The following is a 230,686-nucleotide window of genomic DNA, read 5'->3' as shown; positions in this document are numbered from 1 at the left end:
CTTCGCAACCGCATCAGCAGCTACATCATCCAGTCCGCGCATGCGGCAGATTTCAGCATAGTCCGGTCCAACGAAGACGAACAGACCTGCGATGAACACGGATTCTGCTACGCCGCCTGCGATATTCTCAGTTGTCTGGAACGATTCGCCCGGCTCGGTGGAGAAGCAGTTCAGGTTCAGACAGTCATTCCAGTCCGCGCGTCCGATCAGCGGCAGGCCGTGAGGTCCGAGGTTGTTCGTTACATGCTCGAAGCTCAGCTTCAAGTGCTCGAACAGGGTAGCCGTGTGATCCGGATTGCTGTCAAAAGGAACCTGCTCATCAAGGATCGAGTAGTCGCCGGTTTCCTTAATATAAGCAGCCGTACCGGAGATCAGCCAAAGCGGATCATCGTTGAAGCCCGAGCCGACTTCGTTGTTGCCCTTCTTGGTAAGCGGCTGGTACTGGTGATATGCGCTTCCGTCAGGGAACTGGGTAGCCGCGATATCGAGAATACGCTCTCTGGCGCGTTCTGGAATCTGGTGGACGAAGCCGAGCAAGTCCTGGTTGGAGTCGCGGAAGCCCATACCGCGGCCGATTCCGGATTCGAAGTACGAAGCGGAACGGGACATGTTGAAAGTAACCATACACTGGTACGGATTCCAGATGTTAACCATCCGGTTCAGCTTGTCGTCACCGCTCTGGATCTGATATTTGGACAGCAGGTTATCCCAGTGTGCAGCCAGGGTAGCCAATGCAGCATCTACCTGGGCATCTGTAGCGAATTGATCGATTACAGCCTGTGCAGGTTTTTTGTTGATAACGTTCAGGGATTCCCATTTCTCATCTTCAGGGTTCTCGATATAGCCGAGTACGAAGATGAAGCTTTGCTCTTCACCTGGTTCCAGTGTGATTTCCAGTGCGTGGGAGCCGATTGGCGACCAGCCGCTGGCCACCGAGTTGGTAGCTTCACCGGCAGCAACTGCCTGCGGAGCGTCCAGACCATTGTACATACCCACGAAGGATTCGCGGTCAGTATCGAAGCCGGCGATTTCCTTGTTTACTGAATAGAAAGCGTAGTGGTTTCTGCGCTCACGGTATTCGGTTTTGTGATAGATGACGGAATCCTTCACTTCAACTTCACCGGTGCTGAGGTTACGCTGGAAGTTTGTCATATCATCGTTGGCATTCCACAGACAGAATTCGGCAAAAGAGAACAGCTTAACAGTTTTCTTCGCGTCGCCTGTGTTCTTAACGACAAGGCGGTGTACTTCAGCATTGTGGCCCATCGGTACAAAAGCAAGCTGATTAACGGAAATACCGTTACGTTCACCGGTGATGGAAGTGTAGCCAAGACCATGGCGGCATTCGTAGAAGTCCAGATCGCGTTTTACCGGCATCCAGCCCGGAGTCCAGAAATCACCGTCATCATACAGATAGTAGTAGCGGCCGCCTGTATCCAGCGGAATATTGTTATACCGGTAACGGGTAAGTCTTCTCATGCGCGCATCGCGGTAGAAGGTGTAACCACCGGCAGTATTAGAGATGAGGCCGAAAAATTGCTCGTTGCCGAGGTAGTTGATCCATGGATAAGGTGTTTTTGGGGTGTTGATTACATACTCTTTGCGGGTGTCGTCAAAAGTTCCGAATTTCATTAGAGACAAGTCTCCTTTCAATTGTGAACGCGCGTTTACAAAGCTGAGAAAAAATTCCCTCGGGGTAAGGGATTTTTCTGTACTAGAACATTACTGCTTCGGCGGCTGGCAGGAATCTCTTGCCACCAGACGTGCCGGGAAACTGATCGTGCTGAAGGTCGGCTGCTGTGAATCGCACAGCTCGATGACCTTCTCGACAGCAGCCTTGGACATTTCGTAAATCGGCAGACGGACGGAGGTCAGCTTGGGATGAATCCGGGAAGCGAGCTGCACATCATCAAACCCCGCGATTGACATATCCTCCGGCACGGAAATGCCATGCTCAGAGAACGCTTCCATGGCCGAAATAGCCATATCATCATTGGAAGAGAAGAATGCAGTCGGCAGCGGGCCGCCGGAATTCAGCAGCTTCTTCACCTCTTCATAGGCGGTTTCTTTGAGGAAATCACCCTGTAGGATGAAATTCTCATTCAGCGCAAGCCCATGACGCTTCAGCGTATCCTCGTATGCCATATAGCGTTCCCGTCCGGAGTACGTGTTCATCCGTCCGCAGATCATGCCAATTTCTTCATGGCCGAGACCGATCAGGTACTCGATGGCTTCAACCGTACCCTCATAGTCCTTGGAATTCACTATAGCCAGATGATTGCGGTCCAGATGCTCCGACATAATCTCCGAAATGTCATAATCAATCAGCACAAGCGGTGAGTCGAGACCGACCATTTCCCGGACAATCTCGATATCCTTCTGGGTGCCGACTATAATGCCGCCGTCAATCCGTTTCTGCAGGAAAGCCTGCTTCACCTTCAGGAAGTCGTCGGGAGAATATACGGTATGAATCAGAACATAACAGCCGCGGGCATTCGCTGTGTCGACAACGGCATCAACGAACGGTGCGAAGTAGTTATTCTGATAGATCCGTGTCGCGTTCTCTTTCTCGTTCATACTGATTGCAAAAAGCCCGATCGTATCGGTCTTCTTGCCGGCCAGAGCCCGGGCGAAGCTGTTAGGCTCGTACTGATGCTGTTCAATGATCTTCAGCACCTTGGCCCGGGTCTCCTCAGGGACATTGGAATAATTGTTGATCACACGGGATACTGTGCTTCGCGAAACCCCGGCTAGCTTGGCAATATCTTCGCTTCGCATGGTGTACCCCCTCTACTGTAAACGCGCGTTTATGAACTCATTGTAAAATAAACCGGCGCGAAAATCAATCATCCGCCCAAATAATTTTGCCTTGAAATATAAGAAAGATTAGTTTTACGCCAAACTTTATCCTTCAATTGCTCGCTGAAAGTAATCCCGTCCTTTGAGGACGTAATAACCGTTTCCACTTGCCGGATTCTCCGATCTGCGTTACAAATAAATGCATCAGGAAAAAAGAGATGCTGGAGAGGACGAAACAGATGATTATACAGGAAATAGATTCGCAGACACGCAGGGAGAAGGAGGGATTGCTATCTTTTACTCGTTAAAAAACCGCCTGATCGCGTTCTTCGTTGTGCTGCTGGTACTATCCTTCGGCACGATGTCGCTGCTGCTGTTCAACCAGTCACGCTCCATCATCCGCTCTTATATCGAATCCTCGGCACTGGAGAAAATGGACGAGTACGGCTCATTTATTAACATGGCCCTGCAGCAGAGCTATGACTTGTCCTCTCTGGTCTACAACAGCGATATCACCCAGAGGTGGGATGCCCAGCTGTCCAATCCGGCTTCAACCGAAGGGCAGAAGATGCTCTCCAATATCACCATGAGCAAGTTCCTGACCCAGACTACCAACAATTATTCGATTGTCTCCTCAGTGACTATCTACCGTCAGGAAGGGATGCGAATCGGTGCCGATAACCAGGTGGTTACGGATGCTTCGTTCAAGCAGGAGACGTGGTACCGCAATTTCATTGAGCATAGCAATCACTGGGTTCCGGCTCATACGGATCAGGTGGAGATTAAAGGAGCCAAGCCGTATGAGGTGGTGAGCCTGCTGCTGCCGATCGGGATTTTTGAGCCGTCGCTGGCCAAGAATGTGATGAAGGTCAACATCAAGGCGGACTTCCTGCTGGAGCCGCTGAATCGTATACACCTTGGTGAAAGCGGTACCATATTTTTGCTCAACCAGCAGGGCAATCCGATTCTGTCACAGCAGGAGTACAGCACTTATCCGGAAGCAGCGACGGAGGTCCGGCGGGTCCGTGCAGGCAAAGCCGCGCAAGGCGTTGTCTACCTGAAGGATCAGAAGGGCGCCTCACATATTCTGGTCTACAAAAAGCTGGCAATCACCAACTGGCTGTTGGTCGGCTTTGTCTCTGAACAGGATCTGTATGCCAAGCTGTTCAAGCTCCGCAATAGCATTATTGTATTTGCTTCCCTGATGCTGATTGCCGCCTTTGTGCTAGCGTACTGGATTTCTTATGGTATTACCAAGCCCCTGTCCCGTCTGGTGTCGGCCATGCGGCATGTCCAGAAAGGGGATTTCGCCCAGGCCGAGCGGCTCACTCCGCCGGAACGCAGGATACGGAACGAGGTTGACTACGCTACCGACACCTTCCGGAGTATGGTCAAGCAGCTGAGGTATCTGATACGAACCGAGTTTGAACAGAAGCTGCTGCGCCAGCAGGCAGAATATAAAGCGCTGCTGATGCAGATCAATCCCCACTTCTTGTTCAATACCCTGGAGCTGATGAGCAGTCTGGCTATCCAGCAGCGGACGAAGGAGACGGTTACGGTCATTGAGTCACTCGGCAAAATGCTCAGGTTCTCGCTGCGCATTAGCGAGGATCTAATCCCGCTGCGCGAGGAGCTGAAGTATGTCCGTTATTATATGTCCATTCTGGACATCCGCTTCGGCCCGGGTCTCGATCTGCGGATCGAAGAGGCGGGGGAGCTTGACGATCTGGAAATCGTCAAGTTCCTGCTCCAGCCGCTGATCGAGAATGCGGTGAAATACAGCTTCATTCACCAGGCGAATGCCAGGGTACGGATCACGGTAAGACAAGATAAGGAGCGGCTGTATCTTGCTGTTGCCGATAACGGCATCGGAATGGCTCCGGAGCTGCTCCGCGAGCTGAATGATCAGGCCATGCGCCAGCAGCTGGAGCAGCTTCTGCAGAGCAAGACCCATCAGATTGGACTTCGTAATGTGCTGGCCAGATGCCGGCTCTACTATGGCGATTTATTCAGCTTCAGGATAGATTCAAGCGAACAGCAGGGCACCAGCATCGAGCTGAGTCTGCCCATTCAGAGGAGGAATGAAGATGTATCGCGTATTGATCGTGGATGATGAGCCGGAAATCCGCCAGGGCTTACGCCTGAAGGCGGACTGGGCTGGCCTGAATTTGTCAGTGATCGGTGAGGCAGGGAATGGCATGGAGGCAATAGAGCTGCTGGCCTGTGAGGCGGTGGACATCGTAATCACAGATATGAACATGCCTGTGATGAACGGCGTATCTTTCCTTGAGGATTGCCGCAGACTTTATCCTGAGCTGAAGCTGATCGTAATTACCGGCTACGAGGATTTTCATTACGCCAGAGCGGCTGTCCGTAATCAGGCGCGTGATTATCTGCTGAAGCCGGTAGCTGCCGATGAGCTAATGGCCGTATTGCAGAAGGTGAAGGAAGAGCTTGACCGGGAGCGCAATGACCGTGATCAGCAGGCCGTAATCCAGTGGCGGCTATCCCAGTATTACATGGAAATGAAAGAGCATTTCCTGGTGCAGCTTATCAAGGAGGAAGTAGAGCAGGTGGATGCGCTGAAGGAGCGGGCCGCACTCTTTGAGCTGGGCGAATGGGATTTGACGGGAATTCATGTTGCGACAGCCGGACTCAGGGAACGGACAGGGGAGGCTCCGCAGCTGCCGGAGCGCACTCCCGGCAAGCTGCGCCTGCCGTTTGAGCTGCTGGGCAGGGAATTCGCGGGCAGGTACGGCAGCGGCTGCCTGGTGTTCCGCGATCCGAACTACCCCGGACTGGTTCACTATATTCTGCAGGACGGGCTGACGGATATGCCGCAGTTCTGTGCAGATTTGGCTGCTTGTATCTCTGCACATCTGGGCTTTGAGCCGGTCATCGGCTACGGCGGCGTCAAGCGCGGATTCCGGCAGTGGAAGGAAGGTTATATGGAGTCTCTGCTGGCCTGGAATCTCTCAGAGAATGCAGCTTACCCGCCGGCTGAAGGAAAGTCTGAGCCGGGAGCAGTACTTACAGAGGAGCTGACACGGACTCTGCGCCGCCTGCTGATTCAGGGGGAGTGGAGCTGCTTCGGCCAGACGGTCCGGCAGGAGCTTCAGCAGGCCTTCTCCCAGTCACGTTCCCGTTTCGTGAAGCTGATCTTCCAGCTCTATCTGCTTGTGGACGGAGCGGATGGGGCGCCTGCACATGGGAACGGTCATGCCCAGCAGCTGTGGCTCCATCCTGAGATGGTCCATAAGCTTGACTCAGTAGACAAGGCAGAACAGTTCCTGCTGGAGCTGGCCGGACGTGCACACCGTCAACTGCAGGAAGCAGGGGACCCTGATGATTCGGTGATCCGCACTGCGACGCAGTATATCGACGGCAATTACATGTATGATCTGAATTTGACCCAGCTGGCTAAACGGTTCAATTACAATTCATCCTATTTCTCGGAGCTGTTCAAAGCCAAGGTAGGCCGCAGCTTCATGGCCTATCTGACCGACATCCGGATGGCCCAGGCCACCCATCTGCTGGTGAGCACAACCCTTGGTCTATGGGACATTGCCGAGCTTACCGGGTTCTCGAATGCCAGCTATTTCAGCTCCAAATTCAAAAAGATGTACGGGATCGCCCCTTCAGACTTCCGCCTGAACCCACCTGAAAAATTCAATAGTGAGCAGCCGAAGAAATAGCATTCAAGCGGGCTGCGCTACTTTCTATAATGAGCCTATATCCATTAAGAAGGAGAAGGCGCATATGAAGACAGCACACAAATCGGCTTTATGGAAAAGGAGCGGCACGGCTTACCTGTTCCTGCTTCCCTGGCTGATCGGCTTTTTCGGACTGACACTTGGCCCCATGCTGGGATCCTTTTATCTGTCCCTGACCAAGTACAACCTGCTCAATGCCCCGGTATGGCTGGGCTTTGACAATTACAGGCACATCTTCACGGCAGACGAATACTTCTACAAATCTCTTACGGTGACTTTCAAATACGTGCTTTTTTCGGTTCCGCTCAAAATGGCGTTTGCCCTTCTGGTCGCCGTCGTCTTGAACAAAGGCATCCGGGCGCTGGGCATCTACAGAACGGTATACTACATTCCTTCACTGCTGGGAGGAAGTATAGCCATCGCCATCGTATGGCGGCAGATTTTTGACGGGGAAGGCCTGATCAACCACTTTTTAAGCTGGTTCGGGATTGAAGGTCCGGCCTGGATCGCCCATCCGAGCTACATTCTCTCCACGATCGTTACCTTGTCTGTCTGGCAATTTGGTTCCGCGATGGTCATATTCCTGGCCGGAATCAAGCAGATTCCTGCGGACCTGTACGAAGCGGCACAGGTGGACGGGGCCGGTAAGCTGCGGCAGTTCGGCAAGATAACGCTGCCCATGCTGTCACCGGTAATCTTTTTCAACCTGGTCATGGGGATTATCAATTCCTTCCAGGTGTTTACCCCGGGGTATGTCATTGGGGACGGACGCGGCGGTCCGGTAAATTCAACACTGTTCTATACGCTCTATCTGTATCTAAAAGGCTTCTCATTCTTCGATATGGGCTATGCAGCCGCTCTGGCGTGGATCATGCTGATCATCATCGGCCTGTTTACCTCGATTGTGTTCGTGACCTCCAGGTTCTGGGTGTTCTACGGCGACGGAAAGGACGGGCGATAAATCATGGCTGATCAAAAGACGATTTTTAAGCTCGGCAAGCATGGTCTCATCATTCTGTTTGGGCTGCTGATGCTGTATCCGGTGCTGTGGCTGCTGTCCAGTTCCTTTAAGCCGAATGAGCTGATCTTCTCTGATCCCGGTCTGTGGCCGGCGAGGTTTACACTGGAGAACTATGTGAATGGCTGGAAGGGGCTTCAGGGTATCTCGTTCAGCCGCTTTTTCCTCAACTCGGCAACGATCTCCGTGCTGTCGGTCATCGGCAATATTCTCACCTGCTCTTTGGCGGCATACGCGTTCGCCCGGCTGGAGTTCCGTCTCAAGAGTGTGCTGTTTGCCTGCATGCTGGTGACGATTATGCTTCCTTACCATGTGCTGCTGATTCCGCAATATATTATTTTCAGCAAGCTGGACTGGGTGAATACCTACTTGCCTCTGATCGTACCGAAATGGCTGGCGCATGACTCGTTCTTCGTGCTGCTGATGATCCAGTTTATCCGCGGTATCCCGAAGGAGCTGGACGAAAGTGCTACCATCGACGGCTGCGGGCAAGGCCAGCTGTACTTCCGGATTATTATTCCGCTGCTGGTTCCGGCGCTGATCACAACGGCAATCTTTACTTTTATCTGGACCTGGGATGATTTCTTCAGCCAGATGATCTATTTGAGCCGGATCAATCTGTTCACCGTTCAGCTGGGCATACGTTCACTCTATGATCCCTCCGGATCATCCGACTGGGGCGCGCTCCTGGCGATGTCCGTGCTCTCCCTTGTGCCGATCATGACGATCTTTCTTCTCTTCCAAAAGCATTTCCTGGAGGGCATCGCTACGACCGGTTTGAAATGACGGGCTCAACTGAAATGCAGACCCGAAAAAACCACTAGCGGAGACCCGAAGAAATGAAATTCAACTCCGGTCAAGAAATGATTAGGATGGGAATGCAAGCGATTACAAAAATTCTTGGGGGGACATTTCAATGAAAAAAACGTTTAGCCTTACGCTGGCCGCATTGCTGCTGGCCGCAACAACCGCCTGTTCGGGTGGCAACAATGGCAAACCGGCAGCCGGCAGCCCGGACAATGCAGAGCCGTCTGTGGATCAGGTCGAGCTGCGGATTATGTGGTGGGGCGATCAGAAGCGGGCAGACAAGACAAACGAGGCACTGCGCAAATTTGAGGAGAAGTATCCGAATATCAAAGTGGTCGGGGAGTTCGCTCCAAACTCCGGGTACTTTGACAAGCTGAACACCCAGCTGGCTTCGGGGACAGCGCCGGATGTATTTTTCCTCGGAGGCAACGTAACGGATTACGCGGATAAAGGGGTACTGCTGGATCTTCAGCCGTATGTCGGTAAAGAGCTCGATCTGACAGATATGGATCAGACGATGGTGGAATACGGAACGCTGGGAGGCAAGCTGGTTCATATCTCTGCCGGAGCGAATGCCAGAGGGATGGTCATCAACACCGAGCTGTTCAAACAAGCTGGAATGGACATTCCTGCGGACGGCTGGAGCTGGGAAGATTACGCCCGGATCAGCAAGGAGATCTCCGGGAAGCTGGGCAAGGGCTATTACGGCACCTACAACTTTACAGTTGAGGGCATGGACATCTATATGAAGCAGCGCGGCAAGCAGGTCTATGATATGGAGAAAGACGCACTTGGCTTCGAACAGCAGGATGCCGAGGATTGGTTCAACTACTGGAACGACATGTCTAAAAACGGCGGGATGGTTACACCGTCCCTGCAGGTATCGAATCCTCCGGGAGACACAAGTAAATCACTGGTGGTCACAGGTAAAGTGGCAATGAGCCTCATTCCGTCCAACCAGTTCGCAGCCCATCAGAATCTGATCCAGGATACGCTGACGATGGTTCAGGTCCCGCGGGGTCCTAAAGGCACAGGTGTCGTATTCGAATCCAGCCAAGGCTTGTCCGGATATGCGAAAACAGAGCATCCGAAGGAAGTGGCTACACTGATGAACTACTGGATCAATGACCCCGATGCCGCGCAGATTCTCGGCAGTGACCGCGGAGTCCCTGTTACCTCCAAGATGCGTGACCTGCTGATGAAGGATGCCACTCCGCTGGAGCAGACCGTATACGACTTCACGAGCCGGGTGTCTGAGGCGACGAAGAAGGAGCCTTTTGCCATCAGCTACAATCCTCCGAGCTTCACCGAGTTCACCAAGCTGGCTGAAACCGCTGTGCAGGAAATCGGTTTCGAGCAGAAGGATGTGAAGCAGGGAGTGGAGGATTTCTATAAAGGCGCTACGCAGATTTTCGGCAGCAAATAAGTCGTTTACCGGAAGCAGACTGCCCGGGCAGTCTGCTTCTCTGTGTAGGGAAGACTGCGAAGATACAGGAGGGAAGTACATGACCAGGGACTTATTACAACAGCTCCGGGAAGTAACGGCTGACGACCGGATTGGAGTGCTCAAGAAGGCGGCGGACCGTGGCGCTATGGAGCAATGGAGGCAGTCGGGAGTTGCTTTTGCCGCCTCATCGGAAGCGATGGAGAATGTCTATTACTCCGGATTGCATAAACTTATGGATTGTATCGTGCCGATGGACGGCAACGGCCATGTTCTGCACGAAGGAGGTGTCTATCTCGGCAGCTGGCTGGAGAGCACGGGAACCATCAGCGCTGAGCTGCTGTCACGCTTCATGCCGGAGATGGCGGAAGCGACCTTTCGCCTGTTCGCCGATTATCAGCGGGAGGATGGTCTGATCCCATACAAAGTAACCCCTGCGGGGCCGGCTTACCGGCAGATCCAAATGGTGACCCCGCTGGCCCGGAGTGTCTGGAATCATTACGTGCAGAACGGACGCAACAGGATGTTCCTCAGCTCGATGTACCAGGCGATGAGCAGATTCGACGAGTGGCTGGCCAGCCGGCGCGATACACGAGGAACAGGCTGCGTGGAGGCCTTCTGCACCTTTGATACCGGACATGATCTGTCCCCGCGTTTCTGGCATATTCCAGATACACCCCATCTGGACGATGCGGCGCAATGTAACCCGGATTCACCGCTGCTGCCTTTTCTGGCCCCAGATTTAACGGCCAATGTCTATTGCCAGCGGCTGTATCTGTCCCGAATAGCAGAGGAACTTGGAGAGGATGGAGCTGAGTGGAAGGCCAAAGCTGCGGCCAGCAGGCAGAGCCTCTTCAGCCATTGCTATGACGAAGAAGATGAGTTCTTCTATGACCGTGACCGCGGAGGCCGGTTTGTGCGTGTGCAGTCGGATGTGCTGCTGCGTGTGCTGGCCTGCGAGGTGGGAGACCGCGATTTCTTTGATGCTGCACTCCGGCGTTATCTGCTGAATACCAGCAAGTTCTTTGCCAAATATCCGTTCACCTCCATAGCGATGGATGACCCGAGGTTTGATCCGTTCTCCAGCTACAACACCTGGGGCGGCTCATCCAACTTCCTCAGTATCATCCGCGCGGCGCATGCCTTTGAGCATCACGGGCGTTATGTCGAGCTGACCTGGGTGATGCTGCCTATTCTCGCTGCGCTGTCCCGGATGACACGATTTGCCCAGACGTTAAGCCCTTGGACAGGAGAAGAGGGATATACAGAATCGTATTCCCCGGCTCTTCTGTGCCTGCTGGACTATGTGGAGCGGCTGTGCGGAATTATGCCGGTTGCCGGAGAAGAGCTATGGTTCACCGGACTGCTTCCTTATGATATGGATCATGGCCAGAAGGTGGCCCATGAGACGGGATACCGCCGGGCGGTAGATGGAACAGTCTATGAGCTGATCACTACCCGCCAGGGGGCGATAATCTACCGGGACATGGAGGAGTACATGGCCTTTCCGTTTGGAGTCCGCGTAATCACGGACCGGAACGGGCAGCTGCTGAAGCTAATCGGGATGAGTATCCGCGAAGTCGGGGGCAGCATCTGTTATCAGGGCAAGAGCCTCCCGTTCACGATTAAGGGCAATGAACAGCTGGAGTATGCGGATGGCGGATTCAGGAGCATCAGCGATATTGGAGTGGTGCTGCCGGAATACCGGTAAATAAGTTGAACTTTACGTACTCGCTCCTCTAGTTTCTATATTCACCTTCGTTCCTTATGACCTATTGTACTTTCTTAAGTACACCTTATATAAAAATTGCTTGCAGCGTGTGTGGTAGAAAGGAGAGTTATAAATGATAGATAACAACAGCTTACAGATCAGAGATCCGTTTGTGCTGCCGCTTGCCGGACAGAGACGGGGACAGGAACAGGAACTCTACTATTTGTATGGCAGCACTGACAGCAATATCTGGGGCAAGGGAACGGGGTTCGACGCCTACACAAGCAAGGATCTGGAGCATTGGGAAGGACCGTTTCCGGTATTCCGTCCAGAGGAGGGTTTCTACGCCGAGCGGAATTTCTGGGCTCCGGAAGTCTATGCTTACGGCCAGAGCTACATCATGTTCGCTACCTTCCGGCGCAAAGACAATGATCTGCTGGGGACGGCAGTGCTTGCTTCGACACATCCGCTTGGCCCGTTTACCCCGTATAGCGAGGGGCCGGTGACCCCGCAGGACTGGAGCTCCCTGGACGGAACGCTCTATATAGATAAGCAGGACCAGCCATGGATGGTCTTCTGTCATGAGTGGCAGCAGACTGGAGACGGGAAGGTCTGCGCCATACGGTTAACGGAGGACCTGCGGAGTGCGGAAGGAGAGCCGGTTATTCTATTCCGGGCATCGGAAGCCCCATGGACAACCCCGTTTGTATCCAAGCGGTATGCGGATCAGCTTAATTACGTAACAGATGGGCCATTTCTGTTCAGGTCAAGTGACGACGATACGTTGTATCTGCTGTGGGCAAGCTTCATTAATAACACCTATGCGCTGGGCATTGCCCGTTCCGGGAGCGGTGAGATAACCGGACCGTGGATTCATCAGGAGGAGGCTCTCTATCAGAAGGACGGCGGACACGCGATGGTATTCCGGACCTTCGGCGATAAGCTGATGCTGGCGATCCATACACCGAATCAGTCTCCCCACGAGCGGCCGGTATTTCTGGAGCTGGAAGAGAGCGGCGGTGTGATGAGAATGAAGGAATAGGTGTTGGAACGCTTTTAAGCAATCTGATTCCACCGGCTCTACGCCGGACACCGTGCACGAATGGCAGGTTGTCTGCTAAGAGACACTCGCTTCATGTTTAATTGTATTTTGTACAACTAAAACGGGCAATTTTTGCCCCGTGGGAGTTTTAGCTGCACTTCATACAACTAAAAATAACAGCTACGCCCCAAACGAACACTTTTCTCAATTTTAGTTGTACAGAATACACTTATCCTAGCTCATCCGGCTTTTCGCCGTCTTTTAACTGCACGAAATGCAACTATTCCTTATGTAGTCTGCATTGAAATGACGGAGATTATCATGCAGAAACTATTAAATTCTAAATATTTACAAGGGAAAATATACCTGATATATTAAAAATGCTCATATAGACCGTTTTGAGAGGGAAGGAGACTTGCTTATAGACTCCAATTTGCCGGGTAGTGTGAAGTGCAAATAGTCTGCTGCTCTGTTGAGCCGGACTTCGCCAAGCGAGTGCTGTGCGTTTCGTTCAGACCGATTCCCCTATACCCAAAGAATTAAGGAGGATATTAATAAATGCGAAAATTAAAAACGTTGATCGTGTTTCTCTTCGCAGCAAGTTTCTTGTGGGTCTCCGCTCCTTCTGCGCATGCCCTTTCTCTGGCGCCGGGATTTAATTCGCCAGTAACTCTTACTCTGCAGCCGGGACAAACCACATATTTGCTCTGTACAGCCTCCGCCAAAACGATTAAAGCCGTTGTAGAGAAGCAATCGGATACGGGTAAAGTGACGGGTCCCTATTACTTTAATATTACCAACCGCGGCCAAATCCAAATGGGCACAATGAGTGGTGCCAGTGCTGTACAGGATCTGTATTTCAGCTATTGGGACGGCAGTGCCGGAAATGCGCTGCTCTATCTGAATGCGACGGATACTACGGTTCCCATTCAGGTGAAAGTGACCTTTTATAATTTAAGCAACTAATATAATTGATCTAGCGATACGCTGCCAAAAGAAAAAAGAGTGCTACTCCATTGCGGAGTAGCACTCTTTTTAGGGTTATAAGAGATTATTCAATGTTAATTAAACTTTAAATCACCCCATCTCCCCCGGCAGCTTTGTCACATGACTCATTTACAAATAATTCCACAAGAAATATGCTATGCTTATTTAATACTGAGTAATCACAAGGAGGGCAACTGATGAAGGGGGCTTATCTGAAGTATTTTGGCGTGGCGATCATCGTGCTGGGGGTATTTGCTTGTATTCCAGTGGGATTCCATTTGGGCGGTGTGCTTGGTGTTGCTATCTTCCTCGCCGTTTCCTGCATAGCCGGTATGTTTTTTATTGGCTTTGGTGAACTTGTCTACTCCCTGCAGCGCATCGAGCTGGAGATTGCCGGGGAACGTCCGCAGTATGATCCTTTGACCGGACAATATCAGGTACCGCCCAAAGATAACGGCCGCTGATCAGCCGCTGATCATGCGTTCACAGTTTGAAATTTAATCTGATTTGTCCAACCTCATAAACTCCTCTAGCATATTCTATGAGTAGAAGATTAGAGAGGAGGAATCACCATGGCAACGATTATCGACACAGGGGCCAGTACTGCAACAACGGGCAGTCAGACCGTATCTATTCCAATTCTTTCGCCTGCGGGCAATTTGATCTTGGCCGAGTTTGGCCTTGCTACTGTAACTTCGGGGGTTGTATTACTGAGTGCCTCCATCGGATTTCAAACTACGCTCGGTGTACCCAATGTGGTCTTCACATTGTACCGGGACGGGCAGCCCATCTTCAATATGGGCTCCAGCGGCCTTGCGCTTTTGGCCATTCAGCCTATTACTATTGCTTACATGGATAGAAGTGTACCCGCTGGTTATCATGCATACAGCTTGGGTGTCGCCAATAACAGCTTGAATATCCTGCTCAATGCAGCCAGTGTTACGGGACCCGTGACATTCTCAGGAACCTCCATCGGATAAAAGAAATGCATAGAACAAACCCGCTGAACTCCGGTCCGGCGGTTTTTTTTGAGTGTATATACAAAATGTTCCATACCTATTATGATTTACTTAAAGATTCAGAACTCTATACGAGGAGAGGGGCTGTGAGAAATGATGGCAACAGGTTTTGGGTCATTGCTTGCCGGCAGTTTTAGTATATTTTTCTTTTTAGTCTGGCTGGCATGTCTGGGGCTCGGTATTTATTTATTCGTTCTGGTAGTGAAGCTCGCGCGCAGAGGAATTGTTGCATTGGATCTGTACAATCATGCCAAGAATCTGGAAATCCGCAACCATTACGAATCCGTTCACAAAAAAGATGAGTTCTAAATGATACATAGCCAATTGGAATTGGCATTGGAATTGGAAGTATGGATGCCCTGCCGGAAGGCGGGGTGTTTTTTTGTATTTCGGCGGATTCTCAGCCATTTGCATATTATGGTAAGATTTATTATACTCCCAGTATGTAAGTTTTAAATTTGAAATACATGGAGAGGAGTTTGATCGGGTGAAAAAGAAATTAACCGCTGCGCTGACTGTTTTTGCTGTACTTGGAGGAATGGGAACGGGGGTATACGCCGGAGCCAATCTGCAGGAGATCAAAGCTTTTCTGAACCCGGGAATTAAATTCAAGGTAGATGGCCAGCCTGTGCAGCTGAAGAATAGCAGCGGTGCAGTGATCGCTCCGATTTCTTATAAGGATACTACGTATCTGCCAGTCCGGTCTGTGTCGGATCTGCTCGGAGTTACCGTTAAATTCGATGCCGCCTCCAATACCATTTCATTAGGCGAGCAGACGGAAGGAGTCTCCATTGCAGCCGGTTTTGACTCCTCATACCATACCAAAGATCCTGACAAAACCGTCTATAAAGATAAGGACTATAAAGATGTCCATTTCGATAATGGCAGCGGCACTCGCGGCAGCTCGTTCATGCTCTACCCGAACAAGAAATATCAGAAGCTGTACATTCAGGTAGCGGCGATCGGCACTGATATTAAAGACTTTACCGTGCAAGACAGCGATACGGATACGGTGCTTAAGAAGCTGAACATTACCCCTGAAGAAGGGCTCGTAACCGTAGAGGTGGACATTGCCGGAGTAAGCTCTATCTATGTAACCGGAGACGTACAAGACGGCTCATCCATGTTCGTTCCATTGACTACTTCCTATTATAAATAACTATAGAAGAACCCGGGAGACTTTTGTCTCTCGGGTCTATTTTTTGTTGGCGGGGGTAGCTGCGACAGAAGTGTCGTATCCCCGGTCGGTCACATAATTCTCTATGCTCCAAATCCCCAGCTTCGCAGACTTAGCCTTTTTCTCAGTGGCTCTGAGCTGATCCACATATTTCACATCCGGCGGATACACGGCAACCCTGGCCAGACCCTCAGCGACCAGCATTTCATTCACCATCTCATCACCCAGATAGACATAAGCCAGAACCCGGCCATATTGATCACGTTCAGACACATCCATTTCAACCCTAACCGTTTGCCCGATCAGAAGCTCCGTTAAGTACTCGCTGGCCTCAGGGCCAAAGGGCTGAACCGGTGTATTAGCGCGCTTGGTTTCAGGAGTATCAATGAGCAGGAGCCGGATTTTGTCCGCCGAACCATCTTCGAACTTAACTTTGAAAGTATCTCCGTCGGTCACCGATAGAACTTCTGCCTGAGAAGGATATGTAAGAACAATTGTGTCCAGTGTTTCAAGGTTATTGTCCGGTTCATCTTTCGACAGGACAGCTGTCACCAACGAAATCGTAAGAGCAAATACAATCAAGCCGTACCTGGTAAGCTTCTTACTGTTATTAGATTGGAACATGTGCTAATGACTCCTTTGCCGTGAATATATCATTCCGGTTCACTCAGCCGGAGGATCTTTTGGATCATTCTTAGATTTGCCGGGTCTAGAGAAAACAACTCCAAAGGCAATACCCAAGGCTATGCCCAAAGGCAAATTATCAAAAGCCATCCAAAACACTATACCAAAGCATAAGCCCAGGGCGATGCCTTGGGAGGAGTCTTTTTTCTTATCCATATCCATGTCTCCTTGAATAGATGTAATTAAATCAATCAGCTGATTGGCGGAATAGCATAAAGGGTATTATCCGGTAAGCCTGCATATCTTACTGGCAATGTTAGGCCTAGAACGCTTAAGGAGTGAAGCTGTGTATACCAAAAAACTAATCTTGACCTTATCGATGATGTTATCCATGTTGGCAGTGAATGCCTGCAGTAATCAGCCGGATGTACCTGCAACTGATTCTATGCAGACCTCTGCACCGTCCGCCGGGAACAATGGAGTTACGGCTCAGCCGGATGCTTCTGCCGCTTCCCAAGAGCTGCCGGAGAATCTGCCTGCGGATTTCCCGCTGCCGGAGGATGTTCAAATCACGCTTTCCCATTCTGAAGAGAACGAAGGCAAAAAGACAGCTCTTCTGATCTTCACCACAACGCAAAGCATGGATACAGTATCGAAGCTCTATCAGGATTATTTCTCTTCAAGACTCGGAAGCGATTCTGCGCAAACCCTTGATGACAAGAACCTGATTATCCAGGGTACCACCAAAGACAATAAGCAGAGCTGGTCGATCATCGGCGGTTCTTTGGCTTCCCAGGAAGGTACTGTAGAGCTAAATGTAACATGGGCGGAATTATAAATTAACAATCCTGTTTAGCGATGAACATCCGTTGGTGTATGGTCAGGAGAGACCGGCGGATGTTCTGTTTGTATTAGTGTATTTTACCATACATTCCCCCGATATTAATCCCGCGTGGACCAGAGAAAGGCAGCAATAAGCCTGGATTCCCTTCACTTGTTACGCTTATCCCCTAAGAGAAGTTGCAAAATAAAAGAGCCTGGCCATTAGCCAGACCCCTGAAATCCGGTCAATTACGCTGGAGTAACAAATATCCGCTGATGCTTGAGGTTTTTTTGCGGAATACGATTCTGAAACCGATGTCGTTGTCCTGCAGACAGGCTAAGGCCGTGCTAAGCAATCCGTTGGTTCTTAAGCTGGGCAAGCAGGGTTCGGCATTTCCGATAACCCGGCTGGCGGTAATTCTGCGTGCAGATCCGGGCACTAACGGGTTCCGGCTCCAATTGATCAACACCAAATCCGGCTGACGAGTCGCCATGCTAATCTACCCCTTTCTATTAAGGTTCTTTATATAGAATGCAGGGGAGAATTATAATGCATCAGACTTATGCGGAGTCACAGCTTGCTAAATACGTATGCTCTGCAATCTAATGCGGAGGCCCAAAAATAAGTAGTATACTCAATATCGGAAGCAGTTATATAATTAAGCTGTTGAATGAAAATAATGTCAGGCGGTGTTGTATTTTGTCGTGGGAGCCAGTTGGGTTTATGGTGTTCTCTAATCTTGAGGCGTTCGCATGGTGCGCTCTCTGTATGTCCATCTTCAGGTTCAAAACATCGGATTATGCATGGCAAATCCTTGTTGTTGTGACACTGATGAATTTACAAAGCTTTGTGCTGCGAAATGAATTATCTCTTTCTTATCTGGTTCCGCTAATCAATATTTTATTTATTACATTCCTGTTTTCAACAATTGTTAGAGTTTCACTATTAGGATCGCTAACGATTGCTAGTGCAGGGTTGGTGGTATTCGGGTTTATCCAGACAGCGTTGGCGATCGTGCTTTTTGGGTCAATTAGCGCAGTGGATGCATCAATTGCCAATGGATATGTTTTGCAAATTAGCACTGCTGCAATTGGTTTGCCACTATCCTGGTTTTTATACCGTTACGGTTATGGATTTTCTTATGATTTCGAGAGATTCCGCCTGAAATATGAAAAAATAATGATTATTTTGACAATTTCCGTATTTATGACCACTGTTGCTCTAGTACTATATTTGAATCAAATCCTGAATGTCATCATTGTGCTGGCAATTTCTCTTCTCTTTTTCTTAAAATATGCAATCGCTAAGGAGAAGGACCTATGATTGAGCTGATGGCTGACAAAATGGCCCGGGGAATCAAAAAAAGAGCGCCTGAACATCCTGCAACGCTTGCTGTGCTTAAACACTCGCTCGCCATTCTGATCAATACATTTTCGATTTTAGTGCTGACCTTGGTGCTTGGGATTGTTACGGAGCATATTTATGAAACTTTGGCAGTACTAATTTCCTTTGCTGCGCTGCGAATGGTCTCTGGCGGGTTACATCTACGTTCAGGGACTTGGTGCGTGATCGTTACTACTGCGATGGTGCTGCTGGTTTCACATGTAGGAATGACGGCAAGTCTAACTTGGAAAATAACGGCTTTGAGTTTTATCCTGGCTGCAGTATTTGCGCCAACGGATATACAAAAGCAGTCACGAATCCCTCGGAAATATTATCCGGTACTCAAGGTTCTATCCATGATCTTGGTTTCAGTGAACTTTTTCTTGGGATCACCAGTAGTGGCTGCTAGTTTTTTGGTACAAACCCTGCTATTAATTCCTTGGAAGGGGGTGAAGAATAGATGAAAAAGAACAAATGGAACCTAATTTCTTCCGCTTTGGCCTTATTGGCTGTAATTACTGTTTCACCTGCGAGTGTATTCTTTGTTTATGGCGCTGATGCTCCCGAAGAATTATTGAAGTAACTGGAGATGAGGATCATGGAGATATTATCAGTAACGCGGGATGTCGATGGCACTGCCGGTCTAGTTCAACTGCCTATCAGCGATATTGCATTCATGGCCTATATTAAGAAAATTAATCGCGTGGTAGTGCATACTGTAGAGGATGAATTTTATCTCATGGGGACTCTAGTATTCTGGCAAACTGCTTTAGTGGCAAACGGTCATAGATTCATTTCGGTTGATCGGACAAACGTTGTGAATATAGACCGTATCCGATATTTGGATGAGATCAAGCATAATGCTTATTTTGAATCCGAACCAACTAAGAAATCTAAACGCTGCACACTGACGAATATCAGGTTTGATCAGATAGCAGACATGATACAAATGCCCTATAAATCTCATATTCTTGCATAACACCAAAAAGAACCGCACTGCAGCGGTTCTTTTTTTATGGAGTATTGCATTATAACACAATCCGCATGTCGAATGCAGTCAAATTATGATAAAAGTCTTCAACTTTTCGTCTAGACGAAAGTTTGTTGTCATGCAATGAAATATGAGATTAAATAGGATTAACTCAACCGCTGAAAAATCGTTGACAAAAATATTTATTTAGTCATTAGAACAAGGCTTCTGCTATAAATCTCTGATCATTAATAAAAAGTGATTATACACAATGATAAATGAATGGCACTGGATGAGGGGAGAAGAAAGAGATGGAGGAATGTTATGATTTATTTAACAGTTACTGAGGATCAGCACGGTGCAGGAATACAACAACTACCAGTCGAGGATATACTTTATATGCAATTCGACAATCGTTTGTTGATTTCCGTTCATACCGAAGCGGCACAATATTTTACTGTCGGGAATTTAAGGTTTTGGGAAGCTGCCTTTGAGAAAGCGGGCTTAAACTTTTTGCGTTTGGACCGCGGGGTCTTGGCGAATCTGGACAAAGTCAAAATGGTGGACTCCACCTATAAATTGGCCTATTTCGGGTCGGCGATAAATAATTCCAAGCGTTGTACAATGTCAACCTCCGGATATAAAGCCATTCATGCCAGAATGCCAATATCGGTACCCCAGATAACTCTGCCGTTTATATAATTGTAGGAAGGCCCGTCCCACCTGCCCAAAGGTAAACAGATTCCTATTTTAAGCTGAGCCCCTAATCACTCAATCCCTTACCGTTCAAAATATGCGGCGTATACTTCTCAACCCGTGCTGTACGGGTTTTGGATTGTTTGGGGTCTGTGAAATAAGTGATATATTGTCTTTTTCGTCCGGGGGTTAGGGCTTCAAAGGCTGCTTGCAAATCCAGATTCTCATCGAGCTTTGTTTGAAACTCTTCAGGAATCTCATACTCCGTATCCTTCTTATAATCCACTTCCAGACCAGCGGTTTCAACCTCTATGGCATTATAGATATAGTCTTTAATAGTAGCTTCCCTATCGGCTATTTCTTGAACCGTATTGAACCGAATCTGGCGCCCGGCCTGCACATTCTTGGTTTGCTGAATCAGAATGCCCTGGGGATCAGGCAGCAAGGAGCCTTTGACGAACATAATCGCACAATATTCTTTGAATCCGTGGATTAGAGCGATATTCCCGCCTTGAAACGTATAACAAGGAACCCCCCACTTCAATTCCTCTGTCAGCTGACATCCAAGCAGGATCGTCCGGAGTTTCCCGTATTCTTCCTTCCATTGGCTTGCTTTATTAAAGAAAAAATCCACTTTAGGATTCATTTCACTACCTGTCATTCAGGAACACCTCTTCTTTTTGATTTATATATTGTGATGGCTATCCTCACTGGCAACTTTACGCTCGAAGTCTGTGATGAAGTAACGGCCGGATTGAGTTAGCCTGCTACCGGTAACAACGGCCAATTTTATGCGATTTAGTAAAACGCCCCGTTTAAAAGTAATATTAGTAGCCCAGTCTGCTTTATGTATCTCTTCCAGGGCAGCGTAGAAAGCTTTCTTACTAGCGCCTATTTCCCGGAATTCAGGCTCTTCTTCCTGCTCGATATATTTTAGAATCAGATAGATGATGGCTTCATTTCTTTTGATGTTCATTAGATAGGTCCTCTCGGAGTAAGGAGTTTGTAGCAGGTGTCTGGTATAATATAACAAATATGAATAAAAGTTATTCATACTACTGGCGGCGATTGGTATAACAATATCATTTTCGACTAGGAGGGTACAAGGATGGCTACTATTTTCAATGACAAGAACGTTTCGTTTGAACAAAGACAATCCCCGGTTCCTGAGTATGCCTGGCATACAAGCAGGAAGCTGGCGGAGATGGCAGGGGCGAAGCAATTGCTTTTTGAGATCAGGTCGCTTGATCCAGGGAAGTATTCGTATCCATATCATTTCCATAGAAGTGTTGAAGAGGTATTTGTAATTCTATCAGGCCGGGCTACGCTCAGAACGCCAGCAGGGTTCCAGGAAGTGCAGGAAGGTGATACGGTGTTTTTTGAAACGGGGCCGGAAGGGGCGCATCAATTATTTAATCATACCGCCGAGCCTTGCAGGTACTTGGATTTACGTACGAACCTGGGGATCGATATTTGCGAATATCCGGATTCCGGAAAGATCAACATTCTGCCGTACGAGGAAATCTATATGGCGGAAGAGCGGGTGGACTACTATGAAGGTGAGGAAAATATTGCGGAGAAATGGAAGTGAGCTGGCGTGCGGTCCGGGAGCATTGTTAAAAGCCCTGCCGCCAGTAATGGTCCGCAGGGCTTTTTTCACTTTTGTTAAATTACGCCTTCTCCTCCAATAGCTGTTGCTGTGAATGCTATAGGGCCAAAAAGATTTATAGGCAAGATGCTATCATTTTGGATGATCAATTCATAGTTGTGGACTCCAAGATAAGGACCATCAACCCACAGAACATTTAATTGGATATCAGTGTTTGTAGTGAAACGATAAAAGGAACTATAAATATCGACCCCGGCACGCCGGATGATAACTAAAAATTGACTATTAGCAAGTGCAGTAAGACTAAAGCTGCCTTTTAACTCGACTCTACTGGAGAAAGAGGCAGGATTAGCAGGACTAATATTTACTTGCGCTGTGGCTAGAGCCGCGCCTGCTCCAGGAATCCCCGCAACCGTTACAGCAGAATTGAACGGGTCTAACGGGATTTTTGCCTCTGAACCATAACTAATAATTGTCGCCATTTATCATCACTCCATTTCATCGGTATACGTTAATATATTGTAAATCCGCAAGTATATATTGGACGTAGTTCCTGATGATTATATACATTTAACTTAAAAAGAGAGAAATGAAATAACAGCAAGTAAAATCAAGTAAGGATCTTCCATTATCTTTAAAATAAATGTAGGGTGATTGAAACGGGGTGAAATGACGAATGTACGAGTGGCAGAAACAAATTCAAATCATCGTTGATGAAATAGACATATGTATTAAAAATTATAATGATGAAGCCTTGACACTACGCAATCTTTCCCGCAGGCTGGGTTATTCCGAATTTCATACTACGAGAAAATTCAAGGAAATATCGGGTATGCAATTTAGGGATTATCTGCGGCATAGAAAATTAGCCTTTGCGCTTAAAGAAGTTCGGGATAGTGAAAAAAGCCTTTTAGATATTGCCTTTAATTATGGCTTTTCATCACATGAAGCGTTTACCAGAGCCTTTAAGGGAACCTATGCTGTAACCCCAAGTGATTTCCGGAAAAATCCTAAGCCAGTCGTTCTTCGTACAAAATTAAACCCGTTTGACCGCTACTTTTTTGGATTGGGAGAGATTGGGATGATGAAATCTACAGATGATGTAAAAATTTATTTTGTGACCATTCCCGCTCACAAATTTTTGCACATTAAAAACTATGAGAGTAATGGGTACTGGGATTTTTGGCAAAAGCAAAATCTTATCCAGGGACAGGATTACGAAACCGTCTGCGGCTTACTCGATAGTATCAAGGGCAAATTGGATGACGATGGCGGGAGTGAATCTAATGGGGGCAGCGGTCAGATTATGGCGTATATGAATGACCCGGACGGCAGACTCTGTGATTGGGGTATCCCGCGTACAGAGTGTTATGGTGCACGGCTTCCTTTGGATTATAAAGGCGAAGTACCACCACAAATGCTTATGGCTGATGTTCCGGAAGATAAATATATTGTATTTGAACATGGGCCATTCGATTATGAGCAGGAGAATCGTAGTGTGGAGGAAAAGATTGAACGGGTAATGGCAACTTTTGATTTTGCAGGCACGGGTTACTCATTTGATACTTCCCCCGGTAGAATGATTTACTTTTATTTTAATCCGGAACGGCATTTTAAGTACATCAGGCCCGTGCGGAGCCACCTTTAAAGAACACGCTCCGCGGCTGACAATATGCGCGTTTTGATTTATATGAAATAAAATAATTTCAGAAATTTAAAGGTCACTGCTTTTAAAAGGGTGGCCTTTTTCTATGTCCTGGGAGGTGGTACGATAGGCGATCAGAGCGATTTACCCTCAGTGTGGATGGAACTTAAAGGGCATGAAGAATGACCGTTTCTGCACTCATGCGGCTACACAGAGACGTTTAATAGAGGAGGTGATCACAGATCATTGTTGATAACTTCGCGGGGGCGGCGAGGCGAGTACGGGAATGGGGCTTGCTGTTATGTTATGCAATTGCTCAAATCAATTCATCCGCGCGGTAGCATTCATTATATAGATCAATAGGGGCTGTTATAGCCCCTATTGATTACTTCCGTTTCTTACGGCCAATTAAGCCGCCAACTATCCCAAAGATCAAAATACCAACAAAGGCAAATACAATCCAAAAAGCTATACGCACAACAATCACTCCTTTGAATAAACAATACGATAATAGGTGGATTTTCGCAATGAAGGAGGCAGGAGCTATTGCCTTTTCTAGTCCATTTAAATCTACAGCATCGGAAAAAAGAATATGAAAAAGAGAAGAAGCATAATAATACTGCTTACTCTACTGATTACGAGATAAGCCTTACTTGGTTCGGAGTCGCCCTTTACCATCCAACCATAACGCGTGTACCAGCCCAATGACGGAAAGAAAATATTGATCAGTGAAAGGGCTATGAAAAGAATAGCGAAGCCCACCATCTTCACCAACTCCTTTATCAAATTTAGGCATGAGCGGAACCTCACTTATCTTTAGGGGGCTTTGGTTTCTCTGCCTCATACATGGAGACTCCAAATATAAGTCCTAACCCGCCACCAATGGCGATGTTATCAAAAACAATGGAGAATGCAATTCCAAAACTGATGCCTATAAAAAGCGCAGAGAGCAATCTTCTATTATATTTCAAAACGCAGCATCCTTTTCAATAATTTAACATTTGTACGCGGATCAGAGATTTTAGTTTCGAGGGGGCATAGCCCCAGGGAGGGAACAGACATGTTGCGCATAGTCTGCTACAGCGGAGTGGAGATATTAATCATGATATGAACCCTTGGGTCGGGCATTGGGATATCAAGCGATTCATGGCCGAGGTTGCAGATTATCCGGGCATCCCTATCACATATGCCAACATGCAGGGATGGAAAGAGAAAGACCAATTCGATGATTGTATGGAGGCTTTTGGGATGCAGCAAGAAAGCTTCTCGGGGTTCAGGTGGAAAAGACATAAAAAAAGAGCTGCTTTCGCAACTCTCTCATGAACTGCCATTTACTCTGGCATGATCCAAACGATCTCACAGATGCGTACAAAGAATTTTCTGCCTCTGGTATCCAGTACAACGTGGTCTGGCTTTACATCCATCAAACAGCCGCTAATCCCGCCGCGAGTGGTTTCAAGTACCACCTGCTTACCTTTTACAGACATTAAGGTTTCAACGACATAGGGATCAATTGGATAGACCATGATGGCTTGCGGCATCTGTTGATGCATTGGATACATTTGATTATTCAGCACTTTGTTACCTCCCAAATGGTTATACCTCATGCTATGCAAACGCCTAATTAAAGAGCTAGGCGAGAGCCCATTTAAGATAGGTACTAAGCGTTATGACACAAATACGTTAAAATAATAATTCAACCGAGGGAATGGTCTCGGACAATGTAGATTCTAATTGTATCGTAATCAGATCTATCACTCTGGAGTTGGGAATGAGCACAACCATGAGCGAAGCAGGGATAGCAACCAAACACGGATTAATAGACTGGAATATTTTACAGCAGGTTACTAAGGAGCTGGAAGGGGGGGCCAAAGCCATGACATAGGTACAGACAATGACCAACCCGGAGCTTAACCGGGCGCTGGCGGAGTTGATAGGGTACAGACTGCATCAATAGCCAAAGATGCCGAAAGGTACGTGCGTAACCTCGCGATCATCAAGTGGGGTGATGTTGCGAACATTGAGGAGGTCGGAGACTAGCCCTGCACAACGTACAGGCAGTTAGTGAAATTGCTCAACGCTGAGCCCCGAGAGAGGGCAGAGGCGGCATAAATCACGCTATCTCAGGTAAGTGAGTATTAGACGTAAACTGTGCAGTAATGGAGGGCGTTGCCAAATATATAATCGACGGCAGCTGTGAACGAGATAATAAAGTCCTAGACTGCCGCTGTTTAATTAAACTAACGTGTCCCGTTAGCGTAATGCGAAATTTACTAACCCTCTATCAATTCCCTTAATTTGTTCGCATGTATTACAGGAATTTCATAACCTTGATTAGTATTTTCAAGGTCTACCAATAGCCCTTTCATATCCCTGTCTGTACCTAATGAGAGATGGAAAGTTTTTGTTGTTTGACCCTGAAATTTAATCTTCAAATTGTATTCTGCTATATAATTAAGATTACCCGGCATTTTCTCTGCACTATCTATAGCAGTTTTGAATACTTGGAATGATTGGAGATCATTGAAATTCCGATCTGTGCATTCATTTTTATTGTTACTACATATCAGATTAACTGAAACTCCACCGTTTTCCTGGATAGAGTTCTGGTTCTTCTCGCTACATCCAAGGATCATAATAAGAGTTAGCAATAAAAAGATAAGTAAATACTTTTTCACAATAATCACCTCCTTAAAACCTCTAATCTTTAGACGGTAAATGGAATTAAAAGGTTGCTAATAGTTTTTTGAGTTGGTCAACTATCCTGCCCGTTAGCGTAATGTAGATTTTTTATCGAGAGTCATAGCGACTGTTGCACAGTACGAAGAGAAGATGCATTAGGCCGAAGGCCATCGTCCGACAGCAATAGGCTAACGATCGAACAATTGGGCGAAGGTGGACCGGTTATCCTTGAATGTGATCTGGACGGCGAAGTATTCTAGAACACTCCCCGGCTTCGGCCGGGGAACTCTTTTACAGTGAGGTGATAGCAGGTGCAATAGTGTTTCCTGCCTGAGATAGATAGAGAGAGAGGACGCAGACAGCCGTTGAGGCAGCGCTTGAGAGTTATCGGATGAACAAGTTCCTTTAAGGCAACTCAGCGAGAGTTGTGAACGGATCGAGCGTATTGTCCGCAGGCTGCCACGTTTGGAAAAGTTCCTTATAGAGGAACGGTACATGACTAACGAGCATGATTACATCCTAAATTCAGAACAATATCATATCGTCTGAGTAGGCAGAATAATCAAGGTGTCTAAGGATATCTTTCTCAAATGGTTGGAAGGATAACAAATAAGTGGTGCCATAATCGGCACCACTTTTGCTTAGTCCACTACAGGGCACCATAATGGCACCAAATCGCTAAATGAGTCAACGGAACAATAGGCTGGCAAAAAGAAAAAGCCTTATAGAATAAGGCTTCCTGCATATAGGACGGATGGGGTTCGAACCCATGACCCCTACCCTGTCAAGATAGTGCTCTCCCGCTGAGCTACCGTCCTGCAACGAAATTTATAATACCACACGATGTGAGGGAATGGCAAGAATTTTTTATAACGAAGAAATAGGCTGGTTGGTATATGGGATTTATTTGAAGTGAATAAGAGGCAGTGCTATGCTGCTCTGGGTTAGCGGATCTCGGCGGAAGAGAAGAAGGTTTGCTGTGATTTGACAGGTGAGTTTAATCCCTTTACGGGCGTCAGATGATAAGTTAAGGTGCAGGTCCCGCTGAATGTGAGCGGGACTTTTTTTGCAGCGAAAAAGTTGAGCGACACAGAAAAGATTTTATAATATAATGATGGCGGTTGTCTGGTGATATCTCTCAATCATTCCATTATACATAATGAAGCAGAAGGAGTTCTTATAATGATCGTAACTTTGCATGAATCTGAAATGCCTGAGGTTAGTCTGAAATATGTTGTGATTGTCATGAAGCAGGGTGAGGACTGGGTTCTGGTGCGGCACCGCGAGCGGTCCACATGGGAATTTGCCGGAGGACATATTGAAGCAGGAGAAAGTCCTGATGAAGCTGCCGCCAGGGAAATGTATGAAGAGACAGGCGCTGAGTCGTACAAGTTATACCCTATATGCATATATTCGGTCAGCAGAGAGGAAGTACCTGCGAGCTTCGGGATGCTGTACTTTGCAGCCGTAGATAAGTTCGGCCCCCTACAGCAATTCGAAATGGAGGAAATTCGCAGATTCAGAGAAATTCCGGAAACGGTTACGTATCCGGGGATATATCCCACGCTAATCGCGAGAGTAACTGATTATATCAAGCAACTGAGCGGGAATGCCAATGTAAGCAAATATTTTGAACAGGTGTAATTTGGTGCGCAATAATCCTACCATTGATCGGAGTGATTGCCGTGTCTATGCCTACTCATATTGTCGCGGTCGGCGGGATTGTAGAGAATGAACTGGGAGAAATTTTACTGGTAAAAACGTTTAAGGGCGGCTGGGTGTTCCCCGGAGGGCAAGTGGAGGCGGGAGAGAATCTGATGGATGCGCTAACCCGTGAAATACAGGAGGAAAGTGGCATCCTCACTGTGGTTGACCAGCTGATCGGCGTGTATTCCAATACGGGGATGTACAAATGGCATGACGGTGTAACCGATGTCCCGACCAAAGTGATGTTGGACTATGTGTGCCGGCCAATCGGCGGGGCATTAGCAACATCGGATGAAACATCGGAGAGCTATTGGGTCAGCCGGGATAAAGTGCTTGAGATGATTACCAGCCCTGCTATCCGCACCCGTTATGAAGCTTATCTGGCATTTGACGGTACAGTCGCTTATATGGCCTACCAGACCAAGCCCGAATTTACAGTAAGTCTGAGCAGGAAGATATGATGCAGTACCATATAAGGAGATTATAGATGAACGTAGAATATGGGAAATTAACTTTTCTGGAGATTAAGCAAAAAGCAGCCGAAGGCTATATGGCTATTATTCCAACCGGCTGCACGGAGCAGCAGGGGCCGCATGCGACGGTGGATTTTGATATCTGGCTGGCTACCGAGCTGTCTATTGAAGCAGCAACTATGGCAAATTTGAGCTACGGTGTGAAGTCGCTGGTAATTCCGACGATTCCATTTGGTCCAACTCCCGAGCACCGCAATTACGGCTATGGCTACATCGACATCCCGCAGAAGGTGTATGAGGATGTGATCTATGCGGTTCTGGTTTCACTGGCTGACCAGGGCTTCAAGCAGCTGGTGATTATGCGCGGCTGCGGCGGACATATGCTGAACCAGGTGGCTGTGAAATTTAATCAGGAGTATGCAGGAAAAGCCAGGGTTCATATTCCGCATCATCCGTTCCATGAGGTCTGGTGTACACATGCCGATCCGCATATTCCGGGTGGTCATGCCGACAGCTTCACCACATCACTGGGACTCTACAAACATCCAGAGTGCATCCGTGAGGAGCTGATTGAGAATCCCGGCAGTACTGAACCGGTTTTGGACGATCCCGGACTCGACTTCACCAGGTACTCGGCAACGGGTGTCATTGGCGATCCGACTCATGCCAGCGAAGAATTAGGACGCAAGCTGTGGAAGGGCTCTGTGGAGGCTATCGCAGCCGAACTGCAGAAGATTGCTGCACAGGCTGTTGAGATTAGTCAGGCTGAAGCTTCCAGGCAGTAATGGAAACATAGGCAAGCAGCAGAAAGAAAGACACATGCGAGTTAGTTAAGCCCCATAGGCTTCGTCCAATTAACCGCGACAGCGGCTTGGAGAAGCAAGTGGGGTTATTTCTATTGATCACGGTGCGACGCGAAGGGTGTTCTGCAGCTTTTTTTGCGAGAGATTATGTTATAGCTTCTCAAGTCCGAGTTCCGTGTAAGTTTGTGAACGGCAGAGAATAAGGTAGAATAGGGACACCAATTGCTGTGAGAAGAGGTTAGTTTATGAGCGATGAGAATTCAAAGTTCAAGCGGCTTGGAGAGTATCTGAAATCACGTCGGGACCGGCTGCAGCCTGAAGCTGCCGGGCTTAAGGAAACGAACAGCCAGCGCAGAACACCCGGACTACGGCGGGAGGAAGTGGCGATTCTGGCGGGTGTCAGCAGCACCTATTATACGTGGCTGGAGCAAGGCAGAGAAGTTACTGCTTCCAGAGAGATTATGGAGAGTCTCAGCCAGGCCCTGCGCTTGACGCCTGATGAGCGGACGCATCTGTTCGAGCTGTGGAATCCAGGGAACCCGGATACAGTTCCTTCTATTAATACTGTGAGTCCCGGGCTGAATCCGCAGTGGCGGGATATTATTAGCCAGCTGTCTTATCCGTCTTTTATTACGAATGAGCGGTCGGAGGTTCTAGCCTGGAATGATAAGGCGGGTGAAGTTCTTAGCAATTTCGGGAAGCTGCCTGCTTCCGAGCGTATTATGCTCCGTCTATTGTTTCTCGATCAGGGGCTGCGCCGCCGGATGCTGAATTGGGAGGAGTTCGCGCTCTATTCAGTAGCTGTGTTCAGAACCTATTATGACATGCATCTGCACGATCCCTGGTACAAAGACATGGTAGTGAAGCTCTGTGAGGACAGTATGGATTTCGCAGAGATGTGGAAGCTGCACAACATTCAAGGCAAAAAAGTAAATCGCGTAGTCATACAAAGTCTAAGCACGAATCAATCTGTGACCTATGACATTAACTCCGTTGCGAGTCTGGCCGATCATCCGGGTCTGCATATCTGTATTTATACACCTGTGGTGGCAGAGAGCTGAGAATCGAATGAAGTCACTTGGACGGCCGGTCTGCTTCTATTTCTGTTCTGTGCTGTTCTGTTCCCTGGTAATGATCTTACTAGCATAAACGTACTGTGGCTGCTCCATGGCAGGAAGGTTAGAATAGGGACATATCCGAAGAATCTTTCACCGGGAAAAGAGGGAGACAACCAAATGCAGACAAGAACACTCGGAAACGAAGGGTTGACAGTATCGGCTCTGGGACTAGGAACGATGATGATGCCGGAGAACGAAGAGTCGGTAAAAGTGATCCATGGGGCACTCGACCTGGGAGTAACCCTGCTGGACACAGCAGATATCTATGGAGATTTCGCGCAGCAGCGTTTTGGCAGCAATGAGAGGCTCGTGGGCCGCGCGCTTAAGGGCAGACGGGATAAAGCGGTTATTGCGACCAAATTTGGCATTACGCATACTCAGGGCCCCAAGGGTGATCCGGCTTATATCAAAAAATCCGTAGATGCCAGCTTATACCATCTCGGTATGGATTATATTGATCTGTATTATCAGCACCGTCCTGATCCGAACACACCAATCGAGGAGACTATAGGCACGCTGGCTGAACTGGTCAAGGAAGGGAAGATCCGCTACATTGGCTTATCGGAAGCTTCACCTGAGCTGATACGCCGCGCACATGCGGTACATCCCCTTACGGCACTGCAGACAGAATATTCGCTCTGGAGCCGGGAGGTGGAGGATGAAATACTGCCGCTGGTCAAAGAACTGGGCATCGGATTCGTTCCTTATAGTCCGCTGGGCCGCGGATTTCTGACCGGTCAGATTAAAAGCTTCGACGACCTGCCGCCGGACGATTACCGCCGTAGCTACCCGCGGTTCCAGGGAGAGAATTTCGCCAGGAATCTCGAAGTGGTCTCGCTGATCGGGCAGATGGCAGCCGAGAAGGACTGTGCTCCTTCGCAGCTTGCGCTGGCCTGGCTGCTTGCGCAGGGTGAGCAAATTGTGCCGATCCCGGGAACAAAGCGGCTGGAGCGGGTACAAGATAATCTCGGCGCGTTGCAGGTGGTATTGTCAGCGGATGATCTGGCCCGGATCGAGCGGATCTCCCCGCAGGGTGTTGCAGCCGGAGGGCGCTTTCCCGGCCATTAAGGGCTGAATAGTTGAAAGTTGCAGCAGCATCAGTTATGCATTGAAATCCAAAAGCGTTCTTATCTGCACCGCTTGTTTTTGTGAGCGGTCTGCGGATAAGGACGCTTTTTTGAGTTGTACCGGCATATCACCAGTGTTCGGATTCTTGCGAAAACGGAAATAGGTAACAAGTAAAAGGTAGCAGGTGACAGGTGACAGGCGACAGGTGACAGGTGACAGGTAACAAGTAACAGGTGACGAGTAACAGGTTTACTGGAGCAAGTGTTCATGGCGAAAGTGAAGCGGACTGAGAGGACCATATCCCCTAAAAAGAAGCTTTTTGAGGCTGCAACGGACTGAGATTCCGTTATTTTGTTCATCCGGCCCCAAAATGAGGGGTGGCCGGGCATATAAGAGATTCTCAGTCCGATTGACCCGGGAATCTGCCTGATTTGCAGGAATAGAGGAATCTCAGTCCGCCTCATCAGCCATCTGACGAGGGGATGATGAAGTTTTCCGCCTCAGCGCTGCAAGCTCTTAAGCCGCTCGGTCTCCTCCTCAATCCGCGCCACATCAATCCGTTCGAACAATAATTCCAGCCCCTGCACCCGCTGATGCGCCGGAACGGCTACCGGCTGCCAGACAGGCTGTTCAAGGGCCAGAAACCCCCTGATCTTGCCGCAGGAGAATGGAATGAACGGGTTCAACAGGTTGGACAGATTAGCAATGATCTGTACACAGGTATACAGCGTGCTGGCACAGGCGGCGGGGTCATTCTTAGTCTGCAGCCACGGCTGCTGCTGATCGAAATATTTGTTGGCCTGGCGGATATGGGTGAAGACATGCTCGAGCGCTTCTTTGAAGCTGCCCCCCTCAATAAGTCTCCCGGTCTCACTGTACAGTGTATTAATGCTGCCGGCCCATGCGGCATCCAGTGTGCCCTCAGGCACCTCGCCATTCCAGAACTTATTCACGAATACCAGACTGCGGTTGACGAAATTACCGAAGGCACCCAGCAGCTCGCTGTTATGGCTGTAGATGAATTCTCTCCACGAGAAGTCGGCATCCCGTTTCTCAGGACCGTTCGCCGTCAGGAAATACCGGATGGAATCCGGGTCGTAGCGGCTGAGAATATCCGGCACCCAGACGGCCCAGTTACGGCTTGTGGAGAATTTCTCCCCTTCGAGAGTCATGTATTCACAGGAGAAGATACGGTCCGGCAGATGAAGGTCTCCAGCACCCAGCAGCAGAGCCGGCCAGATCAGGCTGTGAAAAGGGACATTATCCTTGCCATGCACATAATAGGCTGTAATGGGAGGGTACCCGGCGTCCTTGTTCTCAGTGGATTCAAGCCAGAAATCCTCCCAGCGGTTGCCGGTCCCGGCAGCCCACTGCTTGCTGGCGGACAGATAGCCGCTGACCGCTTCAATCCACACATAGATTTTTTTGTCCGTGAAGCCATCAACGGGAACATCTACCCCCCAATCCAGATCCCGCGTTGCGGCGCGGTCCTGCAGTCCTTCCTGCAGATATCTGCGGGTTAAACGCACAGCATTGTCTCTCCAGCCCTGCGCAGAATCCACATAATTTGAGAGTGCGCATTGGAAGCTGGACAGTGACAAATAATAATGCAGGGTGGAACGCAGCACCGGCGGGGTTCCGCAGATTTTGCAGGTACGCTCCAGCAGGTCAACCGGGTCGAGTATCGTAGAACAATAATCACATTGGTCACCCCGGGCCTGCTGTCCGCAGACCGGGCAGATTCCCTCTACATAGCGGTCCGGCAAGTAGCGCTGATCCTGCTCACAGTAGCATTGGAGCGTAGACTTCTGGTACAGATGGCCGTTATCCAGCAGCTTAAGGAACAGCTCCTGCACCACACTGTGGTGATGCTCCTGATCGGTCCGGGTGTATAAGTCATAGGTGAATCCAAGCGAACGGAAGCAATCTGTGAATTCCTGATGATATCTGCTGGCGAATTCACCAGGGGATACACCTTCCTGCGCCGCCTGCACAGCGACGGGAGTGCCATGGCAGTCACTGCCGGAGACATACAGCACAGCGTCGCCTTTGGCACGGTGATAGCGGGCCAGGATATCTCCCGGCAGAATACTCGCAAGCCTGCCCAGATGCAGGGAGCCATTGGCATACGGCCAAGCCCCTCCGATAAAAATGTTTGTCATGTCATTGTCCTCCTATAAGTTTTGTTGACAGATGTTTCCTTGAAACGGATTCGGACAAATCCCGTTTCTGAGAACATGTTTAGATTTCTAAGCGCACAAAAAAGACTCTCATCCCCAAAAGGGACGAGAGCCTGTGCTCACGTGTTACCACCCAAATTCATCAATGCCTTGCGGCATCCACCTCTTCAGGTACGTCCGCATAAGCCTGCGGGTATACCCTAGCATGGTAACGGATGCGGGTTCCGGCGCAGCCTACGTCCCGTTTATGCGGGCTTCGATGCGCAGCTCTGAGACCATATTCCCGTGGGTTTTCTTTGCTCCTTTTCAGCGGCCGGAGCTCTCTGTGAAAGAATTGCCAAGGTACTCTTTCTCTTCATAGCTATTGTGGTTATCCTAATTACTGGATATCATATATGCAGGTGATGGCTTATGTCAACACCAGATATAGAGATAAAGGAGAATGAGACTTTTGCCGGAAAAAAAGCAGGAAAAGAAAAGCTCAGGCATAATGGGATGGCTTGGTAGCGCGGGAGTACTGCTGCTGCTGAAGGGAAAAACCATTCTGTCTCTGCTTAAGCTGGGGAAGATTGCGGGACCGCTGATTTCGATGATGGTGTCTATCTGGGCCTATGCACTGATCTCACCATGGCAATTTGCAGTGGGCTTCGTTGCCTTATTATTCGTTCATGAGATAGGCCATGTTATCGCTGCCAAGTGGATCGGGCTGCCGGTGAGCGCACCGCTGTTTGTTCCTTTTATGGGTGCATTAATTACGATGAAGAAACAACCGCTGGATGCCAGAGAGGAAGCCTACGTTGCTTTTGGAGGTCCCATTCTGGGGAGCATTGGCGCGGCCGCCGTCTTCGGAGCAGCTTATTACTATCACAGCCCGCTGCTGTATTCACTGGCTTATGTCGGTTTTTTTATAAACCTGATCAACCTGCTGCCGATTCATCCGCTGGATGGGGGAAGAATTGCAACTGCGGTTACCCGGTGGTTATGGGTGGTGGGTCTGGTTGGAGGTCTGGCAGTGATCATCTATTTGAAATCTATTCTGTTCGGTATTATCTGGATGTTATTTGCCTATGACATGTACAAGAAATATATCAGCCGGCGCACGAAGAATCAGATGCATGCCGTATTGAAGAGCTTCCTGATACCGATTGAAGATTTGCAGGATCAAGGGTATCTGATTCCCGGACCTGAGCACAAAAGGGAACTGCCTTTTACCACCTACAGTGATTTGAACCGCCAGCAATATCTTGGTGTCCGCTGGGACAATCTGGACTACTACGGTACAACGACTATGCCAGTACAGTCTATTATCAGCAAAGTCCGGATCGTGCAGCTCGACCAGCTGTATGTAGATACTAAGCTGCAGCTGAAGATGCAGTGTGAGGTCAGTTTTACAGTGTTTGATAATGATAAATATTATGATGTGCCGGCCGCGTCACGCTGGAGATATGGTATTGCTTATTTTGTACTCGCAGGCTTTCTCGGCGTCATGATGTACCTTGTGCATATCGTTGGCAATGTAAATCTGTAAGGATTCGTTTATGAAGCCCCTGATTCGTCAAAGCTGTATAGAATCAAGAAGAACAGGGGGTACAACTATGCGCAAGTCATTCGTATGGTGCGGGGTCATTGGAGTGTGTGTGATGCTGGGGACGGCCGGATGTGCGGCTGGCGGTGAGGCTCCCGGATATACGGGGGTTCATAAGATGAGCGGGCTGGATGGCAGACTGGATACACCGGATGGTCTAATATCACCTGTTATGCAGGATGTGTACGACCGTTCGATTCCGGAAGAGGTGTATTCCATTCAATAGTCCGGCGGACGCGGCTTATCCGTCTTCCCTATCCCTGAAGACCTGAGGCTCTATACAGGATATTAAAAATTCTGTATAATGGCTCAATGTTGATTGGACCTATAGAGAGGGGCTAGAGGAGAATGGCAGTGGAAATCGTACATGTCACTACAGAGGAGCAGCTCCAGATGGCGCTTGCGATCCGCAATAAGGTATTTGTGGAGGAACAGAAGGTGCCGGCCGAAGAGGAGATTGATGAATATGATGTGATCGGTGACAATGCGCATCATTTCCTGCTTAAGGACAACGGGGAGCCGGCAGCTACCGGAAGACTGATTTATTACAAGGCAGAGACCGCTAAAATGCAGCGGATTGCTGTTCACGAGCATTACCGGTCCAAGGGTTTCGGACGGATTTTGCTGCTCGCTATGGAGGGGCATGCCCGTGAACTCGGCCTGGTAGCCTCCATTCTCGACGCCCAGTGTCATGCAGAAGCCTTTTACAGCAAACTGGGCTATGAAGTGATTTCCCCGGAGCCCTTCTATGATGCCGGTATTCTTCATGTGAGAATGCAGAAAACGCTGTAATCAGCCCGGGTACATACTCTTTCGATTCTATGGACAAGCTATCTGTGAGCCAGATTGATGGCTAATCCTAGGCGCGAAGGAGAAGATCCTAAGTGATGAACAACGAACGTGAACGCTTTATTGCAGCCCAAAGAAACGGTGATGGTGATCTGACCAAGTTCCAGACCTCTTCCGGCCGTGTGCTGGATTATCAGCAGGCACTTCAGGAGGTTCAGTCCGGGAGTATTGCCGGAGTCAACGCATTCAAAGGGAAAGACGGCGAAATGTATATTCGCGGCGATGCAGATGGGGATCCTACCAACAATCTGGATCAGCTTCCGCAATTTTAACCAGGCATAGATAACAGGATGAAACGATGCAACGGCCGGACAAGCGTCTATTTTGATGCTAATGTCCGGCTTTTTTTGTTTTGTGAGGAGGGCACATTTCCCTGAAATTCCATAGATTCCATACCGAAACCGGTTGCATAATGATGCATGTTTCTTTTCTACTGCAAAAAGAAATAATTCCCTGAATTCTGCGCAACTTGTCGAAGGGTTGGTAGTATACATTAACAGCATGAATTATTTGGAGGGGCTCTACAATGAGATGGAAAAAAATTGCTCTATGCGTGGTTGTGTTTTCCATGATGGGAAGCTCATATTTGTTCGCTGACGCTGTAAACCAGAAAATCAAAGTGTGGAGCAATGGAAAGGAAATAGCCGATGGGGGCTATTTGATTGACGGCAAGGCCTATATCCCTGCGAGAGAAGCGGGAGGTGTCGTCAGCTGGGACGGTTCAGGCAAAGTGACGATTCTCAAGCCTAATGTGCATATTGTGCTGTTCAAGGGCGATACGGTATTCGGCAATGTAAATACAGGCAAGCTGAAGATGAAGATCCTTACCCAGGTTGACAGCCTGAAGGACAGCGTCTCAGCTGTGAAGGTGGCAATCACCGATCCGTCAGGGAATGTGAAGGATATTCTGGAGGATGCCGGCGGCTCGAAGAATGAGGACTTCTGGTTCTCCACCCCGGAATTCACCTATGATTTCAAAGAATCCGGCAAATACAGTGTAGGGTTCTTCATCAAGTCATCCAAGAGCGGAGATTACGTTCTTGTGTCAGAAAAGGTGGTTACGGCTTCGGCCAAGAATTAACCGGGGTCTGCAAATTGACCTGAACTTATCTTACGTGTTACGATACCAAATGTAGGATAATTCAATTTAAAGTGAGGTATTTCAATGAGCGATCACAAACATGAGCATGGCCATGAACATGGTGAAGCATGCGGTTGCGGACATGATCACGACCATGAGCACGAGGAGTTTGTGCTGACCTTGACGAACGAGCAGGGCGAAGATGTAGAAATGGTGCTGGTAGAAACGTTTGACGTAGGCGAGAAGTTATACGCACTGCTGCTCGAGCGCGAAAACCCTGAAGCAGACGGCATCATTCTGCGTATGGAAGAAGAAGACGAAGAAATGGTTCTCTACAACATTGAAGATGAAGCTGAATGGAAAGCTGTTGAAGAAGCTTACAACGAGCTGCTGGCCCAGCAAGAATAGATTTCAGTGAATCAAGTACTTAGGCTTGCTGTCTTGGACAAGACAGCACCGCCTAATACAAAACCCCGATACTGTAACAGTATCGGGGTTTTGTATTGCTGCAGGGACCTGAGCCGATTAAGAAATCGGCTCAGCCTCTACAATTACTTTGATGTTGGTGATGCTGCGGTCCTCAGGGCCTTTGACCGGCAGGCCGATTTCCACATGGTCGATGATATAGTCAATGTTATCTTGGGTAATAACTTCACCAGGGAGAAGAATCGGGATGCCCGGCGGATAAACATAGATGAATTCTGCAATAATGTAGCCTGCAGACTCCCGGAAGGGAACCAGCTGTGTATCGGCGTAGAAGGCATCTCTCGGAATCAGGGCCAGCTGCGGAATATTCGGCACCTGCACCTTCATCTCATAAATCTCACCTTTGCTGTAATGGATCGCTGAGAGCACGCGCAGAGCGGCTAACAACTTATCTACGGATTCCTGGGTATCTCCAGGGGTAATCAGGCAAAGAATATTATACATGTCGCTGAGTTCTACTTCGATGTTATACTTCTGGCGCAGCCAGTTCTCGGTTTCGTATCCGGTAATGCCCAGATGGCGGACGTGAATATTAAGCTTGGTCGGATCGAGATTGAAGGTAGCCTCAGTACCGAGAATTTCTTTGCCGAAGCTGTACAAGCCTTCAATGCTGTTAATGGCATCCCGGGCGTAGTTGGATAAGGCAATGGTTCTGGATGCCATCTCATGGCCGTTTAGTGCCAGGTTGCGTCTGGAAGTATCCAGAGAAGCAAGCAGAATATATGAAGTTGAAGTTGTGGTCAGCATGCTGAGAATGGTTTGTACCCGCTGAGGGTTAACAAGACCTGTCTTGGCATTGAGATTCAGTACCGAGCTCTGCGTCATGGAGCCGCCCAGTTTATGCACGCTGGTTGCTGCCATATCCGCACCGGCCTGCATGGCCGATACCGGTAATTCCTCATGAAAATGAATCAATACTCCATGTGCCTCGTCCACAAGTACGGGAACCCCGTAACTGTGGGCCAGGTCGACAATCGAACGCAGGTCGGCGCACACGCCAAAATACGTCGGATTGATAACGAGGACACCTTTGGCATCCGGATGGCGCCTCAAAGCCCGTTCGAGCGAGCTTGTGGTTATGCCGTGGTCTATCCCAAGATTCTCATCCTGTACAGGAGAGACGAAAATAGGCTTGGCTCCGGAGAAAATAATGGCCGACATCACTGATTTGTGAATATTGCGCGGCACAATAATTTTATCTCCTTCTGAGCAGACAGAGAGGATCATAGTCATGATGGCATTGCTCGTGCCTTGTACACTGAAATACGTGTAATCGGCGCCGAAGGCCTCTGCAGCCAGCTTCTGAGCTTCAAGAATAACCCCGGTGGGCTGATGAAGGTCATCAAGCGGTGCAATATTGATCAAATCTATGGATAGAGCGTTATCGCCGATAAACTCACGGAATTCGGCATCGGTCCCTAGCCCCTTCTTATGTCCCGGAATATGAAATTGAACTGGGTTTCCGGCGGCATGCTTTTTGAGAGCTGTGAAGAGGGGAGTTACATGTTGATCCATTTAATGCTGTCACAACCTTTCGCAAAGAGTCGATTTTTCAAAATATAAGGAAGTATTAGTTTACACTAAACTTCATCCTTATATTTCTCGCTGAAACGGATACCGTCCATTTGAGGACGGACTAGCCATTTCTGCTTGAGCAAGCATCAGTATAACAAATCAATCAACATAATACTAGGATGTGATGAAATGTCTGGCAAAGTAGCGCAGCGTATGCATATCAATTTGGCCTCACCGTTCATTGTGGAGATGTGGGTCATTATTTTTCTGGTCGAATTCGTCAAAGGATCGCTGCTGGTAGCCCTGCTTCCAGTCTACATGGAGAATATTCTGGGCCTGTCGGTGACGGTGGTCGGCTTCGCCTTTGCCCTGCAGTATCTGGGAGATAATCTGTTCCGCAGCCCGTTCGGCTGGGTGATGGAGCGGATTGGCTACCGCTGGACGATGACAGGTGCGCTGCTGCTGATTCTGGTGGCTGTCGGAATGATTATCTATGCCAAAGATGCAACCACATTGTCTATTGCCTGTCTAGTCCTGGGCATCGGAACTTCGCCGCTATGGCCTTGTACTATGACCGGGATTACCGAACTTGCCGGTTCTACGGAAAGCGGCAGCAGCGGGGCGGCTATGGGTGCTGTGGAGATGGCGTCGCTGGCCGGTACCGGGATTGGCCCGATTATCGTCAATTTCATGATGGACCATGGCGGACAGAGCTACCGTACAGTATTCCTGGTGCTGATGGGCTTCGCCGCTGCCGTAGTGGCTGTAGCACTGCTGCTGCCTTCTAGAATTGGCGGCCATGCGCCTCATGTCGTCCGTGAGATGAATCCCGAAGGGACTGCAGTGCCGCGCACGCCGCTGCGGCCGCTGCAGAGCCTGAAGCGGACCTGGCATCAGGTCAGAACTTCCCTGAAGGTAAGCCGGCTGCTCTTCCCGGCGCTGTTCCTGCAGGCTTTTGCCATCGGGCTCATGACCCCGGTGGTTACTTTATTCGCCCGCTCCGAGCTGCATGTGACGCCTAACCAGTTCAGCCTGCTACTGATTGCCGGCGGGGGCATCACGGTGCTGGCGCTGATTCCGGCGGGCAAGCTGGTTGATAAAATCGGGACATCGGTCTTCCTCAACATCGGCTTCCTGCTGGCAGCCTGTTCCCTGGCGTTCTTCTCGCAGGTCCGCTGGCTGCCGCTGGCCTTCGTTGCCGTGGCGCTGGTCGGAATAAGCTATGCGCTTATTCTGCCGGCATGGAATGCCTTCCTGGCCAAGCAGGTTCCCAAGGGAGAGCGGGGGACGGTCTGGGGCCTGTTCCTGACGCTGCAGGGCTCAGGAATGGTTGCAGGTCCCGTGTTGTCCGGCAAGCTGTGGGATTCCGTCAGCCATAGTGCGCCTTTTCTGGCCAGTGCAGGTGTAATGGTCCTGCTCTTCGGCCTGCATTTGCTGATTGTCCACCGGACGAAGCTGAAGCAAGGAAGCGCGCATTAAGTGCTGCTTATATTAAAATATTAGGAAATACTAAAGCCGCAGACAGACCGGTAAACCCGGCTGCCTGCGGCTTTTATATATTTATTTTGCACAATAGACCGGGGAATGACTTCAAAAGTAGGGTCTGGCGTTTGGAAAAGGCGGAAAGCGGGTAAAAATAGTCAATAAACCAAGTTACCGCTACATAAAATGAAGTATAAAATAAGTGTAAGACGAAGGCAAAATGATGGTGCGTATGTGGAGGTCCGGCAGTCAGTTCTACTTCTTAAGTTAGGCCATGAAACTGGCTATGCTGTAACCAAGCAGTTAGGGGGGAGTGCCGTGAACAAAAATGACGAAGTGGAGTACTGCAATCTGGAGCTCCGGTTTGACAGACAACATATCCAGGACTTGATCAAGGATCTGATAAAGGAAGGCTATTCCCTTTACTGGAGCGAGAATGAGAATGTTTTTCTTATTTCGGTGCGCACCGGACGCAAGCTTGTGAAGCTGCGCTTCCAGCGGATTAAGGATGGCTTCAAGCTGGTGGGAGATTATATGATCCGTGATGCGCGCCTGGCTGAATGGATGGAGAAGCTGATTGGTGATATGCGCGGCCATGCCGTAGTCAAACGTTTCCGCGACCGCCAGATTATTATTGAGAATATTCTTTTCGGCGAAGTGATCCGACTGGTGGAGATTTCCGGATATCAGCAACGTGTCCTGTACCAGAAGGGTCCGCTGCTATCCGACCAGGAACTGACGAAACTGTTCTACTCTATTGAAGGCGAGGAGCGGATCCGTGACCGCCGGCTGGAGGTTGATGAGCAGCTGGACCGGCTGAGTGAAGCCATGCACAATAAGGATTCTGCAGAGGTGGAGGCTTGCACGGCCAGGCTGAACATTCTGACCAGGGAGCTTGCCGCGCTTGAATGGTGAAATTGAATGAATTATCTTCAGTTCAAGGCATCCCGCTATGGGGTGTCTTGAACTTTGTAATGCAAGTTGCGTGCAGGGGTTCACTTCTGCGCTCAAAACCGTTAAAATAGTCATTGTGAGCAATTTCCCTGATTCTTAGGACTTTGTCAATGAAATTGATCTCTCTTTCGCAGGCGGAACTTTGCTGTCTCTGACAAAGGGTGGTATTCTTATACTGCGAGAAATGGATTTCACAAAAAATACAGGGTGCAAAGGGTGGAGAACCAGATGTCAAAACAACAAATCGGCGTCATTGGCTTGGCGGTAATGGGCAAAAATTTGGCTCTTAACATCGAGAGCAAAGGCTTTAGCGTATCCGTGTTTAACCGTTCCCCGGAGAAGACACATGATCTGGTCGCAGAAGCAGCAGGCAAGAACCTGGTAGGTACTTTCTCAGTCGAAGAGTTTGTACAATCTTTAGAAGTGCCGCGCAAAATTCTGATTATGGTTCAGGCGGGCAAAGCAACCGATGCTACCATTGAGCAGCTGCTGCCGTTCTTGGATCAGGGCGATATTATTATCGATGGCGGTAACGCTTATTTCCCTGACACTGTTCGCCGCAGCAAATATCTTGAGGACAAAGGCTTCCGTTTCGTAGGTACTGGCGTATCCGGCGGTGAAGAAGGCGCATTGAAAGGTCCTTCCATTATGCCTGGAGGTCAAGAAAGCGCGTATAAGCTGGTTGAACCTATTCTTACGGCTATTTCTGCCAAAGTGGACGGAGAGCCTTGCTGTACATATATTGGACCGGACGGTGCCGGGCACTATGTAAAAATGGTGCATAACGGCATTGAGTACGGCGACATGCAGCTGATCGGCGAAGCGTACCATTTGCTGAAAGATGTGCTGGGCCTGGATGCCAAGGAACTGCACAACACCTTCGCAGAGTGGAACAGCGGCGAGCTGGACAGCTACCTGATCGAAATTACTAAGGATATCTTCGCGCAGTATGACGAAGAAACCGGCAAACCCATGGTAGACGTCATTCTGGATGCTGCCGGACAAAAGGGTACCGGCAAATGGACAAGCCAAAGCTCGCTGGATCTCGGCGTGCCTCTGTCCATGATCACCGAATCCGTATTCTCCCGCTTCCTGTCTGCAATGAAGGAAGAACGCGTTGAAGCCAGCAAAGTGCTGAGCGGTCCTGCTGCTGTAGCCTTCGATGGTGACAAGGCTGAATTCATCGAGAACGTGCGTAAAGCATTGTTCGCCAGCAAAATCGTATCGTATGCACAAGGCTTCGCACAGCTGCGTGTAGCTTCTGATGAATACGGCTGGGATCTGAAATATGGTGAACTGGCCAAGATCTGGCGCGGCGGCTGCATTATCCGCTCCCGGTTCCTGCAGAACATCACGGATGCCTATGCCAATAATGCAGACCTGAAGAACCTGCTGCTTGATCCGTTCTTCAAGGATGTTATGGATAACTACCAATCCGCATGGCGCAAAGTTATTGCTTCGGCCGTAACCCTGGGTATTCCGGTTCCAGGCTTCTCCAGTGCGCTTGCTTATTATGACAGCTACCGCACTGAACGCCTTCCGGCGAACCTGCTGCAGGCACAACGCGATTATTTCGGCGCCCACACCTTCAAACGCGTGGACAAAGAAGGCGTGTTCCACCACAACTGGCTGGCTGAGTAATTGTAACCGCCCAGCTTAGGCTATAGAGAGCCCGAAATGCTTTTCGCTTCCTGCGGAGAGCTTTCGGGCTTTTTTGCACCTCTGCTGCATTGTGCAAACTTTTCACCCTGTGTTATGATATGACAAATGTCGCGGTTGGAGGTAGTTATGGCTGGGGATCAGGAAGAACGGCAGAATATACGGGAAATAACAGAGAACAGAAATATCATACTCGTCGGAATGATGGCTACGGGGAAGTCAACGGTAGGCGCTATGCTGGCTGAGGAGCTTGGATATGAACTGGTTGATCTGGATGCAGTGATTACGGAGAGTGAAGGCCGGAGTATTGCGGAGATTTTTGCCGCAGGCGGCGAAGAGGCTTTCCGGAAGATTGAATCGGCCGTACTGAAGCGGATGCTGCAGGGTGAGCGCAGAATAATCTCTACAGGCGGAGGCGCAGTGCTGGCACCCGGTAATGCGGAGGTTATGCTCGAGCAGGGGCTTGTTGTGGCGCTTACGGCCACTGAGGAAGCGATTATCGCCCGTGTCAGCGGGGATGAGAACCGGCCGCTGCTCGCCGGCAATGCCGAAGAACGGGTCCGCGCTATTATGGAGCAGCGCAGGGAGGCTTACCGTTTCGCGCACTGCACGGTCGATACAACGGAGCTGAATGTGGCCGAAGTCTCACAATATATTTTAATGCATTACCGCGCTTGAGCTTTTAAGTGTGTTCGTGGCTTGGACTAGGCTTGTCCGGTTTCATTCCATTCAATCATGCCGCCGCTCAGATTCGAGCCCTTAATGCCGAATTGCTGCAGATATTCGCAGACACGCTGGCTGCGGTTGCCGGAACGGCAAATGAAGATGATCTCAGTATCAGCCGGAAGCTCATCAGTCTGCTGCGGGATCTGGCCCATTGGGATATGCTGCGCACCGGGAATCATGCCGAAGGCAACCTCATCATCTTCGCGGACGTCGATCAGAACAAGCTCTTCGCCTGAAGCGAGCCGCTCACGCAGTTCCTGTGGTGTAATCTGTGGGATTTCATTCATGGTTGTACCCTCTTTTCTGTCCTAATAGAATGTATCAATGATAACACAACTGCGGATTACCCTGTCAAACGGGGCCGTACATACAGAAACTATATTACTTTAAGGAGCGCTTAGATTATGGACGTTATTGTTAGGCCAACGCCGGCACTGCAAGGGGAATTCGGAGCTCTGTCATCCAAAAATTACACAACACGCTACCTGCTGGTAGCTGCCCTGTCGGAAGGAGTCAGCACGATTTATCATCCCGCGCACAGTGAGGACAGCGATGCCATCCGCAGATGTATCGCCGATCTCGGGGCTGTACTGACTGAAGATGAGGAGAAGATTGTAGTTCAGGGGTTCGGGCGTCACCCTCGTGATGTCAAAGAGCTGAATGTCGGGAATGCCGGCGCCGTGCTGCGTTTCCTGATGGCGGTTGCCGCGCTCAGCCCGGAGGTCACTTTCGTGAATACGTATCCGGATTCACTAGGCAAACGCCCGCATGATGACCTGATTCAGGCGCTGGGCCAGCTTGGTGTAGAGGTGGAGCATAATAACGGAAGGCTGCCGATCACTATTCGCGGCGGTAAACCGCAGGGCGGACGGATTACCGTATCCGGTGCTGTAAGCTCACAGTATCTTAGTGCGCTGTTGTTCCTCACGCCGCTGTTAGAGGAAGACAGTGAAATTATTGTACTGGATGATCTGAAATCCAAAGTGGTCATCGGACAGACACTTGAAGTCATGGAGCAGGCAGGCATTACTGTACATGCTGCTGACGATTACATGTCCTTCAAGGTGCCGGGTAGGCAGGCTTATGCGGCCAAGTCATATACGGTTCAGGGGGATTACCCGGGTTCGGCAGCCGTACTTGCTGCCGCAGCGGTGACGAAGTCGGATGTGACGATTCACCGTCTGGCTGAGAAGAGCAAGCAGGGGGAACGGGCGATTGTTGATGTGCTGCGGATGATGGAGGTACCGCTCACGCATGAGAATGGTACCGTGCATGTGCAAGGCAACGGTATTCTGAAGGCAGTAGAATTCGATGGTGATGCAGCTACGGATGCTGTGCTGGCCATGGTGGCCGCTGCCGTATTTGCTGAAGGAACCTCACGCTTCTACAACGTGGAGAATTTGCGATATAAGGAATGCGACCGCATTACCGACTACCTGGCCGAGCTGACCCGTGCTGGTGCGAAGGTGGAGGAGCGCCGTGACGAGATCATTGTCCATGGCACGCCCGAGGGTGTTGAAGGCGGCGTAACCATTAACGCGCATTATGATCACCGTGTAATTATGGCGCTTACTGTAGTGGGCCTCAGAGCCCGTCAGCCGCTGCGGATCAAGGATGCCCATCATGTCGCGAAATCGTACCCGCAATACTTCGATCACCTGCGTTCGCTGGGCGCGAATGTGGAATGGGTAGAATAACAAAGGTGGGTCCGTTAAATATCAATCCGCTCACGGAGGATGATATTTCTCCGGTATCGGATCTTTATAAGATTGCGATTACGGATGCTTTTGAAAGCGAAGGACTGGGTCACCTGCAGGTTGACATTCAGCAGGAGATTGGATCCAAGATACGAATGGCAGCTGCTTCCTTGAATCCGCCGAATTCAGACACCTGGTTCTGGGTCGCGAGAATTGACGGTAGGGTTGTCGGAACCATTTCTTATGCTCCATGCGGAGAGGACATCAGGGTTTGTTCCGGAAATCAGCTGGATGCTGTAGGCGAGCTGGGCAGTCTGTATGTTTTGCCTGGATATCAGGGGCAAGGGATTGGGTCGGCTTTGGTTGAGGAACTGATGGTGTTTCTAAGGAAGCAGGGCATCACTCAGTTCTGCCTGGACAGCGGCTACAGACGCGCACAAACCAGGTGGCAGCGGAAATTCGGAGAACCCTATGTGATAGTTAAGGATTATTGGGGTCCGGATTCTGTCCATATGGTCTGGCTGTGTACGGTGAGCTGAGGGTTCTGCCGCACTAACGGAACCGCATCTCCGGCCGCCCGGCTTCTAATCGGCCTGTTTAAGAATGGATTCGGCCGTTGCGGGAGTCATGTGAATTTGGAACTTGGTACGCTCCGCTGTATGATGTATTTATAACGAACATCTAACCACGGGAAGGGGAAATACACATGAGCTTTGAGAATCCAAGCAGGGAAGAAATCGGAGATATTCTGGCTGGAGCAGGCAATATTGCCGTAGTCGGCCTATCCGACAAAACCGACCGCACCTCTTATATGGTCGCAGGCGCCATGCAGAGCCGGGGCTACCGGATTATTCCGGTCAATCCGTCGGTAGACGGAGAGATCCTGGGCGAGAAATGCTATCACACGCTGGCGGAAATTCCTGAACCGGTGGATATTGTGAATGTATTCCGCCGCAGTGAATACTGCGCGGCTGTCGCGCAGGAAGCCGCGGATATCGGAGCGCGCGTGCTCTGGCTGCAGCAGGGCATCATCAGCCAGGAGGCAGCTGACATCGCCGCTGCCCACGATATGATCGCCATCATGGACCGCTGCATCAAAGTGGAAGAAGCGATTACGATGAAGGGCCGGAGCCGGGGTTAAGTACTTGATTTCAGCTGGTTGAAAGAGCTCATAGGGGAGCCGGATGGAGCTCCGGCTTCTGGTTTTCATAATCCGGAATGCTAGAACGGTGCGAAGCCTTGGAATCCGAATGTTGCTCATGCAGAATATAGATTTTATTGATTGTGATTGCTATACTTGAAACAGACGAAGAACGTCCTTTACTCCATTTCATGGGGGAAGGGCGTTTTTTTTATTTTACAGGAGGTCATTCATATGGACTTTGAACAGGCACATTGCACGTTTATTGAGATGCATACTAATGAAAGAGCTGGTGAACGGCGGGGGAGGCTGGTGCGTGGACACAACTATGCGGAGAAACTGTTTTTTCAGAATGTATGGTGGCCGTTGTTTGAGTCGCTGGAGCAGCTGCATCCGGAATACGAAGTGTATGACTGGAACCGCAAGTCGCAATTTTTGGATTTTGCTTTTCTGCCTGCAAGCGGCAGCCGTTTCGGAATTGAATGCGATGGTTTTCAGAGTCATGTTAAAGACGTGGACCGTGAAAAATTCAGCTATGCACTTAATAGGGATACCTTCTTAACTGGAATGGGCTGGAAAATGCTGCATTTCTCATTCGACGATATCCAGCAGCGTCCGGAGGTATGCCGGATGCTGCTGCAGCTAGCGTTGGCACCTTATTTAGCCCGGAGTACTGCCGCTCAGCATTTGATTTCTGAAGAGATGGATGTGTTAAGACTGGCATGGCGGATTGCACGGCCGCTTCGTCCCAAGGATGTGACTGAATATTTACACATCAATTTCCGGACGGCGCGCAAGCTGCTGGTAGCCTTGAGTGATAAAGGACTGCTTAAACCTGTATTTTCAAAGGAACGGGTGCGGTACTACGAGGTTAGCACAATGCGGTCCGATATCGTATGGTGACTTCAGAACACTCAGAACAGCGAGAACACTGAATATACCCTTCCTTTGGGTGACAACTAGTAATGTTTCAGATTAAGGTTGCGCCAATGACAGCTGATCAATGCTGAAGTTCCTACTTTTACCGCTAAAGTTTTTAGGCCATCCGGTGTAATAGGAGATAAGTTTATTTAGTACAACTAAAATGCGCGCTACAGGGGGTTTTTCAGGAATAACTGCACTTCGTACAATTAAAAAAACGATTTTTGCGATTTTAGCGGAATTGGACCTGAATAGTTGTACAGAATGCAATTAAAATAAAATATAAGATCTCCAAGTCAAATATAGTTGTACAAACTACACTTATTCAGTCGCAGAAGTCGCAGAAGTCGCAGAAGTCGCAGAAGTCGCAGAAGTCGCAGAAGTCGCAGAAGTCGCAGAAGTCGCAGAAGTCGCAGAAGTCGCAGAAGTCGCAGAAGTCGCAGAAGTCGCAGAAGTCGCAGAAGTCGCAGAAGTCGCAGAAGTCGCAGGAGTCCTGTGACTGACCTCTATTGCAGAGGATAGTTTGTGTCAGATAAAAGTATACGGGTAATCGCCCCCGGGCCAGGCTATCCTTGCTGTGTTTGTTTACACGTATTCTTTTGACAAAAACTGCTGCAGCGCTTACCATTCAATATAGAAAGAAAGGAGAGGGTCACCTTGAATTGGCTCGGATCTTTGCAGCAGTTAGGCAGAGCCATTATGCTTCCTACCATGGTGCTTCCGGCTGCGGCCATTTTGCTGAGTCTGGGCAGCTTACCGTGGTCTGCATGGGGACTTTCTTCGGTATCCGAAGTGACGACATACGCGGGGCAAGGAATATTCTATTTCATGCCTTATTTGTTTGCTGTCGGTGTGGCATGGGGCTTGTCCAATCAGGCCGGACCGGCCGGACTGGCGGCGCTCGCAGGGATGTTCACTTATGACCGGATTGTTTCCAACATGGGAGACGGGGCTGTACAGCCTGCAACATTAATTGGTATTATCCTTGGGATTGTAGCCGGCGTAGCGCATAACCGGTTTAAGAATATCAAGCTGCCGGAGGCGATCCAGTTTTTCGGAGGATCGCGTTTTGTACTGCTGTTTATGGGTTTGTTCTCGGCGCTGTTCGCCTGGGTGATGCTCGGCGTATCACCGCTGCTCCAACAGCTGCTGAATGATCTCTTCCGGGTCGTGCAGGTTACCGGCGGATATGGAGTTTTTGTCTACGGGGTATTATACAGGGTGCTGACGGCCTTTGGCCTGCATCATATTCTTAATAATGTATTCTGGTTTCAGCTGGGCTCCTTCACGACGCCTGACGGAAGTGCAGTCGTGCAAGGGGATTTGCCGCGTTTTTTTGCCGGTGACCCTACAGCGGGGATCTTCATGGCCGGGCTGTTCCCGATTATGATGTTTGCCCTGCCGGCGATTGCCTTCGCGATTATCCAGGAAGCGCGCGAGGACCTCAAGCCGAAGATTAAGAAGACTTTTTTGCGTGCCGCTTTGGTCTGCTTTCTGACCGGGGTGTCCGAGCAGATTGAATTCGCGTTTCTGTTCGCTTCCCCATATTTATTCGCGCTGCATGTAGTCATGTCCGGCCTTGCCATGGTACTGACCTACTCACTCGGTATTCACCACGGCTTCTCGTATTCGGCAGGTGCGATCGATTTCTTCCTCAATCTGCATCTGTCCCAGCGGGCCTGGCTGCTGATTCCGATCGGGATCGGCTATGGCATCGTCTACTATAATGTGTTCCGCTGGGCGATACGCCGCTTCCAGATTCCTACACCGGGCCGCGAAGAAGGGTCCGAGCTGGGAGACTGGGCGGGGAATATACCGTATCAGGCTCCGCTGATTCTGGAGGCGCTGGGCGGCAAAGAGAATATCGTACAGGTACAGGCCTGCATCACCCGGCTAAGATTAACTGTGCATAACGACCGTTTGATAGATACAGGAGCACTCAAGGGGCTTGGCTCCGCAGGCATTATCAAGCTGGGCGGCGGCAATGTGCAGGTCGTCTTCGGTACATACTCGGAGCTGATCCGCGAAGAGATTGACAAGCTGATGCTGCGCGATTTGCCGCAGGTACTGTTCAGCTCGCCCATCCAGGGCCGGATGATGCCGATCGAAGAGGTGCCGGATCATATTTTCGCCGCGAAGCTGGTTGGGGACGGAGTAGCCTTTTTCCCGGAAAAAGGAGAGCTGGTCTCGCCCGTATTCGGCAAGGTGATGCATGTATACCCTACAATGCACGCAGTGGGCATTTCTACACCCGAAGGGCTTGAGGTGCTTATGCATATAGGGATTGATACTTCGCAGCTTAAAGGGCCGTTTGAGGCGCTTGTACAGGAGGGTGACAGCGTGGAGCCCGGGCAGCTGCTGGTCAGATTTGATCTGGCTTTCTTGAAGGAGCATGCCGCGTCACTCGCTACACCTATGGTCATTACCAATCCGGACCGCGTAAAATCCTGGAGCTATGCTCCATTTAAAAATGTTAAAAAGGGGCAGTCATCAGTCATGTCCGTTGTTCTACACGAAAGTAATGTTGGAGGGATCGAAGCATGATACAAGGCATAGGCGCCGCAGCAGGTGTTGCCATCGGGAAGGCCTTTGTCTTGCCGAACTGGGAATGGAGTCTGCCGGACACTCAGGTGAATCCGGTGGATCTGGCTAAGGAGTTTGAACGTTTATACGAAGGGATCCGCACCTCCAAGGATGAGATCGAATTTATCAAAAGAGAATTCCGGGAGGTCGTCGGGCCGGAGGAATCGAGTATTTTTGATGCCCATCTGGCGATCCTGGACGACCCTGTGTTCATGAGTGAAATCCGCGGCATTATCGAACGCCAGTATAAAGCGGCCGAGGTGGCCGTTAAGGAAGCCATTGACCATTTTGTAGCCATGTTCGATCTGCTGGACGATGAGTATATGAAGGAGCGGGCGGTGGATATCAAGGATGTCGGCAACCGTCTGTTGAAGCATCTGCTGGGTGCGCCGGAAGTTACCCTTCCGTCGGATACACAGCCTTATATTCTTGTGGCGAAGGAGCTCTCTCCGTCCCAGCTGGCGCATTTGAACCCGGCCTATGTGCTGGGCATTGTCACGATGATGGGCGGCAAGACTTCGCATTCCTCCATCATGGCCCGGGCGCTCGGCATTCCGCTGGTCGCGGGCCTGGAGAACAAAATCCTTACCCCCATTCAGACCGGGGACATGCTGGTGCTCGACGGGGAGACCGGAGCTGTGATGCTCCATCCGGATGAGTCCACCGTGCGGGATTTCACCTCCAGACGTGCCAAGCAGCTCAAAAAGCGGGAACAGCTGGAGCTGCTCGCTACCGTTGAAGCTTTCACCAAAGACGGCGTATCTCTTCGTCTGGCCGGCAATATCAGCTCTGTGAAGGAGCTTAATATGGCGCTGAAATATGGAGCCGAAGGTGTGGGGCTGTTCCGTACGGAGTTTCTGTATATGGACCGTAATACGTTCCCGACGGAAGATGAACAGTTTGAAGTCTATAAGCTTGTTGCTGAAAAAGTCGGCAAGGAGTCTGTAGTCATCCGCACTCTGGATATCGGAGGAGACAAGCATCTGGATTACTTCCAGCTGCCGGAGGAGCAGAATCCGTTCCTCGGCTACCGCGCCATCCGCATCAGTCTGGACCGCAAGGACATGTTCAAGACTCAGATGACGGCCATTCTGCGGGCCAGCCATTACGGTAATGTCCGGATGATGTTCCCAATGATCTCCTCCGTAGAAGAGGTTCAGGCTGCCAAAGCCGTGCTGGAGGAAGTGAAAAGTGAGCTGGACAGCCGTGGGATTCCATATGACCGCAAGCTGCCTGTGGGCATTATGATTGAGGTACCAGCCGCTGTTATGATTGCCGATCTGCTGGCGGAGGAAGTGGATTTCTTCAGTATCGGCACTAATGATCTGGTGCAGTACGTACTCGCTGTGGACCGGATGAATGAGCAGATTGCCCATATGTATCATCCCTACCATCCGGCAGTGCTGCGCATGATCAAGATGACCGTGGATGCGGCCCGCAGCGTAGGGATCGATGTCAGTGTGTGCGGTGAGATGGCCGCAGATGAACGGTCATTACCGCTCTGGCTGGAGCTCGGAATCAGTGTGCTGAGCATGTCGCCTCAGGCGCTGCTCAAGGTGAAGCACCGTACCCTGAACACGCTGGCTTCCGAAGCCAGAGAAGTTGCCAAGCTCTGCTTCCGTAACCGGACCAGCTCGGAGACAGAGGAGCAGCTGAGTGCCTTTGCAGGGCGCAGCGGAATTACGCTGGGTGCAGGCGGGGACTCCAAAGAAAAAACGTCATAACCATTAACGGGCACACATAATGAGCTTATCTAATATAAAGTCCGGCGTGGTGGTCAACCCATACACGCCGGGCTTTTTGCTGTGAATCACAGCTGTTACAGACTCCTCAAAGAGAGAATTTCTAACCCGTTTATCTTATTTGTCCCAAAAAGTAAAACCGTTTGCGGCGCTGCGCAGTCAGTATATACAGAAATCAAAAAAAACAGAGGGAGGATGCGGGATGGAGAATGTTTGGGAAGGCGAGCGGATGCGGGTCTTAAATGAGCAGGAGCAGCTGTTCATCAGCCGGGTGCTAGAGCAGAAAAAAATACTGTACAGCATAGCCTATAGCTACTTGCGGAGTGAAGCGGAGGCGCTTGAAGTGGTGCAGGAAACTACATACAGAGCCTGGGTCAAGCGTGGGAGTCTGAAGGATACGGACCGGTTTGCGCCCTGGCTGACAAGAATTCTGATCAACTGCTGTAAAGATGAATTGAAGCGGAGAAAACGTCTGGCGTCTCCTGGTCCGGTTCCGGTTAGCGGCGGCCTGCAGGAGATGACCAGTGACCGTAAGCTGGATATGGAGCAGGCGCTGAATGGGGTCAAGCCGAAATACCGCCAGGTGCTTGTACTGAAGTATTACCGGGATATGACACTGACCGAAATCGCCGAGGTGCTGGGCAAGCCTGAAGGGACGGTCAAAACTTGGCTGAACAAGGGACTGAAGCAGCTGCGCGACAAAATGAGAATTAGAGGGGGACTTTAGGATGGCTACGAGTGAAGAAACACTGCTGAAGGAGTATTATCACAGTCTGTCAGTCGAAGCGGATGAAATTGCTGAGCTGAAGCTGAATGCTGCAATTCGCAAGGGGATAACCCGGTCGCAGAAATTCAATATGTCTCTAAAAGCGCGTTATGTTTTGGGTTCGGCGGCTATGCTGGCGATTCTGCTGCTGTTCGTTTTTCCTTGGGGGAGCGAGGCTTTGAAGCCGCGAAGTTCTGCTCTGAGCTCACAGGTCACGGCGCAGGATATGAAGTGGTTTGATGCTTACAGCAAAGTTGCCGGAGGTGATTCTACAGTTACTTCAGCTTTTGCCGCAGGCCTCATTAAGCCGTTAAGCGGCGCAACAGCAGAGAAGGATGGGTATGTTCTGACAGTGGAAGCCGTTGCAGCAGACCGGATGGGAATCCTCTTTTTCTATAAGCTGGAGAATAAGAACTTAAGTGCATCTGCTTATTCGCTCTCAGTGACTACAGTTGCAGATATAGAACTAGGACAAGGGGCTTACTTCAGCAGTAATCCGAAAGCTGTATCTGGAGTAACACGAGGATACCAAAAAGCACTTTGGAACCGCAATTATACGAAGCTGCCGGAGCGGATGGCGGTAAAGCTGAGTGTGGTGGGGCCGGTAGGCGGGGTGGTCGATGGCATACAGAATTTTGCGACAACCAATGAGGTGTATGTCCCGATTACCATTGAGCAGAATGCTGTTGCACGGTCCGGAGAGACCGTATCCATTAACCGTACAATGGAAATCGCGGGCCAGGATGTTAAGATCGGGGACGTATATATAGCTGCAACTGGCATCTATGTGGAAACTGCATACAGCCCGCAGAATTCCGTGGAAATATTCGGTCTGAACAGCCCGCATATTCTGCTTGGAGGCGGTAATGATTTCACTGCATTGTATTCAAAAGCATCGATTAATGTTGAGGGCAAACAGTTCCTCATGTTCCCGGGAAGTGAATTATCGTTAGGCACCATGAAGCTGCAAATTGATGGTGTCGTCGGTCTTGAGAAATCCGCCCAGGAGCTGATAGTAGATACGGATAAGAAGCAAATAATCAAAGGACCTGACGACCGCCTGCGGATAACCGCTGCGTCAAACACTCACAGCCTGATTCTGGAATATCTGCGACCAAGCAATAAAAGTACTGCTTATACCGCAAATGTAATTCTGGACCAGACGTTCAAGGACGGAGCGGGCAAGCTGCATACGGCTACGTATAATTCCGCGGTGCCTGTTATTGATCCTGCTCATGCTGACGACAAGGTTCCTCCGATTCAGTTTGGATACAAGCTGGGAACGGCTGAGCTGCCGCAGCCTTTGACTTTCAAGATCATCAGTTACCCGAATCTGATTAAAGGTTCAGCAGAGCTTACTCTTCGCAAATAACACAATGTAATTTAAAAAGCCCTGCTCGCCGCTACAGCGGTGAACAGGGCTCTTCATGTATCTTCACGTATTAGTTTCACTTAATTTCAATAGGTTACGGCCTTATTCCCCCGCCAGCGCATCGCAGAAAGCCTTGCCGTAAGGCGGCAGATCCGGTGGACGGCGGGCGGAAATGATATGTCCGTCGGTTACCACAGGCTCGTCCTTCCAGATGGCTCCGGCATTCTCCATATCATCACGGATGCCTGGAGTGGAAGTGACGGTCACGCCATCCAGTATTTTGGCAGAGATCAGTACCCAGCCGGCATGGCAGATCTGGCCGATGGGCTTTTTCACAGCATTGAAATCCTGTACGAGCTTCAGCACTGCGCTGTAACGGCGGATTTTGTCGGGAGCCCAGCCTCCGGGTACCAGGATGCCGTCATAATCAGCTGCGTTCAGTTCATCCCATGAATATTCAGCGGTGGCGGGTACGCCGTATTTGCCCACATAGGTCTTGTTTTTCTCCAGTCCGGCCAAATGAACCTCGGCACCTTCTTCCCGCACGCGGTACACAGGATACCAGAGCTCCAAATCTTCAAACTCATCATCTACAAGCGCTATAACCTTTTTGCCAGCCAGTCTCATTCCATGCAGCTCCTTCCGGTTAATAACATCTCGGTTCTAAGCCATTCTATCAAAAGAAAAAGTTGAAGTCACCTTTCATATGGTAAAGTCTAAGTATTTTGCCAATTAAATCATTATATGCAAAACGGCAGGGATTCGCAGGAGTAAGGTCGAATATAGCATCTGAACAGGTAACCTTACGTGTTTTTTGAAAGATAATGGATAGGCTTCACGCAATAATTGTTCCAGGACGGCGTAGCTGTTTCTGCTTGGATTATTAAAAGATCATTCTGAGGTGTGGGAGATGTATAAAGATAATTTAATGAAGAAGTCATGCGGCTGCGGCGGGATCATGACCATACATATGCATACGCTGATTTATAGTGCAAAGATCAAAATTACTCATGTACCGGTATATACCTGCAGGCAGTGTGCCCGCTATGAACCTTTGCCCGTGATCAAACGGGATCTGGGGAAGCTCATCGGTGAGCTTGCTGCTAATCCGCCTGGCCGGAAGCAGCTCTCATTTGCAGAGCGCAATGAGTGGGCCAGTGTGCTGAAGGAAACGTTTGCTTCCGGTTTATTTGCCGGCGGGTTGCCTGAACTGGAGGAGTCCATCCGGAGTGCGATTCAGGGGCGGATTGATCTGCTATTGGACATTTACCGCTTAGCTGTGGATATGTCCGACAGGTCATGGATGGGTGAAACTGGACTTAGACTGTCCCAATTAACGGCTCAATCGGCAGAAAGTGCCAAATAAATGGCGTTTTTTGGCGTTTTGAAAAATTTTTCTGCAAAATCAATGAAAATCTTTCAACGAATGTTGGATTTTTCACGCACTTTTTGATACGATAGAAAGAGATTACAGGATTGCTGCAGCTGTCCGGTGGTTGGAGCGCAATATCGGCTTTGATCCGCCGCTGCATTTCTGAAATTTAAAGCGGTTTACGGCTGGGAGTTATTGGAGTATCAGGAATTGGCGGAAGGCGTAAAAGCCGCGCCAGGACTGGCGTTTCAACCTTTGAAAGAAATTTTGAAAGGAAAATGAAGCGTTATCATTGCACAATTGTACAAAGTGTCGTATCATAATTTTAATTAGTCGAACGATAAAATTTATCGCAATGGAGAGAGTAATTTGACGGTAACCATTTACGATGTAGCTCGAGAAGCAGGCGTATCTATGGCTACGGTATCACGGGTTGTGAATAATAACCCGAACGTGAAACCGCAGACCCGGAAGAAGGTTTTTGAAGCGATTGAGCGTTTGGGCTATCGTCCAAATGCCGTGGCGAGAGGTCTCGCCAGCAAGAAAACGACAACCGTTGGGGTTGTTATCCCTGATATCTCCAACTCGATTTTTGCGGAAATTGCACGCGGGATTGAAGATATTGCCAATATGTATCACTACAATATCATTTTGTGTAATGCGGACAAGCGCAAGGAGAAGGAAATTCGTGTTATTAACACGCTGCTTGAGAAACAAGTGGACGGGCTGCTCTTCATGGGCGGAACCGTTACGGAGGAGCATATTCAGGCCTTCCAGACCTCAGCAGTTCCAATTGTGCTCTGCGCCACTCGTGATGAGAAGGGCACCTACCCTTCCGTCGATATCGATCATGAGACGGCTGCGTTTGATGCAGTGAACACGCTCATCCGTCACGGCCACCGTGAGATTGCAATGATCAGCGGAACACTGCAGGATCCCGCGAACGGCTATGCCCGGTTCCACGGCTACAAGAAAGCGCTGGAAGCGGCAGGCATTGAGTACCAGGAGGATCTCGTCCGCATCGGTAACTATCGTTACGAATCCGGTGTCGAAGCGATGAAGTATTTCCTCGGCCTTAAGAAGAAACCAACCGCTATTTTTGCAGCAACCGATGAGATGGCCATTGGGGCAATTCACAGTATTCAGGATGAAGGAATGAAGGTTCCAGACGATTTCTCGATCATCAGTGTCGACAATATCCGGATGGCATCTATGGTTCGTCCTTTGCTCACTACTGTGGCACAGCCAATGTACGATCTGGGAGCAGTAGCGATGAGACTGCTGACGAAACTGATGAAGAAGGAAACGGTGGAGAACCCGCGGGTTATTCTGCCGCATGAAACCATTCTTCGCCTGTCCGTCAACCATGTGAACAAATAAGATTTGTCCGTTCAACAAGTGAATATAAGGTACGTAGGAAGCTCCTTCGGGAGCTTTTTATGTTTCAGGAAGTTATAAATGGGAGGGTTAAGGATGAGTGAAGTTCTGGGTCTGATTGGCGCAATGGATGAAGAGATTATGCTGCTGCTTGAGGAAATGGAGAATAGAGAGACAACCGTGAAGGCGGGGATTACCTTCCATAAGGGAACTGTATTCGGCAAAACAGCGGTGCTCTGCAAATCGGGGGTCGGCAAGGTGAATGCTGCAGTAACAACGCAGATTCTGCTGGACAGCTTCTGCGTTTCGCGGGTATTGTTCACTGGTGTGGCAGGTGCAGTGCATCCCGATTTGAATATCGGGGACATTGTCATTTCATCGCAGTGCATCCAGCACGATATGGATGTGACAGCGCTTGGTTACGCCAGAGGGGTGATTCCCTACCAGGAGACCTCTTCATTTCCGGCAGATCCGCAGCTGGTGAAGCTGGCGGAGCAGGCGTGCCGGGAGCTGAAGCAGAAGTCTGTGACAGGCATTGTACTGTCAGGAGATCAGTTTATTGCAAGTAAGGATACCGTTACCGTGCTGCGTGAGCAGCTGGACGGAGCTTGTGCCGAGATGGAGGGGGCCGCTGTCGCCCAGGTCTGCAATATGAACGGGATGCCGTTTGTGATCATCCGTTCCATGTCTGACAAAGCGGATGGTTCGGCCCATGTCAATTACCGTGAGTTCACGGTGACTGCTTCGGAACGTTCACACGCCATACTGGAGTATATGCTGAAGGCAATGTAAGCTCCGCGTAATGCAATTCCGGCCCTATCAATACATGAACCGCTGTCTGAAGCGGACCCGGTCGAAGGTCTCGCGGGAGGACAGCGGAACAGCCTGGCCCATGCGGACCATCAGGCAATTGGCCGGATGGGAGCAGATTTCCGGGTCATCCGTGGCATACCACACCATATCTACGGTCTTCATCAGCTTCTCCATCATCTGCCGGTATTCCCAGACCGTGAGGCCGCTGCCCTTCAGATCCCAATGCCAATAATATTCCGTAGTGAATACGATGCAGTTCTCCAATTGCCCTTCTTCAAAAGCACTGGAGACCAGCAGCTTCGCAATCCCGCATCCCCGGTATTCATCCGCGACTTCGATGGCCCCCAGCTCTACGAGATCTTCCATCCCTCCCTGGGACCACAGCTCCAGCTCATCCGGATAATGAAAGGTGACATACCCTACTATAACGCCTGAGACCACTGCAGCGACGACCCGGCCCTCCGGCAGTCCTGATATCTCGATCAATGCTTCCAGCTGCTCCTGCGGCTTCCGGAAGGCATCCAGATCGCGGTGCATAGCCAGGAGCTTGAGAGTATCCGGAGATAAAGGTCCTTCAACGGATATAAGCCTGTCTTTATGCTCTAAGGTATGGGACACGGGGATTTTGCAGTGCTCCATGATTGGGCTCCCTCCGGTTCACTATATTATGGAATGTAACCGCTTCCTGTGATATACTGGTTCCGACACGAAAAATTCACATTTAGCGCGTTGACATCATTGCAGTTAAGAGATTCTTACCCTTAAAGCTTAAATCAAACCAGTAGGGGAGGCAAGAGTAATGGGGCAAGTCCACAGCGAAATTTTGCCGGGCCGTGTGCAGCACTCGAATATGAAGGATTATTCAAGGGCTGTTGACGAATTCCGGTGGGAGGATGTCGAGAGAAGCTTCTCCTGGCATGGGACAGGTAAGGTGAATATGGCTCATGAAGCCGTAGACCGTCATGTGCAGGAAGGGCGGGGAGCAGCTACTGCTTTGATCTATAGTGATACTGTGCGCGAGGAGAGGTACACCTTTGCCGACTTGCGTGAACGGTCGAACAAGTTCGGTAATGTGCTCCATAAATATGGGATTGGCAAAGGGGACCGGGTATTCATCTTCATGCCGCGCACACCGGAGCTGTACTTCAGCCTGCTGGGCATTCTGAAGGTGGGAGCCGTAGCAGGACCGCTGTTCGAGGCGTTCATGGAAACGGCAGTGAAGGACCGCCTGGAGGATAGCGGAGCGGTGGCGCTGGTGACTACGCCGGAGCTGCTGCAGCGGGTGAAGCGCGACCAGCTTCCGGGGCTGCGCCACATTATTCTGGTCGGAGGTTCCGCAGCTGAAGATCCGGGGCTCCTGAGTTATGAAGAGGAAATGGCTGCAGCTTCAGCAGAGCTGGAACCGGAATGGCTGAGTCTTGAGGATGGTCTGATCATGCATTATACCTCCGGGTCCACCGGTAAGCCTAAGGGCATCTATCATGTGCAGCGGGCAATGATTCAGCATTATTATACAGGCAAGGTTGTACTGGATTTGCGTCCGGATGATGTGTACTGGTGTACGGCAGATCCCGGCTGGGTGACCGGAACCTCTTACGGGATCTTCGCTCCCTGGCTAAACGGAGTAGCCAACGTGATCCGGGGAGGCCGCTTCAGCCCGCAGGATTGGTATAAGACCATCGAACGCTATGGGGTTACGGTGTGGTACAGTGCACCTACGGCATTCCGTATGCTGATGGGCGCAGGGGAAGGAAGCCTTCAGGATATTGATCTGAGCAGTCTGCGCCATGTTCTGTCTGTAGGGGAACCGCTCAACCCGGAAGTCGTGCGCTGGGGGGATAAATTCTACCAACAGCGGATTCATGACACCTGGTGGATGACGGAGACAGGTGCGCAGCTGATCTGCAATTATCCGGGGATGGCTATCAAGCCCGGCTCCATGGGGCGGCCGCTGCCCGGAATTGAAGCCGCGATCCTGGATGATCACGGCAATATTCTGCCGCCGTATTCGATGGGCAACCTGGCGATCCGCACACCCTGGCCGTCGATGATGGGCAAGGTATGGAACAATCAGGCCAAATATGATGAATACTTCCGGATTGCCGGATGGTATATTTCCGGGGATTCGGCTTATATGGACGAAGACGGTTACTTCTGGTTCCAGGGCAGGATTGATGATGTAATCAATTCTTCCGGAGAGCGGATCGGTCCTTTCGAGGTGGAGAGCAAACTGGTTGAACACCCGGCGGTGGCTGAGGCAGGAGTGATCGGCAAGCCGGATGTGATGCGCGGAGAGATTATCAAAGCGTTCATTTCACTGCGGGATGGATACTCCCCGACTGCAGAGCTGAAGGACGAGATTGCTGCATTTGTCAAAGCGGGCCTCTCTGCCCATGCTGCGCCGCGCGAGATTGAATTCAAGGAGAAGCTTCCGAAGACCCGCTCCGGCAAAATTATGCGCCGTGTCCTGAAGGCCTGGGAGCTGCATCTTCCGGCAGGCGATTTATCTACGATTGAGGATTGAAGCCTATATCAGCCAGCCTATAGAAAAGACCGTTCCCTCAGATACAGGGAACGGTCTTTTGCAGTTCATTCAATGGGTGCCATCCATAGACTATAGCTTATGGCGTGGTTGCACCGGTATTGCCGCCAGCTCCGTTACTGCTGCCAGACGGCGTTGCTTCATTGCCGCCCGGCGGCTGGACAATGATCATTCCCGGATCATCGCTGCTTTCCGGGATAATACCCGGATCCGGCGTTGGCTCCGTGCCGTCAGAGCCCGGCACTTCCTCCGGAGGCAGCGTCGGCTCTGGTGTAGGCTGAGTCCCGGCTACACTGCCGGAGGCTGTCTCATGCCCTGCAACGTCTACAGCAGCCACATAGAAGGTGGCATTGGCGCTGGCAGGCGTGCCGGGCTTGAAGACGGTACTCTCACCGGCTGATAGCACAGCCTGCTTTTGGAAGGAGCCGCCGTTCAGTGAACGGTATAACCGGTAACCCGCAACATCGGATGATCCGCTTGGAGTGAAGGTAACTACAGCTTTGCCTGAACTGTAGGAGACCATCACTTCACCCGGAGCACTAGGCGCGTTGCCGTCATCCACCCGGGGGTCCACCTCAGTCGGGAAGTCTGTCTTGGCATCTTCCGGCATGTAGTACGACAGAGATTCATGTTCTTTCATGGCCGGGAAGGCCGCAAGCAGTTCTTTGACCAAGCTCTGAATCGGTTTCTCGCGTTTGACGACAATCTTCTCTTTCAGGAAATCCTCCGGCGTTCCTTCCAGCGGAAGGTAATTCACCCCGTTGTAGGTGATATATTTGGCTTTGGAGATTCCGTCATCACTTTCTGTGGGTACGAACTTGGCGTTGAACAGGTCCGTGGTGAATTTATCCGTCAGCTCCGACGGCTTCTTGCCGCTGTAAGCGGAGACCGTCGCTTTGACGATGCCCTCCGGCTTCGGGAATTCCTTCGTCACGAACAGCTCCGGACGTTTGTCGATCACGGTATTCATAACCTTGGTCCACAAAGTCTGCGCCTGCCGTTTCTGCGTATCTCCCTGCAGGGTGTTAATCTGTTCTTTGTACCCAACCCACATGCCCAGGGTAACATCCGGAGTATAGCCCATGAACCAGACATCCCCGTAGTTCTGCGTAGAACCGGTTTTGCCGACAATCGGAACTTCTTTGAAGTGCTCATATTTGCTTTTGACTGTACTTGCCGTACCGTCTGTTATTACTGTGCGCAGCATATCCGTCATCAGATAAGCGGTCTGCTCGGAGAAGACCTGCTCCGGATTCACTTTATGCTGATAGATGATCTTGCCTTGGGAGTCTACAATCTTCTCAATCATATAAGCATCATTGAATGCGCCCTGATTGCCGATTGAGGAATAGGCATTCGTTAATTCTTCAACGGAAACCCCGTAACGCAGCCCCCCGATTACTCCGGTCTGTGCGTTATAATCATCGTCCTGAATCGTGGTAATCCCCAGCTTTTTGGAAAAAGTCCAGGCATTCTCAATGCCAACCTTGTCATTGAACAGCTTCAAGGCCGGCAGGTTGAGGGATTTATTCAGGGCGTAACGGGCGGTAACCAGCCCCTGATAGCGGTTATTGGCATTCTTCGGAATGTGGAAGCCCTTGCCGCCGTCCTTCATAATAATCGGGGCATCATCCAGGATGCCGGCTGGCTGGATTAATCCGGCATCCAGCGCAGGCAGATACGCGGCAATCGGCTTCATGGTGGAACCGGGCTGGCGGACCATCTGGGTAGCATAATTCATTTGCTCGATGTTGAAGTCACGCCCTTCAATCATCCCGAGAATCGCTCCGGTCTTATTGTTAATCATGATGCCGGCCGTCTGTTCCTTGCCTCTGGCCTTGCTGTCCTTCGTGAAGTTATCACTGTCTTCCGAGATGCTGTGCATCGCGCTGTACACTTTCTTATCAATGGTAGTGTATACCCGGTAGCCCCCGGTCATCAGCTGCTGGCGGGCTTCCTCGAGAAGCAGCGTGTTGTCGGTGGTGGTAGCAGCAGAATCCGAAGCAGCACTTGTGTTGTCTTCGTTCAGCGTCAGCATAATTTCAGCCGCTTTGCGCTCTGTCTCCAGCATCAGATAAGGGAAGGTAGCATAAGCCTTCTTCGTATGCGGAGCAAGCGAGCCCTTGATATCAAAGAGCAGGGCTTCATCATACTGCGATGTAGTAATCTTGTTCTCTTCCAGCATCCGCCGCAGCACCAGGCGCTGGCGGTCCATGGCCCGGCCAAAGGCAGTCTCATTGAATTCGCCTACGCCGTTGAAGGCGGAGTATTTGGATGGGAGCTGGGGCAGGCCGGCCAGATAAGCCGCTTGTGCCACATTCAGCTTTTCCAGATCATCAAGACCGAAGATGCCTTTGGCGGCAGCCTTGATGCCGAATACATTATAACCGTTCGAACCGTTCCCGAAAGGAACCTTATTTAAGTATGCCGTTAAAATTTCCTGCTTGGACAGAAAACGTTCCAGCCGCAGCGACAGCAGGATCTCCTTCACCTTGCGGTCTTCTGTGCGGTCCAGATTCAGGAACACGCGGCGTGCCAGCTGCTGGGTCAGCGTGCTGCCCCCGGTCTGAACGGATTCGTTCAGCAGCCTCTGCTTGACTGCACGCAGGGTGCCGTTGAAATCCACCCCTTTATGATTGTAGAAATTATTGTCCTCTATAGCGAGAACGGCATCAATCACAAGCTGTGGAATATCGTTGAATTCAATGAGTCTGCGGTCTTCTTCCGTCCGGAGCTGGCCGATCGGCTGCCCGTCACTGAAATAGGCAAAGCCGGTAATGGCGTTCTGGCTGACTTCCTGTTGAATTAATTCTTCGGTGCGGACAGGGTCATCTTTCACTATCGAAGTCACGTAGCCTGCCACAGCGCCACCGGCAAACAGAATGCCGAGTATACCGAGTATAAACATCCACTTCACGACTGAACCGAACCTGCGGAGCCAGGATCTGCGCGGTGGACGCTGTTTTGCGGTCTTCTTCTTATTCTCCTCAACCATCGACGATTATCCTCCTTTTAACGGAACTATTATAGCACAATTTGGCGATTTTGAATGCGCTTCTGCCGCAGGGGATTTACTCTGACGTTGCTTTTGCCAAAGATTCTGAGAACGGAATAGTCCCAAGTGTTGTTTCCGGGAGCAAACTATAGGAGTACCGGTACGCAAAAGGGGGGATAGAACAAAAAAAGCTCCCGGATAAAGTATCCGGGAGCTTTGATCAGATTCGCTGGAAGCAGAATCTTAACGGTTGTAGAATTCGACGATTTGTTTCTCATCGATATCTTGGGACAGCTCGGCACGTTCCGGCAAACGAATGTATTTGCCTTCGAATGAACCATCAGCATATTCCAAGTAGCCTGGAAGGTGGGAGCGGTTGTCAAGAGCTTCTTTGATAGAACCCATAGCGCGGCTTCTTTCGCGAAGTCCGATAACGTCGCCCACGCTTACGCGGTAAGAAGCGATGTCGACTTTTTTGCCGTTAACGGTTACGTGGCCGTGGGATACCAGCTGACGTGCGCCTGCACGGGAGTTAGCAAATCCAAGACGGTAAACCAGGTTGTCCAAGCGGCTTTCGAGCAGGAACATGAAGTTTTCGCCCGCGATACCCTGGAGCTTTTGTGCTTTGGTGAAAAGAGTTTTAAACTGCTTTTCGCCCAAGCCGTACATGTGACGCAGTTTTTGTTTTTCCAAAAGCTGCATTCCGTAGTTACTTACTTTTCTGCGTTGGTTAGCGCCGTGCTGTCCTGGTGGGAAAGGGCGTTTCAGGTCTTTGCCTGTACCGCTTAGGGAAATGCCCAGACGGCGGCTGAGTTTGAATTTAGGTCCGGTGTAACGTGCCATTATAGTAGACTCCTTTTAATTTGAAAATGTATTGTAGGGCCTATTTGCGCCGCAAATCGTATCCGTGAAAGCGTTAGATGGTTTCACACTGCCGAGGGAAGTTCAGCCGCTGCCCTGGCAGTAACGAAATGCGTAGAGGGTGACACAACGTTACGCCCAATTAAGACTTGTTACAGTCTTGTTCAACAATAAATATTATATGAAAATGACAGTCAAAGTCAAGCGCAACTTAAAAGAGTTTTTGTCTGTCTTTGTCGTTAGTTCTTTGGTCCTAAAAAAAATCCCGGTTTTGAGGAAAATATGATGCAATACCTAAGAAAAGGGAGTAAAATATAGCTAATTAGATGCTATCGGGAAAATTTGATATCAAATAGCAAAGGGGATCCTCTTTATGTCGGAGCAGGAAGCATACGACCGCAAGGGCAGTCGTATGCTGTTACAGGACACCAAGCAATCAGGCGGAGATTATGAAGATCCCGCTGCTTGGCTGAGGGAGACGGACATAGTGTCCCATGATTTTCCTTATGCAGCCAACCTGATTGCCGAGAGTTTCAATGAATGGCTGGGACAGGCCGTCCCGTCCTTCGCCAAGTCTTGGAACTGGTGTGTACTGAACTTTGAAGCAGAATGGATTGATCCCATATACGAATTCCGGCAGGGGCGCTGGAAGTCAGAATGGGAAGAGGCGGCGGGAGCCTGCCTGCGCTCTGGCGGGATGCATGCCATTGAGGTTCAGGAGGCTGGACAGGCGCGGACATTATTAGCTATGCCGATTTTCACACGCGGGCACGGGGAAATATTCGCGGTCCTCGGCTGTGAGATGCCGTCAGAGCAGTATGCCGAAGGGGGAAGACATACGGCAGAAGCGATGTCGATGCACTTCCAGACCTGCTTTTATCATAAATTTGAGCATGTATTTGTTTCGGATCTTGCAGGTGTGCACCTGCATGCCGAGCGGGAGAGCAGCCGCCGTTCACTGCTCTTTCAGATTGTCCAGCGGATGCATGACAACATTGATGTGGATGCTGTGCTTACCGAGGTGATCGACAGTATTGCGGCGATGTATCCCGGGGCGCGGCTGGACCTGTACATGTCGCAGGACCACCGCAGTACGCATCCTCAGGTCAAACCGCTGCCGCTCCACTGGGCCATTAATGACGTCTGTGCCAGGGCCTTCAAGGATGGCCGGGTTGCGCTTCATGCCGGTCGTGAGGACAGCTGTACGGTCGAGGTAGGTCTTCCGCTCGGAGGCAAGCAGGGTGTCTATGGTGTCTTTCATATGGTAATGGACAAGCCCTCTTTCCGTGAAGTGGATCTGCGCTTTCTGACCATGGTTGCGGATACGGCCGGCACGGCATTCGAGAACGCCAAGCTGTATGAACGCTCCAACCAGCTTATCCGGGAGCTGCGCATGAGTAATGAGCTTACGCATCGTCTCAATCAGAGCCTGCGTCTTGGGGATATTTTTCAATTTGCCTTTGAGGAGCTGCTGGGGATGTTCGAGGCCGATTATTGCTGCATCCTCCATATGAATGAAGAAAGAGGCGGACTCGAAGTCATTGCCTGCAATCATATCCCGCTGCTGGGGGAATTGGTGGAAGCCGGGCAAGGACTGGGCGGGAAGGTCTATACTTCAGGCGAGCCGCTTCTTCTATCCGACTATAAGTACGCCGCCGGAGTGACGTCTAAGCTTTTGGATGCTACCGGCTCGCAGTCGCTGATCGCCACTCCGCTAAATGTAGGGGGAGAAGTCCGGGGGGCTATTATGCTTGCCCATAAGGACGCCCACTTCTTCTCCTATGACAGCTACAGGCTGCTGCAGGCTATGGCCGGGCATATCGGGCTTGCGGTCGGCAACGCGCGGCTGCATGCTGAAGTGCGGCGACTGGCGAACCGCGACAGTCTGACCGGGCTCTTCGCCCGGCATTATCTGGATGAGGAGATCAAACAGCGGCAGTCTACGGATTTCTGCGGAACGCTGATTGTTGTTGACATCGATCAGTTCAAGGCGGTCAATGACACTTACGGCCACCAGAAGGGTGACAAGATACTGAAGCAGGTAAGTGAAATTGTGAAGTCCTCGATCCGCCAGGGGGATATCGCCGCCAGGTGGGGCGGAGAAGAGCTTGCCGTGTATCTGCCCCAGCTTGGGGTGCAGCAGGCAGTATTTGTGGCCGAGCGCATCCGCAAGCGGGTGATGGGGGAGACGGAGCCGCGTGTAACCGTGTCCTGCGGTATTGCAGAGTGGAGCTGGACAGATGAGCGGGTGAGTGTAGAATCGCTGTTCTACCGGGCGGACATGGCGCTGTATGAAGCCAAGAACAACGGCCGGAACCAGGTAGTGATTGATAACAAAATCGTTGAGAATACCGCTAAGAATCCTTGGGCCTAAGCCTCAAGGGTTCTTTTATTTAGTTGGGGCCCCCGCAAAGTACTTGAGTCATCATCGAAGCCTAAGCTCCACTTTGTGGGGTTGTTTTTGGGGTTAATTTGCGTATAAGCCCTGCAATCAGGGAGACCCTAGGAAGAATGAATGATAATCCGACCGGAGGTCTTGAATGCCATGGTGAAATTATTGCTGTCCCGTGCAGGGATACTCTCCCTTGTCCTGCTGATCTGCTTGATTCCTGTAAGCGGCTGCGGCGTCATGAATGACAGGCCGGCTGACGAGGATCTGAGTCTCGTGCTGGCCGGGATGGACGGCAGTGACGGCGTTTCCTTCGAAGGGGCAGCAGCGCTGCTGGTCGGCGGCAAGGCGGTTCCGGAATCCTCACTCTATTATGGAGGAAAGGTGGCGGACCATAACAAGGTCAGCTTATATTCCCTGCTGCCGGACGGGAGCCAGCCGGGTACCGCCGCCGGATCAGCTCCGCATCCTCTTGAGCAGGGCTCAGGGGATGTTCCGGTCTACTACACCAGACTGGTGAAGGAAGACGGTGAATGGAAGACGCAGCAGGCAGCGCCGGCTCTGCAGGAGAGCAATCCGCTGGAGGCGCTGAACCCGCTCCGGCAGCTGGAAGAGTTGGAGGGGCTGGAGAAGACGGTAACCGAGGAGGCGGGGAATGCCAGGGGAACCCGCGTGCTGCGCATTGAACTGACGCCGGAGGAAGCGCGCAGCCAGCTGTCGGCGGAGCTGGAACGGGAGATGCAGGCGATAAGGCCCGCTAGCCAGGTTGCCGCTGGAACGGCTGCTGGGGAGCCCGCTAAGGAGCTGGAGGCACGCGCAGCATTATGGGAGCAGAAGCAGGCTGAACTGCAGCAGAGACTGAAGCAAGCCAGTATCAGAACGGTTTATTATCTCAAGGTAGACGCGAAGCGCAATCTGCCCGCGCGGCTGACCTGTAACCGGACGACAACCTCCCCCGGCCGTGCGGGAGTGGTTACTGAAGAAACCTACATTACACAGGTTGATTTCTATGGCTATCAATGAAAGCTCACATGCCGTAAGAGCTTGCGCTCTTTAGCGGGCGTGCTACAATATAACGGTATATTTATTTTCAGCATGAGGAAGGAAGAGAGAGAAACATGAATGATCCACGAATTCAGAAGCTTGCGGCGAACCTGGTAGGGTATTCCGTAAACGTACAACCCGGCGAGAATGTGCTCGTCGAAATGATCGGCAGTGAAAGAGATTTAATTAAAGCAGTAGTGGAAGAAGTGGGCAAAGCCGGAGGCCGTGCATTTGTACAGCTGACGGATCGTACCGTTCTGCGCAGCATGCTTAAATATGCAACACCTGAAGGCATCCAGACCTGGGCAGAGATCGACCTGAACCGGATGAAGCAGATGGACTGCTATATCGGCATCCGTGCCGGTGAGAATGTCAATGATCTGGCTGATGTGCCCGAAGAGAACATGAAGCTCTATAATTCACTCTATTCCCACCCGGTACATAGCGAACAACGCGTCAAGCATACCAAATGGGTAGTATTGCGTTACCCTAATGCCAGTATGGCGCAGCTTGCCAATACGACAACCGAGGCTTTTGAAGACTTTTACTTTGCGGTCTGCAATCTGGATTATGCCAAAATGGACAAAGCCCAGGATTCGCTGGCTGAGCTTATGCGCAGAACAGACAAGGTGCGGATTGCCGGTCCCGGAACGGAGCTTACCTTCTCCATCAAAGGCATCGGCGCAGAGAAATGCTCCGGCCAGAAGAACATTCCCGACGGTGAAGTCTACAGCGCACCGGTGCGTGACTCTGTGAACGGGACGATCAGCTACAATGCTGCGACGCTCTATAACGGCGTGACTTTTGAGAATGTGAAGTTTACGTTTGAGAACGGCAAAATCATCGAAGCCTCCAGTAATGACACGGTGCGGTTAAACGAAATACTCGATTCCGATGACGGCGCGCGCCATATCGGCGAATTCGCCATTGGCTTCAACCCGTATATTCTGCATCCGATGAAGGACATTCTGTTCGATGAGAAGATCGCAGGCAGCCTGCATTTTACACCGGGCCAGGCTTATGATGTGACTGACAACGGCAACCGTTCGTCCATTCACTGGGATCTCGTGCTCATTCAGCGTCCGGAGTACGGCGGCGGAGAGATTTACTTTGACGATGTGCTGATCCGCAAGGACGGGATTTTTGTGCTGCCGGAGCTTGAAGGTCTGAATCCCGAGAATCTGAAATAAAATGTAATACAAAGCTCTGAAATGCAAGCCTGCAAGCTTGTTTTCAAGAAACACCTTGCGTGAGTAAGCGGATTCAATGTATCATGGAATTGGTTACAAATGAACTTAAGTTTATTATCAAGTTGCGGAGGGATTCCTATGTCCAGTAACAATGCGGCAATCGTGGATATTGCACAAACAGCCAGCCAGTTTAATTCATCTATCGTTCTACAAGCGGACAACAAGTACATTGATGTTAAGAGTATCCTTGGTCTGTTCACTACTCTGGTATCCAGCCAAAGCTACGAGCTTCATGTACATGGCACAGATGCCGAGGAAGCCAAGAAAGCAATGAGCGAAGTATTTGCTAAGCACAATTTGAACTTTACAGTTGTAGCGGAGTAATCCATTATTACCGAAGACGTCCGGCCTTGCGGCAGGGCGTTTTTGCTGTGTGACCCGTAATATTTGTCCGTTCTTCACGAATCGTAAACTGAATTCTTGTATTAGGTCCTGATTTCGACTAATATTAAGTATAATAAGCAGTAGAAGCTGTAACTTTTGGACATAGGGGGGATAATGCATGACTTCATCGGATTTGCAGGAACAGCTTAATATCAAAGCAATCAATCTTCTACAAGAAGATGCCAATAAAATTGAGAAGCTTATTGAAGTGCAGATGGAGAATTTGGCGACTCGTTACTGCCCTCTCTATGAGGAAGTGCTGGATACCCAGATGTATGGTTTCTCCAGAGAGGTTGATTTTGCGGTCAGAGCCGGGCTGGTGCCTGAATTCACAGGCAAGCAGGTCCTGAGCAAGCTGGAACGCAACTTGGCTGTACTGTACGAAGCACTCAATAAGAAGGCTGAGGAGCGGGAGATGTAATTCCGGTCATTCATAAAAACGCACACGGGGACCCGGGAGGCCGCTCATGTGCGTTTTTTTTGTGCAGAGTTGTTATACCAGATAGAACGATACACCGAGAATCAGATATACCGCGAGCAGCAGCAGACCTTCGTACCAGTTGGTTGAGCCGTCCTGAATAATCGACTTGGCGATAAATACCGATACAGCAATAGCTACAATCTCGATGGTGGTGAATACGATGGACATGGTGTTGCCCATGAAGTAGCTGGCAAAGATCAGCACCGGTGCAACGAACAGGGCAATCTGCAGACTGCTTCCTACGGCAATCTCTACCGCAGCACCGATCTTGTTCTTCATGGCCAGCATAATGGCTGCACTGTGCTCGGCGGCATTACCTATGATTGCCACCAGGAACGCACCGACGAACAGCTCACTGAAGCCGAAGCGTTCTGTCAGGGTCTCAAGGGTGCCGACCAGCCATTCGCTGACGAAAGCGACCATAACGGTAGCGATCACCAGATAGAGGATTGAACGGTTTCTGGACCAGACCGGAGCATGCTCATTTGGCAGCTCTTCTGCACTGTCATCCGTTACATCAGCGAGATATTTCTTGTGCGTAATCATAGAGAAGACGAGCCAGGCCATGTAAGCGGCAATCAGGAGGCCGGCGACGACAAGGCTGAGTACATCTGTATCCTTCTCTGTGATAGAGTGGGTGTTGAAGAACATGGCAGGCACGAACAAGGCAATGACGGCAACAATCATCAGCGATCCGTTCAGCCCGGCGAGCGTGACATTGAAGTTCTGAACCTTGAACTTCATACCACCGGCAAAAATACTGAGTCCCAGCACCAGCAGAAGGTTACCGATGATCGAGCCGGTGAGACTGGCTTTGACCATGTCGAAAAGTCCTTCTTTGACCAGGAAGAAGGCGATGATCAGTTCGGCAGCGTTGCCGAATGTGGCGTTAAGGAACCCTCCAAGCCGCTGACCGGCATAGTGGGCTACGCTTTCTGTCGCCCGGCCGAGGAAACCGGCCACGAAGATAACCGAGATAGCGGACAATACGAACTGCAGGGTATGGTCCCAGTCCGCATAATGTCCGATGGCGCTGAGGAGGAAGGTGATGACCAGCAGCGCCGGCGAGATCCATTTTTTCAAGGTAAAGCACACTCCAGTCTCTGTATGTAGGTTGAATTCATAATCAATATACCCAAATTGTTCCTGACTGTAAACGGGAATGCGAGAAAGTCATTTGCTTTTTAGCCTGTTTTCGAATTACAATAATTGATAATGAGTGTAGGGGGGATATGGCATGGCAGAACAACTTCAACTTGAAATGGGAAATATACGGATATCGAATGATGTTGTCTCGAAAATTGCAGGATTGGCAGCTTTGGAGACTCCCGGAATTGCAGCCATGTCTGGCGGTTTGTCTGAGGGCTGGGCGAAACGCCTGAGCGGTAAGAATGTGCAGAAGGGCGTTACTGTTGAAGTGGGCCAGCTGGAAGCGGCAGTGGATTTGCGCATTATTGTTCTCTATGAAACGCCGATTCACGAAGTGTGCCGGATGCTGCAGCAGAATGTCCGCGAGGCTGTGGAGAGCATGACAGGGCTTCATATCGTAGAGGTAAATGTTAAGGTAGAAGGCGTGGCCTTCAAGAACGATGAGATCTCGTAAGCGCTAACTGCATAAAGCGCATGACGGGTACACAAAAGGCAGTCCGGGGAATTTATCCGGACTGCCTTTTGTTATACCTTATTCAACCGGTCAGGATGCAGCCTCTTAACGGGCACGCGTGCTGGCACGGCTATTCGCACGTACCTGTCTGACGGTAGTGACGGACTTGACGACTTCCTCTTTGGAGGGACGGTTGGTTTCCCTGGAGATGCTGAGCATAATCCCCATACAGAGCATGGTGACCAGCAAGGAAGAGCCGCCGTAGCTGATGAAGGGTAACGTAACTCCCGTAAGCGGAATGGTGTTGGTCACACCGCCGATATTGATAAAGGCCTGAATCGCAATCAGCCCCATCACACCTATGCCGACCAATGTGCCGAAGGGGTCTGTACACCGCAGCGCGATCAGAATGCCTCTCCAGATGAAATACAGATAGAGCAACAGGAAGACGGAGGTTCCTACAAATCCGAGCTCTTCACCGATAATGGCAAAAATAAAATCCGTATAAGGGTACGGCAGATAGTGCAGCTTCTGGATGCTTTGGCCGAAACCGGAGCCTTGTGTCCCGCCTTCTCCCAAAGCGATCAGTGACTGCATAATGTTATAGCCGCTGCCTTCCGAGTTATTCTCGGGGTCCAGGAAGGCCTCGATCCGGCCTTGTCTGTAATCCTGATTGGCCGCTGCCTTCTCGGTCGGCGGCGACAAGGAGTCGATGGCTGTCTTGGCTCCCATGACAAGTGCGACACCCAGGACCAGCAAGCCGATTGAGCCAAGAATATGCTTCATGCTCGCGCCGCCGGCATAGATAACAAGACCGCTGGTAGCCACGAGAATCAGACAAGAGCCCAGATCCGGCTGCATCATGATCAGTCCGGCCACAATACCGACGATGATCATCACAGGAATGTATCCGGTGCGAAGATCCCGCAAACGTTCGCCTTTTTTGGTGATGAGTGCAGACAGGTACAGAATGATAGAGATCTTGGCCAGCTCGGTAGGCTGGATGCCGAGGCCTCCGATGTTCAGCCAGCTCTTGGCTCCGTTAATTCTCTCGGTGGTAGCCACGAAGAGCAGAAGGACCAGCGTGATGACGAAGATTGGAGCGTACCATTTCTTGAACTTGCTGTAATGAATATTCATCACAGTGAACATGACGAAGCTTCCCAGCACGGCCCAGACTAACTGGCGTTTCACGAAATAAAAAGCGTCATAGCTGAATTTCTCACTGGCAAGGGTTAAGCTGGAGCTCGCGCTGAAGACCATGACCAGACCGAAGCCGACGAGCAGCAGGGTAAGAATAAGCAACTGGAAATCGGGCGTTCCTCTTTTGGGCAGGCTGGCTTTGGAGGCTGTTTTTCCCTTCGCGGTACTCAAGCTTCCAGCAGCTCTTTCAATTGATGAATATGCTCCGTTGCGGTATCCAGTACCGCCTGAGGCACCTTAGATTCATACTCCAGACCGTGGGGGAAAGTGGCTTTGCCCAAGTAGACGGCTTCAATGGCCAGTATGGCATCCGCCTTTTCCAGCTTCCCTTCCACAGCGCGGGTGTTGATCCGCAGGAAGTACTCGCCGCCGTTCTGGCGGTCTTCTATCTTGCAGTCGTATGTAGCGCGGTAGTATTCCCACTGCCAGCGGATAAACCCGGCCTTGGTTGCGCTCTCGTCCAGATAAAGAAGGTCACTCTTCAATCCTTCGAGGCCCGTGTTCTCAAATATCATAGCGCACAACTCCCCTGTATGAAGTATAATGATACATTTGTAATTAAAATTTGCGATGTTCCTCCTCATGATAGTATGTTTCACGGGGTTGTGCAAGGTAGAGCGGGCCTATTGATACCCACTTTTTTGTGTTTCTGTTACAATAAAAGATATATGGCATGCTGCGGCCGGTCTTTACATAGAAGAGTCAGACTGCAGGCTTGTCCGAAGTATGCTGCCGGAGAAGGGAATGGAGAATTATGGAGAGGTTAGCGGTAGAGGAGCTGCTGCCGGAGATGGTGAAATGGCGCCGCCATTTACACCGCCATCCGGAGCTGTCTTATCAGGAGAAGGAGACATCCGCCTATGTCGGGGCAAGACTGTCCGAGCTGGGGATTGAAGTTAGAAGAAGCGGGTCCGGCTTCGGGCTGACAGGTATACTTACAGGGGCACTGCCCGGCAGAACGGTTGTTCTGCGTGCAGATATGGATGCCCTGGCGATTACTGAAGAAAATGGACGGGAATATGCTTCGCAGAATCCCGGGGTTATGCATGCCTGCGGACATGACGGGCATACGGCTATGCTGCTGGCTGCGGCTGCTTATTACAGTGCACGCCGTGAAGATATCCGCGGCGAGATCCGTTTCCTGTTCCAGCCGGCGGAAGAGGTCTGTCCGGGCGGTGCAATGGGGATGATTGCAGAAGGTGTGCTGGATGGTGCAGATGCCGTCTATGGACTGCATCTGTGGACGCCGTTTCCGCTAGGAACCGTAGGCAGCGCGCCAGGCCCGCTGATGGCCTCCGCCGATGAATTTTTCATCGATATTATCGGCAAGGGCGGCCACGGCGGTATGCCGCACCGTACGGTGGACAGCATTGTGGCAGGGGCGGCTCTTGTCACCCAGCTGCAGAGCATAGTCAGCCGTACCGTAGATCCGTTGCGTCCTGCAGTGGTCAGCGTAGGGACGATTCAAGGCGGATCTGCCCAGAATATTATTGCCGAGCGCTGCCGGATTACCGGGACTGTGCGCGCGTTCGATGAAGAGACGCGCTATCTGATCCGCCGCAGAATCGAGGAGATGACGGCTTCCATCGCAGCGGCGTATGGTGCAGAGGCAACTGTTGATTATCTGATGGGTTACCCGCCGCTGGTGAATGATGAAGCGGAATTTAACCGCTTTTACCGTGTCGCCCCGGAAGCGCTGGGAGAAGGCGCAATTGTTATGCTGATGGAGAAAATTATGCCTGCGGAGGACTTCTCCTATTATGTTAAGGAAATCCCCGGCTGCTTCATCTTTGTGGGCGCTGGCAATCCTGCCAAGGATGCCGTCTATCCGCATCATCACAGCAAATTTGATTTTGACGAGGATGCCATGCTCTATGGGACGAAGCTTCTGGTAGCCATGGCCGATTCCTGTCTGAATGAACAATAATGTATCTGTATAATATTTGACGCTTGAGGAAAAACTACTCACAAATGGCATGGTGACATGGCAGACAGGAGGGTTCATTCTTGAAGACAGTCAAGGAAGTAATGACCGCCAATCCGGCTTCGGTCACGCTGCTCGATAATATCTATGAGGTTGCCGTCAAAATGAGAGATTACGGGACGGGCTTCATTCCTGTAGTAGATTCGGCCGACGGGGCAACGCTGCTGGGTGTAATCACGGACCGTGATCTTGTATTACGAGGCTATGCGGACAAGCATCCCGGCTCCACAGCCGTTGAAACCGTCATGAGCCGGGAGGTTATCTCCATTTCGGAGACGGCTTCTGTTGATGAGGCAGCGGAACTGATGGCTTCAAGGCAAATCCGCCGTATTCCGGTGACCCGTGACAAGAAGCTGATCGGAATTGTGTCGCTTGGCGACTTGGCGGTGAAAAGGATTCATGCGGATGAGGCAGCAGAGGCGTTAAGCGGTATTTCCCAGCGGCAGCTGCATTAAATAGGGTTATGGAAAGCTCATGTCCGTTACGCGGAGGTGGGCTTTTTCAAAATTGAAATTAATATGCAGAAAGCCCCACGGTGTGGGGTTATTTTGTGCTACCTGTTTAAGGGGATAATCCATTTCCTGCTGTATTAAAGCTTAAACACTGTAGATCACAAGGAGGGAATACTATGAATGCTGATGGAAAGGGTGCGTGCATTACCAGAAACGACCGGACCATTCTGCTGGAATGCGGCCATCCCGGATATGAGGAAGCCCGGGCAGTCCTGGCTGATTTTGCCGAGCTTGTCAAAAGCCCTCCGGTCTATCACACCTACCGGATAACGCCGTTGTCCCTGTGGAATGCAGCGGCTGGAGGCCAGGAGGCAGAGGCGGTTATTGCTAAGCTCCGCAGGCTGTCACGCTGGGGAATTCCCTCCGCCCTTGAGGGTGAAATCAGGCAGCTGATGTCCCGGTACGGAAGATTGCAACTGCGCACGCATGAAACTGATCCGCTGCTCATTACGCTCTCGGCTGATCAGGACGGACTGCTGGATGAACTGGAGGGCAGCCTGATTCTGAAAGAGCTGGGCTGGTACAGGGCAGGCTCTTTGCAGAGCTATTGTCCGAAGAGCAACAGGGGGCTGCTCAAGCAGGAATTAACAGGACTTGGTTATCCGGTACTCGATTATGCCGGTTTCCGGGACGGGCAGGAGCTGAAGCTTGCCTGGACAGAGGAAGCGGGGCAGGGGGCCGGAATTAGCGGGGAGGCTTTCGGGCTCCGGGATTATCAGAGGGATGCTATCCGGCAGTTCCAGGGGATTGGGGGCATCGGCGGCAGCGGTGTTGTTGTTCTGCCTTGCGGTGCGGGCAAAACGGTAGTAGGGATTGCAGTACTGGAGCATCTGCAGTGTGAAACGCTGATCCTTACCTCCAGCACCACCTCGGTCGAGCAGTGGCGGGGTGAGCTGCTGCAGCGGACGACCCTGAACGCGGATGAAGTCGGGGAATATTCCGGTGAGAAGCGGGAGGTACGGCCTGTCACGGTCGCCACCTATCAGATTCTGACCCACCGTACAGCCAAGGGAGGACCGTTTGTCCACATGAATCTGTTCAATGAGCGCAACTGGGGACTCATAATTTATGACGAGGTCCATCTGCTCCCGGCTCCTGTCTTCCGGGCAACGGCAGACATTCAGGCTACGCGCCGGCTGGGTCTTACAGCAACGCTGGTCCGGGAGGACGGCCGGGAAGGTGATGTGTTCTCCCTGATCGGGCCCAAATGTTACGATCTGCCCTGGAAGGTGCTGGAGAGGCAGGGATGGATTGCGGCAGTGGACTGTACGGAAGTGATAGTCCCGATGGATGAGCGGCTGCGGCAGCAATATATCTATGCCGGGGCGAAAGAACAGTTCCGCCTGGCGGCCGGCAATCAGGCTAAGGCTGCGGCCGCGGCATCGATTGCTGCGGCACATGCCGGGGCGGCGATTTTGGTGATCGGCCAGTACCTGGACCAGCTGGAGCAGCTGGCGGAGACTCTGGGCGCGCCGCTTATTACCGGCAAAACTACACAGAAGGAACGGAGCGCATTGTATGCCGCCTTCAACGAAGGGCGGCTGCCCCTGCTGGTCGTCTCGAAGGTGGCTAATTTTGCCGTCAATCTGCCGGATGCCTCGGTAGCGATTGAGGTATCCGGAGCCTTCGGCTCGCGGCAGGAGGAGGCTCAGCGGCTGGGGCGTATTTTGCGGCCTAAGCCTGGCGACAACAAGGCGTATTTCTATACGCTGGTCTCGGGGGACAGCAGGGAGCAGGAATTTGCCTTGCGGCGCAGGATGTTCTTAACCGAGCAGGGCTACGATTACGCAGTCAGAATGCTGGAATCCGCGGAGGAGGCTATTCTATGATGAGGCAGGAGCCTGATGCAGATATTCAGAAGCTGACGCCGGAAGCACAGGCAGTACTCCAGGCGATTTGTGCGGAACATGCAGCCAGGCCTTGTGCGGCGGATAGCATTGAACGGCTGCGGCCGGCATTCCTGTGCCGCGCTGAGCAGGAGCTGGCGCTGAACGAGCTGCTCATGGCAGGAATGCTGGAGCAGCGCCAGACAATGTGGGGAGAGAAGCTGTATCAGATCCCGCAGCAGAGGTTCCCCCGGATCGGGCGTAGCTTCTGGCTTGCCTGTCCGCAGAGTCTTGGAGAAACAGATGTACAGGCCCAGCTTGCTGCCTGCACGGGTCTGGCTGCCGAGCTGTTCCGGGGGCTGTTATTTACAGCGCGGGAGGGCTTGCCGCTGACGGCCAAGGGACTCATACACAAGAAGCAGCTCGGTCTGCTGGCAGGCCAGCTGTCGGTGCAGGAGGAGCATCTTGCTGGACTTAAGCTCAACCAGGCCAGTTCTGAGCCTTACCCGCTTCCGGTAACAGTTATCGTAGATTTGATGGCTGTTCTGGGTCTGATCAGCCGCAGCAGCAGCGGATATTTAATAGACATAACGAAGCTGCAGTGCTGGCTGGAGCTGACCGAGCAGGAGATGACCGATACGCTATACCGTATTGTAATCAGCCGATACGGCTCACCGGAGCCTGCCGGACAGCATTTCAGACATCTGATCTCCACGGCGGAATTCCCCCCGGGAGAATGGTTTGCCGTGCCGCCTCTTCTGGATTGGATGATACAGAGAGGCCTTGCCAAAGAGCAGTCCGTTGCTGGGCCGGACGGTCCGGAGCTGCAAGCGTCCGCCATTGCCTGGCTCCGCTGCCTGGCAGGCTTCGGCTGGTGTGACCTGGGTTATTCAGCCAAGGGAGAGCCCTGCTTCCGGTGGAAGGCAGTGAAGCCGCAATTGGACAGAGCTTCGGCAGGTACAATAGAACCGGAGATAAGCGGAGAAGATACAGGTATTGTGAAAGCGGAGGAATCGCAACCAGATAAAGTCTTCGGCGGAACTGCTGTACCAGAAGGCTGGCCAGAACATGAGCATGATTATGAGCAGGAGCAGGAGCAGGAGCAGGAGCAGGTGGAGGTGGAGCAGGAGGAGCAGGAGGAGGTGCAGAAGGAGGAGGTACTCTCCGGCAGCTCATTGAAGTCAGGGCAGACTGGCGCGGACTGGGGTTTGCCTGCAGAATCTGCTGTACCTGCGGCCGGCAGGTTCGTTGTCCAGCCGGATTTTGAGGTGCTGGTCCCGCCTGAAGTTCCGTATACCATCCGCTGGACCCTGGCAGGATACGCCGAGCTACTGCATAATCAGGACCTCTGGAGCTTCCGGCTGACCCGGGAAATGCTGGAGTCCGCAGCGGAGCTGGGCTGTCCTCCCGGGAATGCCATTGCTTGGCTTACCGCGCATGCTCAGGGAGGGCTGCCGGAGCAGGTGGAGCTGTCGCTTCGGCAGTGGGCTAAGGGAATCGGGCGGACATCATTGTCCGAGGTTATTCTGCTGTCCTGTGCAGGTGAACAGGAGAGCGGAGATATTGCTGCGCATCCCCGGCTGCAGGATATTCTGACCCGGATTGGCCCGCTCCACTTCATCGTTCGCCCGGAAACTGTCGGCCAGCTGCGCAAGGAGCTGGCTGCAGCCGGGCTGGCTCCGCCAAGAATCATCGGCGGCCGGGAGGAGGCCTTGAAGCCGCACAACCCGTTCGGACCTTTTGAACGGTCCGCAGCATCACTCCGTTATGAGCTTCCTTCTCCTGCCGGGGAACGGGGACTGCTTGGTGCTGCAGCGTATCCGAAGCTCCTGCCGCTGGCGGGGACAGCGCAGGATCAGGAGCTGCTTCCGGGTGAAGATGCCGTTCCACAAATGTGGTTCAACCAGTGGAGGCAATACCATGTGACAACGGCGCAGAAGGTGATGGAGCAGGCGCTGGGCTGGGGAATAAAGGTTAGAATTTCCGTGCAAGGCCAAACTGCAGACTTCATTCCCGAGCAAATAAGCGGCCGCCCGTGGAGAGCACGGGGGAATCTGCTGCGTTCAGGTTCAGGGACTGTAGAGCAGATTCAGCTTGCCGCCGAAGACTGGCAGGAAATGAAGCTGCTGCATCCGGTCAAACAGAGAAATTCCTCTTCTTCTCGAGCAGCCGGATATGTTATGATAAGGTAGTCTACCGTTTGCGGTAGAACATTAATGCAGAAAAGAGTTGAAGTTCATGAGCGTAGCGGAATTAAATACGGTCGATATGGCCGAAGTGCTGACATACGCCTATGAATTAGGCGATATGATTAATCAATCCGCCGAAGTGTCGGATTACTTATACTGGAAAGGGCGGGTCGATCAGAGCCCCGAAATCCAGGCCATGGTCAGACGGCTGCAGAGCAAGAAGGAGCTGTTTGAGGAGACACAGCGGTTTGGACATTTTCACCCGAACTATCATTCGGCCAAGGATGAGGTTGAGTTAGTAGAGCGGGAGCTGGAACAGTTCGAAGAGGTTGTCCGCTTCAAGAATGCAGAGAAGACGCTGGATGATATTCTTCACTCCATGTCAGAAGCAATCGCCTTCTCGGTATCGGACAGCATCAAGGTTCCGAGCAATGACCCGTCCCCCAAAGGCGGATGCGGCAGCGGAGGCAAATGCTCTTGCGGATAAGCTAGCCGTATAGAGAATAGAGAAAGAAAGGCGGATGAGCTTATGTTTGCGGAACGGACAGGTTATATCGTTTGGGTTAGCGACGTCAAGGCAGCGCGTAACCTGGAGAAATACGGAACACTGCACTATGTTTCCCGAAAGATGCACTATGCGGTAATGTATGTGAACGCGGAACGCGCCGAGGAAGTTATGAAGAATGTCCGCAGACTTTCCTACGTGCGTAAGATTGAGCGTTCCTACCGCAATGAACTCAAGACTGAATACACCAGCAATGGGCCAGACAAGTCCCGTTATTACGGTTTGTAAATTCAAATATAGCCATTTTGGACAGGCGCCGCTGGCGTCTGTTTTTTTGTATTTAATATATTTTATGATCACGTAACAATGTGCCAATGATGGGGCAGACGAGCCAAATGTATGCTCAAAACCGAATACAATGTGCCGATGATAGGGTAGATGAGCCAAATGTATGCGAAAAACCGAATACAATGTGCCAATGATAGGGTAGACGAGCCAAATGTATGCGAAAAACCGAATACAATGTGCCGATGATAGGGTAGATGAGCCAAATGTATGTGAAAAACCGAGTACAATGTGGGGAATGAATACCTTGGAATCTGCCGAAAGGGGGATGGATGACATTTTGCAGGGGGAATGTTAACTAAATTGACAGCTAATCGCCGGTGACTTACTATATCCTCAAGGAAAGCAAGCTGATACCGCTGGGACTATCTGCAATAGATCTATACAATAAATACAACACAATAAATACAACGCAACGAGTTCAACAGAGGGCGCAGACGTAATAGGCACGCATGGCAGAGCGATGCAAGGCTGATAAGGCGTCTTTTTTTATACTTTGGCATTTATTTAGGCACTGCAGCAGGCGGGAGGGAACGGCATAGAACTGAAGCGCGAAATCACCAGTGTCGGAATTGATATTGGAACGAGTACGACTAAAATAGTCTTCAGCAGACTTACGGTCGGACGGAGATATGGTCTGTCCATGCTTCCGCAATATCAAATTACGGAGCGGAATATTATATATGAAAGCCCGATGCATCTAACACCGTTGATAGGCGAATCGCAAATCGATCTTCCGGCGCTACAGCAGATCTTGTCGGCAGAGTACCACAGCGCGGCACTGAAGCCTGAGGAGGTAGATACAGGGGCTGTCATTATTACTGGAGAAACGGCGGTAAGATCGAACGCGGATTCCATCCTCCATCAGCTGGCGGGAGAGTCGGGAGAGTTCGTGGTTGCCCAGGCAGGCGGGGATCTGGAGGCTGTCCTTGCAGGCAAAGGCGCTGGAGCGGAAGCTCATTCGCGAAGAGCGGCGGGGACGATAGTCAATGTGGATATCGGAGGCGGTACGGCAAACGCGGCATATTTCAATAGCGGAAGTTGCATAGGAACCTTGAACTTTCATATCGGCGGCCGGCTGATCATGCTGGATAAGGCTGGAACCGTAGCGAAAATATATCCTGCAGCCCGGCAATGGCTGAACCGGGAAGGGCTCTGGCTGCAAGAGGGGGAGCAGGCGGATTGGCCTGTGCTGCAGGAGGTCACCCGGAGATGGAGTGAACTGCTGCTGGAGGTCCTGCTTAAGGGCAGTGATCCGCAAGCCTGTCCATTAATCTATGGTCACCCGGACCTACCGGCTGCATTTGCAAGAGAGACTGCAGTTACGGAGCTTTGGATCTCCGGGGGTGTGGGTGCATTAATGGAGCAGGCCGCTCCCCGCAATATCGCGGAGACTGCAAGGTATGGGGATATCGGGCCACTGCTGGTTCATGCCATTAAAAAGACAGCCGAACACTACCCGGTGAAGCTGCAGGCCGCTCCAGGCGCGCAGCGGGCTACAGTGATTGGTGCCGGTGTTCATACCCTGCAGCTCAGCGGTTCAACGGTTTATGCAGACCCCAACCTGCTGCCGCTGCGGAATATTCCCGTTGTAGAAATGGTCTGGCCCGTACAGGTCCAGAACGTTGAGCAGCCGGATGCGTTTTTAGCCTCTATACAAGCCGCTTTTGCTGCGGGAGCCATAAGGCACGGTTCAATTGAACCGGAAGCAATGCAGTTTGCAATCGCCATCCCGGAAATCACCCCCTGTTCCTATTCTGTGTTACGCCGGGTTGCTGAAGCAGTGACCGGGTGTTCCCGGAAGTATAAGCTGAAGCTTTGCATCCTAATCTGTGAGAATGACATTGCCAAAGCTTTGGGCAATTGTGTCTATCTGCTATCCCAAGGCCGGCAAGCCTGCGTCTGTCTGGACCAGATTACTGTGGCGCATGGCGATTATATTGACATTGGAATCCCGGCGGACGGGAATTATATACCGGTTGCCGTCAAGACCCTGGTTTTCAATTCAACAAATTAGGCGGAAAGGAAGTGATAACCGATGAAGCTGACAGTCTCCCTGCTTGGCGAGAGCTACCGGTTTCATGATCTGAAGGCGCTGTTCGCCAAAGCGAATGAAGAAAAGTCCGGGGACCAGCTTGCAGGAATCGCTGCAGCGGACGACCGCGAACGGATGGCAGCCAAGCTTGTGCTGGCCGATTTGACGCTGGCGGATATCCGCAGCCACCCGCTGCTGCCACCCGAGACGGACGAGGTGTCCAGAGTGATCGAAGAGGGAGTGGATGAAGCGGTCTACGAAACGATCCGCAGCTGGACGGTTGGAGAGCTGAGAGAACAGCTGCTCGCTGCATCTGAGAATGAGGTGCGCCGGATCGGCAGAGGCCTGAATAGTGAGATGGCCGCTGCGGCGGCCAAGCTGATGTCCAATCTGGATCTGATCCAGACCGCGGCCAAGTGTGAAGTGATTACCCGCTGCAATACTACGCTGGGAGAACGCGGGCGGCTCGGGAGCCGGGCCCAGCCCAATCATCCTACGGATGATCCGCTGGGGATGAAGGCTTCCATCTATGAAGCATTGAGCTACGGCATCGGGGATGCGGTAATCGGTATCAATCCTGTCATTGATACAACAGACAATATTATCCGCCTCCTCCACGAAACCAAAGAGGTCATTCACAGATGGGGCATACCAACGCAGAACAGTGTGCTTGCCCATGTGACCACCCAGATGAGAGCGATATCCAAAGGGGCTCCGGCGGATCTGATCTTCCAGAGTCTTGCCGGTACAGAGAGCGGCAACCAATCCTTCGGGATTGATCTGCGGCTGCTGCAAGAAGCGGATCAGCTGATCCGGGAGTCCGGCACGGCCAGCGGGGAGAACCGCTGGTATTTCGAGACGGGCCAGGGATCTGAGCTGTCAGCGGGCAGTCATCACGGTGTGGACCAGCTGACACTGGAATCCCGCTGCTATGGACTGGCCAAAGCGTTCAAGCCGTTTCTGGTGAACACCGTCGTCGGTTTTATCGGACCCGAGTACCTGTATGACAGCAAGCAGGTAATCCGGGCCGGGCTTGAGGATCATTTCATGGGCAAGATCCAGGGACTCCCGATGGGTGTGGATGTCTGTTATACGAACCACATGAAGGCAGACCAGAATGACATGGATAACTTAGCTGTCCTCCTGGCGGCCGCCGGAGTAAACTTCTTCATCGGGGTTCCGATGGCGGATGACTGCATGCTGAATTACCAGTCGACCAGCTTTCATGATATTGCTACTGTACGGGAGCTGCTGCGTCTGCAGCCGGGGGCAGAGTTCTCAGCTTGGGCGGACAAAATGGGCATCCTGAAGAATGGCCGACTGACTGCACTTGCCGGTGATCCGACGCGGTTCATCTAAACAATGAAGGAGGAGCAAGCATGGTATTCCACGATCCGGAGGGAATGGAAAGATTGCGTAAGGCTACACCGGCGCGGATCGGCACAGGCCGGGCAGGAACACGGCCGACGACCCGTGAGCAGCTGCAGCTGCGCCTGGATCATGCGGCTGCAGTCGATTCAGTATACGGCAGCGTCAGCAGCACCTTGCTGGATGAGCTGGAGCTGTTTGCAGTTGACTCAGAGGTGACGGACAAGGAGCTGTACCTGAAACGGCCGGATCTGGGACGGCAGCTGCCGGAGAGCAGTATCCGGCTTCTGCGGGAGCGCTGTATCCAGGCTCCGCAGGTGCAGATTGTGGTGTCAGACGGACTAAGTGCCGATGCCATTGAGAGCAACCTGCGGGATATTTATCCGGCGCTGCTGGACTCTCTGGCAGTTCACGGGCTTACTGCGGGGACACCGTTTTTTGTGCGGAAGGCCAGGGTCGGCTGTATGAATGCTATTGGCGATATTCTGGAGCCCGAAGTGATTGTAATGCTGATCGGAGAACGTCCGGGACTGATCACCTCCCGGTCCATGAGTGCTTATCTTGGCTACAGGCCGCGTTCAGGAATGACAGATTCCCAGCGGATGGTTCTATCCAACATTCATCAGGGAGGCACTCCTCCGGTTGAGGCCGGAGCTCATCTGGGCAGCCTAATCGCCAGGATGCTGGAGCTCAGAATGAGCGGAGTCGGGCTGGAGCTGTAACTGAGCTTTAATCCTAAAGTATCCTATAAGTCTCATGCTCTTTTGTGCATCTAACCTAACCTCATTCCGCCAATGCGGGCCTGAGGTTATTTGCTGTACCCGGAAATACCTTGAGTATGTTCCGGTTAGTACAACAGCTCATTTAATACAACTATTTGTGTATCCAGTATCAATTGGGTATTCAGTGATAGTTGTAGTTTGTGCAGTTAAAAACAGCGATAAGATGTGCTTGCATCGTTTAACTGTATTCTGTACAACTAAATCTGCCAAAATGGGTGGAAACCTTCTGCTACAGTCACTTTAATTGCACGAAATACAACTAAACGTTGAGGGGGTTCAAAGTCAGAGGATTTAGTTGTACAAAGTGCAATTAAGCATACCGGATACTCCTAGGCACATATCATGTCCGGATCACTGCAGACCCTCAGCAGGCGTTTTGCCTAAGTGATTTGTACTAGTGTGAATCTGACGCTATACCAGTCCGGGATTGTCCTAAATTACTGCCGGAACCGTTGACTGCGGCCCATAGTTTATACCTGCTTAATACTTCCGGACTATGCTGGAGAGAGTGACAAAATTCACGAAGAAAACATACGGGTGATAAAATGAATAAATCAGGGACACTGTCCCGCAAGCTGGCGGCGCTGCCGCAATACTTTCAGCATCTGAGCGGAAGATTCAGGGAAGAAGCCAGGGAGCTGGGCAGATTATCGATGCTGCTTGATATTATGGATAAGGAGATGCTGGATACGTTCTTTCAGCCGATTCTGCATTTGCGGAGCGGGATAACGATCGGACATGAAGTGCTGAACCGTCCGCCCAGGTCCCCGCAGTTCCCGAGCACCGAGCATTTCTATGATTTTGCCGGAAGGACAGAGCAGATGTTCAGATTCGAGCAGTATTGCCGGAGAATGTCCTTGTCCCGTTATATGGAGAGGCTGCCGGAGGCGGATGCTGCGGGAGATAAACTGTTATTTGTTAACGTGCATCCGGGGGTGCTGAATGATTCCCGTCACAAAAGCGGTGAAACCCTTACCCTCCTGAAGGAGCTGGGACTTGCGCCGGAGCGTGTGGTGTTTGAGCTGACAGAACGTCAGGCCGTGCAGGATTATATCGGATTCGAGAAAGTGTTGTCCCATTATCGTGAACAGGGCTTCCGCATTGCCGTTGACGATGCCGGCTCCGGTTACAATAGTCTCAAGACGCTGGTCTACCTGAAGCCGGAGTTCATTAAGCTGGACAAGTCGCTGATCCGCGGAATTCACAGCAGCAGGGAACAGCAGGAGCTGCTGGAGCTGGTCAGGGAATACGCGGACCGCTCGTCTACCCGGGTGATTGCCGAAGGCATTGAGACGGCGCAGGAGCTGCTTTTTTTGCAGATGGCGGGAGTGGAATTTGGTCAAGGTTATGCGCTTGGAAGACCGGCTCACCAGCCTGTAGATGGAGGCTTCCCGTCTTCGGCACTGCCGTTTCCAGTAAGAGGAGGGTATAGGCATGTTTCTTCAAATTGGTGAAATCGCCGAACAGATTCCGGAAATTACGATCCATCACAAATGCGAGTACGTAGATCAGATTTTCAAAAAGAATCCACAGCTCCAAGGCGTCGCAGTAACTGAGAATGGCTGTACGGTAGCGCTCATCATGAGAATCCGTTTTTATCAGCAGATCGGTACGCTGTATGGTTATACGCTGTATATGGGCAGATCCGTGGAGCTGGTGATGGATAAAAATCCGCTTGTGGTGGATTATAAGACACCGATCATTGATGTGAGCAGGCTGGCTATGGCCAGGAACGAAGAGAATCTGTATGACTATGTGATCGTCACCCACGGGAACGCATTGTTCGGAGCGGTGAGCGTGCGGGATCTGTTGCTTAATTTTGCGGAAATTCAGGCGGTCGCGGCCAGCTTTCTGAACCCGTTAACGGGACTGCCGGGCAATGTCAGCATTACAGAGTGGATGGTTAAATCTCTGCTGCAGGAGCAGTTCAGTGTTCTTTACATTGATCTGGATCACTTTAAGGCCTACAACGATACATACGGGTTTAAGGAAGGCGACCGGATGATTCAGGCTACGGCGGAGCTTCTGAAGCATGAGGCGCTGCGTCTGGACGGTTTTTTGGGACATATCGGCGGGGATGACTTTATTATCTTCATCAGCCATTATCAATATGAGGAGTGCTGCAGGAGCATCATCAGGGCGTTCGATATGGTGGTACAAGATTTCTATCATGCCGGGCATCTGGCCCGGCAGTTTGTGCTGACCGAGAGCCGTTCAGGACGGATGGAGGAAATTCCGCTGGTCTCGATCTCCATCGCCGTTGTAACGAACCGCAGCCGCAGATTCGCTTCGGTTGAGGATCTGTCCGGAGAGGCGGCCCGCTTCAAAAAAAGCTGCAAAATGATCAAAGGCAGCAGCTATGTCGATGACAGCGATATCAGCCTGCACAAGATCGGACACTAAGACTCACGCCTGTACACTTCACAGGGAGGGCGGAATGCTTGAACAACAGACATCAATGCGGTAAGATTGACAACAATAAGAGCATGCCAAGACCCTTTTACGTGGAGTGTGATGACAATGCATGGCAAGGGGATGGAATGGTGGGGGGCGTATGAGCCCTTCCATATCGTGCTGAATAACTACGGGATTGCCGATATCGTGCTTACCCAGCATGCGAAGAGCCGCTATGCAGACCGGGTCGCTGAGGAGAATAACGGGAACGGCGAAGTGACGGCATGGATCTGGCAATGCTTGAAGCAGAACAGGGTTAGACCCTATTCGCACAGTGAGTATAATGCCTATCTGATCGACGATGATACGGTGATTGTGGTCGATTTCAGGCAGCTTGAGGGCGTAACCACGCTCTCCGGTGAGCCGCTGTACGTCATGGTGGTGGTGTCGTTTCTCGGCCGGATTTCGGCGACTCCCCAGCTGCGGGATCTCAAGAAATACTATTCGTGGCTGCGCCACTCCCGCCGCATGAAGGTGATGAAGAAGCGCCGCAGACGCAAGTAGAAGAGAGTATGGCAACGAAGGCATGCGGCTTATGGCTGCGTGCCCTTTTTTGAAGAATTGCCATTCATATCGCCACTTTGAGTGGTTATTTTGAAAAGGAGTCAGAAAAGCATGAACTTTCACCAGCTACATATTTTTTATACCGTATCCGAACGGGGCAGCTTCTCGGCCGCGGCACTGACGCTGCATATGACACAGCCCGCAGTGACGATGCAGATTCAGGCGCTGGAGGATTATTTCGGAGCCAAGCTGTTTGACCGGTCGACTAAAAAAATAATGCTCTCCGAAGCCGGCCGCACGCTGATGCCATTCGCGCTGCGCAGTATGCAGCTGATGCGGGAGACGGATCAGGCGATGTCAGCCTTCACCCATATGCTGGAGGGCCGGCTGCAGCTGGGCGCAAGCCTGACGATCGGCGAATATGTGCTTCCGCGCCTGCTCGGTCCCTTCGGCAGGGAATACCCGAACATCTCAATCATGATGAAGGTGATGAACACCACGCAGATTATGGAGGAGATTAACAAACACCAGCTGAACTTCGGGCTGATCGAAGCGCCGGTGTCCCATCCGGATATGGTCATCGAGCCGGTCATGGGCGATGAGCTCAAGCTGATCGTTCCGCAGGGTCATCCGCTGGCTGACCAGGCTGAAGTTACCCTAAGCGATGCGCTCGGCTATCCGTTCGTGCTCCGTGAGCAGGGCTCAGGGACCCGGCGGGTGATGGAAGAGCAGCTGCTGGCGAAGGGGCTTGATCCCGGCGCCATGCGGATTGTGATGGAGCTGGGCAGTACAGGCGCTGTGAAGTCGGCTGTGGAGGCCGGGCTTGGAATTACGATTATTTCAACATCATCAGTTAAGCATGAAGTGGCGCTTGGACTGCTGAAGATTGTCAATCTCACAGATGCCTCGTTCAAACGGCAGTTCTACGCGATTCATCTGAAGTCGACGCTGCTGCCGATTTCGGCTGTGACGTTCCTGACCTTCCTGCGCCAGCATGCGGACGGGCAATAGAACGGCTAAGGCGTCTGTACTGGGGCGGGGTCCGGGGCAGGAACCCGCAGACAAGATATAACTTGGAGAATGGAGGGGCATTCATATGGATGAGAAGAATAATAACCGTGAGTATACGCAGGGAATAGAAGAGGGGCGAGCTCCGGGAAGATGTGATCTGCATAGCCACACACAGGCTTCGGACGGTATGCAGCCTCCGGCTGAGAATGTGCGTCTGGCTTATGAGAAAGGGCTGGCAGCGGTAGCCATTACCGACCATGATACCGTAAGCGGTATTGCAGAAGCGCTGGAAGCCGGTAAGCGGCTGGGAATTACGGTGGTTCCCGGTGTAGAGATCAGCACGCGGGCCGGAGGGAAAGAGATTCACGTGCTCGGCTATTATATCGATACGGAGCAGGAGCTGTTCCTGTCCCGGCTGGAACAGCAGCGGAATACCCGCCTGGGGCGAAATGAGGCAATAATAGACAAGCTTCGCGGACTGGGGATTGAGATCAGCATGGAGCAGGTGTTATCGGGCATGGGCCGTGAGCTGAAGCCGGATGAGAGTGTTGGCCGGCCGCATATTGCCGATGAGCTGGTGCGCCTGGGAGCAGCTGCGGACATGCGGGATGCGTTTGATAAATATCTGGCTGAAGGTGCAGCGGCGTATGTATCGCCTCCGCGCATCACGCCGGAAACCGCTTGCCGCTGGATACAGGAAGCGGGCGGTGCAGCGGTGCTGGCCCATCCCGGCATTTACGGGGATGATGAACTGGTGCGGAAGATCCTGGAGACCGGTGCTCTGCGCGGAATCGAGGTCTACCATTCCGATCATGGTCCGGCGGAGCATGAGCGTTATCTTGCGCTGGCTGAGGAATTCGGCTTGCTGGTCACCGGCGGCTCGGATTTCCATGGGGCGCGGCAAGGCGTGATTTTCCACGGGGATATCGGCAGTGTCCATGTCTCCACAGCTGTGCTGGAGCAATTGAAGGCAGCCCGAAGCTGAGCCTGAACCTGAATGGTAAGCGATCCACCTTAGGAAAGGCCGGTAGCCTGTGAAAATACCTGCCCTATGAAACTTGTAGGGCGGCAATACCAAAAACAACCTCCATTCCATTGGCGATGATGCCAATGGCTGGAGGTTGTTTGGTTTCCCTGGACTAGCTTCGCAGAACGCTTGCCAGACCTTTGATACGCTCTTCATCCGGTGTGACGAATAGCGTCCGCTGATGATCGTAGATGACGAAGCCCGGTTTAGCCCCGCTTGGTTTACGGATGTACCGGATCAGGGTGCTGTCTACCGGAACGCTGCTCGACTGCTTCGCCTGGCTGAAGTAAGCGGCGAGCTGGGCAGCTTCTTCTAAGGTTGCATCGCCGAATTCCTCGCTGCGGATGACTACATGCGAACCCGGAATGTCCTTCGTGTGCAGCCAGGTATCGTTCGCCGAAGCCAGACGGTTGGTGACATATTCGTTCTGCAGGTTGTTTTTGCCTACATAGATGTCGATGCCTTCAGAAGAGGTGAACACTTGCAGGGTAGGGCGGGTGGCCTTTTTCTTCTTTTTGCCCTTTTTGCTGCGGTCACGCAGGTAGCCCTGACTTACCAGCTCCTCACGGATTTCCTCGATGTCATTCAGTGAGGCGTGGGCGAGCTGCTGCTGCAGCGTCTCCATGTAGGCAATCTCCTCATGGGTCTTGAGCAGCTGTTCGCCGATGACCCGCAGGCTGTTCTTATATTTGTTGTATTTCTTGAAATAGCGCTGCGCATTGTCCGTAGGGCTTAAGAGCGGATCTAGCGGAACAGTGATTTCTGCCTGATTCTCATCGTAATAGTTTACTAGCTTTGCCGTCTTATCCCCTTTGTTCAAAGTGTGCAGGGAAGCGAACAGCAGCTCGCCCCAGATCCGGAACTGGTCGGCGTCCTGGGCCTCGTCCAGATCCTTCTGCAGATTGGCAAGCTTCTTAATGTTTTTGCCGCGTTCATTGCCGAGGAAACGGATCAGGTCGCTTACCCGCTGCTTCACGGTATCCTTCTCCGCTTTATCCCCGTAATAATCCTCCAGGCATGTGCTGATGGAGCTGTACTGCTTCACTTTCCCGCCCATCAGCTTCAGCGGTATGGCGGAGAAGATGGGCTTGCCTTTGGCATTCAAGCCGGAGACCGGCGAGAACCGGAGCTCCCTAACCGGCTCCATTACAGAATTGAAGGCTTCCCACAGCTGGTCCGGGTGGTTTACCCCGCTGCTGAACTCCTGGGCATCGCCCCCGAGTGCCTTGTAGCGGTGGACGATCTCACCGGCAATGAGCGGACTCAGGCCGTTAAAAGCATGCACAAGCCAGCCCGTAGGGTCGGCTGATGGGGAAGGGCCGCCGGAGCCGTCGGCTTTCGGTTCTTCCAGTGAGGCCAGAAGCCCCGCAATCTCGCCCTCGATCATATCCTCCTCAGGCTCCTCCGGATGCTCCGCAGCATATAGGGCGGCTACTTCTGCCGAAGCCATCAACGAGATGAAAGCGGCCTGGCTTATGCCGAGCGGATTCAGCTTATGCTGCTGCGGCGGCTCGGTATAGGCTGCGCCCGGCATAACGACCCGGTAGCTGCTGATTGACGGGGTGACGTGATGAATCCCGTCGATAATCGTGCCGGTGGACAGCTCGGTCAGAATGATGTTGCTATGCCGTCCCATCAGCTCAATGATGATCTTTTTGGCGGAGACATCTCCCAGCTCATCCCGGGTCCTGATAGTGATATGAATGATCCGCTCCATGCCCACCTGCGTGATGCTCTCGATGGTGCCGCCTTCACAATGCTTGCGCATCAGCATGCAGAACATTGGCGCTTCCGCCGGATTGATAGTGCTTCTCTCGGTCAGATGCAGCCGGGGATAGGTCGGATTCGCTGACAGCAGCAGCTTGCCGCCGCCGCCCGCACCGCGAAGGGTGAAGATCAGGTCATGTGTGCTGGGTTGATATATTTTGCTGACGCGTGCACCAATGAAGGATTGAAGCTCATGCACGATCGCTTTGGTAACGATGCCGTCTAATGCCATGATAAAGTTCTCCTGTCGCCTAAAAATAATGTACTCCCCCTATGATGCCATACTTTCACTCGTTCGTGCAAAAGGAGAAACCGGATGCGGTGATAATTTGGGACGACCATGAATACACTTGGACATGAACAGGTGGAAAAGCTGTGCGCCGCCGGAAGTCAAGAAACGACCGGGAGGGGAAAGATAAGTCATGGAACAAAAAAGTTGGCACCGCCTCGGTGCAGAGGAGCTGCAGGAGATGTTCAGCGTTCATCCGGGAGCGGGTCTGAGCGCTGAGGCTGCTGCAGAGAGACGTAAAGAGAGCGGGTACAATGAGCTGTCGGAGGGCAAAAAGGTATCGCCTGTTACGCTCATGCTCAATCAGTTCAAGGATTTCATGGTGCTGGTGCTGATGGGTGCGACACTGGTATCCGGGCTGCTCGGCGAATATCTTGATGCGATTACGATTATTGCCATTATTCTGCTTAACGGGGTGCTCGGTTTCGTACAGGAGTTCCGCGCCGAGCGTTCGCTCCGGGCACTGAAACAGCTGTCTGCCCCGTCTGCCAAGGTATTGCGCGGCGGGAAGCAGGAAGTGATTGCAGCCAAAATGCTGGTACCTGGTGATATCGTCCTGCTGGAGAGCGGTGACCGTATCCCTGCGGATGTCCGCTGGCTGCAGTGCAGCGCCCTCTACGCTGAGGAATCGGCACTGACGGGGGAATCCTTACCGGTCTCCAAGCATGCGGAGGTGATTCATGCCGAAGAGATCCCGCTTGGCGACCAGAAGAATATCGGCTTCATGGGCACGATGGTGACCCGGGGAACAGGCCGGGCAGTCGTCGTCCGCACCGGCATGAATACCGAGATGGGCAAGATTGCCGACCTGATCCAGAATACCGAAACCCAGGAAACGCCGCTGCAGCACCGTCTGGAGCAGCTTGGCAAGATTCTGATCTATGTCTCCCTGGGCCTCACGATTGTCGTTGTTCTTGCAGGGATTCTGCATGGACAGCCCGCACCGGCGATGTTCCTGGCAGGTGTAAGTCTGGCTGTAGCAGCCATTCCGGAAGGTCTTCCGGCGATTGTAACCATTGCTCTTGCCCTGGGTGTCCAGCGGATGATCAAGCGCAAGGCCATCGTCCGGAAGCTGCCGTCCGTCGAGACCCTGGGCTGTGCCTCGGTCATCTGCTCGGATAAGACGGGAACGCTCACTCAGAATAAAATGACGGTAACGCGGGTGTGGAACGGCGGACGGAGTCTGGAAGTGACCGGAGAGGGTTATTCGCCTGCGGGACATGTACTCCATAAAGGCAAGCCTGTAGATCTGAAGAATGACCAGAGTCTGCGGCGGATGCTGCAGGTGGGCGCTTTATGCAGTAATGCGGAGATTTTTGAGACTATCGCCGATACACGCGGCAAGAAGAAGGGCAAAGGTGCGGAAGCCGAAAAGGTTGCGGACGCCCAGTCTGTGTGGGAGCTCAAGGGAGATCCGACAGAGGGGGCGCTGGTAACCCTGTCTGCCAAAATGGGGTTAACTGCACAAACGCTTGCTGTTACCTATACCCGGGAAACGGAGTTTCCGTTTGATTCTGAACGCAAGCTGATGTCTGTAATCGTCAGCCATCCCGGCGGACGGATGATCTGCACCAAGGGCGCACCTGATGTGCTGCTGAATTGCTGCTCCTATATGCTGTGGGAAGGCGGAGTAGTTCCTTGCACGCCAACCTTGCGCCAGAAGGTGCTGGAGGCCAATGAGGAAATGGCCGGAGGTGCGCTGCGCGTACTGGGGATGGCATACCGCGAGATGCGTACCGGAGAAGTGGCCGGCAGCGAGAAAGAAGCGGAGTGCCAGCTTGTCTTCGTAGGGCTTGCCGGAATGATTGACCCGCCGCGCCGTGAAGTGCGCGATGCGATTCAAGTTACCCGCCGGGCCGGAATCAAAACCGTGATGATTACCGGAGACCATGGAACGACTGCGGAAGCAATTGCCCATCAGCTCGGCATTCTGCAGCGTGGGGGAACTGTCCTGACCGGCAGCCAGCTTACCCGGATGGACGATGATGCACTCGACAAAGTATCCGATAACGTCTATGTATACGCCCGGGTATCTCCTGAGCATAAGCTGCGGATTATCAAGTCGCTGCAGCGCCAGGGCCATGTGGTAGCGATGACCGGGGATGGTGTGAACGATGCTCCGGCAATTAAGGCGGCCGATATCGGAATCTCCATGGGTATCACCGGCACGGATGTAACCAAAGAAGCATCATCACTTATCTTAGGGGATGACAATTTCTCGACGATTGTTGCAGCCATTGAAGAAGGCCGGAATATCTATGAGAACATCCGCAAGTTTATCCGTTATCTGCTGGCTTCGAATGTCGGCGAGATTCTGACGATGTTCTTCGCCATGATGCTGGGGCTGCCGCTGCCGCTGGTGCCGATCCAGATTCTCTGGGTCAACCTGGTCACGGATGGACTTCCGGCGATGGCGCTGGGGGTAGACCAGCCGGAGAAGGATTTAATGGAACACAAGCCCCGTGGAGCCAAGGAAAATATCTTTGCCCGCCGCCTGGGCTGGAAGATCGTCAGCCGCGGGCTGCTGATCGGCCTCTGCACATTGGCCGCATTCTGGCTGACGCTGCGTATTGCTCCGGATAATGCGCAGCAGCTGGTGCGGGCGCAGTCGGTTGCTTTTGCCACACTGGTTATGGCCCAGCTCATCCATGTCTTCGACTGCCGCAGCTCCCGGTCGGTATTCCACCGGAATCCGTTCCAGAACAAAGCGCTGGTGCTCGCCGTTCTGTCATCCGTGATCCTGATGCTGGCCGTTATGTACCTGCCGTTCCTGCAGCCGGTATTCAAAACCGTTCCGCTCAGCTTCCGCGAATGGTGCCTGGTGCTGGTGATGGCCGGCGTCCCGACCTTCCTGATGGGTGCAGGCAGCGTCTGGGGCGGCAAGAAGAACCGCAGCCGCAGCGGCGGACGGCAGATGATAAAAAGTACAAAGTTTTCGGCATAAAATTAATAGCATCACTCCACTCCTTTAAGGTATGCTGGTTACACTGGGAGCTTGGTTTACGATGAACCGGCTGGCATATTTCAAACAAAACTTTTAGGAGTGGACGATACAATGGAATTTACTAAGATGCACGGACTAGGCAATGACTTTATAGTTGTATTCGGCGAGGAGGAGCTGCCGGGCAATGCTTCGGAGCTGGCAGTTACGCTGTGCAACCGGTTCTTCGGCATAGGCGCTGACGGGCTGGTGTACATTCTGCCTTCAGAGCGCGGTGATTATATGATGCGTATCATGAACTCTGACGGCTCGGAAGCCGAGCAATGCGGCAATGCCATCCGCTGTGTCTCCAAATATGTGTATGAGCACGGACTGGTGGAATCGGAGCAGATTGTGATCGAAACGATTGGTGCCGGTGAACAGAAAGTGTCCCTGAAGGTAAAAGATGGTGTAGTGGAGACCGTAACAGTGGATATGGGCGAGCCGGTTCTGTCCGGGCTTCAGATTCCTGTAGCGATCGATGCGGAGCCAGTGCTGGATCAGCCGATCGAGGCGGACGGAACGGAATTCAAATTCACCGCCGTATCCATGGGCAATCCGCATGCGGTTATTTATGTAGACGATGCTGTATCCTTCGACCTCGGCACGTGGGGACCGAAGCTGGAAGTTCATCCGCTCTTCCCGCGCAAAGTAAATGTGGAGTTCGCTACCGTTGTGGACCGCGGACATGTGGATATGCGTGTCTGGGAGCGCGGTGCCGGACCTACGCTGGCCTGCGGAACCGGAGCCTGTGCCACTCTGGTCTCCTCCGTACTGAACGGGGTAACGGACCGTTCAGCCTGGATCAGCCTGAAGGGCGGCGACCTGTTCATCGAGTGGAATGAGGAAGATAATCATGTGTATATGACCGGTCCTGCACAGGTGGTGTATACCGGTTCGGTGGATATTTAAGCCGGATTAAACACCAATAGCAATAGATATGGAATCCCCCGCGAGCTGCGAGCTTACGGGGGATTTCTGCATCCGCCGGGCCTTCACCCGGTGGAATTTGAACTTTTCGCTGCGGCTGGAGCACGATTTCCCTGATGAACTCTGCCAATTGCACCATAGCCCGCCATTTTTTAAAAATCCTGCCCGAAATACAACATTTTCCACGTTAATCCGCTCCAAATCCGGAATTGTTGTACGAAAAGCAGCATTTCGCCTCCTCCAACCCACTTTGCGAGATAATTCCTGTATTTCATACAACAATCCTCTAGAATGCCCCGGTATCTATGAGCTAAAGCTGTAATACGTGCAACATTTTGCCGGTGTGGCGTGGATTCAAGTGACGTGAATTTAAGCGGCGTGAACTTAAGAATCTCAATTCAGTGCATGGATACCCGGGAGCTCCAGTCCGCCGGGGAGCCAGCCGAATAATGGCAAGGATATCCGCGAATAATAGAACTCTGCATGAGCATGGGAGGGATGAGGCGGATATGAAGTCATGGTCCAATAAACATAAACAGACAACAGCTGCAACTCCGGCGAACCAGCCAGCTGAAGGCGGAACTCCTTATCTGTCCGATAACGTTGCCCGGAATCTGGATAATATGCAGTCTGAGCTTGGCGGCAGTCCGGATCTCAAAGTCCGCAGAATCCAGATCGGGGGAGAACGCCGGATTGAAGCGGCGGCAATTCATCTCAGCGGATTGGCCGATACGGTGGCCGTTAACGAATTTGTGATTGGCTCGCTGCTGGGCAATACGGAGGACCTGTTCCCGGACGATTCGGACGATATGGTAACAGCCAGCAATCAAGCCGCACCGGAGACCAGCCATGGCGGTGCAGCAGCTTCCGGCACCGCCGCTCGGGCAGAAGCTGCAATTAACGCCACAGCTGAGTCTGCTGCTAACTCCGCTGCTAAGTCTGCCCCCATATTCACCGCAGAGCCCGGCACCGGACGCTCCACCCTCCCGCAGCTGATTCTAAACCGCGCCCTGGAAATCGGCGACGCGGTACTTCAGGAGGGATGGAAGGATATCATGTTGGCAGTTCTCTCAGGCGACACCGTTATATTGCTGGAGGGATACAGGACAGCTATTATCTGCGAGACCCGGGGCGGAGAGCAGCGCTCGGTCAGCGAGCCTTCCTCACAGCTTGTGGTTCGGGGGCCGAAGGATGGTTTTGTAGAGTCAGTGGCCACGAACATCTCACTGATCCGCCGCCGGATCAAATCGCCCAAGCTGCGTCTGGAATACATGAAGATAGGTACAGAAACACAGACCCATGTGGCTCTGATGTATATGAAGGGGATAGCCGGGGAAGATCTGATCCGGGAAGTCAGGGAACGTCTGCATAAGATAGCCCTAGATGAAGTGCTGGAGTCAGGCTTCATTGAAGAATTAATTCAGGATAAGACGTTCACACCGTTTCCTACCATATACAATTCGGAACGGCCGGATGTGGCGGCAGGTAATCTGCTGGAGGGCAGAGTGGTCATTATTGTCGACGGAACCCCGTTTGTCCTGATCCTTCCGGCAGTGTTCACACAGTTTTTTCAGTCTGCAGAGGATTATTCCCAGCGTTTTGATATCGCCATTTTGATGCGGGTCATCCGTTATGTCAGCTTTCTGGTCCTGATTCTCGGCCCTTCCGTTTATCTGGCACTGACTACCTATCATTATGAGATGATACCGACAACACTGCTGATCAATCTGCTCTCGCAGCGGGAGAATGTGCCTTTCCCGGCTTTTGTGGAGGTGCTGCTGATGGAAACGGCTTTTGAGATTCTCCGGGAAGCCGGAGTGCGGATGCCCCGTGTCATCGGGCAAACGGTATCCGTTGTCGGTGCGCTTATCCTGGGAACCGCTGTGGTGGAAGCGGGGATCATTACACCGATCATGGTTATCGTGGTAGCGTTGACCGGGATTGCCAGCTTTGCCATTCCGGCGTATAACATGGCGATTGCCGGTAGGCTTATCCGGTTTGCTTTTCTGATCATGGCAAGCATGTTCGGCTTCTACGGGATTACGCTGGCACTGATTGTACTAGTGGCACATATGAACAGCCTGCGTTCCTTCGGCATTCCCTATCTGTCCCCGTTCGTGCCTCTTTCGGTCAAAGGGCAGAAGGATACGATTCTCAGGCTGCCGCTCTGGCTGATGGGCCCCCGCAAATCACCGCAGCAGATGCGCGCAGAGCTGCCTGAATACATGCAGCTAACGACGGGCTATGACGAGCAGCTGTCTCCGCTCATTCTCAAGAATAATACCGCTGCCAGGCAGCAGGCCGAAGGTGAACAACATGAAACTGATGAATAAGATAACCGTCATCCCTGGACTGCTGCTGGCTCTTCTGCCGCTGCTCCTGCTTACCGGCTGCTGGGACAATGTGGAGCTTAACCGACGGGCCATTGTCTCAGGGGTAGCCATCGACCGGGGGCCGACCGAGGCCGAGAAATACCGGCTGTCTTTTCAGGTCATCGTTGCTGAGGAAATATCCGGGGAGAATGCCCGGGGGATTTCCCCGGTTGCCATGTACACAGGTACCGGCCGGACGATGTTCGAGGCACTGGCCGATGCTTCCCGGCAAACAGCGCGTTTCTTATCCCTGGGGCATGTACGGGTGCTGGTGGTGTCCGAGGAGCTTGCCCGTGAAGGAATCAAGGATATCCTGGATGTGCTGGAGCGGGAGAGTGATACCAGGCTAACCAGTCTGATCTTTATCGCCAAAGGACAGCCGGCGCATGAACTGATGTCGACGATGACTGTGTTCAGCAAAATCCCCGCGAATGATCTGGTAGAGAAGCTGGAGACAACCTCCAAGCAGTTCGGCTACAACTTCCGGATGGAGGTGGATGATGTGATCCGCGGGGTTCAGCTCACAGGAGGCGGACCTATTATCAATGGGGTGTTTACGAGCGGAAGCAGGGAGGGCGCAGACACCAACGATAACCTGAAAAGCATTTCACCCAAGACCATTCTGAGAATTTCAGGACTGGCAGCGTTCAAGGACGATAAGATGAAAGGCTGGCTGGACGGCGACGCCGCACTGGGCACCGTTCTTTTGCATAACAAAATCAAAGAGTTTCCCGTTGTAATCAAGGACAAAGAAGGCGGCTATCTGTCTTTCAATGTCTATCAGTCCCAGGTAACCTTGAAGGCGGCTGTTACAGATCCGGAGCATCCGGTCATTATCGTGAAAATCAGACAACAGGCTGCGATTAAGGAATCTGCCAATTCCCTGGACCTTACTTCACCGGAGGTACTGGATGGATTGTCTGAACAGCTGACGGAGGAAACGATCAAGCAGATTAAGACAGCGATTGCTTCAGCCCGGGAGTTCAAAAGCGATTATCTCGGCTTCGGTCAGGTGCTGCAGCGGAGCCATCCGCGCGGCTGGAAGCAGGTCAAGGATCATTGGGAGGATATTTTCGCAGCCTGTGAAGTCCAATTTGACGCAGATGCCGTCATCCGGCATACGGATATGCGCAGCAACTCTTTTCAGATCAACAAATAAATCCGGGGAGGTTTACATATGGGGACAATCAAAATCGGACTGGGCCAGTTCTTCTGCTTGACCGTTTTGTTTGAGCTGGGAACGGCACTGGTTGTCAATCTGGGCATGGAGTCCGGCAGGGATGCCTGGCTCTCGATTCTGGTCGGCTGTGTGGCCGGTCTGATCGTGTTCACGGGTTATGCCTATCTGTACCGCAAGCACCCCGACATGCCTTTTACCGCCTATACGCGGCAATTGCTCGGCAAATATATCGGAACCCCGGTGGCCATACTGTACATCATTCTCTACATTAACCTTGCCGCCCGGGATTTGCGCGATGGCAGCACTATGCTCGCTATGGCAACCATGCACAACACTCCGCTGTTTATTCTCAGCACGCTGATGGTGCTCTCGGGGGCGTATGTGCTGCATAAAGGCGTGGAGGTGCTGAGCAGGACTTCGGTGGTTTTTGCGCTTGTCGTGATGCTGATCGGCTTGTTCGGCACAATTATGCTGGTGCTCTCGGGGTCTATCAATTTGCACAGACTGCTGCCCGTGCTTGAGAATGGCCTCCAGCCTGTGATGGTCTCGGTGGCGCATCAGAATTACATGTTTCCGTTCGGGGAGATGGTTTGCTTCACCATGCTGATGCCCTATTTGTCCAGTGTCAAAAAAGGACCATGGGTCATCGCCGCCGGTATCCTCTTCTCCGCCATTCTGCTCAGCTTCACTATGGCCTTGAATATTTCAGTCCTGGGTGAGGATATTGTGGAGCGCTCCCCGCTGCCGCTGATGCCGACGATCAGCAAGATTTCGATCTCGGATTTCATCCAGCGTGTGGATATATTTGTAGTGATGGTGCTGATTATCGGGGTGTTTTTCAAAATGGCCGTATTCTTTGCCGCTGCGCTGGTCGGCATTTCGGAGCTGTTCCATGTACCTTTCCGCCGGATGCTGTATCCTTGCGCGCTGATTATTCTGTTCACCTCCATGCTGGATGCCCGCAGCTTTACAGAGCATCTGGATGAGGGCGGTGGTCTTTTATATTTGGTGTATCCCTTTTTCATGCTGGTTGTTCCGGCGGTGCTGGTAGTGATGGCGGCAGTCCGGGCTCATTTCTCTGCGCCGCGTCCGGGCTGAGTTCCGCGTATCCAGTAGACGGCATCCGGCACGATCATGCAGAGGATCAGCACAGCTGCAGTCAGCTTCTCGGAAGCAGTATAGAGCAGGTAATTGAAAATGTAGCCGATATTATCCAGCCCGTACCCGAAAAGCCAATCCCCCAGATACAAATACAGCAGCGAGAGGGCGGACAGCAGCAGGATGACAGCATATTTGCGCAGCAGCAGCTTACGGGTGTTTTTTTTCATTGGACAGGCTCCTCTGTAAAAGAATAGGAGTAGTATGAATCATTTGCCGGTATGCCATGCAAAGGGCGGCTGTTTCCGCTGATCAAAGCTTATCATCCATCCCGTTTTATGTTACATTAGTATGAAACTAATGACAAAAAAGGGGAGGTTCTTGCGGTGAAGCCGGATTTGCGTTCTGCATGGGAGAATAACGTATTGGTCGGAGACGGAGCGATGGGAACCTTTTTATATCAAAAGGGTTTCCCTGTAGGCATCTCCTATGAGGAATTAAATCTGACCTCTCCGGAGGTGATTGAGGATGTGCACCGGAGCTATATGGAGGCCGGTTCTGTCCTGCTGGAGAGTAACACATATTCGGCAAACTATGATAAGCTCTCCAAATTCGGGCTGGAATCGAAGGTTGCCGAGATCAACCGTGCCGGGATAAGAATTGCCCGTACTGCCGCCGGAGAGAACGGATATGTAGTCGGGGCTGTGGGCTCGATACGCGCCGGCAAACGGGCTAATTTGTCCTCGTCCGAACTTAAGCGGTTTTTCTCACAGCAGATTGCCGCCCTGCTGGAAGAGCAGCCGGATGGTATTATGCTGGAGACCTTCTATGATGTGGAGGAGCTTCACCTGGCGCTTAGAACCGTCCGCAAGCTCAGTGAGCTTCCGGTAATCTGCCAGCTGGCCGTGGATGATTCGGCGCGTACACTGGACGGGCTGACACTGCCTGAGGCGTTCCGCATTCTGGAACAGGACGGTGCAGATGTCATCGGCTTCAACTGCAACACCGGGCCGAACGGCATCAAGCGTGCGCTCGGTACTCTGCAGGGGAGGCTAGTGCTTCCGGTATCAATCTATCCCAATGCCGGGGTAGCGGATTATGTGGACGGCCAGTACCGCTATGGGGCATCTCCGGAATACTTCGGCCAGATGGCCCCGGTCTTCGCGGATATGGGCAGCCGGATCATCGGAGGATGCTGCGGCACCACTCCCCGGCATATTGCGGAGATTTCCGCTGCGCTCAAGGAGTATGAGGTTACACCGCTTCCGGAACCAGATGAACATAGAATGGCAGAGCGGATTTCTGTGCATGAGCATTTGAGCGAGGATGATGGACAAGGCGGAGCAGAACCGACACTTGTGGATCTGGTCAAGGAACGGCATACGGTAATCGTAGAGCTTGACCCGCCGCGTGATTTGGACATCGCGAAGTTCATGCGGGGAGCGGAAGCGCTGCGTAGAGCCGGTGCGGATGCGCTGACACTGGCAGACAACTCGCTTGCGGTTACCCGGATGAGCAATATGGCACTGGGACATCTGGTTCAGGCACGTACGGGCTTGCGGCCGCTGGTGCATATTGCCTGCCGGGACCGCAATCTGATTGGTACCCAGTCGCATTTAATGGGCTTTGATGCCCTTGGCATTGACCATGTCCTGGCGGTAACCGGTGATCCTGCGCGTTTCGGTGATCTGCCGGGGTCCAGTTCGATTTATGATCTGACTTCTTTTGAAATTATACGTATGATCAGGCAGCTGAATGACGGTGTGGCCTTCTCGGGCAAGCCGCTCAAACAGAAGGCGAAGTTCGTGATCGGTGCTGCGTTTAATCCCAACGTCAAGCATTTGGACAAGGCGGTGGAGCGGCTGGAGAAGAAGATCGCATCCGGTGCGGATTATATTATGACCCAGCCTGTCTATGATCCTGAATTAATTGCCCGGATTGCCAAAGCCACAGAGCATCTGGATATCCCGATCTTTATCGGAATCATGCCGCTGGCCAGCGGCCGGAACGCTGAATATCTCCATAATGAGGTTCCGGGAATTCAGCTCTCCCCCGAGGTCCGCAGCCGCATGCAGGGACTGGAAGGCGAAGCGGGGCGCGCGGAAGGCGTTCTTATCGCCAAGGAGCTGCTGGATGCGGCGACTGCGCATTTTAACGGCATCTATCTGATTACACCCTTTATGTTCTATGATATGAGTGTACAGCTGCTGGAGTATGTCTGGGAGAAGCAGGGACGCAGATTGTCCCCCTTGTTTCGCTAGTAAGAATCAATTACAATAGTGTAATGGATGTGATTCCGTTGTCATTTAGTATGACCGGATACGGTCAGTCATCCCTGCAATTCGGTGGACACAAGATTAGTTTCGAAGTCAAATCGGTGAATAACCGTTACTGCGAAGTTGTGCTGCGGATGCCCCGGGATTGGACGGGTTATGAGGATATGGTGCGGCGGCTGGTTCAAGCCCATATCAAACGGGGACGGGTAGATGTCATCATTAATAGGGAACTCACCGAGGGTGCGGCTGACGCGCATGCGCTGAACCGTACGCTGGTGAAGTCCTATCTTGACGCAGCAGAGGCCTTAAGACGGGAGTATGGATTCCAGGGAGAGTTGACTCTCCGTGATATACTTTCTATGCCCGGTGTTATGGAATTCAAGGAAGAGATTCCGACTGCTGCTGCGTCTCCCTCTGAAGAAGTTGCAGAGCTCCTCGAGAAGGGGCTCCGCCTTAGTCTGGAGGCCCTGCTGGAGATGCGTGCCCGCGAGGGCGGTTATCTGGCTGCTGACCTGTCACGCCGGCTTGACCGGCTGGAGGAGCTGCATGCCGGGATAACCGGGCTTGCGCCTATGGTTGTGCATGAATACCGCGAGAAGCTGCGGCAGCGGCTCAGCGGACTGAATGACGGGAACTTCCCGTGGGATGAGCAAAAATTCGGCATGGACATTGCTATTTTCGCCGACCGCTGCAGTATAGATGAGGAGCTTACCCGGCTGTACAGTCATTTCGGGCAATGCAGGGCTTTGCTGCTTGGCAGTGAACCTGCAGGACGCAAACTTGATTTTCTCATTCAGGAGATGAACAGGGAGACCAACACGATCGGGTCCAAGTGCAATCATCTGGACATTGTGAATCTCACGCTTGACATGAAGGCGGAGCTTGAGAAGATACGCGAGCAAGCGGCGAATTTAGAATAACAGGGACCTGAAACAAGCAAAGATGTAACTTATGGGGGGAACAACCGGAACATGGCAATCAAATTAATCAACATCGGCTTTGGGAATATCGTGTCGGCCAACCGCATTATTTCCATTGTCAGCCCGGAATCTGCACCGATCAAACGAATTATTCAGGAGGCCAGAGACCGGCATATGCTGATCGACGCCACCTACGGAAGACGGACGCGGGCCGTCATTATTACAGACAGCGACCACGTCATTCTCTCGGCTGTTCAGCCGGAGACCGTTGCTCACCGCCTATCCAGCAAAGATGACGATAACGACGAATAACAACAAATGGAGTGTACTATGTCAAAAGGATTGCTGATCATACTATCCGGCCCATCCGGCGTCGGCAAAGGTACGGTATGCACTGCGCTGCGGCCGAAGATGCCTGAACTCGTCTATTCCGTTTCCGCCACCACGCGTTCACCGCGTGCAGGTGAAGAGAACGGCGTCAATTATTTTTTCAAATCCAGAGAGCAGTTCGCGGACATGATTGAAGGTGACCAGCTGCTCGAATATGCGGAGTACGTAGGCAATTATTACGGTACTCCGCGTGACTTTGTGGAGAGAACACTCGAGAGCGGAAGAGATATTATTCTGGAAATCGAGGTTCAGGGAGCTCTCAAAGTCAAAGACAAATTCCCGGAAGGCATCTTTGTCTTCCTTCTTCCTCCGTCGATGGACGAGTTGAAGGACCGTATCCGCGGACGCGGTACGGAGCATCCTGATGTGATTAATCACCGCATGTCTGTTGCAGAGGATGAAATCGGCCTGATCCGGCATTATGATTACGCAGTAGTGAATGACGAGATCGATCTGGCCTGCAAGCGAATAGAAAGCATTATTATCGCCGAACATTGTAAGGTGAGATGATAGGTTCTACAGGATTGGTTCATATTCATAGTAAAAGATGAAGAGGTGTTCTACATGCTATATCCATCCATTGACGAACTGGTGACCAAGGTCGACAGCAAGTATTCCCTGGTTGTCGCTTCAGCCCGCCGGGCTAGAGCGCTCCGTGAAGGCGGAAAGACTGATATCAAGAACCCGAGATCGCACAAGTTTGTTGGTGTTGCGCTTGAAGAGATCTATGAAGACCGCATTATCGTAACACGCGGCGACGAAGAATAGTCTCAAGGTTCCGGCTCAAGGCTCACAGCAGAAACGGAAACCATCCCGCTTAGGGATGGCGCAGCCGTTTCTTCTTGAGTTAAGCCAGTTAAGCTGCACAATGAAATAGATAATAGCCCGCACCGGGCTGTTCCTGACAACCGGAAGGTTGTTATTTTTTTCTCTATTTATAAGGAAATTTAGTTCCTTTATTCAAAAAACTAAATGAAATCTATACAGCTTCCTTTTGACGTAAATATGAAGATTTTCATTTCTTCTTTTCATAGCGGCATATACAATGGGCACAGATTGAGGAACAGGGGGGAGATCAGTTTGAAGAGTTTACAAGGAAAGTCGATTATACTCGGAATTACAGGAGGCATTGCTGCCTATAAGGCGGCGGCCCTGACCAGTAAGCTTACCCAGCAAGGCGCCGAGGTTCATGTCATCATGACAGCGTCGGCCAAGCAGTTCATTACGGAGCTGACACTGCAGTCATTGTCGAAGCAACGGGTATACAGCGATACTTTTCAGGAACGCGACCCGTCCTCCATCTCACATATTGATCTGGCGGATTCGGCCGATCTGGTCCTGATCGCACCGGCTACCGCGAATATTATTGCCAAAATGGCGCACGGGCTGGCAGATGATATGCTGTCTACTACACTGCTTGCCGCTACAGCTCCAGTAATGGTAGCCCCTGCGATGAATGTTCATATGTATCAGCATCCGGCGGTATTGAGCAATATCGATACACTCTACAACCGGGGGGTACACTTTATTGAACCGGGCGAAGGACTGCTGGCCTGCGGTTACGTGGGCAAAGGGCGGCTGGAAGAGCCGGAAGCGATCGTGAAGGTTGTGGAGAACTTCTTTGCGCTGCAGAACGACAAGAAATCCGGGCCGCTCGCTGGTAAAAAGGTAGTTGTTACCGCTGGCGGTACGGTAGAACGTATCGATCCTGTCCGTTACATTTCCAATGATTCCTCCGGAAAAATGGGCTTCGCGCTGGCACGGGTAGCACGCGCCATGGGGGCAGAGGTTACCTTGATCGCCGCGCGTACGGATGAAGCGCCGCCGCGCGATGCCGATATCCGGCTGGTCCGCGTGGAATCGGCGCAGGATATGTATGAAGCGGTCACGGAGCGCTGGGCTGATTGCGACATCCTCATTAAAGCGGCAGCTGTCGCAGATTACCGCCCGAGACACAGCGCGGAGTCCAAGATCAAAAAGAGCGGTGACACCATGACCCTTGAACTGGTGAAGACTACCGATATTCTGGAGAGTCTCGGCAAAATGAAGGATAAGCAGTTCCTGATCGGGTTTGCCGCCGAAACCGGAAATGCGGAATATTACGCCAAAGACAAGCTGGTGCGCAAGAATCTTGACCTGATCGTAGCCAACGATGTTGCAGTGGAAGGTGCCGGATTCGGCACCGATACCAACATTGTGTCAGTCTATGATGCAGACGGCCTGGTACTGGATCTTCCCTTAGCTTCCAAGGATGAGGTAGCGCGCCGGGTGCTGCAGCTCGCCGCTGAGCGTGTTGCCGGAGCCTTGTTATAATGGATATTGCCAAGGTCATTGTCGATGTTCCTGTGCGCAGCACCGACCGGCCGTTTGATTATTTGATTCCCGATTCACTGAAGCTTTGGATTGAAGTAGGCAGCAGAGTGGCGGTTCCGTTTGGACCCCGGACCGTTCAGGGCTTTGTTGTATCCCTGGAGTCGGGAGAGACCGGCAGTGTATCAAGAATGAAGCCGATTGTGGAAGTGCTCGATCTGCTGCCTCCGCTGTCGCCGGAGCTGGTAGAGCTGGGCGACTGGATGAGCCAAAGATATGCCTGCAGACGGATCTCCGCACTGCAGGCTATGCTTCCGACTGCCTTGAAGGGCAAAGCCGAGCGGCTGATCTCGCTGGGTGATGCAGAGGCAGCAGCCCATACTCCCGGAGATGAGCTGTTTCCGCTTTTCCTGGAGGCTGACAACGAAGAGCAGGAGATTACTGACTTCGTCAGACGCCACGGGGAAGTATCGATGAAGCTGCTGACCCGTACCTTCCCGGAGGCTGCTGAGACTGTAAAGTTCATGGTGCGGCGCGGTGTGCTGGCGGAGAGCCAGTCGATCAAGGACAAGATGGGCAAGAAGAAGCTGAAGGCCGTTGATTTGGCCATTGGCCTCTCCGCAGCACGCGAATCCCTGCCGGGCTTCCCGGCGCGTTCGGCGCGCCAGAAGGAAGTGTTGTCCTTCCTGATCGATATGGAGGCAACACTTCCCATGCCGCTCAAGGATGTGCTGTCGGTTCTTCAGGTTACGGCTGGCACGGTGAAGGCACTGGAGGACAAAGGGTATATTGAGATTAGTGAAATTGAAGTATACCGTGACCCCTATCAGGGACGCGATTTCAAGCCGAGTACACCCTTGCCGCTGACAGCGGAGCAGGAGGTTGTGTATAAGCGGATTGTGGGAACTGTAGAGCAGCAAACGCATGAAGTCTTCTTATTGCACGGGGTAACGGGCAGCGGGAAGACGGAAATTTATCTGCAGTGCATTCAGCGCTGTGTGGAGCAAGGGCGTCAGGCCGTAGTGCTGGTGCCGGAAATTGCCCTGACTCCACAGATGGTTGAACGGTTCAAAGGCCGGTTCGGCAGCGGGGTGGCGGTAATGCACAGCCGGCTGTCTGTCGGCGAACGTTACGACGAATGGCGCAAGATCCGTGAGGGCAAAGCGATGGTTGCTGTCGGCGCACGCTCGGCAGTGTTTGCTCCGTTCGCCAATCTGGGCCTCATTATTATGGATGAAGAGCATGAGGGCTCCTATAAGCAGGAAGAAAATCCGAAATACCATGCCCGTGATGTCGCGGTCCGCCGGGCTGAACAGGGCGGGGCAGTAGTGATTCTGGGCTCGGCTACGCCTTCACTGGAGAGCTATCACGCAGCCAGATCACAGAGCGATATTCATTTCTCCCCTATTCTGCTGGAGATGCCTAGCCGCGCACTCGGTAACGAGCTGCCCAAGGTGGCAGTGGTTGATATGCGCGATGAGCTGAAGGAAGGCAACCGCTCGATGTTCAGCCGCAGGCTGCATGCTGCGCTGGTGAGCAGGCTGGAACGCGGAGAGCAGACGGTACTTCTCTTGAACCGCAGAGGGTTCTCCACCTTCGTCATGTGCCGGAGCTGCGGATATGTTGCCGGTTGTCCCGAATGCGATATCTCGCTGACCTATCATAGCCGCAGCGACAATCTGCGCTGCCATTACTGCGGCCATGCCGAGCCTGCACCTAAGCTGTGCCCCGAATGCGGCAGCGAGCATATCCGCTTCTTCGGTACAGGGACCCAGCGGGTCGAAGAGGAGCTGGGCAAGTTGTTTCCCGGTATCCGCGTCATCCGTATGGATGTGGATACAACCACGGAGAAGGGTTCACATGAGAAGCTGCTGAATCAGTTCAGGGACAAGAAGGCCGATGTACTGCTGGGAACGCAGATGGTGGCTAAGGGACTAGACTTCCCCGATGTTACACTGGTCGGTGTCATCACTGCGGACTCGGCGCTGAATCTACCGGATTTCCGGGCGGCCGAGAAGACCTTCCAGCTGCTGACACAGGTTGCCGGAAGAGCGGGCAGACATCAGCTGCCCGGCGAAGTGGTTGTGCAGTCTTATACACCGGAGCATTATTCGATCATCCATGCCAGCGGACATGATTACAGATCGTTCGTGCGGGATGAACTGAAGCACCGTAAGGAGCTGCATTATCCGCCGTATTGCCGGCTGATTCTGGTTACGCTGTCGCATGAGCAGCTTCCGCTGCTGCTGAAGCTGGCGGAGAATTATGCCCTGAATATCCAGGGCAAAGCAAGGCTGCTGCGCTGGTATGGCAGTCTGGACAAGCTCTCCTCGGATGCACTGGATCTGCTGGGTCCGGTAGCGTCACCCTTGCCGCGGCTCAAAGGCCGTTACAGATTCCAGTGTATTATCAAATGGCGCGGTGCGATCGATGCGATCGGACTGGCCCGTCAGGTGGCCGAGGAGCTGGAGGACTCTGTCCGTGACAAAGGACTGCAGATCAGCATTGATGTGGACCCGCAGATGTTGATGTAATCTCCCGGCGTGTTACAATGGGTAAGGTGTTTTACTATGAAATGAAAGAATGATTTCATTTTATATACTATAGACATGTTCAGAACAAGGATGGTGTTTTTGTAATGGCAATCAGGCTAATCGTGAAAGAACCGGATGAAGTATTACACAAGAAAGCTAAGACCGTAACAACCGTAACCCCGAATGTGCAAAAACTGCTCGACGATATGGCGGATACGATGTATGACGCGGAAGGCGTTGGTCTCGCAGCTCCGCAGGTTGGAATTCTAAAGCGTCTAATCGTAATCGATGCCGATGAAGAGCATGGATTGATCAAGCTGATTAACCCTGAAATTATCAGCATGGACGGGGAGCAGTTCGGACCTGAAGGCTGCCTGAGTATCCCCGGCCTGAACGGCGATGTACGCCGTGCAGAGACAGTAACCGTACGCGGTCTGGACCGTGAAGGCAACGAAGTTACAATTACCGGAAGCGGATTGCTTGCACGGGCTTTTCAGCATGAAATCGATCACCTGAACGGTGTGCTGTTCACGGATATCGCCGAGAAGGTATATGAGTATACAGCTGAACGCAGTGAAACTGAGGAGTGAATGAAATGAAGATAGTGTTCATGGGAACGCCGGCTTTTGCGGTACCCTCCCTGCGGATGCTGCTGGAGGAGGGCTATGAGGTAGTCGCTGTGGTTACCCAGCCGGACCGTCCGCAAGGACGCAAGAAGACGCTTGCCCCTTCACCTGTGAAAGAGGCTGCACTTGAACTGGGCTTGCCGGTTCTTCAGCCGGAACGGATGCGGCGCCCGGAGGCGGTAGCTGAACTGGCTGCCTATGAGCCGGATCTGATTGTTACAGCGGCTTACGGGCAGATTCTGCCGAAAAGTGTGCTGGAGCTGCCGAAGAACGGATGTGTGAATGTCCATGGCTCACTGCTGCCGAAATACCGCGGCGGCGCCCCGATCCAGCGCTGCATCATTAACGGTGAGAAGGTAACGGGTGTGACGCTGATGTATATGGCTGAAGGACTGGATACCGGAGATATGATCTCGCGGGTAGAGGTGCCGATTGAGGACGAGGATACCTCAGGCACCATGTTCGGGAAGCTGAGCATTGCCGGACGTGATTTACTGAAGGCGGAAATGCCGCGCCTCGCGGCTGGACGTGTAGAGGCGACGGTGCAGGATGACAGCGAAGCAACTTATGCGCCAAATCTCAGCCGCGAAGATGAACGGATCGACTGGACGGCCGGGTCACTGGCAACCTATAACCGTATCCGCGGGCTGGTACCATTCTCGGGTGCCTTCACCCTATGGAATGACGAGACCTTCAAGGTATGGGCGGCGGCGAAGCCGGATAACGGCAGTTCCGCCGGCGGCAATGCTGCTCCGGGTACAGTGCTGGCTGTAAGCGAACGAGGGGTTGAAGTGAAGACCGGCGACGGGATTCTCCTGCTGACAACCGTACAGCCTGCCGGCAAAAAAGCGATGAGTGCGGCAGATTTCAGCCGCGGCGCAAGTCTTAAGCCCGGCACGGTGCTGGGGTGAGCGCGGGCGGCAAAGGCGGCGGACCGCGTAATCCCTCTGGCGGCAACAGGTCAGCGGCTTCCGGGAGCTCAGCTCCGGGTGGTCAAGCCAGAGGAGCGGGCAAGAAGAAGCCGGGCGGCAAACCGCCGGCGGCTGCTTCTGCACGCGAGGTTGCGCTTGATGTTCTTGTCCGCGTAGAGCAGCAGGGGGCCTACAGCAATCTGCTGCTCGGCAGCAGCCTGCAGAAAGGCGCTCTCAGCCGTGAAGATACCGGACTGGCTACGGAGCTGGTGTATGGCACGATCTCACGGATGATTACTCTGGATTATGTTCTGGAGGGTTTTGTGAGCAAGGGAGTAGCTAAGCTTCAGCCCTGGGTGCGTAATCTGCTGCGTCTGAGCCTGTACCAGATTATGTATCTGGACCGGGTTCCTTCGCATGCAGCCGTTAATGAGGCTGTGAATATAGCCAAGAAACGCGGCCATCAGGGTATTTCCGGCATGGTTAACGGCGTGCTTCGCAGCGTGCTGCGGGCCAGGGAACTGCCGGTGTTGCCGGAGGGGCTCAGCAGGGAAGAGCGGATCTCTATTGTTCATTCCCATCCGCTCTGGATGGTGCAGCGCTGGTCTGCGGAATATGGCACAGACACGGCGGAGGCCATGTGTGCTGCGAATAACGAAGCGCCTGCGGTCAGTATCCGCGTCAATACAACTATGATCAGCCGTGAGGCGCTGCTGGCCGAGATGCTCGAAGCGGGTCTTGAGGCCTCTGAATCGAAGGTTAGCCCCTTCGGGCTGATTGTTAAGGGCGGCGGCAATATGGCTCTGACTTCCTGGTACAGTGACGGATATCTCTCAGTGCAGGATGAAAGCTCCATGCTGGTGGCTGAGGTTGTAGCTCCTGAAGCAGGAATGAAGGTGCTGGACTGCTGCGCCGCTCCCGGAGGCAAAAGCGCGCATATGGGCGAGTTGATGAAGGACGAAGGAGCTATACTGGCCAATGATCTGCATGAGCATAAGGCGAAGCTTATCGCAGATCAGGCGGCCCGTCTGGGTCTGGAATGCATCGCTACCTTAAGCGGCGACGCACTGCAGCTGGGTGCCGCTCTTCAGCCGGAATCCTTCGACCGGATTCTGCTGGATGCCCCTTGCTCGGGGCTTGGGGTGATCCGGCGCAAGCCGGATCTGAAGTGGCGGAAGCAGCCCGGAGATGTGGACAGCGTAGCTGCGCTGCAGCATGAACTGCTGCAGTCGGTCGCCGGGCTCCTGAAGCCTGGCGGTGTGCTGGTCTACAGCACCTGCACTACCGAGCAGGCGGAGAATAGCCGGATTATCGGGGATTTCCTGGAGCATAATCCCGGGTTCGCTCCGGTCAGCTTCAAGACCGCCGTCTGGGAACGGCTTGAGGGAACCGCAATTGCCGCAGGCGATGGAATACAGCTGCTTCCCCATCATTTCGGAAGCGACGGATTCTATATTGCCCGGCTGGAGCGACTCTCGTAATATAGTGATTTCTGCATGGAATTACAGCTTCCCGCCCCGCAGAGGTTTTGCGCGGCGGGCTTTTCTTTTACCGGCTCTGGAATTTGTGTTAAAATAGGAAGAATGAGAAATAATACGCATATAATTTATGAAAGAACAGGTGCTAATAACAATGAAACCTTTAATATATGATTTTTCTTTAGAAGAGTTGCAGCAGTGGGCCAAGGATAACGGAGAGCCGGCTTTTCGCGGCGGACAGATTTTTGACTGGCTGTATGTGAAGAGGGTCAATGATTTTGAATCCATGAGCAATCTCTCCAAGGCACTGCGCGGCAAGCTGGTGGAACAGTTCAGTATTTCGGCTCTGACCGAAATTACGAAGCTGGAATCCAAAGACGGTACTGTGAAATTCCTGTTCGGTCTGCATGATGATCATGCGATTGAGACAGTTATTATGAAGCACAATTACGGCAACAGCGTATGTGTAACTACCCAGGTGGGCTGCCGGATCGGCTGTACCTTCTGCGCGTCTACGCTTGGAGGTCTGAAGCGCGATCTGACCGCAGGGGAGATTGTAGCCCAGGTAGTGCGTTCCCAGCAGATTCTTGATGCCCGCGGCGAACGCGTCAGCAGCATTGTTATCATGGGCACCGGCGAACCTTTCGAGAACTACGACGCAACCATGAGATTCCTGCGCCTCATGATCCATGAGAAGGGTCTGAATATTGGCCAGCGCCATATTACAGTATCGACCAGCGGGATTGTGCCGAATATTTACAAGTTTGCTGACGAGGATACGCAGATCAATCTGGCGATCTCGATTCATGCGCCTAATGATACGCTCCGTTCCAAGCTGATGCCGGTTAACCGCCGCTATCCGTTTGATGATGTAATCGAGTCATTGCGCTATTATCAGGCCAAGACAGGCCGCCGGATCAGTTTCGAATATGCCTTGATCGGCGGCGTGAACGATCAGCCCGAGCATGCCGAGGAATTAGCGGGTGTGCTTAAGACCATGCTCTGCCATGTGAACCTGATTCCGGTTAACCATGTGCCTGAGCGCAAGTATGTACGGACTTCCCGCAATGATATCTTTGAATTTCAGCGTATACTGGCCGATCATGGCGTGAACGTTACGATCCGCCGTGAGCAAGGCCATGATATTGCGGCCGCATGCGGTCAGCTGCGTGCCAAACATATGGAGTTGGGGTGAGGATATTTGATCAGAACAGTTCAAGCCAGCGACATTGGCCGGGTACGTACCGTCAATGAGGATTCGGTCTGGATCGGTGCTACGCGCCACGGTTATACCCTCGGTATTATAGCCGACGGGATGGGGGGACATTTGGCTGGCGATACCGCGAGCAGGATTGCGCTGGAGACGGTCAGGAACATTCTGGACCAGCTGCAGCCTGATCTTCCGGAGGCAGAGCTGAAGGAGGCACTGTCAGCCGCCATATTGGAAGCCAATCACACGGTCCACAAAGAGGCTCAAAGCGATGAGAAATACCACAACATGGGGACTACCATCGTAGCTGCTCTACTGAAAGGGTCAGCGGGATACATCGGCCATATCGGAGACAGCAGGGCATATCTCATTCAGGACGGTGCTGCAATACAACTAACCGAGGACCATACGCTGGTCAATGAGCTGTTCAAGAACGGCCAGATCAGCCTGGAGGAGCTGGGCAGCCATCCGCGCCGTAATGTGCTGACCCGGGCTCTGGGGACGGATGCCGTGGTGTCTGCGGATCTGGCTTCTGTTACGCTTGCACTTGGGGAGCTTCTGCTGCTGTGCAGCGACGGACTCAGCAATTTCGTCAGCCCCGAGCATATGGCCAAGGTAGCCGGAATTCATGAGATTTCTCTGGAAGAAAGAGCGGATCGATTACTTCAGCTGGCTTTGCTTGCCGGCGGCAACGATAATATCAGCGTTGCTATGTTAGAACACCAAGGAGAGGCCGCAGTGCCCGAGACAAAGGAGTGGGATAGATGATCGGTCACGAATTGGGCGGCCGCTACCAAGTCATCGAACGGATCGGTGGAGGTGGCATGGCGCTCGTCTACAGAGCCCATGACATTCTGCTCAACCGGAATGTTGCTATCAAAGTATTGCGCAACCAGTTTGTGCATGATGAGGAATTCATCCGCCGGTTCCGGCGGGAGGCGCAATCAGCTGCATCGTTATCTCATCCAAATGTAGTCAGCATTTACGATGTCGGCCAGGAAGATGAAGTCCATTATATTGTTATGGAATATATTGAAGGCAAGAATCTTAACGAAATTATTAAAGAGCGGGCTCCGCTGCAGGTTGACGAATCCGTGCGGATTGCATCACAAATTTGTGATGCACTTGATCATGCGCATTTGAACCAGATTATTCACCGCGATATTAAACCTCATAATATTCTGATCGGCCGTAATGGCCGGGTTAAAGTAACGGATTTCGGGATTGCCCGGGCGGTTACGTCCACTACCATAACCCAGACGGGTTCCGTGGTCGGTTCCGTACATTATTTCTCGCCGGAGCATGCCAAAGGCGTGACCACAGGAGAGAAGTCCGACCTCTATTCTTTGGGGATCGTGCTCTATCAGATGCTTACCGGGGTGCTGCCTTTTCTGGGGGAAAGCCCGATTAGTGTAGCACTGAAGCATCTGCAGGAGGAATTTGAGGAGCCGCGCCTGCTGAATCCGCTGATTCCGCAAAGCGTGGAGAATGTAATCCTGAGATCAATGCGCAAGAATCCGGAAGAACGGTATCAGTCCGCCAAGCAAATGCTGCAGGATCTGGAGACCTGTCTGCTGCCAGAACGGCGGAGCGAGTCCAAGGTCTTATTCGATGACGAAGAGGACGAGGACAGAACGCGTGTGATTCCTGCAATCAAACCGCTCCAGCGGGGGCTGGGCAGCCGTGGCGGCGGGGGAGAGGAACGTGTCCGCAGTATGGAGGATGCTCCGCCTCCTCCACCCGGCAAGCGCAAATCGGGCCGCGCGGCGCTGTGGATCAGTCTTACCCTGATACTGCTGATCGCCATGGGCGGGGTCGTCTGGTATGTCAACTCCAAATTGTCCGTGGATGAAGTGGCGGTGCCGGTTGTTACCGGTATTTCTTTTGAGCAAGCCAAAGCTGCCCTTGAAGAGGTAGGCTTGTTCGCAGAAGAGCCGCCGGTGCAGGCATACAACCCGAATTTTGCAGAAAATATCGTCTGGAAACAGAGCAAGACTGACACGATGGTCAAGGAAGGGACGCATATTATTCTGACGGTAAGTACTGCTAAGGTACTGCCTAAGCTTAAGGATGTTTCTAATATGAGCTATGATGATGCAGTCAAGGAGCTAATTGCACTGGGAATTGCACAGGATAGAATCACTCCGGACGAACGTTTCAGTGAGGAATTTGAGAAGGGCAAAGTAATCAGCTCTGAGCCTGCAGCAAATAGTGAGTATGATCCTGAGACTGTAACGGTTAAGCTGATCGTGAGTAAGGGGAAAGAGAGCACGAATATGCCGGGCCTCCTTGGAATGACGGAGAAGGAAGCCAAAGCAGCGATTGAGAAAGCCGGCCTTGTGCTGGATGAAATTAAGGAAGAGCCAAGCTTCACGTATGAGAAGGGCATAGTCACGAAGCAGTGGGCGTATGAGGAAGGGGATCAGGTTCCCCCCGGTGAGAAAATAACCATTTACCTCAGTTCAGGTTATCCTCCGGAAGCACTGGAATATACCTTTAACGTACCGGTTGCACCAGCAGTGGACGGACAGAAGAGCAAAATCCGCATTGTCTTTGCAGATGCGCGTAATAATGGCGAGAACCAGGAGTGGGGCACACGCACAATTGGCAAAAGTCAGACCTTATCCGTGAACATGTTGCTTGCTCCCAACAAGGATGGGATGGTATCCGTATACCGGGACGGGGATTTCCTCGAGACTTATCCTATAACTTACGTGGATGTCAAGAATAATAATGTGCAGACGCCTGAACCGCCTCCGGTTCAGACACAGACACCTGAGCCGACCGTTGCACCGACCGAGACTCCGGTTGAGCCGACGATCGAACCGGAGATTCTGCCGCCGGGCAGCGGAGAGGGCGAAGAGACAGGTGCAGGTGACCAGACGGGCTTCGTACCAGGTAAAGACAACAATAATAAACTGCTTGCCGCTTCCCCTGGAAATGGCAAGGGCAAAGGCAAGGACAAGAATAAATAAAAAGAGATAAGCTTCAGCGGGGCGGTGGCAACACCATTACAGCTGGAGCGGCGAAATGACCCGGGGATATAATCTTGGGTCATTTGCGCAAAATCAGGAGAGGAAGGCTTAATATGTATGCCTGAAGGAATCATTATCAAAGCGCTGAGCGGATATTATTATGTGAAGCCGCTTAAGGATGGACTCATCGCAACGGAGGAACAGGCTATACAATGCCGGGGACGCGGAATACTGAAGAAAAGAGGAATAGCTCCTCTGGTAGGTGACCGGATTATCTATATGCTGACCGAGAACGGGGAGGGGATGGTGGATGAACTGCTCCCCCGTGATTCTGAACTGATCCGTCCGCAGGTAGCGAACGTGAAGCTGGCCGTACTGCTGTTCTCTGTACGGGAACCGGATATGAACCTCAACCTGCTGGACAAATTCCTCGTTCATATCGAGCATTCCGGACTGGACACGCTGATTGTACTGACCAAGCAGGATCTGGCGGATGATGAGGGCCAGGCTACAGAAGCAGTCAAAGCTCTCTATGAACAAATTGGCTATGAAGTAATGGTTACGAGCTCACTAAACGGATCAGGCGCCGATGAGCTGCGGAAGCGATTGGGCGGAATCATCAGTGTATTCTCAGGCCAGTCCGGCGTAGGGAAGTCAACCCTGCTGAACCGCCTCGTACCGGGCCTTGAGCTGGAGACAGGTGAAATCAGCATGCGGCTTGGCCGCGGGCGTCATACGACACGTCACGTTGAATTGATGGATATCGGGAATGGCGGTTTCGTGGCCGATACACCGGGGTTCAGCCAGCTGGACTTTCTGGAGCTGGGTGTGGATGAATTGTCCGAATGCTTCCGTGAGTTCGCTTCCTATGCGGAGAATTGCAAATTCCGCGGCTGCAGCCATCTTCACGAACCGGGCTGCAAGGTGATAGAAGCATTGCAGGCTGGAGAGATTGCGGACAGCCGCTATGAGCATTACAAGCTGTTCTACAACGAAATGAAAGATAAAAAGCGGAGGTACTAAACACATGGTTATTATTGCTCCTTCCATATTGTCAGCAGATTTTGCCGCACTTGGCGCAGAAGTCGCGGAAGCCGAAGCCAGCGGTGCGGACTGGATTCATGTAGATGTGATGGACGGTCATTTTGTGCCGAATATTACCCTGGGTCCTGCCATTGTGGCAGCGGTCAAAGCCCATACTTCCCTGCCGCTTGATGTTCATTTGATGATCGAGAATCCGGAACGGTATATTGCTGATTTTGCCGCCGCAGGGGCGGCTGTAATTACCGTCCATGCAGAAGCTTGTGTACACCTGCACCGGGTGGTTCATCAGATCAAGGAGCTCGGCCTGATGGCCGGTGTGGCGATTAATCCGGGTACTCCGGCAGCTGCTGTGCGTGAGGTTCTCGAGGATGTTGATCTGGTGCTGGTCATGACAGTGAATCCGGGGTTTGGCGGACAAGCCTTCATTCCGCGTACGCTGCATAAGATTACACAGCTTAGAGAATGGGCCGGTGAGATCAATCACAAGGGGCTGCGCATTGAGGTGGACGGAGGAATTGCCGAAGCTACAGCACCTCTCGTGGCTCAAGCAGGGGCTGATGTATTGGTAGCGGGCAATGCGGTCTTTGGACGCAGTGACCGCGCAGGTGCAATCCGGGCGATCCGCGAGGCGGCGGATGGTGCTGTCCTTTAATCGCGAGTGCTTAGGTATAGGCCAAGTTATACCCGCATAAATATGGTTACATGAGCAGAAATCTCATGTAGCCTTTTTTTGTACAATAAGGGAGGTCTGCAGTTCGTTGGCATACACATCATGACAGGATAGTCTCCTACTGCATGGCATGAATTGATGGGAGGGTTAATCATGAAATTTTACACGTTCAAGCTGCCAAGATTTTTGGGAGGTTTTGTTAAAGCGATTTTGAACACTTTTCAGAAGAGCTGAGCGAGGCAGAACAGAAAACATGAAAAAAAGCACCTTACGAATGTAAAGGGTGCTTTTTGCTTCAAATATAAGACTTTATATGCTTTGCACTATAAAGTGTCCTTCTATTTCTCGCTGAAACGGATACCGTCTATTTAAGGACGGCATGTCCGTTTCTACTTGATATGAGATATCGCTAGGTCTAGGATAATCCAAGACTAAACGCGTTCAACTTTACCGGCTTTCAAAGCACGGGTGCTGACGTACACGCGTTTCGGTTTGCCGTTCACTAGGATACGGACCTTCTGAACGTTAACTCCCCAAGAGCGACGGTTGCGGTTGTTTGCGTGAGACACGTGGTTGCCGCTGCCCGGTTTCTTGCCTGTTACTGTACATTTGCGGGACATAGATTACACCTCCTTGTTACTTACACCTGCGTAAAACAATACTTAAATATAATATCACAGCAAAATTTGCTACGTCAACCGATTCAAAAACATTTATTTCTTTAGACTCTTATAGTACAATATAAATTAGTGCATTATGTCCAGTTAATCATAGAATTGATTAGGCATGAAGTTAGGAAGGGGAATTCTCATTGAGTAAGCGTTCTATAAACGGGACAGATTTTACCGCAATGGTACTCGCCGGTGCGGAAGAGCTGCAGCAGCATGCGGAGCATGTCAATTCTTTAAATGTTTTTCCGGTTCCGGATGGAGACACGGGAACCAACATGAATTTGACGATGACCGCTGGCGCGAATGAATTGAAGAAAAATAATACTGCCTCTGTAGGCCAATGTGCAGGAGTACTCTCCAAAGGACTCTTGATGGGCGCGCGGGGGAACTCCGGCGTTATTTTGTCGCAGTTATTCAGAGGTCTTGGACGTTATGCAGCCCAATATGAAGAATTGAACACGCAGCAGTTCGCTGCAGCACTGCAGACTGGCGTTGATACAGCCTACAAAGCAGTGGTTAAACCGGTTGAAGGCACGATTCTTACCGTCGCCAAGGAAGCTGCGAGACATGCAGTGTATTATGCGCGCCGTACAACGGATGTTACTGAGCTTATGACCGAAGTATTGGCCAAAGCCAAGGAAGCGCTAGCCAATACACCTGAACTTCTGCCTGTGCTCAAGCAGGTCGGTGTTGTGGATTCCGGCGGTCAGGGTCTGGTCTACATCTATGAAGGTTTCCACCAGTATCTGACCAGCGGATCAGCCGCTGTACAGACACCTGTACAAGGACAAGCCTCAGTTCCTGCACCAATTCCTGCAGCAGTACTGACTAAACCTGAGAACGTATTGTCCTCCGTACAGTCTTCCGCCCAATCCCAGCTTTCTACGGAAGACATCGAATTTTTATATGATATGGAATTTTTCATCAACCGCCAGCTTGGCGCATCTGTGAAATCAGATTTTGATGAGGAAGTTTTTCGGAAAGCGTTGTCAGTTAACGGTGACTCCATTATCGTAATTTCGGATGATGAGACCATCAAGGTGCATGTGCACTCGAAGACTCCCGGCGAGGTGCTTAACCTGGCGCTGCTGCATGGTGAGATCACACAGATTCACATTCTTAACATGCGTGAGCAGCACCGCGATCTGTTGACAGCCGGAATGGATATTGCTCCAATGCCGGATGTATTCGCCGATATTCCGGAAGAGAAGGCCAGCGTACAGTCGCCTGCAGTTCCTCCTGCGGATGATCTGGCGCCATACGGCTTCATCGCAGTCTCTTCGGGAGATGGAATCTCTGATATCTTCCGCAGCCTTGGCGTGGATGCCATCCTGGCCGGCGGCCAGACGATGAATCCTAGCACGGAGGATTTCGTTAATGCGATATCTTCTATTTCAGCGAAGCATATCTACATTTTGCCGAATAACTCCAATATAGTACTGGCTGCGCAGCAGGCCAAGGAGCTGCTGGAAGGCGAACGTGACATCACGGTTATCCCTAGCAAGAGTATTCCCCAGGGAATCTCGGCCGCCTTTGCTTTCCAGGAAGAGGAAGCGGTAGATGCCAACACAAGCAATATGCTTGAGGCAATTGCACAGGTCAAATCGGGACAGGTTACCAATGCCGTGCGGGATACAGTCATTGAAGAGCTGGAGATCAAAGCCGGGCAGTATATCGGAATCTCGAACTCCAAGATCGTTGCTGCCGCCGATGAATTGCTTGCTGTAAGCAAGCAGCTGCTGGCTAGCATGCTGGTGAACGGTGACGAGATTGTGACGGTGCTGACAGGTGCAGATGCCGAAGCAGACGTTACGGATTCCCTCAGCACATGGCTGGAAGAAACATTCCCGCAGGTTGAAGTAGAAGTTCATGATGGAGGCCAGCCGCTGTATTACTATCTTTTCTCAGTGGAGCCATAGACATCTTAGACCTAAGCAAGCAGAGTGGATCAGCTAAATCATAGTATGGGGAGGAAATCCATGAATCGTACCGTAATCGTTACCGACAGCACTTCCGATATCCCGCCTGCCTTGGCGGATCAGTACGGCATTGAAGTCGTTCCGCTGACACTGATGTTCGGCGAAGAGGCTTTCCGGGATAATCTGGATATGACTCCGGAGCAGTTCTATGAGCGTCTTCCCCGCTCGCCGCAGTTGCCGACCACCTCACAGCCGTCGCCGGTCGAATATATGAACGTGTACCGCAGCATTCAGGAACGTTATCCGGGCAGTCCGATCCTGTCCTTCCATATCTCCTCCGGACTTAGCGGAACCTATCAATCTGCTGTCCTGGCCAAATCCATGCTGGAAGAGGAAGGGGAGTCGGTCACCGTGGTTGACTCCCTGTCCGCTTCCTACGGATTCGGGTTCATGGTAGTGGAAGCCGCTAGATTGGCCGGTCAGGGTAAGGCGCCGGAGGAAATTCTGGAGCAGGTAGAGAGTATGCGCAAGTCGCGCAAGCTGTACTTCCTGGTGGATACGCTGGAATATCTCCAGAAGGGCGGCAGAATCGGCAAAGCGTCCGCCATCCTGGGTACGCTGCTCAATATCAAACCGATCCTGTCGATCGATGCAGAAGGAATCATCTATGCGGTAGAGAAGGTTAGAGGCCGCAAGAAGGCAGTTGCCCGCATGATCGAGCTGTTCAAGGCGGATCTGCCGGGTGTGAACAAAATCAATGTGGCCGTGGGTCATACGGCTGAACCGGCTTCCGGCGAAGAATTCCTCAAGGAATTGTCCGGGCATTTCACCTTGGAAGAGAAGGTACTGACCAACATTGGACCTGTCGTAGGCAGCCATGTCGGCAACGGGACCTTAGCCGTATTCATCTGGCCCGCCTAGTATAGGGGATGAACATGGTGCTGGCTTTGGAATCAATTGAAGTGAAACAAATAACTGGCGTGAGCGCTCAAAAGCAAGGCGAGCTTCACGCCTTTGGCGTCTTTACAGTGAAGGATTTGCTGGAATACTACCCGTTCCGTTATGAGGATTTCCGGCCTAAGTCTCTTAGTGAAGTTAAGCATGGCGATAAAGCAACCGTCGTAGCTAAGGTAATCGGCATTCCGGTGCTGCAGCGCTTCGGGGGCAAATCACGTATGAGCTGCAAGATGGTGGCCGAGCCGTGGATGTTCACGGCAACATGGTTCAATCAGCATTATGCACGTGAGCAGCTGACAGTAGGCCGCGAAGTAGTATTAACCGGGAAATGGGACCAGAAACGCAATCAGATTACTGTAACCAATTATGAATTTCCGGACCGGGGAGAAGGCAAGACGGGAACCTTGCAGCCGGTGTACTCTGTAGGCGGCAAGATCACACAATCCTGGATCCGCAAAGTCATAGGCCAGGCCCTGCAGCAGTATGGAGAGCTGATTCCGGAAATCCTCCCGCACAGTATTATGCGCAAGTATGATTTCATGTCGCGTAAAAAGGCAATTGCTACGATCCACCAGCCGGAGGATACACGCGAAGGACAGCAGGGAAGGCGCAGGATGGTCTATGAGGAGCTATTCTTGTTCCAGCTCAAGGTACAGGCCTTCCGTGTACTGAACCGCGGCAGAATGGACGGTGTGGTCCATACAGTGGATAACGCCACAGTCCGCCAGTTTGTGCGGAGTCTGCCGTTTGAACTGACGGACGCCCAGAAGCATGTGGAGCTGGAGATTCTGCATGACATGCGCTCAGGGTACTGTATGAACCGGCTGCTGCAAGGGGATGTAGGCTCCGGCAAAACCGTACTGGCGGCTATTGCACTGTATGCGACCGTACGATCGGGATTTCAGGGGGCACTGATGGTGCCGACTGAGATTCTGGCCGAACAGCATATACGCTCGCTCACCAGAATGTTTGAACCGTTCGGCATTACAGTCGGTCTGCTGACCGGCAGTGTGAACGGACGCAAACGTAAGGATCTGCTGGCTTCTCTGCAGCTGGGAATGCTGGATGTGGTCGTCGGAACCCATGCCTTAATTCAGGATGATGTCTTCTTCCGCAGTCTGGGACTTGTAGTCACAGATGAGCAGCACCGGTTCGGGGTGAACCAGCGCAGTGTCCTGCGGCGCAAGGGCTATAACCCGGATGTGCTGACGATGACGGCCACCCCGATTCCGCGTACGCTGGCTATCACTGTTTTTGGCGATATGGATGTGTCTACGCTGTCCGAACGGCCAAAAGGGCGTGTACCGATTACGACCTACTGGGTGAAGCCTGATCTGATGGAGCGGGTATTGAATCTGATCAGCCGTGAGATTGACCAGGGGCGGCAGGCCTATCTGATCTGCCCGCTTATTGAGGAGTCGGAGAAGCTGGACGTGCAGAATGCGATTGATCTGCATGTTCAGATGTCGCAGGCTTTCCCGAACTATAAGGTAGGGCTGCTTCACGGGCGGATGACGCCTGCAGAGAAGGATGAAGTGATGCGTGCCTTCTACAGCAATGAGCTGCAGCTGTTAGTCTCTACTACAGTCGTAGAGGTGGGTGTGGATGTACCGAATGCCACATTGATGATCATTATGGATGCCGACCGCTTCGGCCTGTCACAGCTGCATCAGCTGCGTGGACGGGTCGGCAGAGGGGAACATGCGTCCTACTGCGTGCTGATGGCAGATCCCAAATCGGAAATTGGCAGAGAGCGGATGACGGCGATGACGGATACGGATGACGGCTTCGAGGTGTCCCGTCGTGATCTGGAGCTGCGGGGACCGGGGGATTTCTTCGGGACGAAGCAGAGCGGGCTGCCGGAATTCCGGCTGGCGGATATGACGGCTGATTTCGAGACGCTGGAGCTGGCGCGTGATGACGCTGCAGAGCTGCTGCGGGATGCCGCGTTCTGGACATCGGCGGATTATGCTCCGCTGCGCGGGTATTTGCAGCAGGAGCAAATATTCCAGGGAGATTTAATTGACTGATTAGGCACATGCGGAGACCGGCCCTCATATACTGTGAATGATTGGATATGACGGGAGGTGCTATGCTTGGGTTATCAGCAATTCGGAATCAGTCCTGCGCTGGTGGATCGCATTAAGCTGAAGATGAAGAATCCGGCGGTTAAGGAACGCATCAAGAATATGATCAACGGAATTTCCAAGCAAGAGCTGCAGGACACTGCCGTTGTGCGCAGGCTGGTGCGCAACGCTTCTGCAGTGATGAATGAGAAGCTGACGTCCTCGCAGGAAGAGCAAATTGTTAAATTTGTGATTGCCCAGAAGATTGATCCGGGCAATACCTTTCACCTGATCCGCTTATGGGGGATGTTCCGCTGAAAGAGCGGAGCCTGCCCTTGCCTGATCTAACCAAAAAGCGTTCCCGCAACTAAATGCGGGAACGCTTTTTGGTTGATCAGGGGCTGTAAGCTGTCCGCTGAATACCATCGGTCAACCTGGCGGGTGATTACGGAAGAGCGCGGAAATCCGGCTGTTCCGGGCCGCATTGATGACGATCTTACTGTCCTGGTCGCATCCGTGGACGATGGAAGCCAGCTCCTCTTCCTCCAGCCTGCTTGCCAGGCAGAAGACGGTGCCGGGCTGTCCCTCAGGACCGGTGGACCTGACGAGTTTAACTTCGCGGTCAAGTGACTGCTGGAGCCTGCGGCGGATCTCTTCACAGTTGCTGCTCGTAATCCAGACAGCCTGGGAGAGGGATAGGTCTCTTAACGAGAAGCGCAAAGCTTCAAAGGCCAGCAGGTAAGCAATGATGCTGTACATAGCCTGATCCCAGCCGAACAATGAACCGCCGAAGAGCAGAATGGCACAGTTGAACAGCATAATGCCCATTTCAGCAGATTTGGGCGGACCGCCGTTCAGCAGCCGGACTCCCTGCTTCTCGCTTCCGCTGGTAATGCCTCCGAAGCGGACAGAGATGCCAAGCCCAAAGCCAAGGCACAGTCCGCCGGCTATCGCAGCAGGCAACGGTTCGCTGGTGGCTGCAGGGAAGTGATGCAGGGCCAGTGAGCCCGCCGTCAGACAGATTAATCCAAGCATCGTATACAGGGCAAACCGGAGATTAATCTGCCTGCGCGACATTAGAATGAACGGAAGGTTGAGCAGGAACAGAAATAAGCCAAGACGCATTTCGGTTAAATGTGACAGCAGAGCAGACAATCCGGCGATTCCGCCAGGCAGCAGCTTATGCGGCATCAGGAACAGTTCCAGTCCTACAGCAGCGAGCAAGCCCCCGCCTATGACGGAGAGAAGGCGCAGTATTTTGGAATGGCGCAGGGGGGCAGCCCCTCTATATCTGATTTTCAATGGATTTCCTCCTTTCAGCAGGAAACCTGAATTTGTAGGTTCGTTTGCTATAGATAATGCGTTGTGCGCTCAAAGGATTTATTGGAAAGCCTTTACCTTATAAAGTGTGATGTGCATTTCAGCGGATACAGCAGCAGCCGCTTCAGAATGATGTAAATGATGGGGAAGAACGACACACAGAGCAGAGGCAGGGACGCTTCCGGATGAAGCGCCAGCAGGTTCTCAGGATGGGCCAGCCGCGCGGAAGGAATGTAATGGAACGTTGTGCTGTGCACCCGTACCGGCTGAGCCATTTTATGCTCATAACGCTCCAGTCTGGCATGCTGCACTTCGGAAGCCTCCTGTTCGTTCAGCAGCTGGGAAGAAGCAGCCAGAAATGTCAGGAGAAGCACCGGTATGAAGGCCGCCTTCAGCAGCTTAGAAATGGGTAAGCGCGCTAGATATGTCATCAAGAGAACACCTCCTTACTGTATATTGTAGTTAAAGCATAACATAGGATTCTGGGCAGGACCAAACTTCCGGCGCTGTTTTTTTGGGATAAATATCATGAAAATACGAAACCGGAGCCGATACACCGCGTATTCTCTAGTAAAATGAACATTTTATAATTATTTTTACCAAAGGAGCGTTTAATTTGCATAAAGAGGGCATTTTTAACGGATTTCTGAATTCGGCTGTAGCCAGTTCCTCTCGCGGCTTCTTCTCCGAAGGGCCATATTTATTACAGCTTGTGCTGCTGCTGATCGCAGTTTTTGTTGCTTACACAATTGCCAGAGCCCTGAAGATCTGGATGACCAATAATGCCAGTCCGCTCGAGTCGAGGGTGGCGACAGCTGTTACGAAACGCACAGAGGTCTGGGGCGGCAGAGGGCATGCGGGCACACACACCAGCTACTATGTAACCTTTGAATTCCAGAACGGGAGCCGGAGGGAGCTGGAGGTGAAGGCCAAAGCGTATGGTCTGATCGTTGAGGGTGACAGGGGCGAGCTGTCCACCAAGGGGACCCGGTTCAAAGGATTTGCCCGTTCGGGCAGGCGTAACCTTTGATAAATCTACATATGTTTTTAGAATTCTCCTGCTATTTTTGGGTAAAACTCCATATAAGGGTTTGAACTAAATAAATTATAGAAGGAGCGGATGACTTGAACTCAGATTCTGCTAAAAGCAAAAGTAAAGAAGATGTATTGTTCCATACTCTGGATACGGCCGAGGTGCTGAAGCAGCTGGAGAGCAGGGAAGCCGGACTGACTGCAGAAGAAGCGGCAAGGCAACTGGAACGTTACGGAAAAAACATGCTGCAGGAAGCCAAGTCTAAATCGCTGCTGGCTAAATTCATTGAGCAGTTCAAGAATGTAATGATCTTCATCCTGCTGGCGGCTGCCGTGCTCTCGGGAATCCTCGGAGAGTGGACGGATACCGTTATTATTTTGCTGGTGGTGATCCTGAACGCGGTGCTGGGTGTCATCCAGGAGAACAAAGCGGAGCAGGCGCTGGAAGCGCTCAAAAGTATGTCCTCTCCGCAGGCGAGAGTCCGCCGGGGCGGGCAGGTCACAGAGATCAAAAGCGAGGAGCTGGTGCCAGGCGATATTGTGCTGCTGGAAGCCGGCAACGTGGTGCCTGCTGATCTGCGTCTGCTCGAAGCGGCGTCACTGAAGACCGAGGAGGCGGCGTTGACGGGTGAATCCCTGCCCTCGGATAAGCAGTCGGGAGTGCTTGCGGGCAATGATCTTGTTATCGGTGACCGGACGAATATGGCTTATATGAGCAGCAGCGTAACCTATGGCCGGGGTGTGGGTGTGGTAACGGCTACGGGGATGCATACCGAAGTGGGCCGGATCGCCGGATACATCTCGGAGGCGGAGAATGAAGTTACCCCATTGCAGAAAAAGCTGGATGAGCTTGGCAAATATTTCACCTTCATTATTCTGGGTGTCTGTGTCGTTATCTTCGTGGTCGGCTGGCTGGAGGGCAGAGAGCTGCTTGATATGCTGCTGACCTCCATCTCACTTGCGGTAGCGGCGATTCCGGAGGGGCTTCCGGCCATCGTAACCATCATCCTGGCGCTAGGTGTGCAGCGGATGGCTAAGCGCAAGGCAATTATCCGCAAGCTGCCTGCGGTGGAGACACTGGGTAGTACAGAGATTATCTGTTCTGATAAGACGGGCACATTAACACTTAACAAGATGACCGTGGAAAAGCTGTATGTGGGCGGAGAGACTATCGAGGCCGATTCGAAGCTTAACGAAACGCCGGGCGGTGATTTGCTGCTGCAGGCGATGACCCTGTGCAATGATTCCAGCATAGACGAAGGCAAGAGTGCTGGAGGGAAAGCTACGGATGGAGCCCGGGCAGAGGCGAAGCCTGGTTCAGCAGGCGGGACCCGGAGCGGTAAAGCCCTTATCGGCGACCCTACCGAAACGGCGCTGGTTGACTTCGCACTCAGCATCGGGACTGACAAACGGGAGCTGGAGCAGCGTTATCCGCGGGTGAATGAGCTGCCTTTTGATTCGGACCGCAAGCTGATGACGACGATCCATAAGCTGGATAACGGCGGGTTCCGGGTGCTGACCAAGGGAGCGCCGGATGTGCTGGTGTCCAAATGCAGCCATATCCAAGAGAATGGCACTGTGGTGCCCTTGACGGAGGCACATATCAGCCGGATCACAGCCAGCAACAAAAGTCTGGCAGACGAGGCGCTGCGGGTGTTGGCGTTTGCTTACCGCGATCATGCAGAGCAGCCCTCCGATCCTTCAACGGAGGGGACGGAGAAGGATCTGGTGTTCATCGGCCTGACCGGGATGATCGATCCGCCGCGCGAGGAGGTCCGGGATGCGGTTGCCGTATGCAGACGGGCGGGCATCCGGCCGGTGATGATCACCGGGGACCACCGGGACACGGCTGCAGCCATTGCTAAGCGGCTTGGAATCATCGATGATGATAAGGCAGTGCTGACCGGCCGCGAGCTGGATCAGATCAGCGAGGCGGATTTTGCCACAAGAGTGGCCGATTATTCCGTGTACGCCCGTGTATCGCCTGAGCATAAGGTGCGGATCGTCAAGGCCTGGAGACAAATGGGCAAAATCGTTGCTATGACCGGTGACGGAGTCAATGATGCGCCTGCGCTGAAATCAGCGGATATCGGTGTTGGTATGGGCATCACAGGAACAGATGTGGCCAAAGGCGTATCCGACATGGTACTGGCCGATGATAATTTCACTACGATTGTCGTTGCTGTCGAAGAAGGACGCAAGGTATACAGCAACATCCGCAAAGCGATCCAGTTCCTGCTGTCGGCCAATTTGGGGGAAGTGGTGACCCTGTTCATTGCGACGCTGATCGGCTGGCGGATTCTTGAACCGATTCATATCCTGTGGATTAATCTGGTCACAGATACCCTGCCGGCGCTCGCGCTCGGACTGGAAAAAGCGGATAATGATGTGATGTCGAAGAAACCGCGTAAATCAAGCAGCAGTATTTTTGCCGGAGGCGTGGGGATCGGAATCATCTATCAAGGGCTGCTTGAGGCAGCACTGACCCTGCTGGTGTATTACTGGGCACATACCCATTACGACGAAGGCGTTGCAGTCACGATGGCCTTTGCGACGCTGGGACTGCTGCAGCTTACCCATGCATTCAATGTCAGATCCAATACCAAATCATTGTTCCAGATCGGCTTGTTCAGCAACCGCTATATGCTGGGGGCTTCGGTCATCTCGGGACTTCTGCTGGTGCTGGTTATTATCATTCCCGGGCTGAATGAATGGTTCGGAGTGGAGCATCTGAGCGGTCTGCAGTGGGGAATTGTCTGCGGGGCTGCAGTGGCGATAGTAATGATTGTGGAGCTGGTGAAGCTGGTTCTCCGCTTAAGCGGGCGCAGTAAGAATTGGGAATAGTATACTGCCGGACAATGGCGGTGGCATAAAAAAATGCAAGGAGGTCCGGCGCTTCGGCAGAAGCCCGTAACCTTCCTTGCATTTGTTATATTTAGGGGATTATAACACCCGCTGCATGTGCAGAATAACATTACTCCAGTACCCGCTGTCCAGGTCACTGATCTGTACTCCGGGATCGCCCCAAGTATGAATGAAACTGCCGCCCCCCATGTAGATGCCTACATGACCGGGAATGGCGTCGCTCTCGAACCGGCCGGGTACCGTGAAGAAAATTAAATCCCCGGGCTCCAGCTCGCTCCTTGATATGCGTCTGCCGATATTATCCTGATCTTTGGCCAGCCGCGGGAGATCTACGCCAAATTTCTTGAATACATGACGGGTGAAGGATGAGCAGTCAAACCGTTTGGTCTCCTCATAAGGTCCGGCACCGAAATCGTAGGGTACGCCGAGATACTTCTTGGCATAGGCGATCAGTTCACCGGTATCCACATTGGAGACGCTCTGGATCCGCAGCGGCTTGGCTGCTTCACCTGCACCTGTATTGGCGGTAGTATCCCTGTCAGAAGGGGCAGCAATATTGATCTCTCCGGTGCTCGGGTTCCAGCCAACCTCGGTCTGCAGCAGCTTGGATAATGCATTAGGCGTGATGTAGATCTGACCTTCGCGGCGGATGGGAACGTCCGGCAGGGTGATCTTCTCCCCCAGGGAGAAAACCTGGCTGGAATCCGGTCGGAGCATGTACATTACATCGCTGTAGCCCAGCTTGGTATATCCTCCGCTCGAAGTGTCGTCTTTCATTCGGTATCCTATGGAGGCAGCGGCCGGCTTCAGCGGAATCCAATACTTGCCTTCTTTGTCCGTGATGGAATTCTTCTCATAGTAGCTTCCGGCAAATGTTCCGGTTGGCGTAACCGAATTCACCTTCGGGGTAGTGTCCTTACTGGAATAGCTGCAGGCGGTTGAGCCAAGAATGACGGCAGTAAGCAGTGCGGCTGTGGCCGCAGTTTTGGATGAATTGATTATTGGCATTTGACACGCTCCATCTTCAAACTTTAAGTAAAGTTTGTGCAGGCCGGCTTTTTTTATGTGCAAAAGGGTTTAGCAATCAATGTCAAGAGCAACAGGCTTGTTCTTGTCGAAACATCAGCCCATTGTGCGTTTTTTGTAAAATATGGAGCCGTGATAAATGATTGACGGAAAATCAACCTACATATAATATATGTTTAATAGATTGCGGCAGTGGATGCGGAAATGGTGCGGGCTTTTGCTTTAATGCTTTCAAAGATGAAAGCGATAATGCTGAACCGCTAACCCAGGTTCGCGCGCTGAATCCGTAAAAGAAGAGGGGTTATCTGATGAAGAGAAAGAACATTTGGCTTGGCCTGAGTATGTCCTTGATGCTGGTAGCAGCAGGTTGCGGTAACAATAATGCAGCCGTAAATAATGGAGCCAATGCAGGAAATGCTCCGGCAAACGCAACCAGCGCTCCGGCAGACACTGGTTCTGCGGACACCAAATCCTACACGATTGCCATCTCACAATATGTAGAACATCCGTCGCTGGATGCTACTCGGGAAGGCTTCCTGGCGGCACTGAAGGATGCCGGAATCGTAGAAGGTGAGAACTTGAAGGTAGATCTGGAGAATGCCCAGGCGGATCAGGCGAACAACCTGTCCATTGCCCAGAAGATTGCGGGTGACAAGAATGATCTGGTGCTGGCGATCGCCACTCCGTCCGCACAATCCATTGTCCAGAAAGTGAAGGATACGCCGATTCTGTTCGCGGCAGTCACTGACCCGCTGGATGCCAAGCTCGTAAGCGACCTGGAACATCCCGGCGGCAATGTCTCCGGCGCATCGGATACGAACCCTGAGTCAATTACACGACTGATGAATTTCATCGCAACGCAGTTCCCGGATGTGAAGAAGCTGGGCCTTGTCATTAATGAAGGTGAACCTAACGCAGTAGTTATGGCGGATATCGCCAAGGAAGAATTGGACAAGCACGGGATTGAGCTGGTGAAGGCAGCCATCACGAATACGTCGGAAGTGAAGCAGGCGGCTGAATCCCTTGTAGGACGTGTGGATGCCCTTTACATTACACTTGATAACTCCGTCGTAAGCGGTGTGGATACGATTATTCAGACAGCTAATGACAACAAGCTGCCGTTCTTCTCGGCAGACCGTGATACGGTTGAGAAGGGTGCTTTTGCCACTGTGGGCTTCAAATACTATGACCATGGCTACCAGGTTGGCGAAATGGCAGTGGAAGTACTTAAGAACGGCACAAGTCCAGGCGACATGAAAATAACGATGCAAGAGAAGCTGGACCTCATTCTTAACCTCAAAGCGGCAGCAGCACAAGGCATTGAAGTAACGGATGCTATGAAGGCTGAAGTTGCAGATCCTGACAATAACATAATTCAATAACATACAGATATCATAACGGGGCGTTTCCATGCGGGCGCCCTTTGCCGCTTGAGGGAGGAAGTCATCTATGTATAGTTCATTAATCGGCGCCCTGGAAATGGGCCTGCTGTACGCTTTTATGGCACTCGGGGTGTATATTACCTTTCGTATTCTTGATTTTCCGGATTTAACTGTAGACGGGAGCTTCACCACCGGCGGCGCGATTGCCGCGGTCATGATCACCCACGGATATTCTCCCCTGCTGGCAACAGTATGTGCCCTGCTCGGAGGGATGGCTGCAGGCATGTGTACAGGTCTGCTGCACACTAAAGGGAAGATCAACGGCCTGCTATCCGGGATTCTCATGATGATTGCGCTATATTCCATCAATCTGCGGATTCTCGTGCGGCCGAATGTTTCCTTAATGGGTGAGGTATCCCTCTTCAGCTCTATTAATCCTTTGCTGGTTATGCCTTTTGTGGTTCTGCTGGTCAAGATTCTGATGGATCTGTTCCTGCGTACAGACCTTGGACTTGCCTTGCGTGCTACAGGAGATAATTCCCGGATGATCCGCAGCTTCGGTGTCAATACGGATACTACTACGATTCTCGGCATCAGTCTTGCGAACGGAATGGTGGCCCTCTCGGGTGCGCTGATCGCCCAATATTCTACGTTTGCCGATTCATCCATGGGTATAGGCATGATTGTTATCGGGCTTGCTTCGGTAATTATCGGGGAAGCGATATTCGGTGCGGGCAACGTCTTCCGCGCTACATTGGCCGTAGTGCTCGGCTCCATCGTCTACCGGATCGTTGTGGCGCTGGCTCTGCGGGTGCCATGGCTCAAGGCTTCGGATCTCAAGCTGATTACGGCTATTATCGTTATCATCGCCCTCGTCTTCCCGTCCGTTCAGCGGTTCCTGAAGCAGAAGACGATGGCCCGCAGACGGACTGAAGAGCTTGCGGAGCTGACGCGCAGCAGCAAGAAAGGAGGGGCAGCCGATGCTAAAGCTTGATAATGTATCCAAGCTGTTCAACCCGGGTTCACCTGACGAGAAGATTGCCCTGCTGGGCATCGATCTGGAACTGAGCGCCGGAGATTTCGTGACCATTATCGGCAGCAACGGGGCCGGTAAATCGACACTGATGAATATTATCTCCGGTGTCATGAAGCCGGATCTCGGTGAAGCGCGCATTGAAGGCAGCTCGATCAGCAATCTGGCCGAGTACCAGCGCGCACGCTGGATCGGCCGGGTCTTCCAGGACCCGATGGCCGGAACGGCGCCTCATATGACCATTGAGGAGAATCTGGCCATGGCTTATAAGCGGGGCCAGAGCCGCGGGCTGTCCTTCGGGGTGAATGCGGCCAGACGCACGCTGTTCCGGGAGCAGCTCAGCAAGCTGGGCATTGGCCTGGAGAACCGGCTGCGCGCTAAGGTAGGGCTGCTCTCCGGAGGCGAGCGGCAGGCACTTAGCCTGCTGATGGCGACCTTCACCCAGCCGAAGATTCTGCTGCTGGATGAGCATACAGCTGCGCTGGACCCTTCGCGCGCTGAACTGATCACGAAGCTTACGGAATCCATTGTCCGTGAGATGAAGCTGACTACACTGATGGTCACCCACAACATGGATCAGGCCATCCGTTTAGGCAACCGGCTGATTATGATGGACAAGGGGTCGATCATTCTCGATTTTGATGAATCCCGCAAGAAGGATCTGACGGTAGAGCGGCTGCTTGGTGAGTTCGAAGCCATCAGCGGCCATAAGCTGGCGGATGACCGGATGATGCTGGGATAAGCAGGGATTGAACTGAAGAAGGCTTGAGTGCTGTCCGTTAGCTGGACAGCTGCTCAAGCCTTTATTGTTGTGTCATTGTCTTTACATTTTTAATGGTGCAGAGAATGGAGTCAAATTCCATCCAGGGCTTCCTTCAGCTGAGCCAGATGACGTTCTTCATGAATGCCGATGAAATCCACCCACTGGGCGACATCCATCGGGCCGAACACCGGGTGGGGATACAGCTTGCGGTTCCACAGGCTCTCTTCACTCTGGGCCAGCACCGTCTTCAGGTCAGAACGGGACTGGTCCAGCCGGGCCCGTACATCGCCAAGCGGGATGAATTCCTCGGACGGCACAAGATGGGGCGGGGCATCAATGAACCGGTTGCGGTCCAGCGTCAGCTGATAGGGCTTCGGCTCTGTGACAGCTTCTTCCGTAGCAGCAAGCGCCTGCATGATCCCGGAGGTGATCGCTTTTTCCATCAGATACAGATGCTCCAGCACTTGCACAGGTGACCATTTGCCTTCGGCTGGCTTCCGGTTTAGGGTCTCGGACGAGAGGCCGGAGACTGCAGCGCAGATCTGATCACGAATCTCTTCATTATGGTTCATCATGAGTAATAATCTCCTCTGTGTAGAAAATAAAGGCATGTCTAAAGTCAATTTCATTATTGCCTCTTAAATTATATCCCCAAATGAGGATTGGCAAAACAGCAGGGCAGCCGATTCACTACGCGGTATGAGAGGTAAAGTTTAAGGAGAGAACTTGACTTGAACAACAACAACGACCTTGGGAGGAGACTACACTTATGACCACTAAGAAACTGGAAGGCAAAGTAGCAATCGTAACCGGAGGCGGATCGGGGATCGGCCGGGCGTCGGTGCTGGAGTTCGCCAGAAACGGAGCCAAGGTGGCACTTCTGGACCGCACTGTGGAGAACGCAGAGAAGGTCGCACATCAGGTGGTGCAGGAAGGCGGAGAAGCCGCTGTGTTCGAATGCGACATCGCCGAGCCGCAGCAGGTGGAGGACGCCGTGAAGCAGGTGGTTGCCAAGTGGGGACAGCTGGACATCGTGTTCGCGAATGCCGGAATCAACGGTGCTATGACACCGATTGAGACGATGGATATCGAGTCCTGGGACCAGACCATTCAGATCAATCTGCGCGGTACGTTCGCTACGGTTAAATATGCCATCCCCCATTTGAAGGAGCAGGGCGGCAGTATCCTGATCAACAGCTCCATCAACGGGAACCGGGTATTCTCCAACATCGGGTTCTCGGCATACAGCACCACGAAGGCCGGGCAGGTCGCTTTTATGAAAATGGCGGCGCTGGAGCTGGCCCAGTACAAAATCCGCGTAAACGCCATCTGTCCTGGTGCGATCACCACCAACATTGATGACAATACGTACCCTTCGGATGATCTCAAGGAAGTGCAGATCGAGGTTGAATTCCCGGATGGCGGACAGCCGCTGGAGAAGGGGCCCGGGCGACCTGATCAGGTAGCCAAGCTGGCGCTGTTCCTGGCTTCTGCGGATTCGGATCATATTACAGGAACCGAGATTTATTGCGATGGGGCAGAGTCGCTGCTGCATGGCTGATTCTTCTAATCGTACTTTAACACTCATATAATGTGTGAAGTGCAGCCTTTAACTGAAGCGGACGTTGTCCCTTTGCCGGAGCTCATCAGAAACCGTTTGATGACCGGCTGCAGAGGTGCTGACGTCCGTTTATTCTTTTGAAATCAGCTTGCGAAAAATTACAGTAAGGATTGCAGTGATTTTCAGGTATACTGATTCTATCTGTCATGGAGAGGAGGACAACAATGAACATTGATTTACACACAGAATCGATTGTGAAGCTGCTTGTGGCCATGCTGTTCGGGCTGTTCATCGGGATTGACCGGCAATTAAAACAGAAACCGCTGGGAATCCGGACCAGTATGGTCATTAGTATAGCCAGCTGTCTGGTGACACTGGTCTCGATCCATGCTTATGATAAATTCGGCGGGCCGGAGCATCCCAACATGGACCCTATGCGGCTGGCGGCGCAGATTGTCAGCGGGATCGGTTTTCTCGGGGCAGGCGTCATTCTGCGCAGAGGCGGAGATGCGATATCGGGACTGACATCAGCGGCGCTCATCTGGACGGCTTCCGGTATCGGGATTGCGGTTGGCGCGGGATTCTATGTAGAAGCGGGTTATGCAGTGGTGCTGCTTATGTTCGCGGTAAATGCGGTGCCCCTGCTAATTAAGGCCATCGGCCCGGAGGTGCTGAACAAACATGAGATATCGATTAGAATCATTATGGAACCGAACTATATTCTAACCGATGTGATCCAGAAAATTGAGCAGCGCCATATCATTGCCGAGCAGCGTAAAACACGTAAAACCGGCCGGACGATCCGGCGTATGAAGATCAAGGATCTCGAAGACGGGAGACAAATGATTGATATGGTGATCTCCGCACCGGACCGTGATTATGCTACGGAAATCTATTATGATGTGAAGAAAATTGAGCATGTGATGAGCGTCGAAGTGGAACAGCTGTAAAATTGACATGTTGCCGATCCGGCAGATGTGGTACTCTATCTATGAGAGAGTCATTATGAGCTTATGGAAGGGAGATTATAATTATTATGTCGATTACTGCATTTGAAGGACAATATGAGGGAGAAGCCGCAGTCTGGCTCAAGGCCGGACGTTACGAGGCTGCAATTCTGCCGGGCATCGGAGGCAACCTGATCTGCTTCCGTGATACTGAGAGCGGTTACCGTTTCCTGCATGAGCCAGGCGCAGAGGAGATGGAAGCCTTCAAGGCAAGCCCCGGGATTCACGGCATCCCTGTACTGTTCCCGCCGAACCGTTATGAGGATGGAGAATTCCCGTGGAATGGACAAACCTACCGTTTTCCTGTTAATGAAGCCAAGACTGGAAACCATTTGCACGGATTCCTACATACAGCAGCCTGGGAGGTTGAAGAATTCGGCAGCGGCAAAAGCGAAAGCTTCGTCACTGTAGCGATTAAGGTGGATGAGAATCATCCTTCTTATCAATATCTGCCGTTCAAATATACCGTCAAGCTGCGCTATACTCTGGGAGAAGGCGGCCTGTCCCAGCAGTTGCTGGTCCATAATGACGGCGCAGAGCTGATGCCTTGTCTGCTGGCGTTCCATACTGCCATTAATGCACCGTTCGCACCAGGCAGTACGCCGCAGGATTACCGCGTGAAGCTGACTATCGGCGAGCGTTGGGAGCTTAGCGACCGGATGCTGCCGACCGGTAAATTCCAGGAGCTGACTGCGGATGAAGTGGCACTGCGTGATGAGGGCTTGTATCCGTTCTATGCGCCAATGGACAACCACTATACCGCTGTAGCCCAGAACGGCCGCAACCGCATGGAGCTTACCGACAGCAAAGCCGGCGTTACGCTGGTGTATGATGTGGGAACCTCGTATAAGCAGTGGATGATCTGGAACAATGGAGCTACTGAAGGGTTCTTCTGTCCGGAGCCGCAGATCAACCTCGTTAATGCACCGAAGGTAGATCTTCCTGCAGATGACATCGGATTGTTTGGTCTGGAGCCGGGAGAGTATTGGGAAGAGACTAGCCGCCTATATGTGAAGTAGGGGGATAAACTGAATTTCAGAGGTTAACATAAAGCTTCGGCGTCACTGCGGTGAAGATTTGGACTTCCGGCCGCTGTTGTCCCCAGATTTCTTGATATATACCGTTGCCCGCGGTTGAAATCCGGTGACAAAGGCGGACGCTACCGCTCCTACAGTTCCAAATTTCCCCTCCGGTCCTTTTGCTTATTGTTATTTCTTTTTTCAGTTTATATAGTTGTAGAGTTAGCAGAATGAAGAGCAGCGAGGTTCGCTGCTCTTTTTTGCGTGAAATACCATGCTGGTAATCTCGCATCAGGGGATTATAGAAGAGGCTGTGAGGTGCATAATACGAAGATGTACTTCTTTTGGATACTGAATTTTAAGGCGGCTTTAAGCTAAAAGGCGTATACTACTCCTTTAATCCAGTTAGGAGTGAATCCATTTGTCGCGGTTATTGCTTTCCAAACGTTTCTCTTATTTGCTGTTAGTCCTGCTGGCCGGGGGATTTGTGCTGAATTATTTCCTGCAGGCGGCTTCCTTTAGTATGAATTTGACGGGTGCACTGCAGTGGATCGGCAGGTACCCATGGCTGTATGGTGCAGGAAGCCTATTCATTTTCTTCATCCTGCTCTTAAGTTCAGTGATCTTGCCTAATACATATGCGGGGCCAGCGGTTGTCAGTGTACTATGTCTGCTGCTGGGTGTTGCCGATTATCAGAAGCTTGTTACGAGGGGCGAACCTCTTTTTCCATGGGATCTCATGCTGGTCAAAAATGCCGGCGAAATGAGCAAGATTACCAAAGGTATGATCTCACCACTGGCGGTAATAGCCGCAATATTAGTGGCATTTGGTCTGGCGTACATGATCCGCAAGCTGCCCAGGAACAGAATCAGGCTGCCTTTACGCTTAAGTCTGGGCGGGATCTCTGTCGCGCTGAGTGCAGGTTTTCTTGTGCTTGTCTCGGGCCATTCGTCTGTTGTTACGGCTATGAACTACCAGAACATCTTCTGGAACCAGAAGGTGAATTATACGCAGAACGGATTCATATTTGCATTTGCCGGAAATTTGCGCCAGAGCCTGCTGGAGAAGCCCGAAGGGTACAGTCGTGAAGCGGTTGAAGCGGTGGCAGCCAAGTATTCGGCATTGCCGGATGAAACGGCGGCAGCGAGTCCTGAGGAACAGCCGAATATTCTGTTTATGATGGACGAAGCTTTCTTTGATCCTACGCGTCTGCCGGGGTATACCTTAAGCGAAGATCCGCTGAAATTCATTCATGCGGCGGCGGATGAGACTCCGTCTGGTTATTTGCTGTCACCGGAATTCGGCGGCAATACGGCCAATGTTGAATTCGAGGCCCTGACCGGGCTGTCGATGTATTTCCTTGGAGACGGAACCATTCCCTATCAACAGCGGATTGTCAAAATGTCTTCACTGCCGTCCATCGTCAGTATTCTGAAATCGCGGGGCTATCAGGCACAGGCGCTGCATCCGTTCGATGAGACCTTCTATAACCGCAACCGTGTCTATCCGGTACTTGGTTTTGATAGCTTCATCAGTGAAAAGGATCTGCCGGATGCTAACCGCCTCACCCCGGATGGCTATATCTCCGACAAGGCTGCTGTACAGGAGGCTGTCCGCGAGCTTAAGTCGGCGTCCGGGCCGGCCTTCCTGCATCTGGTGACGATGCAGAATCATTTCCCGTTCACCAAAGGTCTGAATGGACCGAATACGATTACCGTAGAAGGCGGACAGCCGGGACAGAAGGACGAGATGGAAACCTATGTGCAGGATACTAAGCTGACTGACGAGGCACTGGCTTATCTGCAGCAGGAGCTGCTGACGATTGAACGTCCGACCATTGCTGTATTCTGGGGTGACCATCTGCCGGCGCTGACCGCCGGGATCTATACAGAGGCTGGCTGGGATCAGGAGCCTAGGCTGAAGCACGAGACACAGCTGCTGATTCTGGCTAACTATGAGATCGGGAATGAGCCGCTGGGCACACTTAGTCCGGCCTTCCTTGGCCCGACCGTCTTTAGACTATCCGGCCAGCCGCTGCCTGCCTATTACAAGCTGCTGAAGCAGGTGCAGGAAGAAATCCCCGGTCTCAGCAAGAATGTGCTGGTCGGGACCGGCAGCAGCGGAATCCTGAGTGAATTGACACCCGGGCAGCAGGAGTTGCTGGATGACTATCGCCTGATCGAGTATGACCTGATTGAAGGGGAGAAGTATGCCGAGGGCTTAATGTTCTAACCGGATTGGCTATAATCAGCGCAGCCCCACATCATGGAAGCGGTTCTCGATCGGCTCGCGCAGCAGCAGGCGGATAGACTGGATCGCTTCGGTCTCGGTATGCTTAGCCTCTCGGACGAGAGGAAGCAGCCTTTGTTGCCGTAGAGTTGGAGCAAGTGACGCGTTCGGGCTTAATAGAGCTGTGATTTCACCGTAGACAGCGGAGAGATGCTCATAATGGCTGGCGGTGGACTCGAGCTCAGGCCAATATTCGCAGGCTGCTCTGGTGTAGCTGGACGCGTCCTTCTTACTGGCAGCATAGAACACCAAGGTTTCATATGCACCGGCAGCATCATATGATCTGCCTGTCAAGGCATCCAGCATGGCATCATAAGCCTGCAGTCCGCAGGCATACTGCGATTCCGGCAGCATCGGATCGTGTACCTCTGCCTTGTATACAGCCTGAATGAAGGATTCTCTGATCACCTGCCGTATGTCCTTCCGGATCTGTCCTTCGAAGATCTGACAGTGCCAATAAGGGCTCGCATTTCTTCCCAGCTGATCATAAGGCAGCTCCAGCTCTGCTCTTGAAGATATTTCGTTGTAGCAGAATACCTGCTTCTGATCATCGGAGCGGGTTATCACCACAAAGTTATCTTTCCAGCAGATGACGCCTGTGCCTTGCTCAAGCGATTTGCGGATTGCCAGGATAGCCTGTCTCTGATAGAGCGGAAACGTAGGGGTGAAATGAAACCCTGCCGCTTGTGCAGTAACAATGCCGATTAAATCTGCTGCCACCGTGTGCTCAGCCATCCAGTTATAAGCCGTAGGTGAGTCACGGTGAAGCTGCCTATGCACGGACAGACGGAAACAGGAGGCAGTCATTCCGGATAACATATATTTGGGCATTGTGAACCAGCCGTTAGCCGACAGAACCTGGTACATGGCATCTACATAAGAATGAGACAATTGCGGAGGATGCACGGCCGCCGGTACTGAATCCAATTCTGTTCTGTTCATCATCTGGCCGTATGCGCCCCCCATCTTGGAATAATTGAACGTTTCCGGTCCGGATACCGCCCGGAGATAATTCTAAGCTGCTGCATAGCGCGTTCCTCCAGCTCAAGCGCCTGCTGCAGGGTGGTACAGAGTGAGGGAAGCTGCTGGTGTACCAGCGCCCGGTTGCTGTTAGTCAACGGAAGTGCAACCTTCAACTGCCCGCGCACCATCTCTTCCAGCTCAGCATAAATACTGTGTACCTCATTCAGGCCCGGCAATACGGACTCAACCTCCTGCAGATAACTCGTGATCTCTGAGCGCGCCGTCAGGTAAGATTCGAGAATATAGACGGCCCCGCTGCTGTCGAACTCTCCCTGCTGAAGAGCCCGGATCAGGAAGCTGTAAGCCAGTCTGCCTGATGCAATGCTTTGATCGGGCAGTGTTTTGTACGGAGTCTCCCAATCCTCAAGGGCGAGCCTCAGTGATTCCAGTACTGCGTCACGCAGCGGAATATCCACCTTATCTCCGATATACTGGCAATACCAGAACGGGGTAATGTTGAGGCCGAAATTATCATAGAGCACATAACGGGTCTCGATGGACGATCCATCCTGCACATAGAACACCCGGTCGTCCTCATCATAGCCGTGAATAACGCCGAACTCCGGTATCCAGTAGACACAGGCGAGTCCGCGGTCCAGACTATGCTTCACATCTTCAATGGCGGCCTGCTGATATACGGCGAACGAATCATGTCTTGTTCTGCCTCCGCTATGTCCGGTAAGGATGCCGAGATTATCGATGGCCGGTCCATGCTCTTTGCCCCACTGTCCATAAGCAGTAACGGAGAAGGGGAAGAGCTTCTCATGTACAGAGAATTTGAAGGCCATACCGCTGAGCCCGGAGAGCATGAATGTGGGTCCATGGAATAACCCGGCGGCAGTGAGGACGGCATAGAGGGCATCGGTAAAAGATTTGGATTCGCGCTTCATTTGTATTCCGTTAATGATCACTCCGGCTCTCCTGTTCATTCAGCAGATTCAGTACGTTCTGGCATCTGATCCTTACTTTCTCTTTCAGCCATTTGGGGGACAGAATTTCAGTCCATTCCGAGCTGAACAGCTGCCCCACAAAGGCCTCCGTATCAAAAAATTCAATTTCATAGACTTCTCCATCAGCGGACCGGATCGTATACCCTCCCCATGAGGAATCTGCAGGCATCCCGCTTAGCCGGATTCTGGCTGTGAACGGCTTCAGCTGTCTATTCTGTTCCGGCGGAGCGGCTGAGAATTCATCGTCCGCTGCGAAATATCTGTCCGTCAGCTTCAGCTGCAGGATTTCAGTCAAGTTAAAAAACTCTGTCCGGGAATTCCCCTCTATGGCAGCAAGCACATAATCTTCATCCAGACGGCGGCTCAGTTTCAGGGGACAGAGATATAGCTCCTGCGGTTTGTCCGGCTGTTTCCGGCAGAGGATGTGAATTACATTACGGGCCTGAATGGCTTGTTCCAGGAGCCCGATAACCTGCAGACGCCGGGCATTTACTTCAAACAGAGGCAGCCTGTATTCTCCAGCCTGCAGGGGCTGGTCTGTGAACCGTTCCAGCAGGCCACCGACTCTCCGGATAGTCTGGCCGTTCTCATAATCATAATGGCTGTACCGGTAAGCCAGATATTTCAGTACCTGCTGCTCTTCGTCGGTGATGTACAGATGAGGCAGCACAAAGCTGTTATCCTCGTACATATACCCGCGCTGGCTGGCCACGTACCGGAGCGGAGCCCGCAAAGATTCCGCCATATATTCAATATCCCGCTGCGCCTGGCGCCTGGAGATTTCGAATTGCTCCGCAAGAATATTGCTGTTCGGATAACAGGCATTTCTGATTTGCTGATCAAACCACTGAATACGGTGAATATGGCTCATGCGGCTCCGCTCCTTTCTGTCAGATTTCAGTATAGCGTCTGATGAACTTCCACCGCAACAAGGCAAAGATGCCGCCCGGGCATCCATGCATGAAGCATGGAGACGAGCGGACATCCAGGTTGTGTTTACTTGGCTACGGCATCTACTTTGGCTTGTGGCGCCTTGTCACAGCGCTTGCAGACCTTCAGGGTTCCCCCATCAGACTTTACTTTTGTGTAGAGCAGCTTAATTCTGGTTGTTCCGCAGACCGGGCAGGTGCCGCGGCCATGGGAGGGCAGGGTCCAGAGTACCCGTCCGCGCTTTGTTTTTACCATTTGTGTAGTCCTCATTTCAGCAATTTGAATGTTACTGTTCCAGTATAAAACAGCTGGTACGACATAAAATGTCGTATCAGATTCATAATTCTAAGAGCAAGGCTTCCGGACCGCCTAACCGATGCTCAAACTGATGCTCCAGCCGAAGCAGATCAAACAAGCGGATCGTAATTGACGGAAAGCCTGCTAAGCCTTTAGACTAGACTGGACATCGGTCAGGGCAAGCGGACGGTGTCCTTTACTTCTTGTTTTGAAAGGGGTTACATATGTGAAAAAGCTCTGGCTAGTCTATGTACTGCTAATCGGTATCTTCCTGATCTATGTGCTGAATTACAAGCAGCAGGGGGATTCGGCGGACCCGTGGGAGACAGCCGGACTGCGCGGGAATATTGAAGATAAATATGTGATGGTCACGTTCCAGATCGGCATCGACTACTGGAAAAGCGTGCTGAAGGGCTTCGAGGATGCGGCAGAGGAGCTTAATGTGTCCGTGGAATACCACGGCTCGACCCAGCATAATGCCAATGAACAGATGACCGTGCTGGAGCAGACCATCGCCAAGAAGCCGGCAGGGATTGCGATTTCGGCGGTGAATTCCAAGCTGCTCACGGCGACCATCAACAAGGCGGTGGAGGCCGGCATTCCGGTGGTATTATTTGATTCGGGAGCGCCGGACAGCAAGGCTTATTCCTTCCTGGGAACGGATAATTACAATGCCGGGACCCAGGCCGCACACAAGATGGCTGAGCTGACCGGCAGCAAAGGCGAAGTGGCCATCATCACCACACCGGATCAGCATAATCATCAAGAGCGGACCGATGGCTTCCGGGATACTATCCGAAACGAGTATCCGGAGATGACGCTTGTAGCCGTCAAGGATGGCCGGGGAGACCAGGTGGCCTCACGGGAAGCTGCCGAGCAGCTGCTGGCCGGGTACCCGCAGCTGGCCGGGATTTTTGCCACGGAATCCAATGGCGGGATCGGTGTGGCAGAGGCGGTGGATGCTGCTCAAGGCGGCGGCCTTGCACCGCAGATTATCAGCTTCGATACCGATAAGGGCACGCTCGATCTGGTGAAGGAAGGCAAGATTGCGGCAACCATGGCACAGGGGACCTGGAATATGGGCTATTGGTCGCTGACAGAGCTGTTTCATCTGCATCGTGATCTGGAAGCGGACCCTGAAGTGTATGCGAACAATAAGCCCGTACCCGTGCCGGATACGGTTGATACAGGGATAGACGTGGTCACACGGGTGAACGTGGATAACTATTATGCCAAGTAGGCTGCTGCTGCGGCAGAGGGGGAGCATGTGATGCGCAAGGGCAGCCTGAACATGGAGAAGCTGAAGCTGAATAATATGCCGATCCGCTACAAGCTGATTATTCACTTTTTGCTGATCAGCATTCTGCCCTCCATCGGGCTGGGGCTGCTGATTGGCTGGACGGTTGACCGGATCGTGGAGGAACAGAGCAACGAGAACACGGTGCAGCTGATCGGCAAGGTGAATACGGCCATAGAGAGCGATGTAGAGAATCTGCAGAAGATCACCTATCTGATTTCATTTGACCCCGGTGTGCAGAAATTTCTGAAGGGGAATGTGACGGGTAACGGGCAGCGAGGCAGTACTGAGGGCAACGGGGAGTCGGCGGAATATAACATCCGCAAGTTTCTGCAGGGCTTCACTACACTCAGCTCCGAGATTGCCGGGATAATGCTGGTCAATAGTGAAGGCGATTTCATCAGCAATGAGATGTATACCCGTTCCGGTACCCGGCTGACGGAGGAGGCCTGGTACAAGCAGGCGGCGGAGAACAAGGGCATCTTCAAGATTGTCGGTCATCCTTACGGCCGCGCTGTAATGTCCCATGTGGATTATAAGGAGAGCGAGGTGGTCTCCGCCGTAAGGGCGATTGTTGATCCTGAAACGCAGGTTGTGCAGGGAGTGGTGCTGGTCGACCTGAAGCTGCGGGTCATTGCCGAGACAGCCAGAGATGTCACACTGGGCAAGACGGGCTACCTGACGGTGGTGGACGACAACGGGGAGATGATCTACGCGCCGCAGCACCCTTTTATGCAAAAGATTCCGGCAGGCCTGTTCACCGAGTCTTCGGGCATCACCTCGGAAATCGTGGACGGCCGCCATTTGCAGCTGATCTACCGGACCTCACCTTTTACAGGCTGGACAACGATGGGTGTGTTTCCGATGGATGAGTCAGCCTTTGGGGTGCGCGAGATTACCTTCAATGTCGTAACCTTCGTGTTTGTAGTCTGTATGCTGGGGATGACGGCTTCCTTCTATCTCGCATATTCCATATCCCGTCCGATCGGACAGCTGGCTTCCTTCATGAGCAAGGCGCAGTCGGGCGATCTGACGATCCGCTACTGGGGGAACCGTTCTGATGAGATCGGGCTGCTCGGGCGCAGCTTCAATACTATGCTGGCCCAGATTGGCCGGCTCTTGTCCCTGACAGAACTGCAGGCGCGGCAAAAGAGGGAAGCGGAGCTGCGCAGTCTGCAGGCGCATATCAAACCGCATTTTCTCTACAATACGCTGGATACAATCCACTGGATGGCCCGCAGCAAGGGGGCGGAGGATATTGCCGAGGTGGTGCAGTCCCTGTCCAAGCTGTTCCGGCTGGGCTTAAGCAAAGGGAGCGATATGATCCCGCTCTCCGATGAGCTGGAGCATATCGTCAGCTATCTGAAGATCCAGCATGTCCGCTACAGCAGCAAGCTGACGTATTCCATCGAAGTGGAGCCGCAGCTTCAGGAGCTGTATGTGCTTAAGCTGCTGCTGCAGCCGATGGTGGAGAATGCGATTTATCACGGCATTAAGGAACGTCGCGGTCCCGGACATCTATCTATTGAGGTCGTGGAAAGGGAGAATGAGCTATACCTTACAGTTCGTGATGACGGTGCAGGGATCACTCCGCAGCGGCTGAGTCTGCTGAAGCAGCGGCTTGAGGCTGTAGGAACACAGGACAGCGGGCATATGGAGACAGAAGCGCCGCTGCCGGACAGCGCGGGAAGCGGCTACGGAATTCTGAACGTGCAGGCACGGATTAGACTGACCTACGGGAAGCCGTATGGAATTACACTTGAGAGTGAACCCGGAAGCGGCACGGTCGTAACTGTCCGGCATCCGGTGGTCCGTGACAGTTATCCTGCGAAGGATTAAGGAAGAGGAGGATTTCCGAACATGCTGGACAAATGGAAAGTAATGATTGCTGATGATGAGGGGATCATCCGCGAAGGCATCCGGCAATGTGTGGACTGGGACAGTCTGGGTATGACTGTGGTTGCCGAGGCAGAAGACGGGGAAGAGGCGCTGGAGCTGGCGGTGCAGCATTCCATTCATATTGCGCTGGTGGATCTTAATATGCCGATTATGCATGGCATGGAGCTGATGAAGCGGCTAAGGGAACAGCTGCCCGGCTGCAAAATCATCGTCATCACAGGCCATGATGAATTCTCATATGCCCAGGAGTCGATCCGTCTGCAGGTGAATGACTACATTCTGAAGCCAGCCGAGCCGAAGCAGCTGATGCAGGTGCTCCGGGGCGTCCGCGATGAGCTGGAATCGGAGAGGCAGCAGAGCCAGCATCTGCAGCAGGCCTCCCGGCAGCTGCAGAAGAACTTCCCGCTGCTGCGCGAGCGCTTCTGCCAGGAATGGCTGGACGGGAATCTGAGCCAGGCGGAGATCAGGGAGCAGCTGCAATTCCTGCAGCTGCCGCCGGAGCGGCCGGAGCGGATCGGCATTGTCCGGTGGAGATGGGAAGGCCAGCATCCCGGGATGAAGGAGAACGAACGCCAGCTGTTCCTGTTCGCTATCGAGAATATCATCACGGAGCTGCTTGAGCCGTATACCAAGGTGATCTTCCGGGACACCGCCGGACTGGTCGTTGCATTGCTGTGGGATGACGCAGGCGAGCAGGTGTTTGCCGGGGTAGAAGGTGCTGTGCGCAGCAATCTCAAAATTGCTGTTGAAGTCGGCACCCGGCTTGTACTGGGGGAGATTACAGAGCTGGCTTCAGCCTACCGGAGCTGCCGGGTGGCGCTGGCCAAAGAGCAGCCGCTGTCACCGCTCGTCCGCCGGGCGAAGCAGTATATACAGGAGCATTACAGCGAATACGGGCTTACCCTGGAGGGGATGGCCGGCCAGCTTCTGGCGTCACCTGTATATCTCAGCCGCCTGTTCAAGCAGGAGCTGGGCGAATCCTTCGGCATGTATTTGACGCAAATACGAATCCGCCGGGCCGCCCAGCTGCTGCATTCAACAGAGCTGAGCATCCATGAGGTGGCTGAGCAGTCGGGGTATGAGACACAGCATTATTTCAGCACAGCTTTCAAGAGGCAGACCGGAGTGTCGCCCCTGCAGTTCCGCAAAGGGGTGCAGCCTGAGAATGGGAGTGACGGCAGGCCCAGAAAAGAGTAGGATATTCATATATACATACCGCAAGGGGTGCGCAACTTGGAAGAAGTCAATGCTGTGAGCAATGCCGGAACAGCCGGAGAATATAGACAAGCTGCACTGGGCAGCATCGTAGTTCTGGAGTCGTGTCTGGAGAAATTTGCGTTCACCGAGCTGACCAGACAGCAGATGAATCAGTTTTTCAGGCTGTCCTCAGGACCTGCGGAAGCGGAGAATATCACCAGAAGAATTTCGGGTGTTTATATGGCCTTTTTGAGCAAGACCAATTTCAAACTCAAGACTGCAGAGAGTAACCGTCTTCTGTTCACCCAATTGAAGCAGGAGCTGGAAGAGATTAAGCAGGCATTAAGCGATTTGAATCAGCCCGTATAACTCCATTGCTTCAACCCTTAACCGTGTGCGCCTCCGGGCTGCATGCGGTTTTTTGTGGTGCTCTCGGATTACAAAAGTTGGATTTTTATAAAAACAGTAGTCTGAGTGTAAATACGCCCCATGGCCTCCGTTGCTATACTCAACATGTCACACGGGAGCACCCGTGGAAGACAACAGAATAGTCCAGGGGGTAGGGCAGGAATGAAAAAATATTCAGTGATCACATTGCTACTAACACTCGTACTTATCTTATCCGCATGCGGCAGCAACGGGAATTCATCAAGCGGCACAGATGCTTCCAAAGGCAAAGTAGGCATTGCAATGCCTACGAAATCCTCGGAACGCTGGGTAAATGACGGCAACAACATGGTGAAGGAGTTCGAGAAGCTGGGCTACGGCACCGATCTGCAGTATGCCGAGGATGTCGTGGAGAACCAGGTATCCCAGATTGAGAACATGATCACCAAAGGCGTGAATGCGATTGTAATCGCTTCAATTGACGGAGAGGCCCTGACGGATGTGCTGCAGAAGGCGCATGATGCGGATGTCAAAGTCATCGCTTATGACCGTCTGATCAAAAAAAGTGAATATGTAGACTACTATGCAACCTTCGATAATTTCAAGGTGGGCGTGCTGCAAGGCTCCTACATTGAAGAGAAGCTGGGCCTGAAAGACGGCAAAGGCCCGTTCAATATCGAGCTGTTCGGCGGATCGCCGGATGACAACAATGCCTACTTCTTCTTCGATGGGGCGATGTCCATCCTGAAGCCGTATATCGATTCCGGCAAGCTGGTCGTCCGCAGCAAGCAGCTTACGATGGATCAGGTCGCTACGCTGCGCTGGGACGGTGCCGCTGCCCAGGCGCGGATGGATAACCTGCTGAGCGCCAACTATGCCAGCGATAATCTCGACGCTGTATTGTCTCCTTACGATGGTATCAGCATCGGAATTCTCTCTTCCCTGAAGGGCGTGGGCTACGGCTCGGGAGACAAGAAGCTTCCGGTAGTTACCGGACAGGATGCCGAGCTGGCTTCCGTGAAATCCATTCTGGCCGGAGAGCAGACGCAGACGGTATTCAAGGATACCCGTGAGCTGGCCAAGAAGGCAGTGGAGATGACCGAAAGCGTGCTGAAGGGTACGGAAGCCGAAGTCAACGATACCACAACCTACGACAATGGTGTCAAAATCGTTCCGTCCTACCTGCTGGAGCCAGTATCTGTGGATGCAAGCAACGCAGACAAGGTGCTGGTAGACGGCGGCTACTATACCAAAGATCAGCTGGGAGAGTAACCGGCTGCACAGAGTGAACTTAAGAAGCAGGAAGAGATCCTTCTTAAGTTCAGCTTATATGGCAGTTATTTAGCGGTAAACCGGCGGCAGCCAGGATTCAGGGCAGCCGCCGTCAGCCGCTGCACAGTCACAAGGAAAGCTGGGTGAGAGACACTTGAGTGAATATATCTTGGAGATGAAAGGCATTACGAAGACATTTCCCGGCGTTAAAGCGCTCGCGAATGTCAATCTGCAGGTTAAGGCAGGCGAGATCCACGCCCTCTGCGGGGAGAACGGGGCAGGCAAGTCCACGCTGATGAAGGTGCTTAGCGGAGTGTATCCGCATGGCACCTACGAAGGGGATATTTTGTATCAGGGGCAGGTATGCCAGTTCAAGGATATTAAGGACAGTGAGGGCCTGGGCATCGTCATTATCCACCAGGAGCTGGCGCTGATTCCGTATTTGTCGATTTCGGAGAACATCTTCCTCGGCAATGAGCAAGCGCGGCGCGGGGTGATCAACTGGAACGAAACGACGGTGAAAACCAAGGAGCTGCTTACAACCGTCGGCCTCAAGGAATCGCCGTTTACCGGAGTATCAACGATCGGCGTCGGCAAGCAGCAGCTCGTAGAGATCGCCAAGGCGCTCTCCAAGGAAGTGAAGCTGCTCATTCTCGACGAACCGACGGCGGCGCTGAACGAGGATGATAGCGAGAACCTGCTGCTGCTCATTCTGGAGCTGAAGAAGCGGGGGATTTCCTCGATTATCATTTCCCACAAATTGAACGAAATCGAGAAGATAGCGGATTCTGTAACGATTCTGCGGGATGGGCAGACCATTAAGACGCTGGATATGAAACGCGATGCAGTCACTGAAGATGTGATTATTAAGGGCATGGTCGGGCGCGATCTGACGAACCGTTATCCGGAGCGGACGCCGGAGCTGGGGGAAACCATCTTCGAGATCCGTAACTGGGAAGTATATCATCCCACCCAGCAGGACCGCAAAATGCTGGATCAGATCAATCTGCACATCCGGCGCGGCGAGGTTGTCGGCATTGCCGGGCTGATGGGCGCTGGACGCACGGAGCTGGCCATGAGCGTGTTCGGGAAGTCTTACGGCAAGCGGATCAGCGGACAGACCTTTATGCACGGCAGAGAGGTACAGCTTAACAATATTACCCAGGCAATAGAAAGCGGGCTAGCCTACGTCACTGAAGACCGCAAGCAATACGGCCTCATTCTGATTGACGATATCAAACGTAACATTTCACTCAGCAATCTGAAGAAGCTCTCCCGCCGCGGGGTGATCAATGAGAATGAGGAAGTGCTGGTCGCCGAGGAATACCGGAAGAAGCTGAACATCAAGACGCCGAGCATTCTGCAAAAGACCGTCAATCTCAGCGGCGGCAACCAGCAGAAGGTGGTGCTCAGTAAATGGATCTATGCCCAGCCGGATATTCTGATCCTGGATGAGCCTACACGCGGGATTGATGTGGGCGCCAAATACGAAATTTACTCGATTATTAACGGTCTGGCGGCAGAAGGTAAAGGCGTGCTGGTCATCTCGTCCGAGCTGCCGGAAATTATCGGGATGTGTGACCGGATCTACACGATGTGCGAAGGGCGCATCAGCGGGGAAGTGGAGCGGAAGGATGCATCGCAGGAGCTGTTGATGAAATTTATGACACGAAGCAGGGGGTAACACCGCATGGGAGCCATTACTGAACTTTTCAAAAAGAATATCCGCCAATACGGCATGATTATTGCGTTGATCTTTATTTCTATTTTCTTTCAAATTATGACGGACGGCATTCTGCTGAAGCCGCTGAACGTAACCAATCTGATTCTGCAGAACAGCTACATTCTGGTGCTCGCCATCGGGATGGTACTCGTCATTATCACCGGGCACATTGATCTGTCAGTAGGTTCGGTGGCCGCCTTCATCGGCGCACTCTCGGCCATTATGATGGTCGATATGAAGATGAATCCTGTGCTAGCTGTGATTCTCTCGCTCTTGATGGGCGCACTGGTCGGTGCCTGGCAGGGCTTCTGGGTCGCTTATATCAAAATTCCGGCGTTTATCGTCACCCTGGCAGGGATGCTGCTGTTCCGGGGCCTAACGATGATCGTGCTTAATGGACAATCCATTGCACCGTTTCCCAAGGCTTTTCAGAAGATCAGCTCGGGGTTCCTCCCCGATATCGCCGGCGGCAGTTCGCTGAATGTGCTGACCCTGGTCATCGGAGTCATCCTGTCGGTTCTGGTTGTCTATCAGGAATACCGCAGCCGCAAAATAACCCTTAAATACGGCTTCGAACAATCCCCGGTGTGGATTTCGGTTGGCAAGGCGGCGGCACTGGTCATTGTAATCAACCTGTTCACTTATGTCATTGCCCAATATAACGGGATTCCGAACATCCTCGTCATTCTGCTGGTGCTGATCGCGATTTATTCATTCGTCATGAATCACATGACGATGGGCCGGCATATCTATGCACTTGGCGGCAACGAGAAGGCAGCAAGCCTCTCCGGGGTCAAAACCAAACGTGTCACCTTCTGGGTATTCGTCAACATGGGTGTGCTGGCCGCATTGTCCGGGCTGGTGTTCGCTGCACGGCTCAACTCGGCTACACCCAAAGCAGGCACCAACTTCGAGCTGGATGCCATCGCCGCCTGCTTCATCGGCGGAGCATCCGCTTCCGGCGGGATCGGGACCGTGGTCGGCGCAATCATCGGCGGTCTGGTCATGGGGGTTATGAACAACGGGATGTCGCTCGTTGGCCTCGGCGTAGACTGGCAGCAGGGCATTAAAGGTCTGGTGCTGCTGCTGGCAGTTGGCTTTGATATTTATAATAAGTCGAAGATGGCTTAGGCTTGAATTACCGCCAGAATTGCTCCCAGGCAGGGGGCATTTCTGGTTTTTTGACATAAAGATCCCATGCAACACTTGCAGCAACCCGCCCGGCCATGGATAATAGCATCTAAGGCGTAAACTAATACATAACTGTGACAGGAGGCCACAGATGCAGATTATTGCCATGCTGACCATGCTGATCGACCACATCGGCTATATTTTTTTCCCGGGCGAGCTTGCCTGGAGGGTTGTGGGGAGAATTGCTTTTCCGATTTACTGCTACGCGCTGGTGCAAGGGCATATACATACTTCATCGAGACCTCGCTATCTGCGGCGGCTGCTGGTGATCGCCCTGCTTGCCCAGATTCCGTACAATTTGGCACTGGACCCCGGCGGATGGAATGTGGTGTTCACCCTCCTGCTGTCTGCTGCCGTGCTGACGCTGCTCGATAAGCTGCCGAAGCTGTGGTACGGGATTCCGGTAGTTATCCTTGCGGTGCTGCTCATGGATCTTCTGCCGCTGGACTATAATGCGTACGGGCTGCTTCTGGTCCTGATTTTCCGTTATACCCGCTCGTATTGGCTTGTGCCGGCACATTTTGCACTGAATGTATTCTATTTGTTCTATTATAACTGGCTGGTGCAGATGGCTAGTATTGTGCCTACCCTTCTCATTGCGCTGACTCCGGGCTTCTGGATATTACTGGAGCGGAAACGGCTGCCGCGCTGGGTCTGGTGGTCATTTTATCCCGCACATTTAGCGGTACTTGCGTTGGTAAAGATTCTCTTTTTCCAAGATTGGGTATCTATAGAGTGGCGGAGTTTATTTACCCTATGAAGGGATAATAGAATCCGACCTCTACATTTACAAATCCTTCCTCCTTTGAGATGATGGATACGTTACCACATTATGAGCTAGAGGAGACATGCTATGAAGAAAATGAAAGCAAGAACTAAATGGCTGGTGCCGTTTCTTGCACTGCTGCTGATCCTGGCAGGCTGCCAAACCGTCGGCGGATTTGATGTCAACAAGGCATTGCTTGGGGATCTAGATGTGAAATCTTCAGAATCAAGCACAACGCTTAGCTTGAGCGCTGTTCCGGCAGTAGGCATCCGTGCGGAGGATCAGGAGATTGTTGATCTTATTAATTCATTATCCCTTACGCTTGGAAGTGTGAAGCTGCAGGACAACGGCAATGTCTCGGCATCGGGAATTGTCGGGTATAAGCAATCCAAAATTCCGTTCTCCTTCTTTATGGATCAGGCGAATATTGTATTTACCGCTGAAGGAGCTAAGCAGCCGTTCTATTTCCCGATTCAGGGATATGAAGACACACTCGGCATAGAAGGTCTGGATCAGACGAAGACACTGGAGCTTTCCAAGCTGATCTCCCAGTTCGTGGTGAAGAACCTGCCGAATCCTGGAGCAATTACAGTTGCCTCAGTATCAGAATCTGTATATGGCCAGCAGACCAGCTTGACGAAGCTACATACCGAAATTACGGGTGAAGAGCTTCCAGTCCTGCTGAAGAGCTTCCTGAGATCGATCTCCAAAGACACTGAAGGCTTCACTGCCCTGATCAGCGGCCTCTATGATTATCTGTATCCGCTGCTGGAGGCTTCAGGTGAAGATCTGAACAGTCTGGGTTTCGGAGAGATCCCGCTGGATGACAAAGAAGGCGTAGTCACTGTAGCGCATGATGCTGCTAAGCTGGCAGTGGATGCTCTCCTGTTGGTCTACGACAAGCAGCTCGAGAGTCTCTACGAGAGTACTCCTGAACTGAAGACTGTTCTCGGCAAAGACACGAAGCTGACCGTGGACCTGTTCGTGGACAGCGGCTTCCATGTCCGTAAGCAGAATATTGATCTCAAGGTTGCTCTTCCGGCCAGTGAAGATCTGCCGCTGCAGAGTATCAATGTGAAGCTGGTTTCAGAGACCTGGAACGTGAATGGTCCTGTAACTGCTGATCCGATCAGCACAACCGGCGGCATTGATTACTCGTCAGCGCAGCTTACACCGGGTGAGACGCTGAGAAGCTTTGAACAGGGTTCTGCGGTCTATAACCTGCTCAAGGATGATATGGGAATTACGTATAAGAGCCTGATGATCGCACCGGATGATGATTACTATTATCCTATCGTGGACAACGGCACCACTTATGTTCCGCTGCGCTATATTGCAGAGGACCTGGATGCTTCTGTTGAGTGGGATGCGGCTAATCGTGCGATTAATGTAACCGATGATGTCTACGGCGATCTGCTGGTATTCAAAATCGGCTCCGCACAGGCACAGATTGCCGGCGCTACCGTTAAGCTTCCACAGCCTGTATTCGTGGATGAATACGGAGATGCTTACGTGCCGCTGCGTGTTCTGGCACAAGGTCTCCATGCTACCGTTGAAGTGGATGAAGACGGATATATCTGGATTGACCGTCCGTAAGGTTTAAAGAGGTAAGCATGAAGCCGGAACCCCTAAGAAATTAGGTGGTTCCGGTTTTTTTTATATTCAGGTATAGTGAAATTAAAGAAAAGGATAAAATTTCAGATAAATGAAAGGGCGGCTAGGATGCAGCGGATCATTCTAATCTACAAACAATTCTTAACAGAACCTGTGTGGTTTAAGATTCTTATTATTACCACATTGCTTGCGGCCGTTATATTTAGCAGCTCCTCTTTTCCGCAAAATGGTTATTATCAGCTTACCTCTAAATTAGCAGCAGCAATCTTTTTTACATCCTATGGCGTTAATTTCCGTTCAAACACCCGGGTTTCTGCTGTTTTTTTTGTAATGGCGGCGTTATGCATTTTTCTGTCCTGGAATATCTGGATGGATCATCTGTAAGCTGAGTAGGACTATCTTGACATTCTCGTTCAAAACCGTCCAGCCGCGACAATTAGAGCCAATACGATAAAGAAGATGTTCACGCCGATCTCCCGGTACTCCTTGCGTCTGATATGGAAAAGGGCGCCGCACAGGACAGTCACTGCAAGGGCTGCGGCGGCAGCCGGCGTTAACACAGGTACAATATTCAGCGCATAAGGAAGTATCAATCCAAGTGCGCCCAATAGTTCGGTTACCCCTATAAAGACCACTAATGCCTTGGGAACATCCGATACCCATCCCCAGGATTTTTTCGCCTGCCCGTACCGAAAGGCCTTAAGCCAGCCCGAATATACAAAACCTGCTGCTGCAATTCCCTGTACAATCCATAATGCAGTATTCATAAATGACTCCTCCTGATACGTTTTTGCTGTCTGTTACTGGTATAATAGCCCCAATGAAGCAGTACGCGAAAGTAGGCACTTTTAATAAACATAGTTAAGAATAAGTAACCATATGCAGGATAAGGAGCTGGAGGTTATGGAATCGTATTGTAAGTTTGAATCGGCACTGGACATTCTGATCGGGAAATGGAAACCTGTTATTCTGCTTCAGCTGATTAACAAAGGCACCATGCGGTTCGGAGAACTGCAGAAATCCATTCCGGATATTAACAAGAAGATGCTCACCCAGCAGTTAAGGGAGCTAGAGTATAACGATATTGTTCACCGCGAAGTGTATAATCAGATCCCGCCTAAGGTTGAATATTCAATCTCGGAATATGGGAAAGGGTTAAGTTCTGTGCTGCAGGTATTGAATGATTGGGGAGTTTCTCATATTGAGCATATGAAGAAGCTGTATGGAGTGGACCGTTCAGGGAGTTAAGCGGACGCAAGGAAATGCTGGATACTTTAATCAGTAAAGTTTAGCTGTGCAGTTCAAAATCAAGGGGGCAATGTAAATGCAGACGGATGAGCAGAGGGTACCGGAAGATATTCAGAAGGGGAGAGCGGGGGCCCTTCTTGAAGTGCTGCTTGTATCTGCTAAACTGGGTCTTACTTCGTTTGGAGGACCGATCGCTCACCTGGGTTACTTTCACAATGAGTATATACGGCGGCGAAAATGGATGGATGAACGGAGCTACGCTGATCTGGTAGCTCTTTGCCAGTTTCTCCCTGGTCCGGCGAGCAGCCAGGTTGGTATCGGTATCGGTGTTGTAAGAGCAGGTTTGCTGGGAGGGGTTGTTGCGTGGCTAGGCTTTACTTTACCTTCTGTCATTGCGCTGGTTGCCTTTGCTTTTTTGCTTCAAGGCTATGATATAGGCAGTGCAGGCTGGATTCATGGACTGAAGATCGTTGCTGTGGCGGTTGTTGCCCATGCTATTCTTGGAATGGGGCAAAAGCTGACACCTGACCGGGAAAGAGTAACCATCGCTGTTATTGGAGCAGCTGTTACATTGTCCTGGCAGACAGCCTACAGCCAGGTACTTACAATTGCTGCAGCTGGCATAGTTGGGGTATGGCTTTATCGCAAAAAAACTGCGGAAGGCACAGCAAACCTTCACGTTTCAATTAGCCGAACCTTTGCTATTCTCTGTTTACTATTATTTTTTGGTCTCTTAGTAGCTCTCCCTTTATTAAGAGGAACAGCAGAGACCGGAGGGTTAGCGATATTTGACAGCTTTTATCGTTCCGGTTCTTTGGTATTCGGCGGCGGACATGTCGTGCTTCCGCTTCTGGAAAGAGAAGTAGTTCCTACAGGCTGGGTTAGCCAAGCAGATTTCCTGGCGGGGTACGGAGCCACGCAAGCAGTTCCGGGTCCGTTGTTCACTTTTGCAAGTTACCTTGGGGCCCTGACCGGAGGTGTTACCGGGGCAATCGTTGCCACGTCCGCCATCTTCCTGCCGGCCTTTCTTCTCGTAGTCGGCGCACTTCCTTTTTGGAACAGCTTAAGAAAAAACCTGAAAATTCAGGGAGCCCTGGCCGGAATTAATGCAGCTGTTGTTGGGTTATTACTTGCTGCCTTGTATGATCCCCTGTGGACTTCAGCTATTGTGGAGCCGATGGATTTCGCGCTGGCCGCCATTCTATTTATTATGCTCGTTTTCTGGAAGCTTCCGCCTTGGGTAGTCGTTGTAGCTGGTTCAGCGGGCGGAATGTTACTTGGAGTATATTAGTCAGCGGGGAGATTAGCACATGAGCACTCAAACCGAACAGGGGCTATAACCGGAAAAATACAGCAAATACAAAACAGTCTCTGGAATGATTCCAGAGACTGTTTTGTATGCCGATTTTATTCAAGACCTAATTCAACATAATAACAGAAACGAAAGAAACAGTCTATATTTTTTCCGGTAAATATAATACAGTGGGGGAGCCGGCAATAAATGAAGAAGCGGAGTGTTGTTCCTTGGGAAATGATTGTCATCTCGATCCTGCTGCCTTACAGGTGTATGTGGAGAAGGTCTTTGGCACAAGTTATTGTGTTGCAATGGTTACAAAGATGCATGGAGGCGCGCAAAAGGTGGTCTATAAGATAGACTGCACTAATGGATTTACCTGCGTTCTGTATGTGTGGGATATTACGATGAATTATTTTCAGGAAGAAATTGTGAATCAGAATACGAATGTGCAATCCTACGGCAGTGAACAATTTGAGATAAACAACAGATACTTACTAGAACAATCTATCCGGACGCCTGCCCTCTATGATATGAATATGGACAGGAATCCTTATGATTTTGATTATGCGCTTGTTGAGTATGTAACCGGGCAAGCTGCCGAGGCCTATTTCAATCATTCTGATTCCAGGGTTAAGGATACTATCTTCCAACGCCTGGGAGACATGATTACGGGCATGCATGCGGGGGAAAGCGATATCTACGGGAAGCCGGATCAAACAGAGCGAAGTTCGGGACAATGTCATCTTATCCAATTGCAAAATGCTATAATTCAGTTGTCATATGCCTCTGAATATATTGATGTTATCCGCAGGAATCAGGGTAAGCTGCTCGATATGCTGTACAAACTTGAATCAAGAGTAGAACGCAGAAGCCGTTATGGATATATCCATGGAGAGCTCGGTCCTAACCATGTGCTGGTTACGGATCAGCTTGAACCTTGTTTGATTGATATTGAAGGAGCCGGATTCTACGATATTGAGCACGAGCACAGTTTTATGGAATTCCGTTTTGGTGATTTCTACCGGTATCTGAAGAATGATAATCTCGATGTAAACAGGAAGCTGTTCTATCAATATCATCATCATCTTTCGTTGATCTCGGCTGGCTTAAAGCTGGTCCAGAGAGGTTATCCGGATCAGCAGACTGCAAAGGGAATCTCTGATTATCATACCAGACGTGCTTTGCAGTTTATAGAATCTTGAGGGGAATCAAAGATGTAACCGCGAAATAAATAATACTGCGGACTTCAGAAAGAAAGTCTCTCTCCACGATGTGGATGAGAGACTTCTGTTAGGAGTTTAGAACATGGACAAAGCTAAAAGAGAACTTTTAATGAATATCTGCCTCATCTCGCCAGTGTTAAGTGTGTTATACGGCATAATGATCACGGGCATCGATAATTCATTAGTGTCTGAGACCTCATATATCAGTGGCCCCGGCGGATTCGTCGTGTTTGTGCTGTTCTTTTTAATTCTGTACCCTCTGCATATCCTGCTTAGTATTTTTCAATTTGCAGTCATCAGATTTGCCGGGGAATCGCTGGTAAAGCGGCTTGTTATCTCTAATGCAATAGGGCTTGTGGTTGTCGGAGCCATTTATTATATTACACAAGAAACTGAAGCGCTCTGCCTGATTTTCTCTCTGGCGGTTTTCTCTGTGGCAGCGCTTATAAGTAAATGAAGAATTCAAGCAGGCGGTATGGAGCGCATGGCAGATAACTGTATTCTGTACAATTAAAAGACGGCGAAAACCCGGATGTGCAGGAATAGCTGTATTCTGTACAATTAAAATTGAGCAAAGTATTCTTCTTCGGCAAAAAAGAATTATATAAGTGTACAGAGTGCAATTGAAACTCCTTCTGAGGCATATGGGCAAGCTTTAGTTGTACAAAATACAGTTAAAGCTTTATTATGTTTTTGTCATAATTTCTGGAATAAGTCAGTACAACATAACAGTGGCAGCTCAGGACTTCATCCCGTCCATGGCTGCCGCTGTTTGATGTATTGCGTTGAGTGTCACACTAAACCAGCTTACTTGGCAAAATCAAGCCCTTTGTCTGCAAGCGCCTGGCGGAGAATCCGTATGCCCTTGGGACCCATGCCGTGCAGCTTCAGCAGCTCTGCTTCTGTAATTGTGGTTAGCTGCTCCAGGTTTACAATACCGGCTCCGGCCAGCGCCCGGTGCGCCGGCTTGGAGATTATCTCAGGCAGGCTGCTGCCTGGAGGGGATTCATGAGTATCTGCCACTAAGCATGCTCCTCTCTAAATAATGTCGCTTACTGTGTAGTCAGAACCATCTCCAGCGATACATTGCTCTGTCCGGAGTGTTCGGCCATACTGCGGATATACCCGGACATGAATCCGCCCTCCATACTCTCCCACAGCTTGTACCCCGGCATGGCTTGGATCTCGTCCAGTGAGTCAGCGGCGGTGCCGGTGAAATACTTGATGTTCAGCTTGGACATGACCTCGGCCATCGACTGCTTCTGAGCTTCTGTAAAGGTGCTATCCTTCAGTCTGGTCATTGCCTTCTCATAAGATTCACTTGCAAAGGTCTCCTCAGCATACGATTTGAAGTTCAGCAGATGAGGATCGGTAATATCCTTCGCTTGAGCCCAGCCCTCCACGTCGACTGCGGCCGTATTATAGGTAAAAGCACGGGAGACCGGATCAAACGTCATCGCGCCGTACTGATGGGGGTTAACCGCCATTGCGCTTGTAGCAATATCGTATACAGGCATGGCCGGATCAATAGAATCCTCAGCAGGGTTCCGGCGGATATCCTGCATATGGATATGCCCGGATAAGACCAGATTGAGGCCATCCTTGCGGAGCGTCTTCATGGTTTCCTGGCTGTTGTTAAGCTTGAAGCCGGATACCGCCATGGAGGTGTGGCTTAACAGATTATGATGCATTACGGTAATGATCGAGGCATGCTCCTGTGCGGCCAGCTTCACATTCTCATCCATCCAGGACAAGGTTGAAGGTAAGATCCGCCCGTCTGTCTGCGGGAAATTGTATTCTTCATTATGCGCATACTGGGCGCTGTCAATCATCAGAAGCCAGAGGTCTGGGGCGGCCTTAACCACATAGCTTAGGCTGTCAGCATCCCGGGATAGCGCCTCATGGTAACCGAAATCCTCATAGGTCGCGAGGAAATCCTCCACATTAATATGATCTGCAACCACCTGCTTGTCACCGTCAAAGGATCTGGCCCAAGGGTTATTAATATCGTGGTTGCCGGGAACAACATATACGTTGGTGCCCATTGCCTCAATCCGGTGCAGCTTCGCGGCTAACTCTTTATGGCTGCTTGCTTCACCATTGTTGGTGAGATCGCCGCTGAGAATGAGGAATTCAGGCTTCTTCTGTTCCACATCATAGACAAGAGCCTCAGCTAATTCATCACTGTAGGGAAGCATCTTACCGTCTCCGCCTGTGACATAGGTCTGGAAGGCTTGACCGCCATCCTCAAGCGCCTTATCCAGATAATGTGTATCGGTAGCGACCCAGAAGGACACAGGCGCAGTGGAATCTATAGATGTCTCAGGTTCTGTAACCACGGCCGCTGCATTTAATGATGTCGAAGCTGTGTCTTTGCAGCCGCTTAGAATCAAGGCAGAACTTAGCAGCATTAATAATGTGAATTTCATTGTTCGTTTAGTTCCATCCTTAAGAGGGGAGCTCATAAATGACCTTCTTTCTGCACTTTTGCTGAATCATTGTAGCGTATTTATTGACAGGTTGTATATACGAAAAGTTAGTGCCATGTTTCTAAACGTGAAGATCAGCTTATAGAAAATAGTGGAAGGCGCATAATTACTGCGAATACTGCGACACTAAGAGCTGATATATAAGCATAAGTAAGCTGACAGGGAAAAGTTGTGAATAAGAGTTGTATTCCGGTAGGAAAAGTGTTAAGATTTATAAAAGTAAGTTACTTAATTAAATGGAGGTAGTTATTTTATGTCTAAGAACTTTTTCGAAGCGGTAAAAGGCAGACGTTCCGTATATGCAATCAGCAAAGAATCCCCAATCTCTGATGAACAGATCCAGAAGATCGTTGAAGAGGCAGTATTACATAGCCCAACTTCCTTCAACTCCCAGAGCTCCAGAGCCGTGGTCCTGCTGGGTGAACAACATGATAAACTGTGGGATATCACTGCAGAAACCTTGCGTAAAATCGTTCCGACTGAACAATTCGAAGGCACTGCCCAGAAATTAGCTTCTTTCAAAGCCGGTTACGGCTCCGTGCTCTTCTTCGAAGACCAGGCGGTGGTTAAGCATCTTCAGGAGAACTTCGCGCTGTATGCAGAGAATTTTCCGATCTGGGCCAATCAGTCCTCAGGAATTCTGCAGTTCGTAGTGTGGACAGCATTCGCAGAACAGGGTCTGGGCGCTTCGCTTCAGCATTACAATCCGCTGATTGACGATGAAGTCAAAGAAACATTCGGTATTCCGGCAGAGTGGAAGCTGATTGCACAGCTGCCGTTCGGTACAATTGTAACCCCTCCGGGAGAGAAAGAATTCCAGCCGATTGAAGAGCGTGTGAAAGTCATTAAATAAGTAAACATTACAATAAGTGGTTTAGAACCTCCCTGATCCGGCTAAGTATGAGTATAGTCAGATCAAGGAGGTTTTTGTTATGCCATGGAATAAAGGAGACTATCCGGATTCTCTGAAGAACTTCACTGCACCTGTGCGCAACAAGGCTGTGGAAATTGCCAATGCGCTGCTTGAGGATGGTTATGAGGAGGGGCGGGCGATTGCCATTGCCACCGCGCAGGCCAAAGAGTGGGGTGAGAATCACGACAAACAGGTCCGTAAAAAAAATCATTGACGGCTGCGTCCGGGCCTAAGGCCGGACAAGCAAAGAGGACAGGCGGGAATCCGCCTGTCCTCTTTAGGTATGTGTGTATTATGCAGGAATGAATAGATTACTTGGCTGGAGCTTCTGTTGCAGCAGCAGCAGGGTCTGCACTGGCATCTGGTGCGGCAGATGCTGCCGGAGTAGCGGATGCATCAGGTGTATCGGTCAAAGTATTGGTGATGGTGGCATTCTTGGTCAAATCAGCCAGCCAGGTAGAAGACATTTCCGAGACTTTTTGCGCTTTCAGAGTCTTGGTGATTTCCTCTTTTTTCTCAGCAAGCGTGTATTCATGTGCTTCTTTACGGTCAGTAACCTTGATAATGTGGTAACCGTAATCGGTCTTCACAGCACCGCTGGTTTCACCAACCTTCATGTTGAAGGCCGCATCGGAGAATTCAGCAACCATATCGGCACGTTTGAAGAAGTCGAGGTCTCCGCCTTTGTCTTTGGAACCGGTATCTGCAGATTTCTCTTTAGCGAGTGTGGCGAAGTCTGCTCCGTCTTTCAGCTGTTTGACGATGGCATCAGCTTCTTCTTTGGTTTCAACGAGGATGTGTGAAGCGCGAACTTCTTCTTCCTGATTGAAGGTTGCTTTGTTCTCATCGTAGTATTTGGAGATGTCCTCATCCGTAATGGTAACCTTCGGTTCAACCAGCTTGCGGATCTCAACCTGCAAAGGCATTTGCTTCTTCAGGTCATCCAGAGTCATGGAGCTCTGCTGCAGAGCAGAATTCAGGGCTTCCTCACCGCCGAACTGGGTGGTCAGATCTGCGATCTCCTGGTTAATGTCTTCATCGGTTACGGTAATGTTGGCTTTCTTCGCTTCCTGATCCACGAGAGTGGTAGTAATCAGGTTCTGCAGCGTGGATTCGCCGCCTGCTTCAACCAGTTTATCGTAAAGCTGTGCTTTCGTGATATCCGTTCCGTTAACGGTAGCAACAGCGATCTTGCTGTCGTCTTTCTTGAAAGGCTGCACAATCAGGACTACGATTAATGCCGCTGCCAATATGATGGAGGCGATCATCCAGCCTTTGCCGCCTGCAGGTGCGGCCGGTTTGGAAGGAGGAGTACCGTCGCCTACCTTGTTCATTACGGGAACGCTTTCTTCAATTTTCGGAGAGTGCACGCTGCTGGAGCTTTCTGTTGCAGCTTGTACAGGTTCTGCCGGAATAATTACTTCAGCCTGAGGTTCAGATACGGCCTCCGCACGTTCAATTCCATCTTCCGGGGTAACTACAGAAGTGTCGTTCTCTTCCGGCGGCGTTCCGCCGTTTTCAAGCTGTCCATTTTCGTTGAAATCTTTTTTGTCCATTATAATTAATGACTCCCTTCAATATAGGTGGTGCCTGTCTTTCTACAACTTTACCAGAAAACAGAATTCCAAACCTTAAGAAAGTATAAAAAAGCATAATAACTTTTTAATATTCCATTAAGAAACAGGAAAAAGCCGGAGCAGCAATAGGTTTCCCCATGCGCGCTCCGGCCAGATGAGAGAGACATTGAATGCGTAAAAATGATTCCATGCTGTATTCTACGGATTAGCAGGCAGCGGATATGTATCCGCCTTAGGAGCTAAGTCCTCTCAGCAGATGGCGGATGCTTTCCTGTTTGCGTCTGGGAACACGTACAGACTTTGCATACAAGCCCATTTCACCGAAATAGATACAGTCATCTTCGATGGAGCTGATCTTGTTCAGGTTAACGTAGCAGCCCCCGTACACATGATAATAGCTGTTGCTTGACAATAAGCGGTTCAGTTGCTCGGCAGTCATTCTCTTTTTAATGTTGTAGTTTCTGCCGTGAAAAATGACAAGGTCATGGTCCCCGACCTTAAAGAACAGAATGTCTGTCTCCACCTCGAAGTCCTCATATACATTTCTGGCTTCCAGCAGGCTGCTCATTCGTGTTCCCCCTTTATACATAATTAACATTGATGTTAGCGCTTTCATTATAGCATACTCTTTTTGCTTTGAGAAGTCTTATTTTTGAAATGTTTTTTGTCATTTTTTCCGTTGCATTTGTCATACCTCACGAAAAACTGTAAATTATATAGATGGCTGATATGCATCCATAACCACAAGTTGGAGGAGGATTACCCAGATGAATGAGAATACGAAGCTGCTGTTGTTTACCGGCTCTTATGCAACGGCTGAGGAGAGCGGAGTTCAGGTGTTTGCTTTTGACGGTGAAGCCGGAGGTACACTTGAGCGGCTGGATACAGCTGATGGCATAACGAACCCGACGTTCGTAAATGTGGACCCTTCCGGGCTGAAGCTGTATGCGATTGGCGAGAAGCCAAGTGGGGAGGGCGGCAAAGAGGGAGAGATTGTAACCTTCGCGATTGAGCCGAAGACCGGCAAGCTGACTGAATTGAAGCGGACTCCGACGATGCCTGCCGCAGGCACGGGTCAAACCACGACCTGTAATATCAATAGAGATGCTGAAAGCGAACATATTGTAGTATGCAGCTATCACGGGGGAACGATAGGACTGCTCACCCTGGATGCAGACGGGATACCCGAAGCCCTGACGGATATTGCAGTACATATCGGACATAGTGATCTTCCGGGCCACGACCGGCCGCATCCGCATTCGGCCATCTTTAGTCCGGATGAGCGCTTCCTGTTTGTGTCTGATCTGGGACTGGATCTGATCCGGACCTACCGGATTAACAAAGAAGCGAAGAAGCTTGAAGCGCTTGGAGATACTGCACTGCATGAAGGAGCGGGACCACGCCATTTCGTGTTCCATCCGGATGGCAAATCCGCTTATGTGATCAATGAGCTGGATTCCACCGTAACTTCCTTCCTATATGATGCTGCTGCAGGAACTCTGCAGACGGCATTTACGGTATCGACACTTCCGGAAGGTTACCCGTCAGAGAATAACAGCTGTGCCGAAATTGCATTTTCCAAGGATGGCCAATATCTGTACGGCTCTAACCGCGGCCACGACAGTATTGTGGTCTACGCTGTAAATCCGGCATCGGCTGAGCTTACATTGGTGGAGCATGTATCCACAAGAGGGGGGCATCCGCGCCACTTCACGGTCACGCCGGACGGAGCTTATCTGATTGTAGCCAACCGGGACGGTAATAATCTGGTGGTCTTCTCACTGGATGCTGCCGGCGGGCGGTTAACCTTCACAGGAAATACGGCGGAATTGTCCAAGCCGGTCTGTGTAATGCCTGCAGTATTTGCCGGATAATTATTTCGGACCGGTTACTAACTGTAAAGTGTAATGCTTGTCCTGCCAGGCAACAATGGCAAAAGGAACACCGGAATGGCTTGCTCCGGTGTTCCTTTTGAATTCGGGACGGTTAATTTGTAGGTGTTAGGCCCAGAGATGCGCCGGGCGGGACTGCTTATTTGAGTGAGACGGGCTTCAGCGGCACTACCGTGGAGACTGCCGATTTGAAGAGTACGTTCTGTCTGCCGTCACCTTGACCCTGCAAGGTGATAGTATAAGCGTCATAAGAGGTTACGAGTCCCTGCATTTTGACTCCGTTAGTTGTAAAAATGGTCACGGGCACTTTTGTTGAGATACACTGGTTCAACAATCGTTCCTGTAATTTTAGACTTTCCACTTTGGCAGCACTCCATCTTTAGTATGAATTAACTTCTTAGGCAATTATAACACGGGAGAGACTCTTCCAGGAAATCTGTCATCAGGCGCGGAAATAGACAAGGGGGTAGTTATGCTTTATTATCATTACTGGTCCGGCGGATTTCGCCGTTTTATATGGTTTTTGCTGGGATTTATCCTGATCGCTGTATTGGTGAAGCAGGGCGGAGCTGCAGGCTTTGACCGTGCCGTTATACATATCGTGCAATCTGTGGAATCGCCGCCGCTCACTGCGCTGGCCAAAAGCTTATCGCTCGTCGGCTCCTCGAGGCTGGCTATCGGGATTTCGCTGCTGACTATGACTATATTATTCTTCGCCTTGAAGCACCGGATGGAGCTGGCTTTGTTTCTGTGGGTAGGCTTAGGCTCGCAATTGCTGAATACACTGCTGAAGCTGTGGTTCCACCGCGAACGTCCCACTATACACAGACTCATTGAACAGGCCGGGTACAGCTTTCCGAGCGGACATTCTATGGCTGCCTTCTCTTTATACGGAGTGATTGCCTATCTTCTCTGGAGGCATATGCACAACAGACGTGAGCGATTCATCCTGATTCTGTTCACCGTGCTGATGACCGGCGGGATCGGCTGGAGCCGGATTTATCTGGGCGTGCATTATCCCAGTGATGTGATCGGCGGCTACGCAGCCAGCGGCGCATGGCTCATGCTGTCTGCCGCCTGCTTCGAGGCTTACCGGAACTCCAGGGAGCGCAAAGGGGGAGGCCCGCAACGCAAAAAGGATGCCCGCAAATAATCTGCAGGGCATCCGCATCATTGACTAAAGCTTTAGCGTGTCTTTGGTGCAACAGGCTGCTGCGAAGGCTTGGCCTGGTGAAACTGAGCCGCACGGCTAAGGCTTAGCTTGATCATTACGGGCAGCCCGGCCTTCAGCTTGTCGGCGTCCTCTTTCGTAATCCGGCCGTCCTTGACCGACTCGTCGACCTTGAGGCTGGCGGCTTCACTCAGCTTCTGGATGTACTGATCTTCGCTCCAGCCCTTTTTCTCCTGGGCGAGGGCAGAGAGTGTCTTGCCTGCCTTCAGGCTGTCAATGAGCTCTGAACGGTCCATCTCAAGCAGCTTAGCCGTTTCATTGATGATGAAATGGCCTCCGGCCCGGAAGTTCTTGTTCCCGCCGTGAGGATGCCCATGCTCCCTGCCGGCGTGTATGGAATCCGGTGCGGAAGTGGCTGTGCCGGCAGACGGATTCTCCGCAAAAGCGGCAGCCGGTGCCATAGTGAGCATTACGGCTGCAGTGAATGCAGTAATTCTTTGGATAGGGTTGTTCATGATTCACCTCTTCTGAGTTGTATGTTGGCTGACATGTACCCAGTATTCCCCGAAAGCTGAAAGAATCCTTAAACCCGGCTTAAGCCATACTAAAATTCGCCAGCGTGCTTCATGGGTAATAATGTGTGTGCAATTATTAGAGATTTACCGAATACCTTCAGGATATACATAAATTTTTAATCACAGCATCTATATTGAAATAGATCAAGCTCTTTAGGAGGGATGGATTTGGCTTTTGGTGCCCGCATACTCAAAACAGGAATGGCAGTCACGCTCGCACTTTATCTGTCCGTTCTATTTAATTTCGCCTCCCCTGTCGGTGCGGCTATAGCGGCAATTTTTGCAATGCAGCCATCCATATACAGATCATGGAGGTATTTCCTCGATCAGATTCAGACCAGCACCATGGGAGCTGTGATAGCACTGCTGGGCGGAATGCTGCTGTCCAATGAACCGATTGCGGTCGGGCTGGTATGTATTCTGGTGATTATGATCAGCATGAAAATGAACCGCGCTGATACAATCGGCCTGACGCTGGTTACCGTAATCTCCGTAATGGAGGCTTCCGGGCAGTGGCAATTTGCGCTCACCCGTTTTCTGCTGACGCTGACCGGTATTCTGTCGGCATTCATTATTAATATCGCTGTCTTTCCGCCGAAGCCGCGCAAGCAGTACATCCAGCAGATTGAGAATGTGTTCACCAGCCTGTCGCTGCTGCTAAGGACTGCGGTATCGCATGAAATGAAGGAAAGTGTATTCCGGGATGAGAAGAACGCTCTGGAGGGTTCCATTAAGGCATTGGCTGACAAGTATGCATTGTTCGAAGAGGAGCAGAAGCAGCTAAGAAGGGCGAAATACAGTCAGACCAGACAAATGGTGGTGTATAAGAATCTGCTCAATTCTCTGCAGAAGGGGTTTCAGGTGCTGGAGGCTATAGACCGCCATTACTTCCAGGCCGAGCGGACAGAACGTACCGATGAGCTGTTTGACCGGCATCTGGAGCAGCTGATTAAATATCATGAGTACATCCTGCTGAAATTCGAGGATAAGCTGAAGCCGGGTGCGAATGATTCTGAACTTCTGGCAGAGGACAACGACCGTTTTCTGGAGGCGGCCATCCACGGATATGATCCTGAGAAATCCGGGCAGCTGCGGTTGTCCGTGGTGGCAGCGGCAATATATGATTACGGCTATCAGCTGGATCGTCTGGATAGGGTGGCTGATCAGATTAACCGGATGAACACGGACGAGAAGGACACTGCCGATATGACGGGAAAAATATAAAGAACAAAAAAATCCGGTCCCAGAGGGACCGGATGAATATATACATCATAGGGTTATGTATTGCGTGAAGCAATTCTTATCTTAGAAATAAATTGTGCCGGAAACTTGTAAAAGCGCTAAAGAGTTGGTAATATAAAAAGATATCAAATAAAGCCTAATTCAAAAAAAACATAGTTATTCATTTTAATTATAACATGTAGAATTATGAATGTCAACCTTCTGAAGGGGATGAAATGCATTGGATAAACATGATCACGAGTGGCAAGAGGAGCAGGAGCGGGTAACCGGAATTACCAGGCAGTTATCTACCCACATCCGGCTGCTGTCGGAGGAGCTTGGACTCCACCGTACGGATGTCGTGGATATGCGTAAGGACTTCTGGGAAGAAGTTACCGTGAACTTCAGCAGTCCTGACGATCTGGGCGAGACCTCAACAAGCCTGCGGCAGCAGGCGCAGATCCTGAACGAACGCGAACGCCATCATCTGCAGTCCAGTAAAGCACTCAAAAAATATAAAAAGCTGGTCGTATCCCCCTACTTTGGCCGGATTGATTTCTCGGAATCAGCTGATGCTGCGGCAGATAAAATCTATCTGGGCATCGGTTCACTGATGGAGGATAACGGAACCTTCCTGATCTACGACTGGCGGGCCCCGATATCGAGCCTGTATTATGACGGTGCGCCGGGTCCGGCGTCCTATGACACACCGGGCGGACTAATTACGGGGAATATGGAGCTCAAACGCCAGTTTGTAATCGATAATGGAGAGATCGAAGTGATGTTCGATACCGGCGTAACGATCGGCGATGAGCTGCTTCAGCAGGTGCTGAGCCACAGCGCCGATGACCGGATGAAGAGCATTGTAGCGACCATCCAGAAGGAGCAGAATGCGGTGATCCGCAACGACAGAAGCCGAATGCTGGTTGTGCAGGGTGCGGCCGGAAGCGGCAAGACCTCAGCGGCGCTGCAGCGGGTAGCTTACCTGCTCTACAAATACCGCGAGGTGCTGCAGGCAGACCAGATGCTGCTCTTTTCACCAAACCCGCTGTTTAACAGCTATGTATCAACCGTTCTGCCTGAACTCGGTGAAGAGAATATGCAGCAGACCACCTTCCAGATGTATCTGGAGCACCGGCTCGGACAGGAGTTTCAGCTGGAGGATGTGTTCAATCAGACGGAGAGCCTGCTGAACGCGCCGGATGGGCCGGAAGCCTCCATACGCAGAGAAGGGATCACCTATAAATCCTCCGTATCGTTCCTGGATGTCATCCGGCGCTATGTAAACCTGCTGGAGCACGAAGGCATGATGTTCAAGCCGTTGATGTTCCAGGGGCGTGCGGTTGTCGGCAAGGAAGAGATGGAGCGCCAGTTCTATAGCTATGACCCGGGTATCAAGCTGGCTAACCGGATCGAACTGATGACCGGCTGGCTGCTCAAAAGAATAGCAGCATTTAGCATTGAGGAACGCAGCGCATCATGGGTCGATGACCAGATTGAGCTTATGGACAACAGCGACTATCAGCGTGCTTACAATATGATGCGCCGCAAGGGCGGAGGGCATAATGATAGCTTTGATGATTTTGAAACGGAGAAAATCATGCTCGCCCGTTATATCGTCAGCCAGCGCCTCAAGCCGCTGCGCGGGTGGACCAAACGCGGACGGTTCGTTGATGTGAAGGGGCTGTACAGCCGGCTGTTTACCGACCGGGAGTTAATGGACAGCCTGAACAGCAGCCAGGTTCTGCCTGATGTATGGGATGACATCTGCAGCTTCACGCTGGCTACCATTGCCGGGAACGAACTGGCCTACGAAGACGCGACACCATTTCTGTATTTGAAGGAGCTCAGTCAGGGCTTCCGCACCAATACACTGATCCGTCATGTGATTGTCGATGAAGTGCAGGATTATTCGCCGTTCCAGCTGGAATTCATGCGCCGGCTCTTTCCGCGGGCCAAAATGACTGTGCTGGGCGATCTCAACCAGGCAATCTATGCGCAAGGTGAGGTGCTGGGGGATTTGGCCGGGCTGGTCAGCATCTATGGCGAAGAGAACACAGAAGTGATCTCATTGACCCGCAGCTACCGCTCTACCTATGAGATTGTCGAGTTTACACGGGCGATGATTCCCGGAGGGGAGAAAATCGTACCGTTTAACCGGCGCGGCGAGGAGCCTTTGCTGACGGTCGTGGACAGTGAAGACGACCTGCTGGCCTCGGTGGAGCAGGATGTGCTGAGTCTGCATGCACAGGGCTATCATTATGTAGCTGTTATCTGCAAAACAGCGGAAGAAAGTGCACGGGTGCATAATGAACTGCAGAGCAGGCTGCCGGTAAGGCTGGTTACCAAGGAGACGCCTAATTTCCAAAAGGGCACTCTGGTGCTGCCCGCCTATCTGGCTAAAGGCGTAGAGTTCGATGCCGTAATTATCTACGATGGCTCCGCAGAGAAATATGGCCGTGAGCATGAACGCAAGCTTTTCTATACAGCCTGTACCCGGGCGATGCATCTGCTTCATATCTACAGCCTGGGTCAGCCTAATCCGTTCCTTCCGGCTGCGGTGCGTGAGACTGTATCGGCAGGAGCTTTACAGGACTGAGAGCAATGGATTGTCTGCAGAACCGTCTACGCGTGTAAACGCCGGGCGGTTTTTTTGACGCTGGCGAATATCAGACTCCAGAACCAACCACAATAACCACAATAAAAGGTGTTGTAAACGATGAGTGCCGCCCTGTACAGCAGCATTCGGTTCACCGGAGTGGAACTTGGACCGCCGATGGTTCGCTGCTGCTGATGTCATGGGGGCATTGGAAGGTATTTGGACTATAGCGGGGGTTACGTGTGGCTGATCACTTCCTGTGCAGGGGAGTGGCGTCTTCTGCTGCGCTGTGATGCATAGACAAAGAGGTAGATTACGAGCAGCAGGACAGGTGCGATTATGGAATATCTGTACATAACTGCATAACTTGTATACAAGGCAATTGCACCAAGCAGTAAGGTGCCGATGGCGACTCCGAGATCAAGGGAGTTAAAGAACATGCCGTTAGCCAGTCCGCGCTGGCGCGGTTCTACGGATTGGATCATCCAGGTCTGGAGTGCAGGCTGCATCGACCCGAAGCCGAAGCCGTAACATAGGGCGGCTGGGAACAGGGCAGCTGTCGTTGATGCAAAAGAGAGCAGCAGCAAACCGCCGGCGATAAACAGGCTTCCCGGGATAAGCAGTGCTGCCGGGCCAAAGCGGTCATAAATCTTGCCGGACAGCGGACGGATAATCACAATCGACACGGCATTGAACAGGAAGAAGTAGGCTACGTGGGGCAGGCTCTTCTCAGCTCCGAAGAGCGCCAGGAAGCCAATCAGTCCGCCATAGGAGATGGATAACAGGAAGTTAAGGAGGCAGGGAAGAAACAGCCTGCGGTACGCCCCGCCCCCGGAGGCAGCAACGGGTACTCCTGCGGGCTCTTTGTGCTGCGGGGGCAAGGTCTTGGCCAGGCGGTAGCCCAGCGGGAAGATAATGGCCAGCGCAGCTCCTGCGCCGAGGAGCAGGGAGCCAAAGCCGGGTCCCTGCAGCAGGCTGAGCCCGATCAGCGGACCGGCGGACATTGCCAGACTGGTGGACAGCCCGAAATAGCCCATGCCTTCACCCATCCGGCGGACAGGAATTACGTCGGATGCCATAGTCGGAAAGGCAGTACTGGCCATTCCGAAGCCAACGCCGAATAACATCCGGAGCAGCAGCAGGGCAGCGATACTGCCTGCAAAGTAATAGCCGGCTACGGCCGCGAGTGAAACGGACAGTCCGAGGAAGATCAGCAGATTACGGCCGCCCTTCTCCATGGCTTTGGCCGAGAATAGACGGGAAGCGATAGCGCTGAGTGCGAACAGGCTGGTTACGAGGCTGACCTGCACGGAAGTTGCATGCAGTGTGCCTTCCGCATACGCCGGAAGGGTGGATAAGGTCATCTGCAGGCCGGTGAACAGCAGCAGATTGCATAGGGTGAGAGTAATGAAGGACTTGGTCCATAGACGTTCTGTTGAATTGCTCAAAGGTGTGTGCTCCTATTCTTGATGGTTAGTGTTGTGGTAGATCAGCTCCAGCATGCTGCGGAGCTCTTCAAGCTGCTGCGGATTCAGCCCGGCCACAGCAGTATTAATGGTCTGCTGCTCCAGCCCGAGCGTATTTCCGATTAGCGACTGCCCTTCTTCTGTGGCGTAGAGCTGAAAAGCCCTGCGGTCACCGGGATTCATGGACTTGCTGATGAATCCTTTCTTGAGCAGGAGCTCAACGATCCGTGCAGTGGTCGGCTGGTCCTTGGCGGCAGCAGCGGCTACCTCCTTCTGGCTGATCCCGCTGCAGTCACAGATCATGAGCAGGACCGACCATTGCTCGGGAGTAATATCATAAGGCTTCAGAGCCCTGGCAAAGCCGGTGGTAATCCTGCGGTGGGTGGAGCCCAGCAGGAAACCGAGAAATTGCTGCGGAGAAGAATGCGGCATAAAAAAATGCTCCTTCGAAAAATTAGTTGTTATGACAATTATAATTACAACAAGCAAATTGGTCAAGGCATTTGCGGGACGCCAAATAACAAAAAGCCCCGCTCCGCGTTTCGCGGAAGGGGGCTTAAACTAATAAACCTTTATGATTTTAAACTTGCGGCACTTTCTCCCAATCCTTCAGGAAACGCTCAATACCGTTGTCTGTCAGCGGGTGCTTCCAGAGGGAAGGCAAGAGTGAACCCGGGATGGTAGCAATATGAGCGCCGGCAATAGCTGCTTGCTCTACGTGGGCGATATTGCGGATGCTGGCTGCAATGATTTCGGATTTCAGGCCATAGTTAGTGAGAATGGTCTTCAGATCCTTGATCAGCTTCATGCCGTCAACACCGATATCGTCCAGACGTCCGACGAACGGGCTGATATAAGTAGCTCCCGCTTTGGCTGCCATGAGGCCTTGAGCAGCGGAGAATACGAGCGTAACGTTAGTTTTGATGCCTTTCTTGGTCAGTTCATAACAAGCTTCAAGACCATCTTCAGTCATTGGCAGCTTGATTACGACGTTCGGAGCCCATTCAGCGATTTCGTAAGCTTCCTTAAGCATTTCTTCCGCTGTGAGACCGATAACTTCGGCGCTGACCGGACCGGGTACAATCGCCACGATCTCTTGGATAACATCTTTAAACAATCTGCCTTCCTTGGCGATCAGCGACGGGTTCGTCGTTACGCCATCCACTAATCCGAGGCGGGTAATACGTTTGATTTCCTCAATATTTCCGGTATCCAAGAAAAATTTCATTTCCAGGTATCCTCCCTTGATTTCGTATGGATTGACAAATCAGTTTGCTCCACTTCATTATGAGACATGCCACGGGAAGTTTCAACTGTTAATTTGAATATCTCAAAATAACTTTATAGATGAAACGCTTAAATAAACATTTCTTGCCTCCGGGCCATTCACGGCAGACTTCTCTACATGATAATATAGAAACGGTATTGTCCATTTCATGCGATTGGCGGTGAAGGGAATATTTACTTTGATTGGAAGTGTGGTGCTGTTTCTGCTGTTCGCCGCCGGAATTATTGCCTTTCAGAACAGCAGAATGCTTGCTGAACGGGAGAATGATTCATCCAGAGCCTATACCGGCCATTTGATGTATTCTGTATATCATCAGACTTTCTCTCCGAATGAGGAGTTGCCGGAAGCAGTCCCTTTGTTTCAATTCACGCTGTTTGACGGGGCGGACAGAGAGTCCTTCATCACGCATGCGCTGTGCAGGGTTGCTGCCGGACGGGGCGAGATGGTGTTGTCCGACGCGCAGAATTATATGCTCAGCAATCTCCGCCAGGCCGCGATGCAGGGAGTCCGGTTTGAACATTTATCTTTTCCGGGCAAGGCTGTCCGCAGGGGGGAGAAGGAATTGATTAAAGCGCTGGAGACTGCGGCGAAACAGGAGGCCGAACATGCAAATCACAGTTAACAATGTAGTGATTTCAGTAAGTGAAGGCGATATTACCGCCTGGCAGGGTGAGATGATTGTGAACGCATCCAACTCAGGCCTCTACGGGGGCGGGGGAGTGGACGGTGCGATTCACCGGGCAGGCGGCCCCCGGATTGCGGAAGAATGCGCTGTAATCCGGCAGAAGCAAGGCGGGATACTCCCGGGACAAGCCGCGGTAACCACAGCAGGTCTTCTCCCGTTCCGGGGAGTCATTCATACCGTAGGACCGATTTGGAAAGGGGGCGCTGCAGGCGAGACGGCTATTTTATCCCAATGTTACAGCAGCAGCCTCAGTCTGGCATGCTCTTACGGGGCACGGAGTGTCGCCTTTCCGAACATCAGTACAGGAATCTATAACTTCCCCAAAGAGCTGGCCTGCAAGACGGCGCTGGATTCAGTCGTGACTTATGTGCGTGAACGGACATCAGCGGAGCTCCCGCTGCAGCGGATTGAATTTATCTGCTTTGAACATGACAATGCCATACTATATGAGGCCATGCTCAAAGATTATAGCTGAGCTGACAGTGTAGGCCTGCCTGCTGATCTGTTCGGGCTTACATATTGTCCTTAACTACCCGTTAGGCGTGATATTTACCCGTGGGTGCGTTCAGTACCCATTCGAGCATCATCATCATATCTTCCAGCCGGGTCATCTGGACATTCAGCGCTGCCCGCTGCGGATCTTCGGCAGACAAGGGTGCCAGCCGCGACTCCAGAGATCTGCGCTGAAGCGTCAATTCGTTGATTTTGGATTGAATCTGATTTTCGGTTCTCATCCGGAATCCTCCTGGTGTGCATTATTGTACTTGGTTCATTATAACGGATAACATGGGGGTAATAAAATGAGTATCAATGTTAAGCAGCTGGCAGCAGAGAAAGCCGTCGAGTACGTACAGGACGGAATGAAGGTAGGGCTGGGTACCGGTTCTACGGCTTACTGGGCCATCCGCAAGCTGGGTGAACGTGTTAGTGAAGGGTTGAAGATCACGGCAGTGGCTACCTCGCAGGCTTCGGAGGATCAGGCCCGTGAGCTGGGAATTCCGCTGGTTGCCTTTGGAGAGGTGGATTCTCTGGATCTGACCATTGACGGTGCGGATGAGCTTGATGGTGCACTGCAGCTGATCAAAGGGGGCGGCGGTGCGCTTCTCCGCGAGAAGATTGTTGCGATGGGCAGCACCCGTATGATTGTGGTCGCAGATGAGAGCAAGGCCGTGACCACACTTGGCAAATTCCCTCTGCCGGTTGAGATTGTGCCGTTTGCCTGGGAGTGGACTGTCGCTGACCTGGCCAAGCTTGGCTGTAAGCCGGAGCTGCGCCGCAGCGGCGGTGAGCTGTATAAGACGGATAACGGCAACTATATTGCCGACTGCCGCTTCGAGGCTATTGACTCGGCTGCTGATCTGGCGCTTGCCCTCCAGCGTATTCCGGGAGTCGTGGAGCACGGGCTGTTCATCGGCATTGCCGATATGGCAGTGATCGGCAAGAATGACGGCACCATTGAAATCATTGAAGGTGAGAGCAATCTCTAACAAGCGTAAACACCACCGGAAAGGAAAACCGGCGGCAAATAGACAGAAGCTGCCCCCGGGGCGGCGGATACTGGCCTGGCTGCTGCTACTCATATACAGTGCAGTGCTGATCTACTGGATGTTTCTCGGCTTTGGACGGACGCTTCAGACAGAGGGGCCGCTGCGCTACAATCTGGAGCCGCTGCGCACCATGCGTCTGTATTTTGATATGAGTAACGGAGTGTCTTACTCGGGGCGGCTGGTTAACCTGCTGGGTAATGTTGCCGTGTTTGTTCCTTTTGGCATCCTGCTGCCTCTGGTTAGCACCGCTTACCGCTCATTGCTGCGGTTAACGCTAGTATCCGTTCTATGTATAATAGTGCTTGAGCTGATGCAAATGCTGCTGCGGGCGGGCAGCCTGGATATTGATGATCTGCTGCTTAACCTGCTGGGGGTATGGGCGGGATATGCACTGCTGCGGCTGGTGCGGGGATAGGCGGAGGCTGCTCTGAACCTTTGGTCTCACCGGCAACAGGAGAACATTCCCCACTTAAGCATGTGCTTTCGAAGCAGGCTTGCAGGAAGCCGCTTAATGGTGGGAAGTGCTAAACAAACTTTTAGGAGGTCAAATAATGTTGATTGATTTGAAGCCGCTTGTCGGAACCCCTGAGGTGAACGAACTGCTGGCTTATGCGGTTATAGATGATCCGGATGCGCTGGAGCGCACTTCGGCAGAATACCGGGAGCAAGCGGCACTGCAGCTATGCGGCTGGGAGGAGGAAGGGCTGCTGCTCGGCCTCACCGGCTTTGAAGAGACTGAGGACGGATCGCTGGATATCCGCCATATTGCAGTGCTGCCGGAGAACCGGGGCAAGGGCTATGCGCGGGGGATGATTCTGGAGCTGGTGACGACCCGTCAGCCGCGTTATCTGGTGGCGGAGACCGAAGATGAGATTGCCGCGGAATTCTACCGCAGCCTTGGATTTATGGTATACAGCCTGGGCGAGAACGCAGCCGGAATCGAAATGTTCCGCTGTGTGTACGAGGTTGAAGAGACCGAGGACGAGGAGTAAAGCGGAAGGCTGGCCTCAACGTAACAGAAAATTACTGACAGATTATATGGGAAGAGATCAGCCATTCAGCACTTTACGGTGCAGGGTGGCTGTTTTTGCGCTGGAATGTAAAATTTCATGATCAGCGGTTGACTTTTCAAGAATAGGACAATATAGTTTTACTGTGAAACTGTTCTACACGTGAACTATTATTTTGTAAAGGAGGAACCCGCATGAAAAAGGATGCAGAGGAATGGATCAACCGTTACGTGGACGCTTATATGGTTGTGACCAGGCAGATTAATGCCAGACTCAGGGATATTTTTGGCGAAGGGCTGACGAATGACCAGTTCCTGATTCTCCGGCTGATTGCCGGACAGGAGAAGTGTACCTCCACCTATTTGGCTGAGGCAGTGGCGGTGGGCAAGAGCTCAATTACGGCTATTATCAACCGGCTGGACGAAGCGGGAATGATTGAGCGGACCCGTGATGAGAATGACCGCCGGCAGGTGTATCTGACGATGACGGAGCATGGCAAAAGTGTCTACAGTACTTCCGAGAAGCAGATGCAGGAGGTTATCTCCCCCTACTTGTTCCACTTCGAGGATCATGATATCGAGCGGTTCATTACGATGTTTGAGAAGCTGGCATTTCTGATGCAGGAACCAGGAGGTAGAAACAATTGAGAACCATTTTAAAAGCAAGATGGGCAATTATCGCTATATGGCTGGCGGTGGCAGTAGTGTTATTCCTGACCGCCCCGGCTATGTCCGATCTGGTACGGGAGAAGGGGCAGATCTCGGTCCCGGCAGGATACACTTCGTCAAAGGCCGCCGAGATCATGAAGGAAGTGGCAGAAGCCAAAGGCGGGGAAACGGTACATCAGGTTGCGCTTGTGTTCAACAAGCCGGAGGGCCTGCAGGCTGCGGACACCGAGAGTATTAAGCAAGGCGTTGAGAAGCTGGCCGCGAATAAGGGTTCCCTGAATCTCAGTGCGATCACCGATCCTTTTACACAGCCTGAACTTAAGGATACCCTTATTGCCAAAGACGGTAATACGATCATGGTTGCTTTGTCGGTGCAGGGCGGAGAGGAAGAGGTTAAAGAGCTGCCGGCCAAGGCCGGGGCATTGCTGGGTGACGTCACCGCTGATCACTATATGACCAGTGAAGGGCTGATTACAGAAGATACGATTGCCAGCTCGGAAGCCGGGCTGAAGAAGTCGGAATACATTACAGTTGTCTTTATTCTGCTCATTCTGTTCGTTGTGTTCCGCTCGTTCGTAGCGCCGTTTGTGCCGCTGCTTACCGTGGGGCTGAGTTATATTGTGTCACAGTCGGTTGTGGCTTTTCTGGTGGACCGGTTTGATTTCCCCCTGTCCACATTCACACAGATATTCATGGTCGCTGTTATGTTCGGGATCGGGACGGATTACTGCATCCTGCTGATCAGCCGGTTCAAGGAAGAGCTTGCCCATTCCGAGGATACACAAAGTGCTATTATCTCTACTTACCGTAAAGCGGGCGGTACCGTATTCTATTCAGGGCTGGCGGTGTTCGTCGGATTCCTGGCGATCGGCCTGTCCAAATTCATGCTGTACCGTTCAGCGGTCGCGGTGGCTGTCGGGATTGCCGTGATGCTGCTGGCGCTCGTGACGATTGTACCGTTCTTCATGGCGGTGCTGGGCCAAAAGCTGTTCTGGCCGTCACGCGGCAAGCTGGAGCACAGCGAGAGCCGGATTTGGGGGGCGGCAGGCTCCTTCTCCCTGAAGAGACCCTGGGCTGCGCTGCTGATTGTGGCAGTCATCGTTGTGCCGTTCCTGCTTACATACAGCGGGAAGCTGAGCTTCAACAGCATGGATGAAATCGGCTCGGATTACGCGTCGGTCAAAGGCTTCAACATTATCTCGGAGAGCTTCGGTCCGGGTGAGTCGATGCCGGGCAAGATTGTCATTAAGAATGATGACCGGATGGATACGGCTGAATATATGGGCCTGGCCGAGAAAATCAGCCGTGAGCTGGAAAAGGTGGACGGAGTCAAGGCTGTGCGCAGCATGTCCCGTCCGACCGGGGAGCAAATTAATGACTTCCTGATCCCTACCCAGGTCGCTACGCTCGCCGACGGGCTGGATCAGAGCAATGAAGGCTTAACCAAAATTCAGAGCGGGCTTGCAGAAGCAAGCGAGCAGCTGAAAGAGAATGGGCCGAAACTTACAGAGGCCGCATCCGGGAGCGCCAAGCTGACGGAAGGTACAGCTGAGCTCAAGGAAGGCATCGATGCGCTGGGTGACGGCTTGTCACGTATTGAGAACGGCATCCGCAGCGGATCAGCCGGAGCCGGAGAGATTAAGGCCGGCCTCTCGCAGGCGGCGGCAAGCGCGAAACAGCTGGCAGCGGCCAATACCGCGCTGCTCGAAGGCTACAAGAAGATCGGCAGCGGCCTGACGGCGCTGGATGGAGGGCTTGCCGGCCTGCAGACACAGCTTCAGGGTGTTGCAGATGCACTGACAGGCCTGGAAGGCTCCTTCACCGGACTTGAGTCCGCGCATCCGGAGCTGCTGCAGGATATCAATTACCAGACGATCAAAGGTATAGTGACGCAGAGCGGCGCTGGAGCTGCAGGGCTGGCCGGAGGGCTGGGCCAGATATCGGCCCAGCTCAAAGGGGCGGCAGCGGGCCTGAGCGAAGCCAATGCCGGTTATGCCAAAGCGGCAGCAGGCCAATCCGCGCTGGCGAAGGGGCTGGATCAGCTGGTGGCCGGTATCGGCCAGTTGCAATCCGGCTTGAATCAGGCGGCAGACGGACAGGGGCAGATTGTCGGCAAGCTTCCGTCCATCACCAGCGGGCTGGATCAGCTGCAGGGCGGACAGCAGCAGCTCGCGGATGGTTTCGGTGAGCTTACAGGCCAGCTCGGCCAGCTGACAGATGGTCTTACACAAAGTGCGGATGGCCTGGGACAAATCACAGGCGGCCTGAGTTCCGCACAGGATTACCTTAAGCAGATTCAGGATGCCAAGGATGACGAGCTGAGCGGGTTCTTCGTACCGGCAGAGGCGCTTGAAGCTGACGGCATTCAGCAGGTATTTGATACCTATCTGTCCGGAGACCGCAAGGTCATGACACTGGATGTTGTATTCGCTGAGAATCCATACAGTGCTGAAGCCATTGACAGTGTCGGGGATATCCAGGCGGCAGTGGACCGCGCCGTGGCCGGTACGAAGCTGGAGAATGCGGAGACAGCCATGAGCGGCGTGACCAGCACCTACAGCGATTTGCAGAAAATCTCTAATGAGGATTACACGCGGACGGTGATTCTGATGCTGGGCGGTATTTTCATCATATTGGTGCTGCTGCTCCGGTCAATCATTATGCCGCTGTATCTGATTATCTCCCTGCTGATTACCTACTTTACGGCACTTGGCGTAACGGAGGCGATCTTCGTCCATCTGCTGAACTATTCCGGGATCACCTGGACGACTCCGTTCTTCAGCTTCGTCATGCTGATTGCCCTCGGGGTAGATTATAGTATCTTCCTGATGGCCCGGTTCAATGAGAATAAAACATGGGATGTGCGTGAAGCCATTCTGCATGCCATGCGGAATATGGGGACGGTAATTCTGTCAGCCGTTGTTATCCTTGGCGGAACCTTCGCCTCGATGTATCCTTCAGGGGTGCTGTCGATGATGCAGATTGCGACCGTGGTGCTCTCGGGTCTGGCCCTGTACGCATTGCTGTTCCTTCCGTTCTTCGTGCCGGTAATGGTGCGGCTGTTCGGCCGGGCCAACTGGTGGCCGTTCAGTACTGCAGCTGCAGAGGAAAAGCCGAAATCCCTGAATCTCTAAGGTTCAGTATTATCTGATAGGATACAATAAAGAGCAGGCTTCCGGTTTAATGGAGCCTGTTCTTTGCTGTTTACATAAGAAAAGAAAATAATGTTCGTACTGAGGTAACCTTATGCGCCTGTGCTTCATCTAAACAGATATATACAAACTAACAAGCGGGAAGCAGCAGCATCCCGAAGGAAGGGAGGAGATCTACCCTGGATACCGTACAAGAGGATCTGGTCCAGCGTGCACAGGCAGGCGACAGTGAGGTCTTCATCCAACTGGTGAAGAGTCTGGATAGGCGGATGTACAGTATGGCGAAGTCCATGGTCAGGAATGACGAGGATTGTGCGGACGCCATGCAGGAGACCGTGCTGAAGGCACTCTTCCAGCCCGCTGATCGCCTGACGCACTTGGAGGAGACTCCAGACAAGGACATCTCCAAACACAGGAGCAAACGCAGCTGTCTGTTCCGGGTGATAATCAGTGCAGCGTCAGTGGCTGCGGGGCTGGGGATCATCATTAGCCTGGGGTTCATCTCTCCGGCAATGGCAGAGACCTTGAAGCAGCTGCCCTTCATGGAAAGTGTATTTAATCTTGTAGGAGATGCAGGGCTTCAAAAAGCAAATAAAGCAGGTCTAACCACAAATATTCAGCAGAGCGTTACTCAGGACGGGACGACAATCAGTGTGTCGGAACAAATGTATGACGGAAGCCGCTTGTCATTGGTGCTTACCCGTGCTCAGGCAGACGGCGGTGACAAGGGGAAATGGTTAGATTTGACCCGTATGGGTGAGGAAGCGGGAGGAATCAATAATATTGAGTTTCGGGTGAACGGAAAATCGGTGAATACGGGAAATGCCATGGCTTCGGGAGGGACGGGTGCACCTGACTCTGTCATCGTTACAGCACTGAGTGAAGTTAATCTGCATCTCCCTGAGCAATTTGATCTCACCATGTTGGTCTCTATTAATGGAATTGATCAGCCATTCCGCTTTGAGTTTCCGGTGAGCAAGAATACTTTGGGCGATCTTGTGCTTGTTCCCGGAGAGGTCAAGGTACATGACCATATTCATTTGCGGGTCACGCGGCTGGAACTAAGCCAAACATCGACCCGGCTGCTAACTGAAGTTACGGGAGACCCCGGAGCGGATATCAAGGCTATAGAGGAAGCCATTCCAGATAAATACAAGCAACAGGGGAGTTTCATTTTTTGGTTCGAGCTGTGGGATGGGCAATGGCAAGAGGCCGTTATGGTAGATGGCAGCAGTAGCGGTAACGGGCATACGATATCACAGAGCAGTGTCTTTGAACCTTTTGAGAACAGGCCGGAGAGTATCATAATCAAACCTTACGTCTGGAAAGACGGGCATAAGCTATATATTCCTGAACTTGAAATAACGGTTCCTGTAAAATAACCCAAACAACCTCCGGGGCACGGTAACGTGCAGCAGCCGGAGGTTGTTTGCGGTAAAGGTCCTGTATTATTATAATCTGCCGCTCAGCGCAGCTTAGCGAAATAACTGCGCAGGGCCCAGCCGCGCTCCTGACGTTTTTTGTATTTGGGTAATGTCCGGTAGACGGCAAGCGATTCGGCAAAAGCACGCTTGGCATCTTCCCCGCGCCCCAACGCCTTGTACATGGAACCTGCCAGATAATAAGCTTCGCTGGAGGAGGTCTGAATCTCCTGGAATTGGCTCACATAGTAGAGGGCCTTGTCGTGGTCCGTATGCCGGAAGGTTTCGGCCAGTCGAAGGTAAGGCTGGCCGTATTGCGCCCTGCGGTTGATCTCCAGTCCCTTGAGCATCTGGGCTTCTCCTTCGGGAAGCTGGCCAAGCTTGAGGTTGGCGTACCCCAGTTCTACCCAGTATTCAGCGGAGGTCTCATAACGGTCGGCGATGGCCATCAGCAGTTCCTTGGACTCGCTGTAGCGTTTGCGCTCTGTCAGCAGCCGGGCAAGGTCGAATTTGGCGGTTACATCATTCGGGTTCTGTGCAATGGTCAAGCGCAGTTTGGAAATCTGGCGGCTGCGGCGGAAAGGCTTGGAGAAGCTGGGCAGAATGCCCACATAACGGCGGTCTACGAAATATAGAACGACGAGCAGAATGATCAGAGCCAGAAATGGATTGCCGAGCAGACGGTACAGCAGCAGGAAACCTAGAATTTTAATCATGGATAATGAATTCCCTCCGTTATAGTTGTGTTTATGTAAGCTTCCTGCAAGAATTAGAGCAGTATGGCAGGGCAATTATACCATATCCTCCTTTTTTAAGGCCATGGCCTTATTATGCAGTGTTTAATGGCACTACAATTGACAGCCTGTAGGGTAAGACTTAAGCTTTGTGTACAGTTATATTGTCTCATAGCTATATAAGCTCTTACATATTGTATTCAATTAATTCTCTGAGAGAAGGATGAAATATGGAGACACTCGCAAGCAAGGTCAATTTACGCCCGCTGGGGCAGTCAGATTTATCCGTGTCGCCGCTTGGACTCGGCTGCTGGCAGTTCAGCCGGGGAAGCGGCATTGTAGGCCGCTACTGGAGCAATCTTACCGATACGGATATTCTGGAGATCGTGAAGATCAGCCTGGAAGGCGGTATGAACTGGGTTGATACAGCAGAAATCTATGGAGGGGGCAAATCGGAAGAGGCGCTGGCTCATGTGCTGGATCAGCTCCGGAAGGAGGGCAGTCCGCATTCTGCACCTCTGATCGCTACCAAGTGGTGGCCGCTGCTGCGGACAGCCGGCTCCATTACCGCAACGATTGACCAGCGTATCGCCTGTCTGGGAGGAAGAGAAATTGATCTGTATCAGATACACCAGCCGTTCTCCTTATCCTCCATTGCCAGCGAGATGAAGGCCATGGCAGGACTTGTGCGGGCAGGCAAAATCCGTTATGTAGGCGTAAGCAACTATTCGGCCAAGCAGATGGTTGAGGCACACCGGCTGTTGAAAACCTACGGGCTTCCGCTGGTATCCAATCAGGTCAAATACAATCTGCTGCACCGCAATATCGATCAGAACGGGACTCTGGCCGCTGCCAAGGAGCTGGGAATTTCCATTATCGCCTACTCTCCACTGCAGCAAGGCATCCTAACCGGACGCTTCCATAAGGATCCGTCGCAGATTGCTGCAGTCTCCCGGATCCGGCGGATGCAATCGGGTCTGGACGATGCCAGTCTGACCCGCAGTAAGCCGCTGATTGATTCTCTGGGTAAGCTGGCAGAGAAATATGAGGTGACACCGGGCCAGGTAGCCCTTAACTGGCTGATTCACTATCATGGCGACACCGTAGTCGCCATCCCGGGAGCATCCAAAGCCCGCCATGCCCGGGAGAATATCGGAGCCATGGCCTTCCGGCTAAATCCGGAGGAGCTGGAACTGCTGGATGAAGCGTCCTGGGCAGCAGTGAAGAAATAACGCGGAATTAGGGGCGTTTTAGCTGCATTTCGTACAATTAAATCAACTGATTATCGATTGACTGGGGGGTTAACTGTATTTCGTACAGCTAAAACCCCTTCTTTCGTTAAATATGGACTTGCGGCCATTTTTAATTGTACAGAATACAGCTAATCCAACATATTCCGTTTTTTGCTACCTTTTAATTGTATGAAATACAATTATCCGCCGTTTGGGACTTCTGAGAGTTCACATACATAATCAGGCAGGTGCGGGTGCTGGTTTTTTCTGCGTAGGACATGTTGAGGGCTTATCAGACCGAGGGAGTGAACTGGAATGAATGAGAAATGCTGGGTAGTCGTACAATATCCCTTGAAAAGCATTAAAGGGAGCCAGCGCGATGAATGGTTGAGGGATAAAGTAACGGAATATCTGAATAAATACTTGGCTGATGCTGAACTCGGCTATGTGGATGGTTATGAGTTGGGCAAAACGGTGTCAGACCCGCATCAATTTGTGCTTAACATCTTTTGTGTCGTTACAAATGAACAACGAGGTATGGCTCTGATCAAAAAGGTATTAAGAGAGCATAGGCTTGATTATACCCGAATAAAAATGGCCACGATGCCCTTTGAGGGCGGAGGAACCTATACACTGAAATATGCCTCTAAGAAAGGCGTGACTGATTTTTCGTTATAATGCCTTCATCCTATCATTCAGGGCTTGTGTATCACGTAACGTGATGGAATAAGTTTGGTACATGAGGTGAAGATCATCACAGGTTGTTCGCTGCTCTCCTCCATTAATGATGTTAATACAAAGATAAGTCTCAGCGGCGGATCCGGACTTTATTTTTCAAGTCTGGGTCCGCTATTTCCATTTTTCTGAGATAAAACTGTTTAGGAACTGAAAGAGCGGGTTATATAAGGGATAAGATATTTCGCACTCACGCAAACTAAGGTGAAGATTACAGAAGGAGGTTAAACTTCAATGAGTATGAGCGTACATAATCTTATGGCTTTTAATCATCAGTTTTTTAGACCTCAGCCCGTTCTCAATCCTAAGCCGCAGAGATCAGAAGACAAAGTCCAGAGCTTCCAGGAAGTTCTCAATGAGAAGCTCAGTGCCTATGGCGATATGAAGAAATGAATCTTTACTAGGAACCAACAGATGCAGAATATATCGCAGCAAACTATAGAACCAGCAGAAGCAGGTGCCTTCCATCATAGGAAGGCACCTGTTTTTTATGCAATATTTATCTGTTAACTCTTCTTGCTTGTGATGGTTAAACCTTCAATTTCTATTCTCTTATATTGGCGGCAGACTGCAGACGTGCTGCAATAGCCAGAAATTCCTCTTCGGAGAATCCCGGTGCGAATTCTTCCGGTACTTCAGGTGCATCGGGAACCGGGAATCCCTTAGGCGAGCCTTCGATGACTTCAAGCGGCTGGCCATCCTCCGGATGCGGTCCCTTCCAGATCTGCTTAATCGCCGTGAAATCACCTTCGCTGTTCGTGTACAGTTTCGTGTGCAGTCCGCGTGATTCGTATTTGCGTGTCTCGTTGAAGGCTTTGTTGCTGAGGGAAGGGATGGGGACGAGTTTGCTTACATCAACTCCTGTAGCCATCTCCAGCGCTTTGGCATAAGCCACGACATGGACTCCACCGCGGACGAGCAGATAGCCTACTACTTCACGTGCTGCCGGATGATCCGTTAATTCGTACACCTTCATTTTGTGCGCACGGGCTCCGCATTCCAGGAAGAAGTTGTGCAGCAGATCGAGAATCAGGTTCCCGCTGTTGAACACATATTCCCCGCTCCAGGGACGGCCCATCGAGTCAAAAGGCATAGACGACTGCGCACCGCTGAGCGCAAAATAAGTGTTTCGCGCATCTTTGAAAGGTTCAAGCGGAGTCTGATCCGGGTCCTTGTACGATGTCGATCCGAACAGGCATTTATTGACCGCATGTGACACCAGCTCTACATGCCCCAGCTCTTCGGCAGTGATGCTCGTAACGAGGTCATAGAAGGGCTTGAGCTTTTTTTTGCCGCGGAAATTGAAGGACTGGAACAGATAGTTGTTCAGCGTCGACATCTCGCCGAATTTACCGCCCATCAGCTCTTGAACTGCAGCCGCGGCATTCGGGTCTGGACGCTCTACTTCGGGAATCTCAATGGCAATTTCGTCAAAGCGCTTGAACATAAATGCACCTGCCTCACTATAGATTATGGTTAGCCTGTCGGCCATTCTCCGCTCTATAGTGTCTCTATAACAGGCAATCTATTCATGCCTAATGCGAGGCGGCCTAACGCCCGCCCCGCACATGCTTGGATTTGCGGAGCCTGGGCTCAGAACCTGGCGGCTGCCTGGTAATCCATTTGAGATAAGCGGCAATCTGTGAATCACGCCTCAGGTTGTCCAGCGTGGTCAGGTTAAGAACAACCAGATCGCTGTTGGTATACAGGGCATGAATCTGCCGGTGGCAAGCCTTGCAGAGAAGTGCGGTAGGCAGCAGCGCTCCGCCTTTCTCCCGGGGAGTCAGATGATGGACGGTGGTTGCGAGAGGGGAACGGCCGCATAGCTCACACTTGCCCAAGGCTTGTTCTTTCATGGGCTACGGCCGGACTTCGAAGAATTCGCAGCGGCTGCGCGAATAATAGGTTAAATCGCTGACCCGGGACTGGATAACAACATCCGAGTCTGTGAAACGGACCACCGTCGCACCTGAATTCACCAGATGGTCATCCTGGAATACACGGACGGGCAGCTTGCGGTCAATCGCTTCCTGCAGATCGCTGTCGGTCAGCAAAGGACGGTTGATGGGCATGGGATAATTCTCCTTTATATCGGGATAACTGCTGTACAGCAAATACAATTAGTATACCTGGGTCCACGCTTCAAATCCACTTCGGCAGCTTCTGTCACCGGACTTCCACCGCGAACAGCGGATGAGATGAAGAAATCTGGGACAACAGCGGCCGGAAGTACAAATATCATCGCAGTGACGTTGAAGCTTCAAGTTCAAACTTAAGTGCGTCTTATATAAATCATAAATATTTCCACCATAAACCGGGAGTTTGCCTCCTCAAAAAAAACATCTGCCTACTGTACACTAAATCTTGTAAGAGAAACCTTTGAGAGGGGTACAGAGGAATGAAAAAAGTAAAAAACCTGGCGCTGACGCTGGTTTCCATCATGCTCATGAGTTCGCTCGCGGCATGCGGAGGAAACAACAACGGCGGCAACAAGGCTGCAGAAGGAAATACAGGCGGCAACGCAGCAAGCACTAATGCACCGGCAACTGAAGGGGCTAATACAGAGCCAGCAGAGAAGGTGGAGCTATCCTTCTGGACACTGGGCAACGTGAACTATGAAGAGCTGGCTACTGAATACACTAAGGAACATCCGAATGTAACCATCAAGGTACAGAACACCGGTGACCAGACGGCCCACCACAACAACCTGACCACAGCGTTGTCGGCCGGCTCGGGCGCACCTGATATTTTCCAGCTTGAAATCGGTTTCATGGAACGCTTCCTGGGCGCACAGGACAAATTCTACAACCTGAACGATCTGGGTGCCAAAGACATCCAAGCCAACTATCTGGACTGGAAATGGAAACAGGCTTCTTCTATTGACGGCAGCTTCCAGCTTGGACTTCCGACAGATATCGGACCTACTGTAGTCTATTACCGTACCGATCTGGCTGAAGCAGCCGGCCTGCCAAGTGATCCTGAAGGGTTCAGCGCAGCGATCGATACCTGGGATAAATTCGCTACTGTAGCCAAAGCCTTCAAAGATAAAACCGGCAAATACTTCTCCGATCTGACGGATCTTACGTACAATGCGCTGCGTGACCAGTCTGCTGACGAAATCTACTTCAGCAAAGCTGACGGAACCTTCATCGGTGACACCAATCCGCAAGTGAAGAAAGCGTATGACTTTACTGTAAAAGGCATTCAAGAAGGCTGGATCAGCAATGTTATGCTCTGGTCGCCTGAATGGGGTCAAGGCATGAACGACGGTTCGTTCGCAGTGGTTATGGGCCCGGCATGGATGGCTGGTAACATCAAGAGCAACGCACCTGATTCCTCCGGCAAATGGAAAATTGCCCAGCTTCCTGAAGGAGCCGGCAACTGGGGCGGTTCATTCATCACCCTTCCTAAGGAAGGCAAGCATTCGAAAGAGGCTTATGATTTCATCCAATGGCTTGTTAACAAAGACAACCAGCTGGAATCCTTCAAGACCAAAGGTCTGATGCCTTCTATCCCTGCACTGTATGAAGATCCTGCATTCGTAGACTTCAAGGATGAGTTCTTCGGCGGTCAGCAGACAGCTGTTGAATTCGGTAAAGCGGCTAACCGCGTTAAACCGGTATACTACGGACCGCTGCATGACCAGACGGATACCTTCTTCAAGAATGCGCTCAAGAACGTACTTGAGAAGAAAGCTGATCCGGCAAAAGAGTGGGAAGATGCTGTAAAGCAGTCGAAAACTCTTGCAGAGCGCGGCTAAATTCCTGGTGACGCTAATCTTAGTCTATTGAGGAAGACGATTCCTCAAATGTCCGGATTCACGGAGAGCTTCATCCTCTGTGAGTCCGGATTTATATTTACGAATTCACTGGAGGTGTGACATGGCTGAGCCCGTATTAGCGAGTCCGCATGCCGAGAGCAAACGTCCTTTTTTGACCGAACAAAGACGGAGCCGCTTCACTGCGTATACATTTATTTCACCGTTCTTTATTCTGTTCTCGATATTCGGACTGTATCCAATCTTCTTCACATTCTATTTATCGTTCTTCAAGTGGGATGCACTGGGTCCCATGAAATACGTGGGCTTCAAAAACTACGATCTGATCACCAGCGATCCGACCTTCTGGATCTCATTCAGCAACACGCTGATCATGGGCCTGATGGGTACTGTGCCGCAGGTGTTCCTGGCGCTGCTTCTGGCTGTGCTGCTCCACTCGGGCATGACCCGGTTCAAAAAGACTTTCCGCATTCTCTATTTCATGCCGAATATTACTTCCATCGTTGCCGTTACGCTCGTATTCAGCACCTTGTTCGGTAACAACGGAATGATCAACTGGCTGCTTAACGGAATCGGTGTAGAGAGCATGGCGTTCAACTCCGGCTGGTGGGGAGTCAAAATCGCCATTTCAACGATGGTGATGTGGCGCTGGACGGGCTATAACGCGATTCTGTTCCTCTCCGGACTGCAGAGTATTCCGATGGATCTGTATGAATCTGCCCGGATCGACGGGGCTAACCGCAGACAGCAGCTGTTCTCCATCACCTTGCCGCTGCTTAAGCCGTTTATTATTTTCGTAACCCTGCAATCGACAATTGGTGCCCTGCAGCTCTTCACAGAGCCGTATGTTTTCCTCGGCCAATCCGGAACCGGATCTACCCGGCAGGAAGGTATCACGATGGTTACCTATTTGTATAGCGAAGCATTCCGCAACGGATTCTTCGGTACAGCGGCGGCTACAGCAGTTCTGCTGTTCCTCGTTACGATACTGTTCTCTGTCCTGAACATGCTGATTTCCAGAAGCGGCAGCAGAGAGACTGGAGGGAAAAAAGCGTGAGCACACTTCGTATGTTCAGAAAAAAACCGGATGATCTCGGCTTTTTCGGCAAGCTGGGCTTCTATTGTCTGCTGATCCTCGGGGCACTGGTCTCTATCTTCCCGTTCTATTGGATGTTCGTCGTTGGTACGAATGACAAGGGAGCCGTGTTCCATGTACCGCCGCTATTGACGGTTGGAGACCAGTTCTTCGACAACTTCAAGCGTGTACTGGAAAAATCGGACTTCTTCCAGGCGCTCGGCAACTCGCTGTTCGTATCGTCCATGGTGACGATCTCGGTCGTGTTCTTCTGTACACTGGCCGGTTATGCGTTCGCCAAATATGAATTCCCGGGTAAAAATATGCTGTTTGTATTCGTAATCGCTACACTGATTGTTCCGCAGCAGCTCGGGGTATTGCCGACCTATGTTATTATGGCTAAGCTGCACTGGATTGACAGCTTCAAGGCGCTGATTGTGCCGGCGATGGTTAATGCCTTCGGGATTTTCTGGATGCGCCAGTACATATCCGCTGCGGTTCCAACCGAGCTGATTGAAGCCGGACGGATCGACGGAGGCGGGCACTTCAGAATTTTCTGGAAGATTGCGGTGCCGGTAATTACACCTGCAATGGCTACACTGGGTATTCTCAACTTCATGACCGTATGGAATGATTTCTTCTGGCCGCTGGTGGTGCTGAAGAACAAGGAGCATTATACAATACAGATTGCTCTGCAGCAGCTGTTCACTACCCGTGACGGTCTGGATTATGGAATGATTATGTCCGCAACCTTCACGGCAACCTTGCCGCTGCTCGTCGTATTCCTGCTGTTCAGCCGCTGGGTTATTGCCGGTCTGACCTCAGGCGCTATCAAGAGCTGATGAACTGTTATTGGCTGTAACAGGAAATATAGAATGCTGTGAAGAATAATAATGGACAGAGTCAGCAGGAGGAAGGGACCATACATGAAGCTCCGCCGCAAGATCTTGTTCGCTATTATTCTTCTCGTATTCATTCCCGTGATCGTTATGGGGATTGTTACGTATGTCAATTTCTCCAATGCCATGGAGAAGAAATCAAGCAATTTCTACTGGATTTCACTGCTGGAGACGGACCGCAAGCTCAAGTTCGCGCTCAGCGAGATTTCATCGATTACCAATTCTGCGATCACGCAGCCGGCGATTCAGCAATCGCTCAAGCAGCAGAACTTTGTGCTTACCTATGACCGCAAGCAGGAGATTAACAATCTGCTGATCAATCATCCGATGGTCACATCCTTCAGTCTGTACGGTAAAGACCGGCTGCTGTATCAATATAATGCGCCGATGTCTTTTGCCGATATGCACAAACAGGTCTGGTTCGGAGCGATGGAGAGCGCTGAAGGGCGTCCCGTCTGGTCCGGTCCCGGAGAGAACGGCTCGGCAAGCGCGGGCAAACCGGTGCTGGTACAGGCCAGAGTCATTAAAGATTATTATTCACTGGAGGATATCGGCTATCTGGTTGTGTATGTCAAGCCGGATTTGCTCGATCAGATCTTCTGGGAAGCGGCGACCCTGAAAAAAGGGGATATTCTGCTGGTGAACAAGCAGGGCAATATCGTCTTCAACAAGTCCGGAGAGTATATTGGACAAAGGACGGATTTTCCTTTTTTGCAGGAGAATTATACCCAGGAGCAGGACTATTACATTGACAATTATCAAGGAGAGCGGTCTCTGATCACTTTCCTGCCTTCACATAATACAGACTGGTATCTGGCCGCGATTACCCCTATGAATCTGATTTCATCGGAATCGGTGTCCATCCGCAATATCGCAATTATTCTTGGGATGGTATCGCTGCTGTCTGCTTTTCTGTTCGACCATTATTTCATCCGCAGGCTCGTCCGCAGCATTAACAGTGCGGTGAACGGGATGAAGCGGGTCAAGCAGGGGATATTCACGCCGATCACGGTGCCGCTCCGTGCCAATGATGAGAGCGATTCGCTGATCGACGGCTTCAACCGGATGAGCTCGCAGATCAATGAGCTGATCGAGCAGGTACAGACCGAGCAGGGGCGCAAGAAGGAAGCGGAGATGCAGGCGCTGATGGCGCAGATTAACCCGCATTTCATCTATAATTCACTGGAATCCATTAACTCGATGGCGGTGCTGGCCGGCAACAGGGATATCAGCAAAATGGTCATCTCGCTCGGCAGGCTGCTGCGCATCAGCATCAGCCAGAATCAGGAGCTGATTCCGCTGCAAATGGAGTTCGAGCATGTCCGCCACTATCTTGATATTCAGAAATTCCGTTTCGAAGAGAAATTCTCGTATGAGCTGGACCTGCCCGATTCCCTGAAGATGGTGATGACCCAGAAGCTGATTGTCCAGCCAATCGTAGAAAACGCTTTATATCATGCCATTGAGCAGATGGAGGAGCATGGCACCATTACGGTCAAAGCCCAGGAGAACGGCAAGGATATCATTATAATCGTCAAGGATAACGGGCCGGGCTTTGACCTTGCGGTGCTGATGAGCCAGTGGAACAAGGAACGTGCCAATCTGAGGAAATACAGCGACAGCGGGGTGGGGTTGAAGAATGTACATGAGCGCCTGAACATCCGGTTCGGCAATCCTTATGGCATTCTGGTCTGCTCATCCCCCGGCTTCGGATCAGCGGTTTGTATCCGCATTCCGAAGATTCAGCCATCATGAGAAGGAGAAACGGAATGAAGGACCAGCGGAACGTTGCGAGATGGTTGACCAATTGGGGGTGGATTCTGCTCTACATCGTGCTGATGTCCGGTGCGGTCTGGTTCATTATGCAGGAGGACCGGGAGCCGATTGAAGATAACTCTCCCGAGAAAATCACCTTAACCTTCCGGCACTTCTGGAACAAAGAGCATGACCGGCCGCTGCTGGCCATCTTCGAGGAGGTTGTGCGGAGCTACCAGGAGAGCCATCCGAACGTGAAGGTGAACTTCGAAGGACTGGACCAGAACATTCACCGGGAACAGAAGCTGAAGAGCGAGATGGTGACGGGTACGCCGCCGGATATGTTCGTTTTGTTCGGCGGGGCGGAGATTGAGCCCTATGTCCGCTCGAACCGGCTGATGGATCTGACCGAGTTCACGGACCAGAACGGACTAAGTAATCAGTTCAAGGACCTGCATCTGTGGACCTTTAACAACCATATTTATGGCCTGCCCATCGAAGGCAATGCAGAGCCGCTCTATTACAACAAAACTATTTTTCATAAGCTTGGACTGGAAATTCCGGAAACAGTGGCGGAACTGGACGAGACGATTGTGAAGCTGAAGCAGGCGGGCTATATCCCGTTCGCCCTGGGGAATGAGGACCGCTGGCCTGCCGGAATCTTCGCCCATTACTTAATGGACCGCTATGCCGGGCCGGAGCTGATTCAGGAGCTGGTGACAGGCGAGAGTGAAGCCGGATTTCAGAACAGCGGATATATGAAGGCCTTCCAGCATCTGAACCGGTGGATCGGCGAGGGCGCTTTTAGCAGCGAATCCAACGATACGTCAACCGAGAATGCAGTGCGTCTGTTCACTGACGGGAAGGCGGCGATGTATCTTAACGGAAACTGGGACATCAACCTTTTCTCAGGCCAGACAGCCCCGGCGGAATTCCAGAATCAGGTGGGTGTGATTCCGTTTCCGGCAATGGTCAAAGGGGCGGAGCCGTCGATTGCCGGCGGCTACACCATGGGGATCGGGCTGTCATCGAGCCTCACCGGTGCGAAACGGGAAGCTGCGCTGGAGCTGATGAAAGGCTTTTATACCAAGGAAATCCAGACGCGTATTGTGTATGAAGGCCTAAGAATACCTTCAATGCGGATTGCCTTCGATCCGGATAAGACCGGACCGGTATTCGCCCAGGTGATGGAGCTGATGGAAGAGAGCCACCAGAGCTTCGTACCCTACGATAATCTGTTGTCTCCTGAAGTGAAGAAGACATTCTTAAGTGTGATTGAAGAGATGATCGGCGGAGGAATGCAGGCCGATCAGGCTCTGCAGCAGCTGCAAGACGCGTCCAAGCAATACTGGAATCTGATCCGGAGCTCGGACGTTCAATAAAGCCTGGGGGGGTGCAATAAGATGAGTGAGCATCAGGAGAAATATAAAGTATTGCTCGTGGATGATGAGCCGATTATTCTGCGCAGCCTGAAGGTTGCGATTCCTTGGGAAGAGCTGGGTTTGACTATTGTTGGTGAAGCGAAGAACGGGGAGGCCGCTCTGCAGCTGATTCAGGAGACCTCACCGCAGATCATCATCAGTGATATCCGCATGCCGGTCATAGACGGGATTGCTCTGATGAAAGAGGTGCTGCCGCGCAGCTCCAAGCTGATTTTCATCTTCATCAGCGGGTACGGCGAGTTCGAGTATGCCAGGGAAGCTTTGCGGCTCGGCGCGTTTGATTATCTGCTGAAGCCGATCGATCATGAGGAGCTGGCGGTGATGCTTGCCCGGGCCAGAGAACGGCTCGACCGCCAGAAGGAGAATGAGCAGCTGATGCTCTCCGTCCAGACCTTGTCGCTGCTTGCCCGCGAGCGGATGCTGGCCGAGTTCACGCTCGGCAATCCGCGCCCGCTGCAGCATCTGAAGTGGCTGGAGAACAGTGAGCTTGAGGAAGAATATTTCATGGCCGTTGTCCGTCTGGACGACTATGCCGGCCTCACGGCCAAGTGGAGTGCAGAAGAGAAGCATCTCTGGCTGTTCGCGGTCCGCAACATTCTGGAGGAATGGTCGCTGGAGAACGGGGCGCTGTCGATCTTCCCGTTCTATAACGGGGAATGGATCCTGCTCTTCCCGGCTGCCATCAGCACCGGCAAAAGAGCGCTAGGTGAACAGCTGATCAACGGCATCAAGAGATACTCTAAGCTGAACTGCTCTGTGGGCATCAGCCGCACCACCCGGGGGATAGATCAGTTAAGCACGGTGTATCCCTTGGCCGCGCAAGCCTTGTATCAGCGTTTCTATTCCGGTCAGGCGGGCGTGTTCATCGAAGAGGAGACTGCGGCAGCCGGCAGCCGTGAGGTGAAATATCCCAAGGAGCTGGAGCTCTCGCTGATTGAGAGTATCCGCACACTGAACCTGGAGCGTATGCTTGCCCTGTTTGATGAGATGTCTGTCTTCATAGAATCCCAGGCCCTGCCGCAGCAGCTGGCGGAACGCCTGATTATTGAGATGAGTGTGGTGCTGTACCGGCAGTTCGAGCATCTGAACACGCATGGTGAATGGTCGGTTGAGAGTCTGTTAAGCAAGCTGCATGGCCTGGGAACGCTGTCGGATATGATTGAAGTGCTCAAGGCGGAATTCCGCGAATGGCTGCAGCAGAGTCACAGTACGGCCGTCCGCGAAGACGGGCGCAGCATCATTGAGAAAGTCAAACGGTACATTGAATCCAATTACCATAAGGATCTCAGCATCGAGGAGGTGTCCGAGGTGGCCGATCTCAGCATCAGCCATTTCTGCACCCTGTTCAAACAAATCTCGGGCTATACCTTCCTGGAATTCGTCACCCACTGCCGGATGGAGAACGCTAAGTACATTCTGCAGAACAGTACGGTGAAGGTCTATCAGGTGGCTCCAATGGTCGGTTATCAGGACCCGCGGTATTTCACGCAAGTGTTCAAGAAAGCCACGGGTAAGACGCCGACGGAGTATCGTGAGGAGCATGTGAAGCAGGCTTAATGCAGCGGGGCGGCTCTAACAGTAAAGAGCAGATAAGGAAATATAGCATATAGACCATAGGAACGTAGGAACGTAGGAATATAGGAATATAGGAATATAAGCATAAGGACGAGCACAAGCACTTTGGGCACCTTCGGGTGCTTTTTTTTATGGTTATAGAAATGAAGATAATCGCAGTAACCCCTCTGATTTCACCAGCACGAGCCAAAGGAGAGCCAATGTATGCGAAAAATCGAATACAATGTGCCTCCGCGAAGGTAATCCGGCCAAATGTATGCGAAAAACCGAATACAATGTGCTACCAGGAAAAATGAGGAGGATACGGGCGTTTGTTTCTGGAGGCGGCCCAAAAGTAATCTAAATGAAGTAATGTGCGGTGGTCTTCTTAATATCTTATAAGCTGAACAAGCCGCACAAGCTCTACAAGCTCTACAAGCTCCAGGATCTTTCACTTGATCGGAGCTTTTTTTATATAACAGTGTCCGTCTGTGACGTTATAGGATTCGAGCCGCATTCACAGTTAAAAATTAGATTAATATAAATATAATCTACTTTTATACTAGACAAAAATATATAAAGTCTATATATTTATAAACAGATTAGATATATATCTATTTAGTCTATATTAATGTATGGGGGATAGAATCGTGTTAAGGAACAAATATGTAAGAACGATTATTATGTCAAGGGTATTGCTGCAGCTCGGAGTATGGGTGAGGAACTTTGCGATTCTGCTGTATGTGACGGATATTACGCATAATGATCCCTTCTATGTCTCGCTCATTTCGGTGGCCGAATATGCTCCGATCTTTCTGTTTGCCATTATAGGCGGTACCTTCGCGGACAGGTGGCTGCCCAAGCGGACGATGATGATCAGTGATGCGTTATCGGCGTGTTCCGTCTTTGTGGTGCTGCTGGTTGTCATGTCCGGATCGTGGAGAGCACTGCTGCTGGCCACCCTGGTATCAGCTATATTGTCACAGTTCTCGCAGCCTTCTGCGATGAAGCTGTTCAAACAGCATGTGCCTGAAAACCAGCTGCAGAGTGTGATGGCCATGTTCCAGTCATTGTCTGCTTTCTTCATGGTGATTGGTCCGGTAATCGGCGCTTTCATCTATAATCATTACGGGATTGAGGTATCGCTGGCTGTAATGGGCGGTATGTTCATTGGCTCTGCGCTCATACTGGGCCTGCTGCCCAAAGACGCGCCGCAGCAGGCCGGAAAGACCCGGAATGGGATCATGGATGAAATGAAATCCGGACTGGATTATGTGCGTTCGAGCCGGGTGCTGAGGAATCTGGGCGCGGCTTTTGCGTTTGCGGGGCTTGCCGCAGGGCTGATTCAGCCGCTGGGGGTATTCGTAATTATCGAGAATCTGGGCAGGGACAGAGGGTTCCTGCAATGGATCATGATGGCGAACGGGGCATCGATGCTGCTCGGCGGAATGCTCATTATGAGCAAAGGCAAAGCCGTGAAGCCACAGACGATGCTGGCCTTCGGCCTCCTGGTCAGTGCGGCTGGAACGGTCGGCGTGGGGTGGTCGCATCATACAGCATTGACGGTCACACTGCAGACGCTGACCGGATTCTTTTACCCCTGTATCCATATCGGCATCAACACACTGATTCTGCGGAATACCGAGGCCGGCTTTATGGGCAGGGTTGGCGGTATTATGGGGCCGATGTTCATGGGCTTTATGGTGATCGGAATGTCTGCGGCAGGTTATTTGAAGGAAGCCTTCTCGCTGTTCACGGTATTCACCGGAAGCGGCATACTGTTCCTCATCGCGATGCTGATTCTGCTGCCGATGGTCAGGGCAAAGGAGTCTGGGAGGCAATCTCTTCAGGGGTGACTATGACATATGTCATACACCAGGGTTGATGTTTATGACTTACAGGGGTGACACTTTCTTCTCTATAATGTAGAGAGATAAGTATCCTTGAATGGATGCATCCGAGGAGGAAACGATCCCGATGACTACAAACCAGACATCCCAGCTCTCCAGCTTGAAGAAAAGCGTAGCCCCTTACGAAAAAACAGACCGTAAAGCGAGCATCTACCAGCTCATTAATACACTTGGGCCACTAGTGCTCCTATGGACTGCTGCTTATTTCAGCTTATCCGTTTCCTACTGGCTGACGCTGCTGTTCGCCGTTCCGGCTGCAGGTTTTGTCATCCGCACCTTTATTATTTGTCATGACTGCTGTCACGGCTCATTCTTCAAGAACCGCAAAGCGAACGATATTTTCGGAACAATAACCGGTGTGCTCACTCTGGTCCCTTACCGCCAGTGGAAGCACAGCCATTCGATACATCATGCGGGAAGCAGCAACCTCGACAAAAGAGGCACCGGCGACATCTGGATTATGACCGTGGATGAATATGCAGCCGCGAAACCGCTGCAGCGACTATACTACCGGATCTATCGTAACCCTCTGGTTTTGTTTGTACTCGGACCCATTGCCGTCTTCGTGATCCAGTACCGTTTCAACGCCAAAGGTGCCAGACGCAAGGAACGCATGAATACGTATTTGACGAATGTCTCGATAGTGGCTCTGTACGGTACGATGATTATGCTTGTTGGTTGGCAGGCATTCCTGCTGGTGCAGCTGCCGGTTGTGTTCGTCTCCGGTTTTCTCGGCATTTGGCTGTTCTATGTGCAGCATCAGTTTGAAGATACCTACTTCGCGCATGATGAGGAATGGAGCTATGTCAACGCCGCAGTAGAAGGAAGCTCCTACTATAAGCTGCCGAAGCTGCTGCAGTGGATTACCGGCAATATCGGTTTTCATCATGTGCATCATTTAAGTCCGAAGGTGCCTAACTATAACCTGGAATTGGCCCACAATGCCACCCCGCCGCTGCAAAAAGCGACAACCATTACACTCAGCACCAGTCTGCAGGCCTTGAAATACCGTCTGTGGGATGAGGAGCACAAAACGTTCGTCAGCTTCAAGGAAATGAAGCAGCGGCTGCAGCAGAAGAAGCCTGCGGCAGCCGAGGTGCTGAAGGTAATCAAACCGGGATTCCAGAGTAAATAGAAGCCGTCATAGAAGAGAAAGGCAGGACCGGGAGATCACGCCGCAGGTTCTGTTCTTTCTTTTTGTCCAAATCATTCTGCAGAATTGCCGGTTTACATAAGGTTTGTGCTAAAATGGGGGTATAATCTTGCTGGCAAAAAGGATGGCTAACATGCAGAAGTGGCATCATATTTTTCATAAAAGCACGGGACTGAGCCCCTATGTATGGGTCGTTTTTTACATTCTTCCGTTCTATTCGATCTTTCGCTCGGCCTCGGCAGGCCGCTGGGTATACGGAATTCTGATGATTATCGTCTTCTTCGCCTGCTATGTGCTGGCGTTTAAGTCGAAAGGATGGGTAGTCTATTTCTGGACCAGTGTGCAGATTGTTGTCTCGATAACGATGACGCTGCTCTTCGGGTATATGTACTTTGCGCTGTTCCTGGCTTTTTTCATCGGAAATATCCAGAAACGGGCTGCTTTCTTCACCCTGTATTCGATTCATCTGCTGACAACGATCGTGGCCATCAACTATGAGCTGATTACGCGTAATCCCGTGTTCCTCTCGCAGCTGCCGTTCGTGCTGGTCAGTATCATTGCCGTGGTGCTGCTGCCGGTCACGACCTATAACCGCAACAATCAGGATAAGCTGCAGGGACAGCTGGAGGATGCCAACAAACGGATCTCCGAGCTGGTCATTATGGAGGAGCGCCAGCGGATCTCCCGTGATCTGCATGATACGCTGGGGCAGCGGCTGTCGCTGATTGGCCTTAAGAGTGACCTGGCAGGCAAGCTGATCACCAAGAATCCGGCGCAGGCCCAGATCGAAATTAATGATGTCCGGATGACGGCCCGCAGCGCCCTCAAGGAAGTCCGGGAAATGATTACCCAGATGCGGGGCATCCGGCTTGAAGATGAGTTGATCCGTATCCGGCAATTACTCCAGGCGGCAGAGATTGGCTACATGCTGGAGGGTGACCCTAACCTGACCAACACTTCCCTGATTACCGAGAATGTGCTGAGCATGTGTATGAAGGAGGCCGTGAACAATGTGGTCAAACATAGCGGTGCCTCGCTGTGCCTGATTCAGATCGAACCTTCCCGGACCGACCTGATCATCAAGGTGAAGGATAACGGCGCGGGAATTGAAGGGACTAATCACTACCATAAAGGTCATGGGCTGCAGGGGATGAGGGAACGGCTTGAATTCGTCAACGGCAGTATGGAAGTGGTGCGTGACGAAGGAACAACGATTGTCATTAAGGTGCCCAATGTTGCACAGCGGCCGGAAATGGAGGTAAACGTGTAATGATTACGATAGTGATTGCCGAAGATCAGCGCATGCTGCTGGGGGCGCTCGCTGCCCTCCTGGATCTGGAGGAGGATATGAAGGTTGTGGGCCGGGCAGGCAACGGGGAAGAGGCCGTGAAGCTGGTGAAGCAGCATCAGCCGGATATTTGCATCATGGATATTGAAATGCCGGCCATGACGGGTCTCGAAGCGGCGGAAGCACTGAAGGGATCGGGCTGCAAAATCATGATTCTGACCACGTTTGCCCGGACCGGTTATTTCGAACGTGCGGTCAAAGCCGGAGTTGATGCCTATCTGCTCAAAGACAGTCCAAGCGAAGAGTTGGCCTTGTCGATCCGCAATGTAATGGACGGCAGACGGATATACGCGCCGGAGCTGATGGATGAGGCTTACAGCAGCGAAGCTAATCCGCTGACGCAGCGTGAGAAGGAAGTGCTGGGGCTGATCGCGGACGGCAAGAATACGAAGGAGATCGCCAGCCAGCTGTATATTACGACCGGAACGGTCCGCAACTATATCTCTGTGATCCTGGACAAGCTGGATGTCGGCAACCGGATTGAAGCGATCACGCGCTTTAAGGAAAAAGGCTGGTTTAAATAAAATAACTTGCTTGGAATATTGAAACGGCAGCTGTCCTCTGTGACAGCGGGCCGTTTCTTTTTTTTGCAGACAGAGACAAGTCTTATTCTAGTGGTAGGGCAGACGGGCAGACGTAAGGAGTGGAGCAGAGGCGGACTTTGCTTGAAGCAGAGAAACCAGCCTGGCTCTAACTGTATTTAGTGCAACTAAAATCGCCTGACAGTACCAGTTAAGCAGGATAACTGTATTTTATACACTTATATAGACTGCTTTTCGTTGAATGATCACTTTTCGTAATTTTTAGTTGTACAGAATACAATTAACGGAACAAATCCGCTGGAAACCTGTTTTTAACTGCACGAAATACACTTATTCCCTGCCTGCGCTAACTGGATAAGTAAGCTAGGTCATAATAACTATTTTAACCCTGTGACAGTCTTCTGGATTGGATCGGTGGAATATTTTTGTTAAGATAAATGCAAACATGTGATCTTATCCGTTGAAGTTGGGTAATAACTTGCATGTGTCATAACCGCACTGCTATTTATGCCGCGTACATCCTATTTCAGCCGGGAGGAATCTGATTTGCCTGAACTTACTTCATCATACGTTGATTCACTTGCACCCAATGCTGCAGCCATCAAGAACGGTCAAGGTCTGGTCCGCAAAAAGAGCTTCATAGAGCTCCATCAGTCGGAGAACGGAGAGCTGCTGTTTGGAAAATGTGCAGGGAGCGGCAAGACTCCCTATGAGTGTTCTGTGGATTTCATCGTGCCGGACAATCCGGTATTCCGCTGCAGCTGCCCCAGCCGCCAGTTTCCCTGTAAGCATGCATTAGGGCTGCTCTATGCCAAGGCCGAAGGCCAGACGTTCAGCCCCGCCCCCGTTCCTGAAGACATAGCCTCCAAGCGTGAGAAGGCCGAGAAGCGGGAAGAGAATAAGGTGAAGCAGGCGGCCGAAGGGGGAGAGGCTAAGCCAAAGAAGGTTAACAAATCAGCGCTTAAGAAAAAAATTACTGCCCAGCTTGAAGGGCTCGATATGCTCGAGAAGCTGGTGCTGGGGTTCGTCCGCGGCGGACTGTCCACCATTGACCGTTCGAGCATGAAGACGATTCAGGAGCAGGTGAAGCAGCTTGGCAACTATTATCTGTCAGGAGCACAGATTGAGCTGCGCCGGTTCACAATTCTCATGTTCGGCGGCAAGGACCAGGAACAGAACTATACATATGCGATGGAGCAGCTGTCACGGCTTCATGCATTTATTAAGAAGGGGCGGGCGTACCTGTTGGCACGGAGCGAGGACCCGGAGCTTGCACTCGATCATGAATCGACCATCGATGAGTGGCTGGGGCATGCCTGGCAGCTGAGTGAACTGAAGGAATACGGGCTGGTGAAGGAAGGGGCAGAGCTGCTGCAGCTGGCCTTCTACAGCTTCAATGATATGGCCCGGCTGGAATATGTGGATCTAGGGTATTGGGTGGACCTCACTGCGGAAGGCGGGAAGATCCACCGGACGGTCAATTACCGGCCGTATAAGGCCGCTAAGCTGATGCGGGAGGAAGACAGCTTCTTTGAGATTGCTGTGGTCCCTCAGCTATATACTTATCCGGGCGATATGAATGCACGGGTCCGTTTTGAAGCCATGTCTCCAAGAACAGTGCAAGGCCCGGATATAGAACGGGCTACTGCCCAGGCTCACCGCTCCTACGCGGAAGCTGTCAAGATGGTGAAGAACCAGATCAAGAATCCGCTCAGCGACAAGCTGCCGGTGATGCTGCTGCATGCCGCCAGTCTGGGCATTACGGAGAGCGGCCAATATGTCATAACGGATGAATCCGGCAGCAGGCTGGCGCTGGAGGATATTCCGTCCCTGCCGCAGGGAACCGTGCATATGCTGCCGTTTGTGCCGGCTGCCGCGCATACGGATTGCTACCTGCTGGTGATGTTCGAGCATAACCTGGACAAGGGAAGGCTGACTGCCCAGCCGCTGACAGTCATTAAGGGTGAAGAAATCATCCGGTTGCTGTATTAGAAGTTCAAGGAAGGACAGCGGCGAGCATCTGAATTCTAAGTTAACTCAAGTTCATTCATATAGGAGGACAGTCCATGAGCACAGCGTTATTACAGGAGCTGCATCAGGAGATTAGAAGACTGTATATTGCCGGAAGCGGGCTGGCGGCTGGAGACTTCCGCCTGAAACGCCTGCTTCCGCAGTTTCAGCAGCTGGGGGAACGCGCACCGGTCTTTAAGAAGCTGGGCGAGGGCGTGGCTTCATTACTGGAGCCTGACGGTGCTGAAGAGGCCGCTCCCGGTGTTCAACTGCAGGAGCTTACGCTGCTGCTGGAGTCAGTGCTGTATACCCAGGGGACAACAGCAGTTGACGGAACCCCCGGACCTTTGCCGGCCTTGAGCTTTGAACTTAAGACGAATCAGCCCTACCGCAAGATTGGTGCCGTTCAGCAGGCGCTCAGCACAACGGGAAGCGGAAGATATGAAATTGTAATTGATGCTTTTAAGGACGGTGTTTTTCAGGATTTGCGGCTGCTACCGCCGGCAGTCTCGGCACTGAACGATCCATATTCGGAACTTGCAGACTTTGCCATGACTGATATTCTTCCGTCCTATGGACCGGACATTGCCGGATTCCTCTTCGAAAGCTTGGATCCAGCCGGCGGCAGGAGCGAGGTCCGCAAGCTTGAGGTGATCGGCAAGGTGGGAGGAGATCGTTATCTGGAGGAGATGTTCCGCATCGCCGGAAGCGGCAGTGAAGACATCCGGGTAGCCGCTATGAAATGGCTCGCCGGTCATGATCAGTATGTGGATGCACTCTTGGAGTGGACAACAGATAAGAAGAAGGCCATCCGTGAAGCTGCCTTCTCGGCGCTGGCTGCAGGCGGTTCGCAGCAGGGCGGTGAACGGCTTGTGGAGGCTTTCACGGCGAAAAAGGACCGTGAGATGGTTGCCGGTGTACTGGATGGCAGAGCTTCCGCAGAGGTGTCTGATAAGCTGGCGGCATTGTTCATGGAAGAACTGCAGAAGGCGCCGCAGAATAATGCGGACAAGAAGCTGACAGAGAGCGCATGGAATAGCCTTCTTCCATTCTTGACCGCTCTGCGCCATGAGCGGAGCCCGCAGCTGGATGAAATCTACAGCTATATCCTTCAGGAGTACGCCCGGTTCTCCCCGCTCGGCTGGATTCCGCTCATTGACCAGGCAGCCTGGTATAAAGAGAATACTCCGGGCGGAGCTGCACTGGCAGAGCTGGAGGCACTGGATAAGCGCAGTGTGCGTTTCCTGCCGAATTATTTCCACGCCGCCCAGCGGGTAATGACGCCCAAGGAGCTATACAGCCGGTTCGGCGGAACCTTTATGGACAAATTGAAAGCACTGGTGGGCAAGGATGCCAAAGATGCGGCTCAGCGCGCCCAGCTGCTGATTAGTACGATTGAGGAGCAGATCGTGGATATCCGCCGGAGAGCGTATGAGGTAGAGTGGGATGCTGCAGGAATCAGGCAGCCTTACAGCAGGGAGATGCTGTCAGCCGAGGAGATTGCGGCAGCCTGGGATTCCCGCTGGCTGGACTGGTTCATTCAGCATGATGCGGTGAACCTGGCAAGCGCTTTTGCCCGGCCGGGTCATAAGGGCGTGCGGGATTATCTGCTTGGCAAGCTGCAGGAGCCGTTTAAACGCACGACGTATGATCTCCTTTCGAATATTTTCAAGGGTCTGGAGAGGGCCGGGGTGCCGGAGCCGGAGCGTCTTGAGCTTCTGATGACAGCCCTGGAGAATAAAAATGTTCATACAGCTTACACATTTGAGCTCTACTTATTTAAACTGATGGAGCGCTTCCCGGCCAGCTATGTAGGACGTCTGGAAGCGATTGTCCCTAAATATAGATATGAATGCAAGCAGCAGCTGGAGTATGTGCTGAACAGCTTGAAGAGTGTGCAATAATTCAGGGCGGATGTAGCTTAAGAAATCTAATTGAAGAGTTCTTATAAAGGAGAGGTGTTCATGTCGACGGAACAAAGTCAGCTTCAGGATTACATGCGTCTGCCAGCCGAGGTTCTATACCGTGAGGAACTGGAGGCGTTGCGCAGGGAAGATACAGGCCGTATCCCTGCCGGGTGGCAGATGTCGCCGCGTTCAGTGTTAACCTTCATTGCCGGAGGGAAGGCGGGCAAGACCGTGATTACCCCGAAATATATCGGTAACACGCGTCTAATCGAGATGGCGGTGGCCACGCTGGTAACAGACCGGGCGCTGCTTCTGATCGGTGAGCCGGGAACGGCGAAGTCCTGGCTGTCCGAGAATCTGGCGGCTGCGATCTACGGCAACTCGGGCCTGGTTGTGCAAGGGACTGCCGGAACCAGTGAGGAGCATGTACGTTATTCCTGGAACTATGCCATGCTCCTGGCGAACGGGCCAACGCCGGAGGCGCTGGTCAAGAGTCCGATTATGCGGGCAATGGAGGACGGCGGGATAGCCCGGTTTGAGGAGATCTCCCGCTGCGCTTCCGAGGTGCAGGATGCGCTGATCTCCATCCTCTCGGAGAAGACGATCTCCGTGCCGGAGCTGGGCAAGGAGACCAGTGCCCGCAAAGGCTTCTCCATTATTGCCACCGCCAACACGCGTGACCGCGGCGTGAACGAAATGTCAGCGGCGCTCAAGCGCCGGTTCAACATCATTGTGCTGCCGGCACCGTCTGATCTGGAGACCGAGCTGTCGATCGTGAAGAAGCGGGTTGCAGAGATTGCTTCTTCGTATGAGCTTCAGGCTTCTGTTCCGGCGGATGAAGCACTGCTCAAGGTAGTGACGATCTTCCGCGAGCTGCGCAGCGGCATGACGCTCGACAAGAAGGAGAAGGTGAAGACACCAGCCGGTGTAATCTCCACGGCGGAAGCCATCTCCCTGCTGACGAACAGCATGGCCCTGGCAGCCAGCTTCGGCAGCGGAGAATTGACCGATGGGGATCTGGCTGCCGGCCTGCAGGGGGCTATCGTCAAGGATGATGACAAGGATAAGCTGGTCTGGAAGGAATACCTCGATAATGTAATGAAGAAAAAAGGAGCGGACTGGCGCGGATTGTATCAAGCCTGCAAGGAGATGAACGAGTGAGTGGGGCGGCTGTTGCTGCCGTTGTGAATATTTTCGGGGTGCGCCATCTGTCTCCGGGCGGTGCGAAGCATCTGCTGGAATACTTGAATGAGCTTCAGCCGACCGCCGTCCTGATCGAAGGACCCAGTGATGCAACTGATGAGATCCGTCATTTGACTCACACCGTCACGAAACCTCCGGTTGCGATTCTGGCCTTTACTGAGGATTTGCCTGTGCGGACGGTGCTGTGGCCGTTCGCTGTCTACTCCCCGGAATATCAGGGGATGCGATGGGCAAAGGAGCATGGGGCAGAAGCGGAATTCATCGATCTTCCCTCATCCGTAACCCTGGGTCTGCAGGATGCCCTGCGGCTTGAATCCGGGAGCAGGCCGGTGCTTAAGCCTGCGGCGGATGAACAAGGTGAGCCTACGGATGATGAGCTGCAAGAGCAGGAATCGGTATACAGCCGGATTGCCCGGCTCGCCGGTGAATCTGATTATGATATGTATTGGGAACGCAATTACGAGCATAACGCCAGCAGCGGAGCGTACCGTGCGGCGATACTGGCGTTCTCTGCCCGGATGCGTGAGCTGTCAGAGTCCCGGGAGCTGATAGAGCAGCCCCGCGAATATGCCTATAACGCGCTGCGCGAAGCTTATATGCGGCGTCAGATCCGGAAGAAGATTGAAGACGGCCATCAGCCGGAGAAGATTGTAGTGATCTGCGGCGCTTACCATGCTGCTGCACTGGCAGATCTTGCAGACGGGATGACCGACAGCGAGCTGGCGTCACTGCCTACACGCAGCACGAAGCTGACGCTGATGCCGTATTCGTATTACAAGCTCTCTACAATGTCCGGCTATGGTGCAGGCAACGGGGCTCCGCATTACTTCGAGCTGATGTGGGAGCTGATGGAGTCCGGCAGGGCTGAGGATCTGCCGCATCTCTACCTATCCTCCGTGGCTAGGCAGGTACGCGGTTCCGGGACGCACCGCTCCACCGCTGAAGTCATTGAAGCGGTCCGGCTGGCAGAGTCGCTGGCAGCACTGCACGGCGGGAGCGCGCCTACACTGCGTGATCTGCGCGATGCCGCCCAGACACTGCTCGGCCATGGCGACCTCTCGGTTGTTGCCGAAGCGCTGGCCCGGGTAGATGTCGGTACGGCGATTGGCAGCCTGGCCGAAGGTGTCAGCCAGACACCGATCCAGGATGACCTGAACCGGCTGCTGAAACGGTATAAGCTGGAGAAATATAAGTCCACTGTAGCCAGTGACCTGGCGCTCGATCTGCGTGAGAACCGCCGGGTGTCCAGCGCCGAAGCGGCCTACCTGGATCTGCACCGTTCTGTGCTGTTTCATAGGCTGGAGCTGCTGGGCATATCCTTCGTGCGGAATATACCGAGCGGACAGTCCGGGGCAACCTGGGCAGAGCACTGGATTATCCAGTGGTCACCGGAGGTGGAGATTCAGGTGGTTGAATCGACGCTCCTGGGCGAGACCATTGAAGTCGCTTCAGCTTATGTGCTGAAGGAGAAGCTGCTGGAGTGCCGCTCCATTACTGATGCGTCTGCGCTGATCCGCATCGCCTGCCAGTGCGCGATGACCTCGCAGATGGAGGAGAGCAGCCGGGTACTGCAGAGCCTGGCGGTGGACAGCCGCGATGTAGTTGCTATTGCCGCCGCTGCCCGGGAGCTGGCGACAATTATCGGCTTCGGCGATATCCGCAAGGTGGATACCGCTCCGCTCGTGCCGCTGCTGGAGGAGCTGTTCCGGCGCGGCTGTCTGTTCCTGCTGGATGCGAGCGGCTGCAACGACGAAGCTGCGGCGCTAATGATCAGCGCCATGAATGAGCTGAACGGCATCTCGCTGGAACATAGCGGGAGTCTGGATACTGCCCTGTGGCTTCAGGAGCTGCAGCAGCTGTCACAGCGTGATGACCGTAACCCCCGGCTGTCCGGCTTCGCCTGCGCGATCCTGATGGAGCGGGCTGCGGTCTCTGCGGAAGATGTGGCCGCAGAGGTGTCGCGCCGGCTGTCTCCGGGTATCCCCGCTGATCTGGGGGCGGGGTGGTTCGAAGGGCTGTCTATGCGTAACCGCTATGGGCTGTTGTCGCGGATGAGCCTGTGGGAGCAGCTGAATGATTATATTAATGCCCTGGACGATGAGGAATTCAAACGTGCCCTGGTCTTTCTGCGCCGGGCATTCAGCACCTTCTCTCCCCGGGAGAAGACGATGATCTCCGAGCTTCTGGGTGAGCTGTGGGGTGTGAACACAGAACAGGCTGCTGAGATTCTTACAGGCGAGCTGAAGGAGGAGGAAGCCAAAATGCTGGATGAGCTGAACGATTTTGACTTCGGTGACCTATAGATGGCGGAGGATATTAAGGATAACGGGCGGAACGGGGCTGTGTCGCGCTGGAGGCTGATATTGGGCCAGGAAGCAGAGGAAGCCTTATCCGGTTACGGGGCAGGCGGCGGGCCTACGCTGACCGAGGAAGAGCGGATTATGGATGCGGCGCTGGCAGCCATCTATAATGAGGCAGGTGCTGGCGGAGCTGACGGGACCTCTCAAGCGGGTTCAAAGGGCAGAGGGGCGGGATCAGGGCATGCCGCGATTAACCTGTCCAAATGGCTTGGGGACGTGCGCACCTTCTTCCCGGAGGATGTTGTCTCGATTATTCAGAGTGATGCCATGGAGCGCAAAGGCTGGAAGCAGCTGCTGTTCGAGCCGGAGCTGCTGGCGGCAGTGAAGCCGGATATCCAGCTGGTCGGTACGCTTCTGGCACTCAAAGGCAAAATTCCTGAGAAAACAAAGGATACCGCAAGAATGCTAGTCCAGGCACTGGTTGATGAGCTGGTCAAGCTGCTGGAGACGGATATCCGCCGTGCCGTCACCGGTGCGCTGAACAAGCGGCAGCATTCTCCGCTGCCGTCCCTGAGCGGGCTGGACTGGAAGCGGACCATTGAGCGCAATCTGAAGCATTACGATGCAGAGCGGCGGATGATTATCCCCGAGCGGTTCTTTTATTTCGACCGGGCCCGCCGCAGCAAGGAATGGACCGTGATCGTGGACATTGACCAGAGCGGATCGATGGCCAGCTCTGTCATCTGGGCTTCGGTGATCGGCTCGATCTTCGCCAGCATTCCGGCGCTTAACACGCGGGTGGTCGCTTTTGACACTGAGATTGTAGATTTGACTGAGCAATGTGCCAATGATCCTGTAGACATGCTCTTCGGCATTCAGCTTGGCGGCGGCACGGATATCCATAAGTCCGTGAAGTATTGTGAGCAGTTCATTGAGGAGCCGAAGAAGACGCTGTTCATCATTGTTTCCGATCTGTATGAGAACGGCAACCAGGCCGGACTGGTCCGGCGGATGCGTGAGCTGCGCGAATCCGGTGTGCGGACGATGACACTGCTGGCCCTGTCGGATGAAGGGAAGCCTTCCTACGACGAGCGCCTGGCCGCCCAGCTCACCCGTGACGGAACCCCTTGCTTTGCCTGTACTCCGGCGTTACTGCCTGTATTGGTCGAGGGAGCGCTCAAGGGCCAGGATCTCGGTGAATTGTCCAAGCGTCTGGGGATGGCGCGATAATTTTTAGGAACAGGAAACACTTACTTTATAATCACATATTGTGTAACATGCATATATGATTTATAATCGGTTATTAAAAAGCACCTATCGCTAGGCGCTGCTTGAAAGGAAATGAATTTCTTATGTCAAGTAAGTTGAGAGCGGGTATTGTTGGCGGTACCGGAATGGTCGGCCAGCGTTTCATTGCACTTCTTGAGAATCATCCCTGGTTTCAGGTAACGGCTATTGCCGCGAGCGCGAATTCGGCCGGTAAGACGTACGAAGAGTCCGTCAAAGGCAGATGGAAGCTGTCTACACCAATGCCGGAGGCCGTTAAGAGCATTATGGTCCAGGACGCCTCCAAGGTGGAGGAAGTGTCTGCGGATGTGGATCTGATCTTCTGCGCTGTAGATATGAAGAAAGAAGAAATCAAGGCACTGGAAGAAGCCTACGCACGCACCGGTACTCCGGTTATTTCCAACAATTCCGCGCACCGCTGGACGCCGGATGTTCCGATGGTGATTCCTGAGATCAACCCTGAGCATCTTGAGGTGATTGCCCAGCAGCGCAAACGTCTGGGTACCGAAACCGGATTTATCGCTGTCAAGCCTAACTGTTCCATTCAGAGCTACATGCCAACACTGCATGCGCTTCATGATTTCAAGCCTTCGAAGGTTGTTGTGACAACGTATCAGGCGATTTCCGGAGCCGGTAAAACCTTTGCCGACTGGCCGGACATGGTGGACAACGTGATTCCATTCATCGGCGGTGAAGAAGAGAAGAGTGAGCAGGAGCCTTTGCGGATCTGGGGGAAGGTAACCGAAGAGGGGATTGTCAAAAGCGAACAGCCAGTGATCACCACACAGTGTATTCGTGTGCCGGTTGCTGATGGCCATATGGCTGCGGTATTCGCCTCCTTTGAGCAGAAGCCTAGCAGGGAAGAGATTCTGGAACGCTGGAACAGCTTCCAGGGACGTCCGCAGCAGCTGGGACTGCCAAGTGCACCTAAACAGTTCATTACCTATTTCGAAGAAGAGAACCGTCCGCAGACCCGTCTGGACCGTGATATTGAGAACGGAATGGGAATTTCAGCCGGCAGACTCCGTGAAGATTCACTCTATGACTACAAATTTGTCAGCCTGTCCCACAACACTGTAAGAGGTGCTGCCGGCGGTGCTGTCCTGATCGCTGAACTGCTGAAGGCCGAAGGTTATATTCAGCCGAAATAAGCAGCAGGAACAGCTTCATTTCAGTTCGTAATGCAGCCTGCCGGAGCTTCTCCGCGCAGGTTGTTTGCGGTTTTACCTGACATTACCCCCGGAATAATGGTAAGATAGAGGAATGCATGACGAAAACTGAATACTGACGGAGTGATATTGTGGCAAAAAGTAAAGGCGGCGGCACAGGCAGAGGGACAGGGAGCAAGGGCTGGACCCGCTGGAATAAGACGGCGAAACCCGTGAAGCCGGCAAAAAGCGGACCTCCCGGAAGCCCGGGTACCAAACCGGGAACTAAGGGAGCAGGCGCAGCCAAGGGCAGCGGCGGCGGCAACAAAACCGGAGGCAGTAAATAAGGCGGCCATGTGCCCATATGCAACATCTGATTTGTAAGTGAATCAGGTGTTCTTTAATATGTAGGGCAGGAAAGCGGGTACTGGAGTGAGAATTAATAAATATATAAGTGAGACAGGCGTATATCCGCGCAGAGAGACGGACCGGCTGATTGCGGCGGGACGGATAACCATTAACGGTATAGCCTGTGCAGCGGGGGCCAGTGTTGAGCCTGGAGATACGGTGGCCGTTGACGGCGTTACGCTGAGCCCGGACCGGGAAGAACGGGTCTATCTGGCTCTTAACAAGCCAGTTGGGATTACCTGTACAGCTGCCCGGCAGGTGGAAGGGAACATCATTGATTATGTCGGTTATCCTTCCCGGATCTTTGCTGTTGGCAGGCTGGACAAACAGTCCGAAGGGCTGATACTCATGACCAATGACGGAGCCGTGGTTAACCGGATGATGCGCTCCGAGCATGGGCATGAGAAGGAATATAACGTTACGGTGGACAAGCCGGTGACTGAAGCATTCCTTCAGGAGATGTCAGCCGGTGTGGATATTCTCGGGACCCGGACCAAGCCTTGCCTCACCCGCAGGATCACGGACAACGAGTTCGCGATTGTTTTAACCCAGGGACTGAATCTGCAGATCCGCCGGATGTGCAAAGAACTGGGTTACCGGGTGCTCCGCCTGGAGCGCATCCGGATCATGCACATTACGCTCAGCGGCCTTGAGCGGGGGCAGTGGAGGCATCTGACCGCAGAAGAGCTGGCTGAACTCCACTCCAGACTGGACGCAGAGAAATAGGGATTCACAGCATTTAAGCGTTTGCTGACATACTGACAAACCATCAGGAGGATCAAATGAGAATAATAAGTTTGCTATTAGCGCTAATGGTTATAGCCGGCTGCTCGGGAACCGGCAGTAATGAATCTGCGGAGCCGCCGGAAGCATCTGTGACTTCAGAAGCAGCAGCACAGTCAACTGCACCACAAGCCTCTCCGGCGGATGCAACCGCTGATTTTACGGGGGAAGTACCGGAAGTCTCCCCGGAGATTTCGGATAAATATTCAGGCTTCTTACATATGGATGCCGTTCAGCTGAACGGGCAGATCTACGAGGTGTATTACTGGAACAAAGGGGAGTTTACGTATACGCAGTTTGCGGTTGTGAAGGACGGGAAGATTGTCTTTGACAGCAAGCAGGCCGGAATTAAGATTGAAGGCGGCAATATCTGGAGTGAGGAAGATGATCTCTGGGCGGAAGCGCTTGTGCAGAATAACCATGCCACCTTTTTGTTCAGTCTGATGGATAACCGTCCTGAATCATCCTATATTGTCGTTGAGGAAATCGACGGAGTCATGCAGGTAACTGTTAACGATAATGTCTCGGTGAACTATGAGGATACGGATCAGGACGGAGATGAGGATTTGCTGGCAAGTCCCTTTTCCGGGCAATTGCCGCTTGGTCCAGCGCTGGTAGGCGTGTATGAGCTTCAGGGAACACGGTATGTACCGGATAAGACCCTCACCAAGCAATATGCGGAAGACCAGCTGCGGCTAAGTGAGCAGGAGTACAAAAATAACCCCACAGACCTGACATTGGATAGCCTGCTCAGTGCTTATCTGATTCTGGAGAAGCGTAGTTTTGCGCTGACGCGGTTTGAAGAATTCTATGAGTGGGCAGGACAGCGTGCCGGAGACGGCGGTTTTGTGGACGAATATTATGATCGCTTGAAGAAGAACGAGACGCCGGAATACTTCAGCGGATGGATGGACAAGCTGGAGCCATTGCGTACAGAGAGATAAACCTGGACTTGTCTGTTCAATTATAAAAAGGGATTCCGGAGGCAGCGGTTAATGGCCTCCGTGAATCCCTTTTTCAATTCCGTACAATATCAAGTGGCGGACTCTGACGCCTGAAACTGCTTGTTATACAAATCTCTGTAGACCCCGTTGTCCGCCAGCAGAGAAGCATGTTGTCCAGACTCCACAATAGCGCCGTCCTGAACGACAAGAATGGTATCGGCAGCCATAATGGTGGAAAGCCTGTGGGCGATAACGATGCTGGTCTTGCCCAGCAGCAGCTGATGCATCGCCTGTTGGATATAGAACTCCGACACTGTATCCAGTGACGAGGTGGCTTCATCCATGATGATAATAGGCGGATTCTTGAGCAGCACGCGGGCGATCGAGATCCGCTGCTTCTCTCCGCCGGACAGCTTGATTCCCCGGTTACCGACTACCGTATTGTAGCCTTCAGGCAGCTTCATAATGAAATCATGAATATAAGCGGCTTCACAGGCGGCAATCATCTCGGACTCCGTGGCACCGGCGCTTGCATAGAGCAGATTCTCTTGGATGGTCCCGTTGAACAGATATGTGTCCTGGGTAACCAGCCCGATCTGAGAGCGTAGGGAGTGCAGCGTGAACTCACGGATATCCTTGCCGCCGATGCGGATCACACCCGAATCCAGTTCATAGAGTCTGGGGATGAGGTTGGTTATGGTTGTTTTACCCGCTCCGCTGGGGCCGACCAGCGCAGTCAGTGATCCGGCGGCAGCCGTGAAGGAAATTTCCCGCAGGGCCGGTTTGCCCGGCTGATAGGCGAAATTCACCTTGTCGAAGACGATATCCTGGCCGTCAGCACTGCTTGGCAGGGCCAGCGGCGAATCCACAATCAGCGGGTCCATATCGAAATAGTCAAAAATCCGTTCAAACAGCGCCACCGACCGGTTCACATCCACATACAGATTAGTCATTTGCATGACCGGCCCGTATAATCTGCCCAGCAGCGCCACAAAGGTGATAATCGCACCAACCGTCAGCTCTCCCTGAATAAATAAATAACCCCCGTACAGATATATCAGCATGGGGCCGATACTGGTGAAGGTGGTGAGGACCAGCATAAACCAGCGGCCGGCCATCGATTCCCGGATCTGCAGGCGTGTCGCCTGGGCATTAACGGTTCTGAAGCTCGCCAGCTCGTTGTCTTCCTTGGTGAACAGCTTCATGAGCATATATCCGCTGAGACTGAGCGTTTCCTGGATGATCTGGTTTTGCTCGGAGATCTTCTCCTGGGTTTCCTTGGCCAGCTTCCAGCGCACATTGCCCATTTTGCGGGTTGGCATAATGAACAGGGGGACGACCAGTATGCCCAGCAGCGCCAGCTTCCAGTTCATAATAAACAAAGTTACCGCTGTTGTGGTCAGAATGAACAGATTGCTGGCAAAATTGACGATGGTGCTGTTGAACACGCCCTGTATCCCGGCAATATCACTGGTCATCCGGGTGATGACTTCACCTTGCTTGACCCCTGAGAAGAACTGCAGCGGCATGCCCTGCAGATGGCGGTACATCTGATTTTTCATATCGTGGACAATATTTTGCGAGATAAAGGAATTCAGGTAATTCTGCAGCACGCCCAGCAGACCGGACACTACAGTTGTACCGAGCGAGGCGAGGACAAGCAGAACCAGCAGTCTCAGGTTTTTATCCGGGAGCGCACGGTCGATAATATGCTGAATCAGAATCGGTGGAAGCAGCCCGAGCACTGCAGTAATGCACAGCACAATCATCACCAGCAGGGTCTGCTTCCAGTAAGGCAGGAAATATTTCACGATGCGGAGCAGCAGCGTCTTGGATATATCCGGCTTCGCCTCATCATCATCGAACTTTAATTTGCCATGCCCGGGTCCGCCGAATCCCATTGGACCGAAACCTCTGCCCATTATTCATCACCAGCTTTGTGTGTATTTAAGTTATCCTGATCCCGGGTCAGCTGTTCGAGCAGCTGTGAGTGCATTTGAATGAGCGACTGGACTTCTTCTCCGGAAAAATGATCCAGCGCCGCCCCCAGCATTTGGTATGAATAGGCGTCTTCATTGTATTGCCTGCACAGCGCTTCACCTGCCGGGGTGAGATTCAGCCTCGTTTCCCTGCGGTCTGCCTCGGAGGCGGTCCGGGTCACCAGTTCCTTCTCGGCCAACGCATCAATATGCAGGCTTACGCGGCTCTTGGCAAATACCAGACGCTCCGTTATTTCCTTCTGCGATTGACCGGGATGCTTGAGGAGAGAATTCAGTATACCGATCTGATGCACGGTTAATCCGAGATCCGCAGCGCTCTGATGGGCCAGCTTACGGAGCTGGCGGGCAACGGCGAGCAAGGAATGATACACCTCTATCGTTTGCGCCGGATCTGTCATGGGGCAACCTCCTCTGACCTGATAATAGTTTCTTTTGTTAACAGTTAACAAAGTAAACTGATTATACGCCTGAATATTCCAAAAGTAAATGTTACGCTGAAATGGCGGTAAACAGGTTATGCCGGAACGCATAAGAAACACCCGCAGCGCCTGTGTGAAGGCAGCTGCGGGTGTTTTTTGTAATTGAAATACGCTCATTTATTTAAGCTCATTCCGGAAGCATTCCGCATTGTGTAATCCGCCCGAACGCCCTCGCGGCCTCCCGGATATCCTCCGCTCCGGCTATGGCCGAGATTACAGAAATTCCGTCTGCACCGGCCCTGATCACCGGTAGGGCATTATGCCGGGTTATACCGCCGATCCCTACCAGGGGAATATTAAGTCCGCTGCGGCGGAGCGTTTCAATGACAGCCGTCCCTTGAACGGCTTCGGCATCGTCTTTGGAGGAGGTGGGGTAGACCGGACCGATCCCGAGATAATCGGCTCCGTCCGCAATCGCCTGCTGCACTTCCGCGGGATTATGGGCGGAAACGCCGATGATCTTGTGCTCGCCGAGCCGCTGGCGGATCGTCCGGGCCGGCAGATCATCCTGGCCCACATGAACCCCGTCTGCATCAAGTGCAACCGCCAGCTCCAGGTCGTCATTGACGATGAACGGAATCTGCCGGTCCCGGCAGATTGCCCGGAGCTGCTGTCCAAGCTCTAGCAGAGCAGTGCCGGTCAGAGCACCGGGACCCTTTTCACGGAGCTGGAATAAGGTGATTCCCCCGTCTGCTGCGGCAGATAAAGTCTCGGCTGGAGAGAGGCGGCAGTTCACGCTGCCCATAATGAAATATACCTTAAGGAGCTTACGCATATCCTCACTGTCAATCCGTTTCATAGCTGCTGCCCCCCTGATCTGGTGCGGTTCCCGTAAGCAAAATGATTGGTCGGCCCTTGTCCTGCCCCGATGTTCAGACTGTCCTCAATGGCTGCCTGAATGAAGGCTTTGGCTGTATGGACCACTTCATTTATAGAGTGGCCGAGCGCAAGTCCTGCCGCCACCGCCGCCGAGAAAGTACAGCCGGTCCCATGCGTATGCCTGGTCTCAATCCGCGGACTGGTCAGATATTGGAATTCCCGGCCGTCATAGAGCAGGTCCACCAGCTGATCGCCTTCCGGATCATGTCCTCCCTTAAGAACAATGTACTGCGGCCCCATCTGATGGAGGAGTCTTGCAGCCTGTTCTCTGTCTGCCATTCCATTAATCTTCATCCCCGTGAGCATCTCTGCTTCGGGAAGATTGGGGGTAACCACAAGAGCCAGAGGTAGCAGTCCGGTAATCAATGCCTGCACGGCTTCCTGCAGCAGCAGAGCGGACCCGCCCTTGGCAATCATTACCGGGTCGATCACAAGCCGCTGCTGCCAGCCGTACGCTGTCACCTTATCCGCGACAACACCGATAATCTCACTGCTGAACAGCATGCCGGTCTTAATGGCATCAGGTGTCAAGTCACTGCCAATAGAATCCAGCTGCGCAGCAACGGCTTCCAGCTCCAGCGGATATACCCCATGAACGCCTAGGGTATTCTGTGCCGTGACCGCAGTGATCGCAGACATTCCGTAGACTCCAAGCTCCTGGAAGGTCTTCAGATCAGCCTGGATACCGGCACCGCCACCGCTGTCAGAGCCGGCAATCGTTAACGCTTTACGTATACTGGTCATCAGGTATTCTCCTTTAAGAGGTGCGGTTTATTGTTCAATCAGCTGCAGGCGTGACCGGCTGCTGTAGATATCTGGTGTCACCAGGGACAATTGATTCAGGAACTCCATCTGGAAGCTGCCGGGTCCTTGTCCTTCAGCGGCTTCAGCGGCAATCTCGGCCGCCACGCCGTAGAACGAGAGTGCTTCGGCTGCTGCCTCAAGCGCATTCCCGCCGCTTACTGCAAGAAATGCGCCAACTACGGCACTGAGCAGACAGCCGGTTCCCGTGACTTGGGTCAGGATGGAATGGCCGTTGCTGGCGATGTAGGTGCGCGTGCCGTCGCTAATGATATCCTCCTTGCCGGTGATGATCACCACGCAGTTCAGCTTCCGCGCAGCCTTGTTCGCCAAGGCGATCACATCGCCTTCACCTGCTCCGGCATCAACGCCCTTGCTCGCCCAGCGTTCTCCGGCGACATTGGCTACTTCGGCCACATTGCCGCGCAGAGCGGTCAGCTGCAGCGCACCCAGCAGCTTCGCGGTAACGTCAGTGCGGTACGGTGTAGCGCCTGCTCCAACGGGATCAAGCACGAGCGGGACACCATGCCGCTTCGCGGCTTGTCCAGCCTTCATCATTGAAGCGATGGCGGCTTCATTCAGTGTACCGATGTTCAGCACGACCGCCCCGGACATCGCGGCAACATCCGCCACCTCTTCCAGTGCGTCGGCCATGAACGGGGAAGCCCCCAGCGCCAGCAGTCCGTTAGCGGTGAAATTAGCCACAACAATATTAGTAATGTTATGTACGAGCGGATTTGCCAGCCGTACCTTGGATAGAAAAGACATGATTATTCCTCCTGAAAGTTTTGATAGCATACGCATCCTTGAGATCATTTCGCAAAACTAACTTCGAAAGCATGTTCTATAAATTAATAAAAGCATCCGCACTGTCAACTTGCTCTGCCAGCAGACCGCCCTCGCTCAGCCATTTACGGACATTCTCCCAGGAAGCGGTATCCTGATAACCGAAGGGCTGTGACCCGGCGTCCATCAGCGGCAGCAGAATCTCCAGGCTGCGCTTCTCGATGGCTTCATCAAGCGGTGCGGTGGCATCCTGATGCTCCAGCAGAAGCTTCAGCGCCTGCTCCGGCTGCTTAGTGACGAATTGCTGACCCTTGCGCGCAGCATTCATGAACTTTTGGAAATATTCCGAGGAATTCTGCAGACCCTGGTCACTTGCGACCAACACCAGCTCATAATAATCAGGAACCCCGTAGTCTACCGGATTGAACGAACGCACAGGATGGCCTTCCTGTTCTAATATTAGCTGCTCATGGTTGATGAAGCCGCCCATAATTCCATCCACACGTCCGGTGGATAGGGCAGGGATAAGCTCAAAGCCAACGTCAATCAGCTTTAGGGAGGCGGGATCGCCGCCATCGGTTTGGATCATAGTGTGCAGCATGGCTTCATACAGCGGAATGGAGGAGTAACCGGCTTGCTTGCCTGAGAGCTCCCCGGGGCGGGTTATTCCGCTGTCTGCGGAAACCATGAGATGGTTCAGGGGATGCCGTACCAGAGCGGCGACGGATTTGACCGGAATCTGCTCTCCCCGGGCCATCAGCACCTGCGGCTGGTAGCTGAGGGCCAGATCGACTTGTCCGGCAGCTACCAGCTTCAGCGCGTCGTTGCTGTCGGCAGGCATCTGTATCTCAACTTCAAGCCCCTCTTCGGCAAAATACCCCTCACTCTGTGCCGCATACAAAAAGGAATGAACGGCGTTCGGATACCAGTCGAGCATGATCGTCAGCTTATGGGCTGTACCGTCTGCGGCTGCCGCCGGAGCGGATGATGCCGATGATGAGCCGGAGCCAGCCGGCCCGTTATTGCCGGCGCAGCCCGGCAGAACCAAAAGAACAGACAGGAGCAATACATAAGGCAGTAATTTATAAGGTTGAGCACTACGGGTATAGGGATAACGGTTATAGCGGATTGGAGTCATGAATAACGTCCTCTTTTCTTCAGAAATAACTTCTCGAGCGTAGCAATACACAGAAACAAAGTGATCCCAAGGGCGGACAGCAGCACAACAGCGGCAAACATCTCGGCACTCTGCAGATTGCCGGCCATTCTCCGGCTGAAATAACCAAGCCCCCGGCTGCCTCCAAGCCATTCGCCGATGGTAGCGCCAATGACGCAGTACACCACCGACAGCTTCAGTCCGGAGAAAAAGGACGGCAGGGCCAGCGGAACAGCAGCCTTGCGGAGAATCTGCCAGCGGTTCGCGCCTAAGGTAAGCAACAGCTCGCGGTACTGCTCCGTATTCTTGCCCAGCCCGTCGTAGGTGCCGACAACCACCGGGAAGAAGGCGGTCAGGAACACTACGGCAACCTTACTCCACAAGGTATAGCCGAACCACATGATAAACAGGGGAGAGAGGGCAACCAGCGGAATCGTCTGGCTGATAATCAGCAGCGGATACAGCGCTTTGGCCAGCGGCCTGAACAGATGCATGCCCGTTCCCAGCAGACTGCCGCAGAAGACGGACAGAGCGAAGCCAGTTAGTACCTCAAGCAGCGTTGCGGGCAGGTGCACAGCGAAGAGCAAATGCCGCTCCTCCATCAGAGCGCTCCAGATGGCAGTAGGAGCCGGCAGGATGAACGGAGGAATCAGCCCCAGCCGGGACACCGTTTCCCAGACCGCAAAGATCAGCAGCACGAGCAGAATAGCCGGGCTGTATTCCCGCAGCAATCTTCTATAGAAGACGGTTGTCATACAGCTTCAGCTCCAAATTCAGCCGCAGGGCAACAAACTGCGGTTCGTAATTCAGACTGTGATGTCTGGGGCGGGGAAGACCGGTGATGAACTCCTGCATACCGCCCCCGGCACCGCCGGTCATCAGATAGATACGGTCACTAAGCAGAAGCGCTTCTTCAAGGTCATGGGTAATGAACAGCACAGTCTTGTCCAGTCCTGACCATAATTCCAGCAGCCAGCGGTGAAGCTCCCGCTTGGTTATGGCGTCCAGTGCCCCGAACGGCTCGTCCAGCAGGAGCAGCTCATTCCCGGCGGCAATGGTGCGGAGTACCGCAACCCGCTGGCGCATGCCGCCCGACAGCTCATGCGGATACGCAGCTCCGGTATCACCAAGGCCGAACTGCTGCAGCATGCTGCGGATCTGAATAACGGCTTCCTCTTTGGAGCCGCCCCGCTTCAGTTCCCAGGGCAGCAGGCAATTGTCCAGCACGGTTCTCCACGGCAGCAGGAGATCCCGCTGCGGCATATAGCCGACCTGGCCGAGCCGCTCCGAGGCGCTATTAGGCGGTTGCCCGTGCAGGGCAACCTCGCCGCTGCCGGGTTCCAGCAGGCCGGCGATAATCTTGAACAGCGTGCTTTTGCCGCAGCCGCTGGCACCCACGACGGAGATGAACTCGCCGCGGCGGACCTTCATGGAGATTCCGGAGAAGACCGGAGCCCTTGAAGCTGCGCCGAAAGAATAGGACAGGTTAGCGATGTTGATCATAGGATGGGGAAGCAAGCCTCCTTAGGGAAAAGTGATTACGCTACGAAAACAAGAAAGACCCATCCATTTCCGGAGGAAATGAATGGGCCTGAAGGTACAGTCAGTTTGCAAAGACGCGGAACCGCTGATACATTCTGCTCCACTTCCCTCCGCTGGTATGATCCAGATCAGGTTCCAAGGGTCCGGAGCTTAAGCTCCGTCTCAGTCGGCCGACTCCCCTAGTGAAATAACAGGTGCTATTGAATTCGTAATTGCTACTTAATATACCATAATTTCCCCGCTTGTAAAGAGCCTGGGCTCAGCGCTTGGAGAGACCGGTTATGAACAATGCAACAATTCCCCGCGAGATTTCCTCTTTGGAGGAGCCGTTCCGTTTCTGCTCATACAGGTAAAGATCGGGACTAAGTACAGAGATCAGCGCTGTGGCAGCGAAGCGGGGATCGATCCCGATAATCTCTCCATTCGCGGATGCGCGGTGCAGAAGTTCACTCATAATCCTCCCGAGCCGCTGGAAAAAAGGATGTTCGAACTGGGTAAGCTGCTTCTTGCCGGTGAATTCGGATTTGATCATGTTCAAGAGCTCCGCATATTGCTCAATGAAACCAACGACCTGCTCAATGCTGCTCTGGAGATGCGCGAGGGCAGCCGTTTCACCGGCGCTGGCAGCAAGCTGCTGTTCCATCCCCGACAGAAACTGCTCGGTGCTGTCCAGCAGCAGGGCGGAACAGATTTCGCCCTTATCAGTGAAGCGGCGGTAGAGCGATCCCTGCCCTATACCGGCCCGTTTGGCGATGCCGTACATACTGACAGCTTCAAGGCCGCTCTCGGTGAATAGCTGGCGGGCCGCTTCGAGAATCCGCTGCATATAAGGATCGGCGGGTTCTTTTGCAGCGATGTCTGTGTTCTCTGTGTTCTCTGTATTGTCCGGAGCTGCTGATGTTACAGGTTCAACTTCCGTTTCTGTTTTTTTCATGATATCCCCTTTCATATACTTGCAGTTCCTACAACAATCCATCCGGAAACCCGGCTATCCATGAATCAAAGCTGCAAAATATACAACATTTATGCCTACAGTGCGTCCTAAGAAACCTCTATTCTGCCGGTAAACGAATCAAGTGTGGGGAATTGGCGTATTCCGCTTGACACATCGGACAATTGTCCGTAGACTATGAAATGCGATAACGGACAATTGTCCGTTCACTAATTATATAGACAAACCTGCCTGCAGGTCAACGTAGATGACAGCGGACAGTTCAGGAGGAGAAGGAGTATGAATCAGACCTTGAAGCAGGATGCGGATTTCCGGTTATCTAGCATTTTAGTTCCGCTGCTGGCGATTATTGCCGGCGTATTTATGGTCGTGCTGGACAGTACGGCTATGAATGTGGCATTGTCCAGACTGGTCGTGGATTTCAATACAGATCTGCATACGCTGCAGTGGGTCGTAACCGGGTATATGTTGGCGCAGGCTTCGGTCATTCCGTTGTCGGGCTGGCTGTCTGACCGGTTCGGGGCTAAGAACGTCTTTTTGACAGCAGTAATTGTGTTTACCGTTGGATCCATTCTGTGTGCAACGCCAAGCAGTGCAGAATGGCTGGTCGTTTTCCGGGTATTGCAGGGTCTTGGAGGGGGCTGTGTGCTCCCGGTCGGGATGGCGTATGTGTACAGACTGGCTCCCAAGAGTAAAGTCGGCGTCGTTATGGGGATTATGGGAATTCCCGTGCTGTTCGCTCCGGCGATTGGTCCTGTATTGTCAGGCTGGCTGGTGGAGTACCACTCCTGGCGCTGGATCTTCCTGATTAATATCCCCATCGGCATTATCTGTGTGCTGATCGGACTGCGAAAGCTGCCGAATGCGGCGAAGAACAACGTTCCCGGCATGGATAAATTCGGAATGGTGCTCGGACCGCTGGCTTTTGCTTCACTCACTTACGGTGTAAGCCAGGGGGCGCAGAGCTGGACCTCGGACAAAACGCTAATCGGGTTATCCCTGGGAGCTATTGCTCTGATTGCCTTTGTCATTGCCGAGCTGCGTTCCAAGACTCCTTTGCTGGAGCTGCGGATTCTGAAATCCGTGGATTTCACCACCGGAATTATCGTGCAGTGGATCGCCCAGTTCGGCTTATATGGTGCCTTATTTCTGCTGCCGCAGTTTCTGCAGCAGGCCCGCGGCTTCGGCGCATTTGATACCGGACTGACCCTGCTGCCGCAGGCCATTGCTTCCGGGCTGATGATGCCGATTGCCGGCATTCTGTTCGACCGGATCGGGGTGCGCTGGCTGGTGGTCTGCGGACTCAGTCTGGTCTCTGGAGCCTTGTTCCAGTATTCCCATGTCGATCTGACCACCCAGAGCCGTGATCTCATTCTTCCGCTGATCATGTGCGGTGCAGGAATGGGGATGATGATGATGCCGATGAATACGCATCTGCTGAACAAGGCGCCAGGCAATCTGGTCAACCGGGTAACCTCACTCACCAACTCCATGCAGCAGGTCATTAACTCACTTGCAGTGTCGACACTGGTTACGATTCTGACGGCCAGAACCTCCGCGCGTGGTCTTGAAATGCAGGAGGCGGCAGCCGCTGCCGGGCAGACGGTGGACGGAGCCTCGAAAGAAGCTCTGCAGCTGGCCAAGCAGACTGTATTGGCCAAAGGCTTTGCCGACACCTTCCACATTATGATTTTTGTAGCTTTAGGCGGCGCCATCCTTGGGCTGCTGCTGCGCCGGGGCCGCAAATCAGAAAGCGGAGGCACCAAGGATAAAGCGGTGCCTGAAATCATGCACGGTTAATGGGTTCATTAACATTCATAAGAAGTAAGGCGGCGATTCTCCGTTACTGGAGGATCGCTGCTTTGCGTTTTTGATGATTTAGTTTTGCCTTCCACTGATGTAGAAATGCAATTTCGGGGCAAGCTAAACTATCAAAAACCGATATAGCATAAATCCGATGTTTATTATCGGAAAAAGTTATTGACGGATGTAACAGCTCAATGTTACGATTCATTTTGCCGGCAAGTCCGGAACATAAAGAGAGATGAGAGGGGATTAATCTTATGAAAAAACTTAGTCTGACAATTATGCTGCTCCTGACCATGGCCGTGGTTGCGGCATGCGGCAACAACAATAACAATAATGCAGCAACAGGCGGCAATACGGCGGCTGAACCGACTGCGGCGGCTACTGATAGTGCGGCACCTGCTGAGCAGAATAGCCTGGAAGCTGTCAAAGCCAGCGGCAAGCTGCGTATCGGAACAGAAGGCACCTATGCCCCGTTCACATATCATGATGCCGATGGCAAGCTGACAGGCTTCGATGTCGAAATTGCTGAAGAAGTAACTAAACGTCTGGGCGTGGAAGCCGAGTTTATCGAGACTCAGTGGGACGGTATTTTTGCCGGTATGGATGCCAAGCGGTTCGATACGATCTTCAATGAAGTTTCCATTACGGATGAGCGCAAAGTGAAATATGATTTCTCTGACCCGTATATCGTATCCAAGGCTGTGCTGATCGTCAGTGAAGATAATGAAGATATCAAATCATTCGCGGACCTCAAGGGCAAGAAAGCCGGCCAGTCCCTGACAAGTAACCTCGGACAGATTGCAACGGATAACGGTGCAGAGATTGTATCCACAGAAGGCTTCAATCAGGCAATTGATCTGCTGACCTCCGGCCGGATTGATGCAACCGTCAATGATGGCTTGTCCTTCCTGGATCTGAAGAAGCAGAAGCCGGATATCAAGATCAAGCAGGTGGATGAGATTGCAGAAGGCTCGTATAGTGCAGCGGTCTTCCTGAAGGGTAACGATGAGCTTGTACAGGCAGTGAATGAAGCGCTGACTGCCATGCATGATGATGGGACATATCTGAAGATTTCCGAGAAATACTTCGGAGCTGATGTATCGAAATAAGCTTGCCTGTGTAACGGCAGTCTCAAATAACTTATGGACTCAAGGCGGAGCCGGTTGTGCTTCCGCCTTGCCGTTCCAAGAAGGATGTCAGAACGATGGATGACCGCAAAATACAAATATTTCTCGATTCACTGCTGCCTCTGTTCAAAGCCGGGGTGGCTTTTACCATTCCGCTGACCCTGGTCTCCTTTGCGCTTGGGCTTACACTTGCTGTAATTACTGCGCTTGTGCGGCTCTCTTCCTGGAGAATTCCGAAGCTGATTGCCGGCTTCTACGTCTGGGTCATCCGCGGAACACCGCTGCTGCTGCAGCTGTTTATTATTTTCTACGGGCTGCCTACGGTAGGCATTGTGCTTGATCCGTTCATCGCAGCTGTGATCGGCTTCACCCTTAGTGTCGGGGCATATTCCTCGGAAATTGTCCGGGCGGCTATTCTCTCCATACATAAAGGCCAGTGGGAGGCTGCCTTCTCCGTCGGGATGAGCCGTGGACAGGCTTTGCGGCGGGTGATTCTGCCTCAAGCTGCCCGGGTATCGGTTCCGCCATTATCCAATTCATTCATTAGTCTGGTGAAGGATACATCACTTGCAGCAAGCATCACATATGTAGAAATGTTCAGAAAAGCTCAGCAAATTACAGCCACTACCTATGAACCGCTGCTGTTATATTGCGAAGCGGGATTATTTTATCTGTTATTTTGCTCAGTATTATCGGTGCTGCAGAAATACCTGGAGAAGCGGCTGGACCGGTATTCGGCCAGTTAAGGAGGCATACCCATGATTGAAATACGTGATTTACATAAATCCTTCGGTCCGCTGCAGGTCTTGAAGGGTGTTGATCTTACCGTTGAGCATGGCCAGGTGATGGTCATTATCGGACCTTCCGGCTCCGGCAAAACCACCCTGCTGCGATGCTTCAACCTGCTGGAGACTCCCGACAAGGGCAGCCTGGCACTGAATAATATTAAGCTGGATTTCACTCCCGGCGGCAAAATTCCACAGCGTACCGTGCTGTCTCTGCGCCAGCAGACGGGAATGGTCTTCCAGTCCTACAATCTGTTCCCGCATATGACGGCACTCGGCAATGTAATGGAGGGCCAGGTGACCGTTCAGAAGCGTTCCAGGGAGGAAGCCAGAACGAAGGCGCTTGCCCTTCTGGACAAGGTAGGGCTGGCCGACAAGGCGGATACCTATCCGCATCAGCTGTCTGGCGGCCAGCAGCAGCGCGTGGCGATTGCCCGGGCGATGGCGGTCGAGCCGGAGGTGCTGCTGTTCGATGAGCCAACCTCGGCGCTCGATCCGGAGCTGGTCGGTGAGGTGCTGAAGGTCATCAAGCAGCTGGCCCGGGAAGGAATGACGATGGTCATTGTTACCCATGAGATGAAATTCGCGGCCGATGTGGCCGACCGGATCATCTTAATGGATAACGGGGTCATTCTGGAGCAGGGGACTCCGCAGCAGGTGCTGGAGCAGACGAAGAATCCGCGCGCCCTGCAGTTCCTGAACCGGCTCAGCGGAGAAGACTAAACGAATGTTGGCATTAATGCAAAAAGGCAGTCCGGGAGGGGAATCCCGGACTGCCTTTTCTGCTTGTAAATTCATCATGCGCGGGGGAGGGCATGAAGGATTACTCAGCCATTAGTTAGTTCTGTGTTGCTGCATCACTGCGTGAGTTCAAATAGTCCAGTGCGTTGTAGAGCATAATTGCCGCTTCGGCGCGGGTGAGCTGGCTCTTCGGGTTGAACTTGCCGTTAGCATCCAGTGTGTTGATGTTGTATTTCAGGGACCGCTGGATAGTGCCCTGGTAGGATGGCTCAAGCGCATCTGCATCGGTGATATCCACCGGCACGATGTTGATCATCGGCAGGTTGCCTGCCTTCTCAACGCCTTGAATCAGCAGGCTGGTGAACAGCTCTTTGGTAATCGGTTTGGATGGATCAATATCAGCGGGAATATCCACGTCATTATAGTGTGCATTGATGAAGGCTTCTGCGTACCAGGCGTTGTCTTTTACTTTGGAGAAGATCGCACTGGCTACGGGAGCCTTGTTGAAACTGATTGCGGCCAGACTAAGCTGGAGTCCGCCCGTTATAAACTGAACGCCTTGTGCTGTAGTTACAGTGGATGCGGGCAGAAACTGGGTATCCGATATCCCTTTGATCAGGCCCTGCTGCTTCAGAGAGTTGATTTTGTCCTTACCGGTTACACTGTCAATATCCTTAAAGCTGCTGCCGGCTGCAAAAATTTGTCCGCCGAAAGAGAAGGTAAGAAGCGTTACGGCTGTAAAAGCTGCAATCGTGTTTTTTTTGATACTCATCTGAATTCCACCTCTATTGTAGGTTGTACCACTAGATTTCCCGCTGATCCGGTGATTGTCCGTTACAGGACGGCGTGACCGTTTCAACTTGACTCTAATGACGCAATGACAATAGAAAAGGTTGCAGACGTTCTACATCATTTCCTGAAACAGCAGGTTGCGGTAAGGGTATTTACTGAACCGGGTTCTGAACAGCAGCGCGATCCCGCTCTCTTCAATGGTTACGGATTTAAGCGAATCCGCTGTGACGAGGCTGCGTACCATCGCTGTTACCGCACCGCGGTCCCTGCGCCGGATGGCTGCAGCCAGACTCTCCGCGAAGCTGTTATTTACAGAGAGCTCCCGGTAGAGCGGAATAACGGCCCGTGCGATGCTCCGGTGGGCTGCTGTACTGAAGGTGAACTGGACCGTGCCCGGCGGAATCGTTGTTCCATTCGTGTAGAACGCAACCGGTAGCGGAAAAGGAAACGAGATGAAATAGCCGATGCCGTTCGTCCCATAATTCTCTACCCTGGCAAGGGTGGAAATTCTGGCCAGCAGTCTGCCCATCAGATCAAGATCTGCGGAGACAACAGCGGTTGTCCAATCAGCGGCATAACTGCTGTTGCCGGCAATTTTCCGGTAGAACGGCAGCATGGCCGTGGCTACTTTGCGCAGTACACGGGCTGTCACAAGCCGCTGGGTCTGCTTAGGTTTTATTTTCACCATCCGGATCATCCTCACTTATAAGAGATTTAGTCTATATAAGGTATGGAGGGAGGGCGCACTTCGGATTGGGCGTAAGACTAGCCGGCGATAATATAATCATAATCCGCAGAACCTATTTATACGTTTTTGGGGAAAAGTGATGTTATACTGGTGTCAGGCCTTTTCTTTGACGGACAAGTTTGTTATGCTTATATCGTAAAGATTACTAATTATTGTCGGGAATTGTTCAACTTCCGGAAAGGTGGGAACCCGGGTGAACCGAGTAGCAAATATCAGCCAGCAGTTTGCGGCGCAAAATTATAAGCTTACGCCACAGCGCGAGGCTATAGTAAGAGTATTGCTGGACAACGAGAAGGATCACTTAAGCGTGGAAGAGGTCTATATGCTGGTCAAGCGCAGTTATCCGCATTTGGGACTTGCGACCGTATACCGTACCTTGGAGCTACTGTGTGAACTTCATATTGTAGAAAAGATGAATTTCGGCGATGGCGTTGCCCGCTACGACCTGCGCGGTGACGATCATGTTCATATGCACCACCACCTGATCTGCAGTGTATGCGGCAAGCTGGAGGAGATCAAGGATGACTGGCTGGTGGACCTTGAAGCGCGGCTGGCCCGTGAGTACGGCTTCAGTGTGACCGATCACCGGCTTGATTTCAAAGGCACCTATAATACCTGCAAGGGAAACGGCTGCAAGGGCGATAAAGAATGCCGGGCTGTATCCTGAGCCGCAACTGGGGCACATTCAAAGACGCATGGCTGATTTAACAGCCGGCGTCTTTTTATTTGACTGCAGCGGAGAATCAGCGCATTTGCGACTTATGGAGCAGGGATATAAGGCTGGTGCACATGCTATAATGACGTTATGCCAAAAAAAGTGGACCATGACGAACGCCGTAATCATCTGGCGGAGGCGGCTTGGCGGATCATCCGGCGTGATGGTCTGGAAGCTGTATCCGTGCGGAATGTTGCCAAGGAGGCGGGCATGTCGCTGGGATCGCTGCGGCATTATTTTGCCAGCCAATCCGAGCTGCTTGCCTTCTCCATGAGACTGGTGAGTGAACGAAGTTACCAGAGAGTTGAGGTCTTTCAATACTCGGGGAATCCCCGGGAGGATGTGGAAAGGCTGATTCATGAATTAATGCCTATTGATGAAGAGAGGAGAGCGGAAGCGGAGGTCTGGCTGGCTTTTGTCGGACGGGCAGCAGCGGACCCCGCCATACAGGCGCTGAAACAGGAAGTACATAACGGGCTGTATAGCGGCTTCTGCCAGATGATGGAGTACCTGGATGCCGTGAATCTGTTAAGACAGGACCTGGATCTGGACCGGGAAATCAAAATGCTGCATGCATTAGTAGACGGATTGGTCGTTCATAGTGTAATCTATCCCGAGATGGTTACACCGGAAGATATGATTCAGCTCATTTCCAGTCATTTCGACAAGCTAATGGCCTAAGTACCCGGTCAAACGAGGATGAAGTTCCAAAAAGATTGAACCTGTGATTCTTCTATACAAGTTCAATCTATTTTTATGTTCGGAATCGGCAGCCCGCCGCTGCTACGGCCGGTTCGGCACGAAGGACTTGATCCACGTCCCGAAGCTTCCGGGATTGCGGGTCTGGACCAGAACAACACCTTCGCCGCGGAACCGGCAGACCAGTGCCTCCCCGCTGGTTAAGCTGTTCAGCCAGCCGGAGGCTGCCTTTTCCACCTTATAATCCATATAATCCGGCCAGGCCACGAGGTGGCCGTTATCAATGATCATTTCCTCGCCAGGGCCGAGGTTAATCGCATGAATGGCTCCGAAGGAAGAGAGGAAGACCGTACCTCTGCCGCTGATTTCTACAATGAAGAAGCCTTCGCCGGAGAATAAGCCACGGGTCAGATTCTGCATTTTGGTGTTCACTTGAATACCGTGGGTTCCAGCCAGGAAACCATCCTTCTGCACCATCAGCTTGTACGAGCCGTCCAGCTCAATGGCTTGAATATCCCCGATTGCCCCTGGTGAGAGCAGCACTTCACTCTGTCCGCGGGTGGCGGTCAGCTCCTGGAAGAAGAATTTCTCCCCGCTCAGCATCCGGCCGAGTCCGCGCATGAGACCGCCGTCTACCGTGCCTCTCAGCTCCACATTCGGCGACATGGCGACCATCGCCCCCATCTCCGCCTTCACACTTTCGCCTGACTCCAGGACTACCTTCAGCATGGCAAAAGCGCCGTCATACAGCACATCGTATTTCATTAATATCTCCTCCTGATTCTGCCTATTCCATTCAAAGTATAACTGATGACTTTCTTCTGCCAGACGCATGTACCTTGTCCATCAAGAATACTGTAATAAGCTGCACCGCCGCAAGCGGAGGACAAGGCAGTGTAAGCCGGCCGCAAGGTAACAGACTATTATAGTTAATTATACCGGGCAGTAATGTGGTGAATATGTTAAAATTAAGATAACAGTACCGCATGTACTGAATAAGCTTATGACAAGGAGTGTTACCGCACATGGCACGTACACGCACGCAAAAAGCTCTGCTGAAGGCAGAACGCTCCGGCACCTGGTGTGCCGAAAGAAACCGCAGGATGAATCAGGATTACGGCGCCATCTCCCAGCATGTACGGATGACACCCGGCAAGCGCCAGCAATTGAATAAAATCAAACACAAGGAGCGGATCTATGGTGATGGCGCTCCTTTTGCATGTCTCCTGGTCTCGTGAGCTTACGCCTGCGCCCTGCTATGGATACGGTACTGCTTGGGTGACATTCCGAACCGGCTGCGGAAGACACGGTGGAAGTACGTATAGTTGGCAAACCCGCAAGTTTCAGATACATGCTCCAGCGGCATCGGGCTGAAGGTAATCTTCTCCCTGGCCATATCCAGCCTGACGTCATTTACATATTTCACAATCGTAGTGCCGAACGCCTCTTTGAACAGATGAACCGCGCGGGAGACGGAAATATCGACATGGCCGGCCACATCCTCCAGACGGAAGGCGTACGCGGCATGCTCTTCGACATATTGCTTCATCCGGTAAGCAAGATAGGCCTTGGGTGAAATTGCCGGCTGCTCGGACATCAGCCTGTCAATCTCCATACATAGAATCTGCAGATAACACGCGGAGATATCCGGTGAAGAATCCGATAAACGGCGCTGCTCCAGCACAAGCTGGCGGAACAGGCCAAGAATATGATCGCTGAGCGGCAGCCGGAGTACGGCCGGGCGATGCTTGCGACCCCACCATTCTTCAATCCAGGGACCGCTGCAGAAAATATGATAGTCACCGCTCTCAATCCGCGGCTTGCCGACAGGGTAGACTTCCTTGTCGATACTTAAGTAGTAGGGATCGGTCGGTGCGAAGAGCATCAGATTGCCGCTCTCCACAGTAGTGATGACTCCGCCCTCCATGGTCCGGCTGCGTCCTTCGGTCTGGAGGCGCAGCAGATAATACTGGACGCCTTCGCTGCGGGACATATGAAACGGCTTGCGGTGGAAGGAGAATCCGGCGGATAGGATGTGGCAGGCTGCGTTAGGTGTCATGAGTCCTCCTAGTGTTAAATGATAAGCAGATTGTTCATGTTTTAATCATATTATTCATTTTATTATATACGCTTTCATATTACCATGTACCTAAGCAAAAAACATACAAATGATGTGGGGGAGGCTGTATTGCGGCTCTGATCGCTACATAGGCAAACACTGGAAGCAGCGGATGGCAGATAGACAGCTATATTACATCCTATGTTTACAGCCCGTTTGTTCAGGTGGAATGCCTGGCATAGGTGCGGGGCAAAGGGCGGTGGCGGCAAGATCAGTCGGACTCTCGGATCAAACTTAGGAGTGAGAGCAATAATGTTGAAGGTAGGACTTCAGCTGTATACGCTGAGAGACGAACTGGAACAGGATTTCGAAGGGACAATACGCAAGGTTGCCGAACTGGGCTACAGCGGTGTGGAATTCTTCCACTATTTCGGCCGGACGGCCGGGCAGGTGAAGGCACTGCTTGAGGAAACAGGACTCGTTGCTCTCGGAGCGCATCGCCCGTACGATGTTATGCTGAACGATACGGAACAGGAAATCAGCTTCAATCTGGAGATTGGCAACCGTAATCTGATCGTGCCATTTCTGACGGAAGAACAGCGTAATTGGCCTGAAGTGGCTAAGAACCTGCGGCTGATCGGCGACAAATGCCGGGCAGGCGGAGCTGTTCTTTCTTATCATAATCATGATTTCGAATTCACGGAGAAGGTGGGCGGCCGCACAGCTTTTGACTACCTGTTCGAAGAGGTGCCTGCTGAGCAGCTTCAAGTGGAAATGGACACATGCTGGGTGTATTATGGCGGATATGATCCGGTAGAATACATCAATAAATACGCAGGACGCCTGCCGATCATCCACCTCAAGGACCTGAAGAAACGCGAAGACGGTTCTCCGGAGACTGTTGTACTGGGTGAAGGTGAAGTCGATCTGGCTGCAATTGTTGAAGCAGCAGCGGCGGCTGGTGTGGAATGGGCAGTGGTTGAACAGGATTATTGCAGCCGTTCACCGCTTGCCAGTGTAGCTGACAGTTTGAATTGGATCAAATCATATGGTAATCAAGGAGGAAATATTCATGTCTAACAAACTCAAAATTGCTATTATCGGTTGCGGTGGTATCGCAAACGGCAAACATATGCCAAGTCTTTCCCGTCAGGCGGATGCCGAAATGGTGGCATTCTGTGACATCGAAGAAGAACGTGCTCAAGAGGCTGCCAAGACCTACGGCGCTGAAGGCGCTGCTGTATTCACCGATTTCCGTGAGATGCTGGCTGCCGGCGGATTCGACATCGTACATGTATGTACACCTAACGACAGCCACTCCGAGATCACTGTGGCCGCCCTCGAAGCCGGCAATCACGTGCTGTGCGAGAAGCCGATGGCGAAGACCACTGCCCAGGCGAAAGAAATGCTGGATGCCGCCAAGCGCACAGGCAAGAAATTGTCCATTGCCTATCAGAACCGTTTCCGCGCAGACAGTGATTATCTGAAGGGGCTGTGCGAGAGCGGAGAACTCGGCGATATCTATTACGGTAAGGCTATTGCGCTTCGCCGCCGTGCCGTTCCGACTTGGGGCGTATTCCTGGATGAAGAGAAACAGGGCGGCGGACCGCTGATCGATATCGGTACACATGCACTGGATCTGACGCTCTGGCTGATGGATAACTACAAACCGCGTATGGTTGTAGGCTCCACCTTCCACAAGCTGGGCCAGAAGAAGAATGCGGCGAATGCCTTCGGTCCATGGGATCCGGAACAATTCAAGGTTGAAGATTCCGCATTCGGCTTCATTACAATGGAGAACGGTGCTACAATTGTGCTTGAAGCCAGCTGGGCGCTGAATGTGTCAGAATTTGGTGAAGCCAAGACAATGCTCGCCGGTACGGAGGGCGGAGCAGACATGAAGGATGGCCTGCGTCTGAACGGCGAACGTGCCGGACGCCTGTACGAAACCAAAGTTGATCTTGGATCAGGCGGAGTAGCCTTCTACTCCGGTGCTGCTGAGACTGAAGCTGACCGTGAAGCGCGTCTGTGGCTGGAAGCGGTAAGAGAAGATAAAGATCCGGTTGTATTGCCGGAGCAGGCTTTTGTTGTTACCCAGATCCTTGAAGCAGTGTATGAATCAGCACGTACCGGACGTGCCGTTTATTTTGACGGAAGTTCTGACAACTAAGAGCATCTCCGGTTCACGCGACTATTAGAGAAAACAGGAGTGAAATCCATGAGTTCAATCAAACATACTGTAGTTATCGTTGGTTACGGCGGAATGGGCAGCTATCATACGCAATTAATCAAAGAAAGTGACCGCGTGATAGTGAGCGGAGCCTTCGATCTGCTGGAGGAGCGGCGCGCGCTGGCTGCCGAAGCAGGTTACACCGCTTATTCCAGCTATGAGGAAGTACTGGCAGATCCGGAGGTGGACATTATTCTGATCGCTACACCGAATGATGTGCACAAGGATATTGCTGTTCGTGCATTTCAGGCGGGCAAGCATGTGGTCTGTGAGAAGCCGGTGGCCATGTCTTCGGCCGAATTTACCGAGATGCAGGCAGCGGCAGATGCGGCCGGACGTGTGCTGATGGTGCACCAGAACAGACGCTGGGATGAGGATTTCCGCGTAATCAAGGAGATGTATGAGAAGGAGACGATTGGATCACTCTTCCAGCTTGAGTCCCGGGTGCATGGTGCTAACGGGATTCC

General features: G+C 52.0%; 221 protein-coding genes, 1 tRNA gene, 1 riboswitch and 1 other annotated feature (2 of these 224 only partly in view). Of the genes, 161 read left to right on the top strand and 61 right to left on the bottom strand.

Annotated elements, in window-relative coordinates:
• Positions 1-1,632: the 5' portion of a GH36-type glycosyl hydrolase domain-containing protein gene (locus NSQ73_RS18575; RefSeq protein ID WP_340987604.1), read on the bottom strand. The gene continues 804 nt to the left of window position 1, outside the view; only the first 1,632 of its 2,436 coding nucleotides appear in the window; the start codon lies at positions 1,630-1,632; its stop codon lies off the left edge, out of view.
• Between the two features lie 90 nt (positions 1,633-1,722).
• Positions 1,723-2,778 carry a LacI family DNA-binding transcriptional regulator gene (locus tag NSQ73_RS18570; RefSeq protein WP_042136273.1) on the bottom strand — a complete coding sequence of 352 codons (1,056 nt, stop codon included), beginning with the start codon at positions 2,776-2,778 and terminating at the stop codon, positions 1,723-1,725.
• A 313-nt stretch (positions 2,779-3,091) separates the two neighbouring features.
• Between NSQ73_RS18570 and NSQ73_RS18565 the strand changes: the two genes are divergently transcribed.
• The 12 genes from NSQ73_RS18565 to NSQ73_RS18510 all read left to right on the top strand — a co-directional run bounded on the left by NSQ73_RS18565 (position 3,092) and on the right by NSQ73_RS18510 (position 15,699).
• Positions 3,092-4,912 (top strand): sensor histidine kinase, encoded by a 1,821-nt coding sequence (locus NSQ73_RS18565; protein ID WP_445669677.1) that lies wholly within the window; start codon positions 3,092-3,094, stop codon positions 4,910-4,912.
• Entirely contained in the window at positions 4,887-6,494 is a 1,608-nt protein-coding gene (locus tag NSQ73_RS18560) for a response regulator transcription factor (RefSeq protein ID WP_340987600.1), read from the top strand. Before NSQ73_RS18565 ends, NSQ73_RS18560 begins: the two co-directional genes overlap by 26 nt.
• Positions 6,495-6,558: 64 nt before the next feature.
• The gene (locus NSQ73_RS18555; RefSeq protein WP_340987598.1) at positions 6,559-7,473 is read left to right on the top strand and encodes a carbohydrate ABC transporter permease; all 915 of its coding nucleotides are present in this window, start codon (positions 6,559-6,561) and stop codon (positions 7,471-7,473) included.
• Positions 7,474-7,476: 3 nt separating this feature from the next.
• Positions 7,477-8,316 (top strand): carbohydrate ABC transporter permease, encoded by an 840-nt coding sequence (locus NSQ73_RS18550; protein WP_076245337.1) that lies wholly within the window; start codon positions 7,477-7,479, stop codon positions 8,314-8,316.
• Between the two features lie 130 nt (positions 8,317-8,446).
• On the top strand, positions 8,447-9,763 hold the full coding sequence (locus NSQ73_RS18545; RefSeq protein ID WP_340987596.1) for an ABC transporter substrate-binding protein: 1,317 nt from the start codon (positions 8,447-8,449) through the stop codon (positions 9,761-9,763).
• A 79-nt stretch (positions 9,764-9,842) separates the two neighbouring features.
• Positions 9,843-11,492, top strand: coding sequence for an MGH1-like glycoside hydrolase domain-containing protein (locus NSQ73_RS18540; protein ID WP_340987594.1), 1,650 nt, complete (start codon positions 9,843-9,845; stop codon positions 11,490-11,492).
• Between the two features lie 133 nt (positions 11,493-11,625).
• Positions 11,626-12,534, top strand: a complete 909-nt coding sequence (locus tag NSQ73_RS18535; RefSeq protein ID WP_340987592.1) for a glycoside hydrolase family 43 protein — start codon at positions 11,626-11,628, stop codon at positions 12,532-12,534.
• Between the two features lie 558 nt (positions 12,535-13,092).
• Complete coding sequence (locus NSQ73_RS18530) at positions 13,093-13,500, top strand: hypothetical protein (RefSeq protein WP_171716495.1); 408 nt, start codon at positions 13,093-13,095, stop codon at positions 13,498-13,500.
• Between the two features lie 218 nt (positions 13,501-13,718).
• Positions 13,719-13,985, top strand: coding sequence for a hypothetical protein (locus NSQ73_RS18525; RefSeq protein ID WP_340987590.1), 267 nt, complete (start codon positions 13,719-13,721; stop codon positions 13,983-13,985).
• A gap of 108 nt (positions 13,986-14,093) precedes the next feature.
• Positions 14,094-14,501, top strand: coding sequence for a hypothetical protein (locus NSQ73_RS18520; RefSeq protein WP_076245352.1), 408 nt, complete (start codon positions 14,094-14,096; stop codon positions 14,499-14,501).
• A 132-nt stretch (positions 14,502-14,633) separates the two neighbouring features.
• The gene (locus NSQ73_RS18515) at positions 14,634-14,849 is read left to right on the top strand and encodes a hypothetical protein (RefSeq protein ID WP_039297855.1); all 216 of its coding nucleotides are present in this window, start codon (positions 14,634-14,636) and stop codon (positions 14,847-14,849) included.
• 178 nt (positions 14,850-15,027) lie between these two features.
• Positions 15,028-15,699 (top strand): stalk domain-containing protein, encoded by a 672-nt coding sequence (locus NSQ73_RS18510; protein ID WP_042136296.1) that lies wholly within the window; start codon positions 15,028-15,030, stop codon positions 15,697-15,699.
• Positions 15,700-15,735: 36 nt separating this feature from the next.
• Here NSQ73_RS18510 and NSQ73_RS18505 read toward each other — a convergent pair whose 3' ends face one another.
• Positions 15,736-16,341: a thermonuclease family protein gene (locus tag NSQ73_RS18505; protein ID WP_340987587.1), complete on the bottom strand. Its 606-nt coding sequence runs from the start codon at positions 16,339-16,341 to the stop codon at positions 15,736-15,738.
• A gap of 39 nt (positions 16,342-16,380) precedes the next feature.
• The gene (locus tag NSQ73_RS18500; protein WP_171716491.1) at positions 16,381-16,557 is read right to left on the bottom strand and encodes a hypothetical protein; all 177 of its coding nucleotides are present in this window, start codon (positions 16,555-16,557) and stop codon (positions 16,381-16,383) included.
• 130 nt (positions 16,558-16,687) lie between these two features.
• On the opposite strand from NSQ73_RS18500, the gene NSQ73_RS18495 reads away from it, so the two are divergent.
• The 7 genes from NSQ73_RS18495 to NSQ73_RS18465 all read left to right on the top strand — a co-directional run bounded on the left by NSQ73_RS18495 (position 16,688) and on the right by NSQ73_RS18465 (position 20,219).
• Positions 16,688-17,179: a hypothetical protein gene (locus NSQ73_RS18495; RefSeq protein WP_340987586.1), complete on the top strand. Its 492-nt coding sequence runs from the start codon at positions 16,688-16,690 to the stop codon at positions 17,177-17,179.
• A gap of 182 nt (positions 17,180-17,361) precedes the next feature.
• Positions 17,362-17,646, top strand: coding sequence for a hypothetical protein (locus tag NSQ73_RS18490; RefSeq protein ID WP_340987585.1), 285 nt, complete (start codon positions 17,362-17,364; stop codon positions 17,644-17,646).
• Positions 17,647-17,932: 286 nt separating this feature from the next.
• A complete protein-coding gene (locus NSQ73_RS18485) occupies positions 17,933-18,487 on the top strand; it encodes a hypothetical protein (protein ID WP_340987584.1) in 555 nt (184 codons plus the stop codon).
• Entirely contained in the window at positions 18,484-19,011 is a 528-nt protein-coding gene (locus NSQ73_RS18480) for an accessory gene regulator ArgB-like protein (protein ID WP_340987583.1), read from the top strand. Before NSQ73_RS18485 ends, NSQ73_RS18480 begins: the two co-directional genes overlap by 4 nt.
• Entirely contained in the window at positions 19,008-19,130 is a 123-nt protein-coding gene (locus NSQ73_RS18475; RefSeq protein WP_083442519.1) for an AgrD family cyclic lactone autoinducer peptide, read from the top strand. Before NSQ73_RS18480 ends, NSQ73_RS18475 begins: the two co-directional genes overlap by 4 nt.
• Before the next feature lie 15 nt (positions 19,131-19,145).
• Positions 19,146-19,526 (top strand): LytTR family transcriptional regulator DNA-binding domain-containing protein, encoded by a 381-nt coding sequence (locus NSQ73_RS18470; protein ID WP_340987582.1) that lies wholly within the window; start codon positions 19,146-19,148, stop codon positions 19,524-19,526.
• Positions 19,527-19,841: 315 nt separating this feature from the next.
• Positions 19,842-20,219, top strand: a complete 378-nt coding sequence (locus NSQ73_RS18465) for a LytTR family DNA-binding domain-containing protein (RefSeq protein WP_340987581.1) — start codon at positions 19,842-19,844, stop codon at positions 20,217-20,219.
• Between the two features lie 61 nt (positions 20,220-20,280).
• Here NSQ73_RS18465 and NSQ73_RS18460 read toward each other — a convergent pair whose 3' ends face one another.
• The gene (locus tag NSQ73_RS18460; protein ID WP_340987580.1) at positions 20,281-20,874 is read right to left on the bottom strand and encodes a YdeI/OmpD-associated family protein; all 594 of its coding nucleotides are present in this window, start codon (positions 20,872-20,874) and stop codon (positions 20,281-20,283) included.
• A gap of 24 nt (positions 20,875-20,898) precedes the next feature.
• Positions 20,899-21,189 (bottom strand): hypothetical protein, encoded by a 291-nt coding sequence (locus tag NSQ73_RS18455; RefSeq protein ID WP_340987579.1) that lies wholly within the window; start codon positions 21,187-21,189, stop codon positions 20,899-20,901.
• Between the two features lie 132 nt (positions 21,190-21,321).
• Here NSQ73_RS18455 and NSQ73_RS18450 point away from each other — a divergent pair, with 132 nt between their 5' ends.
• Positions 21,322-21,804, top strand: a complete 483-nt coding sequence (locus tag NSQ73_RS18450) for a cupin domain-containing protein (protein WP_340987578.1) — start codon at positions 21,322-21,324, stop codon at positions 21,802-21,804.
• Between the two features lie 74 nt (positions 21,805-21,878).
• Here the strand turns inward: NSQ73_RS18450 and NSQ73_RS18445 are convergent, their stop codons facing one another.
• On the bottom strand, positions 21,879-22,304 hold the full coding sequence (locus NSQ73_RS18445; protein WP_340987576.1) for a hypothetical protein: 426 nt from the start codon (positions 22,302-22,304) through the stop codon (positions 21,879-21,881).
• A gap of 194 nt (positions 22,305-22,498) precedes the next feature.
• Between NSQ73_RS18445 and NSQ73_RS18440 the strand changes: the two genes are divergently transcribed.
• A complete protein-coding gene (locus NSQ73_RS18440; protein WP_340987575.1) occupies positions 22,499-23,470 on the top strand; it encodes a helix-turn-helix transcriptional regulator in 972 nt (323 codons plus the stop codon).
• Positions 23,471-24,037: 567 nt separating this feature from the next.
• On the opposite strand, the gene NSQ73_RS18435 is transcribed toward NSQ73_RS18440, so the two are convergent.
• The 5 genes from NSQ73_RS18435 to NSQ73_RS18415 form a co-directional block, all read right to left on the bottom strand.
• Positions 24,038-24,232, bottom strand: coding sequence for a DUF6199 family natural product biosynthesis protein (locus NSQ73_RS18435; protein ID WP_076245371.1), 195 nt, complete (start codon positions 24,230-24,232; stop codon positions 24,038-24,040).
• A 41-nt stretch (positions 24,233-24,273) separates the two neighbouring features.
• The gene (locus NSQ73_RS18430; RefSeq protein WP_179093550.1) at positions 24,274-24,438 is read right to left on the bottom strand and encodes a hypothetical protein; all 165 of its coding nucleotides are present in this window, start codon (positions 24,436-24,438) and stop codon (positions 24,274-24,276) included.
• Between the two features lie 360 nt (positions 24,439-24,798).
• Complete coding sequence (locus NSQ73_RS18425; RefSeq protein WP_231575419.1) at positions 24,799-25,029, bottom strand: YuzF family protein; 231 nt, start codon at positions 25,027-25,029, stop codon at positions 24,799-24,801.
• Positions 25,030-25,740: 711 nt separating this feature from the next.
• Positions 25,741-26,145, bottom strand: coding sequence for a hypothetical protein (locus NSQ73_RS18420; RefSeq protein WP_340987574.1), 405 nt, complete (start codon positions 26,143-26,145; stop codon positions 25,741-25,743).
• 750 nt (positions 26,146-26,895) lie between these two features.
• Positions 26,896-26,967 (bottom strand) — tRNA-Val (locus NSQ73_RS18415).
• A 364-nt stretch (positions 26,968-27,331) separates the two neighbouring features.
• Between NSQ73_RS18415 and NSQ73_RS18410 the strand changes: the two genes are divergently transcribed.
• The 5 genes from NSQ73_RS18410 (at position 27,332) to NSQ73_RS18390 (ending at position 31,318) form a co-directional block, all read left to right on the top strand.
• Positions 27,332-27,793: an NUDIX hydrolase gene (locus NSQ73_RS18410; protein ID WP_340987573.1), complete on the top strand. Its 462-nt coding sequence runs from the start codon at positions 27,332-27,334 to the stop codon at positions 27,791-27,793.
• Positions 27,794-27,834: 41 nt separating this feature from the next.
• On the top strand, positions 27,835-28,317 hold the full coding sequence (locus tag NSQ73_RS18405) for an NUDIX hydrolase (RefSeq protein WP_340987572.1): 483 nt from the start codon (positions 27,835-27,837) through the stop codon (positions 28,315-28,317).
• Positions 28,318-28,343: 26 nt separating this feature from the next.
• The gene (locus tag NSQ73_RS18400) at positions 28,344-29,114 is read left to right on the top strand and encodes a creatininase family protein (RefSeq protein ID WP_340987571.1); all 771 of its coding nucleotides are present in this window, start codon (positions 28,344-28,346) and stop codon (positions 29,112-29,114) included.
• Positions 29,115-29,377: 263 nt separating this feature from the next.
• Positions 29,378-30,193, top strand: a complete 816-nt coding sequence (locus tag NSQ73_RS18395; protein ID WP_042136499.1) for a helix-turn-helix transcriptional regulator — start codon at positions 29,378-29,380, stop codon at positions 30,191-30,193.
• 174 nt (positions 30,194-30,367) lie between these two features.
• On the top strand, positions 30,368-31,318 hold the full coding sequence (locus NSQ73_RS18390; protein WP_340987570.1) for an aldo/keto reductase: 951 nt from the start codon (positions 30,368-30,370) through the stop codon (positions 31,316-31,318).
• Positions 31,319-31,818: 500 nt separating this feature from the next.
• Here NSQ73_RS18390 and metG read toward each other — a convergent pair whose 3' ends face one another.
• Positions 31,819-33,480 (bottom strand): methionine--tRNA ligase, encoded by a 1,662-nt coding sequence (gene metG / locus NSQ73_RS18385; RefSeq protein ID WP_340987569.1) that lies wholly within the window; start codon positions 33,478-33,480, stop codon positions 31,819-31,821.
• Positions 33,481-33,596: 116 nt separating this feature from the next.
• Positions 33,597-33,866: a binding site (T-box leader), on the bottom strand.
• Between the two features lie 74 nt (positions 33,867-33,940).
• Here metG and NSQ73_RS18380 point away from each other — a divergent pair.
• The 6 genes from NSQ73_RS18380 (at position 33,941) to NSQ73_RS18355 (ending at position 37,421) form a co-directional block, all read left to right on the top strand.
• Entirely contained in the window at positions 33,941-35,026 is a 1,086-nt protein-coding gene (locus NSQ73_RS18380) for a site-2 protease family protein (protein WP_340987568.1), read from the top strand.
• A gap of 67 nt (positions 35,027-35,093) precedes the next feature.
• Positions 35,094-35,309: a hypothetical protein gene (locus NSQ73_RS18375; protein WP_340987566.1), complete on the top strand. Its 216-nt coding sequence runs from the start codon at positions 35,094-35,096 to the stop codon at positions 35,307-35,309.
• 122 nt (positions 35,310-35,431) lie between these two features.
• The gene (locus NSQ73_RS18370; RefSeq protein WP_042136503.1) at positions 35,432-35,875 is read left to right on the top strand and encodes a GNAT family N-acetyltransferase; all 444 of its coding nucleotides are present in this window, start codon (positions 35,432-35,434) and stop codon (positions 35,873-35,875) included.
• 92 nt (positions 35,876-35,967) lie between these two features.
• A complete protein-coding gene (locus tag NSQ73_RS18365; protein ID WP_039297904.1) occupies positions 35,968-36,204 on the top strand; it encodes a DUF3892 domain-containing protein in 237 nt (78 codons plus the stop codon).
• Positions 36,205-36,458: 254 nt separating this feature from the next.
• The gene (locus tag NSQ73_RS18360) at positions 36,459-37,013 is read left to right on the top strand and encodes a copper amine oxidase (RefSeq protein WP_340987565.1); all 555 of its coding nucleotides are present in this window, start codon (positions 36,459-36,461) and stop codon (positions 37,011-37,013) included.
• Between the two features lie 84 nt (positions 37,014-37,097).
• Positions 37,098-37,421 carry a DUF1292 domain-containing protein gene (locus tag NSQ73_RS18355; protein WP_019911532.1) on the top strand — a complete coding sequence of 108 codons (324 nt, stop codon included), beginning with the start codon at positions 37,098-37,100 and terminating at the stop codon, positions 37,419-37,421.
• Between the two features lie 117 nt (positions 37,422-37,538).
• Here the strand turns inward: NSQ73_RS18355 and NSQ73_RS18350 are convergent, their stop codons facing one another.
• A complete protein-coding gene (locus NSQ73_RS18350; protein WP_039297911.1) occupies positions 37,539-39,014 on the bottom strand; it encodes an aminotransferase class I/II-fold pyridoxal phosphate-dependent enzyme in 1,476 nt (491 codons plus the stop codon).
• Positions 39,015-39,203: 189 nt separating this feature from the next.
• Between NSQ73_RS18350 and NSQ73_RS18345 the strand changes: the two genes are divergently transcribed.
• The 4 genes from NSQ73_RS18345 (at position 39,204) to NSQ73_RS18330 (ending at position 43,787) form a co-directional block, all read left to right on the top strand.
• Positions 39,204-40,493 (top strand): MFS transporter, encoded by a 1,290-nt coding sequence (locus NSQ73_RS18345; protein WP_042136506.1) that lies wholly within the window; start codon positions 39,204-39,206, stop codon positions 40,491-40,493.
• A gap of 321 nt (positions 40,494-40,814) precedes the next feature.
• Positions 40,815-41,411: a hypothetical protein gene (locus NSQ73_RS18340; RefSeq protein ID WP_076245389.1), complete on the top strand. Its 597-nt coding sequence runs from the start codon at positions 40,815-40,817 to the stop codon at positions 41,409-41,411.
• 267 nt (positions 41,412-41,678) lie between these two features.
• On the top strand, positions 41,679-43,091 hold the full coding sequence (gndA, locus tag NSQ73_RS18335; RefSeq protein WP_039297916.1) for an NADP-dependent phosphogluconate dehydrogenase: 1,413 nt from the start codon (positions 41,679-41,681) through the stop codon (positions 43,089-43,091).
• 147 nt (positions 43,092-43,238) lie between these two features.
• Complete coding sequence (locus NSQ73_RS18330; RefSeq protein WP_042136510.1) at positions 43,239-43,787, top strand: shikimate kinase; 549 nt, start codon at positions 43,239-43,241, stop codon at positions 43,785-43,787.
• A gap of 26 nt (positions 43,788-43,813) precedes the next feature.
• On the opposite strand, the gene NSQ73_RS18325 is transcribed toward NSQ73_RS18330, so the two are convergent.
• Positions 43,814-44,122 (bottom strand): rhodanese-like domain-containing protein, encoded by a 309-nt coding sequence (locus NSQ73_RS18325; RefSeq protein WP_042136512.1) that lies wholly within the window; start codon positions 44,120-44,122, stop codon positions 43,814-43,816.
• 117 nt (positions 44,123-44,239) lie between these two features.
• On the opposite strand from NSQ73_RS18325, the gene aroA reads away from it, so the two are divergent.
• The 8 genes from aroA to NSQ73_RS18285 all read left to right on the top strand — a co-directional run bounded on the left by aroA (position 44,240) and on the right by NSQ73_RS18285 (position 54,057).
• Entirely contained in the window at positions 44,240-45,532 is a 1,293-nt protein-coding gene (aroA, locus tag NSQ73_RS18320; protein WP_042136513.1) for a 3-phosphoshikimate 1-carboxyvinyltransferase, read from the top strand.
• Positions 45,520-46,071, top strand: coding sequence for a GNAT family N-acetyltransferase (locus tag NSQ73_RS18315; protein WP_340987563.1), 552 nt, complete (start codon positions 45,520-45,522; stop codon positions 46,069-46,071). The genes aroA and NSQ73_RS18315 overlap by 13 nt, the downstream gene beginning before the upstream one ends.
• Positions 46,072-46,238: 167 nt before the next feature.
• Positions 46,239-46,673 carry a CoA-binding protein gene (locus tag NSQ73_RS18310; protein ID WP_340987562.1) on the top strand — a complete coding sequence of 145 codons (435 nt, stop codon included), beginning with the start codon at positions 46,239-46,241 and terminating at the stop codon, positions 46,671-46,673.
• Positions 46,674-46,907: 234 nt separating this feature from the next.
• A complete protein-coding gene (locus tag NSQ73_RS18305; protein ID WP_340987561.1) occupies positions 46,908-47,576 on the top strand; it encodes a hypothetical protein in 669 nt (222 codons plus the stop codon).
• Positions 47,577-48,251: 675 nt separating this feature from the next.
• The gene (locus NSQ73_RS18300) at positions 48,252-50,138 is read left to right on the top strand and encodes a glucose PTS transporter subunit IIA (protein ID WP_042136521.1); all 1,887 of its coding nucleotides are present in this window, start codon (positions 48,252-48,254) and stop codon (positions 50,136-50,138) included.
• Positions 50,135-51,901 (top strand): phosphoenolpyruvate--protein phosphotransferase, encoded by a 1,767-nt coding sequence (gene ptsP, locus NSQ73_RS18295; RefSeq protein WP_039297929.1) that lies wholly within the window; start codon positions 50,135-50,137, stop codon positions 51,899-51,901. The genes NSQ73_RS18300 and ptsP overlap by 4 nt, the downstream gene beginning before the upstream one ends.
• Positions 51,902-52,121: 220 nt before the next feature.
• Complete coding sequence (locus tag NSQ73_RS18290; protein ID WP_171716462.1) at positions 52,122-52,646, top strand: sigma-70 family RNA polymerase sigma factor; 525 nt, start codon at positions 52,122-52,124, stop codon at positions 52,644-52,646.
• Between the two features lies 1 nt (position 52,647).
• Positions 52,648-54,057, top strand: a complete 1,410-nt coding sequence (locus tag NSQ73_RS18285; protein ID WP_340987559.1) for a hypothetical protein — start codon at positions 52,648-52,650, stop codon at positions 54,055-54,057.
• A 102-nt stretch (positions 54,058-54,159) separates the two neighbouring features.
• Here NSQ73_RS18285 and NSQ73_RS18280 read toward each other — a convergent pair whose 3' ends face one another.
• Complete coding sequence (locus NSQ73_RS18280; RefSeq protein WP_340987558.1) at positions 54,160-54,684, bottom strand: type 1 glutamine amidotransferase domain-containing protein; 525 nt, start codon at positions 54,682-54,684, stop codon at positions 54,160-54,162.
• 283 nt (positions 54,685-54,967) lie between these two features.
• Between NSQ73_RS18280 and NSQ73_RS18275 the strand changes: the two genes are divergently transcribed.
• The 3 genes from NSQ73_RS18275 to NSQ73_RS18265 all read left to right on the top strand — a co-directional run bounded on the left by NSQ73_RS18275 (position 54,968) and on the right by NSQ73_RS18265 (position 57,598).
• Positions 54,968-55,423, top strand: a complete 456-nt coding sequence (locus NSQ73_RS18275) for a hypothetical protein (RefSeq protein WP_340987557.1) — start codon at positions 54,968-54,970, stop codon at positions 55,421-55,423.
• Between the two features lie 375 nt (positions 55,424-55,798).
• Positions 55,799-56,809 carry a catabolite control protein A gene (gene ccpA / locus NSQ73_RS18270; protein ID WP_340987556.1) on the top strand — a complete coding sequence of 337 codons (1,011 nt, stop codon included), beginning with the start codon at positions 55,799-55,801 and terminating at the stop codon, positions 56,807-56,809.
• A gap of 93 nt (positions 56,810-56,902) precedes the next feature.
• Positions 56,903-57,598: a 5'-methylthioadenosine/adenosylhomocysteine nucleosidase gene (locus NSQ73_RS18265; RefSeq protein WP_340987555.1), complete on the top strand. Its 696-nt coding sequence runs from the start codon at positions 56,903-56,905 to the stop codon at positions 57,596-57,598.
• A gap of 27 nt (positions 57,599-57,625) precedes the next feature.
• On the opposite strand, the gene NSQ73_RS18260 is transcribed toward NSQ73_RS18265, so the two are convergent.
• Positions 57,626-58,258, bottom strand: a complete 633-nt coding sequence (locus NSQ73_RS18260) for a GNAT family N-acetyltransferase (protein ID WP_340987554.1) — start codon at positions 58,256-58,258, stop codon at positions 57,626-57,628.
• A gap of 160 nt (positions 58,259-58,418) precedes the next feature.
• Here NSQ73_RS18260 and acsA point away from each other — a divergent pair, with 160 nt between their 5' ends.
• Positions 58,419-60,143 (top strand): acetate--CoA ligase, encoded by a 1,725-nt coding sequence (acsA, locus tag NSQ73_RS18255; protein WP_340987553.1) that lies wholly within the window; start codon positions 58,419-58,421, stop codon positions 60,141-60,143.
• Positions 60,144-60,240: 97 nt separating this feature from the next.
• Here the strand turns inward: acsA and NSQ73_RS18250 are convergent, their stop codons facing one another.
• Together NSQ73_RS18250 and rpsD are read right to left on the bottom strand one after the other, a co-directional pair.
• Positions 60,241-63,156 (bottom strand): transglycosylase domain-containing protein, encoded by a 2,916-nt coding sequence (locus tag NSQ73_RS18250; protein WP_340987551.1) that lies wholly within the window; start codon positions 63,154-63,156, stop codon positions 60,241-60,243.
• Positions 63,157-63,399: 243 nt separating this feature from the next.
• Entirely contained in the window at positions 63,400-63,999 is a 600-nt protein-coding gene (gene rpsD, locus NSQ73_RS18245) for a 30S ribosomal protein S4 (RefSeq protein ID WP_039297946.1), read from the bottom strand.
• 391 nt (positions 64,000-64,390) lie between these two features.
• Between rpsD and NSQ73_RS18240 the strand changes: the two genes are divergently transcribed.
• From NSQ73_RS18240 to NSQ73_RS18220, 5 genes are all read left to right on the top strand, one after another.
• Positions 64,391-66,391 carry a sensor domain-containing diguanylate cyclase gene (locus NSQ73_RS18240; protein WP_340987550.1) on the top strand — a complete coding sequence of 667 codons (2,001 nt, stop codon included), beginning with the start codon at positions 64,391-64,393 and terminating at the stop codon, positions 66,389-66,391.
• A 171-nt stretch (positions 66,392-66,562) separates the two neighbouring features.
• Complete coding sequence (locus NSQ73_RS18235) at positions 66,563-67,429, top strand: hypothetical protein (protein WP_340987549.1); 867 nt, start codon at positions 66,563-66,565, stop codon at positions 67,427-67,429.
• A 95-nt stretch (positions 67,430-67,524) separates the two neighbouring features.
• Positions 67,525-68,640, top strand: a complete 1,116-nt coding sequence (locus NSQ73_RS18230; RefSeq protein WP_042136541.1) for an aminopeptidase — start codon at positions 67,525-67,527, stop codon at positions 68,638-68,640.
• Between the two features lie 138 nt (positions 68,641-68,778).
• On the top strand, positions 68,779-69,024 hold the full coding sequence (locus NSQ73_RS18225) for an HPr family phosphocarrier protein (RefSeq protein WP_042136544.1): 246 nt from the start codon (positions 68,779-68,781) through the stop codon (positions 69,022-69,024).
• Positions 69,025-69,202: 178 nt separating this feature from the next.
• Entirely contained in the window at positions 69,203-69,505 is a 303-nt protein-coding gene (locus NSQ73_RS18220; RefSeq protein ID WP_039297956.1) for a YlaN family protein, read from the top strand.
• A gap of 72 nt (positions 69,506-69,577) precedes the next feature.
• Here the strand turns inward: NSQ73_RS18220 and cax are convergent, their stop codons facing one another.
• Entirely contained in the window at positions 69,578-70,648 is a 1,071-nt protein-coding gene (gene cax / locus NSQ73_RS18215) for a calcium/proton exchanger (protein WP_171716452.1), read from the bottom strand.
• Between the two features lie 154 nt (positions 70,649-70,802).
• Between cax and NSQ73_RS18210 the strand changes: the two genes are divergently transcribed.
• Positions 70,803-71,168 carry an Asp23/Gls24 family envelope stress response protein gene (locus NSQ73_RS18210; protein WP_019911482.1) on the top strand — a complete coding sequence of 122 codons (366 nt, stop codon included), beginning with the start codon at positions 70,803-70,805 and terminating at the stop codon, positions 71,166-71,168.
• 105 nt (positions 71,169-71,273) lie between these two features.
• Here the strand turns inward: NSQ73_RS18210 and ftsW are convergent, their stop codons facing one another.
• Positions 71,274-72,542, bottom strand: coding sequence for a putative lipid II flippase FtsW (ftsW, locus tag NSQ73_RS18205; RefSeq protein WP_340987548.1), 1,269 nt, complete (start codon positions 72,540-72,542; stop codon positions 71,274-71,276).
• Positions 72,539-72,886: a YugN family protein gene (locus NSQ73_RS18200; protein ID WP_042136549.1), complete on the bottom strand. Its 348-nt coding sequence runs from the start codon at positions 72,884-72,886 to the stop codon at positions 72,539-72,541. Before NSQ73_RS18200 ends, ftsW begins: the two co-directional genes overlap by 4 nt.
• Positions 72,887-73,125: 239 nt before the next feature.
• On the opposite strand from NSQ73_RS18200, the gene NSQ73_RS18195 reads away from it, so the two are divergent.
• From NSQ73_RS18195 to NSQ73_RS18130, 14 genes are all read left to right on the top strand, one after another.
• Positions 73,126-74,298 carry an amidohydrolase gene (locus tag NSQ73_RS18195; RefSeq protein WP_340987547.1) on the top strand — a complete coding sequence of 391 codons (1,173 nt, stop codon included), beginning with the start codon at positions 73,126-73,128 and terminating at the stop codon, positions 74,296-74,298.
• A gap of 80 nt (positions 74,299-74,378) precedes the next feature.
• Positions 74,379-74,810, top strand: coding sequence for a CBS domain-containing protein (locus NSQ73_RS18190; protein WP_076245407.1), 432 nt, complete (start codon positions 74,379-74,381; stop codon positions 74,808-74,810).
• A gap of 173 nt (positions 74,811-74,983) precedes the next feature.
• On the top strand, positions 74,984-76,696 hold the full coding sequence (locus NSQ73_RS18185) for a DNA repair helicase XPB (RefSeq protein ID WP_340987546.1): 1,713 nt from the start codon (positions 74,984-74,986) through the stop codon (positions 76,694-76,696).
• Positions 76,693-78,885 (top strand): helicase-associated domain-containing protein, encoded by a 2,193-nt coding sequence (locus NSQ73_RS18180; RefSeq protein ID WP_340987545.1) that lies wholly within the window; start codon positions 76,693-76,695, stop codon positions 78,883-78,885. The genes NSQ73_RS18185 and NSQ73_RS18180 overlap by 4 nt, the downstream gene beginning before the upstream one ends.
• 46 nt (positions 78,886-78,931) lie before the next feature.
• Complete coding sequence (locus NSQ73_RS18175; protein WP_042136559.1) at positions 78,932-79,369, top strand: YlbF family regulator; 438 nt, start codon at positions 78,932-78,934, stop codon at positions 79,367-79,369.
• Positions 79,370-79,411: 42 nt separating this feature from the next.
• Positions 79,412-79,675 (top strand): YlbG family protein, encoded by a 264-nt coding sequence (locus tag NSQ73_RS18170; RefSeq protein ID WP_020432997.1) that lies wholly within the window; start codon positions 79,412-79,414, stop codon positions 79,673-79,675.
• Between the two features lie 571 nt (positions 79,676-80,246).
• On the top strand, positions 80,247-81,749 hold the full coding sequence (locus NSQ73_RS18165) for an ethanolamine ammonia-lyase reactivating factor EutA (protein ID WP_340989317.1): 1,503 nt from the start codon (positions 80,247-80,249) through the stop codon (positions 81,747-81,749).
• A gap of 21 nt (positions 81,750-81,770) precedes the next feature.
• Positions 81,771-83,126, top strand: coding sequence for an ethanolamine ammonia-lyase subunit EutB (locus tag NSQ73_RS18160; RefSeq protein ID WP_340987544.1), 1,356 nt, complete (start codon positions 81,771-81,773; stop codon positions 83,124-83,126).
• A 20-nt stretch (positions 83,127-83,146) separates the two neighbouring features.
• Positions 83,147-83,857: an ethanolamine ammonia-lyase subunit EutC gene (gene eutC, locus NSQ73_RS18155; RefSeq protein WP_340987543.1), complete on the top strand. Its 711-nt coding sequence runs from the start codon at positions 83,147-83,149 to the stop codon at positions 83,855-83,857.
• Positions 83,858-84,462: 605 nt separating this feature from the next.
• On the top strand, positions 84,463-85,371 hold the full coding sequence (locus NSQ73_RS18150) for an EAL domain-containing protein (protein WP_340987542.1): 909 nt from the start codon (positions 84,463-84,465) through the stop codon (positions 85,369-85,371).
• The gene (locus NSQ73_RS18145) at positions 85,352-86,320 is read left to right on the top strand and encodes a GGDEF domain-containing protein (RefSeq protein WP_340987541.1); all 969 of its coding nucleotides are present in this window, start codon (positions 85,352-85,354) and stop codon (positions 86,318-86,320) included. Before NSQ73_RS18150 ends, NSQ73_RS18145 begins: the two co-directional genes overlap by 20 nt.
• A 117-nt stretch (positions 86,321-86,437) precedes the next feature.
• Positions 86,438-86,875 carry a hypothetical protein gene (locus NSQ73_RS18140; RefSeq protein WP_340989315.1) on the top strand — a complete coding sequence of 146 codons (438 nt, stop codon included), beginning with the start codon at positions 86,438-86,440 and terminating at the stop codon, positions 86,873-86,875.
• A gap of 111 nt (positions 86,876-86,986) precedes the next feature.
• Positions 86,987-87,886: a selenium metabolism-associated LysR family transcriptional regulator gene (locus tag NSQ73_RS18135; RefSeq protein WP_340987540.1), complete on the top strand. Its 900-nt coding sequence runs from the start codon at positions 86,987-86,989 to the stop codon at positions 87,884-87,886.
• 124 nt (positions 87,887-88,010) lie between these two features.
• On the top strand, positions 88,011-88,871 hold the full coding sequence (locus NSQ73_RS18130) for a PHP domain-containing protein (protein WP_445669676.1): 861 nt from the start codon (positions 88,011-88,013) through the stop codon (positions 88,869-88,871).
• Between the two features lie 154 nt (positions 88,872-89,025).
• Here NSQ73_RS18130 and NSQ73_RS18125 read toward each other — a convergent pair whose 3' ends face one another.
• A complete protein-coding gene (locus NSQ73_RS18125; RefSeq protein WP_340987537.1) occupies positions 89,026-90,912 on the bottom strand; it encodes an Rqc2 family fibronectin-binding protein in 1,887 nt (628 codons plus the stop codon).
• 190 nt (positions 90,913-91,102) lie between these two features.
• Between NSQ73_RS18125 and NSQ73_RS18120 the strand changes: the two genes are divergently transcribed.
• From NSQ73_RS18120 to NSQ73_RS18100, 5 genes are all read left to right on the top strand, one after another.
• Positions 91,103-93,913, top strand: coding sequence for a calcium-translocating P-type ATPase, SERCA-type (locus NSQ73_RS18120; protein ID WP_340987536.1), 2,811 nt, complete (start codon positions 91,103-91,105; stop codon positions 93,911-93,913).
• 111 nt (positions 93,914-94,024) lie between these two features.
• Positions 94,025-94,861 carry a diaminopimelate epimerase gene (gene dapF / locus NSQ73_RS18115; RefSeq protein WP_042136578.1) on the top strand — a complete coding sequence of 279 codons (837 nt, stop codon included), beginning with the start codon at positions 94,025-94,027 and terminating at the stop codon, positions 94,859-94,861.
• A gap of 467 nt (positions 94,862-95,328) precedes the next feature.
• A complete protein-coding gene (locus NSQ73_RS18110) occupies positions 95,329-97,212 on the top strand; it encodes a spore germination protein (protein WP_340987535.1) in 1,884 nt (627 codons plus the stop codon).
• Positions 97,196-98,410: a Ger(x)C family spore germination protein gene (locus tag NSQ73_RS18105; protein WP_340989313.1), complete on the top strand. Its 1,215-nt coding sequence runs from the start codon at positions 97,196-97,198 to the stop codon at positions 98,408-98,410. Before NSQ73_RS18110 ends, NSQ73_RS18105 begins: the two co-directional genes overlap by 17 nt.
• Positions 98,411-98,428: 18 nt before the next feature.
• Complete coding sequence (locus NSQ73_RS18100) at positions 98,429-99,529, top strand: GerAB/ArcD/ProY family transporter (protein WP_340987533.1); 1,101 nt, start codon at positions 98,429-98,431, stop codon at positions 99,527-99,529.
• On the opposite strand, the gene NSQ73_RS18095 is transcribed toward NSQ73_RS18100, so the two are convergent.
• Positions 99,502-99,759, bottom strand: a complete 258-nt coding sequence (locus NSQ73_RS18095; RefSeq protein WP_340987532.1) for a hypothetical protein — start codon at positions 99,757-99,759, stop codon at positions 99,502-99,504. The two genes, NSQ73_RS18100 and NSQ73_RS18095, sit on opposite strands and share 28 nt — an antisense overlap.
• A 156-nt stretch (positions 99,760-99,915) precedes the next feature.
• Here NSQ73_RS18095 and NSQ73_RS18090 point away from each other — a divergent pair, with 156 nt between their 5' ends.
• The 16 genes from NSQ73_RS18090 to spoVM all read left to right on the top strand — a co-directional run bounded on the left by NSQ73_RS18090 (position 99,916) and on the right by spoVM (position 117,107).
• Entirely contained in the window at positions 99,916-101,790 is a 1,875-nt protein-coding gene (locus NSQ73_RS18090; RefSeq protein ID WP_340987531.1) for a bifunctional homocysteine S-methyltransferase/methylenetetrahydrofolate reductase, read from the top strand.
• A 38-nt stretch (positions 101,791-101,828) separates the two neighbouring features.
• The gene (locus NSQ73_RS18085) at positions 101,829-102,725 is read left to right on the top strand and encodes a YicC/YloC family endoribonuclease (RefSeq protein WP_340987530.1); all 897 of its coding nucleotides are present in this window, start codon (positions 101,829-101,831) and stop codon (positions 102,723-102,725) included.
• A 51-nt stretch (positions 102,726-102,776) separates the two neighbouring features.
• Positions 102,777-103,037 (top strand): extracellular matrix/biofilm regulator RemA, encoded by a 261-nt coding sequence (remA, locus tag NSQ73_RS18080; RefSeq protein ID WP_006209218.1) that lies wholly within the window; start codon positions 102,777-102,779, stop codon positions 103,035-103,037.
• Positions 103,038-103,055: 18 nt separating this feature from the next.
• On the top strand, positions 103,056-103,625 hold the full coding sequence (gene gmk / locus NSQ73_RS18075; protein WP_039298007.1) for a guanylate kinase: 570 nt from the start codon (positions 103,056-103,058) through the stop codon (positions 103,623-103,625).
• A 54-nt stretch (positions 103,626-103,679) separates the two neighbouring features.
• Positions 103,680-103,883: a DNA-directed RNA polymerase subunit omega gene (gene rpoZ, locus NSQ73_RS18070; protein ID WP_042136588.1), complete on the top strand. Its 204-nt coding sequence runs from the start codon at positions 103,680-103,682 to the stop codon at positions 103,881-103,883.
• Positions 103,884-104,195: 312 nt separating this feature from the next.
• Positions 104,196-105,428: a bifunctional phosphopantothenoylcysteine decarboxylase/phosphopantothenate--cysteine ligase CoaBC gene (coaBC, locus tag NSQ73_RS18065; RefSeq protein WP_340987529.1), complete on the top strand. Its 1,233-nt coding sequence runs from the start codon at positions 104,196-104,198 to the stop codon at positions 105,426-105,428.
• On the top strand, positions 105,428-107,959 hold the full coding sequence (gene priA, locus NSQ73_RS18060; RefSeq protein ID WP_340987528.1) for a primosomal protein N': 2,532 nt from the start codon (positions 105,428-105,430) through the stop codon (positions 107,957-107,959). Before coaBC ends, priA begins: the two co-directional genes overlap by 1 nt.
• A gap of 104 nt (positions 107,960-108,063) precedes the next feature.
• Positions 108,064-108,549, top strand: a complete 486-nt coding sequence (gene def, locus NSQ73_RS18055; RefSeq protein WP_039298014.1) for a peptide deformylase — start codon at positions 108,064-108,066, stop codon at positions 108,547-108,549.
• A gap of 5 nt (positions 108,550-108,554) precedes the next feature.
• Positions 108,555-109,496 (top strand): methionyl-tRNA formyltransferase, encoded by a 942-nt coding sequence (fmt, locus tag NSQ73_RS18050; protein WP_340987527.1) that lies wholly within the window; start codon positions 108,555-108,557, stop codon positions 109,494-109,496.
• Positions 109,493-110,977 (top strand): 16S rRNA (cytosine(967)-C(5))-methyltransferase RsmB, encoded by a 1,485-nt coding sequence (gene rsmB / locus NSQ73_RS18045; protein WP_340987526.1) that lies wholly within the window; start codon positions 109,493-109,495, stop codon positions 110,975-110,977. Before fmt ends, rsmB begins: the two co-directional genes overlap by 4 nt.
• A gap of 151 nt (positions 110,978-111,128) precedes the next feature.
• Complete coding sequence (rlmN, locus tag NSQ73_RS18040) at positions 111,129-112,169, top strand: 23S rRNA (adenine(2503)-C(2))-methyltransferase RlmN (protein ID WP_042136599.1); 1,041 nt, start codon at positions 111,129-111,131, stop codon at positions 112,167-112,169.
• A 6-nt stretch (positions 112,170-112,175) separates the two neighbouring features.
• Positions 112,176-112,952 carry a Stp1/IreP family PP2C-type Ser/Thr phosphatase gene (locus tag NSQ73_RS18035; protein WP_039298018.1) on the top strand — a complete coding sequence of 259 codons (777 nt, stop codon included), beginning with the start codon at positions 112,176-112,178 and terminating at the stop codon, positions 112,950-112,952.
• On the top strand, positions 112,949-115,159 hold the full coding sequence (gene pknB / locus NSQ73_RS18030) for a Stk1 family PASTA domain-containing Ser/Thr kinase (protein WP_340987525.1): 2,211 nt from the start codon (positions 112,949-112,951) through the stop codon (positions 115,157-115,159). The genes NSQ73_RS18035 and pknB overlap by 4 nt, the downstream gene beginning before the upstream one ends.
• A 117-nt stretch (positions 115,160-115,276) precedes the next feature.
• Positions 115,277-116,182: a ribosome small subunit-dependent GTPase A gene (gene rsgA, locus NSQ73_RS18025; RefSeq protein WP_340987524.1), complete on the top strand. Its 906-nt coding sequence runs from the start codon at positions 115,277-115,279 to the stop codon at positions 116,180-116,182.
• Positions 116,183-116,186: 4 nt separating this feature from the next.
• Positions 116,187-116,855 carry a ribulose-phosphate 3-epimerase gene (rpe, locus tag NSQ73_RS18020; protein WP_039298023.1) on the top strand — a complete coding sequence of 223 codons (669 nt, stop codon included), beginning with the start codon at positions 116,187-116,189 and terminating at the stop codon, positions 116,853-116,855.
• A gap of 171 nt (positions 116,856-117,026) precedes the next feature.
• A complete protein-coding gene (spoVM, locus tag NSQ73_RS18015) occupies positions 117,027-117,107 on the top strand; it encodes a stage V sporulation protein SpoVM (protein ID WP_020431362.1) in 81 nt (26 codons plus the stop codon).
• 197 nt (positions 117,108-117,304) lie between these two features.
• Here the strand turns inward: spoVM and rpmB are convergent, their stop codons facing one another.
• On the bottom strand, positions 117,305-117,493 hold the full coding sequence (gene rpmB, locus NSQ73_RS18010; protein WP_019911441.1) for a 50S ribosomal protein L28: 189 nt from the start codon (positions 117,491-117,493) through the stop codon (positions 117,305-117,307).
• A gap of 191 nt (positions 117,494-117,684) precedes the next feature.
• On the opposite strand from rpmB, the gene NSQ73_RS18005 reads away from it, so the two are divergent.
• The 4 genes from NSQ73_RS18005 (at position 117,685) to NSQ73_RS17990 (ending at position 122,804) form a co-directional block, all read left to right on the top strand.
• A complete protein-coding gene (locus NSQ73_RS18005; RefSeq protein ID WP_340987523.1) occupies positions 117,685-119,463 on the top strand; it encodes a DAK2 domain-containing protein in 1,779 nt (592 codons plus the stop codon).
• 60 nt (positions 119,464-119,523) lie between these two features.
• Positions 119,524-120,384, top strand: a complete 861-nt coding sequence (locus NSQ73_RS18000; protein WP_340987522.1) for a DegV family protein — start codon at positions 119,524-119,526, stop codon at positions 120,382-120,384.
• A gap of 14 nt (positions 120,385-120,398) precedes the next feature.
• Entirely contained in the window at positions 120,399-122,450 is a 2,052-nt protein-coding gene (gene recG / locus NSQ73_RS17995) for an ATP-dependent DNA helicase RecG (protein ID WP_076245456.1), read from the top strand.
• Positions 122,451-122,516: 66 nt separating this feature from the next.
• Positions 122,517-122,804, top strand: a complete 288-nt coding sequence (locus NSQ73_RS17990; RefSeq protein WP_039298036.1) for a stage VI sporulation protein F — start codon at positions 122,517-122,519, stop codon at positions 122,802-122,804.
• A gap of 111 nt (positions 122,805-122,915) precedes the next feature.
• Here the strand turns inward: NSQ73_RS17990 and NSQ73_RS17985 are convergent, their stop codons facing one another.
• Positions 122,916-123,788, bottom strand: a complete 873-nt coding sequence (locus tag NSQ73_RS17985) for a YitT family protein (RefSeq protein WP_042136610.1) — start codon at positions 123,786-123,788, stop codon at positions 122,916-122,918.
• 92 nt (positions 123,789-123,880) lie between these two features.
• A complete protein-coding gene (locus NSQ73_RS17980) occupies positions 123,881-124,240 on the bottom strand; it encodes a hypothetical protein (RefSeq protein WP_197074362.1) in 360 nt (119 codons plus the stop codon).
• A 182-nt stretch (positions 124,241-124,422) separates the two neighbouring features.
• Here NSQ73_RS17980 and NSQ73_RS17975 point away from each other — a divergent pair, with 182 nt between their 5' ends.
• Positions 124,423-124,836: a DUF2500 domain-containing protein gene (locus NSQ73_RS17975; RefSeq protein ID WP_340987521.1), complete on the top strand. Its 414-nt coding sequence runs from the start codon at positions 124,423-124,425 to the stop codon at positions 124,834-124,836.
• A gap of 137 nt (positions 124,837-124,973) precedes the next feature.
• A complete protein-coding gene (locus tag NSQ73_RS17970; protein WP_445669675.1) occupies positions 124,974-127,682 on the top strand; it encodes a calcium-translocating P-type ATPase, SERCA-type in 2,709 nt (902 codons plus the stop codon).
• Between the two features lie 99 nt (positions 127,683-127,781).
• Here NSQ73_RS17970 and NSQ73_RS17965 read toward each other — a convergent pair whose 3' ends face one another.
• A complete protein-coding gene (locus NSQ73_RS17965; protein WP_340987519.1) occupies positions 127,782-128,711 on the bottom strand; it encodes a C40 family peptidase in 930 nt (309 codons plus the stop codon).
• 326 nt (positions 128,712-129,037) lie between these two features.
• Between NSQ73_RS17965 and NSQ73_RS17960 the strand changes: the two genes are divergently transcribed.
• The 3 genes from NSQ73_RS17960 (at position 129,038) to NSQ73_RS17950 (ending at position 131,886) form a co-directional block, all read left to right on the top strand.
• The gene (locus NSQ73_RS17960; RefSeq protein WP_340987518.1) at positions 129,038-130,111 is read left to right on the top strand and encodes an ABC transporter substrate-binding protein; all 1,074 of its coding nucleotides are present in this window, start codon (positions 129,038-129,040) and stop codon (positions 130,109-130,111) included.
• A 67-nt stretch (positions 130,112-130,178) separates the two neighbouring features.
• A complete protein-coding gene (locus tag NSQ73_RS17955; RefSeq protein ID WP_042136618.1) occupies positions 130,179-131,105 on the top strand; it encodes an ABC transporter permease in 927 nt (308 codons plus the stop codon).
• Positions 131,092-131,886 carry an ABC transporter ATP-binding protein gene (locus tag NSQ73_RS17950; protein ID WP_340987517.1) on the top strand — a complete coding sequence of 265 codons (795 nt, stop codon included), beginning with the start codon at positions 131,092-131,094 and terminating at the stop codon, positions 131,884-131,886. Before NSQ73_RS17955 ends, NSQ73_RS17950 begins: the two co-directional genes overlap by 14 nt.
• Before the next feature lie 110 nt (positions 131,887-131,996).
• On the opposite strand, the gene NSQ73_RS17945 is transcribed toward NSQ73_RS17950, so the two are convergent.
• Positions 131,997-132,482: a DinB family protein gene (locus NSQ73_RS17945; protein WP_340987516.1), complete on the bottom strand. Its 486-nt coding sequence runs from the start codon at positions 132,480-132,482 to the stop codon at positions 131,997-131,999.
• A gap of 194 nt (positions 132,483-132,676) precedes the next feature.
• On the opposite strand from NSQ73_RS17945, the gene NSQ73_RS17940 reads away from it, so the two are divergent.
• The 4 genes from NSQ73_RS17940 (at position 132,677) to NSQ73_RS17925 (ending at position 137,727) form a co-directional block, all read left to right on the top strand.
• Positions 132,677-133,468 carry an SDR family oxidoreductase gene (locus NSQ73_RS17940; RefSeq protein ID WP_042136621.1) on the top strand — a complete coding sequence of 264 codons (792 nt, stop codon included), beginning with the start codon at positions 132,677-132,679 and terminating at the stop codon, positions 133,466-133,468.
• Between the two features lie 224 nt (positions 133,469-133,692).
• Positions 133,693-134,418, top strand: a complete 726-nt coding sequence (locus NSQ73_RS17935; protein ID WP_340987515.1) for an MgtC/SapB family protein — start codon at positions 133,693-133,695, stop codon at positions 134,416-134,418.
• Positions 134,419-134,504: 86 nt separating this feature from the next.
• On the top strand, positions 134,505-135,494 hold the full coding sequence (locus NSQ73_RS17930) for an aldose 1-epimerase (protein ID WP_340987514.1): 990 nt from the start codon (positions 134,505-134,507) through the stop codon (positions 135,492-135,494).
• A gap of 421 nt (positions 135,495-135,915) precedes the next feature.
• A complete protein-coding gene (locus NSQ73_RS17925) occupies positions 135,916-137,727 on the top strand; it encodes an LTA synthase family protein (protein WP_340987513.1) in 1,812 nt (603 codons plus the stop codon).
• Positions 137,728-137,742: 15 nt separating this feature from the next.
• Here NSQ73_RS17925 and NSQ73_RS17920 read toward each other — a convergent pair whose 3' ends face one another.
• The 4 genes from NSQ73_RS17920 to NSQ73_RS17905 form a co-directional block, all read right to left on the bottom strand.
• On the bottom strand, positions 137,743-138,729 hold the full coding sequence (locus tag NSQ73_RS17920; RefSeq protein WP_340987512.1) for a hypothetical protein: 987 nt from the start codon (positions 138,727-138,729) through the stop codon (positions 137,743-137,745).
• Complete coding sequence (locus NSQ73_RS17915; protein ID WP_340946319.1) at positions 138,726-139,718, bottom strand: hypothetical protein; 993 nt, start codon at positions 139,716-139,718, stop codon at positions 138,726-138,728. The genes NSQ73_RS17920 and NSQ73_RS17915 overlap by 4 nt, the downstream gene beginning before the upstream one ends.
• The gene (locus tag NSQ73_RS17910) at positions 139,708-140,628 is read right to left on the bottom strand and encodes a helix-turn-helix transcriptional regulator (protein WP_340987511.1); all 921 of its coding nucleotides are present in this window, start codon (positions 140,626-140,628) and stop codon (positions 139,708-139,710) included. Before NSQ73_RS17910 ends, NSQ73_RS17915 begins: the two co-directional genes overlap by 11 nt.
• Before the next feature lie 125 nt (positions 140,629-140,753).
• A complete protein-coding gene (locus NSQ73_RS17905) occupies positions 140,754-140,942 on the bottom strand; it encodes a hypothetical protein (protein ID WP_042136633.1) in 189 nt (62 codons plus the stop codon).
• A 268-nt stretch (positions 140,943-141,210) separates the two neighbouring features.
• On the opposite strand from NSQ73_RS17905, the gene NSQ73_RS17900 reads away from it, so the two are divergent.
• From NSQ73_RS17900 to NSQ73_RS17860, 9 genes are all read left to right on the top strand, one after another.
• Positions 141,211-142,224: a substrate-binding domain-containing protein gene (locus tag NSQ73_RS17900; protein ID WP_340987510.1), complete on the top strand. Its 1,014-nt coding sequence runs from the start codon at positions 141,211-141,213 to the stop codon at positions 142,222-142,224.
• Between the two features lie 30 nt (positions 142,225-142,254).
• Entirely contained in the window at positions 142,255-144,120 is a 1,866-nt protein-coding gene (locus tag NSQ73_RS17895) for a cache domain-containing sensor histidine kinase (protein ID WP_076245473.1), read from the top strand.
• Between the two features lie 21 nt (positions 144,121-144,141).
• Positions 144,142-145,377: a response regulator transcription factor gene (locus tag NSQ73_RS17890; protein WP_340987508.1), complete on the top strand. Its 1,236-nt coding sequence runs from the start codon at positions 144,142-144,144 to the stop codon at positions 145,375-145,377.
• A 36-nt stretch (positions 145,378-145,413) separates the two neighbouring features.
• Entirely contained in the window at positions 145,414-145,746 is a 333-nt protein-coding gene (locus NSQ73_RS17885) for a hypothetical protein (protein ID WP_340987507.1), read from the top strand.
• Between the two features lie 201 nt (positions 145,747-145,947).
• On the top strand, positions 145,948-147,036 hold the full coding sequence (chvE, locus tag NSQ73_RS17880; RefSeq protein ID WP_042136640.1) for a multiple monosaccharide ABC transporter substrate-binding protein: 1,089 nt from the start codon (positions 145,948-145,950) through the stop codon (positions 147,034-147,036).
• Positions 147,037-147,190: 154 nt separating this feature from the next.
• Positions 147,191-148,720, top strand: coding sequence for a multiple monosaccharide ABC transporter ATP-binding protein (gene mmsA / locus NSQ73_RS17875; RefSeq protein WP_340987506.1), 1,530 nt, complete (start codon positions 147,191-147,193; stop codon positions 148,718-148,720).
• 6 nt (positions 148,721-148,726) lie between these two features.
• Complete coding sequence (mmsB, locus tag NSQ73_RS17870) at positions 148,727-149,890, top strand: multiple monosaccharide ABC transporter permease (protein WP_340987505.1); 1,164 nt, start codon at positions 148,727-148,729, stop codon at positions 149,888-149,890.
• Between the two features lie 151 nt (positions 149,891-150,041).
• On the top strand, positions 150,042-150,710 hold the full coding sequence (locus tag NSQ73_RS17865) for a TraX family protein (protein ID WP_340987504.1): 669 nt from the start codon (positions 150,042-150,044) through the stop codon (positions 150,708-150,710).
• 93 nt (positions 150,711-150,803) lie between these two features.
• Positions 150,804-152,312: a copper amine oxidase N-terminal domain-containing protein gene (locus NSQ73_RS17860; RefSeq protein ID WP_171716411.1), complete on the top strand. Its 1,509-nt coding sequence runs from the start codon at positions 150,804-150,806 to the stop codon at positions 152,310-152,312.
• 431 nt (positions 152,313-152,743) lie between these two features.
• Here NSQ73_RS17860 and NSQ73_RS17855 read toward each other — a convergent pair whose 3' ends face one another.
• The gene (locus NSQ73_RS17855; protein WP_340987503.1) at positions 152,744-153,097 is read right to left on the bottom strand and encodes a DoxX family protein; all 354 of its coding nucleotides are present in this window, start codon (positions 153,095-153,097) and stop codon (positions 152,744-152,746) included.
• Positions 153,098-153,233: 136 nt separating this feature from the next.
• Between NSQ73_RS17855 and NSQ73_RS17850 the strand changes: the two genes are divergently transcribed.
• The 4 genes from NSQ73_RS17850 to NSQ73_RS17835 all read left to right on the top strand — a co-directional run bounded on the left by NSQ73_RS17850 (position 153,234) and on the right by NSQ73_RS17835 (position 156,555).
• Positions 153,234-153,578, top strand: a complete 345-nt coding sequence (locus NSQ73_RS17850) for a winged helix-turn-helix transcriptional regulator (protein WP_340987501.1) — start codon at positions 153,234-153,236, stop codon at positions 153,576-153,578.
• A 76-nt stretch (positions 153,579-153,654) separates the two neighbouring features.
• Entirely contained in the window at positions 153,655-154,869 is a 1,215-nt protein-coding gene (locus tag NSQ73_RS17845) for a chromate transporter (RefSeq protein ID WP_340987500.1), read from the top strand.
• Between the two features lie 278 nt (positions 154,870-155,147).
• Positions 155,148-156,077 (top strand): phosphotransferase, encoded by a 930-nt coding sequence (locus NSQ73_RS17840; protein ID WP_340989311.1) that lies wholly within the window; start codon positions 155,148-155,150, stop codon positions 156,075-156,077.
• A gap of 103 nt (positions 156,078-156,180) precedes the next feature.
• A complete protein-coding gene (locus NSQ73_RS17835; RefSeq protein WP_340987499.1) occupies positions 156,181-156,555 on the top strand; it encodes a hypothetical protein in 375 nt (124 codons plus the stop codon).
• A 350-nt stretch (positions 156,556-156,905) separates the two neighbouring features.
• Here the strand turns inward: NSQ73_RS17835 and NSQ73_RS17830 are convergent, their stop codons facing one another.
• Together NSQ73_RS17830 and NSQ73_RS17825 are read right to left on the bottom strand one after the other, a co-directional pair.
• Entirely contained in the window at positions 156,906-157,121 is a 216-nt protein-coding gene (locus NSQ73_RS17830) for a DNA-binding protein (RefSeq protein ID WP_042136656.1), read from the bottom strand.
• 29 nt (positions 157,122-157,150) lie between these two features.
• The gene (locus NSQ73_RS17825) at positions 157,151-158,527 is read right to left on the bottom strand and encodes a metallophosphoesterase (protein WP_340987498.1); all 1,377 of its coding nucleotides are present in this window, start codon (positions 158,525-158,527) and stop codon (positions 157,151-157,153) included.
• Between the two features lie 313 nt (positions 158,528-158,840).
• Between NSQ73_RS17825 and NSQ73_RS17820 the strand changes: the two genes are divergently transcribed.
• Positions 158,841-159,440: a nitroreductase family protein gene (locus NSQ73_RS17820; RefSeq protein WP_042136658.1), complete on the top strand. Its 600-nt coding sequence runs from the start codon at positions 158,841-158,843 to the stop codon at positions 159,438-159,440.
• Between the two features lie 79 nt (positions 159,441-159,519).
• On the top strand, positions 159,520-159,714 hold the full coding sequence (locus NSQ73_RS17815) for a DUF2188 domain-containing protein (RefSeq protein ID WP_340987497.1): 195 nt from the start codon (positions 159,520-159,522) through the stop codon (positions 159,712-159,714).
• 97 nt (positions 159,715-159,811) lie between these two features.
• Here the strand turns inward: NSQ73_RS17815 and NSQ73_RS17810 are convergent, their stop codons facing one another.
• Positions 159,812-161,056, bottom strand: a complete 1,245-nt coding sequence (locus NSQ73_RS17810) for a peptidylprolyl isomerase (protein ID WP_076245485.1) — start codon at positions 161,054-161,056, stop codon at positions 159,812-159,814.
• A 253-nt stretch (positions 161,057-161,309) separates the two neighbouring features.
• Positions 161,310-161,645 (bottom strand): LytTR family transcriptional regulator DNA-binding domain-containing protein, encoded by a 336-nt coding sequence (locus tag NSQ73_RS17805; protein WP_039298093.1) that lies wholly within the window; start codon positions 161,643-161,645, stop codon positions 161,310-161,312.
• A gap of 199 nt (positions 161,646-161,844) precedes the next feature.
• On the opposite strand from NSQ73_RS17805, the gene NSQ73_RS17800 reads away from it, so the two are divergent.
• Positions 161,845-162,951 (top strand): lactonase family protein, encoded by a 1,107-nt coding sequence (locus tag NSQ73_RS17800; protein WP_340987496.1) that lies wholly within the window; start codon positions 161,845-161,847, stop codon positions 162,949-162,951.
• 157 nt (positions 162,952-163,108) lie between these two features.
• Here the strand turns inward: NSQ73_RS17800 and hfq are convergent, their stop codons facing one another.
• Positions 163,109-163,330, bottom strand: coding sequence for an RNA chaperone Hfq (gene hfq / locus NSQ73_RS17795; protein WP_039298097.1), 222 nt, complete (start codon positions 163,328-163,330; stop codon positions 163,109-163,111).
• A gap of 111 nt (positions 163,331-163,441) precedes the next feature.
• On the opposite strand from hfq, the gene NSQ73_RS17790 reads away from it, so the two are divergent.
• Complete coding sequence (locus NSQ73_RS17790) at positions 163,442-164,122, top strand: phosphatase PAP2 family protein (protein WP_340987494.1); 681 nt, start codon at positions 163,442-163,444, stop codon at positions 164,120-164,122.
• 32 nt (positions 164,123-164,154) lie between these two features.
• Here the strand turns inward: NSQ73_RS17790 and NSQ73_RS17785 are convergent, their stop codons facing one another.
• Positions 164,155-164,655 carry a hypothetical protein gene (locus NSQ73_RS17785; protein WP_340987493.1) on the bottom strand — a complete coding sequence of 167 codons (501 nt, stop codon included), beginning with the start codon at positions 164,653-164,655 and terminating at the stop codon, positions 164,155-164,157.
• Between the two features lie 228 nt (positions 164,656-164,883).
• Between NSQ73_RS17785 and NSQ73_RS17780 the strand changes: the two genes are divergently transcribed.
• Positions 164,884-165,939 (top strand): FUSC family protein, encoded by a 1,056-nt coding sequence (locus NSQ73_RS17780; protein ID WP_042136669.1) that lies wholly within the window; start codon positions 164,884-164,886, stop codon positions 165,937-165,939.
• Positions 165,940-166,177: 238 nt separating this feature from the next.
• Entirely contained in the window at positions 166,178-168,535 is a 2,358-nt protein-coding gene (gene helD, locus NSQ73_RS17775) for an RNA polymerase recycling motor HelD (RefSeq protein WP_340987492.1), read from the top strand.
• Positions 168,536-168,771: 236 nt separating this feature from the next.
• Here helD and NSQ73_RS17770 read toward each other — a convergent pair whose 3' ends face one another.
• From NSQ73_RS17770 to fsa, 3 genes are all read right to left on the bottom strand, one after another.
• Positions 168,772-169,983, bottom strand: a complete 1,212-nt coding sequence (locus tag NSQ73_RS17770) for an MFS transporter (RefSeq protein ID WP_076245492.1) — start codon at positions 169,981-169,983, stop codon at positions 168,772-168,774.
• Between the two features lie 12 nt (positions 169,984-169,995).
• Positions 169,996-170,433, bottom strand: a complete 438-nt coding sequence (locus NSQ73_RS17765) for a MarR family winged helix-turn-helix transcriptional regulator (protein ID WP_340987491.1) — start codon at positions 170,431-170,433, stop codon at positions 169,996-169,998.
• A gap of 148 nt (positions 170,434-170,581) precedes the next feature.
• Positions 170,582-171,229 (bottom strand): fructose-6-phosphate aldolase, encoded by a 648-nt coding sequence (fsa, locus tag NSQ73_RS17760; protein WP_039298111.1) that lies wholly within the window; start codon positions 171,227-171,229, stop codon positions 170,582-170,584.
• A 238-nt stretch (positions 171,230-171,467) separates the two neighbouring features.
• Here fsa and NSQ73_RS17755 point away from each other — a divergent pair, with 238 nt between their 5' ends.
• Together NSQ73_RS17755 and NSQ73_RS17750 are read left to right on the top strand one after the other, a co-directional pair.
• On the top strand, positions 171,468-171,911 hold the full coding sequence (locus NSQ73_RS17755; RefSeq protein WP_042136677.1) for a hypothetical protein: 444 nt from the start codon (positions 171,468-171,470) through the stop codon (positions 171,909-171,911).
• A complete protein-coding gene (locus NSQ73_RS17750; RefSeq protein ID WP_336102828.1) occupies positions 171,895-172,449 on the top strand; it encodes a macro domain-containing protein in 555 nt (184 codons plus the stop codon). The genes NSQ73_RS17755 and NSQ73_RS17750 overlap by 17 nt, the downstream gene beginning before the upstream one ends.
• A gap of 61 nt (positions 172,450-172,510) precedes the next feature.
• On the opposite strand, the gene NSQ73_RS17745 is transcribed toward NSQ73_RS17750, so the two are convergent.
• Positions 172,511-172,708, bottom strand: a complete 198-nt coding sequence (locus tag NSQ73_RS17745; RefSeq protein ID WP_340987490.1) for a hypothetical protein — start codon at positions 172,706-172,708, stop codon at positions 172,511-172,513.
• A 72-nt stretch (positions 172,709-172,780) separates the two neighbouring features.
• Here NSQ73_RS17745 and rpiA point away from each other — a divergent pair, with 72 nt between their 5' ends.
• From rpiA to NSQ73_RS17715, 6 genes are all read left to right on the top strand, one after another.
• A complete protein-coding gene (rpiA, locus tag NSQ73_RS17740; protein ID WP_179093556.1) occupies positions 172,781-173,461 on the top strand; it encodes a ribose-5-phosphate isomerase RpiA in 681 nt (226 codons plus the stop codon).
• Positions 173,430-173,936 carry a VanZ family protein gene (locus tag NSQ73_RS17735; RefSeq protein WP_340987488.1) on the top strand — a complete coding sequence of 169 codons (507 nt, stop codon included), beginning with the start codon at positions 173,430-173,432 and terminating at the stop codon, positions 173,934-173,936. The genes rpiA and NSQ73_RS17735 overlap by 32 nt, the downstream gene beginning before the upstream one ends.
• A gap of 136 nt (positions 173,937-174,072) precedes the next feature.
• A complete protein-coding gene (locus NSQ73_RS17730) occupies positions 174,073-174,513 on the top strand; it encodes a GNAT family N-acetyltransferase (protein WP_340987485.1) in 441 nt (146 codons plus the stop codon).
• A gap of 212 nt (positions 174,514-174,725) precedes the next feature.
• Positions 174,726-175,178, top strand: a complete 453-nt coding sequence (locus NSQ73_RS17725; RefSeq protein WP_042136684.1) for a MarR family winged helix-turn-helix transcriptional regulator — start codon at positions 174,726-174,728, stop codon at positions 175,176-175,178.
• Complete coding sequence (locus NSQ73_RS17720) at positions 175,175-178,333, top strand: MMPL family transporter (RefSeq protein ID WP_340987484.1); 3,159 nt, start codon at positions 175,175-175,177, stop codon at positions 178,331-178,333. Before NSQ73_RS17725 ends, NSQ73_RS17720 begins: the two co-directional genes overlap by 4 nt.
• 296 nt (positions 178,334-178,629) lie before the next feature.
• Entirely contained in the window at positions 178,630-179,733 is a 1,104-nt protein-coding gene (locus NSQ73_RS17715) for a DUF4179 domain-containing protein (protein ID WP_340987483.1), read from the top strand.
• 83 nt (positions 179,734-179,816) lie between these two features.
• Here NSQ73_RS17715 and NSQ73_RS17710 read toward each other — a convergent pair whose 3' ends face one another.
• Entirely contained in the window at positions 179,817-180,488 is a 672-nt protein-coding gene (locus NSQ73_RS17710; protein WP_340987482.1) for a hypothetical protein, read from the bottom strand.
• A 248-nt stretch (positions 180,489-180,736) separates the two neighbouring features.
• Between NSQ73_RS17710 and NSQ73_RS17705 the strand changes: the two genes are divergently transcribed.
• The 3 genes from NSQ73_RS17705 (at position 180,737) to NSQ73_RS17695 (ending at position 182,866) form a co-directional block, all read left to right on the top strand.
• Positions 180,737-181,738, top strand: coding sequence for an aldo/keto reductase (locus NSQ73_RS17705; RefSeq protein WP_340987480.1), 1,002 nt, complete (start codon positions 180,737-180,739; stop codon positions 181,736-181,738).
• A 315-nt stretch (positions 181,739-182,053) separates the two neighbouring features.
• Positions 182,054-182,416 carry a hypothetical protein gene (locus NSQ73_RS17700; protein ID WP_039298134.1) on the top strand — a complete coding sequence of 121 codons (363 nt, stop codon included), beginning with the start codon at positions 182,054-182,056 and terminating at the stop codon, positions 182,414-182,416.
• Between the two features lie 291 nt (positions 182,417-182,707).
• On the top strand, positions 182,708-182,866 hold the full coding sequence (locus NSQ73_RS17695; protein ID WP_171716382.1) for a hypothetical protein: 159 nt from the start codon (positions 182,708-182,710) through the stop codon (positions 182,864-182,866).
• Positions 182,867-183,017: 151 nt separating this feature from the next.
• Here NSQ73_RS17695 and NSQ73_RS17690 read toward each other — a convergent pair whose 3' ends face one another.
• From NSQ73_RS17690 to NSQ73_RS17680, 3 genes are all read right to left on the bottom strand, one after another.
• Positions 183,018-183,920, bottom strand: a complete 903-nt coding sequence (locus NSQ73_RS17690; RefSeq protein WP_042136694.1) for a manganese catalase family protein — start codon at positions 183,918-183,920, stop codon at positions 183,018-183,020.
• A gap of 103 nt (positions 183,921-184,023) precedes the next feature.
• Entirely contained in the window at positions 184,024-184,329 is a 306-nt protein-coding gene (locus NSQ73_RS17685; RefSeq protein ID WP_171716381.1) for an HNH endonuclease, read from the bottom strand.
• Between the two features lie 3 nt (positions 184,330-184,332).
• Positions 184,333-184,545: a hypothetical protein gene (locus NSQ73_RS17680; RefSeq protein WP_039298136.1), complete on the bottom strand. Its 213-nt coding sequence runs from the start codon at positions 184,543-184,545 to the stop codon at positions 184,333-184,335.
• A 326-nt stretch (positions 184,546-184,871) separates the two neighbouring features.
• On the opposite strand from NSQ73_RS17680, the gene NSQ73_RS17675 reads away from it, so the two are divergent.
• The 19 genes from NSQ73_RS17675 to NSQ73_RS17585 all read left to right on the top strand — a co-directional run bounded on the left by NSQ73_RS17675 (position 184,872) and on the right by NSQ73_RS17585 (position 209,919).
• Positions 184,872-186,233 carry an ABC transporter substrate-binding protein gene (locus tag NSQ73_RS17675; protein WP_042136697.1) on the top strand — a complete coding sequence of 454 codons (1,362 nt, stop codon included), beginning with the start codon at positions 184,872-184,874 and terminating at the stop codon, positions 186,231-186,233.
• A gap of 121 nt (positions 186,234-186,354) precedes the next feature.
• Positions 186,355-187,308 (top strand): carbohydrate ABC transporter permease, encoded by a 954-nt coding sequence (locus NSQ73_RS17670; protein WP_039298140.1) that lies wholly within the window; start codon positions 186,355-186,357, stop codon positions 187,306-187,308.
• Positions 187,305-188,168, top strand: coding sequence for a carbohydrate ABC transporter permease (locus tag NSQ73_RS17665; protein ID WP_039298142.1), 864 nt, complete (start codon positions 187,305-187,307; stop codon positions 188,166-188,168). The genes NSQ73_RS17670 and NSQ73_RS17665 overlap by 4 nt, the downstream gene beginning before the upstream one ends.
• 84 nt (positions 188,169-188,252) lie before the next feature.
• Complete coding sequence (locus NSQ73_RS17660) at positions 188,253-189,980, top strand: cache domain-containing sensor histidine kinase (protein ID WP_340987478.1); 1,728 nt, start codon at positions 188,253-188,255, stop codon at positions 189,978-189,980.
• Between the two features lie 14 nt (positions 189,981-189,994).
• Positions 189,995-191,362 (top strand): ABC transporter substrate-binding protein, encoded by a 1,368-nt coding sequence (locus NSQ73_RS17655; RefSeq protein WP_340987477.1) that lies wholly within the window; start codon positions 189,995-189,997, stop codon positions 191,360-191,362.
• Between the two features lie 21 nt (positions 191,363-191,383).
• Positions 191,384-192,979, top strand: coding sequence for a response regulator transcription factor (locus NSQ73_RS17650; RefSeq protein ID WP_340987476.1), 1,596 nt, complete (start codon positions 191,384-191,386; stop codon positions 192,977-192,979).
• Positions 192,980-193,626: 647 nt separating this feature from the next.
• Complete coding sequence (locus tag NSQ73_RS17645) at positions 193,627-194,832, top strand: MFS transporter (RefSeq protein WP_340987474.1); 1,206 nt, start codon at positions 193,627-193,629, stop codon at positions 194,830-194,832.
• A gap of 121 nt (positions 194,833-194,953) precedes the next feature.
• Complete coding sequence (locus tag NSQ73_RS17640) at positions 194,954-196,021, top strand: fatty acid desaturase (RefSeq protein ID WP_340946262.1); 1,068 nt, start codon at positions 194,954-194,956, stop codon at positions 196,019-196,021.
• A gap of 151 nt (positions 196,022-196,172) precedes the next feature.
• Positions 196,173-197,309, top strand: a complete 1,137-nt coding sequence (locus NSQ73_RS17635) for a sensor histidine kinase (RefSeq protein WP_042136703.1) — start codon at positions 196,173-196,175, stop codon at positions 197,307-197,309.
• A complete protein-coding gene (locus tag NSQ73_RS17630) occupies positions 197,309-197,911 on the top strand; it encodes a response regulator transcription factor (RefSeq protein WP_042136705.1) in 603 nt (200 codons plus the stop codon). The genes NSQ73_RS17635 and NSQ73_RS17630 overlap by 1 nt, the downstream gene beginning before the upstream one ends.
• 564 nt (positions 197,912-198,475) lie before the next feature.
• A complete protein-coding gene (locus tag NSQ73_RS17625; RefSeq protein WP_340987473.1) occupies positions 198,476-199,921 on the top strand; it encodes an SWIM zinc finger family protein in 1,446 nt (481 codons plus the stop codon).
• Between the two features lie 74 nt (positions 199,922-199,995).
• Entirely contained in the window at positions 199,996-201,843 is a 1,848-nt protein-coding gene (locus tag NSQ73_RS17620) for a HEAT repeat domain-containing protein (protein WP_340987472.1), read from the top strand.
• Between the two features lie 60 nt (positions 201,844-201,903).
• Positions 201,904-203,007, top strand: coding sequence for an AAA family ATPase (locus NSQ73_RS17615; protein ID WP_039303646.1), 1,104 nt, complete (start codon positions 201,904-201,906; stop codon positions 203,005-203,007).
• Positions 203,004-205,352 carry a DUF5682 family protein gene (locus NSQ73_RS17610; protein ID WP_340987471.1) on the top strand — a complete coding sequence of 783 codons (2,349 nt, stop codon included), beginning with the start codon at positions 203,004-203,006 and terminating at the stop codon, positions 205,350-205,352. The genes NSQ73_RS17615 and NSQ73_RS17610 overlap by 4 nt, the downstream gene beginning before the upstream one ends.
• The gene (locus NSQ73_RS17605; RefSeq protein WP_340987470.1) at positions 205,353-206,579 is read left to right on the top strand and encodes a VWA domain-containing protein; all 1,227 of its coding nucleotides are present in this window, start codon (positions 205,353-205,355) and stop codon (positions 206,577-206,579) included.
• A gap of 122 nt (positions 206,580-206,701) precedes the next feature.
• On the top strand, positions 206,702-207,787 hold the full coding sequence (gene asd, locus NSQ73_RS17600; protein ID WP_340946254.1) for an aspartate-semialdehyde dehydrogenase: 1,086 nt from the start codon (positions 206,702-206,704) through the stop codon (positions 207,785-207,787).
• A gap of 146 nt (positions 207,788-207,933) precedes the next feature.
• Positions 207,934-208,131 (top strand): DUF3934 family protein, encoded by a 198-nt coding sequence (locus tag NSQ73_RS17595; RefSeq protein ID WP_171719634.1) that lies wholly within the window; start codon positions 207,934-207,936, stop codon positions 208,129-208,131.
• An 85-nt stretch (positions 208,132-208,216) separates the two neighbouring features.
• The gene (locus NSQ73_RS17590; protein WP_340787109.1) at positions 208,217-208,918 is read left to right on the top strand and encodes a pseudouridine synthase; all 702 of its coding nucleotides are present in this window, start codon (positions 208,217-208,219) and stop codon (positions 208,916-208,918) included.
• Positions 208,919-208,974: 56 nt separating this feature from the next.
• Positions 208,975-209,919 carry a hypothetical protein gene (locus NSQ73_RS17585; RefSeq protein ID WP_340987469.1) on the top strand — a complete coding sequence of 315 codons (945 nt, stop codon included), beginning with the start codon at positions 208,975-208,977 and terminating at the stop codon, positions 209,917-209,919.
• Between the two features lie 89 nt (positions 209,920-210,008).
• On the opposite strand, the gene NSQ73_RS17580 is transcribed toward NSQ73_RS17585, so the two are convergent.
• From NSQ73_RS17580 to NSQ73_RS17540, 9 genes are all read right to left on the bottom strand, one after another.
• Positions 210,009-211,841, bottom strand: coding sequence for an ABC transporter ATP-binding protein (locus NSQ73_RS17580; protein WP_340987468.1), 1,833 nt, complete (start codon positions 211,839-211,841; stop codon positions 210,009-210,011).
• Positions 211,841-212,317 carry a MarR family winged helix-turn-helix transcriptional regulator gene (locus NSQ73_RS17575; RefSeq protein ID WP_042136727.1) on the bottom strand — a complete coding sequence of 159 codons (477 nt, stop codon included), beginning with the start codon at positions 212,315-212,317 and terminating at the stop codon, positions 211,841-211,843. Before NSQ73_RS17575 ends, NSQ73_RS17580 begins: the two co-directional genes overlap by 1 nt.
• 208 nt (positions 212,318-212,525) lie before the next feature.
• Positions 212,526-213,197 (bottom strand): thiamine phosphate synthase, encoded by a 672-nt coding sequence (gene thiE, locus NSQ73_RS17570; RefSeq protein ID WP_340987467.1) that lies wholly within the window; start codon positions 213,195-213,197, stop codon positions 212,526-212,528.
• A complete protein-coding gene (thiD, locus tag NSQ73_RS17565; RefSeq protein ID WP_340987466.1) occupies positions 213,194-214,021 on the bottom strand; it encodes a bifunctional hydroxymethylpyrimidine kinase/phosphomethylpyrimidine kinase in 828 nt (275 codons plus the stop codon). Before thiD ends, thiE begins: the two co-directional genes overlap by 4 nt.
• Positions 214,022-214,048: 27 nt before the next feature.
• Entirely contained in the window at positions 214,049-214,846 is a 798-nt protein-coding gene (gene thiM, locus NSQ73_RS17560) for a hydroxyethylthiazole kinase (RefSeq protein WP_340987465.1), read from the bottom strand.
• 76 nt (positions 214,847-214,922) lie between these two features.
• A complete protein-coding gene (locus NSQ73_RS17555) occupies positions 214,923-216,002 on the bottom strand; it encodes an ABC transporter substrate-binding protein (RefSeq protein ID WP_340987464.1) in 1,080 nt (359 codons plus the stop codon).
• Positions 215,999-216,775 (bottom strand): ABC transporter permease, encoded by a 777-nt coding sequence (locus NSQ73_RS17550; protein WP_340987463.1) that lies wholly within the window; start codon positions 216,773-216,775, stop codon positions 215,999-216,001. Before NSQ73_RS17550 ends, NSQ73_RS17555 begins: the two co-directional genes overlap by 4 nt.
• The gene (locus NSQ73_RS17545) at positions 216,756-217,538 is read right to left on the bottom strand and encodes an ABC transporter ATP-binding protein (RefSeq protein WP_340987462.1); all 783 of its coding nucleotides are present in this window, start codon (positions 217,536-217,538) and stop codon (positions 216,756-216,758) included. The genes NSQ73_RS17550 and NSQ73_RS17545 overlap by 20 nt, the downstream gene beginning before the upstream one ends.
• A 112-nt stretch (positions 217,539-217,650) precedes the next feature.
• A riboswitch (TPP riboswitch) is annotated at positions 217,651-217,753 on the bottom strand.
• A gap of 68 nt (positions 217,754-217,821) precedes the next feature.
• On the bottom strand, positions 217,822-218,496 hold the full coding sequence (locus NSQ73_RS17540; protein ID WP_340987461.1) for a TetR/AcrR family transcriptional regulator: 675 nt from the start codon (positions 218,494-218,496) through the stop codon (positions 217,822-217,824).
• Between the two features lie 297 nt (positions 218,497-218,793).
• Between NSQ73_RS17540 and NSQ73_RS17535 the strand changes: the two genes are divergently transcribed.
• The 4 genes from NSQ73_RS17535 (at position 218,794) to NSQ73_RS17520 (ending at position 222,958) form a co-directional block, all read left to right on the top strand.
• A complete protein-coding gene (locus NSQ73_RS17535; protein WP_340987460.1) occupies positions 218,794-220,314 on the top strand; it encodes a DHA2 family efflux MFS transporter permease subunit in 1,521 nt (506 codons plus the stop codon).
• 263 nt (positions 220,315-220,577) lie between these two features.
• Positions 220,578-221,432: an amino acid ABC transporter substrate-binding protein gene (locus NSQ73_RS17530; protein WP_171719245.1), complete on the top strand. Its 855-nt coding sequence runs from the start codon at positions 220,578-220,580 to the stop codon at positions 221,430-221,432.
• Between the two features lie 95 nt (positions 221,433-221,527).
• Positions 221,528-222,196 carry an amino acid ABC transporter permease gene (locus NSQ73_RS17525; RefSeq protein WP_042136746.1) on the top strand — a complete coding sequence of 223 codons (669 nt, stop codon included), beginning with the start codon at positions 221,528-221,530 and terminating at the stop codon, positions 222,194-222,196.
• 12 nt (positions 222,197-222,208) lie between these two features.
• A complete protein-coding gene (locus NSQ73_RS17520; RefSeq protein ID WP_042136749.1) occupies positions 222,209-222,958 on the top strand; it encodes an amino acid ABC transporter ATP-binding protein in 750 nt (249 codons plus the stop codon).
• 115 nt (positions 222,959-223,073) lie between these two features.
• On the opposite strand, the gene NSQ73_RS17515 is transcribed toward NSQ73_RS17520, so the two are convergent.
• The gene (locus tag NSQ73_RS17515; protein ID WP_340987459.1) at positions 223,074-223,748 is read right to left on the bottom strand and encodes an S-layer homology domain-containing protein; all 675 of its coding nucleotides are present in this window, start codon (positions 223,746-223,748) and stop codon (positions 223,074-223,076) included.
• Between the two features lie 132 nt (positions 223,749-223,880).
• Complete coding sequence (locus NSQ73_RS17510) at positions 223,881-224,456, bottom strand: hypothetical protein (RefSeq protein ID WP_340987458.1); 576 nt, start codon at positions 224,454-224,456, stop codon at positions 223,881-223,883.
• 253 nt (positions 224,457-224,709) lie between these two features.
• On the opposite strand from NSQ73_RS17510, the gene fur reads away from it, so the two are divergent.
• Positions 224,710-225,183 carry a ferric iron uptake transcriptional regulator gene (gene fur, locus NSQ73_RS17505; RefSeq protein ID WP_042235972.1) on the top strand — a complete coding sequence of 158 codons (474 nt, stop codon included), beginning with the start codon at positions 224,710-224,712 and terminating at the stop codon, positions 225,181-225,183.
• Positions 225,184-225,321: 138 nt separating this feature from the next.
• Positions 225,322-225,912 (top strand): TetR/AcrR family transcriptional regulator, encoded by a 591-nt coding sequence (locus tag NSQ73_RS17500; protein WP_340987457.1) that lies wholly within the window; start codon positions 225,322-225,324, stop codon positions 225,910-225,912.
• Between the two features lie 102 nt (positions 225,913-226,014).
• Here NSQ73_RS17500 and NSQ73_RS17495 read toward each other — a convergent pair whose 3' ends face one another.
• Positions 226,015-226,695 carry a TIGR00266 family protein gene (locus NSQ73_RS17495; protein ID WP_076244752.1) on the bottom strand — a complete coding sequence of 227 codons (681 nt, stop codon included), beginning with the start codon at positions 226,693-226,695 and terminating at the stop codon, positions 226,015-226,017.
• A gap of 260 nt (positions 226,696-226,955) precedes the next feature.
• Here NSQ73_RS17495 and NSQ73_RS17490 point away from each other — a divergent pair, with 260 nt between their 5' ends.
• On the top strand, positions 226,956-227,168 hold the full coding sequence (locus tag NSQ73_RS17490) for a hypothetical protein (protein WP_340987456.1): 213 nt from the start codon (positions 226,956-226,958) through the stop codon (positions 227,166-227,168).
• Between the two features lie 2 nt (positions 227,169-227,170).
• Here the strand turns inward: NSQ73_RS17490 and NSQ73_RS17485 are convergent, their stop codons facing one another.
• Positions 227,171-227,989 (bottom strand): helix-turn-helix domain-containing protein, encoded by an 819-nt coding sequence (locus NSQ73_RS17485; RefSeq protein ID WP_039303582.1) that lies wholly within the window; start codon positions 227,987-227,989, stop codon positions 227,171-227,173.
• 312 nt (positions 227,990-228,301) lie between these two features.
• On the opposite strand from NSQ73_RS17485, the gene NSQ73_RS17480 reads away from it, so the two are divergent.
• The 3 genes in view from NSQ73_RS17480 to NSQ73_RS17470 are tightly spaced (at most 48 nt apart) and all read left to right on the top strand, a layout consistent with a single transcriptional unit that may run on beyond the window.
• Positions 228,302-229,069, top strand: coding sequence for a sugar phosphate isomerase/epimerase family protein (locus NSQ73_RS17480; protein ID WP_171719251.1), 768 nt, complete (start codon positions 228,302-228,304; stop codon positions 229,067-229,069).
• Positions 229,062-230,159: a Gfo/Idh/MocA family protein gene (locus tag NSQ73_RS17475; RefSeq protein ID WP_171719252.1), complete on the top strand. Its 1,098-nt coding sequence runs from the start codon at positions 229,062-229,064 to the stop codon at positions 230,157-230,159. Before NSQ73_RS17480 ends, NSQ73_RS17475 begins: the two co-directional genes overlap by 8 nt.
• Positions 230,160-230,207: 48 nt before the next feature.
• Positions 230,208-230,686: the beginning of a Gfo/Idh/MocA family protein gene (locus NSQ73_RS17470; RefSeq protein ID WP_340987455.1), read on the top strand. The gene runs 592 nt beyond the window's last position; 479 of the gene's 1,071 nt are visible here — the first part of the coding sequence; it begins with the start codon at positions 230,208-230,210; its stop codon lies off the right edge, out of view.

This window comes from Paenibacillus sp. FSL R10-2736 (assembly GCF_038000245.1).
Classification (GTDB): domain Bacteria; phylum Bacillota; class Bacilli; order Paenibacillales; family Paenibacillaceae; genus Paenibacillus_AQ; species Paenibacillus_AQ phytohabitans.
Note: the sequence above shows the minus strand (reverse complement) of the source record. Positions and strands in the feature narration are given on the sequence as shown.

Bases quoted from the DNA above. Each gene is read 5' to 3' on its own strand.
- NSQ73_RS18570 (WP_042136273.1), bottom strand. From the start codon at position 2,778: ATGCGAAGCGAAGATATTGCCAAGCTAGCCGGGGTTTCGCGAAGCACA.
- NSQ73_RS18560 (WP_340987600.1), top strand. From the start codon at position 4,887: ATGTATCGCGTATTGATCGTGGATGATGAGCCGGAAATCCGCCAGGGC.
- NSQ73_RS18555 (WP_340987598.1), top strand. From the start codon at position 6,559: ATGAAGACAGCACACAAATCGGCTTTATGGAAAAGGAGCGGCACGGCT.
- NSQ73_RS18550 (WP_076245337.1), top strand. From the start codon at position 7,477: ATGGCTGATCAAAAGACGATTTTTAAGCTCGGCAAGCATGGTCTCATC.
- NSQ73_RS18545 (WP_340987596.1), top strand. From the start codon at position 8,447: ATGAAAAAAACGTTTAGCCTTACGCTGGCCGCATTGCTGCTGGCCGCA.
- NSQ73_RS18540 (WP_340987594.1), top strand. From the start codon at position 9,843: ATGACCAGGGACTTATTACAACAGCTCCGGGAAGTAACGGCTGACGAC.
- NSQ73_RS18535 (WP_340987592.1), top strand. From the start codon at position 11,626: ATGATAGATAACAACAGCTTACAGATCAGAGATCCGTTTGTGCTGCCG.
- NSQ73_RS18530 (WP_171716495.1), top strand. From the start codon at position 13,093: ATGCGAAAATTAAAAACGTTGATCGTGTTTCTCTTCGCAGCAAGTTTC.
- NSQ73_RS18525 (WP_340987590.1), top strand. From the start codon at position 13,719: ATGAAGGGGGCTTATCTGAAGTATTTTGGCGTGGCGATCATCGTGCTG.
- NSQ73_RS18520 (WP_076245352.1), top strand. From the start codon at position 14,094: ATGGCAACGATTATCGACACAGGGGCCAGTACTGCAACAACGGGCAGT.
- NSQ73_RS18515 (WP_039297855.1), top strand. From the start codon at position 14,634: ATGATGGCAACAGGTTTTGGGTCATTGCTTGCCGGCAGTTTTAGTATA.
- NSQ73_RS18505 (WP_340987587.1), bottom strand. From the start codon at position 16,341: ATGTTCCAATCTAATAACAGTAAGAAGCTTACCAGGTACGGCTTGATT.
- NSQ73_RS18500 (WP_171716491.1), bottom strand. From the start codon at position 16,557: ATGGATAAGAAAAAAGACTCCTCCCAAGGCATCGCCCTGGGCTTATGC.
- NSQ73_RS18485 (WP_340987584.1), top strand. From the start codon at position 17,933: ATGTCCATCTTCAGGTTCAAAACATCGGATTATGCATGGCAAATCCTT.
- NSQ73_RS18480 (WP_340987583.1), top strand. From the start codon at position 18,484: ATGATTGAGCTGATGGCTGACAAAATGGCCCGGGGAATCAAAAAAAGA.
- NSQ73_RS18475 (WP_083442519.1), top strand. From the start codon at position 19,008: ATGAAAAAGAACAAATGGAACCTAATTTCTTCCGCTTTGGCCTTATTG.
- NSQ73_RS18470 (WP_340987582.1), top strand. From the start codon at position 19,146: ATGGAGATATTATCAGTAACGCGGGATGTCGATGGCACTGCCGGTCTA.
- NSQ73_RS18465 (WP_340987581.1), top strand. From the start codon at position 19,842: ATGATTTATTTAACAGTTACTGAGGATCAGCACGGTGCAGGAATACAA.
- NSQ73_RS18460 (WP_340987580.1), bottom strand. From the start codon at position 20,874: ATGACAGGTAGTGAAATGAATCCTAAAGTGGATTTTTTCTTTAATAAA.
- NSQ73_RS18455 (WP_340987579.1), bottom strand. From the start codon at position 21,189: ATGAACATCAAAAGAAATGAAGCCATCATCTATCTGATTCTAAAATAT.
- NSQ73_RS18450 (WP_340987578.1), top strand. From the start codon at position 21,322: ATGGCTACTATTTTCAATGACAAGAACGTTTCGTTTGAACAAAGACAA.
- NSQ73_RS18445 (WP_340987576.1), bottom strand. From the start codon at position 22,304: ATGGCGACAATTATTAGTTATGGTTCAGAGGCAAAAATCCCGTTAGAC.
- NSQ73_RS18440 (WP_340987575.1), top strand. From the start codon at position 22,499: ATGTACGAGTGGCAGAAACAAATTCAAATCATCGTTGATGAAATAGAC.
- NSQ73_RS18435 (WP_076245371.1), bottom strand. From the start codon at position 24,232: ATGGTGGGCTTCGCTATTCTTTTCATAGCCCTTTCACTGATCAATATT.
- NSQ73_RS18425 (WP_231575419.1), bottom strand. From the start codon at position 25,029: ATGTATCCAATGCATCAACAGATGCCGCAAGCCATCATGGTCTATCCA.
- NSQ73_RS18410 (WP_340987573.1), top strand. From the start codon at position 27,332: ATGATCGTAACTTTGCATGAATCTGAAATGCCTGAGGTTAGTCTGAAA.
- NSQ73_RS18400 (WP_340987571.1), top strand. From the start codon at position 28,344: ATGAACGTAGAATATGGGAAATTAACTTTTCTGGAGATTAAGCAAAAA.
- NSQ73_RS18395 (WP_042136499.1), top strand. From the start codon at position 29,378: ATGAGCGATGAGAATTCAAAGTTCAAGCGGCTTGGAGAGTATCTGAAA.
- NSQ73_RS18390 (WP_340987570.1), top strand. From the start codon at position 30,368: ATGCAGACAAGAACACTCGGAAACGAAGGGTTGACAGTATCGGCTCTG.
- metG (WP_340987569.1), bottom strand. From the start codon at position 33,480: ATGACAAACATTTTTATCGGAGGGGCTTGGCCGTATGCCAATGGCTCC.
- NSQ73_RS18380 (WP_340987568.1), top strand. From the start codon at position 33,941: ATGAGACTTTTGCCGGAAAAAAAGCAGGAAAAGAAAAGCTCAGGCATA.
- NSQ73_RS18375 (WP_340987566.1), top strand. From the start codon at position 35,094: ATGCGCAAGTCATTCGTATGGTGCGGGGTCATTGGAGTGTGTGTGATG.
- NSQ73_RS18370 (WP_042136503.1), top strand. From the start codon at position 35,432: ATGGCAGTGGAAATCGTACATGTCACTACAGAGGAGCAGCTCCAGATG.
- NSQ73_RS18360 (WP_340987565.1), top strand. From the start codon at position 36,459: ATGAGATGGAAAAAAATTGCTCTATGCGTGGTTGTGTTTTCCATGATG.
- NSQ73_RS18355 (WP_019911532.1), top strand. From the start codon at position 37,098: ATGAGCGATCACAAACATGAGCATGGCCATGAACATGGTGAAGCATGC.
- NSQ73_RS18350 (WP_039297911.1), bottom strand. From the start codon at position 39,014: ATGGATCAACATGTAACTCCCCTCTTCACAGCTCTCAAAAAGCATGCC.
- NSQ73_RS18345 (WP_042136506.1), top strand. From the start codon at position 39,204: ATGTCTGGCAAAGTAGCGCAGCGTATGCATATCAATTTGGCCTCACCG.
- gndA (WP_039297916.1), top strand. From the start codon at position 41,679: ATGTCAAAACAACAAATCGGCGTCATTGGCTTGGCGGTAATGGGCAAA.
- NSQ73_RS18330 (WP_042136510.1), top strand. From the start codon at position 43,239: ATGGCTGGGGATCAGGAAGAACGGCAGAATATACGGGAAATAACAGAG.
- NSQ73_RS18325 (WP_042136512.1), bottom strand. From the start codon at position 44,122: ATGAATGAAATCCCACAGATTACACCACAGGAACTGCGTGAGCGGCTC.
- aroA (WP_042136513.1), top strand. From the start codon at position 44,240: ATGGACGTTATTGTTAGGCCAACGCCGGCACTGCAAGGGGAATTCGGA.
- NSQ73_RS18315 (WP_340987563.1), top strand. From the start codon at position 45,520: ATGGGTAGAATAACAAAGGTGGGTCCGTTAAATATCAATCCGCTCACG.
- NSQ73_RS18310 (WP_340987562.1), top strand. From the start codon at position 46,239: ATGAGCTTTGAGAATCCAAGCAGGGAAGAAATCGGAGATATTCTGGCT.
- NSQ73_RS18305 (WP_340987561.1), top strand. From the start codon at position 46,908: ATGGACTTTGAACAGGCACATTGCACGTTTATTGAGATGCATACTAAT.
- ptsP (WP_039297929.1), top strand. From the start codon at position 50,135: ATGATACAAGGCATAGGCGCCGCAGCAGGTGTTGCCATCGGGAAGGCC.
- NSQ73_RS18290 (WP_171716462.1), top strand. From the start codon at position 52,122: ATGGAGAATGTTTGGGAAGGCGAGCGGATGCGGGTCTTAAATGAGCAG.
- NSQ73_RS18285 (WP_340987559.1), top strand. From the start codon at position 52,648: ATGGCTACGAGTGAAGAAACACTGCTGAAGGAGTATTATCACAGTCTG.
- NSQ73_RS18280 (WP_340987558.1), bottom strand. From the start codon at position 54,684: ATGAGACTGGCTGGCAAAAAGGTTATAGCGCTTGTAGATGATGAGTTT.
- NSQ73_RS18275 (WP_340987557.1), top strand. From the start codon at position 54,968: ATGTATAAAGATAATTTAATGAAGAAGTCATGCGGCTGCGGCGGGATC.
- NSQ73_RS18265 (WP_340987555.1), top strand. From the start codon at position 56,903: ATGAGTGAAGTTCTGGGTCTGATTGGCGCAATGGATGAAGAGATTATG.
- NSQ73_RS18260 (WP_340987554.1), bottom strand. From the start codon at position 58,258: ATGGAGCACTGCAAAATCCCCGTGTCCCATACCTTAGAGCATAAAGAC.
- acsA (WP_340987553.1), top strand. From the start codon at position 58,419: ATGGGGCAAGTCCACAGCGAAATTTTGCCGGGCCGTGTGCAGCACTCG.
- NSQ73_RS18250 (WP_340987551.1), bottom strand. From the start codon at position 63,156: ATGGTTGAGGAGAATAAGAAGAAGACCGCAAAACAGCGTCCACCGCGC.
- rpsD (WP_039297946.1), bottom strand. From the start codon at position 63,999: ATGGCACGTTACACCGGACCTAAATTCAAACTCAGCCGCCGTCTGGGC.
- NSQ73_RS18240 (WP_340987550.1), top strand. From the start codon at position 64,391: ATGTCGGAGCAGGAAGCATACGACCGCAAGGGCAGTCGTATGCTGTTA.
- NSQ73_RS18235 (WP_340987549.1), top strand. From the start codon at position 66,563: ATGGTGAAATTATTGCTGTCCCGTGCAGGGATACTCTCCCTTGTCCTG.
- NSQ73_RS18230 (WP_042136541.1), top strand. From the start codon at position 67,525: ATGAATGATCCACGAATTCAGAAGCTTGCGGCGAACCTGGTAGGGTAT.
- NSQ73_RS18225 (WP_042136544.1), top strand. From the start codon at position 68,779: ATGTCCAGTAACAATGCGGCAATCGTGGATATTGCACAAACAGCCAGC.
- NSQ73_RS18220 (WP_039297956.1), top strand. From the start codon at position 69,203: ATGACTTCATCGGATTTGCAGGAACAGCTTAATATCAAAGCAATCAAT.
- NSQ73_RS18210 (WP_019911482.1), top strand. From the start codon at position 70,803: ATGGCAGAACAACTTCAACTTGAAATGGGAAATATACGGATATCGAAT.
- NSQ73_RS18200 (WP_042136549.1), bottom strand. From the start codon at position 72,886: ATGATATTTGAGAACACGGGCCTCGAAGGATTGAAGAGTGACCTTCTT.
- NSQ73_RS18195 (WP_340987547.1), top strand. From the start codon at position 73,126: ATGGAGAGGTTAGCGGTAGAGGAGCTGCTGCCGGAGATGGTGAAATGG.
- NSQ73_RS18185 (WP_340987546.1), top strand. From the start codon at position 74,984: ATGAATGCTGATGGAAAGGGTGCGTGCATTACCAGAAACGACCGGACC.
- NSQ73_RS18180 (WP_340987545.1), top strand. From the start codon at position 76,693: ATGATGAGGCAGGAGCCTGATGCAGATATTCAGAAGCTGACGCCGGAA.
- NSQ73_RS18175 (WP_042136559.1), top strand. From the start codon at position 78,932: ATGAGCGTAGCGGAATTAAATACGGTCGATATGGCCGAAGTGCTGACA.
- NSQ73_RS18170 (WP_020432997.1), top strand. From the start codon at position 79,412: ATGTTTGCGGAACGGACAGGTTATATCGTTTGGGTTAGCGACGTCAAG.
- NSQ73_RS18160 (WP_340987544.1), top strand. From the start codon at position 81,771: ATGAAGCTGACAGTCTCCCTGCTTGGCGAGAGCTACCGGTTTCATGAT.
- eutC (WP_340987543.1), top strand. From the start codon at position 83,147: ATGGTATTCCACGATCCGGAGGGAATGGAAAGATTGCGTAAGGCTACA.
- NSQ73_RS18150 (WP_340987542.1), top strand. From the start codon at position 84,463: ATGAATAAATCAGGGACACTGTCCCGCAAGCTGGCGGCGCTGCCGCAA.
- NSQ73_RS18145 (WP_340987541.1), top strand. From the start codon at position 85,352: ATGTTTCTTCAAATTGGTGAAATCGCCGAACAGATTCCGGAAATTACG.
- NSQ73_RS18140 (WP_340989315.1), top strand. From the start codon at position 86,438: ATGCATGGCAAGGGGATGGAATGGTGGGGGGCGTATGAGCCCTTCCAT.
- NSQ73_RS18135 (WP_340987540.1), top strand. From the start codon at position 86,987: ATGAACTTTCACCAGCTACATATTTTTTATACCGTATCCGAACGGGGC.
- NSQ73_RS18125 (WP_340987537.1), bottom strand. From the start codon at position 90,912: ATGGCATTAGACGGCATCGTTACCAAAGCGATCGTGCATGAGCTTCAA.
- NSQ73_RS18120 (WP_340987536.1), top strand. From the start codon at position 91,103: ATGGAACAAAAAAGTTGGCACCGCCTCGGTGCAGAGGAGCTGCAGGAG.
- dapF (WP_042136578.1), top strand. From the start codon at position 94,025: ATGGAATTTACTAAGATGCACGGACTAGGCAATGACTTTATAGTTGTA.
- NSQ73_RS18110 (WP_340987535.1), top strand. From the start codon at position 95,329: ATGGCAAGGATATCCGCGAATAATAGAACTCTGCATGAGCATGGGAGG.
- NSQ73_RS18105 (WP_340989313.1), top strand. From the start codon at position 97,196: ATGAAACTGATGAATAAGATAACCGTCATCCCTGGACTGCTGCTGGCT.
- NSQ73_RS18100 (WP_340987533.1), top strand. From the start codon at position 98,429: ATGGGGACAATCAAAATCGGACTGGGCCAGTTCTTCTGCTTGACCGTT.
- NSQ73_RS18095 (WP_340987532.1), bottom strand. From the start codon at position 99,759: ATGAAAAAAAACACCCGTAAGCTGCTGCTGCGCAAATATGCTGTCATC.
- remA (WP_006209218.1), top strand. From the start codon at position 102,777: ATGGCAATCAAATTAATCAACATCGGCTTTGGGAATATCGTGTCGGCC.
- gmk (WP_039298007.1), top strand. From the start codon at position 103,056: ATGTCAAAAGGATTGCTGATCATACTATCCGGCCCATCCGGCGTCGGC.
- rpoZ (WP_042136588.1), top strand. From the start codon at position 103,680: ATGCTATATCCATCCATTGACGAACTGGTGACCAAGGTCGACAGCAAG.
- priA (WP_340987528.1), top strand. From the start codon at position 105,428: ATGGATATTGCCAAGGTCATTGTCGATGTTCCTGTGCGCAGCACCGAC.
- def (WP_039298014.1), top strand. From the start codon at position 108,064: ATGGCAATCAGGCTAATCGTGAAAGAACCGGATGAAGTATTACACAAG.
- fmt (WP_340987527.1), top strand. From the start codon at position 108,555: ATGAAGATAGTGTTCATGGGAACGCCGGCTTTTGCGGTACCCTCCCTG.
- rlmN (WP_042136599.1), top strand. From the start codon at position 111,129: ATGAAACCTTTAATATATGATTTTTCTTTAGAAGAGTTGCAGCAGTGG.
- pknB (WP_340987525.1), top strand. From the start codon at position 112,949: ATGATCGGTCACGAATTGGGCGGCCGCTACCAAGTCATCGAACGGATC.
- rsgA (WP_340987524.1), top strand. From the start codon at position 115,277: ATGCCTGAAGGAATCATTATCAAAGCGCTGAGCGGATATTATTATGTG.
- rpe (WP_039298023.1), top strand. From the start codon at position 116,187: ATGGTTATTATTGCTCCTTCCATATTGTCAGCAGATTTTGCCGCACTT.
- spoVM (WP_020431362.1), top strand. From the start codon at position 117,027: ATGAAATTTTACACGTTCAAGCTGCCAAGATTTTTGGGAGGTTTTGTT.
- rpmB (WP_019911441.1), bottom strand. From the start codon at position 117,493: ATGTCCCGCAAATGTACAGTAACAGGCAAGAAACCGGGCAGCGGCAAC.
- NSQ73_RS18000 (WP_340987522.1), top strand. From the start codon at position 119,524: ATGAATCGTACCGTAATCGTTACCGACAGCACTTCCGATATCCCGCCT.
- recG (WP_076245456.1), top strand. From the start codon at position 120,399: ATGGTGCTGGCTTTGGAATCAATTGAAGTGAAACAAATAACTGGCGTG.
- NSQ73_RS17965 (WP_340987519.1), bottom strand. From the start codon at position 128,711: ATGCCAATAATCAATTCATCCAAAACTGCGGCCACAGCCGCACTGCTT.
- NSQ73_RS17960 (WP_340987518.1), top strand. From the start codon at position 129,038: ATGAAGAGAAAGAACATTTGGCTTGGCCTGAGTATGTCCTTGATGCTG.
- NSQ73_RS17955 (WP_042136618.1), top strand. From the start codon at position 130,179: ATGTATAGTTCATTAATCGGCGCCCTGGAAATGGGCCTGCTGTACGCT.
- NSQ73_RS17950 (WP_340987517.1), top strand. From the start codon at position 131,092: ATGCTAAAGCTTGATAATGTATCCAAGCTGTTCAACCCGGGTTCACCT.
- NSQ73_RS17945 (WP_340987516.1), bottom strand. From the start codon at position 132,482: ATGATGAACCATAATGAAGAGATTCGTGATCAGATCTGCGCTGCAGTC.
- NSQ73_RS17940 (WP_042136621.1), top strand. From the start codon at position 132,677: ATGACCACTAAGAAACTGGAAGGCAAAGTAGCAATCGTAACCGGAGGC.
- NSQ73_RS17935 (WP_340987515.1), top strand. From the start codon at position 133,693: ATGAACATTGATTTACACACAGAATCGATTGTGAAGCTGCTTGTGGCC.
- NSQ73_RS17930 (WP_340987514.1), top strand. From the start codon at position 134,505: ATGTCGATTACTGCATTTGAAGGACAATATGAGGGAGAAGCCGCAGTC.
- NSQ73_RS17920 (WP_340987512.1), bottom strand. From the start codon at position 138,729: ATGATGAACAGAACAGAATTGGATTCAGTACCGGCGGCCGTGCATCCT.
- NSQ73_RS17910 (WP_340987511.1), bottom strand. From the start codon at position 140,628: ATGAGCCATATTCACCGTATTCAGTGGTTTGATCAGCAAATCAGAAAT.
- NSQ73_RS17905 (WP_042136633.1), bottom strand. From the start codon at position 140,942: ATGGTAAAAACAAAGCGCGGACGGGTACTCTGGACCCTGCCCTCCCAT.
- NSQ73_RS17895 (WP_076245473.1), top strand. From the start codon at position 142,255: ATGCGCAAGGGCAGCCTGAACATGGAGAAGCTGAAGCTGAATAATATG.
- NSQ73_RS17890 (WP_340987508.1), top strand. From the start codon at position 144,142: ATGCTGGACAAATGGAAAGTAATGATTGCTGATGATGAGGGGATCATC.
- chvE (WP_042136640.1), top strand. From the start codon at position 145,948: ATGAAAAAATATTCAGTGATCACATTGCTACTAACACTCGTACTTATC.
- mmsB (WP_340987505.1), top strand. From the start codon at position 148,727: ATGGGAGCCATTACTGAACTTTTCAAAAAGAATATCCGCCAATACGGC.
- NSQ73_RS17865 (WP_340987504.1), top strand. From the start codon at position 150,042: ATGCAGATTATTGCCATGCTGACCATGCTGATCGACCACATCGGCTAT.
- NSQ73_RS17860 (WP_171716411.1), top strand. From the start codon at position 150,804: ATGAAGAAAATGAAAGCAAGAACTAAATGGCTGGTGCCGTTTCTTGCA.
- NSQ73_RS17855 (WP_340987503.1), bottom strand. From the start codon at position 153,097: ATGAATACTGCATTATGGATTGTACAGGGAATTGCAGCAGCAGGTTTT.
- NSQ73_RS17850 (WP_340987501.1), top strand. From the start codon at position 153,234: ATGGAATCGTATTGTAAGTTTGAATCGGCACTGGACATTCTGATCGGG.
- NSQ73_RS17845 (WP_340987500.1), top strand. From the start codon at position 153,655: ATGCAGACGGATGAGCAGAGGGTACCGGAAGATATTCAGAAGGGGAGA.
- NSQ73_RS17835 (WP_340987499.1), top strand. From the start codon at position 156,181: ATGGACAAAGCTAAAAGAGAACTTTTAATGAATATCTGCCTCATCTCG.
- NSQ73_RS17825 (WP_340987498.1), bottom strand. From the start codon at position 158,527: ATGAAATTCACATTATTAATGCTGCTAAGTTCTGCCTTGATTCTAAGC.
- NSQ73_RS17820 (WP_042136658.1), top strand. From the start codon at position 158,841: ATGTCTAAGAACTTTTTCGAAGCGGTAAAAGGCAGACGTTCCGTATAT.
- NSQ73_RS17815 (WP_340987497.1), top strand. From the start codon at position 159,520: ATGCCATGGAATAAAGGAGACTATCCGGATTCTCTGAAGAACTTCACT.
- NSQ73_RS17810 (WP_076245485.1), bottom strand. From the start codon at position 161,056: ATGGACAAAAAAGATTTCAACGAAAATGGACAGCTTGAAAACGGCGGA.
- NSQ73_RS17805 (WP_039298093.1), bottom strand. From the start codon at position 161,645: ATGAGCAGCCTGCTGGAAGCCAGAAATGTATATGAGGACTTCGAGGTG.
- NSQ73_RS17800 (WP_340987496.1), top strand. From the start codon at position 161,845: ATGAATGAGAATACGAAGCTGCTGTTGTTTACCGGCTCTTATGCAACG.
- NSQ73_RS17790 (WP_340987494.1), top strand. From the start codon at position 163,442: ATGCTTTATTATCATTACTGGTCCGGCGGATTTCGCCGTTTTATATGG.
- NSQ73_RS17785 (WP_340987493.1), bottom strand. From the start codon at position 164,655: ATGAACAACCCTATCCAAAGAATTACTGCATTCACTGCAGCCGTAATG.
- NSQ73_RS17765 (WP_340987491.1), bottom strand. From the start codon at position 170,433: ATGCCGCATTCTTCTCCGCAGCAATTTCTCGGTTTCCTGCTGGGCTCC.
- fsa (WP_039298111.1), bottom strand. From the start codon at position 171,229: ATGAAATTTTTCTTGGATACCGGAAATATTGAGGAAATCAAACGTATT.
- NSQ73_RS17750 (WP_336102828.1), top strand. From the start codon at position 171,895: ATGCAAATCACAGTTAACAATGTAGTGATTTCAGTAAGTGAAGGCGAT.
- NSQ73_RS17745 (WP_340987490.1), bottom strand. From the start codon at position 172,708: ATGAGAACCGAAAATCAGATTCAATCCAAAATCAACGAATTGACGCTT.
- NSQ73_RS17730 (WP_340987485.1), top strand. From the start codon at position 174,073: ATGTTGATTGATTTGAAGCCGCTTGTCGGAACCCCTGAGGTGAACGAA.
- NSQ73_RS17725 (WP_042136684.1), top strand. From the start codon at position 174,726: ATGAAAAAGGATGCAGAGGAATGGATCAACCGTTACGTGGACGCTTAT.
- NSQ73_RS17715 (WP_340987483.1), top strand. From the start codon at position 178,630: ATGGCGAAGTCCATGGTCAGGAATGACGAGGATTGTGCGGACGCCATG.
- NSQ73_RS17710 (WP_340987482.1), bottom strand. From the start codon at position 180,488: ATGATTAAAATTCTAGGTTTCCTGCTGCTGTACCGTCTGCTCGGCAAT.
- NSQ73_RS17705 (WP_340987480.1), top strand. From the start codon at position 180,737: ATGGAGACACTCGCAAGCAAGGTCAATTTACGCCCGCTGGGGCAGTCA.
- NSQ73_RS17700 (WP_039298134.1), top strand. From the start codon at position 182,054: ATGAATGAGAAATGCTGGGTAGTCGTACAATATCCCTTGAAAAGCATT.
- NSQ73_RS17695 (WP_171716382.1), top strand. From the start codon at position 182,708: ATGAGTATGAGCGTACATAATCTTATGGCTTTTAATCATCAGTTTTTT.
- NSQ73_RS17690 (WP_042136694.1), bottom strand. From the start codon at position 183,920: ATGTTCAAGCGCTTTGACGAAATTGCCATTGAGATTCCCGAAGTAGAG.
- NSQ73_RS17685 (WP_171716381.1), bottom strand. From the start codon at position 184,329: ATGAAAGAACAAGCCTTGGGCAAGTGTGAGCTATGCGGCCGTTCCCCT.
- NSQ73_RS17680 (WP_039298136.1), bottom strand. From the start codon at position 184,545: ATGCCCATCAACCGTCCTTTGCTGACCGACAGCGATCTGCAGGAAGCG.
- NSQ73_RS17675 (WP_042136697.1), top strand. From the start codon at position 184,872: ATGAAAAAAGTAAAAAACCTGGCGCTGACGCTGGTTTCCATCATGCTC.
- NSQ73_RS17670 (WP_039298140.1), top strand. From the start codon at position 186,355: ATGGCTGAGCCCGTATTAGCGAGTCCGCATGCCGAGAGCAAACGTCCT.
- NSQ73_RS17660 (WP_340987478.1), top strand. From the start codon at position 188,253: ATGAAGCTCCGCCGCAAGATCTTGTTCGCTATTATTCTTCTCGTATTC.
- NSQ73_RS17655 (WP_340987477.1), top strand. From the start codon at position 189,995: ATGAAGGACCAGCGGAACGTTGCGAGATGGTTGACCAATTGGGGGTGG.
- NSQ73_RS17650 (WP_340987476.1), top strand. From the start codon at position 191,384: ATGAGTGAGCATCAGGAGAAATATAAAGTATTGCTCGTGGATGATGAG.
- NSQ73_RS17640 (WP_340946262.1), top strand. From the start codon at position 194,954: ATGACTACAAACCAGACATCCCAGCTCTCCAGCTTGAAGAAAAGCGTA.
- NSQ73_RS17635 (WP_042136703.1), top strand. From the start codon at position 196,173: ATGCAGAAGTGGCATCATATTTTTCATAAAAGCACGGGACTGAGCCCC.
- NSQ73_RS17630 (WP_042136705.1), top strand. From the start codon at position 197,309: ATGATTACGATAGTGATTGCCGAAGATCAGCGCATGCTGCTGGGGGCG.
- NSQ73_RS17620 (WP_340987472.1), top strand. From the start codon at position 199,996: ATGAGCACAGCGTTATTACAGGAGCTGCATCAGGAGATTAGAAGACTG.
- NSQ73_RS17615 (WP_039303646.1), top strand. From the start codon at position 201,904: ATGTCGACGGAACAAAGTCAGCTTCAGGATTACATGCGTCTGCCAGCC.
- NSQ73_RS17605 (WP_340987470.1), top strand. From the start codon at position 205,353: ATGGCGGAGGATATTAAGGATAACGGGCGGAACGGGGCTGTGTCGCGC.
- asd (WP_340946254.1), top strand. From the start codon at position 206,702: ATGTCAAGTAAGTTGAGAGCGGGTATTGTTGGCGGTACCGGAATGGTC.
- NSQ73_RS17585 (WP_340987469.1), top strand. From the start codon at position 208,975: ATGAGAATAATAAGTTTGCTATTAGCGCTAATGGTTATAGCCGGCTGC.
- NSQ73_RS17580 (WP_340987468.1), bottom strand. From the start codon at position 211,841: ATGGGCAGAGGTTTCGGTCCAATGGGATTCGGCGGACCCGGGCATGGC.
- NSQ73_RS17575 (WP_042136727.1), bottom strand. From the start codon at position 212,317: ATGACAGATCCGGCGCAAACGATAGAGGTGTATCATTCCTTGCTCGCC.
- thiE (WP_340987467.1), bottom strand. From the start codon at position 213,197: ATGAAACGGATTGACAGTGAGGATATGCGTAAGCTCCTTAAGGTATAT.
- thiD (WP_340987466.1), bottom strand. From the start codon at position 214,021: ATGACCAGTATACGTAAAGCGTTAACGATTGCCGGCTCTGACAGCGGT.
- thiM (WP_340987465.1), bottom strand. From the start codon at position 214,846: ATGTCTTTTCTATCCAAGGTACGGCTGGCAAATCCGCTCGTACATAAC.
- NSQ73_RS17555 (WP_340987464.1), bottom strand. From the start codon at position 216,002: ATGACTCCAATCCGCTATAACCGTTATCCCTATACCCGTAGTGCTCAA.
- NSQ73_RS17550 (WP_340987463.1), bottom strand. From the start codon at position 216,775: ATGACAACCGTCTTCTATAGAAGATTGCTGCGGGAATACAGCCCGGCT.
- NSQ73_RS17540 (WP_340987461.1), bottom strand. From the start codon at position 218,496: ATGAAAAAAACAGAAACGGAAGTTGAACCTGTAACATCAGCAGCTCCG.
- NSQ73_RS17535 (WP_340987460.1), top strand. From the start codon at position 218,794: ATGAATCAGACCTTGAAGCAGGATGCGGATTTCCGGTTATCTAGCATT.
- NSQ73_RS17530 (WP_171719245.1), top strand. From the start codon at position 220,578: ATGAAAAAACTTAGTCTGACAATTATGCTGCTCCTGACCATGGCCGTG.
- NSQ73_RS17525 (WP_042136746.1), top strand. From the start codon at position 221,528: ATGGATGACCGCAAAATACAAATATTTCTCGATTCACTGCTGCCTCTG.
- NSQ73_RS17520 (WP_042136749.1), top strand. From the start codon at position 222,209: ATGATTGAAATACGTGATTTACATAAATCCTTCGGTCCGCTGCAGGTC.
- NSQ73_RS17515 (WP_340987459.1), bottom strand. From the start codon at position 223,748: ATGAGTATCAAAAAAAACACGATTGCAGCTTTTACAGCCGTAACGCTT.
- NSQ73_RS17510 (WP_340987458.1), bottom strand. From the start codon at position 224,456: ATGGTGAAAATAAAACCTAAGCAGACCCAGCGGCTTGTGACAGCCCGT.
- NSQ73_RS17500 (WP_340987457.1), top strand. From the start codon at position 225,322: ATGCCAAAAAAAGTGGACCATGACGAACGCCGTAATCATCTGGCGGAG.
- NSQ73_RS17495 (WP_076244752.1), bottom strand. From the start codon at position 226,695: ATGAAATACGATGTGCTGTATGACGGCGCTTTTGCCATGCTGAAGGTA.
- NSQ73_RS17490 (WP_340987456.1), top strand. From the start codon at position 226,956: ATGGCACGTACACGCACGCAAAAAGCTCTGCTGAAGGCAGAACGCTCC.
- NSQ73_RS17485 (WP_039303582.1), bottom strand. From the start codon at position 227,989: ATGACACCTAACGCAGCCTGCCACATCCTATCCGCCGGATTCTCCTTC.
- NSQ73_RS17480 (WP_171719251.1), top strand. From the start codon at position 228,302: ATGTTGAAGGTAGGACTTCAGCTGTATACGCTGAGAGACGAACTGGAA.
- NSQ73_RS17475 (WP_171719252.1), top strand. From the start codon at position 229,062: ATGTCTAACAAACTCAAAATTGCTATTATCGGTTGCGGTGGTATCGCA.